Raw genomic sequence first — 229951 nt, forward strand, 5'->3', positions numbered from 1 at the left:
GTAGCTCTTTCTGCCTACAACACGTTTTGCATACTGAACCGGAATTCTGCGTTCCGCCTCGTTCATTAGAACAACCGCGCCAATTGCCAAAACAGCAATAACAACAATTGCAATGATGGTTGCAGCCGACTGAATGGTAACACCACCGGACTGTTCAACCATGGCTTTCATGGACTGAATCATCTGCGGGCCTCTGGACACGATACCGATTACAATCAGTAAGGAAATACCGTTGCCCACACCCTTTTCTGTAATTTCTTCACCCAGCCACATCAAAAATGCCGTGCCGGCTGTGAATGTGAACGTTACAACAAAGTAAGCAAACACACCGCTGTCGCCTGTCATTGCTGACCTGAGGCTGAAGAACAGGCCTGTTGCCTGGATGAACGCCAGAATAACCGTTACATATCTTGTATAAGAAGCAATTTTTTTTCTTCCTTCTTCTCCCTCTTTGGCAAGCTTCTCCAAAGCGGGGATTGCAACTGTTAAAAGCTGCAGGATAATTGATGCGTTAATGTAGGGCGTAATGCTCATTGCAAAAATGGAAGCACGCTCTAACGCGCCGCCTGAGAAGTTGTTAATGAGACCCTGAATGCCCTGGTCGAAGCCGCCCATAAGCTGCTTAATCATTTCGGCGTCAATGCCCGGAACGGGGATAAACGAACCAAGTCTGAAAATAACCAGCATCAGGATGGTGTAAAGCATTTTTTTGCGTAGATCCGGAATTTTCCATGCGTTTCGCAAGGTTTGAAGCATTCTCAGATCACCTCCGCCTTACCGCCTGCCGCGGCTATTTTTCCTTCTGCCGATTTGGTAAACCGGGCAGCTTTCACGTTTAAATTTTTCGCTGTCAGCTCGCCGCGTCCCATAACAACGATTCCATCGTTTAACTTTTTAATGATGCCGGCTTCTTTCAGGCTCTCTGCGGTTACAGTTGCGCCGCTTTCTAAGCCGTTTAAGTCGCTGACATTAATTTCCGTATATTGTTTCGCAAAGATGTTGGTAAAGCCTTTTTTCGGAAGACGTCTGTAAAGTGGCATCTGTCCGCCTTCAAAACCGGGCCTTACACCGCCGCCAGAACGGGCGTTCTGACCCTTGTGACCTTTGCCTGATGTTTTGCCGTTACCCGATCCGTGTCCGCGGCCAACTCTGAAAGCCTTGCGCTTAGACCCTTCTTTCGGGGATAATTCGTTCAAATTCATCTTGTGGCACCTCCTTCGGATTAAAGTTCTTCTACCTTTACCATATAGTCAACCTTATTGATCATTCCTAAGATTGTCGGGTTCGCTTCGTGAATTTTTTCATCACGAATCTTTTTAAGGCCAAGTGCCTTAACTGTTGCTATGTGGTCTTTTTTTCTGCCAATCGTACTTTTCATTAAAGTAACCTTTAGCTTAGCCATGGCGTTTGCCTCCTCAATTTAAGATTTCTTCAACGCTCTTGCCGCGCAGTCTGGCAACGTTTTCTGCACTCTTTAAAGATGCCAGGCCCTGAAGTGTTGCCTTCACAACGTTTCTGGGATTGTTGGAGCGTAAAGATTTTGTTCTGATATCTGCGATACCGGCAAGCTCAAGCACTGCTCTCGCTGCGCCGCCGGCAATAACGCCCGTACCTTTTCCAGCAGGCTTTAACAATACTCTGCCTGCGCCGAATTCGCCGGTTATTTCGTGAGGAATTGTTGTTCCAACCATGTTTACTTTAATCAGGTTTTTCTTCGCATCTTCAATTCCCTTGCGGATTGCGTCCGGAATTTCAGAAGATTTTCCTGTGCCGCAGCCAACATATCCGTTTTCATCGCCAACAACAACCAGCGCGCTGAAACGGAAGGTTCTGCCGCCCTTCACAACCTTTGCAACACGGTTTAAGTTTACAACTCTTTCTTTTAAATCTAATGTGCTTGCGTCAATCAGTTGAGCCAAAACGATTTCCTCCTTCTCTTAGAATTTAAGACCGGCTTCTCTTGCGCCTTCTGCAAGCTCTAATACACGGCCGTGGTAAATATATCCGCCTCTGTCAAATACAACAGAGTCAATTCCTTTTTCAATTGCTTTTTTCGCAATTAATTCTCCGACTTTTCTAGCTGCATCTTTGTTGCCGCTGTAGGTGGCCTTTAAATCGCCCTCTAAGCTCGATGCTGCGGCCAACGTTACGCCTTTATCGTCGTCAATAATCTGGGCATAGATGTTCTTAAGACTTCTGTAAACGCAGAGCCTCGGACGGCTGGCCGTTCCGGAAACTGTTTTTCTGACTCTTTTATGTCTTCTCAGTCTTGAAACATTACTTGACTGCTTTTTAATCAATTTCGTTCACTCCTTTATTGAATGCCATTAAAATTATGGATTTTGCCATAACTTCTAACATTTGAATCAGACGATGCAGCCGATTATTTCTTGCTGCCCGTCTTACCTTCCTTACGTCTGATGTGCTCTGTGGCATATTTAATACCCTTGCCCTTATACGGCTCGGGGGGCCTTTTCTCACGAACCTTTGCCGCAAACTGGCCAACCACCTGGTTGTCGATGCCCTTAATAACAATTTCGTTTGCCGAGGGCACTTCAATGGTAACGCCGTCAACGGGTTCCATTTCCACCAAATGGGAATACCCTAAGTTCATCACGAGCTTTTTGCCCTGCAACTGCGCCCTGTAACCAACGCCGTTCACTTCCAGTTTCTTTTCAAAACCGTCTGTTACGCCAACAACCATGTTGTTTAAAAGCGTTCTGGTCAGGCCGTGAAGCGCCTTGTGCATTTTTATTTCAGAAGGGCGGGAAACGGTTACTTCGCTGCCCTCAGTTTTAATAATCATGTCAGGATGTAATTCCTTTGTCAGCGTGCCTTTCGGACCCTTAACGGTAACCACGTTGCCGTCTGCAACCGTAACGGTTACGCCTGCGGGAACCGCGATAGGCATTCTTCCTATTCTGGACACTTACTTGCACCTCCTTAATTTATCTTGCTTACCAAACAAACGCCATAACTTCTCCGCCGACATTTTCTTTCCGTGCCTTTTTATCAGTCATAATGCCTTTGGATGTTGAAACGATTGCAATACCTAAGCCGCGGAGCACTTTTGGAAGCTCCTCTTTATTCTTGTATATTCTGAGTCCGGGTGTTGAAACTCTCTTAAGGCCGGAAATTGCCTTTTCTTTTCCGTTGTATTTAAGAGCGATTCGGATAATATTCTGTTTTCCGTCCTCTATGATTTGATAGTTCTTAATATATCCTTCCTCCAGCAGAATTTCGGCAATTGCCTTCTTCACGTTGGACGCAGGAACATCTACACAAATATGCTTCGCAGAATTCGCGTTTCTGATTCTCGTCAGCATATCCGCAATAGGATCGGTTGTATGCATCTTTATACCTCCTTCCGAATTGTAAAAATCTTACCAGCTCGCCTTTTTCACGCCGGGAATCTGTCCCTTATAAGCCAGTTCCCTGAAGCAGATACGGCAGATGCCGTATTTTCTGAGGTACGCGTGAGGACGACCGCAGATTTTGCATCTGTTATACTGTCTTGAGCTGAACTTAGGCGTTTTGCGCTGTTTATTTACCATCGCTTTCTTAGCCATTTAATTTCCTCCTCTACCCGAATTACTTCGTGGCAAACGGCGCGCCCATAAGTGAAAGAAGTGTTCTTGCTTCTTCATCTGTGTGAGCCGTTGTTACCATGATTATATCCATACCTCTGATTTTGTCAATCTTGTCGTAGTCAATTTCGGGGAAAATCAACTGTTCCTTAACGCCTACGCAATAGTTGCCGCGGCCGTCAAAGGAGTTGGGGTTGATTCCGCGGAAGTCTCTTACGCGCGGAAGCGCAACATTGAAGAATCTGTCCAAAAATTCATACATCTTCTTGCCGCGAAGGGTTACCTTGCAGCCGATTGACATGCCTTCCCTGACTTTAAAGGAAGCCACAGATTTTCTTGCCTTTGTAATAATAGGCTTCTGGCCGGTAATCTGGGCCAGGTCGCTGACTGCGCCGTCTAACGCCTTTGCGTTGTCTTTCGCTTCGCCGCAGCCGATGTTTATAACAATTTTTTCAAGCTTCGGAATCTGCATTACGCTTTTATAGGAATACTTTTCCATCAAAGCCGGCGCAACTTCCTTGCTGTATTTTTCCTGCAATCTTGCCATCTGCTTTCTTTACCTCCTTTTGCAAAATTAGTCGTTAAAGGTCTCTCCGCACTTTTTGCAGTAACGAACCGAGCTTCCGTCCTCTAACACCTTGCGGGCAGCTCTTGTTGCTTTTTTGCACTTTGAGCAAACCACCATCACGTTCGACGCGTCAATTGCAAGCTCCTGCTTTACAATACCGCCAACCTGACCCTGTGCTTTGGGCTTTACGTGCTTTGTTGCAACTGCAACCCCTTCAACAATGGTTTTGCCTTTCTTCGGCAGAACCTCAATTACTTTACCTTTTTTCCCTTTATCTTTTCCGGAAATGACAACTACCTCGTCGCCGGATTTAATATTCATTTTTGCCATTTTTCGGCTCCTCCTTCATTTAACTCGTTGAAAATTTAGAGTACCTCAGGCGCTAAAGAGAGAATTTTCATATATTCTTTTTCCCTCAGCTCTCTTGCAACAGGGCCGAATATACGCGTCCCTCTCGGGTTCTTGTCGTCTCTGATGATAACGGCCGCATTTTCGTCAAACTTGATGTATGTCCCGTCATTACGCCTTACGCCGGAAACTGACCTTACGATGACTGCCTTAACGACATCACCTTTTTTAACCACTCCCCCGGGCGTTGACTTTTTAACAGAAGCAACAACCACATCGCCGATTGCCGCGTATCTTCTTTTAGAACCGCCCAATACTCTGATACACATCAGTTCTTTTGCTCCGGTGTTATCCGCAACCTTCAAAAGCGTCTGCTGTTGAATCATATTGGTTACCTCCGTTTCTTAAATATCAATTATTGTGCTTTTTCCAAAATGCTAACCAGTCTCCATCTTTTGTCTTTCGAGATTGGCCTTGTTTCCATAACCAACACCTTGTCGCCGATTCCGCAGGAATTGTTTTCGTCGTGGGCTTTCAGCTTATAGGTTCTCTTTATGATTTTGCCGTAAAGAGGGTGTTTAACATTATATTCAATTGCAACGACGATGGTTTTGTCCATTTTGTCGCTGACAACCTTTCCGATTCTCTGTTTTCTGAAATTTCTCGTTTCTGCCATGATCTCACTCCTTTCAAAGCTTTAATTTACTCTGCAAGCTTCCTCTCTGCCATAACTGTTTTAATCTTGGCAATGGTCTTTTTAACCTCGTGGATTCTCATTGGGTTATCCAGCTGATTTGTAGCATTCTGAAATCTTAAGTTAAAGAGTTCTTTCTTAAGGTCAGCGAGAGTAGTTTCAAGTTCTGTTCCGCTCAATTCGCGAATTTCGTTTACCTTCATCAAATTAACCCTCCATTTCTTCAGCTTCGCGGGCTACAAACTTACATTTAATAGGAAGTTTGTGCATAGCAAGACGAAGTGCCTCTCTTGCAATATCCTCCGTAACGCCGTCAATCTCAAAGAGAATTCTGCCGGGTTTTACAACAGCCACCCAATATTCCGGTGAACCTTTACCGCTACCCATACGGGTTTCAGCCGGTTTCTCGGTTACGGGCTTGTCGGGGAATATTTTAATCCAAACCTGGCCGCCTCTTTTGATGTAACGCGTCATTGCAATACGGGCAGCCTCAATCTGGTTGCTGGTAATCCAGGAAGACTCTAAAGCCTGCAGGCCGTAGCTTCCGTAGGTAACCTTGTTACCGCGTGTGGCAACGCCCTTCATTCTGCCGCGCATTACTCTTCTGTATTTTACTCTTTTCGGTAATAACATGACTTATTTACCTCCCTTATTCTTTTTGCTCTCGGGAAGGATTTCTCCTTTATAAATCCAGACTTTTACACCGATTTTACCATAGGTTGTGTTTGCTTCTGCAAAGCCGTAATCAATGTCGGCTCTTAAAGTCTGCAGCGGAATTGTGCCCTCGTGATAGTGCTCAGACCGCGCAATTTCTGCGCCGCCCAAACGGCCGGAGCAAGTTGTTTTAATACCCTTTGCACCCAGCTTCATAGCTCTGCCCATGGTGGATTTCATTGCTTTTCTGAAAGAAATCCTGCGCTCAAGCTGACCTGCAATGTTTTCTGCAACCAGCTGTGCATTCATGTCGGGCTGTTTTACTTCTTCAATGTTTAATGCAACACTTTTGCCCGTCATGGTCTCCAATTCTTTTTTAACCTTCTCGATTTCGCTGCCGCCTTTACCGATGATAATACCGGGCTTTGCAGCAAAGATGTTGATTTTAATTCTCTTTGCCGTACGTTCAATTTCAATTTTTGCAACGCCTGCGGCATACAGTTTTGCTTTTAAGAATTTTCTTAATTTATAGTCTTCAACCAGGTAATCGCCGAAATCACGGTCGTTTGCAAACCATTTCGAATCCCAGTCTTTAATGATACCAACTCTTAAACCGTGTGGATGTACTTTCTGTCCCAAACTGAATCTACCTCCTTCTTAAAAATTATTCCTGACCAAGCTCTTTTAACACGATGGTAATGTGGCTTGTTCTTTTTCTAATTCTGAACGCTCTGCCCTGTGCCCTGGGGCGGACTCTTTTCAGGGTCGGTCCCTGGTTTGCATAAACTTCTGCAACATAGAGGTTGTTTTTGTCCATGTTGTGGTTGTTTTCAGCGTTCGCTGCGGCCGAGTTCAGCAGTTTAATCAGCAGTTCGCTGGCTGCCTTCGGCGTATTTTTCAAAATGCCCATTGCTTCGCCCACGGGCTTATTCCGAATCATATCGATTACGATTTTAACTTTTCTGGATGAAATCCGAGCGTAACTAAGTTTTGCTCTCGCTTCCACTAGTGACTCCTCCTCTCTTAAAAGGAAATATTATTTGCCGCTTGTTTTATTTCCGGCATGACCTTTAAATGTTCTTGTCGGTGCAAATTCACCAAGCTTGTGACCAACCATATCTTCCGATATAAACACCGGCACGTGTTTTCTGCCGTCGTGTACTGCGATGGTATGTCCTACCATTTCAGGGAAAATGGTTGAGCTTCTCGACCATGTCTTTAAAACTCTTTTTTCGTTGGCTTCGTTCATCTTAATAATTCTTGCCAAAAGTTTTTCCTGCACGAAAGGTCCTTTTTTAATCGATCTACCCATCTTAATCCTCCTTCGCCGAAGATTTCCCGGGGGACTTGCCCCGGGACTTTTCCGTTCCAAACATTATTTATCGTTTCTTCTCTTTACAATGAACTTGTCATTTAAGTTCTTTTTCTTTCTGGTCTTCAGGCCCAAAGCCGGTTTACCCCAGGGGGTAACAGGTCCCGGACGTCCAACAGGGGACTTACCTTCACCACCGCCGTGGGGATGGTCGCAGGGGTTCATTACGGAACCTCTCACCGTCGGTCTCCAGCCCATGTGGCGTTTTCTGCCGGCCTTACCAATGGAAACGTTCTCGTGGTCTAAGTTGCCGACCTGGCCGATGGTTGCCATGCAGTTCATTGCAATCAGGCGAACTTCGCCGGAGGGAAGCCGAACCTGTGAATATTTATCTTCTTTTGCCATGAGCTGTGCGCTTGCGCCTGCTGTGCGGACAAGCTGACCGCCCTTGCCGGGACGCAGCTCAATGTTGTGAATCAGCGTACCAACGGGAATGTTTGCAATGTGCATTGCATTGCCCGGCTTAATGTCTGCGCCTTCAGGGTTGGTAACAATTTTTGTTCCGTCTGTTACGCCTAAGGGTGCTAAGATGTATCTTCTTTCGCCGTCTTCATACTCTACCAATGCAATATTGGCAGACCTATTAGGATCATATTCAACACCAATTACGGTAGCTGTTCCAATTTTGTTTCTTTTAAAATCAATTACTCTGTATTTTCTTCTGTTGCCGCCGCCTCTGTGACGAACGGTAATTCTGCCATAGCTGTTCCTGCCGCCGGTCTTGTTCATGGGCTCAAGCAGAGAGCGTTCCGGTTCTGTCTTTGTAATTTCATCAAAGGTGGAAACCGTCATGAATCTTCTTGCCGGAGACGTAGGATTATATTTTTTTATCGGCATCTACGTTCACTCCTTAATACAAATAGTTAATTAAACCATGCTCTCAAAGAATTCAATGGTTTTGCTGTCCTCGGTGAGCTTTACGACAGCCTTTTTATAGGCAGCGCGTCTGCCTTCATTTCTGCCCATTCTCTTCATTTTGCCGTCCATGTTAATGGTGGTAACCTTTGAAACCTTCACGTCGAAAATTTCTTCAACAGCCTTTTTAATTTCAATTTTGTTGGCGTCGGTTGCCACTTTGAACGTATATTTCTTGTCTGCCAGCATATCCATGCTGTTTTCTGTAATGACGGGCTTTAAAATAATATCGTAAGAGCTTTTCATTACGCATACACCTCCCCTAATTTGTCGGCGGCGTCTTTTGCTAAAATAACTTTTTTATACTTTAACACTTCATACACGTTGAGCATTCCAACGTAAGACACGCAGACTCCGGGAATGTTCTTAGCCGAAAGATAAACCTTTTCGTCTTTGTCGGCAAGAACAATCAATGTTTTTTCAGAAACCTCCAGGTTTTTGAGCATATTTACGATTGCTTTTGTTTTAATTTCCTCAACCGCAATGCTGTCTAAAAGGAGCATTTCATTGTCCGCAAGCTTTGCAGAAAGCGCGCTGCGCATTGCAAGCTGCTTAATCTTTTTGTTCACGCTTGTTCTGTAGCTTCTCGGCTTCGGCGCAAAAACCACGCCGCCGCCTGTCCACTGCGGGCTTCTGATAGAACCTTGCCTTGCACGGCCTGTTCCCTTTTGGCGCCACGGCTTAATGCCGCCGCCGCGAACTTCCGCACGGGTTAAAGCGCTCTGTGTGCCCTGCCTCTGATTGCCGAGGTAGCTGACTACTACTGTATGCATAGCCGTTTTATTCGGTTCAATTCCGAACACCGCGTCGTTTAAAGCGCAGTTTCCGACTTCTTTACCTTCCATATTAAATAATTTCGCGTTAGGCATTTCACTTCCTCCTTTCGTATCCGTTCTTGTTATGCCTTAACAGAATCTTTGATGATAACCATGCCGCCTTTGGGGCCTGGGATTGCGCCTTTGATTGCTAAAACGTTCTTCTCTGCGTCAACCAAAACGACTTCAAGATTCTGAATTGTTACTTTTTCAACGCCCAGGTGACCGGCAAGCTTTTTGCCTTTCATAACACGGGACGGTGTAGAACATGCGCCCAGCGAGCCCGGGCCTCTGTGGTAACCGGAACCGTGGGTCATGGGACCTCTGTGCGCGCCCCAGCGTTTAATCGGGCCGGCATAACCTTTACCCTTTGTGATGCCGGTTACGTCAACCGCATCACCGGCAGCGAATACGTCCGCCTTAATTTCATCGCCGACATTCATTTCGGAGGAATTGTCGAGTTTGAGCTCGCGGAGATATTTCATATATCCCGTTCCTGCCTTTTTAAAATGTCCCTGCATTGCTTTCGGCGTATGCTTTTCTTTCTTTTCGCCGAAACCAACCTGAACAGCCTCATAACCGTCGCTGTCCACTGTTTTTTTCTGGATTACCCTGCACGGGCCTGCTTCAACAACGGTAACGGGAATTAAAACGCCGTTTTCGCCGAAAAGCTGCGTCATGCCGAGCTTTTTGCCTAAAATCGCTTTCTTCATAAAAGCACCTCCAATTTTTGGTTATTGGTTCGTCCAATTGCCAGACGAACATGACCCGCCGCGTCGCTGAAAAGAATGCGGCAGTGCCTTTTTTCAAGCCGCTTTGCAGCTTGCCCAAGCGTAAATTTGCGAAACGCTTAGTTCTTTATCTCAATGTCAACACCTGCGGGCAGCTCAATTCTCATAAGAGCGTCAACCGTTTTCGGTGTAGGCAGCAAGATTTCAATTAACCGTTTGTGAGTTCTCATCTCAAACTGTTCTCTCGAGTCCTTATACTTGTGAACAGCACGGAGAATGGTTACGATTTCCTTCTTTGTGGGAAGGGGAATCGGGCCTGATACCTTTGCTCCGTTTCTTCTTGCTGTTTCCACAATTTTTTCTGCGGACTGGTCTAACAACACGTGGTCGTAAGATTTGAGTCTGATTCTCATTTTCTGGCTTGCCTGTGCCATTTGTGTTTCCTCCTTAAATCAAATTTTTGTCTGTGATGGAACGACGTTTTCTAAGACACCGAGCCGGGCGTTTAGCGCCTGCTCATAAATAATGCCGAAAACCAAATCGGTCTCCGGGTCTTAAAAATGCTCAATCTGCACAAACGGACACACGCTCAGGGCACAACTACCCTTAAGCGCCTCTTTTGTAATAAGTAAGCCGTTTTGCGTATGACTGTCGCCCGGTTTCATGAATCGGACATTCTCCATGGAAAAACCCGCTTATTTGTGCGCGGCAACCTCCCACTTCCTCGTATGCCATGTCACAGCCCTTATATTATACTATAATTCTTAGCATTATTGCAAGTTTTTTCTCGGAAAACCGAAAAAAATATATACCAAAATTTTTCATGTATTACGCCAGTATATTTGTGCATATTTTACCACTGCCGCAGGCGCCTGAAAAAACGCCCGCGGCTCCAGGTCAGTTTAGAATGTTGAAATACTTTAAAAGGCAAATGCAGTCTTTAAATGCCTGCTGGTAGAGAAACGCTCCCTCTCGCTCCAAGCGTAAACTGAATATTTCTACCCGTTTCATAATAAACGAGTAGTCCTCCTCGTCAAATTTCTTTTCAAGCTCGCGTTGCGCTTGTTCACATTGCAGCTCTAACTTAGTACAAGTTTCTGTTTGTTGAAACGCGCGCAGCGCGCTTTCCATAATATACACCATCTGTTCCGCCGACTCGCCCGTATCCATCATTATAACACCTCCTTTCTATACTTTTGCTCACTTTCAATACACTACTATAGCACCCAATTAAAAAAAATGTTTACGGTACACCCTAACAGGCGTAAAAAAATTTGAAACTCACCTTCTCCTATGATATAATAGTATTATTACATAAAAAAGGAAATCAAAATGAAACAATTCACCATAACAAAAAACGACGCAGGCCAACGGCTGGACAAATATTTAATTAAAACCTTAAAAACCATGCCCAAAAGCCTGGTGTATAAATCCCTGCGGAAAAAGAAAGTGAAAATTAACGGCAAACGTATTACCGACGGCGGGCTTATGCTGTATGAGGGCGACGTTTTGGAGGCCTACATAAACGACGAGTTTTTTGAGCTGAAAGACAGCGAAAACGAATTTCTGCTCCTCACCTCCGCCTCCTTAGACATTGTGTATGAGGACGAAAACATTCTTTTGGCAAACAAACCCCAGGGCTTAAGCGTTCACTCTGACGAAACCGGCTCGCCGGACACGCTGATTAACCGCATTCAAAAATATTTGTACGACAAGGGCGAATATGACCCAGGGCAAGACCGCACCTTTGCCCCTGCCCTGGCCCACCGCATTGACCGCAACACACAGGGGCTTGTTTTAGCGGCAAAAAACGCCGAGGCCCTGCGGGTGCTGTGCGAAAAAATAAAACAAAAGGAAATTAAAAAATATTACCTTTGCATTGTCTGCGGCCATCTTCCTGAACCAAGCGCAACCTTAAGGGCTTATCACAGGAAAGACGAAACCACAAAACAGGCCAAAATATTTGACCGCCCCGCTCCCGGCGCAAAAGAGATTATCACAAAATATAAAGTGGTAAAACGTTTCAAAAACCACGACCTGGCGGAGGTGCTGCTTGTCACAGGCCGCACCCACCAAATCCGCGCTCACATGGCCCATATCGGTCATCCCCTTTTCGGTGACGGCAAATATGGCCGGCCGGACAAAACCCTTTCACAAACCCGCCAGGCGCTCATTGCATATAAAATTCGGTTTGATTTTCAAACCGACGCAGGCGTTCTTTCCTATTTAAAAGGAATGGAGCTGAAAGTGAAAAACCCCGTGCTTTGTGAAGCTGACATAGAAAACCAACTGTAGGAGGATTTAAAATGGAAAAAAGAACATTTCAAAACTTAGACGTGGAAAGCTCGTTGTTGGGCTTTGGCTGCATGCGCTTTCCCTTAGACAAAAACGGCAAAATCGACGAGCCCCTGGCAGAACAAATGATGGATGACGCCATGGCCGCAGGCGTTACATACTACGACACGGCGGTGCCCTATCACGAGGGCAGCAGCGAACCGTTTGTAGGCCGCGTTTTAGAAAAATATCCCAGGGAGTCTTACCTTTTGGCAACCAAGCTTCCCTGCTGGGACGTAAACGACAAATCCGACGTGCGCAGGCTGTTCGACATGCAGATGAAAAAACTGAACAAAGACTATTTCGACTTTTACCTGCTCCACGCTCTGGATTTGGGCCGTTTCCGCAAAATGCGGGACTTAGGCGTAATTGAAGAATGTGAAAAGCTGAAAGCCGAGGGAAAAATCCGCTTTTTGGGCTTTTCGTTTCATGATAATTACGAAGCTTTTGAAGAAATGATTACTTACAAAAAGTGGGATTTCTGCCAGCTGCAAATTAACTATATGGACCAAAACGACCAGGCGGGCTTAAAGGGATTGAGACTTGCAGAAAGCTTAGGAATTCCGGTTATCGTAATGGAACCGGTAAAAGGCGGTCAGCTTGCCGTACTTCCCGATGATGTAAAAGCTCCCTTTGAAAAAATAGACAGCTCGAAAACCCCTTCATCCTGGGCGCTTCGCTGGGTTGCCTCACAGCCCAACGTGAAAGTAATTTTAAGCGGCATGTCTACTCCTGCACAGGTGTCAGACAATTTAAACACCTTCACCAATTTTAAGCCCCTCACACAAGAGGAGTTTGCGGCGGTGGACGAGGTAATGCACAACTTAAAAGCCCGGGTGAAAAACGGCTGCACCGCGTGCCGCTACTGCATGCCCTGCCCCGCCGGGGTGGACATTCCCGGAAACTTTGCCCATTGGAACGGCTACGGCATGTATGAAAATCGGGATACCGCCCTCCGCGGCTGGAAAAACAATATGCCAGAGGAAAAACAGGCCAAAAACTGCATTGGCTGCGGCAAGTGCGAAACCGTCTGTCCCCAGCAGCTGCACATCCGTGAAGACTTAAAACAGGTGCAGGCTACGTTTGACGGGCTGTTAAAGGAGTAAGCAATGAAACACATAAAAAAAATTGCAAGTTTTGAGGCCGACCACAGGTTTATCACCCCGGGAATTTATGTTTCCCGCACCGACGGTGACATCACCACCTACGACCTGCGCACCAGAAAGCCCAACTGCGGCGACTATATGGACAACCGCACAATGCATTCAGTTGAACATCTGTTTGCCACCTATGTGCGGAACTCAGAAATTGCCGAAAACGTGGTCTATTTTGGCCCCATGGGCTGTCAAACTGGGTTTTATCTGCTGGTGAGAAACGCAGACAACGAAACGGTGCGCTGGGTGGTTTTGGAAACGCTGAAAAAAATTGCGTCCCACACAGGTGAAATGTTTGGAAACAGCGAAATTGAGTGCGGAAACTTTCGCAATCTAAGCGTGGAAGATGCACAGCGCGAATGTGCGCGCTTTTTAGAAGATTTAAAAAACGACCGGAATAATTTTGAATATCCAAAGGGGGACCAAAAATGATTGGCATTATCGGAGCAATGGGCGTTGAAATCCAGTCGCTTGTGCAAATGCTGGAAAACCGCGAAACCGTTACCTTGAGCGGAATTGAATATGCAAAAGGCACCATTCACAACAGAGAAGTTGTTCTGGCTGTGTGCGGCATCGGCAAGGTGTTTGCCGCCGTGTGCGCCCAAACCATGATTTTAAAATTTGCCCCCGACGTGATTATTAACACCGGCGTGGCCGGCACGCTCACCGAAAGCCTCACCATCGGCGACATTGCAGTTTCGGAAAACGTGGCCCAGCACGACATGGACACCACCGCCCTGGGCGACCCTGCCGGGTTCCTCTCCGGCATTAACATCATTAAAATCCCGGCGGACGGGAAAACCCGCCAACTGTTGGTGGATTGCATCAAACAGCTGGGCGTAAATTACCGCACAGGAACAATTTGCTCCGGCGACCAGTTTTTAGCCTCCCAAGAAGTGAAGGACAGAATTGTTAAAAACTTTGGCGCCATTGCCGGCGAAATGGAGGGCGGTGCCATTGGGCAGGTTTGCTTTATTAACAACGTTAAGTTCTGTGTTTTGCGGGCCATTTCCGACCGGGCAGACGGTTCCGGCGCAGAAAACTATTTTGAATTTTTAGAACAGGCCGCCCAAACCGCGGTGAACGTGATTGACAGATTTATAAAAATGAGCGGGGAATAAATCCCCGCTCATTTTCTGTTTCCGCGCGCTCTGCAAAAACGGCTCTTGCATATGCCCCTTTTGCATTTCTTTGTTATTTAAATTGAGAGAAGCCGCTGGCCAATCCGGTGCAGAAAGCCCATAAATTCTGCCGCGGCGGTGGCGGGAACGTGTCCGTAAACCAGCTCGAAGCTGAAAACCTCCGGCAGTCCGCCAAGCTTTAATGCGTTCACGCAAGATACCCAGTCGATTTTTCCATGTTTCCACGTCAAATACGCTGAAATAAAAAACGGTATTCACCCCTATTGTTCGGGGGATTTTTTGTTTGTAGTCTCGAAATTGGAATAGTTACTAGGTTTGAAAACATAGTCATTTTACTCAGTCATTTTTGCGGTTGTTCGCTTTTTTGTTCGCTTTGATTATTACAAAAAGTTTGTTCGCTTTTCCAGTCTGATTTTACTCAGTTGTACTCAATTATACTCAATTTACGCAGTTCATAGTCATTTGCATTCGCCTACACTTAATTTACCGTGATTTATCCTTTAAGCCAAACCGTCATGTTATTTTAGTACGATCTGGCTAGCTCTGGCAGCAAAGGACATTCCCGTTAATATAGTCCATATCCGCGGAGTATTAGTTTTATAGACGGTTCCGCAAAAGTATAGCAGGCGCCGCCACACAGTTGATAGAGGATACCTCATAAAAGAGGTATCCGTCTTTGCCCTTAAATGCGGAAGATGTGCCATTTCGTGGGGTTTTTCTGGCTCCACTTTACTCCGTTCTACGCATCAGCCTAGTCAGCCTTTTTTCCCTTAGACGGGCAGACATATACGAAGATTATTACTGCATTTTGATACAGATTTACTGAACGAACTAAATTAAGCATAGATATTGCAAAAACCGGAGTTTTCTTCAGAAGCTTCGGTTTTTTATATTACATTTATGTTTTTTAACACTAACATTGTTTTGAATTTTCGGACTTAATGTGATATAATAGGTCTTGGCAACTTACCGATAAAATGTAAGCGAGGTCAGAACTATGAATGTAAGCTATAAAAAGTTATGGAAGCTTCTTATTGATCGAGATTTAAAAAAGAAGGATCTTGAGCAAATGGCAAATGTGAGCCACTATACAATAAACAAACTTACACATGGAGATAATGTAACAACGGATGTTCTTGGACGAATATGCAAAGCTCTTGACGTCGTCATGGATGATATTATGGAATTTATTGATGAATAGGCGTGATAGTTTCAATGGATTAATTATGATATTCTTACAACTGAAGAGAACTCAATATCTATTCCCATACTCACATTCGTTTGGGAATTAAACAATTAATATATCCTCAAGTATAGGAGTTGAAGATATGGCATACCAAAGTGAAGCAGCTCTGGAACAACAGTTTATAGAGCAATTAAACAAACAAGGATACAGCACCGTTTCCATACCGGACTACGATGCCTTGGTGGCGAACTTCAAAGTTCAATTTGAAGCCTTTAATGCCGCAAAACTTGATACGCCTCTGACCGGTAAAGAGTGGGAGCGCATCTTTAACCTCATGCTCGGAAAATCTATTTTCCAGAGTGCAAAAATTCTGCGTGATAAGTTCGTATTGGAACGAGAAGACGGAACTAAGGTGTACCTTTCCTTCTTTGACAACGATCACACCAAGAATATTTTTCAAGTCACCAACCAAACAACCGTTGTGGGCAAATATGTGAATCGTTATGATGTTACCATCCTCGTGAATGGTCTTCCACTGATTCAGGTGGAACTGAAACGTCGAGGCATTGACATCCGTGAAGCGGTCAATCAGGTAATGCGTTATAAAAAACATTCTTATAATGGACTGTACCACTTCATCCAGTTGTTCGTGGTTTCCAATGGTGTTGACACCAAATACTTTGCAAACTCCGACAGAGACTTGCTCTATAGCCTCGCATTCTTTTGGACAGATTTCAATAATGTACGCATCACGAATTTGAAGGAGTTTTCTATATCCTTCCTGGCTCGTGATCATATCATTAAAATGCTGACCCGTTATACCATTTTGAACGATACAGACAAATTGCTGATGGTTATGCGTCCTTACCAAGTATATGCGGTGGAGGCACTTGTCCGTCAGGCAACTCTCACCAACCGAAATGCGTATGTGTGGCATACAACCGGTGCTGGCAAGACGTTGACGTCCTTTAAAACAGCACAGATTTTGGCAGCCAACCCTAACATCAAAAAAGTTATTTTCCTTGTTGACCGTAAGGATTTGGATTCTCAAACCACAGAAGAATTCAACAAATTTGAAATCGGCTCTGTTGACGCAACCGATCGCACTAATGTCCTCGTTAAGCAAATGCAGGATAAGAATCGTCAGCTTATCGTTACAACGATGCAGAAGATGGCGAATGCAGTCAAGCGTCCTCAATACGCCAAAATCATGAGTGCGTATAAGGATGAGAAAGTGGTATTTATTATTGACGAATGTCACCGCAGTCAGTTTGGTGATATGCACAAGGATATTGTTCGCCACTTCCAAAAAGCTCAGTTCTTTGGATTTACCGGCACACCTCGCTTTGAGGTCAATGGCAAGACGGAGGGCAAGATTACTCAAACTACTGAGATGCTTTTCGGAGAGTGCGTACATAATTATCTGATCAAGGATGCTATCTTCGATAACAATGTCCTCGGTTTTCATGTTGAGTATATCAAGACGATGGAGGGTGATTTTGATTGGGATGATCCCACTATGACAGAGGCCATAGATGTAGGTGAACTTTACCTTTCAGAAGAAAGAATGTCCTTAATTGCAAACCATATTGTTCAGAATCATAAAGCTAAGACACGAAACGGACAGTACACCGCAATTTTTGCCGTTTCCTCCATCGCGGCACTGGTGAAGTATTACGGCATTTTCAAGAAGATCAAGCATGATTTGAATATCACCGGTATTTTCTCTTACGGACAGAATGAAGATGCTGAAGGCAAAGATGAACATAGCCGCGATGCACTGGAACGTATCATCGCCGATTATAACAAAACCTACAGCACCAATTTCTCCACGGAAACATTCTCGGCATACCATAAGGATATTTCTGATCGTGTTAAGGGTAAGAAAACCAAGTCGTTGGATATTTTACTTGTTGTAAATATGTTCCTTACAGGCTTTGACAGCAAGCAGCTTTCTGTCCTTTATGTAGATAAGGACTTAAAATACCACGATCTGCTGCAAGCCTACTCTCGTACTAACCGTGTTGAGAAAGAAACTAAACCATTCGGTATTATCATCTGTTACCGCAACCTCAAGAAGCGTACTGATGATGCACTGACACTTTTCTCCAAAAGCCACGATACTTCCGGTATTGTCGTTCCCGGTTATCAGTTCTTCGTGGAAAAGTTCAATGAAATGGTAATGAAGCTGAAGGAAATCGCTTTGTTCCCGGAATCCGTTGACACCATGCAGAGCGAAGACGATCAAAAACTGTTCGTCATTACTTTCCGCGAATTGACAAAATACCTGCAGTCGTTACAGACATTTATCGAGTTTAGCTTTGACCAGGATGCTCTCATTATGTCCGAACAGGAATACCAGGACTATAAGAGTAAATACCTTATGCTTTATACACGACAGAAAACAGACCGTGAGGTTGCGTCTGTTCTGAATGATGTCGACTTCTGCATTGAGCTGATGGAAAGCGACCGAATCAATGTTGCTTATATTATGAATCTGATTCGTAATATTCATTTTGATGACGAGAAGCAAAAGAACTACGACATCAAACACATTAAAGAGGAGTTGGGCAGAACGGACAACCCTCAGTTGCTGCGTAAGGTTGAAATTCTCCAGGCCTTCCTGGATAGGGTCGTTGTCGGTCTTGAAAGTGCCGATGAAATCGATGCCGCATATAACGACTTTGAAAACGAAGCAAAACGAGAAGAAATCGTGGCCTTCGCCGCAACGGAGGATATCGACACCGCCATGCTTACGGAATTTATCTCTGAATATGAGTTTTCCGGCACGATGGATGCCGGTAACATCAGAGACCGGATCAATAAGCCTATGCCGCTGATGAAGAAGCGGTCACTGGTAAACCGCATCGTTGATTTCATTAGACAGCACACTGAAAAATATCAATAAGGAGAAAAATAATGGATAATTCAATTCAGGCTCATCAAAAAGAACTTTGTAACAAGCTGTGGGCAATGGCAAATGCCCTTAGAGGTAATATGGAGGCTTACGAGTTCAAGAACTATATCTTGGGCATGATTTTCTATTACTACCTTTCTGACAGAACCGAGAAATATATGGCTAATCTTCTAAAAGATGACGATATCGGTTATGAAGAGGCCTGGGCAGACGAGGAATACAGATCCGCTGTTATTGAGGAAGCACTCCGCGACCTTGGCTACATCATTGAGCCCCAGTTCCTGTTCCGCAAGATGGTGAAGATGGTTGAAAACCGTTCCTTCGACATTGAGTTTTTGCAGAAGGCTATCAACGCTTTAATGGAATCCACTATTGGAAACGATTCTCAGGATGATTTCGATGGTCTGTTTTCCGATATGCAGCTTGATTCCACAAAGTTAGGTCATACCGTTAAGGACAGAAGTACTGTTATGGCAAAAATCATTGCATCTTTGGATGAAATCAACTTCAGCGTTGAGGACACTAAAATTGATGTTTTGGGTAACGCATACGAATATCTTATTGGTCAGTTTGCCGCCACCGCCGGCAAAAAAGCCGGTGAGTTTTATACACCTTCCGGTCCCGCTGAATTGCTTTGCCGTCTGGCTTGCCTTGGTCTGACCGATGTTAAAGACGCTGCCGATCCAACCTGCGGTTCCGGCTCTCTGCTGCTCCGTCTGAAAAACTATGCAAATGTTCGTAACTACTACGGACAGGAATTGACCTCTACCACCTATAACCTCGCTCGAATGAACATGATCCTGCGCGGTATCCCGTATCGTAATTTCAATATTTACAATGGAGACACGCTTGAGCATGACTATTTTGGGGACATGAAATTTCGTGTTCAGGTCGCAAATCCTCCTTACTCTGCAAAGTGGTCTGCCGATATGCGCTTCATGGAGGATGAGCGCTTCAACGAATACGGCAAACTTGCTCCTAAGAGTAAAGCTGATTTTGCTTTCGTTCAGCACATGGTTCACCATATGGACGAAGATGGCCGCGCCGTTGTGCTTCTACCTCATGGTGTGCTCTTCCGTGGTGCAGCCGAAGAGGTTATCCGTAAATACCTCATTCAGAAGCTGAACGTTCTGGATGCTGTTATCGGTCTGCCTGCCAACCTTTTCTTTGGCACCGGCATCCCGGTATGTGTTCTTGTTCTCAAAAGAGAGCGTAACGGCAATTCTGATAATATTCTCTTCATCGATGCATCTAACGACTATGAAGCGGGCAAAAACCAGAATATTCTCCGTGAATGTAATATTGATAAAATCGTAGAGACCTACGAACACCGTGTTGATGTGGACAAGTATGCTCATGTCGCTACCATGCAGGAGATTGAAGAAAACGGCTTCAATCTCAACATTCCTCGCTATGTGGATACTTTCGAGCCGGAAGAAGAGATTGATCTGAATGCTGTTGCCGCTGAGATCCGCAAGCTGCAAGCAGAGATCAAGGGTATTGACGCTGAACTAAAACCTTTCTTTGATGAGCTGGGACTTGATTTCCCATTCGACGTGGAGGGCAAATAATATGACAAATGTATCCTCAAGTAATGGTCTCGAAAAGCATCCGAAACTTCGGTTTCCGGGCTTTGATGAGCCGTGGAAGGAAAAAACACTATCACATTATCTTGTTGAGAACACAGATCGCAATAAAAAACTGATATTCGGAAAAGAGGATGTTCTTTCGGTTTCCGGTGAATATGGTATTGTAAATCAAATAGCCTTTCAAGGACGCTCATTCGCCGGCGAGAGTGTTGCTGATTACCATGTAGTTGAAACAGGTGATATTGTATATACAAAGAGTCCTCTAAAAGCAAATCCTTACGGAATTATCAAAGCAAATAAAGGTGTTCCGGGCATAGTGTCTACCCTTTATGCTGTATATCATCCCTCAACCACTGTCATACCAAAGTTTGTTGACCTTTATTTTTCAAATGATTTTAGGCTAAACAAATTCCTCAAGCCGCTGGTCAATATTGGAGCAAAGCATGATATGAAGGTAAATAACACTTTTGTGCTGACAGGTTCAGTGATTTTTCCTTCTATTAATGAGCAACAAAGACTTGTAGATTTTCTTACCATGCTGGACAATCGAATTGATGCTCAGAGGAAAATTGTCGATAGTCTCAAGAAGTATAAAAGGGGTGTCGTTCGTTCGCTTTTAACACCAGAGCATTGTAAGCTAAGCGGAGTTCAATGGAGGCATGATACCATCGGAAATCTTGGTTCTTTTATCAAGGGTGCGCCATTGTCCAAAGCCGATATATCTGAAACAGGAACTCCGTTTATTCTGTACGGAGAATTATATACAACCTACCATGAGGCAATTACAACCGTTGTCAGAAAAACGGAGGCAGAAGTCGATCAAGTATATCAGAGCATGGTGGGAGATGTGCTTATACCTACTTCCGGGGAAACACCGGAAGAAATCTCCACGGCTTCGTGTGTTATGCTGCCGGGGGTTATCCTTGCTGGTGATCTAAACATTTTCCGAAGCACTAAAATTGATGGAAGGATAATGAGCTATATTCTTAACCACATTGTAAACGGGAGCATTGCCCGTGTTGCTCAGGGGAAGTCTGTTGTTCATGTTCAGGCAGGCGAAATCGCTAAGATTGAAATATCCTATCCAGATCCAGCAACTCAAAACCGCATAATTAAGGTACTTGAGGTAATAAGCAACCGTGTGGAGGCGTGTGAGAAAGAATTGGATAATCTAAATAAACTGCGCAACTCGTTGTTGCAGCAGCTCTTCATATAAAAAGCTGCTGCAACAAGGCTTCCTTTACTTTTAAGAGCAGACTTAAAGTATCGTCTGATGCGCATATCCTTTTGTCTACTGCTTCCATAACTGCGATTATTTTATCTTGGACAGGAATACAAGGTATATCGAAAGACTCCTTTTCTATGTTTACCCATTCAGCTCTGGGCATTTTTGTGCCGGAGCTTATATTTGCAACTCTCAGAAAATGCTCTGTCTGAATGAGATAATAGAGGTATTTCGGAAGCACATACTTTGAAGGGACAAATGCCCATATCTCTGATGAGCAAACCATATCCTGCTCCGCAAACGCAAACTTCCTCAGGTAAGGGCGCAGTTTGCCAAAGAGGACATCTCCGGTCTTTGCTACTGTTTTAATGCTGATCTGAGTCGTAGATGACACACTACCGAGTAATCTGCCTGTTCCTTGCTCAATGTGCTCCAGCTCAATACAAGGATATTCTACCCTACTGCCAGGACTGTACTTTTCTTTTCTTCGCTGAGCAATCTCAGAAAAAAGATAGGTTGTTGAGTCTGCATCGTCTGAAATAGACATTTCTTCAAAAGTAAAGGAAAGAAGTCCCCTTTTATACTTCTTGAGACTATCGACAAGCTGCGCTTGTTTTGCTATCCGTTTTTGGAGAGTACCGAGCATATCAGCAATCCGTTCTTGCTCAGAGAGAGACGGAATACAAACTTTAATAGTTTCAATCTGAGGGTATTTCAAGTTCCATGTATCAGAAGTCATGCCTTGTGAGTTCTTCCTAAACTCATTGATTAAGTTTGGGCTTTTGAACAGAGCTGCAAAATAGCCGTTACTGATTGGAAATTTGGGCTTGAGAACTGTATATGCAGGACTTACTATTCCATCACAAGGTGATATGCCGTTTGCTCCTTGCCACATTCTCATGGAGTTGTAGACCATATCACCCGTCAGGACAATCTTATAGTTGCTCTTGTCTTCGCTTGAGTTGTCTTTGCCTTCGATCTCCGAACGAGGCATGACACCACCATTCATAGTGACAGAAAGTAATTCCATATCAGATGCTCCGCGCTGACTTCTTTCTGCATAAATGTCACCTATACGACATTGTTTGTATGGCTCATCAAAGCCCGGAAACCGAAGTTTCGGATGCTTTTCGAGACCATTACTTGAGGATAATAACGCCTTGATTAGCCCTTCATCGGATAATGTTCGTGGAGGTGATTAAAATGACTAATAACACACAATTCAAGACGCTGTTGAACACTTGGTTAAATCAAAAGAAACCAATGATCACACCGTCAACCCACGCCAGCTTTACGCTGATTGCCGAAAATCATTTAATTCCATACTTTGGCAAGCGTAAAATCGGCAGCATTACCGAAGCGGACATTCAGAGTTACATATCGTATCTCTACAATTCCGGTAGGTTGGACAATTCTGGAGGACTGACAGTAAAAACAATCCGCGATGTTATCCTTGTTCTCAGATTGACAATGGAGTACGCTTACAAAGAGCGCGTCATTCCACTGCTGAATTGGGATCTCATCGAATACCCGAAAGAGTTGGGTATCAAAAAGGTGTTTTCACTCTCAAAGAATCAGGAGCAAGCGCTTATTCAGTGCATCTACATGGACTTAAACAGGAAGACTGCTGGCATCCTCATTGCACTTTTTACCGGTGTGCGCATCGGTGAGCTTTGCGGGTTGCAGATGAGGGACATCTCTCTGACGGATAAAACTATTAGTATCAACAAGACTGTCCAGCGCATCTACGACAAAAAGAAGGGCGTATCTTATCTTCATATAGGATCGCCCAAAACAAAAACATCAGCACGAATAATACCCGTACCCTCGTTACTGATGAATATCATCAAGAAGTTTTACACGGATAACCCAAATCATTACTTCTTGACCGGCAAAACTAAACCAACCGAACCTCGTACCTACAGACAGTTTTTCGCACGCTTTCTTAAACGCAATGGACTGGAAAAGGTGAAGTTCCATGAAATCCGACATACGTTCGCTGTTAGAGCAATTGAAATCCCGGAGTTTGACATCAAATCGTTGTCAGAAATTTTAGGCCATAAGAATGTTTCGTTCACACTGAACGTATATGGGAGTGCCAATCTTCAGCAGAAAGTCAAATGCATGAACTTGCTAAATGTCCTGTTGTAAGGGGACGAATGCATCAAATTCGTAATCAGAGAGCTTAAGTTTTCTCCTTAAACTGTGGACGAGTACTGGTGACTCGCCCACAGTTTAATCAGCAACATTAAATTTGAGAATCAATGATATTAAAGATAAGCCAAAGATGGTATCTAAATATTCATAAAAATAAGCAGTGAAAAAGTGAACAGACGAACAAAGCACCGAACAAGCGAACATAAAAGTGAACAAGAAAAGAATTTAGTAAAATAACTGGGTGTTTTTGCTACTGCTTAAACCGAGTAAAATACGGATTAGAGATAGCTTAGATGACGTCGAAACACAAGATAAGGCACCAGGTGTAAATCGGCATTCAAATAGTTGTCGTGCACATGGGTACAGCGGATTTTATTCCCCATTTTTTCAATGGCTTCGCTTTGTTTCTCTTGGTAAGACACTGCTCCGTGGCCGAAATCCCAGCAACAGCAAACGGCGTCGCAGTGAAATTTTTCAATCAGCGCATTTAAATCCTCTGTTTTTGAGCAGTTTCTGGGAACGTCCATATCTTCAAACACATTTTCAAAGGCAATGCCAACGCCGTATTTTTCCGCCCGTTCCACCACAGGCGCAAAATATTCATAGTTAAACCGCAGCGCAGCTTCCGGCGAATAAACAAGGCGATCAAAGTCAAATTCATCGCCATGCACAACCAAATAGCTTGCGCTTAGCTCAATTGCGGCGCTGAGGCTTTCATCTACCAGTTTTTTATGGTTTTCCGCGCTGCCATATTGGTGATATCGGTTAAAGGGTGCGTGGCACTGATAAACAGACAGGCCGTTTCGTTCAAAACAGCTTTGTGTCTGCTCTAAATCTCCCCGCCAGTTTTGGGTTACGTCGGGCGTGTAGTCTAAAAGATGAAAGCCTGCTTCTTTCACCGTTTTTACAGCCTGGGATATTCCAATGTCCTTTGATAAATATTCTAAATTAAAACATAGTTCCATGTGCCCCACTCCTTTTCAAAAGTTTTTCTTAATTGTATTACAGCGGGGTGTAAATTGCAACACAAATTTCGTAGAAATTTTTATTTACAAAACCAATTTTTTTTGATATACTGACCCCAAAAGGGAGGGAGAGAAGAAATTGAACAAAATTTTAGTGGTAGGCTCTGTTAACATTGATTTGGTGATAAAAACGGAACGAATTCCAAGCCTGGGCGAAACCGTGTCGGGCAGCGGGTTTTCCACCATCTGCGGCGGCAAGGGTGCAAACCAGGCGGTTGCCATTGCCAAAAGCGGCGGCGACGTTACCATGCTGGCCTGCGTGGGGGATGATGTTTACGGCAAAATGGCAATTTCTAACTTAAACCAGGCCGGCGTGTGTCCGGCTGTGAAGGTGTGCGATAACGCCCCCACCGGCGTGGCGGTAATAACGGTTTGCGGCGGTGACAACCACATTATTTTAGACGCCGGGGCCAACGGTTTGGTCACAATAGAAATGATTGCGGCAAACGAGGCACTGTTTCAAGCGGCAGACATTGTGGTGCTTCAGCTGGAAATTCCCATGGAAGCTGTGGAAACGGCGGCGCGCCTGGCAAAAAAGCACGGATGCACGGTGGTTTTAAACCCTGCGCCGTTTCAGCCCTTGTCCCGTGCGCTTATTCTAAATGTGGACCTTTTTGTCCCCAACGAATTTGAAGCGTCACAGGTGGTTGGGTTCGAAATCAGCGGAAAAGAGCAGGTGAAAAAAGCAATTTGCGCACTGGAGGAAATGGGCATAAAACAGCCCGTTATTACCCTGGGGGCCCAGGGCTCTGCGTTTCGGTATGGCGGCGAGGTTGTTTTTCAGCCGGCATTTCGCGTAACTGCGGTAGACACCACCGCCGCAGGCGACACATTTATCGGCGGGATTTGTGCTTGTCTTTGCCGCGGATTAACCTTAAAAGAAAGCGTTCGCTATGCGTCCGCTGCATCGGCCATCGCGGTGAGCAGGTTTGGCGCAAGTGTGTCTGTTCCTAGTAAAGAGGAGGTTTTGACATTTCTTTCATTACCAAATTGTGAATAATTTAACAATTTTTATAAAAAGGGTTGAAATTGTAAAAGATGAATGATATAATATGTTTGAAATCGTTAAAAAAATAACAATTAAACATATTTTATTATTAAAGGAGGCCATCATTATGGCAAGATTTACGTTACCAAGAGACCTGTTTTATGGAAAGGGTTCGCTTTCCGAACTCAAAAACCTTGTTGGAAAGAAAGCCATTGTTGTAACCGGCGGCGGTTCCATGCGCCGCAGCGGCTTTCTGCAAAAAACCGAGGACTATTTAAAGGAAGCGGGCATGGAGGTTACCCTATTTGAAGGCGTTGAGCCGGATCCGTCTGTTGAAACGGTTATGAAGGGCGCGAAAGCGATGATGGATTTTGAGCCGGATTGGATTGTATCCATCGGCGGCGGCTCCCCCATTGACGCGGCAAAGGCAATGTGGGCGTTTTATGAATATCCCGACACCACGTTTGAAGCGCTGTGCACACCGTTTAACTTCCCGAAACTGCGCACAAAGGCAAAATTCTGCGCAATTCCTTCAACCTCCGGCACGGCAACCGAGGTTACGGCGTTCTCTGTTATCACAGACTATGCAAAGGGCATTAAATATCCCCTGGCAGATTTTGAAATTACCCCCGACGTTGCAATTGTAGATCCCGATTTGGTTGAAACTCTGCCGCCGAAACAGGTGGCATATACGGGAATGGACGCGCTGACACACGCCATTGAAGCGTTTGTTTCTACGCTGAACTCCCCCTTCACCGACCCGCTGGCTATAAAAGCCATTGAAATGGTGTTCGACTATCTGCCGGAATCCTACCGCGGCGACATGCACGCAAGGGAACAAATGCACTATGCGCAGTGTTTGGCAGGCCAGGCATTTTCAAACGCGCTTTTGGGCATTGTTCATTCCATGGCCCACAAGACAGGCGCGGCGTTCTCAACCGGCCACATTCCCCACGGGTGCGCAAACGCTATGTATCTGCCCTATGTTATCAAGTATAACGCAAAAGACTCTGTTGCAAGCAGCCGCTATGCGGAAATTGCAAAACGGGTTGGCCTTTCCGGTCTTTCTGAAAAATCGTTAATTAACGCGCTGATCGAAAAGATTGAATGCTTTAACGCACAGCTTGGAATACCGAAAACCATGAAGGATTTCGGTGTGGAAGAGGCCGAATTTAAAGCTAAACTGAAAGACATTGCGGCTAACGCTGTGGGCGATGCCTGCACAGGTTCGAACCCAAGGCAAATTACGCCGGAGCAGATGGAACAGTTATTTACCTGCATTTATTACGGCACAGAAGTTGATTTTTAATTCCTGCAAAAAAAATTAAACGGAACGCAGTTTGCGTTCCGTTTTCTTTTATTTGTTTAGCTTTCGATATTCTGTGGGCGTTATGTTTTCTAAAAGCTTAAACAGCTTTGTAAAATAGCTCTGGTCGCAAAATCCGCTTTGCTCTGCAATGTCCCCTAAGGAAAATTCTGTTTCAAGCAGCAGTTTTTTTGCTTTGGAAAGCCGCAGCTCCTGACGATAACGATAAACCGAGGTGCCTGTTTTCTCCTTAAACAGGTGGCACAAATAAAACTTGGAGGCTGATAGGCGTTCCGCCATATCGTCCAGCGTAAAATCCTGCGTCAGGTTTTCACTGATATAGTCCATCATTCTGCCAAACACCGCTCCAGCGCCATCGCTTACCGTTTTGTTCGCCGAAAGAATGGAAACTACCCTTTCAACCAACGCAAGGCTTGCACCACTCACTAAAAGCTCTGAAATGGCACCGTCTAAGGCGCGGCGGTCAATTTGGTGCATTTGGCTGCACGAAACGCCAAAGCGACTAAATATTTTCTCTAATGCGTCCTGTGGTTCGGCAGTGTTTACAAGCAGTTTTATATATTCCTCGTCGGAATACAGCGCAAGCTCGCCATAAGGGTTTTTGTCCTCCCCGCGATATTCTCCCAGTCTGCTTACGGTGCTTCGTTTTATATTTTCCCCGCGCCCGGCCTTAATGTCGTCTTCTGTGAATTTGCACAGCAAAATTTCCCGTGCGTCCTTTAACGCTTCGGCCATGGACTTTTTAAAACAGCCCCGCTCCCGGTCGTAGATAACATAAATGTTTCCGTCGCCGTCCTCCGTTACGTCGGGATATGACACATCGTTCCGCCCATCAAGCAGCAGGCTCCATTTCCACGTTGCTCCGTCGTCGTCTGAAATAAGCGCGGTTAAATTGTTCCTGCCGGTAAAATTCACATGGTTTATGAGCAGAACGCTGCCCGACCGCAGTCTTCTGATATGAAACCGTGAGCAGGGCCCGCCCAACTTGCTGTCGAAAGCCGTGGTCCAGGTTTTCCCACGGTCATAAGACACACTTTCCCCAATGCCGTAGGTGGTGCGGACATACATGTGAACCGTGCCGTCCTGCTTTTCCAGCAGCATGTGCTCGTCAAAGCTGCGGGAAGGGACAATGGCGCCGCCAATGCGAGAAATGGTTTTGCCCCGGTCTGCCGATTTTAATACCGCAGAACCGCCAACAGTGCTTTCGCCGAACACATCTTGCTGGCCGGGGAAGCCGTAGAGTCTCCCATCCCAAAAGGCACTGGGGAAAAGCCACTCGCCGGAAGTGAGCACAATGGGCTTGTTTAACATCACCTCGCCGCTGAGACAAAACTCGTCTGACCAAACTAAGGGTTCTGCGTCCGGATTGTCACAAATCACGGCTTTCACACATCTTGCGGGGTGCTCCGCCCAAATAAACCACAGCCTGCCGTTTGGGTCTATCCACAAACAGGGGTCGTAACACCGGCCATGTTCGCCGATATACGCCACGGCCACAGGGTCGGCCCACGTTTTGCCGTCATCTGTGCTCACCAAAAGCGCGCAGTAGTTTCCCACGGTTTCTTTGGTGTTACCGGAATAAAGTGCGGCAAACAGCTTTCCTCCCCTTGTTTTTTCAATTGCCGGAATACCCTGCCAAAGCCGGGTTTCGGGCGCAAACTTTTTTAACTGTTCATTCTTTGTTATCAGCATAACAATCACCTCGTGATAACCATATCACAAATGACGCATAACGGGTTATAACCCGATTGCGAATTATTTCTGCTTGTGAAAAATATAAATCCAGCTTTCAAAATCTTTGCTGTGGCGAAAGGCAAGCCCCACATCTTCCAGCACCGCGCCGGAAAACACCTCACCCGTTTCCTCGCAGGCGTATTCGCTTGCCCGGTCTAACCCGCTCATTTTCACAAAGTGGGGCGCGCCGTTTATTTTTCCCAGCGTGCAGCAATGGAACAGCACTGCCGTGTTTTTATCCTCTGACAAAAACTCCACAGAGGAACAGTCGGTTTCAAAGGGAGAATCTAAACGATACATGTCGCCAAAGTGCACAACAGACTCAATTTTTTTTGAGAGTGCGATCTGCTCTTTCATTTCGGCAATGGTTTCATCCGTTGCTTTGGACAAATCAAACTCATAGCCAAACTGCCCTGTCATAGCCACGTGTCCCCGGGTTTTCATGGGCACAAAACGGTGCAGGCTGTGGTGGGGATAGGCCGAAACATGGGCACCCTGCATAATGGCAGGCATCACCAGGCTTGTTCCATACTGAATTTTTAAACGCGCAATGGCGTCGGAGTTGTCGCTGGTCCAATACTGGTCGAAATAATACATCTGTCCCGGATCAAACCGTCCGCCGCCGCTGGCGCACCCCTCAAACAGCACGTTGGGAAACGCGGTGGTAATGGTTTCTAAAATCTCATAAAGCCCTAAAATATACCGGTGCGCCACCTCGCTTTGCCGCTCGGGCGGAAGCGTGGCCGAGCCGATGTCGGTAAAGTTACGGTTATAGTCCCATTTGATGTAGGAGATGGGGTTATTTTTCAAAATATCCGTTAAAAATCCAATAATAAAGTCCCGCACGTCCTGCCGCGTCAGGTCTAAAATCAATTGCTGCCGGCCCAAATTCCGTTCCCGGCCTTCAGCATGAATGCACCAGTCGGGGTGCATTTCATAAAGCTTGCTTTTGGGCGAAATCATCTCCGGTTCGAACCAGAGACCGAACTTCAGCCCCAGCCCCTCAATTTTTTCTGCCAAACCGCCAATGCCGTTTGGCAGCTTTTCTTGGTTGGGGAACCAGTCCCCCAGCGAGGTAGTGTCGTCGTTGCGGTTGCCGAACCAGCCGTCGTCCAACACCATCAATTCCACGCCGGCCTCTTTGGCTTTTTGCGCAATGGCAATAATTTTGTCCTCGTTAAACTGAAACGTTGTGGCCTCCCAGTTGTTTGCCAAAACAGGGCGGTTTTTGTCCCGGAACTTGCCTCGGACAAGCCTGGTGCGGTAGAGCCGGTGATAAGTGCGTGACATGCCGCCAAACCCTTTGCCGGAATAAACCATAACGGCCTCCGGCGCGGTAAAGGTTTCGCCGGGATTTAAGCGCCAGTTAAAGTCGAAGGGATTCATGCCGATAAACGCACGGGAGATATGAAACTCATTTACCTCTGTTCCGGCAACAAAGTTTCCGCTGTAAACCAGGCTGAAGCCGTAAACCTCGCCTGAATTTTCGCGGGCGCCTTTTTCCGCCAGCGCCAGAAACGGGCTGTGCATATGGCCCGACGAACCGCGCTTGCTGTCCACCGACTGGATGCCGAAGGCAAGCGGCCGGCGGGTAATGTTGCACTCGTCTGTCCATGTTCCGCCCAGAGTAATCAGGTCGAAATCAGCGCCTAAAAAGTCCACGCTGGCGCTCATAACAGAGGTGATGTCCACAGTCTGTTCGCCGTTGTTTTCCACGCGCACACTGCGGCAGATAGCGTCTGTTTCCTCATAGGCTGTGTAGCTTAAAATAATGTTTAACCCGGTAAGCTCGTCCGTCAGGGTTAATTCTAATGTCTGGGCCTCTGCGTCGCTTTCCGTGTAGGTAGACGGCAGGCCGCACAGCCGGGGCTTTCCGTCCATAATTTTGTGGCCGGCATACACGGCGTTTGTAATTCTTGAACCATTTTCATACCGCGCTGAAAACGCCGGGGTTTTCAGGTCGGTATTCCCGTAAAAGGGATACTCCTGCGGCACAAGCTCCAGCCGAAAATCGTCTTCTTTTCCAATAAATTCCGGACTTTTGGCGTAAACCGAAGGCCTGCCCCCCAGTTTGTTTAAAAAGACGGCAAGACCCTGAGTGTTTTCCAACCGCTTGCCGTAGTAGAGGTGAACGGGATATTTCCCATGGGCAATGCAAAATATGTAAGACGAATGTTTTGTTTTTAAGTGGAACAGTTTTTCTGTTTCATTCCATAAAATCGGCAAAGGACTCCCTCCAAACTGAAAAATAATTGAGTGAAAAATTATTATAACACAGGGGGTATTCTAAGTCAAGAAACCGGCAAAAATTTATAAAACCCATTGCATGTTGGAATTTTTTGTTATATAATAGATTTCATAATAATGATAAGAGGAAGGGATTATATGCAGTTTCAGAAACTGTCCGATTTATTAGATTCATTTTTAGAAATTGGAATTCCGGGCGTGGACTGTGTCGTTTATCAAGACCACGAGGAAGTGTTCCGCCACCGGGCAGGATATTCCGATTTGGAACAGAAACTTCCCATCACGGGAAAGGAAACCTATTTTTTGTTTTCCTGCTCAAAGGTGGTTACCTGCGCCGCGGCGCTCACGCTTTTAGAGCGCGGCAAGTTTTTGCTGACAGACCCGCTTGCGGCCTATATTCCGGAATTTTCTGAAATGGTTTTAACCAATGGGGAAAAAGCGAAAACCGAAATTAAAATCCGCGATCTGTTCACCATGTCGGCAGGCTTTACCTATGACATTGCTTCTCCCTCCATTACCCAGGTCATCCGTGAAAAAGATGGCCGCGCAACAACCCTCGACGTTGTCCGCGCCATTGCAAAGGAACCACTGTCCTTCGAGCCGGGCACCCACTGGCAATACAGCCTATGCCACGACGTGCTGGCAGGTCTGGTGGAGGTGGTTTCCGGCAAACGGTTCGGTGAGTATGTAACAGAAACTATTTTTGAACCCCTGGGGATGACGAAAACGTCGTTTGGCGTTTCCGATAAAAATAAGGAGCAGTTAGCGCCCCTCTATCGGTTTAACGACGAAACCAACCGGCCGGAGCTGCAAAAAAGAGACTGCAGCTATATTTTAACGCCGGAATATGAAAGCGGCGGCGCAGGAATGGTTTCCTGCACGGATGATTATATTTTATTTGCCGACGCATTGGCAAACGGCGGCGTTGGCAAAAACGGCAGCAGAATTTTGTCGCCGGCCACGGTTGATTTAATGCGGACGAACTGCTTAGAGGGCGCCGCTTTAACAGATTTAAACTGGATTCAGCACACAGGCTACGGTTATGGTCTAGGCGTGCGCACCATGATCGACCGGGCAAAGGGCGGCGCAATTGGCCCCGTTGGAGAATTTGGCTGGGGAGGCGCGGCAGGGTCTTATGTTTTAATTGACCCAAACAGCCGCACAGCGCTGTTTTATTGCCAGCACATGCTGAACAACAAAGAGCCTTACACCCACCCAAGACTTCGGAACGTATTGTATGCATGTGTGGATTAGCAAAATATATGAAACAACAATTTATGTAATTTGCTTTTTTTGCGCTTAATATGGAAAAATGACATATTTTATGCTATAATATTTTTAAACTTCCGGAGGTTACAAATTAAATGACATTTACCTTTAAACACACAAAATTTGCCTGCTACTGCGGCTATATCGTCAGTGCGGTTATCAATAACTTTACGCCCCTTTTGTTTATCATTTTCCAAACCGATTTTGGCATAACAATGGGACAGCTCAGCTTTTTAATTACCTTAAATTTCGGCGTACAGATGACGGTGGACTTTTTAGGCGCTCATTTTGCAGACAAAATCGGATACAAAATTTCTGTGGTGGCGGCAAACGTTTTCGCTGCCGGCGGGCTGATTTTAATGGGTACGCTTCCCTTCTTAATGAACCCGTTTGCCGGGCTGGTAATTGCAGTCGTGACCTATGCCGTGGGCAGCGGCCTGTTAGAGGTGTTGGTAAGCCCCATTGTAGAGGCGCTTCCCACAGACGGGAAAGCCGCGTCCATGAGCTTATTGCACTCGTTCTACTGCTGGGGACACGTGGCGGTGGTGCTGCTCACCACGCTTTACTTCAGCATTTTCGGCACAAAAAACTGGACTGTTATATGCGTTATTTGGGCTATTCTACCCATTTTCACCGCCCTGCTTTACTCCCAGGTGCCGATTAACTCATTTACCAATGAAGAAAACAAAATCCCCATCCGAAAGCTGTTTGGAATGAAAATCTTTTGGTTGTTTTTAATTTTAATGCTGTGCTCCGGCGCGGCAGAACAGGGAATGGCGCAATGGGCGTCGCTGTTTGCAGAGTCTGCCCTGGGTGTGTCGAAAACCGTAGGCGATTTGTTCGGGCCGTGTATGTTTGCAATCACAATGGGAATTTCCAGGGTTGTTTACGGAAAAGCGGCGGCAAAGTTAAACCTTGCAAATTACATTTTAACCTGTGCCGGGCTGTGCATTGCGAGCTACCTGTTGGTTTCCCTCTCGCCAAACAGCGTTCTGTCGCTGATTGGGTGCGCGCTCTGCGGCTTTTCCGTGGGCGTAATGTGGCCGGGAGTTTTGTCCTTAGCGGCCGGGCGGTGCCCTCAGGGAGGCACGGCGCTGTTTGCGCTTTTGGCCCTTGCAGGCGACGTTGGCTGCTTTACAGGCCCCAACACAGCGGCGGCAATTTCTGAAAAATTTACCATTGGGGGTTCTGCTTTAAAAGCCGGCCTTTTGGGCTGTGTAATTTTCCCTGTGGCTATGATTTTGTGCACCTTACTGTTAAAAGTAATGAAAGACAGGAAAGAAAAAAACCATGAATAAATTTTTTTCTCACCTAAAAACTATTTTAAAGCACCGCCACACGGTAATTGTCCATTGCTATAAAGCTGGAATCCTTTGGCGGGGGCTTCTGCACGATTTGTCCAAGTTTTCGTGGACGGAATTTTCGGCAGGGGTAAAATACTATCAAGGCACCCGCAGCCCAAACGAAGGCGAGCGGGAGCAAAAGGGCTATTCTGCCGCCTGGATGCACCACAAGGGCAGAAACCGCCACCACTTTGAATATTGGACGGACTACAACCCCGAAACCAAAAAGGTTGGACCTGTGAAAATGCCCGTTGTGTTTGTAAAAGAGATGTTCTGCGACCGGGTGGCGGCAAGCAAGGTGTATCAGGGCAAAAATTATCAGAACGCACAGCCCTTAGAATATTTTCAGCGGGGAAAGGCAAGAAGGGCCATTCATCCCGAAACATCAGACCTTTTGGAAAGCTGGCTGGTTATGCTCAAAGACCAGGGAGAAGAAAAAACATTTGCTTATATTAAGAAAATAAAAAAAGGCATTGAACGGTGATATGCTGAAAAGGCTGAAACAAATAGAGGTACCAAAACGATGGAATTAAAACAAAATTATTACGGCAGCTTGTGCACCGAAATGTATGAAATTTTACATAAAAAGGCGCCACAGGACGAACTGGAATTTTATCTGTCCTATGCAAAACAAGGAGAAAAAATTTTAGAACCTTTGTGCGGAAGCGGACGTTTTCTTATCCCCTTTATGGAAAGGGGCCTTCATATCAGCGGAATAGATTTGTCGGGTGAAATGCTGGAAAAACTAAAACAAAAGGCTTCAGATGCACAAGTTATTCAGGCAGATATTACAGACTATGCCTGCGAGGAAAAATTTCATTATATTTTTATTTCCTCCGGCTCAGTTTCATTGTTCACAGACATAGGCTTGTGTAAAACTATTTTAAACAAATTGAAAAAATTGCTGTTGCCTGGGGGTAAATTGGTTTTTGCAGTTGATACAGTTGCCGATCGGTGTCCAGATGACAGCGAATACAATGTATCAGTTTCTGTAAAGACCAAAGAGGGATTTGATTTAATCTTAAAAAATAAAAATTATTATGACGAAAAAAGTCAAACACAGTTTTCCCCAAGCATCTATGAACTATATAATGGAACAGAACTGTTACAAAGTGAGCCTATGGATTTTCAAACACATCTTTATCAGTTCGGAGAAATGGAACAATATTTGATGGAAATCGGATTTACAACAATTAAAACGTATTCCTCTTTTTCCAAAGACATTGCCATTGACGATAACTGTGAAATGTTTTTATTTGAATGCAGCTATTAAAAAAATTTTAATTTATAAAAGGGTTTCAGATTCAATCCCGTCTATAAAACCAATAAAATACAGAATGAAAGGAAGACAAAAATGAAAAATTTAAAAATCTCAGTATTCACACGAACAGCGCTTTTAACAGCAGTGATTTTCGTCCTGTCCTTTACGCCCATTGGATATTTAAAGGTGGGGCCCTTTGATATTACGTTTCTAACCATTCCGGTTATCATCGGCGCCATTACAACCGGGCCTTCAGTGGGTGCGTTTTTAGGCGCAATATTCGGTCTTACCAGTTTTATGCAGGCGGTTGGCGGTGCAAGCCCGTTAGGAAGCGTGTTATTTTCCATTAACCCGTTCTTCTCTGCCATTTTGTGCTTTATTCCCAGAATTTTAATGGGCTGGCTCTGCGGCCTGTTATACCGGGGCTTAAACCGCAAAGGAAATGACAGCGTAGTTTCCGTGTGCATTGCCAGCATTTCCGGCGCGCTGATGAATACGCTGTTTTTCATGTCTGCGTTTATGCTATTCTTTGGAAACACAGAATATGTTTTGAACATGCGCGGCGGCGTAAACGTGTTTGCCTTTTTAACCGCCATGGTGGGCGTGAACGGCGTGGTGGAAGCAGTTTCCTGCGCGGTAATTGGCACGGCAATCAGCAAACCGCTGTTGAAAGTCCTGAAAAAAGGAAATGAAGCATGAAAGAAATCAGCATCTTAGAAATTGAAAATATAAAGATTGGAAACGCCGAAAATCAGGAGGCAAAAACGGGTGTAACCGCCATTCTCTGTGAAACCTGCGCCCCCTGCGGGGTGGATATTCGCGGAGGCGGCCCTGCCTCCAGGGAAACACCTCTTCTGTCGCCCTTAGCGGCGTCAACCGGCGTGCACGCAGTTTTGCTGTGCGGCGGCAGCGCCTTTGGGCTTGATGCGGCAGGCGGCGCAATGCGCTATTTAGAAGAAAAAGACATTGGGTTTGACACAGGAATTACAAAGGTGCCGCTGGTTTGCGCTTCTTCCATTTTTGATTTGGGTCTGGGCGATAAAAACGTGCGGCCCGATTTCAACATGGGCTATCAGGCTTGCGTAAATGCAGAAGCGGGAAACTATCAAAACGGCAGCTTCGGCGCCGGCTGCGGCGCAACAGTTGGAAAGTTTTTGGGCCCGGAATTTGCCTTAAAATCGGGCATTGGCTCTTTTGCCGTTCAGCTTGGCACACTGAAGGTGGGGGCAATTGTTTGCGTAAATGCCTTAGGCGATATTTATCAGGGCGGCAAAATTGTTGCCGGACTGCTGTCTGAGGACAAAAAGGGATTTCGCAGCACCTGTGACGAAATGCTGAAATCTATCCAACGGGTAGATAACCCCTTTGTGGGAAACACCACCATTGGTGTGGTTGTTACCAACGGAAAATTCTCAAAATCTGAAATGAACAAAATTGCGCAGATGGCTCACAACGGCCTGGTACGGTGCATTTCTCCCGTTAACACCTCGGCGGACGGGGACAGCATTTATGCCATGTCGGTCGGAGATGTGAATGCAGACGTGAATGTAACAGGCACCATTGCGGCGGAGGTTGTGGAACAAGCAATTATAAACGCGGTAATGAGCGCAGCCCCCGGCAGCGGACTGCCCTGTGCAAAAGATATTTGTGCATAAAGCAAAAACCCCTTTCCGGCAAAGCTTTGCCGGAAAGGGGTTTTTTAAAGAGGGTATTTTATGGTAATATAGGGGTATATCGTGGGATTAATTAGTCCTCAATGGTGATTTCAAACGCCACTGTTTGAGGGGGAATGCTTCTTGTCATCACAGGGCTGTGTTTTGCAGAGATCTTCATGCCGACTTCTAAATCGTCCAGCTTATAAATTCTCTTGTCGTTGCCTTTTTTAATAACGGTTTCGTCTGTTACGATTAAGGCCACGCCCATGTCGTCTTCATCTTCTTTGATAACAACTTTGCCGTCTTCTGTAATTTCAATGATTTTGCCTTCTGCCTCAATGGCTTCAAGCTCGTCTCCTTCTTCAACGTCTGCATCAGCCTTGATGTTGATTGTGAATGCAGCCGTCTGGGGGGGAATGCTCATGGTCATTGCCTCTGAGTGGGTTCCGGAAATTTCCATACCGACTTTTAAGTCTTCTAATTTATAAACTCTTTTGTCGTTGCCCTTTGTAATCACGGTGTCGTCTGAAACAACCAGACGCATTGCATCTTCGTCTTCAAACGCTTTGCCAATGGTTACAAGGTTTTCGCTGATTTCTGTAATTTCGCCGTCAAACGTAAACTCTTCTTTCTGTTCGTCTTCCGGTTCCATTTCCTGGTTTTCAATCATAATTTTCACTGCTGTGGTTTGAGGGGGCAGACTTGCGGTCATAGCCGGGCTATATTCAATGCCCAAAACCATTTCAGCCTTAATGTCCTCTGCTTTTGCTTCTTTGCCGCCGGCAGTGATTACGGTGCCTTCACCAATGTGAACCACAACGGTTCCCAGATAGCCATCCTCAACAACCAGCGAGCCGCCCTCAGTAACTTCGGTTACGGTTACAATGCTGGGGTTTACGATTTTATAGGTGCCATCTTCGTTTTCCTCATAATATCCGCCGATGATTTCGTCAACAAAGCTCAGCGGAACAAAGGTTGAATCGCCAACCAGAGTGGGTGCTGCGCCCAGAGGCTGGGGAGCACGGCGGGAGAATGCATATTCGTCTTTGTCGATGGACATTGTTATGTACTGTGCGCCCTTCAACACGTCGATGGATCTGCTTTCGCCCTTCCAGGTTACGGTATATCCTAAGCCTTCCGCCACACTACGCAGCGGAATCATTTTAACGCCGTTTACTTCTTTTACCGATACAGAGGGAAGTGTTGCACCATTCATTACGCTCGGCGCATCCTCCGCTTCACCGTCAGCCGACAATGTCATAATCGGATTGGTGGGATCAATCACCTTATCCGGGTCATATTCCGCATAAGCCATGCTGCCGGAAAGTACGCAAATCACTGCGGCGATTGCCAATATTCTTTTTTTGTTGTTCATAATCGTTCCTCCTTGTTTTTGGACTTTTATGTATATTTATATTTGTCCGTTTTAAGCTGCTTTTTTCAGCTTCTACTTACTTAGACATTTTCTTAACAAAAAAGTTCCCTAAAATTGAAATATTTTTTAAAAAAAGCCTGATTTGCGCAAATTAAGGGAAATTTAATAAATTTTATTCTATGTATTGACTTTATTTTGCGGCTGTGATAAGATACCATTGAATTTTAAAAGGAAGGCGGCGGAAAAAATGAAAATTGGAATATGTGCGGGGGCAAAACAAATTGCTCAGCTTAAAAAAGGCATGGCAGACTATGCAGAGCTAAACCTCTCCCAGGTGTATGAAATGACGAACGGCGAAATAAAAGAAACTGCAAATGTGCTGGCGGCCTGCGGCGTTCCCGCCGAGGCGGCAAACTGCTTCTTTTCTGCGGAGGTAAAGCTGTGCGGCCGGTTGTTTGACAAAAACCGGGTTCGTGAATATTGTAAAAAGGCGCTTTATAACGGTGCGCAGCTTGGAATTCACACCTGTGTGCTGGGCAGCGGAAAGTCAAGATGCATTGACGAAGGGGAACAAAAAGAAGACTGCATAAAACAGCTTGAGGAAGCAATCTGCATTGCCGGCGACGCGGCGAACGAATTTGGAACAACCATTGTGTTAGAGCCGCTGAACAAAAAAGAAACCAATGTATTAAACACCGTTGCAGAAGGGGCGGCGCTGTGCAGAAAGCTACACCACCCCAACGTAATGCTGCTGGCGGATATCTACCACGTAGCGCTGGAAAACGAGTCCTTAGACGAAATTTCTAAAAATGGGGACATTTTAAGGCACGTTCACATTGCGCGGCCTGAAGGCAGGCTGTATCCTATGGAACACGACGGGTTTGACTACCCCACGGTGAAAAATGCCCTTGACAAAGCGAGCTACGATCTGCGCATCAGCATTGAGGGGGCAAGCCCCGGCGACTTTGTAAAGAGCGCGGAAGAAAGCCTGCAATTTTTAAAATCTGTTTTCTGTTAGTTTCAAACGGCCGCCATAACTTTAAAGCGGCCGTTTTTTTGCCGCATATTTTTTTCGGAAAGATATTGACTTTTTGTTGAAACTATGTTAAAATAATTTCTGTTGTCAAATAAGAAATAAATATGCGGATATGGCGGAATTGGCAGACGCGCAGGCTTCAGGTGCCTGTGATAGCAATATCGTGCAGGTTCAAGTCCTGTTATCCGCACCACCATCTGTACAGTACATGAAGTGCTGTACTTTTTCTTTTCCCTAAATATAGCAGACCGGCTTATGATAGATAAGACGTAACGGCTCCCTTCCCTTATTGCAGAAACGAAAAGAGGAATAAAAATGACAGAGTTAACGGTATTAAAAAAACTTCCCTTCTGGGAACAGCTCTCAAAGGACGAAAAAGAACTTGTACAAGCATCTTCATCGGTGCGGCATTACTCAAAAAATCAAATCATTCATAACTGCGAAACAGATTGTCTTGGCTTAACAATGGTATTAAGCGGCGAACTGCGCACCTGTATCCTTTCTGAAGAAGGTCGGGAAATTACGCTGTACCGGCTTCAACAAGAAGAACTCTGCGTACTGACAGCCTCTTGCGCAGTCAATCAAATTACATTTGATACGCAGATGTCAGCATCAAAAGATTGCGATTTGCTGGTAATCAATACCGCAGCGTTCGAAAGGCTTACAAGGCAGAATATTTATGTACGTTGTTTTATGTATGAATTGCTTACGGAACGTTTTTCCTCTGTAATGTGGACAATGCAAATGATTTTATTCAAAGGCTATGACCGCAGACTGGCGTCTTTTTTACTAGATGAATATAAACGCACCGGTCTGCGGAACATAAAAATGACTCATGAACAGATTGCGCTGCATACCAATTCGGCACGCGAGGTAGTAGCAAGAATGCTTAAGCGATTTGCATCTGATGGATTGGTTGCGTATAAGCGGGGTTGCATTACGCTAAAAGATATTGATGCACTTCGCCAATTGAATTAAATGGCAGGTTACACGGAATTAAAAAGTTTCGTGTAATTTTTTTGTCAAAATGAGACTTAGTCACTTTTCCATCTAGACTTTAATGATATAATAAAATAAAATTTATTATAAATCTAAAAATTAAAGGAGGATAAGAAATGAGCCTATTTCATTTATCGAAACCCATGAATATGAATGACGGCGTAAAAAAAATGAAAAATACGCTGGGCGCTGTTCTATTAGACGTACGCACACCAGAAGAATATAAACAGGTTCATATTCCAGGCAGTATGAACATTCCATTGAATCAGTTAGAAACGGTAAATCAAAAAATAACAGACAAAAACACTCCGATTTTTGTTCATTGTCTGAGCGGAGGAAGAAGCGCGCAGGCACAGCGCGGTTTAAAGCATCTTGGATATACCAACGTTACCAATATCGGCGGTATCTATCAATATAACGGGGAAACTGAGAAAGGAGAATAAAAATGAAAGTAGTGATTGTCGGCGGTGTTGCAGGCGGCGCATCTGCTGCTGCAAGAATTCGTCGTCTTGACGAAAATGCACAAATCATTGTTTTTGAACGAACAGGCTATATTTCCTATGCCAACTGCGGTCTGCCCTATTATGTCGGCGGTGTAATAACGGACGAAAATCAGCTTACCTTGCAGACTCCCGGCAGCTTTTGGGACAGATTCCGGGTGGATATGCGGGTTCGCCATGAGGTTACTGCAATCGATACGGAAAAGAAAATTGTTACCGTTTGTGGATTGGACACAGGAAAAACCTATGAAGAAAGCTATGATAAGCTGATTCTTTCTCCCGGGGCAAAGCCCACGCAGCCGAATATGCCGGGAATTGACAGCGACAAAATTTTCACGCTTCGCACGGTGGAGGATACGCTGAAAGTTCACAAATTTATCAGTGCAGAAAAACCAAAAACAGCAACGGTGATCGGCGGCGGGTTTATCGGCATTGAAATGGCAGAAAATCTTGCAGAATTAGGGTTAAAAGTATCCTTGATTGAATATGCCGACCATTTGTTGGCGCCGTTGGATTTTGACATGGCGTGTGCAGTTCATGCGCAAATGGAAAGCCACGGAATTCGTCTGATGCTGAATACTGCTGTAACAGGATTTGAAACAAAGGAGAATACTACAGTAACCAAAACAGCCGGCGGCTGTGAGATTGCATCAGATATTGTGTTGCTTAGCATAGGCGTAACACCCGATACAGCACTTGCCAAAGAAGCAGGCTTAGAGCTTGGGCTGAAAGGCAGTATTCTCGTAAACGACAAAATGGAAACCTCTGCACAGGACGTTTACGCAGTGGGCGACGCAGTTGAAATAAGGCATTTTGTAACGGGTAAGAAAGCCTTAATCTCACTTGCCGGCCCTGCCAACAAGCAAGGGCGCATCGCGGCAGATAACATCTGCGGCGGAAACAGTGTTTACCGGGGTTCGCAGGGATCATCGGTGATTAAGGTGTTTGACATGACCGCGGCCTCCACAGGAATTAACGAAGCGGCGGCAAAAGCGGCGGAGATTGATTACGAACGCGTCGTATTATCTCCGGCTTCTCATGCAGGCTACTATCCGGGCGGCAAGGTAATGACCATGAAAGTTCTTTATGAAAAGAAAACCTTAAAGCTTTTGGGTGCGCAGATTGTGGGCTTCGACGGCGTAGACAAGCGGATTGACGTGCTGGCAACAGCGATCCGCGCCGGAATGAAAGCGACAGCCCTTGCAGACCTAGACCTTGCCTATGCGCCTCCCTATTCCTCAGCAAAGGATCCTGTGAATATGGCAGGATTTATGATTGAAAATATTGTTACTGAGAAGGTAAAACAGTTTCATCACGACGAGGTGGACGCGCTTCCCCGTGACGGCAGCGTAACGCTGCTTGACAGCAGAACGCCTATGGAATATGCAGGCGGTCACGCAGACGGGTTTATGAATATTCCGGTGGATGATCTGCGGGAACGGCTGAGTGAAATTCCGAAAAATAAACCAGTTTATGTGATGTGTCAAAGCGGTCTGCGCAGTTACCTTGCCTGCCGGATACTCTCGCAAAATGGTTACAACTGCTATAACTTTTCGGGAGGCTATCGCTTCTATAATTTGGTAAAGCAAGGCAAAAAACAATCGGAATCCACATACCCTTGCGGTATGAATCAATAGAAAAAATGAATGCCGTCTTGATTTTTTCAAGACGGCATTTAAATATTGGATATACTCTAAATGTCCTTTTCACCGTTCCAGCAATCCATATTTCACCTTAATCCGGTCTAGCTTCTCAATCATTGCGCCGGAGATAAAATAGAGAAAAAACACGGTAGCGAACGCATGAATTAAGTCAAACGGAATTCCCATCAGATAGGCTGTCATAAACGCTGCGGCATTGGGTTTTGCCTGCCACATGAACACAGACGCTGTGTTCATAATGCCGCCGTAGAGGAAAAATGTCGTAAGTCCTCCGAAAATGCACAGCGCGCTTTTCGTCTTCCGCAAAAGCCCTTTGCGGAATAGCACACCCGCAAAAAATCCGATGATGCCAAAGGAAAACATCTGCCACGGTGTCAGTGGGCTTTGTCCAAAGAAAAAATTCGAAACAAAGCCGGTAACTGCGCCCACTAAAAAGCCTGTTTCTCCGCCGAAGCACACTCCGGCGATTATCACCACCGCTACCACCGGCTTAAACTGCGGAAGCATGAAAAATGCCGCACGTCCTGCAACCGCAAGCGCACACAGCACGCTGACAATCACCAGTTCACGGGCCTGAGGTTTTCTGCCCTCAAAAACCATGCCAAACGGCAAAAATGTTTCTAATATAATCATAAGGCTGATAAAGTAATATTTCCGGTCAGCCAGATAAAAACAGCCGATAAAAATAGTCAGCGGAACGGCAAGCAAAACCATTGCAAGCGCCGCCCATGTACGTTTGGATAAATTTCGCTTTTCGCTTTGCGGCTGAACTGACCGGTCGGCCGCCGCCAGCTCTTGTCCGGGAAAAAATGCCGAAAGAGCAAGCCCCGCTTCCAGCACAAGGGCAAACTGCACCAGATATTGCCGCCAGTCTGCAAACTTTTCGTGAAACAACAGCGCCGTTATGACAAACAACCCAATCATTCCACCGCCCAGCGCCGTTCGCTTCGGCGTTGGCTTTTTTGTTTCTTTCGTTTTTTCTTTTAAGCCCCGATTGTTCTGCACTGTGTAGCCGCTTTCGTGCTTTTGTTTTTTCTGCTCCAGCACTCTGCCGCCCAATGCGAGAATCATGTCCTCAGCCAGCACCGCGTCCGGCATGGTGGTACGGGCCATCCGGTTTGCCGCCGTGGTGTAAAAGCTTTTGCCTCCGAAAAACCTGCGGGGCGTATCGCAGCTGGTAATGCCGCCGTCAAAAAACATGGCGCAGCGGTCGGCATATTTGGCGCAAAATTCAATGTCGTGCGACACCAGCACAATGGTAGTGCCGGCAGCTTGCAAATTCTTTAATATTCCCGCAAGCTTTTCTTTAAAATGCCCATCCAGCCCCTTGGTCGGCTCGTCCAAAAGTAAAATGCGCGGACGCAGAAGCAACACCTTTGCCAGCGCTGCTCTTTGCTGTTCCCCGCCGGATAGATCGTATGGGTGCATGGTTAAAAGCGGCTCCAATTCACACAGCCGCACGGCCTGTGCAATGCGTTCTTCCTTTTCTGCGGCGGTCATCTTTTTGCCTTTTAGCATCTCCTGCAAGTCCAGTGCCACCGTCTTTTTTACAAATAACGCCTGTGGGCTTTGCGGCAATACGCCCAAAAGCCCTCCGAATTTTTCCGCGTCGCTGATGCTTGAAAGCTTCCGTCCGTCCAATTTCACTTCACCGCGGCAGGGGTTTAAAATGCCGCTGATGATGGAAAGCGTCGTGGTTTTCCCGGTTCCGTTGCCGCCTACGATTGCAAAAAACTCGCCCTCGTAAATATCCGCAGAAAGCCCTTTCACCACATCCGGTGCATCCTTTTCATATCGAAACCACACTTCATGCAATTCGATTATCGGCTTGGTGTAGGAAAAAGCCGGGTCCTTCGGAATTGCAGACAGGTCCGGCTCCTTTTCCGCCGCAATGGTTTCCAGCCACTTGCGGCCCTCCCGAACGGTAACCGGGCAGTCATAAGCATTATCCACCCCTGCATAGACGCGCATGGGTGTCGGCAAAGCGACAAACAGCTCATGGTTCATCTGCTTCAGCTTTGCCCCCACCCCGCCCGGCGTACTGTCGGCAATCATTCTGCCCTCTTCTAAGACAATCACACGGTCAGACATGGGAAAAACGTCTTCCAGCCGATGCTCCGTCAGAATGACGGTTGTGCCTAATTCCCGGTTGATTTTATGCACGGTTTCCAAAAAATCCGCAGCGGCAATGGGGTCAAGCTGGCTGGTCGGTTCGTCTAAAATCAAAACCGACGGCTGCATCACCATAATGGACGCTAAATTTAAAAGCTGCTTTTGTCCGCCGGATAATTCCGTTACCTTTTTGTGAAACCACGTTTGAATACCGAAAAAAGATGCCATTTCCGAAACCCTTGTGCGGATTTCCGGCGTTTTGAGCCCCATACTTTCTAATCCGAACGCCAGCTCGTGCCACACCTTGTCCGTCACAATCTGATTATCCGGGCTTTGCATAACAAAACCGATTTTTTCGCTCTGTGTGCCGTCGTTCAATTCGTCAAGGGGCGTTCCCTCAAACAAAATCTGTCCGCTTTTTGTCCCATGCGGGGCAAGCACCGGCTTGAGCTGCCGTAAAAGTGTGGTTTTGCCGCAGCCGGATTTTCCGCACAGCGTTATAAATTCGCCCTTTTGAATGGTCAGGCAAAGGTCGGAAAGCGCGGGCTTCGATTGATTTGGATAGGTAAATGTAACATGATTTATTTGAAAGCTTTCCATTTTCTGTCCTCCCAAAGCTCTATCGCCACCGGCGTGATGCAAAGAATGAAATATGCTGCAAACACGCTGATGGAATATGGCGTTACAGCCGTTCCTTTCATGGACGGAAAGTAGCGGTAATACAGCCCGCCGCAAAATGCGCCGATTACCGTATAAAGTCCGGCGGTGCAGATGGCAAGCATGGCCTTAGCATCGCGCGAATCGAAGGTAAAGATGGAAAACGCCGTTCGTCCGGGCCTTCCGTAGCCGCGGCTTTTCATGCTGTCTGCCGTTTCAATTGCGTTTTCCAGCGTCCATGTTACCATTATGGACAAAATTGTCAACCCATTTTTTGCACGCTGAAAAACAGTTCCGTTTGACACATCCCGTCCAACGCACCGCTGCGCATTGGACACCACCTGAATCTGCGCCTTGAATTTCGGCACAAACCGCAGCGCCATAGACAAAATCAGCGACAATGACGGAATGATGCGCCCGAACAGATAAATAAACTTATCGCTGGTCATAATTACATTGTAGCAGGAAAACCAGCTGATAACGCTTACCAGCATGGCTGCCGCCGCCAATCCATACATGACAGATTCCAGTGTTAAGGGATTTCCGCTGGGCAGATATGCTAAAATCGTCACGCCTTCGTGATTAAACGCAGGATTCATCAGTGCAGAAACAAGCAGCGTGGGCACCAGAAAGAACAAATTGAATTTTAATGCCTTTGTTCCATTCAGTATCACGGAATAAAAAAAACTGCACAAAAGAGAAATCAGCAGACATGCGGGGTGCCGCAAAAACATTGCGCACACCAGCACCAGCGTAAAATATGTAAAATTCACAATTGGGTGATAGCCCATAAAAGCATGCTTCATTGTTTAATCTCCTGCCGAGGCGTAATATCCGCCTACATCCACGCCTAAATCACAGGTATATACCCATTCCACGTTATCTCCGGGCTGCAGCGCATAGCGGGAACAGCCATAATTGGGGAACCAGCCGTTGACCTGATACATCCAGCCCGACAGTTCTCCGCAGTCAAGCTCATACAGGTTGTGAATTCCCTCTATGTATGCGCTGTTGTAAATTGGAGCATTGACAAACTCCAAATGAATTTTATTTTTTTTCATCTCGCGCACCAGCAAATTAAATACGCTTTCTCCCTCGTAAAAGGTGACCTCCGTAGGCGGAAGAATTACACCGTCTTCAGGAACGAGCTCCGTCTTTTCCGGGTCGAGCCACGCCATATTTTTCAAGATGGAATCGCAGCGCACGGAAATCGTACAGGTATGGGCGGTATCGGTAATCACCGCATCTTGCGGCTCCAGCGGCGCAGGCCTGCCCTCCGGCACGGGTTCTGTGCGATATTGGTCTTTCCCGGTTGCGTCGTTAATGTCCATTCCCTGCAGCTTTGCATATTGCTTGCTACCCGCCTCATTTGCCGGCGGGTTTTCTCCGGCGATTTTCTCTGCTAAATCAATTTTTTCCTCTGCTGTTAAGGGCTTATTCGCCTTGCCGCCCGGCTTGTTTTCCACAGTTGCGGGTTCGTTTGACTTTTTCGCCTCCGGCGCAGCGGAAGAAGCTTCTGCCGGCGCTTCCGACGGAAGCGATGTTTGCTCTGGCTCCGGCGGAATTTCTGTTTCCTGCGGCGGAACAGAGGGAGATGTAACAACGGGTTCGCTTTGCGGATTCCAGCCCCGAAGCCCCGGGGCGTTGCCGCCCCACCAGAACACAAACGCCAAAACCGCCAAAACTGCCGCGCCGAGGATTATTTTGTTCCTGTATTTTCTCATGCCGCTCCACCTCTACAATTGGTTTGCTGCTCCTAACATCTGATAGAGCATCTGCGCGATTTCACAGCGCTTAATTTCCTGCTTTGGCAAAATTTCAATTTCTTCCTCAGATAAAATTTGTTCGCGCAGGCAAAATGCCAATGCGCTTCTTGCCCAATCGCTGGCCGTCACATAATCGGTAAAACCGGCTAAAACGTCTCTTACTGCGGCTGTTTCAAGTTCCGTGTTCATACCGCACAGCTTTGCTGCCCGGGCAGTCATCACAGCTGCTTCTTCACGGGTGATGGTGCCGTTGGGGTTAAATTCCGTTTCGGAAATTCCGTTGATAATTCCATAGCTGCATGCCGTATTTACAAACGGAAAGAACCAGTCCGTTTTTGTTGCATCTTCGAATTTTGCTTCCTCTTTCATGGGAAGCCCTAACGCTTTTACCACAATTGCCGCATACTCCGCCCGCGTCATGGTTGCATCCGGATCAAAGGCATCTGCGCTTTTGCCGTTAATAATTTCCCGGGCCGCTAAGGCTTCAATGGCCAGCTGATTGCTGTGGCCTGCAATATCTGCAAAGGTGACGCCGGGTTTTGTAAGCGGTTTCACCGACACATCTGCGTGTTTGCCGGGCAGACCAGCCGCGTTATCCGTTTCCCCGTCTTCGGCAGAAACGGGCGAATCGCTCATACGGTACAAACTGCTTTTGCCCTCCAATGCACGCTGGGCGGCAACCATGGCGTAAAATCCCTGTTCGGTTGACATTTGGCTGTTGCCGCTGTCGTTTGATGTATGCTGAAAACTGCCGTCACTGTTTCGGAATGATAAAACAGCATCTAACAGAGTGTTTCCGTTTTTCACAAATCTTGCATCATCTGCAGAAATACCGAGTTCACACAAAGCCGTTAGCATCTGTACGCTGCTTTCTAAATTTTCTGCACCGCCATGGGAATAACCGCCGTTTTCGTTCTGCATGGCAGACATGCAGGCGAGCGCTTCTTCGGTTGCCTTTTTAACCTCCGGCCTGTCCTGATACTTCGCTAAGGCTTGCAGCGCCATTCCGGTGATGTCCGGGTCGGAAACACTATTTCCGCTTTCTTCCGCCGCCGTACCGCCGAACAGCGACCATCCGCCGTCAGGGAGCTGACATTCTAAAATGCGGTTTAGATACAGTTCACGTGTTGCCTGTGTTTTCGCATCGGAATTCTGCGGCATTTCATAGCCGCCGCTGTCTAAAGCAATCAGCGCCCAGACAGGGCCGTTCAGCCCCTGCCAGATGGTATTGTCGTAATCCCCTATTGCTGTAAGCAGGTTATACCCAGCCACATCCGCCGGATTTTTGCCGATGGCAGTTAATGCAACAATCACTCTGGAATATTCAGTATATTTTTTATCGTGCAGCTTGCCGCCGCAATTCTTTACATACGCTTCCACATTGCTGTAATAGTTCTGATAATAGCTGTCCGGCACATCGTATCCGCTTCGGGCCAGCCCGATTACCGCCCATTCACCGCCAATTGCGCCAATCTGGGGATTTTGCACGGTTTCATACAGATAGCTTGCCGTTTCAGCAATTGCTTCATCTAACTTCGGATTGCTTGACGCAAACACGTTCATACAGCTGCTCAGTATGATGATTGCTGTTAGAAGAATGGTGATTTTATTTTTCATTCTGATTTTCAATTTCAATACCTCCGTTTTTCTGCGCTTCTGCAGCCGTTGTAGCAATGGATTATTTGTTCATATCAACCAGCAAAACGCCAAGCATTTTTGCCGCCTGTGCACGGGTTGCAAACAAGAGAGGTGCAAACGTGTTGTCGCCCATGCCGGAGATAATGCCCGCCTGCTGCATGGTGCTGACCGCGTTCTTTGCATATTCCGCAATCTCGTTTTCGTCCGCAAAGCGTTCCGCTTCGTTCTCCGCCGCAAACGTGTATGCTTTATACGCCGCATAACGCTCAATCATAACCGCCATGTCCTGACGGGTAATGTTGGCATCCGGTGCAAATTCGGTTTCGCTTACGCCTTTAACAACGCCCGCTGTTACTGCCCATGTGACATTTGCCGCATACCATGCGTCATTTGCAACATCGATAAAGAAACTGTCTGCCGCTGGAAGATCATCGCCGCTCATGCGGGAAAGGATTGCCGCAAATTCCGCACGGGTGATATTGTCCTCCGGCGCAAACTCTGTTTCGCTTTTACCGTTTATCAGTTTCTTGTCAGCCAGGTCTTTGATGTAGGCAGCCGCCCAGTGACTTTCCGGTACATCACGGAATGTCTGATCTGTCTTGTCCGGTTCCTCCGGCGAAACAACATTGGTTCCGTTGCCTCTGTGCCCCGAGCCGCTGCCGGAACCGCCGCCGGAGCCACCGCCTGTGCCTTCTTCTTCGTCGGGATCCCACTCTTCATAGTCTTTTTCTTTGGTGTAGTCGTCGGTATAGAACCACTCAATCTGATCACTTTCAGACAAGACCCTTGTGGCATAGCCTTCGTTGGCAATCTTGCCGTTGTGTCTATACATCCAGCCGGATTTTGGCCCGTTGTCAAATTCACCAAGCCCGTCTATTTCCGAAATATAAATACCATCGGAAATGTAATCAAGCCCCGCATTGTTCAGCATCATTTCCGTAATATATTTCACTGTGGAACCTGCGGGTATGTTTACCGACTGGGATTTGATCCATACCGGGTCTGTGTGTTTTCCTGTATTGGAACCGGTTTCTTTATCATAGTGAAGCTTGTCTCCTGTAAGAGAGAATTTTACGTCAATCGTATCTTGTTCCGAAGACGAGCCGCTGCCCGCTCTGTTTACTGTGACGGAATAACTTTTTGTTTCGCTTTGATCCGCAGACGTAACCGTAAGGATAAAATGATTTTCCCCTACGCTTACAGCAATGGCAGGGCTTGATGTTTTGTTTTGAAGCGCAATATCTTCTATGTTTTCACCGGTTAAAACGGCAGTCGCCTGCTGATAATTCATTTCAGGGGCAAATCGGATCGATTTTACCAAATTTGAAACGGAAAATGCAAGCTTTCCGTTTTCGTCGGGAGTTTTTACATCATCGCCCGGAGTCAGCGTCAGCGATTTTAAGTCAGCATTGCTCTCACCGGCTTTCACATTGGTGAGGTTCAAAAGATAAATTGCCGGTTCTTTCTTTTCCTCCTGAACAATAATTCTCAGTTTTTCCACGGCAGTAAACGCTTTTGTGCTTGCTCCCGAGCCGACTCTTTGGTTAGAAACATAGATGTTCGCTTCCGCATTTGTCGCTGTGGGGGTAACGGTAAGGGAATTGGCGCCCTCCGCGTCCACTTCATATGTAAATGTTCCATCTTCCAGCGCAACGGATTTCCCATTGATGCTTAAAGCGGCAAGCCCCGCTGTTTTTCCAACAGCTTCTTCCGCAGGTGCAGCGCGAAGCACCTGCAAAATTTCCGGCGATTTTTCACCGGTGGCACCGCCGTCGTATAACCAGGGGTTATATATCTTAATATAAGAAATACTGTCTAACTTTACAGGATTTCCCTCGCCGTCTACTGCCCAATCCAAATCAAAACCGTCGCCGTTATACACAGCATAGTGGTTTTCGATATATGGATTTGCCGCCGTGTTGCCTTTTGGGTTGGCGGCAGGGCTGTTTGAATCATCGCCGGCCGCATGATTGTCTGCGTAGCCAAATGCCGGATATACCGCGCCCGCAGTTTTCGTGCCGGTAAAGGAAACGCTTTTGTCTGTATAGGTATCATTTTTACCAATGCCGTTTTGGAACGATTGATATACGGCGGGATTTGGATAATATGGCTGCGTGTGATGGTCGTTTGTCAAAATGGTGCCTGAGCCGCCTTGATTGTCGGTCCACGGCACATGAACCGCACCTGCAAAGGAAGGATCCGGGTTGGTGTAGGTCACGGTTAAATTATGAACGGTATTCGCGTCATAATATTCGCTGCCTGCCAGCTCATACCAATGTTCCCCGTCCTGAGATACCATAACTGCCGCCGGTTCGCTTGCAGACTGGGAGCTGGTACCGTCTGCGTTTGTAAACGCATTTCCCTCTACAATAAAATCAATGCCGTACGGATTCATCGGGTTGTTTTCAATCGGTGTATCATACCGGTACACAATGTTGCCGCCGAAAGCGCCCAGGGTAACCGCCTGTTTTCCCGCCAAAGTGGCGTTCGGATTTGCATAGATAGGCTGGTTTACAAACTGGCCGGGCGCCGGAAGATATGACGCTACACTGCTGGGAGAGTCAGCAGGCATGCGGGACATGTTAATAATATATACCTGTCCTTCCTTCACCCCGTCTACCGTGCGGTAGAGCCACACATAAAGCATTGCTGTGTCCATATCTTTTACCGGCACATTGATGAATTCTCCCGCTTTGCCGGTGTAGGACTGATCTTTTAATGCAATGCGGATGTCAACTTCCTCGTCCTGCGCTACATTCGTGTCAAATTTCAACCGCAGGGTATCAGAATCGTTGCTGAATCTTCCGTTACCGGTGCGATTGGAACCGTTTTCTCCAAATTCTGTGTTTAAAGCGCCGTTTTCTATTTCAACGGCCGTTATATCAAGCTGGCTTTTTCTGTAAACAGTAAGGGTATATTCGGTAACAACATCGTTTTCATCGGTTATTTGAATGGGGATTTTATTTTCACCCACATTCAGCGCAATTTCGGAGGAGGCTTTTCCGCTTGCCACCGTTTCATTTCCTACTAAAATCGTACAATTTGCCGCAGTTGGTTTCACTGTAATCTGGTCGCGCCAGTAATTAACCGTATAGGTGCCCAGCACAAGCGATCCGTTCACGAATACCGGCGTTAGCTCCTCTTCCAACGGCATTTCGCCATCCTTGCCGGCCCAGTTATCTTTCTTTCCGCCTGTTGTGGAGGAAGGCGTAATTGCAAACGCCGTCATAGGTCCGCTGGCGGCCGATTTATTTACATGAATGGTATATGTGCGCGTCTTCTCCTGCTGTGTGCTGCTTTCAGGCGCAGTTACCGTTATCACAATGGCAGAACTCGTATCTGCTTCGTCCGGCAGATAGCAAAGGGTTGTGATTGCCTTTCCGCTTGTTGTCAGCGTGCCGCTGTTTGCATCGGCCAGACTTTTGTAATAGGATGTAATTTTAATGTCTGCGCCTTCCGCGGCCGCTTCGCCTGCAAATTTGAGCGTTCTTATTCCCTTAACATCCAAATGATATTCGTATGTATCCGGGTCAAAAACAAGGCCTGTAACAAAATCTGACGAACCTTCTGACGGAGCAGTGACCGATAACGATTTCAGTTTGGTATCATCTTCGGAGGAGATGGGCAAATCAACCACCGTTGGCTCAAGTCCGCCGTCCGTTACACTGATTGTTCCTGTTTTTGTAATATATCCCTCTTTAGATACTGTATATGTAAATTTTTGTGCACTGCCTGTCGCGCTTGTGTGCAGCATACAGGTATATCGGTCATAGCCCTCCGGCGCGCCGTCCGTTTTTACAATATATTTATCCTCTACTGCAGCATTGCCATAGTAGCTGTCAGTGAGCGAAAGCGAAGCGCCTTCGGTAATGTGAAAGGGAACTGTTACTGCTTCAAACGCCGGAATCGTAATTCTATGCGTAATGCTTGTGCGCACTGCAGTATCTGCTTTTGAAGCAACGGTTGCCGTTAAATCGAAAACAGCATCCTCTTCACCCACATTCGGACGTGTAACCGTTGTAGCCCTTGTTCTTTCATTGATTGTGAATGCGTCACTTTTTCCGCTTACGTTTTCGGCTGTCCATTTTATATCGACCGCCGTCGTATTGTAAAGGCCGCATGCGTTCGGCAGCGCCGTGCTCGAACCAGATTTCTCTCCCAACGCCGAAACCACCGAATTGGCAGAGGCGTTTGAACCAATAATCCGATGAAACGGCAGCTGGCCTGCAACATAGTTAACCAGCTCCTCCGGAGTTCTTTGCAGTGACTGAACGCTTACACAAAGCTTTGAAATTTCTTCAGAGGATGTCGAACCGACTGTAAACGTCACCTTGTCCAGACGGTTCATATTTTTATTTGCATTGTTTGTAAAGTAATCCTGTGTTATTTCACCGTTGATGTCCATGCCGTCATAGGACAGGCTTTTTAAAGCTCCGGTGCTCCAGTCGCTATAATTGGTTGTATAGATGTACGGCGTAAAGTCGATTGTTACATCTCGTCCCGTTTCGTAAAGTGCCCAAGCCTTTAAATAAGACAGAACATTGGTATATGTTGTCCCGTTATATTCAAGAGGAAAAATCAGAGGGGTTTTGGTAAGGTTGGCATACTCCGATTTTGAAAACTCTTCATAAATGGAATTTACCGCATCTTCGTCACTCATCTGCGGAGCGTCGCCTGCAACCGTTACAACGCAGACGGGTGCAATAATCGGGCAGTCTGCAATAAGCTGGTTGCTTCTGAGCGTATGGTAGCTTTCTTGGTTTTCTTTCCACTCCATGAAGTCCACATACAGAACCTCATCCGCCGGATATGGGCCGTCGCCATAATCCGCTTCTGTATATGCCATCTGTGTCTCGTATGTACTGAAGTCCATCACACCATATACAGGATTATCCTGCGTGGACATATTCATTAAATTATAATCGGTGACCACATCTTCTGCAAAGCCTTCGGCAGAAACAGTATAGGTTCCGGCTTCTTCAAAGGACAAGGTCACGTTTCCGTTGCTGTCAGTCGTTTTGCCCTCAATTGCAGAAAAAGTGCCGTTTTCCCATATGCCGATAGAAATGTTTTCAAGCGCAGTGTCCGCTTTATCCGCGTCTGTCCACGCCATACCGAGATGTCCTTTTAAAATAAGGGAAAATTCCTCGTTGGCAGTTACCGTTTTTTCTGTTGCATCAAAGAAGGAATACCAGTCCGAATAATACACATTATCCTTGTTTATGGACGCAACAAGCCGGTCTCCGTTTGCTACGGTATCGACACTTACACCTGTGGCCAAACCCTGATTGTTTACAAAAAACAAAGTGTTTGCGGATTCAATTCCCCACAACTTCCCTACATATCCGCCGGGTGCAGAATAGCCGTCAGCGGAATGATATGTTTCATGCCCAGCTACAAGCGCTTCTTCATAGCTAAGCTTTCCGTCTCCGTTTCTATCGGTAACGGTAACCTCTCTGTTTGCCATTGCCTTGCCGTCGTTATCCGCTGCAAGTAAGCCCTGATTGCTTACGGTTAGATACACCGTTGCCTCCGCGGCAGATGCTGAAACAGCAAATGCCGTTGCGGGAAACATACCTGTCAGCATGGAAAGCGTTAGCAATAAAGCAAGCAGTCCATGTATTTTTCTTTTCATGATTTCTTCCTCCTTAGAATGAATAGAATAAAAAAACTGTGATACCAAATGAAATCCATCTGGTATCACAGCTGTTTTTCTGTGATTTCGTACTTTTTTGCGCACGCAAAAAAAGCTATCGTACCTATGCCCTATTCGGCAAACACGGTTCGACATCAATGCAGGTCTTCTGACTCATGCTTTATAGAGCAATCGCTCTGCGTTTTATGCTTTGCCTTCCCAGTTTCCCAGTGACCGGTTTTCACCGTTAAGCATAAAACATTCGGCATTTACAGCAGCAGTACTGTTCAGGGTTCTAACCTGATTCCCTTTTCACCGCATAAAGCTGCACGCAATATGCGACACATCATACGAATATTGAATTGTCAATTTATTATTTTACTCCATAAATTTCATCTTGTCAATACAATACAAGTTTTTTCATAAAAAGAAAATATTATAAAAAATACATAAAGCGTTGCAATTTGGCGAACAGGAGTGCTATAATGAGTTTAATACACAAAGGGGGGACGCTCTATGCAAAAGATATTCATGAAATATTTTTTGGTGATTATGGTTGTTACAGTTGGCATTACGCTGGCGGGCAATTTTTTTATTCAAAAGCAGTTCGCCCAAAAAAAAGCGGAGCAAAAAGCCGCAGATTATGTGACGCAGATTGTAGACAGGCTAACCGCCAACGACAAAGTAATAGGCAATTTGGTAAACAGCCTGAATGAAAATTATATTGCCAGGGCCAGGGCGCTGGGAGAAATTATTGCCCAGAACCCAAAGATTTTAGATAGCTTCGACGAGCTGAACCGGCTGACCGATGTTTTGCAAGTGGACGAAATTCATGTGATTGACAAAAACAGAATTTTAAGATGGGGAACGGTTCCGGAGTATCATGGCATGGACTTTGATTCCACAGACCAGACGCGGCCCTTTTTAGACGGTATAACAGACAAAACCTTTGCGCTGGCCCAGGAACCCCGCCCAAACGGATATGAGGGGAAGCTGTTTCAATATATCGGCGTGGCCCGGCAGGACGAGCCGGGTGTTGTTCAGGTGGGTGTACGGCCCCAGGTGCTAGACGAGGCACTGAAAAATAACCAGATAAATGTGGTAATTGACAATTTTAATGTTCCCGACGGAACCAACGTTACGGTGTTCGACCCATCAGCTCAAACGGTTGTGGGAGATACGAACAGCCGCCTGATTGGAAAAACCTTTTCCGACTTAGGAGTGAAAGACGCCGCCTTGCAAACCGCGCAGGACGCACAGGACGGGAAACAAGACCCGAATGGAGTATGGCTTTCCCGCAGCGGAGAACGGGTTTTCGCCGTGTATGCCCCAGTGCGCAACTATTTGGCAGAGGTAAGCTTTTCCCGGGCGAGCCTGATGAACGAACGGAAAAACCAGAGCATTGCGGCAGCGGTTAGCAGCGTGCTGCTGGGGTTCATTATCATTCTTTCAATTTATGTGCTGTTAAAGCGAAAAATTATTCACGACATAGACATTGTAAACGCAGGGCTAAGCGCCATTTCCGACGGAAACCTGGACGTGGCGGTAAAAGTGAATTCCACGCCGGAGTTTGTCGCCCTTGCCGGGGGCATTCACAAAATGGCTGCGGCAATTAAAATGCAGATGGGCGAGATTGTGGAACAGTCGGAGCAGCTGAAAAATCAGGCCCGCACTTTAAAAGAAAACAATTTGAGCATTATGTCCAGCATGAACTATGCAAGGAAAATTCAAAACACACTGCTCCCGCCGCGTCAGGCATTTGACGCTGTTTTTCAGGACTGCGGCATTTTCTGGAAACCCCGGGACTTGGTGGGCGGCGATATTTACTGGCTGAAACAGTTTGAAACCGGCGCGGTGCTTTGCCTGTGCGACTGCACGGGCCACGGAACGCCCGGCGCGCTGCTGTCCATGATTGTGGTGACGGCGCTGGACGCTTTGGTAACCGAGCAAAACTGCGGCGACACGGCCCAGGTGTTATATGCTCTCGACCGGCGGCTTGCCGGCAGCTTAAACGCTGGGAAAAACATCGGTGCCGGCGACATTCGCGACGGCGCAGATATTGCGGTTTTCTTTATTGGAAATGATGGAAATATCCGCCTGTCGTCTGCACGGATCCACGTGTTTGTGTGCCGCGGGGAAGATGTTAAAACGATTAAGGGACAGCGAATTACCATAGGCGATGGAAGCATTTCCGGCGCAGAGCAAATTGAAACCATCATTATTGAGGCCGGAAACGGCTGCGAGTGTTTTGCAGCAACGGACGGGCTGTTTGAGCAGGTGGGGGGAGAGAAAAAACTTCCCTTTGGATATTCCAAATTCCGCGAGACGGTGAAAAAAAATTATGGTGCACCTTGCCAAAATACGGTGGACAGCGTGTGGGCAGCGCTTGAGCGCTATATGGGCGGCGAAACCCAGCGGGACGACATCACGCTGATTGGCTTTAAACTTTAAAGTGTATTTAACCGTACGAACGGAGCGGGAGAAATAAATTGACCTTTTTAAGCTTTAGGGAGGATCGCTTTTATGATTGATAACCTGTATGACTGTTACAAAATGGTGCAGGAAAACCACATCTGTTTCATTTATAACGGCCCCATCTGGGCCGACGGCGTTGAGGGCATTGGCCAGACGCTGAGAAAGCGCCTGGAGTTCGAAGAGCTGCCGGTGGTTACTGCTCATTCTGTCTTCTCCATCTTTGTGGAGCAGATGTTTAACATTCTTTACTACGCTGCAGACAAAGAACTTTTGCTTGATGAAGCCACGGGGAAACAATTTCAGGTTGCTTCCGGCGTGTTTATGCTGGGAATTCGGGACAAGCAGTATTACATACAATGCAGTAATAAAATAAAAAACAGCCAGGTTGAAGCAATGAAGAAAAGAATTGATTATTTAAACACCCTGGACAAACAGGAACTGCGCAAAATCTACCGGGAAAAGATACGCGCTGAAAACGACGACCCGGACAGCCAGGGGGCCGGCATTGGGCTGATTGAAATTGCCCGCAGAGCCAGCTCAAAAATTGAGTATCGTTTTACGCCTTTAGATAGCGGCGATACGTTCTTTACATTGTTTGTGACGGTTGACTAAATAAGGAGGATGGATGAATGTATCGGTTAGAATTGGAGAAAACCGGCTCAACGCCGTATATTTTAATTGACGAGGAAAAGGGATATATGCATTTTCAGGGAGAATGCTTTCACGAAAATGTGACGGAGTTTTTTCAGGATATCACCGGGTGGCTGAAATCATTTTTGGAAAGCGATTTTGAACAATTTGTGTTCGACTGTGAGCTAAAATATTTTAACAGCTCCACTGCAAAACTGCTTTTAAACATGTTTTTAATGATGGAAAACGCCGCGAAAAACGGAAAAAACGTAACGGTGAACTGGATTGCGGCGGCGGACAGCGAAATTAACATAGAGTGCGGCGAAGATTTTGCCGCCGAGGTAAGAGAGCTAAACTTTCACATTGTGCTGCACGATTAGGAGGAGATTATCATGGCAGACTGGAACGCAGATCAATATTTAAAATTCCGCGCCCAAAGAACACAGCCGGCGGTTGATTTGGCCGAAAAAATTGGGCTTGCAAATCCTGAAACCATTTTAGACATTGGTTGCGGGCCGGGCAACAGCACGGCTGTTTTGCGCAAAAAATATCCCAATGCCAAAATTCTTGGGATTGATGTTTCGGAGAATATGATTGAAACCGCAAAAAAAACATATCCCGACATAGAGTTTTTACTTTTAGACGCGGGAAAGGATTTAGATAAACTTAACAGAACGTTCGACGCGGCGTTTTCCAACGCCTGTATTCAATGGATTCCCAACCACCGCGCTCTGATCCCCAGTATGCTGTCTGTTTTAAATGTGGGCGGCGTGCTGGCCGTTCAAATGCCCATGAACTATGACGAACCCATTCACCAGATCATCGGCAGGCTGGCCGCAAGTGACCGGTGGCGGGAAAAGCTGGGCACACCGCGGGTGTTTCACAATCTGCCCCAGGGGGAATATTTCGATTTGCTGGCAGAACATGCAAGCGATTTTACCATGTGGCAAACGACCTATTTCCACCGCATGGCCTCGCATGATGCCATTATGGAATGGTATTCAGGCACAGGCCTGCGTCCATATCTAAACGCGCTGGCCGACGAAGCTGACCGCGCGCGCTTTTACAAAGAAGTGTTTGATGAGGTAAAACAAGCCTATCCGATGCAGGAAAACGGTGAAATTATTTTCCGGTTTCCGCGGCTGTTTTTCACGGCTGTTAAATAAGGAGGAAGCGGTTTCGCTTCCTCCTTATTATTTTGCGTTTGCTTTCACATATTTTACAGGTACATCCATACGTTGTGCGGTTTCCTCTACGGTCATGCCGCTGTTTAAAAACCGTTTGCACACAAGCTTCATGTTTTCGCCTACTTCAATAATATGCCCGTCCGGGTCGTAAAACCGCACCACCCGCTGTCCCCACCGGTGCTCGAACACGGGATGCACATAGGTGATGGAGCCTAATGCTTCCAGCTTTTTTATAAATCCGTCAAAATCGTCTTCTTCAAAGCAGATTTCCGTGTCGTTACCACAAAACCGAATTTCATCTTGGCCCTTCTGCAAAAATTCCGACCAGGTTTCTATGGTCTGCAGTGCCACCCCGCCTGTTAAGGTCACGTTGGCGCCGAAATCTAAAATTATCTTTAAACCAAGCACCTCTTTATAAAATTGTTTCGAAACCTCTAAATCTTTTACCGCTAAAAGCGGACACTGATATTTCATTTAAAATTTCCTCCTTTTTCTTTTGTGCCCATCAGAGGCAGACGCAAAACCTCACTGGACAAAATGGAAATGGCCTGTCCCGTCCATATGGTATAAAATTTCCGTTTCCAGTTTTTGTTCATTTGCTTCTCCTAAATCAGTTCTAAAAATTTTTTAAAGGCTGTGGGCAGTGCAATTTCGTTTAAAAGCTGGTCTTGCGTTACCCAGATAAGGGAGTTTACATTGTTTTTTACCCTAAAGCAGTAGCACGTCATGTCCCATTCAATGTGGGTAAAAATGTGCTTGCGCTTTGCAGACTGCAAAATATTCGCCGGAGCAAATCCCTCCTCTTCCAGCATTGACGCGGCCTGATTCACAGTCAGTGCGCCCAAAACGTTGGGCAATTCCCACATGCCGGCCAAAAGCCCTTGCTCCGGCCGTTTGTTTAACGCAATTTTTCCGCCGCATTTCAGCAAGAACACCGTGCGTTTTTCCTTTTTTCGTGCGGCTTTTGCCGGACGGACAGGAAGCGCAAGCTGGGTGCCGTTTGCATGTGCCCTGCAAAAGCCGTTTGCCGGGCACACAGAGCAGTTTGGCGCGCCGTTGGGGATACATACCGTTGCGCCAAGCTCCATGAGGCTTTGCGTAAAATCGCCGCAGCGGCCCTTAGGATAGCAGGCCGCCAGCGCGCGGGAAATTTCCTTTTTCACGGCGGGCTGGTGAATGGGGGCAAACAGCTCGGTGATCCGCGTAACTACCCGCAGCACATTGCCGTCCACCGCGGGGGTGGGAAGATTAAAGCAGATTGACGCCACCGCTCCGGCGGTATAGTCCCCCACGCCCGGCAGGGACAAAATGTCTTCATACGTTTGCGGAAACACGCCGCCGAACTTTTCCACAATGGTAATTGCGGCCTTTTTTAAGTTTTTTGCCCGGGTATAATAGCCCAGCCCCTCCCACAGCTTAAAAAGCTGATCGTCCGGCGCGGCAGCCAAAGCGGATATGGTGGGCAGGTCATTTAAAAACCTTGTGTAATATTGTTTTACGGCCTCAACCCGCGTTTGCTGAAGCATAATTTCTGAAAGCCACACGCGGTAGGGGTCGGTCGTTTCCCGCCAGGGCAGGGGCCGGGCATTTTTTTCATACCAGGCCAGCAGTGCTTCCGGCAGGCGGGCAATTTGTTTTTTTATTGTTTCTTCCATTTGGATCTCCTATTGTTATACACCTTAATACGTAACTTTTGTTTTGCAAAAGTTTTTATTGAAATCTTATTATAAAAACCCAATTTTATTGTACAATAAAATATGGTAGTTGTCAAACTTTTGCTTGATTTCCCATAAAACCTGTAGTATAATAGGAATTAAGAAACTACGGAAAAGGAGAGATAAATTTATGCTGGTTTCGACGAAAGGGCGCTATGCGCTGCGGGTAATGATTGATTTGGCGGAAAACAGCACAGGCGGGTTTATTCCGCTGAAAGACATTGCAGGCAGACAGGATATTTCGGAAAAATATTTAGAAAACATTATTTCCATGCTGACCAAGGCGGGGATGCTGGAAGGGCTTCGCGGCAAAGGCGGCGGCTATAAGCTGACTCAGACGCCGGAGCATTACACCGTGGGCAGCATTTTAAAAGTAACTGAGGGATCGTTAGCGCCGGTGAGCTGTTTGGCGGAGGACTCGAACAGCTGCAAAAACGCATCGGACTGCAAAACCCTGCCCATGTGGAAGCGTCTGGACAAAATGATTGACGATTTTTTTGAGGGAATTACCTTAGCCGATATTGCCTTTCCTAACCACGGTGGCGGCGACTATGTGATTTAAAAAAATTTATATTTTCCTATTGACAAGATAGGAAATTCGTGTTATAATCACTATAAACCTATAGGAAAGGTGGGATTTGTGTGACACTTCTTTTTGAAGCACTGCTCCGCATGAATTTCCGTTTCGGTCGAATGTGTGTTGTGAGGAATGCAAAACAACATTTATAATTTGAAAGGAACGGTTAATATGACAGAGAAAAAACAATATAAATTTGAAACCATTCAGGTGCACGCAGGCCAGGAGGAACCCGACAGCGCAACGGGCGCAAGGGCTGTGCCCATTTATGCCACCACGTCGTATGTTTTTGAAAACAGCGCCCAGGCGGCGGGGCGGTTTGCCCTTTCAGAGGGCGGGAACATTTATACCAGGCTTATGAATCCCACCACAGACGTGTTTGAAAAGCGCATTGCGGCCTTAGAGGGCGGTGCAGCGGCCTTGGCCACAGCTTCTGGCAGCGCTGCAATTGCCTATGCAGTGCAGAACATTGCGGCATGCGGCGACCACATTGTGTCGTCGAAATCGGTTTACGGCGGTACATATAATCTGTTTGCCAACACACTGCCGGAGTTTGGCATTACCACCACCTTTGTGGACGGCAGCAAACCGGAAAATTTTGAAAAGGCCATTCAAAAAAATACAAAAGCGGTTTATTTAGAGTCACTTGGAAACCCCAATTCGGATATAATAGATTTAGAGGCCGTAGCAAGCCTCGCCCACCGAAACGGAATTCCTGTGATTGTTGACAACACTTTTGCAACGCCTTTCCTGTTCCGTCCGATTGAGCACGGGGCGGACGTAGTCGTGCACAGCGCCACAAAATTTATCGGCGGGCACGGCAGCGTGATGGGCGGCGCCATTATAGACGGCGGCACATTTTGCTGGGACAACGGCAAATTTCCCGGTCTTTCCCGGCCCAACCCGTCGTATCACGGTATTGTTTACACTGAGGCCTGCGGAAATTTGGCATATATTATGAAAATCCGCACAACCTTAATGAGAGACACCGGGGCGTGCATCTCACCTTTTCATTCCTTTGCGCTTTTGCAAGGGCTTGAAACGCTCTCCCTGCGGGTGGAGCGTCACGTGGAAAACGCGCTTAAGGTAGTTCAATTTCTGAAAAAGCACCCCAAGGTGAAACGGGTGCACCACCCTTCCCTTTCCGCCGGGCGCGAAAAGGAGCTTTATAACCGGTATTATCCAAATGGCGGCGGCTCCATTTTCACCTTCGAGCTTGACGGAAGCGAAGAGCAGGCGAAAAAGTTTACGGAGAGCTTAACGCTTTTTTCGCTGCTGGCCAATGTGGCAGACGTGAAATCGCTGGTGATTCACCCGGCATCTACCACCCACTCCCAGCTCTCGGAAGAGGAGCTGCTGGCAGCGGGCATCACACCGCAGACCGTGCGGCTTTCTATTGGAACAGAACATATTGACGATTTAATTGACGACTTAAAGCAAGGATTTGATAAAATTTAGATTGAAGGAGCGTTATTTATGGCAAGAATTTTTCATTCGGCAGATGAACTTATCGGCAGAACGCCGCTTTTAGAGCTTTCCCACATTGAACAGGAACACCGCCTATCGGCGCGGATTCTGGCAAAGCTGGAATATTTTAATCCGGCCGGCTCGGTGAAAGACCGGGTGGCCATGGCCATGCTGGACGACGCGGAAAAGAAAGGTCTAATTGACGCGGGCACAGTAATCATTGAGCCCACCAGCGGCAACACAGGCATTGGCCTTGCATCGGTTGCGGCGGCAAGAGGCTATAAAATTATTATTGTTATGCCGGAAACCATGTCGGTTGAGCGCCGCCAGCTCATGAAGGCCTTTGGCGCAGAGCTTGTGCTTACTGACGGGGCAAAGGGCATGAACGGTGCAATTGAAAAGGCAAATCAGCTCATGAGCCAGTTTCCCAACAGCTTTATCCCCAGTCAGTTTACCAACCCGGCCAACCCGGAAATTCACCGCCTTACAACAGGGCCGGAAATTTGGGAGGACACCGACGGTAAGGTAGATATTTTTGTGGCCGGCGTAGGTACAGGCGGCACCATTACCGGCGTGGGCGAGTTTTTAAAGTCGAAAAATCCTGCCATCTCCATTGTGGCAGTGGAACCGGCGGCTTCCGCCGTGCTCTCCGGCGGTGCGGCCGGGCCCCACAAAATTCAGGGTATTGGCGCGGGGTTTGTGCCTAAGGTGCTGAACACCGAAATTTATGATGAAATTATTCAGGTGGAAAACAGTGCAGCCTTTGCGGCGGGAAAATCCGTCGGCAGAAAAGAGGGCATTTTGGTAGGCATTTCCTCTGGTGCAGCGGTGTTTGCTGCGGTGGAGCTTGCAAAACGGCCGGAAAACGCAGGGAAAACCATTGTTACCCTGCTGCCCGACACCGGCGACCGGTATTTGTCAACCCCCATGTTCGACTAACGAAGCAAAGCGCGGCCAAAAGGCCGCGCTTTATTTTTGTATTCACCTTACAGTTTTGAAAACGTTTTAATCGCATTTTTTACGTCTTCCCGCATGGCCTTTTCGGCGCAGACGGCAATATCGTGGAAAAAGGTTTTGTCCGGTAAGTTCTGAACAGCCGTTCCGCCGGCTTTTGCCATGTAGGTATAATAGTTAATTTTTCTCACGCCGCGCTCAATTACCTTTAAATAGTCCTCGCGGCTCACACCGGAGCCGCCGTGCATTACAATGGGCACATCAATCAGCTCGTGAATTTTTTCCAGCCTTTCAAAATCCAGCTTTGGCGTTTCCAGATAGATGCCGTGGGCCGTGCCAAAGGCGCAGGCCAGCGCATCGACTCCAGTTTTTTCAACAAATGTTTTGGCGGTTTGCGGATCTGTGTAAATGCTCTCTCCGCCGCCTTCTCCCGCTTCCCTTGCGCCCATGCTTCCAATTTCTGCCTCTACCGAAGCGCCGTAGCGGCCGGCCATTTTCACCGCAATGGCGGTGTTGGCAAGGTTTTGCTCCAGGGTTAGCTCTGAACCGTCATACATCACCGAGGAAAAGCCCAGTTCAAGGGCGCGGTTTAAATAGCCCAGGTCGGTTCCGTGGTCTAAATGTACGCACACAGGAACCGAGGCCCTGTCCGCCATGAACACCATAAGCGGCGCCATGTCAAACAGCTTGCACAGTCCCATCTCCTCGTGCACCTGGGCGTGCATAATGATGACGGGCTTGTTAAGCTCCTCCGCTCCCTTTATAATGGCAAACAGGCTTTCTAAATTCGGTGTGTTAAAAGCGCCGACAGCAATTTGCTCCGCCTCCGCGGTTTTTAAAATATCTGACAATGATACAATCATGTTTCTTGTCCCCTTTCGTTTAAGTTCTTGATGGAAGAATATAGTTTGCGGTATGTTTCAAACTGTTTTAAATACTGTGCGTGGTTTTCCGCGTTGGGATAAAAAGTTTTGCGTTTTACAGGCGCCATGCCGCCGGAAAACAGCCCCAGCGTTTTTCCGGCAAGATAGGCCGTTCCCGCCGCGCCGATTTCTTCGCCTTGCAGCGCTGTTACGGGAAGTCCCAGAATATCCGCCTTAATTTGCAGCCAAACGTCGGACCGCGCGCCCCCGCCTGTTGCAACCAGCTCTTTTGGCGCAATGGCAAACCGTTTCAGGGTTTCTAAATTCAGCAGAATTTCAAAAGCTGTTCCCTCCATCAGTGCCTTGTAAAAATCAAACTTTGTATGCTCAAAGGTCAGGCCGATTACCGCCGCCTTTGCGTTAATGTCCATATACGGCGTGGCCGCCCCTGCAAAGTGGGGCAAAATCAGCAACCCCGACGGGCCGGCCGGCACCTGTTTGTCCATTTCGTCATAGGGCATTTGAGAAAAATTGTCCCGGAACCACTTTAAGGTGGCGCCCCCGGCGTAGGACAGTGCATAGCAGGCAAACTTGCCGTTTATGTGGGGCGCGGCGGCATAGCCCAGCTGATACAATTCATAGTTTTTCGGAACGGCGTCCATCACCACAGGCACACATTCCACCGTGCCTGTGCCGTCCATTGCCGCCTCCTCTTCAAACACCGCCGCGCCTGTCATGGCGGCAATCTGGTCGTGGCAGCCGGTTACAATGCAAAGTCTTTTTGAAAGCCCAAGCTCTTCTGCCAGCTCCGCCTGAACAGTTCCGGCAGCCGTTCCTGAGGGGACGGGGGTAGACAAAAGCCGCCCGTCAACGCCTGCGCAGTTTAAAATATCTTTGTCCCAGCATTTTTTCTCTATGTCAAAGCAAAGGGTGCGCGACGCCAGGGAGTAGTCAATCTGCGCAATTCCGCAAAGTTTGTAAACCACAAAATCCTGCATTAGCAAAATCCGTTTCACCCTACAAAACTCCTGGGGCAAGTTTTGCTTAATCCACATAATTTTTGGCAGCGAATACATCTGGTGGGGGTTTGTGCCCGTCCGATAGGCCATGCTTTCCGCGCCCAGCCGTTCCGTAAGAAATGCGCACTCCGCCTCGCCCCTGGGGTCGGTGTATAGCATCGACGGTCCAACGGGCCTGTCGTTTTCGTCCAGCATGACAAAGGTCTCTCCAAAGCTGGTAACGGCAATAGCCCCTATCTCTTCACAGGCTGTTTCTTTCAGCACGGTTTTTACCGCCTCCCACACGGCTTCAGCATCAATTTCGTGCAGGCCGTTCCTCCTGTTTACGTCATATTCCCGATAGGCCGACTGCACGGCTATGCCGGTTTCGTCAAACAAAACCACCTTACAGCCGCTTGTTCCAATGTCTAATCCGCCAATTCGCATATTTCCGCCTCCTGACCCTAAAATTTATTTCTGTTTCATTGTTTCCAATATGCAATACTATTGATTTTATCAAAGAATGTGATATAATAATAGGTAATTTCATTCGAAAAATTGTAAATTTGTACATGGCGGGACGGCTTATGAGCTTAAAAATTGATACGCAAAACTTAAAAGATGTTTTGGTTCTGTTCCATACGCTGACAGGAATTCGGCTTGTGATTTATGACGACGAATTTCAAAAAATTATGGCCTATCCGGAGGAAAAGTGCGCTTTTTGCCGTCAAATGCGGCAAACGCCGGAGTTGAGCGAAAAATGTCTTGAAAGCGACAAGGCCGCCTTTGTCCGCTGCAAGGCGGAAAAGGACATTGTATTTTACAACTGCCACGCAGGTTTGGTGGAGTGTGTGGCTCCTATAAAAAACAGCCGCCGGATTATTGGATATGTCATGTTCGGGCAGATTACGGATATGAAAGACAAGGGAAAACTGAAAGATTCTGTGGGCGTGCTTTTAAACAAGTATGGACTTTTGTGCGACATCAGCAATATTAAATATAAAAGCAAACGGCAGATTTTGGCGGCGTCAAAGCTTTTGGAAATCTGCACAAATTATATTTTAATGAAAGACATTGTAGAGTCGGACGACAGCCTGATTGTAAAAAAGGTGAAAGAATATATTGATGTGCATTTGTCGGAACAGATTGAAATTTTGGACTTGTGCAAATGCACGGGCATCAGCCGGACAAAATTGTATGACACATTTTCTAAAAGCTGCGGTTTTGGCATTGCCTCTTACATCAAAGAGGTTCGGCTTCAAAAAGCCCGCGGACTTTTAAAGGAAACCGAGCTTTCGGTTGCGGAGGTTTCCGCCTGCGTGGGGTTCGACGACTATAACTATTTCAGCCGGGTGTTTAAAAGTAAGTTTGGCATTTCCCCCAGGAACTACCGCAAATAGAACATTTAAATTTTGCTTGACATTTGGGGGCTGAATATGCTATAATTTTTATTAGTGTGCGGATGTGGCGGAATTGGCAGACGCGCTAGACTTAGGATCTAGTGGTACTCCCGTGCAGGTTCAAGTCCTGTCATCCGCACCACATTAAGACGTCGTCTATGGATATCGCATAGCGGCGCAAAGTTATGAGACACCCCCGTGAATAACGGGGGTGTCCCGCTTTTTATGCTCATTTCAAGGTATTTTTATTTCTAATCACTATGTCCAGAGGCACCAATTTTGATGGCGAGATATTTTTACCCTTTTTGCAAGAGGAACACTTTGCACCAGTTTTGACACAGATAATTCCTATGCACCACTTTTTTCAGAACTGACACGGATAATTTTTTGTGACAGAAAAGCGCCGCAGGTTGCCCTGCGGCGTTGGTCGTAATGTGCTAGTCCAATGACTGGACGAACTCTTAGAGGGTGATCTTTACTATCTCACCACTCGTTAAGGTGAAGATGAGATGATTGCCTTTATAAACCCTGACGGATTGAACAAGCTCATTCCATCGCTCATCGGTGTATATAGGGGTCAAATCACCGCAGCTTTGCAGCATCTTTTCAAATGCGGCTTTTATTTCGGTTTCTCGGAGCCTCGGAGAGTCGCATATCTCATTGCCGTCATACTTGTGGTTGCAGTACCAAACGTTGTAGCGTTCGCCTGTACTGCGCAGACGCCAGACCTTGTGGCCATAGAACCCGCCGCAATCCCCACAGATGATTTTACCGGCAAACGGGTGATTGGTGCGCACTTTAGCCCGGCGCTTTGAGTATTCCGCCAACAGCTCCTGAACCTTATCGAAAACTTCAGGCTCTATGATTGCATCATGAGAATTTTGCACCAAATACTGTGCCACTTCGCCGTCATTCTTGCGAACCTCCTTGGTGAGATAGTCTACCGTATAGGTCTTTTGGAGCAAAGCATCACCCTTGTATTTTTCGTTGCTGAGGATACTTCGGACGGTGCTGACACTCCATTTGGCCTTGCCTGCTGGCGTTGGGATGTCCATCTCTGTAAGGAATGAGGCAATCTCGTTGATGGCCTTTCCAGATAGGAAAAGGTCATATATCTTCCGAATGATAATAGCCTCTTCCTCAACAATCTCGGGTCTGCCGTCCGCTCCCTTGCGATAGCCGAGGAAATGGGAATATGCCATAGTAACCTTGCCGTCCCGCATACTTTTCTGCTTTCCCCAACGGACGTTTTCACTGATGGAGCGGCTTTCCTCTTGTGCCAGCGAGCTCATGATGGTGAGCATCACCTCGCATTTGGGGTCGAAGGTATGTAGGTTTTCTTTTTCAAAGATCACCTCCACACCGGCGGCCTTGAGCTCGCGAACCGTCTGGAGCGTATCCACGGTGTTTCTGGCAAAACGGGAAATGGATTTGGTGAGAATAAGGTCAATCTCACCGTTCAGGGCTTTCTGAATCATCAGATTAAAGCCATCCCGCTTCTTCGTGTTAGTGCCAGTGATGCCCTCATCTGCGAATACGGATACAAACTCCCAGTTAGGGTTGCTCTGAATGTAGCGGGTATAGAAGTCCACTTGGGCCTCATAGCTGGACTGCTGCTCGTCCTGCTCCGTAGAGACACGAGCATAGGCAGCAACGCGCAGCTTATCCGGCACAGTAGTGCTTTCCGCAGCTACTTTTTGCGAAATTGGTTCAATAATCGTAACTTTGCGTTCTGTGCTCATTTTTCCTCCTTTTGGTGTCTGGCTAAAGCTCGCTGACGAGCCACCTCCCGCATTTCCGGTGTCCAGCCCTCACTACGAGAGCGGTGCTGCCATTCTACCTCTACCTCCGTACCATCCCGCAGGATGTAACGAAGATGATTGTGAGCGGGGACGATGATTTTCTCTATTCGCTCCTGTAGAATCTCCCGGTTTAATTCATCTGTGGTCAGTACCTCCTTCGTTTTAGCAATCAGAATTTCCTCCAAAATACTCTGCGCTGGGCAGATATCTTTCCCGAGAGTATAATAGCTTGGACACACCCAAATAACTCTATCATACTTTTTGACATTCGAATGGCGATACCTATAATAACGTCCGCAATTCCCACACTGTAGCAGACCGCAAAACAAATGGATTTGGTCATTTTGCTTTGAATGGTTGTATTTCGCGGCCCTTTGCGCCATTTCTTCTTGAACTTTGTCAAAGGTTTCTTGATCTATTATAGCTTCGTGGCTGTGCTCTACATAATATTTACGCCGCTCGCCACGATTCTTCCGATAGGTTCTGTCTCTGAAATCTTCGCGGTAAGTTTTCTGGAGAATCATATTTCCAGTGTACTTTTCGTTTGTGAGAATGCCATGGATTGAAGAATGTCCCCATTTGTTGCCGTTGGCAGGAGTTACTCCTTGGTGGATTAATTTCTTTACGATACGGTATATCCCCATACCAGAAAGGTAATCCGAGAAAATCTGCCGGACAATTTCAGCTTCCTCCGGCACAACGACCAACCGGCAATCTTCCAGCCTGTAGCCGAGCATTTTACCAACCCACGGCTCGCCGTTTTCAAACCGCTTGACGATTCTCCAACGCTGGTTTTCGCTGGCAGAGCGTGCTTCTTCCTCGGCGTACATGGCGAGGAGCGTAACCAGTAGCTCACCGTCTGGACTAATGGAGTGCATATCCTCTTTCTCAAAATAGGTGTCCACACCCAGCCGTTTCAGCTCGCGAATCGTCTCCAGCAGGATCACCGTATTCCGGGCGAACCGGGTCACGGATTTGGTGACCACAAGGTCGATCTTTCCGTCCCGGCAGTCCTGTAGCATACGCTGAAACTCTGGGCGGTTGATGGTCGTCCCAGAAATCCCGTTGTCCGAGTAAATTCCAACAAGCTGCCAGTCCGGATGGGCGGCGACATACTGTTCATAGCATTCCGTCTGTGCCTCTAGTGAATGAAACGCGGCGTCTTTATCGGACGAAACACGAGCGTAGGCCGCGACGCGGGTAATTTTCTGTTCCTTTGGTTTCGCTGGTAATTCTGTTATCTTCATGGATTTTTACCTCCTAACACCATTCATCACTCTCTTCGCGAGAACAGTCAAGACTATTTCTGGATGATTTTTCGGTTATTACGCCGCCACTCCGTCCGGCAGGATTCACAGCAGAAAACAGCATCGCTCCGCATATCTACTGGCAGCGGTTTCCGGCAGTTTTTACACAAAACCGCCGTTGTCTTCTCCCATTTGGTCTTGCGCGAACCGGATGCCCTAAAGCCCTTTCGGCGGCAGATAGATTTCACTGTGTTCGGGGAAAGTGTCAGTTCCCGCCCAATAAAGCTGTACGGATAATTCCGCTCTCTGAGGGCGGCGATCTGTTCTAATTGTCTTGCTGTCATAAATCAAACCTCCTTTTTAGAAATCCCCAGCCCATAACAGGCTGGGGATGATAAGGTACGCCCACTCAAATTTTGCGGATATGGTCTTCGCCATAGGCGATGCCGAGGCCGGAACCGCAGTCCCAGCGAACGAACACCGTACCGATGTCATCCACAAACGAGACTGTCCCCCGGTCTCCGGGTTTCAGCTTGGCATAGGGATCGCTCATCGAGATGAGTTCTACCCGTGTGCCTTTGGGATACGTCATCCGCAGACGTTCCACCGTTTCTCTGCTTGGAAAACCATTCATTCAAAGCCCTCCTCTGTGACGGGTATTTCCACAATGGGAAACACATCGTAGTTGCAGTTTTCGCCAAAGGCAGCGAGAATTTCTGCCTGCTTGGAAGGCGTCAGGTCATCCCAATAGATCGGGATGGTCTTGGGCACTGATTTTCCCTCTGCAAGACTCACCTTTCGTCACCCCTTTCCGGCGCACCGTTTTTCCACGCGCTGTTGCCGGAGAGGTTCATCAGAAGAATCTTCCGGGTCTGCTTGTACTTCGGACCTTTCAGCCCAAGCTGTACGAGAAACAGCCGCATGGCGAACTTGTCGTTGGTGCCAGTGTAGGGCCTCGCGGTGATCCGGTGCCGCTCCCGCGCCATCTTGCCGAGGGCGCAGATAAAGCGGCTGTAAGCCTCCGCTTCGCTGTCCAGGCCGTGCAGATGAAACCACGGAAAGCAGAGCTTGTCCTCTTCTATCTCGAAGGAGATATGCTCGTTTTGGAATGCCCTGCGGAACAACGGCGCTTTGCCGCCGATGATCTCCCGCAGCCGATCCAGCGCCTCCGGCGTAAACAGATTACACGGCAGAAAAACGGAAAATGCGTCCCCCTCAACGGATTCCGGGGTAAAGCCCTCTTCCTTAAGTTTTGCGATGATTTGGTCGATCATCTCCTGTGTAGCCGAAGCTGGACAGGTGATTGCACCGTTTTTATCCACGGTGTAGTTACCGACCTTGTAGGCGAAGCTGGGCGCTCCGGCATAGACCGGCTCCCAGAGTGTAATCGTTCCAAGGGCCTGTGCCAGCCGTTTGCGCTCACTGCCGGTGACATTGTAGTAAATGGTCACAATGATCACCTCAACTTTCTTCGCCGGTAAAGATGAAGTGGACATACTCCCGGCGGTGGTCTTCAATAAAACACACCAGCTCGTAGTAGCCCTCGCGGTTGGCGATGACCTGTACCATGTGGGCATCCAACATATTGGTTTCGCCGCTGTCGCGGATGGCCATGATCTGTTCACGGATGGTTTCCGTCATAATGCGTTCCTCCTTTTTAGTCGCATCAGCGTAGCGTTTCAGAATGGCGGGGTCAAAACCGGCGTCCAGATAGCCCTCCAGAATGGTGGCATAGTACCCCTTGCTGGGGGACGAGAGGGGATGACCGTCGTTCATGATGTAGACCATCGCCTGGACAGTTTCGCCGTCCAGTTCCACAGGGATCGTTTCCTTGCGGTAGAAGCTGGGCGCGCCCTCGTAGGTGTCCAGCGCCTGTTCGTCCCGAGGCATAATGCGCCAGATCAGAACGGGAACGCTGTCGTTCTCACTGTGCTCAATGGTGGCAACGCCATTGCCCTTCCCCCGGAAGGTCATCTTCCAGCCCTCCAAGCTGGCTGTGCCAACCACCTTTGCCGTAGGGCAGCGATGGCGCATCTGCTCCAGATTCAAGTTGGAGCCATAGGCGATATAAAGTTTTCCATTTTCCTTCGTCATGCTAAAAACCTCCTCTTTTTGGATACTCATGGATGATCTTGCCGAACAGGGCGTATTGGATAATGGCATCCGATGCTTCGTAATCGATATCGCGGATGTCAATTTGGCCCCGTTCATTGCGATCTACATTCCCACCGGCAATCAGATATTGACGGAAACCGTTCAGCAGTTTCTGCAATGTCAACTCATGAACTGTGTTGGCGTTGTCCCGCAGAAGCAACGTCCCGTTCCGAGAAAGCTGTTCGCTGACCAGCTTGCCTGGGTACTGTCCCTGTGCTGTCGCCTCTTTGCACCAGCGGAGGATACCGCCGCAGAGCGCCTTGCTCATGATTTCGTCGATGTCCTCCCCGGATAGGGAGACAGGCAGTTCCACCGTGATCTCATGCCACACCGGTTGGTAATATACATATTCCAGATCGGCGTAAGCGCTGTCAGCGGGCAGGAGCAGGGAGAGCCTCAGCAGTAGATGCTTCAGCCTGCGCTTCCATTTTCTAAGCCTCATCGGGGCACCTCCTTCTGCTTCTGCAGTTCTCCTTGGAGCCGTAACGCCAGGCGGCGTTGCCGTCCAGGTGTTCATATAGGTGCTGGCGGCAGCTTTTGAACTCGTCGCCGGAGAGACCGATACGGACGAGATACACCCGCATGGCGAACTTCTCGTTCTCGGACTGTACCTTTCGGTAGCTGGCATACTTTTGTGTCAGCGCCTGATGATTCATTGCCAGAGCGAACACGATGTAGGCCCGCACCTTTCCGGCGTGGAGTGTGCTGTTGAAGCCTCGCAGTTCCACCGTGCGGTTGCCGTGGAAGAAGCTGTGCAGATTGAGAAAGTGGTAGCGGCTGTCGTGGTAATGCGTATCGCGGATTCCGCGATACTGGCTATACCAGACCTGCTCGATGGCCTCGAAGGTTTTGGGCTTGACCTCGTTCAACTTCTGCACCATATAGGCGTCCATCTTTTTGCAGTAACGCATCCGCTCCGCAGGAATCTGGAGAGCTTTGTAGAACAGGTCGTTGCGGGAAGCAACGAGGTTCACAAAGTTCCACAGGCTCCGGGGCGTATGGCTGCCGCCGTCCAGATGGACGTGGATGCCGCAGGAGTCGTTGGCAAAGCCTCCGGCCTTTTTGAGACGGCGGACAAGCCCTTGGAGTGCAGCGATGTCCTCACGGTAGGTAAGGACGGGGCTGACCAGCTCCACGCTGTAGCTGCCTCCGGCATTGACGATCCGGCTGCCCTGTTTCTTCTGGCAGTTGATGCTGCCATCGGACATGAACTTCCAGACACGCTGGTCCGGCGCGGTCACGGTATAAGTGCCGTAATAACCGCCAGCCCTGCACGGGGAACCGCCTAAGAACTCTGCGGCGACCTTGGCCGCCTGTTCCCGGGTGATGCCGGTGAACTCGATCTCGATCCCGAACTTGTTGCTGAACATTTTACATACTCGCCTCCTTCTGTTGGTGGGGTGGCGCGTATGCACGCTGGCTCTGCGATGCACGCAGAGATTTTGCGTACGTCGCGGCCACGCTGTTGTGGTTTTCCTTGCTTGTTAAGGTGCTGCCGGGAACCTCCCGGCGAGAGTGCGGCGGATGCCGCTGATTGATTTTCCTCCTTCCTGTCGTTAGTGTTGATATCGTGGCACCCCATACGGGGCAGATTGGTTTGTTTTTCATTTTTCGCCGCATCCGGCGTGCGGGGGCTTGACACAGCCCGGCAGGATAACTGCCAGACGATGCCTGCGCAGTAACAGAACCCTCTGCTGTGCTTATTTTTTGTTTTTGATGATGTTTGTTTTTATGAATGGCGGCACAAGTCCTATCAGAGTGTCAACCGAGTTGCTCAGATATGGCAGTCCACGATGACCATGTACCAGTTGTTTTCAAGCGCCGGCTTCAGAAACCGTTCGTGATATTTCTGATCCCAGGAGCGTTTTACCTCTGCTGTTTCCGAGGATAGCCCAAACCAGCAAACTTTACCGGGCGCATACCATTTTCCATCCGGAGTAATCACTGCATACGCCAAGCCCTCGACCCATTAGCAGAGTTCCTTGGCGTCAATAAACTGGCGGAGCATTTTCTCCAGCTCGTCCGGGGTGATCACGAGGAACATTTTGGGATGCCCCTGCAGGTTCTCCCGGATACAGGCCTTTAAGTTTTCCTTGCGCTGGCTGTCCTTCACGATCCACACTACCAACGGGAACATCTCGGTGGCCTTCTGCTCCAAACCGGTGTAGTAATAGCGGAGATACCCATTGCATTTTTCCGACACCTGCGTCATAGACTCGCTGCCCAAATCCATCTCAATGAACCACCGATCCTCGTAGCCGTCATAACTCGTGACCGCAAAGAGGTCCGGCTTCAAGTAACAGGTGCGGTTGTCATCACGGTATTTGCGCCAGCAGGAGGGCTCCGTATCTACCAGCTCCAGCGAGAGGTCTTCGCTGTCCCGGCAGAGGCAGATCAGCTGAACCGCGCACTCGGCAATGGCGAGGGTATGGTGCAGGAACAGCGCGGACGGCTCGGAGAACCGCTTGCGGGGCTGTGCGCCGGGGTCGTGCAGGACGAGCAGCCGCTGTCCCGCCTCGGTGAGATGCCAGACCTGCACCGTGGAGCCACCGCCGTACCCTCCTACCCGGCGCTCCAGCGGACGGATCAGGCCGTGGCCGCCGAGCCGCTGAAGCAGAAGATTCTGTTGCCGGGTCTGCGAGGTTTTGGTGCTGCAATTCGTAATATACAGCCGCCCGATTTGGGTGGAGGTGAGGAAGCGATATTTGCGGATGGCCTGCAAAACGGCATGGTCACGGGCGGACAGCCGCGCCTCGATTCCCTCCAGTTGCTGGCGGGTCAGCTTGGTGTTCTTGGACTTGACGGGGCGGGCCGCCGCCGGGTGGGATGCTATCCCCTGTAAGGGGATAGAGCCGCCTCCTTTTGCCTCAGAAATCTCCGATGTTCCCGCCACTTTCTCGCCGCCGAACTCCGGGCGGAGGGATGGGCGATTGGATGGGCTGGAAACAGGGGTAGATAGTTGATTTTTGCTTGTTTTATGGTCTTCGTTCATGGTGTTCTCCATAGGTTAAGGTTTCTTCCTGCGCCCGATAGGGGCGTCTGTTACCGCCGGGTCCGGTTCCGGCTCGGGGCGGGTCATCAGGCGGATAAGGGCCGCCTCGGTCTCCTCGGCGGGAACACCGTAGCGCCTCATGCTCTCCGCTTTGATCTCCGCCGCCATCCGGATGGGCGGGGCGGGCGGCATGGTCTGCCCGCTGATCCAGCCGGTGTTTCTGCCGCCGGATTGGAAGCTGGTGTAGATTTGGTAGCGGGGTAAGGTCATAAAGTCCAGCGGGAGCAGCTCCGGGGCCTGTGCCGCCATATCCTTGGCGTCATCGCTGTTCAAACCGAAGATGATCTTGTTCCGGCAGTTGGCGTCGATCCCGGCCTTGATATCCGGCGGGAGTTGACCCCGGTACTGGTGCGCCACGGTGTAGGCTACGCCCAGCCCTCTGGCCTGTGCCAGCGCGTCTGAGAAAGAGGTAGGCAGAGACAGGTAGTCCTGCAGCTCGTCCACATAGACCGAGACCATATGCCGCTTCTCCGGCGCGACGTTGGCCCGTGAGAGCGCGAGCGTCCAGGTCAGGCCCACGATAAGGCTGCCGAGCAGTCGCGCCGACTCCGCCCCGATCAAGCCCCGGTTCAGGGGGACTAAAACGATCCGCCGCTTCAGAAACAAATCCGCCAGAGAAAACTTTGGTTCAGACTGGCCGAGGACGTTGCGGAGGCCCGGCCGGTAGGTGATCTGCCGCAGCTTGTTCAATACCGGCGCGATCTCCGTGCGGCGCTCGGTGTCCTTCATCGCGTCGTAGTGCCGCCAAAACGGCTCGAGAGCGATGGGGTCTTTTACATGGCTGACAATGTTTCGCCGGAAGCTCTCATCGGTGAGCAGTTGGGGCAGCCACAAGAGATTGGAGCCTTTGATGCGCGCCAGCGTCAGCAGCGCGCCGCCCAGCACATCGGCGGAGCGGATTCCCCAATTCTGGGCGAACAACTCCTGGAACACCGCGAGGATGGCGTCCGCCGTGAGGGATGGGTCTTTGTTGTACATCAGGGGGTTGAAGCCTACCGGGGCAGGATCGGAGGGGTCGATAACAACCACATCGTCTTTCCGCTCCTCCGGGATGCGCTCCAGCAGGTCTGTCACGAGGTCGGCCTTGGGGTCAAGGACGAGGACGCTGCGTCCGGCGCGGATGTCCGATAAAATCAAATGCTGCATGGCGGTGCTTTTGCCGCTGCCGGTAGGGCCGAGCAAGACGGTGTGCTCCAGGGCGTCTTTAGGGGCGATACTGAGCGGTCTCGGTTCGGTGTCCAGCGAAGTGGCAAAACACCGATTTTCTGACGCATACCTCGGCTCCCTGTACCACTTGGGCGGCAGGAGCAGCTTGGGGTGCAGCCCCGGCGTTCCCGGCAGCTCTTCTTCCCCAGCGGGGAGCAGCAGGAAACAGGCCAGTTCTTTTACGGACAATCTCAGCGGCATCCGCCACGGCAGAGAAGCGGTATCCAGATGCTCCGGTTGTTCCTTGTCCGTGTGGATATGTACCCCGGCGGACTCCAATGTGCGGAGTGCGGAGATAATGTTGTGCAGCCGGGTGCTGGCGTGGTCGCCGGAGATGCCGGTGCGGATAACAGCGTCATAGGTGTATTGCTCTGCCTTCTCGCGGATAGCCTTCCTCTGCTCCGGCGAGGCGTTGTGGACGCTGCCGAGCATCGCCTGGAGCCAGGTGGCGTTGGGGTCTGGCAGATTTTTAGGGGTGGTGCTGGGAGCAAAAGCTGCCCCCAGCACGATTTGGACTACACATTCCGCACCGGATTTCGCGCCCGTCATGGCGGCGAGGGCGGCTCGGATCATAGCGGCGGACACCTCGGTATTGAGGGAGAGCACCGGCTTGGAGATTTTCACCCTCCGCGCCTCCGTGACTGGCTCCCGCCGGACGCCCTCAGTGAACTGGACGTTGGCATGGGCCTTGAACACCTCTTGCACCCGGCCTACAGACCACTTGGGTGTCCCGACAAGATACCGCATCCGGCCAGCCTTGCACCGGGCCTCCCACACCACCGGCCCACGGGAAGTGAGCGCGGCGATGTGGGTGAGGATATCCCACAGCGTCTCCATCTCATAGGGACGCTGGAGGGAGACCTCCCGCCAGACGAACTCCTTAGTAGTCATCTCTGTCCCTCCGCCACTTCCAATTGCGATAGATAATGACGATGATGACGGCGGTTACTCCGATAACAATCAAGGGGACGCGGATGCAGATCAGGGTCTCGATGGCGACTTTGATGGCGAAGACGCAGATACAGAACACGATAACCCCGTCCACGAGTTTTCCGAACAGGCTGCGATCCGTGTCGCTCTTGTCCTTTTCGCCGCTGGATTTTTTGGACATACATCACACCTCCTCCTTGCGCTCATCTGGTTTGCCGACAGGCTGATCTGCGGCTTTATCGCTATGTTCAAACGAGTATTTGGGAACAGGGTAGCCGGGAATGAAAATGTCCGCGCCGCCCTCAGTCTCGTTACCCCAGCAGTACCACTTTCCACTACTGGCGGGGCGTTTGCGACAGAATACCTCAAGGTACGGTCCAGGCGAAGTGCGCTCTACGACACTGGTAAATTCTCTCGGTTTCTCAGAATGGGCCGTTGGATAGCCGATGAGCCAGTTGATCTGCGTCCGGCACTTTGGCGGCAATTTGCCCCGAACGGCGAACAGACATGTCTCGCTGGCGTTTCTCAGGTAGTTCCCAACGCCCAGCTTGGGCTTGATCCAGTGAAACATGGTGATATAGCGGAACCCCCAAGCTTTGATGACCTCCAGACCTTCATCAATATTGGAGTTGGTCACCCACAGGTAGAGGTGGGCGTTCTCATCCGCGAGGTCTGCCACCGGCATATTTTTGATACGATTCAGGGGCATCAGATCGTAATGGCCAAGTGCGCCGCCGTAACCGCCTGCCGAGCTTTGGTTCTTACACCACGGCGGATCGGCAACGATGCACCGGAACTTCGGAATCTCCGGGATATTTTCCGGCACCCGGCAAACCGCCGGGGCCGTTTTCTCAATCTTGTGTTTCTCCATATATTTGAAATCCTTTCAAAAACATTTTTTAATTGAGCGTTTCCACAGTTATACCATGAGGTTCAAAAATCCGAGCCGATGGAATTAAAAAGAATTGGACACTTTGTCCACTTCTTTTTGATTCAATATCGGAAATAGCCTGAAAACGATTAAAACCGGCCTTGACGCCAATCGTCACCGTTCTGCGTCCACTCCGCCCGCCGGTAGCAGGGGTCGCTTTGCGGGTTGCGCCGAGTGGTGGTGTCCGTGCGGTGGAGGCGGGCAATCTCGGCCATGCTCCGCTGTGCCTCCAGCGCCAGGAGATTGATCTGGAGGCTCTGCCGGGCGGCGCTCCGCAGAGCGGCCACCTTCGGGCTCTCTGGCTGCTGCACAATCTCGACAGGCTCTTTGACCGGCTCCGGCTTGACTTCGACAGCTTGTTCCTTCTTCTTGCGCATTTTCTCCTTCTCCTGATGTTTCTCAAAGGCAACGCCTATGAGGGCGAGGATAATTGCGATGGTAAAAAAGAGAATCACACGTCCGTCGCCCATTACTGCTCACCTCCCGTCCAGACGGCCTTCATCGCCAGACGCGAGTATGCCTGAACGATAAACCTGTAGTCCTCACGCCCGCTGGGAGCGATCTGGCTGAAGTACTCCTCGCTGGCCGCAAGGGCGGCGGTGTTGCTCATCACCTGCTGGGTGAGGGCGGTGTACAACTGATTCTGGAGAGCTGTGTGCTCCGCCAGTGCCAAGCTGCTCTCGGCCAGCCGGGAAACCTGTTGGTTCAGCGCCTCATCCTGATACACGGGGGCGGCATACGGGGTCGCATACGGGATGGTCTGCATTTGATAGTTGCTCATGATAAAAATCCTTTCTCCGTTTTAGCGGTGTAAAATGTGTTTTGAGGGACAAAAAAGACGGCAGGCGATATCCAAATCTATATGATCTGAATATCTGCACTGCCGTCTAGCGGTCTCGCAGGAGGTATTAACTACTAATAGTGCTGTTGCTTACGATCATTCCTCCATCCACGAAGAACTGAATGAGGGTGAGACATCCATGATGCTTAATGTATACACACCATACCTCATCATCTTCGTCGTAGATGGTCTCGCAGATGAGCTTGCCATCAAGGTTGCGAATTTGCTTTCTGTTTTCACTTTCCATCTCCATTGGTAAGTCCTTTCTGCCTCGCGAGGACTTGTGCTTTTTGAGCTCGCCTAGAGGGTAACACGAAAAAATCAGCCGGTCAATGGGGGTGAAAAAAGAAGAATGTTCCGGAAAGGAAAAGAACACCCCGGAAAGCATCTGAAATCCGAAAGCTGTTGAAAAAGAGGCAAAATCGCAGTATAATCTAGGGTAACAGGGGGTGAGAATATGCCGCTTTCAGTAGATCAAATAGCAGCGAAAGCAAACGATATAGCGACGTCAACACTTGTGCCGATGCGGCAGCAAAAGAATTATGCGGTTGCTCTCTTAGAACTTGTCAATAGAAGGATTTCTCCTGATGATGCAGCGGCTGTTTTTATCCATCTTACAATATCTGCTTTGGGACGCAAAGACAAATCGGATATTGTTCTCGCCTCCTGGGGACTAATCCGCGGATACGAGTCAAAGGATTTGATTGTAAAAGAGCGGAGACTAAAATATATAGAAGATTCGGGGTATAAAAGCTCAACCGATAATCTTGCAAAAGAAGAAATAAAATATTATAGGACAGTAGCACAATTTGCAATCAGATTAGCAGAAAACGAAAAAGATTGGCAGGCATTTGTGAAGGAGGCCGTGGACAAGTATTCTGGTGACAACCTTCCTGTGTTACATTTTTTAGAAGTGGAGTCAGATAGGGCTGCAAATATCACCAAGCGACCTGAGAATATTGAGGCAGAAAAATCTGCACAGAAAGCTGAATATACAAAAGGCCAGAATCAGAATATGCAAGAAGATGAATCGCCTCAAGAACCAGAGGGCCTATCACTCCTTAACGCTGACTCAGCTACTCCTGTTCCTAAACTTAAGCCTAAAAAACGCAAAAAAGAGAGCAAATTAGAAAGGGTTCAGAGACGGTGCGCAAAGAGCAAGCTGCGTGGGCCCTATACAAAAGGTGAAAAAATAGGTATTGCCTTGGGATTAATAGTTGTGCTCGTTTTTCTGATTATTTTTTCTATAGAAAGCCAAAAAACGATTGATTCAATTACGGCTGGATTTTTAAGTCAAAACGACGCTGTCCTTGATGTCGAAGATGATTTGTTGGTGCAATTTAGGCACGACATTATTTCGCAAGTACGAGAGGATACAGATATGACCAAGTTGGAGGAACAGGCAAATGCTGGAGATTTAGAAGCACGATACCTGTTGGGGTGTGCTTACTCCTCAAAATACCGTGACGATGAGGCCGAAAAGCAATTTCTTCTTGCTGCCGAAGGTGGATACGCTCCAGCGCAGGCTGCGTTGAGCTATCTGTACATATGTGGATATGTCGTCCCGAAGGATAAAACAGATGGATATGATTATGCAACAAAAGCTGCGGAACAAGGAAATGATACGGGACAGTATCTTTTGGGCCACTGTTATCAACATGGAATAGGAACAAATATTGATTATAAAGCTGCTGCCCAGTGGTATCAATTGGCAGCAGAACAGGATAACGTCCTGGGTAAAAGAGGTCTTGGCACCCTATATCTTGCTGGTGAAGGTGTCCCGCAAGATTACAAGGTGGCGGCTCTACTATTTGAGTCGGCATATACGGATGGTGACATTTTTTCGGCATATCTTATTGGACGTATGTATGAAAAAGGGATGTGGTTCGACAAAAATATAAAAACTGCACTTGAGTGGTATTTAAGAGCTGCCGAAGGTGGAGTTGCACATGCGTGGACTGTTCGAGGCTATTATTTCCATACGGGAGAGGGCGTTGATCAGGACTATGATGAAGCCTTCCGTTGCTATACAAATGCAGCTAAACAGGGGGATTCTGACGGGCAGGCTTTTTTAGGACTAATGTACCTAAATGGAACAGGGGTTGAGCAGAATTCCGAAGTTGGCCTTGATTGGATGTCAAAAAGCGCAGAGCAAGGCAATAAGGAGGCAATTCAATTTCTTGAAGAAATGCTGCAAAAATTGCCTATCGAATAAAAATCGCCTATATTATGAAAAAGGCCGCGATCACTCGCGACCTTTTTTGTCAGTCATACCGAAAACTTTTAAGATAGGTCTCCCCATCGTGCTTGCGGGTGAGCACCTCGTAGGCATATTCCTTGCCGTAGCGGGACTCGCGGATGGTGGCGATCCATTGCCCCTCCTCGGTGGCACCGTCTGACTCATCGTGCATCTCGATGTTATAGTGGTCAAGGACGCTAGTCCCCTGACGCCGAGCCTCGACGGTTAAGGCACCGACGAAGCTTTTGAGGTAAACTGACTGCCCCGAGTAGCGGAACATCGACGTACCTTTGAGCATTTCCGTCCCTTTAGTAGACATGAACCCGAGTTCCAGTTCTTTCTCGCAGATATCGACGCGGACGAGCTTCCAGTCCGAAGATTCTCCACGGCAGGCGGCCTCAAACGGCTGGGGCAGAACTCCGACAGGGTTATCTATCGTCTTCCCGTCCAGATGCTGATAGAGGATGCCGAATCTGAGCGGAGCGTGATTCATGTCCTCTTCGAAATAGACGTCCGTGTCATCGGAGGCATTCTGGAATCCGATGATCTGATATGTCTCGCATTTCGTTTCGGTAATAGTGTATTTCATATTTTATCCCCCTAAAATTAAGATTATTACGGTATCGCACGTCCTGACGAGCAGAACAGGCGAATTCCGCAATAATCTGGGGGGTAAAGATATCAAGGTGCTAATCGTTAGACTATATCTACCATTATAGCATATTTGTTAAAAAATGTCAATAACGCTATGCTTTTCTTGGGAATTACGACTATATTGACCTGCTCCGCGCTAAATCTTCGGTAGTGCGGAGCAGGCTGTCAACGCATCGGCCTCCCCGCCTAACATCGCAGTGCGTATCCTCGCCCCACCTGCGGATAATCCCGACACATTTATGGATATACGCCTCGACCCGCTCACTGCCCGCCTCCGGCGCTGGCAGACCAACAGGCAGCCATGTGATTTCCAGCCTTGGATACGCGACCTCCATAATTTTGTAGAGCAACTCCTGGTTGTTGCGGTCTGCACAGATTGGGCAGAAGATTTCCTTATGCCGGGTCATAAAGATGAGAATCGCATAAAAAATACGGCCATTGGGACTGGCCGTGGTGCGGGAGAGGAGCCGGAGCTGGTCATCCAGCCCGGATGAAAACTCCTCTACCAGCGCCTCCTCACTGTTGATGATTGCCTGGTTGATGTTGGAATGGTGGTTATAGATTGTTTGTCGGGACAGCCCCGCCGCTTTCGCCACCTGCCGCGCCGTGATCCGCCCGCGATGCCGTTTCAGCAGCTTCAGAATTGCGCTTTGCATCGCACGTTCGCTGTGTTCATACCGGCGGTTGTGCGGATTTTTGCGACTATGTTTTTCGATGCCCATCATATTTATAATAACACGGTGGGCGAAAAAAACATAAAAAGTCCGGAAAAATCCTTGCAAAATGCTTTTGTGTGGTATAATTAAAGTGCAATAATTAAATATTTACAAGTCAAGATATAACCGTTTTTTAGCGGATCGAACAATATGGAAATGGCACTATGAGGCGTCAAATACGTATTGTTCGGTTATATATCGACGTAAATATTTGATTATTGCACCCTCGTGGTGCCATTTTTGTTATGGTACCTCGGGCTAATAATAAGAGAGGTAATAAAGCAGAGGTAAAAATGAAGGCCATACAAACAGCAAATAATGGGGGAAATTCAAGGTTCAGCTTGAAGAATAATCATTATATTAAGCTACTAAGTAATATTAACAGAACGGGGTTATTCTCCGCATTTACATTTCTTTTGCTCGCTCTTACATGCCTTTTTCCAATAAGTAAGGGCGAGCAGAGCACAGAAGCCGTCACCGGCCACGCTCAAAGTTCATCTCTCACTTTGAGCGTGGCCGGTGACACCGCTTCTGTGGAACTAGACATGAATTCAACGGAGGGAACTTTTGCTTCCTCTTCGGCGGCTAACTCTGCTTCCTTCTCTGTCGTGACGAATAACTTCTCGGGTTACACGCTTTCTATCTCCGGTAGTGATAATGACGGAAAACTTTACGATACAACAAAACAATATTTCCTCGAGCCTTTAACTTCCGCAGTTTCCGAAGCAGATTTCTCTTCAACTTCGAGCCTAAATGGTAAATGGGGCTACAAACCAAGTAAGTTCAATTCTGCTGTAAATAGTAATTATCTCCCAGCCCCAACCACTACGGCCTCAACCTTAGATAAGACTAGCGTAGCAAATGCTACAGCAAACGACTACACTATCTCTCTCGGTCTTCGTGCAGATTATGGCACTGCAGCAAACACCTACACTAACGCCTTCGTGATCACTGCCGTCCCGAACCCAATCGCCTATGTTATCACCTATAATGCAAACACAACGGATACGGTTTCTAATATGCCTGCCGCACAAAATAGCACCACTTCGGCCACTTCTATCACGCTCTCCGACAAAACCCCGGCAAGAGAAGGTTATGATTTCAAAGGCTGGTGTACCGTTGCCCCGACAGAAGCAGCCCCGGATACTTGCACTGGTCTCACTTTCCAACCCGGAGCTGTCTACGGTATAGACCAGACCGTAGAGAATATTACTACGCTTTATGCGATGTGGGACATCTTGGTCTCTGGCTACATCCAAGATTATACCTACAGTCAATGCTCTACAGATGCGGTAAACCGCCCAGTACGACTTCTGGATAAACGAGACAACAAAACTTATACTGTCCGTTATATTAATGGCCTCTGTACCATGACCCAGAATCTCGCGGTAGATAAAGGGCAAGCGATGACCCCGGAAGACACCAATATTAATTCCAACTATACGATGACCTCAGCTGATTTAGAGGCTGGCGATAATTCCTATACCGTAGCAGAAATCCACGAAGGCGACGCTACCAATGGTAATTGGTATAACTATTGTGCTGCTACGGCTGGTGAAATTTGCCAAGATTCAACTACAATCGAAGCTACTCAGGATATTTGTCCTAAAGGTTGGCGTCTCCCAACTGGGCAGAACGGTGGGGAACAAACCCTCTTAACAAACGGTAAATGGCAGACCTACGACACGACTTACCAAGCACTCTTTAACCCTGTTGCCTCTGGTTTCTACAACAATGGTGCCCTCGGCACTTCCGGCTCTGAAGGGCGTTGGTGGTTGTCCACTGCACTTAGCAGTACTGATCGCTATGTTCTCGATTATACTGCTGGATGGGGTCTATACTCGGGCGATGGTTTTAGACGTAGTTTTGGTCTCTCAATACGTTGTGTGAAAGCGAAGCCGGGAGTAACGATTAGCTTCAACACTAATGGCGGCACTGGAACTATGGATATGCAAAAAATTGATGCGGGACAAAGTGCAAACCTTACGGCCAACACCTTCACTCGAACTGATTATATCTTTACTGGTTGGAACACTGAACCAGACGGCTCTGGCACTTCCTATGCCGACCAAGCCAGCTACTCCGCAGCATCCGAAGATAATAAAATCGTTGTCCTCTACGCCCAATGGAGAGATCCTAATCTACTAGATAATGAAACTAACATGCAAGATTTAACTACAGAGCACTGCACCGGAAGCGATAATGGATCAACGGCAATAGTAACGGACTCTCGTGATAGCAAAACTTACAAAATCGCTAAGATTAACGGCGTTTGCACGATGGTGGATAACCTAGATTTCCAAATCTCAACTGGTATGACTTTAAGCCCAGACACGACAAATGTTACGGCGAGTAGAACTCTAGGCACGGTAGGCTCACTTACTTCTGGCAACTCATATGATGAGATGCGAACTGCAAGAAACTCTAGCGTGACTGGCGCAGGCTTGCACTATAACTACGCTGCAGCAACCGCAGGCACTATTACTGGTTCTTCTAACTCCACGGAAGCTACCCAAGGCATTTGTCCTAAAGGATGGCGATTGCCAACCAATTCGGAACAATCAAAAATGACAAGTTACCAAACAGAGTTTGATCCTGTTGCGGCTGGCCTCTATAGCGGTGGCTCCCTCAGCAGTTCTAGCTCTTACGGTCTCTGGTGGTCTTCTACCGCAGGCAATGCCACCACCCGTTACATCCTTAGCTACAATACCAACAATGGTCTACGCTCAGGTAGCTACGGCACTCGCAACTACGGACGCTCAGTACGTTGTGTGCTTAAGTAGCCATCGCTACTTTACAGTAATTCCACCCCTAGATATGCTCGATCCAGATCATCCTGCGCCACACCGAGATACCGCTTTGTCACCGCGTAATTGCTATGATTATAGATATCCATAATCACCACTGGTGAGACCTTGCCGCTGTTCCAAGCGTGGTAGCCCCAAGTCTTTCTGAGGCTGTGGCAGGAGATGTGACCGGTTGCACCTACGGTGGTGGCGGCATCACGGATGATCCGCCAAGCCTGGGTGCGGGTGATCGGGTGGTCTGTATTGTTGCGGCTGGCGAAAATGTAGCTGCCCTTCCGGTGCGGGAGATATATGCGGAGAGCCTCTATCGCCTGTTCGTTTAAGGCAATTTCCTTGTGCTTGCCGGTTTTCTGCTCGGTGAGCGAGATATGGGTGCGGAACTGCTGTCGCTCTTCGCTATACACATCCTCCCAGCGGAGCTCCAGAAGATCACCGATGCGGAGTGCGGTATAGACGCCAAGAACAATAAGCGCATAGTTACGAAACTCTCCACGGCTGCGGAAATACTCCGCTAAGGCGCGGAGTTCTTGTTTGTTACGGATAGGTTCGGTTGTTGCCATAATATTTTAGGCTCCTTTCTCTATGATACCTCTATTATGAGGGCGATCATATAGAAGGAGCCTACGCAATTTTTTGAGGATATTGTTACTTATTATAGCATAGAGCCCCGGCTTTTTCAACCCGCTTGCCCCTATTTTTGCAGTGCTTTACAGCAAATTTCACAACCGCCGCCACCCATCCCGCGAGCGCCCCCAACAAATTGTTGCGGCGAATGTAACATAATCCTCAAAGTGTTACATTGGGGCAAAATACTTCTTTGTTGAGGGGGATTCGGCATGAAAAAGTTGGTTTCCATTTTACTTTCTGCGTGTCTATGCGTGACGGCTCTGACAGGGTGCGGAGCATCGGATAGATCTGCTGGGCCAGCGCCAGCAGAAGCTGTTTCCACTGAAACAGCGAGTAATAAAACTCCTACTGATGGTCACGAAAAAATACTTGGCATTGTCGCTGATGCAGTCCTGCCTTCAACGCAGGAAGAAGAGCGGGCGTTATGCGAATCCTGCGGCTTGAATTTTGAGGACTATACTACTTGGGTATGGGCGGAGTCTGATAAAGAATCGGCTGCTGGGGATGCAATAGGCTTAATTCTGGATCAAGATTGTACAACCGTCATTTTTGCGGTAAAGGGCTCGGAGCAGATTGCTGACCAGTTTTCGCTTGAACATCCCGATATCCAGGTTGTTATTGCGGACATGACGGAGTTTACAGATATATCGGAGGAGCCGAAAAAGCGGATATCGACTGGACGGAGGTTTCTTACACCAAAACCGACTCCGATGGCTATACATACGAAATCACCTTCAAACTCAGCCCGTGGATTTTGCTGTCCGACACTGATATTGTAACCTCTGCATGGGCGGAAGTCGGGGGAAATAACACAATCCCAGGTTTCAATGATTGGGGGCTCAGGCCGGAAAGCTCGGGGAATCAGTTTAGACAGGGAATTTCTGAAGGGGGTACCACCAATTATTTTGCTCACCATATGACTGATATGTACTATTGTGTCGGTACGGTGCGGATTACAAATATAACGGAGGGCTGGAGTATCAGTGCCAGCAGTCCGCGTTCCCTTCATTTCAGTCTGAGATGGGTAAGCGGTTTCGATAAAATGGATTATGCTGGTGTGTACTCCATAGGTAGAGTGTTTTATAGCAACGACACCGAGGATGAAAGTGATGGGCTTGGGCATAGTGCTAAAATGACAAGCGACCAATGGGGGCCAACTTCATTTATAATCATGGCGCCCGAAAACTTTACTCCTAACTCTCCAAACGGAGAGCATGCAGACGATATGCTCAACGGATATTTCCATTACTTTGCAAATGGGGAGATGTCTGAAGAGATTCATCTCGGAATGTTCGGCAAAGACGGAGCATACACCCCGCCGATTAGCGTGGAATAAAAAAGAGGAGGTTCAGCATGAAAAAGCGAATTATTTCTGTGTTGTTAGCATTATGCCTATGCGCTGCGTTGCTGCCGACTACGGCGCTGGCCACGGACTATGCAATCTACAGTAAAGAGCCTGTGGTTTTTCAAGTGAGCGGCGACGTTCTGGGGGCCTTGAAAAGTGACAGCTCCCTTTGGACATGGGGCAGAAATTCCAACGGAGCCGTAGGCAACGGGAAAGGGTTTGAGAATTATTACGATTTTCAACATACAAAGTGGATCGAAGCCTTTGTAGACACTCCGTATAAGGTGCTGGACAATGTAAAGACCTACGAGGGCGGTACATGGGCCATCAAAACGGACAATTCGCTCTGGGTCTGGGGGGAAACGGCGTTCCTTCTGGGGCTGAGCGATGACGCGCTTACCGCCGTGCCCCAAAAGTACATGGACAACATTCGCTCCTTCAACTATGGAATGTCGCTTGAAGCGTCTGATCAGCCCTATGCGGAGGAAACTCTGGCGGAGTACAATATGTATCTGGTAAAAACGGATGGAAGCCTTTGGACTTGGAGCAGAAACGGCTACAGCGAGACAGGGGACGGTACGACCCAGGAGCGGACAACACCGGTTAAAATTATGGACGGCGTGCGCTCTGTGAGATATGTGTAAGGGCGCGGGCCGGGGACTGCTCCCTATCCGGGGTATGGGCACGTTTTTGTTCTCAAAGAGGATGACAGCCTCTGGGGTTGGGGAGCGGATGCCGCCCGTATGTGTGATGCGAGAAATGGCATTTCTACGATAACGCCCGAAAAACACTTGGACAATGTAAAATGTATATGTGGCAACAAATACTCCGTGGCTGTCATTACGAAAGACGGAACTCTTTATATCTGGAACGAAGTCCCCACTGCAGTGGAAGGTTCAAATCACTATACCATAGGTATGAGCTCCAATCAGGGTTCCAGTGGGGCCGACCACTACTATGTCGATAACTTTTATCCTGTGGCGGAGAATGTCCGGGAAGTCCATATTCCCAGAGATCGGAAAATCGTCTATGTAACCAACTCCAATGAGGTTTATAACTGGGGCTTTAACCATGACGGATATCACGAAACGCCCACCAAACTCATGGATGGAGTGTCCACTGTGACAAGCAGTAGTGACATACTGTACTTGTGCAAGACCAACGGCGACCTGCTGCGGTATGACGGTCAAGTCTACGACCGGGACACGGGAACCATGAACGATTCTGCTCCGCGAAAGGTATTGGACGGTGTGGCCGGAGTTTATTACCACGCCAGTAATAGTTCCGTTGTTTTTGCGATAAAAACAGATGGAAGTCTTTGGGGATGTGAAGTTGAATCTAAAGATATTAGTCACGCGTTGATGGGGAAAGCGGGCAGCGGGTGGCCGCCCAGCGAAACCTTTGTTCACTTGATGGACGGCGTTAAATTGCCCTATACTGACCAGCCTGTCCAGCCGCCTGTTCCAACTGAGGCAACCGTTGAGCCGTTCACTGATGTGAAGGTCAGCGCTTACTATGCCGAACCCGTAAAGTGGGCGGTGGATCGCGGCGTGACCGTAGGCACGTCCGCCACCACGTTCTCACCGGACGCTACCTGTACCAACGCACAAATTCTGACCTTTATCTGGCGGGCTGCCGGATCTCCCACCCCCAGCCTTGCTAACCCATTTACAAATCTGTCTGGCAGCGAGTATTACGCCAAAGCCGCTGTGTGGGCATATTCCATGGGTATGGTTTCCAGTAACGCTTTTGATGCCAGCAAAGCCTGTACCCGTGCCATGACGATGGAATACCTGTGGAAACAGGCAGGAAGCCCCGCCGTGGCTGCCAGCGGGAAATTTACCGATGTACCCTCCAGCGCGGCCTATGTCACGGCGGTAGCTTGGGCTGTAGACAACGGCATCACTGTGGGAACCTCCAGCACGACTTTCTCCCCAGACAGCATTTGCACCCGTGGGCAGATTATGACGTTCCTATACCGGGCAGAGAATTAATCATGAAGATAAAGTGGAACCGCGCAGGCTGGAAAGCCTTGCGGATCAACAAAAAGTGGAAAGCGAGTGGTAAGAGTGATATGAAAAGATAGACCAGGTATTCCTCAAGGGAGTGTAGGAATACTGCAAATTGTGAAAAAATGACCGCAGGTCGAATGCATAGTGCATCGGCTTGCGGTCATTTTTGTCTTTGGTCTGAGCTGTGGTATAATTAAGAGTGTCAAAGGTAAAATCCGAGCAGTAAGCTAAATAATAAGTTTTCGGAACTTTATTGTGCAATACTGCTCTAAAAATAAGGATCACTATGGAAGAAGTTTATAATTATCTTAAAGCCCTAGATGTCAACTTTCTTGCCACTAGAAATGGCGATGGTGTTAGTTGCCGTCCGTTCGGCGACCCAGTCAAGTTTGACGGCAAGATTTATATGCTGACCCATGCCGAGAAAGATGTTGCGAAGCAACTCGCCGAGAATAATCAAATTTGTATCGTAGCTCATAATTCCGAGAAAGACGACTGGCTACGAGTTTTTTGTGAGGCAGTTGACGATAGCAATAATACTGCTGCCAAGCAGGCAATTATTGACGAGTTCGACTGGGCGGAGGAGGCAGGCTATCGTCTAGATAACCCGAGCTTTAAGTGCTACTATCTTGCGAATGCCAAAGCTGAAGTCCGCGATAGCGAAGGAGAGGTGCTAGCGAGTTATGAGTTCTAATCCGAATTACTTCCTAATTCACGGCAGTTTCGGTTCGCCTTTTGTGAACTGGCTACCGTGGCTCCGCAAACAACTCCGTAACCAAAGTAAAGAAGTTTATACGCCAGATTTCCCGACAGGTGTTGGTTTCCAAAATTACGAGAACTGGGCGAAACTTCTCAAAGTCTATCTTGACGCCGGTTTAATTACAGAAGACACTACAATCATTGCCCACTCCATCGCCCCGGTTTTCATTTGTAAGTTTTTAATTGAGAATAAAGTTAAGGTTAAGAAACTAGTCTTTGTTTGTGGTTTTAATAATTATCTTGGTATTGATGACGATTACGATAATGTTAATCGTGGCATGTATTTAGAAAACCTTTCCGAAGTGAAAAAATACTGCGACGAAATCATTTGCTTCTATACCAAAAACGATCCGTATGTAAGCTACGAAGCCGAGAAAAGGTTTGCCGATACTATTGCCGCCAAACAAATAATCATCGATGATGGTGGGCATCTCAATTCCGAAAGCGGTTATCGCGAGTTCTCGGCATTATTGGAGGTTATATGAAAATTTACATTGCCCGCCACGGCCTAACCGACTGGAACAAAGAAATGCGGGCGCAGGGTCGCAAAGATTTGCCACTTAATGCGGAGGGGCGTGCCCAAGCTGAAGAACTGCGTAATACAATTAAAGACATTGAATTTACCGCCGTCTATGCCTCACCTCTGAAGCGTGCCGCTGAAACCGCCCAAATCGCTGTTGGTGACCGTTACGATATTATTTATGACGACAGACTCTTGGAACGCTCGTTTGGCGATTTCGAGGGCAAGGTTGTAAAGTCATGGTCGGAACTAGTTGATGGTGTCAATATCGACGATATTGCACTGGAAGAAATACCGGGTGGAGTGGAGCCGGTGTGCAGTATGCTTGCGCGCGTAAATAGCTTTCTGGACTATCTTAAGGAAAATTATGACGATAATGCCACAATTCTCGTAGTTGGACACGGTGCGATGTCTAAGGCTTTTGACTGGGCGCTAACCGAACATAGCGCCGACGATGTCTTTGGAAAAACCCATCTTGGTAATGCAGAAGCTAAAAAATATGAGGCAAAGGGAAGGTTTAGCACAATAAGGAAATGAAGAAGAACTGTATCAAGGCTGAGATTATTATTCCGGCAGGAAGGCAAATCTGGTCACACGAAATCCGTGTAGCGCAAATCTTAGCAATGGCTGGGCATAGGGTGGAGTTTTTGGTTGAAACCAACAGTCTGCCAACGGCAGACATAAAATTGGACGGGGTGGAGTATGAGATAAAATCGCCTGAGAAGATGAATGCTAATTCATTAGAGCATCTACTAAAGAATGCCTTGCGCCAATCGCCAAATATTATAATAGATGCCTCAAGGATGCAAAGAGTGCGAGACGATAGCCTTTGTAAGTTTCTTGTGCGTCAGGCTAATAGCCGAAAACAAATTAAAAGCTTACTCTTGATTACGAAACAGGGCAGAATTATTGACATTTGTGCATTGACGTAATATAATAAGATTATCGAAGTTCCTACAGGGCGCCGAAGGTGCTGAGCGTGGGAGCTTCTTTTTTATTGCTTGCTGCGAGATGTTTTTGTCTTAATCGTCTTGTTTAAAATTAAGTGACTAGATTTAGATCTATAGTGTGTGTCGCCTTAAATCAATCTATCTTGATCATGAAAGTGTATATGCAAATGCACAATTATATGGTATAATATAATGGATTAGACATGTTGCGTGAAGGTATATCTACTTTAAAGGGTGGTGCTGAATATGGCAATAAGTAAAATTAAGATACAAAATTTCAAAAGCTTCAAGGATTTGTTCTCCCTTTCACTCAAAAAGGGACTCAATATCATTGTTGGAGATAATGAGTCTGGTAAATCAACGATCTTAGAAGCCATACATATTGCACTTACCGGACTTTATTGTGGGCGCAACATAAGGAATGAGTTGTCGCAATATCTGTTCAATAATGAAGTGGTAAGGGAGTACATTAAATCTGTCCAGGACGGTGCTGCCATTGCGCCACCTATGATTTTAATTGAGATATTCTTTGATGAGCCAATCAACGCAGAACTATTTGAAGGTAACGAAAATACGGAGAAAGCAACCAAGGTAGAAGGACTACAGTTTAAAATTGCTTATAACGAAAAATACAATGACGAATATCAAAAAATTATAGATGCTAAGAAACTCACCAGTCTACCGATTGAGTATTATGAGGCTTCTTGGACTACATTTGCAAGACACATAATTACGACAAAGAGTATACCTCTTAAATCTGCCATGATTGACTCCTCAAGCTATCGATATCAGAACGGATCGGATATGTATATCTCTCGTATTGTGAAGGATTTGCTATCTCCAGAAGAGGTAACTACTGTCGCCCAAGCTCATAGAAATATGGTCGAGGCCTTTGCCGCTGATCAATCCATTAAGGATATCAATGAAAGAATTACCTCCGAATCGTCTATTGTCAACGGGGAAGTTTCTTTGTCCGTTGACTTTGGAACGAAAAACGCTTGGGAAAGCAGCCTAATTACACAGATAGATAATGTGCCGTTTGGCTTTATTGGAAAAGGTGCTCAATGCGTTGTAAAGACGGAGTTAGCATTAAGCCACAGACGCGCACAGAATGCAGGCATTATTTTAATAGAAGAACCAGAAAGTCATCTCTCTTTCTCCAATCTAAATCAGCTTATTAGTTCAATATCACAAAAATGCAGTGATAGGCAGATTTTGATGTCTACACATAGTAGTTATGTGGCCAATAAATTAGGGCTGAATAATCTTATTTTGCTAAATGAGCATAGAGTGATCCGTTTATCCGATTTAACGTCTGCAGATTTCTTTAAGAAGATGGCTGGCTATGATACTCTGCGTCTCATCTTGTGTAAAAGGGCCATTTTAGTTGAGGGTGACTCAGATGAATTAGTTGTTCAGAAAGCCTACATGAACACACATGATGGTCGATTACCAATTCAAGATGGCGTCGACATAATTTCCGTAGGTACCTCTTTCCTTCGGTTCTTAGAGATTGCTGACAGCCTCCAAAAGACTACTGCGGTTGTAACCGATAATGATGGCGACATTTCGGCACTTGAAGAAAAGTACGCTGGCTACATAGGTGAAAATCAGAAGGATTATATTAAGATTTTTTATGATAGTGTTGTAGATACTGGAGACTTAATGATTGGTGCAAGTAAATACAACTACAATACTTTGGAACCCAAAATGCTCAAAGTTAATAATCGTCAATTATTTAATGAGATATTCGGAACGGAATATACAAGTGATGACGATTTAAGGAAGTATATGAAGTATCATAAAACCGAATGTGCTTTAGCAATTTTTGATACAGATAAGCAAATTGGTTTCCCTGATTATATTTCTGAGGCAATTGCTTATGGCGAATAAATTGGTAATTGCAGCCGCTGGCTCCGGAAAAACTACCTATTTGGTTGAAGAGGCATTGAAGATTACAGATGATAAAGTGTTAATTACGACATTTACGGAATCAAATGAGCAAGAGATCCGAAAAAAATTTCTTGAGATAAGAGGATATATTCCCTCCAATGTAGTAATACAGACATGGTTTTCTTTCCTCATTCAACAGGGAGTTAAACCATATCAGAGCTTTTTATATGAGGACAAGGTGGCTGGACTATTACTTGTAAATCAAAAGTCCGGTCTTGTTCGTTATTATAAGGGACGACCTATATATTTCAAGGAAGAAGATGTGGTACACCATTATTTCACTGCAGATGGTCGTATTTATTCCGATAAGCTTTCTAAGTTCGTATATAAGCTTAATGCGATAAACAGTGGCCTTACTATTGATAGGATTGCTCGAATATATAAGCACATTTTCATAGATGAAGTACAAGATCTTGCTGGTTATGATTTGGAAATCATTGACCTATTGTCGCAAACAGCAAGTAATCTATTATTGGTCGGTGACCCTAGACAAATAACTTATCATACGCACGAAGAAGCTAAAAACAGCAAATACAGCGAAGGAAAAATCGAGTTGTTTATTCAGGAGCGATGCCACAATATCCAAATTGATAAGACGACACTAAATGTCACGCATAGAAATGAACAAAATATATGTTCCTTCGCAAACTCTATATATCCAGATTTTGAACCCTGTACAGCTGACGCAAAAGAACCTACAGGACATGATGGAGTGTTTTTTGTCCGAAAGAAAGATGTTGGAGCATATTTAAAGAAATATCAACCAATGCAGCTACGAGATTCTCGGTCAACTTCCGTCGACGAAACTTATCCCGCTATGAATTTTGGATACTCCAAAGGTCTAACTTTTAATCGGACTATTATTTACCCTACAGCCCCCATGAAAGAATGGATATTCGATCACAGCAGTGACCTCAAAGCCGAAAGCAGAGCAAGATTATATGTGGCCGTAACAAGAGCACAATATAGTGTGGCAATAATAATTGATAAACTAAAAAGTGATGTTGCAGGAGTAGTTGTATGGGAACCCATATAGTAAATCTTAAATTTGCTCAGATCTAATATTCTCTTGTAACCTCCGAACTCATATTAAAAATTGGTGCAGTTTCAATTATCCGTGTCACCTATCACGAAAATTGGTGCAAACGTGTCAAAGTATGATATAATGAAAAAGTAGGGGCGACGATATCCATTGTCGACGTCCCAACACACGTTACGGCGAGCCATAAGGCTCGCCGTATTTTTATAAAAATTAAGGTTTCACTTTTCTTACCATTTCTTATCTTGTATATCACCAGACAGCTGTCAGCCAGTAAACAGTATGGCATAACTGTTTTTCGCAGGCTGAGTTTTAAAATTAAACTTGAACCCAATCATAAAATATAGTATAATTAAGAAAAAAAGCAGTTCTGACAGGATGGGTGATTAGCCGTGGAAAATATTTTTTTTGTGCTTACGGTGTTAGAGATGCTCTGCGTAAATATGCACATGTTTCATAAATGCTCTAAAAAAAGGGTTTCTACTTTTGTGATTATACTTGTAATCAGTATTTTTACAGCGCTGCTCTTGGTAATATTTCATGTGTTCTTAAACGACACGAATATTTTTGGCGGCGGAAGCGGCTTCGTCTACCTTTTGCCGCTGATGTTTTTGTACCGTCAGCCTGTCAGTTACAGCGTTTCTATTATGTGCTCCTGCTGGATTTATACTATGCTGATTTATGTTTTGTCCACCCAAGTTTCAAGCCTTTTCCCCCAATGGAATTATGAAATTTCTTTACTGGCGGTACAGACAGGGCTGTACGTGCTTACAATACGGCCGTTTTTTAAGTTCGTCACCCAAAAATTTTTGTATATTTTAAAAAACGCAGACCAAAAGACGAAAAAGCTTTTACTCTGGCTTGGAATATCCTGGTGTTTATTTGCCTTCCTGCTAAATTATACGATGATTTTCGATATGCCTTCTTTCGGCGCAAAAATTACAAAAATACTATCACTGTGTGCATCCGCCGCAAATGCGCTTATGACGTATCAGATTTTTTATTCCTTTCGCCGCGAGAACCAAAATGCTTTGGAATTTGGGATTGCGCTCAGGCTTGATGCTCTAACCGGTTTGAAAAATCGGACGGCTTTTTTTGAAGAAGCCCAGGCTTTGATTGACAGCCACATTCCATTTACGCTCTTTTTTATAGATTTAGATAATTTTAAATCTATAAATGACGACTATGGCCATGTTAAGGGCGATCTGTATTTAAAGCAATTTTCTGACAGCTTCTCCGCCGGTTTTTCATCTTCCGGAACTGTTTACAGAATTTCAGGAGACGAATTTGTTTTCCTTCATATCAACGGGAAGCATGACCACTTAATTTGTCAAAAAGTAGGGCAGTTTAATATGCGCGACTGCGATGGAATTCCCTTTAAGGGCTTTAGCGTAGGCAGCGCGTCCTATCCGGAGGATGCACAAACTTTGAATCTGCTGGTTGCAGCTGCCGACAAACAGATGTACGAGGGAAAGAAGGCACAGGATTAGAAGAGAACCAGATTCTTTCGCTTGTCTATGACGAAACGGATAATAAGGTGCCGGGGTTTGCGCAAGTTCTGAACGGCACTGGTTTTTTTGTTGCATTCTGTAAATTACGCGCATAACTCCTGGTTTTTAGAGTACAATAAAATGCACCTTCAAAACTGTCTTACTTTTGGAGGTGCATTTTATAACGGTGGTTTTCTTTTTATTTATTTTAAATCGTCATCGTTTATGGGATCGCCGCATTCAGGACAGAACTTCGGCGGATTACTTGGATTTTCCGGTTTCCAGCCACATTTATCACATTGATAAAACGGACGCTTAGCGCCGCACTCCATACAGAATTTTCCGCTGTTGGAAGTTCCGCATTTGCATACCCATGTGCTGGTGCTGGAGGCGGCAGAAGCAGGCGCTGCGGGCTGGCCCTGTGCAGGCGTTCCCGTCTGACCGTTTGCCATGTTTTGCATCATGTTCATTCCCATCATTCCAACCATGGCATTCATCATACTGCCGCTGTCGGCTCCGCCGGGCTGTTTGCCCATATTTTCAAACATGGCCGCCTGTGCTGCAGTCATACGGCCCTGCATGGCGCTCTGGTTGGCGCCCAGCATTACAGCGTTATCGAAATCTTCAATTCTGGAACGCGACTTATCGTCGGGCGTAATTTTTTCTATGCTGACCGCCGTTACTTCCAGACCGCGCAGCTGTTTCCAGGTTTTGTCCAAAACATTGTTCATGATATCAGCCAGTTCCATTTGATGCGAAGGAATTTCGCTGAATTTAATACCCTTGCCGGAAAGCTGGTTTATTGAGGTATCCAGCGCGGTTAAAAATTCGCTTCGGCATTGCTCTAAAAGCTGGTCGCTGTTAAAGGAATCGCTGACGTTTCCGGCGATGCTGTGATAAAATACAAGCGGGTCGGTAATTTGAAACGTAAACATGCCAAAATAGCGGATATACAAAACGGTTTTATAGTAAGGGTCGTTATAGGGCATAGGCTGTGCGGAACCATATTTGTTGCCCAGAATTTCTTTTGTGTTGATATAATATACGCGCTGGTCGTTTCCGGTATCACCGCCGAAGGTGAAGCGTTTGCCCAAATTGCGGAAGGACTCTTTTAAACCTTCGGAGAACTTTCCGGTTAGCATGGAAGGTTCGGTGCTGCTGTCAAAAGTATAGGCTCCCGGTTCACAGGTAAAGTCGATGATTTTTCCCTGTTCTGTAACAATCATAGCCTGACCTTCGTTAACAACCAGCAAGCTGCCTTTGGTAATGATGTGTTCGCTGCCTTTGGTATTGCTGGATTGATAATTGGTAGTATTTATGCGTTTCTTTCCGAGCTGCATCAATGTGCTGCCGGTCATGCTTTCACAGATAAAGTATTCTTTCCACTGGTCTGCCAGTTCTGAACGAAATGCGCCGGTAAAGGCTTTTATCAGTCCCATAATCATTCTTCCTTTCTTAATTAAAGATTTTCTCCGATGAATTTGCAAAGTACCCAGTTAAATGTTCCGGACGTAATAACCGATTTACAATAGGGGCATTCTCCGGCCGAGGTAATTTCTGTAGGAGCGCCGCAGTTGGGGCAATTGGTAACATGAAGTGTTTCGGGATGTTCTACGGTTTGTACGCCGGCTGTGCGCATAAATGTAAGCGTATGAACCATTTCCCACAGCTGCGTTGTGCTGCCGGCTAAAATGCGGCCTGTTTCGGTTTCTTTTACATAATCAATCATATTTGTACGCATTTTAACCACAATATATTCTTTGTTTTGGTCAACATAATAGCGATCAATAAAGCTGTCTTTCACAGCAACGCGTTCCAGATAATTTACCGTGCCGTTGCGGATATATTCGTCCAATTGCATAGAATGTTCCCGGAAAAGCTCTTCCGATTCAAAGGGGCGAATCATTTTCCAGTCTTGTTTCGTCCAGGCGACGTTTAGCGTAATAAACACCTCGTTTGCCCAGGCCAGAAACGCTTCTTCTGAAAAATTGGGGTCTGTGCGCCGAATTTCTGCTTCCGGGCTGACAGCGGGCTTTATAAACGGATTTGGTTTCGGCTGCGGCGGGACATATGTTGTTTGTCTCGTTTGCGCCTGGCCTTTTTTCACGCCGCTGTAAATTGAGACAATCACGATTATAATAAAGACGATTATGATGACGCCGCTGCCAAGACCAAAGGAGCTGCTTCCGCTGTATGTATGGCCGTATCCGGTGTAAGAACTGTTGTATCTGCCTGAAGAACTTCCATAATCTGATGAACTGCCGTAGCCTGATGAGCTGCTGTAATCTGATGAACCGCTGGAATAACTGTTTTGATTTCCAACTCCGGTTGGAACAATTTGATAACCATAGCCCAAAATCTGCTCCTCAGTCATGGCAAAAGCAGAATAAACCGCCAAACAGGAGTATGTTAACACGATGAGTATTACAAAAAAGGAACAAACTTTTAACATTTTACGTGTATGTTTTTTCATGTTTCTTCTCCTTTACCACACAAGTTATTGTTTTAATTTAATCTTAACATGATTTTGATAATGTGTCAATTGTTGATCTTTGTAAAAAATTCTAATATGCAATTTTTTGTTTGATAATAAACGATAATTCACAATATCACTTGAAAACGGGGCATTTGGCAAATATGAAACTTGAATTTACTATTGATTTACTACTTGAACTTGGGGAAAAGGCATATGAGATAGGTGTTACCATTAGAGAAAAGTCAGCAGTCTTTTTTATTTAAATATTGTGTTGGCGTCATACCAACAACCTTTTTGAACACAGATGAAAAATACAAAGCATCATTATATCCCGACAGAGCTGCTACATTTTTTATGCTATCAAGACCGCTGTCAAAGAGAGAAATCGCAAATTTAATACGCATATTCCGAAGATACTCATTATAGCCCATTCCAACTTTATTTTTAAATAAATGTGACAGATATTTTGAATTATATGATAATTTTTTAGAAATATATTCTATGGAAAGTTTGGAGTCGGTAAAGGATTTATCGGTCAGCTCAAATATCTGCTCTAATATACAGTTGTTTTTATCAGGTTTGCTTATAATTTTTGAAAGAGCATATAGAAGCATGCTTTCACTAACCAGGTCGATTGTTTCTTTTTTCGCTCTGGCAAGACTCTCGAACCAAAGGGGGACAACACTTTCAAAATTTTGAAAACATCTTGAATAATGATTGATATTTAAACGATGAAAAAGCTCTTCACAACGCAAACCGTCAAAATCTAAATACATATATTCGGAATCCGCTTGTGACACACATTTCATCGTTTCACCCTTAAAGCCGAATATAAGATTTCCTGATGTATACGGACAGACTTTTCCTGAAAAGTAAATTTCTCCTCGTCCGGTTGAAATCAGAATTGCCCTGTTCTGAGCAAGTACAGACTCCTTTGAATAAACGTTTTTATTTGTTTCATGTACAAAATTGGAAACAGTTAGCCTATTAAGAGAAATAAATTCCGAAAATTTGCATATGTTCTTGCTCATATATATCACCCTCCCTGACACATATTAACACATAAAAAAGCATTTTTCAATACATTATCAAACTATTTTATATGTAAATATAGAAAATTTCTATTTATTGCAGTGTTTTTTTATGATATAATCATTTCACGTTTCGCAGGAAGGGGGTGAGAGTATGTATTATGGACTTATAATGCTCTCGACATTGATTTTTTCAGGGTGCTTTTGGTTTAAGGATATATACAGGGAACAAAAAGGCAGTTCATTTAAGGCGAGCTTCGAATTTTCTTTTTACAGCGGAATAGCCGGATTTCTTGCACTTTTAATTATAAACAAATTTTCTTTTGAATTTTCGCCCTTTACATTTATAATAGCAATGATAGCAGCAGTAAATGGACTGTTATTTACAATATGTTCTTTTAAAGCGTTGGATAAAATAAATCTTTCGGTATATTCTGTGTTTTCAATGCTTGGCGGTATGGCACTTCCGTTTGCTATTGGTATAATATTCTATAATGAGGCTATGACATTATCAAAGGGATTATGCTTTGTCTGCATTTTAATAGCTATTTTGTTTACATTACAAAAGGGTGAGAGCAAAAAAGGAACAAAATACTATTTGGGAGTTTTTGTTTTAAATGGTATGTCAGGCGTTCTAACAAAGATTTTCACCGCGGCGGATTATACCAAGACAAGCCCAGCAGGATATTCAATTCTTACATCTGTTTGCTCAATTGCACTTTCTGCTATTATGCTCTTTATTATTTCGAGGAAGGAAAAACTTCCAAAAACTAATTCGAAGGTGGTTTTTGCATGCTTGGGAAGCGGAATTGCAAACAGATTAGCAAACTATATTTTAGTTGCAGCTCTTCTTTTTGTGGATGCTTCGGTTCAATATCCTATGGTAACAGGCGGTGTTATGATTATTTCAACGCTGATTTGTTTATTTACTGGCAAGAAGGTATCTAAATGTGAAATGTTATCGGTATTGATTTCATTTATAGGTTTAATGTGTTTATTTTTAATTAAGTAACAGGAGGTTTAATTATGAGAAAAATTAAAATAGGAGTATTTGGAACAAATATACGCGGAGTAGGCCTTGTCAAGTCTTTTATGTTGTTAAATTGTGAAATTGTTGCTGCCTGTGAAAAAAACAGCGACAGAATTAAATACGGAAAGGATAGCTTGGGAGATATTCCGTTTTATTCCGATTTTGATGAATTTTTAAATTCGGGTATAGATGCAGTTATCTTGGCAAACTATTTCCATGAGCATGCATCTTATGCTATAAAGTGTTTTGAAAAAGGAATTCATGTGTTCTCTGAATGTATCAGCAATGGTACAATGGCGGAAGGTGTACAGCTTGCCCAGGCATTTAAAAATACAAATTCAATATATTTTCTTGCCGAAAATTATCCACAGATGATTTTCAATCGCGAGATGCAAAAGGTATGTAAAAGCGGAACTCTCGGCAAAATATTATATGCCGAGGGAGAATATAATCATCCGGGAAATCCTCAGGATACTAAATTCAAAAAAGATTATAATTACTTTGAAAAGCATTGGCGAAATTTCTTGCCGAGAACATATTATATAACGCATTCATTAGGTCCCATTATGTGTGCAACGGGAGCAACCCCTCAGGTTGTAACCGCATTTGCGGCATATGCTCCAACCGAGGGGGATGTAGCTACTGCTTCTTACGGTGGTGACAAAGCAGCAATTATTACTACACAAAATGATGATGGCTCAATCTTCAGAATTACAGGATGTGCGGCATTTGGCGGTCATCATAATGCATATCGTATTTGCGGAACTGAGGGACAGGTGGAAAATCTGCGAGGTATGGATAACAAAATAATGCTTCGATATAATGATTGGACAAAACCTGAAGGCAAAGATGAAATCAATCTTTATGACGCACAATGGAATGATAAGGACGAGGATTTGATAAAAAAAACCGGCCATGGCGGAGCTGATTTCATTACAGCGAGAATGTTTATTGAATGTATAAACGAAAATCGCCAGCCGGAGCATCCTTTTAACCTAAAATCTGCTATTGCAATGTCGTCTGTTGCAATTTTAGCAAATCGTTCTATGCTTGAAGGCGGTAAGCCGTATCAAATTCCTGATTTTGATAATCCTGAAGATGTAAAATTATATGAAAATGATACATTATCACCATTTTATTCAAGCGATGGAAGAGAACCATCCATTCCTTGTTGTTCGCATCCCGACTTCAAGCCTACTGAGGAACAAGTTGAGCTTTTTAAAAAGTTGGTTGTTGAGATAGATGAATAATCTTATGTTTTTTGTTATAGAATGATGACAGGAAGCACAAATAAAAAGTAAGGAGTTAATTGTCCGTCTTAAAATTTTACTTTAATAGACATTTTTTTATAGATATTAACAATTTGACAGAGCAAAGCACAAAAAAGCCCGGCACTTATGTAAAAGTGCCGGGCTTGCATCAGTGTTTGGCTATCCCTTACCGTTTAAGCGATTCGCCGTTTGTTTCAATTACATTTTTATACCAATAAAACGACTTCTTTTTATACCGCTCCAGGTTTCCTTTTCCGTCGTTGTCCCGGTCGACATAAATATAGCCATACCGCTTTTTCATTTCTGCCGTGGAGGCGCTGACAATGTCGATGCATCCCCAGGAGGTATATCCCATTACGGGAATTCCGTCGTCAATAGCCTTTTCCACCTCAACAAGATGGTCGTTTAAATATGCAATCCGGTAGTCGTCGTTTACGGTTTTCTCCCCATTTTCCCCGGTTGTTAAAACATCCTCTGCCCCCAGGCCGTTTTCCACAATAAACAACGGCAAAGAATACAGGTCGTAAAGCTTTGTCAGCGTATACCGCAGGCCCTTAGGGTCAATTTGCCAGCCCCAGTCCGTGGACTTTAAATAGGGATTAATAAATCCCTTGCTTAAATTTCCTCCGGTCATTTTTGCAGATTCATTTGCGCTTTCGCAAATGCTGGAATAGTAGCTGAAGGAAATAAAATCAACGGTGTTTTTCAAAATTTCTTTGTCTTCGTCGGTGATGTCCACCCCAATATTATTTTTCTCAAAATACCGCAGCAGATAACTGGGATATTCCCCCCGGGCGTGAATGTGGGCAAACTGATAGGTTTCCCGGTCACGGAGCATGGTTTTGATTACATCGTCCGGCGACGGCGTAAGCGGATACACCGTAACGCCCAAAATCATGCAGCCAACCATGGCGTCTGGAATGATTTCGTGGCACAGCTTCGTCACCGACGCGCTGGCCACCAGCTGGTGATGCATGGCGGTGTAAAGCTGCGACTCTGTCAGCTCCTCTTTGTCAGTTAAAATTGCGCCGCACATAAAAGGCGCTTTTAAAATGGCGTTAATTTCGTTAAACGTAAGCCAATATTTTACCTTGTTTTGATACCGCTCGAACACCGTTTTGGCAAACCGCTCAAAAAACGAAATGGTGCGCCGGTCCATCCAGCCGTTATATTTTTTCCCCAGCGCCAGCGGCATTTCATAGTGAGAGAGCGTAACCAGCGGCTGAATTCCATGCTTTAAACACTCGTCAAACAAATCGTCATAAAATGCAAGCCCTTTTTCGTTGGGCTCCTCGTCGTCGCCGTTGGGAAAAATTCTGCTCCAGGCAATCGACGTTCGAAACACCTTAAACCCCATTTCGGCAAACAGCGCAATGTCTTCTTTATAACGGTGGTAAAAATCAATTGCTTTTAGCTTCAAGTTGTCTTCCGTTGGCACGTCTGTCCGCTGTCCCCGGATTCCCCGGGGCAAAACGTCCTGAACGGAAAGGCCTTTTCCGTCCTCGTTATAGGCCCCTTCGCACTGGTTTGCGGCAACTGCCCCGCCCCACAAAAAATCCTTTGGGAATTTGCTTTTCATAAACTATTCGTTCCCTCCCGTCAGCGTTAAAAACGGCTTTTTCTCCACAGCTTCGCCGCTTTCTTTGTCAATTGCGGCATAATCGCCGGAGTTGGTTACCACCACCGACGTGGTAACATCGTAGCCCTCTTCTTTAATTTTGTCAAGGTCAAACTCAATTAAGGGCTGACCCAGTTTTACCTTTTCGCCGTCTTTTACCATGGGTTTAAAGTGCCGTCCTTTCAGCTTCACGGTGTCAATTCCAATGTGAATTAAAAGCTCCGCTCCGCCGTCGGTTACCAGATTCACCGCGTGGTTCGTTCCGAACACTGTTTCCACCGTTGCGTCGGCCGGTGAAACCACCAGCCCTGTGTCAGGCAGCACCGCCGCGCCGTCGCCCAGCACCTTTTCGGCAAAGGTTTCGTCTTTCACCTCTTCAATAGGTATGATTTTACCCTTCACCGGAGCGCAGAGGATTTCGGTTCCGGCGCTTTTTTCTTCGCCGCCTGCGGCCTGCATATCGCCAAATTGTTGTTTCCCGCCGTCTGCGGTTGCCAGTTCACCGTCTTTTACGTCGTCAAAGCCCAAAATCAACGCCGCAACAAAGGACACCACCAAGGCAATTGCACTTCCGATTACGGCGTTTGTAATGTTTGTGAAGCCTTCTGTTCCAATATAGCCCGGCAGTGCCAATAGACCAGGAGAACCGGAGGTGTAGCGCCCAACGCCTGTAATTCCAAGATAAAGACCGGAAGCCGCACCGCCGATAATTGCCGCTATCAGCGGTTTTTTCAGTTTTAAATTCACACCGTAAAGGGCAGGCTCTGTAATTCCGCAAACCGCCGTAATGCCGGAGGAGTATGCCTCCTGCCGCATGATTTTGCTTTTTGTTCTCAGCGCCACGGCAAAGGCCGCGCCGCCCTGGGCAATGTTCGAACCCAGCATACCCGGGCCTACAATGGTGTCGAATCCGGCTGTGGCAATGTTGTTAATACCGATGGGAATGAGTCCGTAATGCGTGCCTGTCATAACCAAAAGCGGTGAAACCGCGCCGATAATCAGCGGAACAAGCCAGCTTGCATAGTTGTTTAAGAACGAAATTCCCGCGGCAATTCCGTTACCAATTATCGTTCCCAGAGGCCCTAAAACCGTGATGGAAATTGCCCCTGTTACCACCAGGGTAATCAGTGGTTTTGTAAAAAACTTCACCGGTTTGGGCGAAATTTTGTCCGCAATGGGCTCAATGTATGACATGAGCCAAATCGCCAAAATAATGGGTATGACCGACGACGAATAGGTGGCCGGCGTTACAGGTATTCCAATAAACTTTAATGCGTCCCCCGTTTCTTTTACCTTATTTAACATAGTTACAAAATTCGGATGGAGCAAAATTCCTGCAATAGACATTGCCATAACGGCGTTGCAATTAAACTTGCGCGCCGCAGAATATGCAATTAAAAACGGCAGAAAATAAAACGCCGCGTCGGAAAACACGGCTAAAATGCTGTAGGTCTGAGAGGTGTTGTCAATCCACCCAAAGGCCACCAGCAGCGCCATAAACGCCTTTAAAATACCCGCGCCGGTAATGGCGGGGATAATGGGCGTAAAAATGCCCGCAATGGTGTCTAAAATTCGGACAAAAACGTTCCTGTCGTCCGTTTCGTTTTTTTCTCCCTCTGTGCCGCCAAAGCTGCCCATCATGTTCAGCTCGCGGTAAACGTTGGGCACGTCGCTGCCAATGACCACCTGAAACTGGCCGCCCTTGTTCACAACGCCCATAACGCCTTTTGTGGCGTCTAAGTGCTTTTTGTCCACCTTGTTGTCGTCTTTTAAGTTAAACCTTAGGCGCGTAGCGCAGTGTGTAAAAGATACAACGTTTTCCTCACCGCCGATGTCATGTAAAATTGATTTTGCCAATGCTTTATAATCCATAAATTTCAACTCCTCATAAAACGCATTTCATGCATTTTCTTTTAGTATTTGCCCGCGCATAAATTTTATTCGGCACAGTGCGCGTTCTTTTTGCGCTGTTGACTTTTTTGAATTTTTGTTATATTCTTAATTTTTAAGGAGGAGTCAGCCATGCTCGTAAACATCAGCCAATCACACCCAATTTTTCTCGATTGCAGATATTTGCAGGATATTGTTCCGTTTCAATTGATGGAATGCATCAAACAAAACCCATTGCTTTTGGTAAGCGACGAAACGGATTTTATCCTTGGTATGGCGTCGCCGGAGGCGCCTGTTTGGATTTGGACGGCGGCGGACTTAAGCGCAGAATCGGCGGCGCTGCTCACAGATTATTTTTATGAAACGTTTCAAAACAGCACTTCGTTCCGGTTTGTCGCCCGGCCGGAAATTGCGGATATGCTTGTGCAGCCCTTACGCAAACACAAAACGTTTTGTGAAACGCGCATTCACATGGAAAGTTATGAAAATAAACATCCTATTTTTCCAAAAAATGTTTCTTTTTCCATTGAAACAGCTTCATCCGGCGACGTAAACCAAATTGCAGAATGTATGGCAGCATTCGAATTTGCCTGCCATGGCAAAGCTGTTTTGCCCGCCGACTGTCTGGAAAACGCAAAAAAATTTGTGCAAAATTCATGTGTTTTCATCATCAAAGACGGTGAAACGGTGGCGGCAATGGCGCGAACCACCAGAGAAACCGAAACCCATGTTTCCATCAGCGGCGTTTACACCAGGCCGAACTATCGCGGGAGTGGCCTTGCCACAGCTCTGGCCGCACAGCTAAGCCGCGATATTATAAGCAGAAAAAAAGCACCCATTCTGTATGCCGACTTGTCCAATCCCTGTTCAAACCGCGCCTATTTAAAAGCCGGTTTTACGCCGCGGGGCAAAGTAGACGAGGTAACGCTTTTCCAAAACAAATAAACGCCCGAAAGGGCGTTTATTTGTGTCTGGCAACTATTTCCTTTTTGTTTTACCTTTCTTTTATGTATCAATTGTGGTATAATATACGCAGGAATCTTGCTTTGTAAGCTTTATGATATAATGACTTAAAACAGTTTCGAAATTGCCAGCATAATTAAAATGGCGCCGCTGACCCAGGACAGGTTAAAGGGTATTTTCTGGGCCGCTTTGTTTCCAAAAAACCAGCCAAGCATAACTGCCAGCGCGTTGGTAACCAGCGAGCAGGCAACCACCGCCCAGGGGCTTATGCTGCCTAAGGCCGCGCCAAAGCCCACCGCCGCCCCGTCTAATGACAGCGCCGCGGCCAGCGAGGCCGCTTCTCCCGGCGAAATGGTTTTCGACCTGTCGCTGTCTGCCTTGTCTGGATCGGCATAAATGCTTAAAACGCACCGGAACTGAAACATGTTAAAATGAATTTGCTTTTTTATGGAATTGTGCTTTCGTATCATAGCTTTTGTAACACTGTCAAAAAGCGTGGCAAGCCCCAAAAGAAATAAAATGGTGAAGGAAATGGCAATTTCCAGCCACTGCGGAATGAGCTGTTTAAAAAATTCCCCCGCCAGCATGGATACGCCCAAAATAAAGCTGCATAGAACATTAATAATCAACACGGACACCGCGGGAATTTTAATTTTGTCCGCACCATATGCAAAGCTGACAACAAACGCATCTAACGACAGAACCAAAGCCAAAACAACCGCTTCAAAACCTGAAAAAAATATATGCACTGCGCTCCCCCTCTTTTCAATCGCTAATAGTATCCTATGAAACGGAAAACGGTTGCGTTACAAACCCAGTGTAAAATATGCCGTTTTGATGCTTAAATGATGTAATGTAATAAAAAAGGGAGTGACAGTCTTGATTAAAATTCTGGTCGTCGAAGACGAACAGCCAATTTCCAATTTAATTAAGCTCAGCTTGAAAAAGGCGGGATATTTCTGCGACTGTGTGTTCGACGGGGAGGCTGCCGCCGATAAAATTGACGAAACCGCCTATGACCTTGTTTTGTTAGACGTTATGCTGCCCAAAGCAGACGGCTTTGAGCTATTAGAATATATCCGCCCCTTAGGAATTCCGGTAATATTCATCACCGCAAAAAGCGCGGTGGAAGACCGGGTGAAGGGCCTGCGCATGGGCGCGGAGGACTACATTGTAAAACCCTTTGAGGTGTTAGAGCTTTTAGCCCGGATTGATGTTGTGCTCCGCCGTTACCAAAAAACCGACGACACCATATCTATTTTAGGTCTCACCGTAGATATGCGCTCCATGAGCGTTCGCCGGGGGAACACCGAAATTCCGCTGACCAGAAAAGAATATGACCTTTTGCTGCTGTTCATCCGCAACCCAAACACAGCCCTTTACCGGGAAACCATTTATGAGCGGGTGTGGGGCGGCGAGTTTGAATTTGGCAGCAAAACCGTTGACCTGCATGTGCAGCGGCTGCGAAAAAAGGCCAGTCTGCAAAAGGAACTGAAGGCCGTGAACAAAGTGGGCTACAGACTTGAGGTACCAAAATGAAATTCCGATTCAAAATAACTCTTTGCATGATTTGCCTTTTGTCGTTTCTCATTGGCATTGGCGGCGGCGCGCTGATTAACGTGTCGTTTCAAACCTCCTTAAATCAGGAGAAGGAAACTGCCTTAAAGTCCTACCAGCTTATGCTGGGGGCACTGCAAATTGTAAACGGCACCAACACCCAGGCAGACAGTGTAACCATTCCGAAAACGCTCAAGCAAATGACCTCTCAGGGGTTATTTTCCTGGGCGGGGCTTAACTTGTCGTCTGAAACGGAAACCCTCTACGAGCAGGGCAGCGTCACCACATATTTTTCCGACGTTTCTGAGCGGCTCACCGGTGATCACTGTCTGGTAACAAATTTTAAAGACGCGCAGAATAAGCGATATCTGCAGCTTTCGGGACAGACTTCGGCCGGTGCGGACAAGCTTTATTTAACCGTGGCCTACGACATCTCCTCCATTTACATCACACGGGCGCGGAACTTGGCAACCTATTACCGCATCTTTTTCGTTATGATTTTGCTGTGCGCAGTTTTAGCCTACAGTATGTCGTATATGCTCACCCGCCCCCTTTCCGTGTTGTCCAAAGCGTCGAAGGAAATTGCGTCGGGAAACCTGTCTTTCCGGTCTGAAATCTTCACAAACGACGAGGTTGGCTCTCTCTCCTCAGACTTTGACGCAATGGCTGAGCAGGTGGAACAAAGCGTGCACGATTTAAAAGACGCAATGGAACGGCAGGACAGGTTTATCGGCAGCTTTGCCCACGAAATGAAAACGCCCATGACGTCTATTATTGGCTACGCCGACCTGCTGCGGGGACAAACCCTGTCGGCAGAGGAGCAGGCAGAGGCCGCAAACTATATATTTTCTGAAGGGAAACGGTTAGAAAGCCTTTCGTTTAAACTGCTGGACCTGTTTGTAACAGGCAAGAAAAACCTTGTGAAAGCTTCCCTTTCGCCGGCAAAAATTGTGCGGGAAACCGTTGCCTCTTTAAAACCGATTTATCAAAAAGAAGGCGTTGCCTTAAATTGCAGCTGCCAGGAGGGCACGTGCCTTTTAGAGCCGGACTTGTTTTCCTCGCTTTTGTTAAATCTTTTGGATAACGCAAAAAAAGCCATGGAGGGCGAAGGCAGCATCCGCATTGAGGTTACTATGCTCTCCAACGGCTGCCGCATTGCGGTGGCAGACAACGGCAAAGGAATTCCGCCGGAAGCTCTGGCCCACATCACGGAAGCGTTTTACCGCGTTGACAAGTCCCGTTCCAGAAAGCAGGGAGGCGTTGGTTTAGGTCTTGCTTTATGTGCCAAAATTGCCGAGCTTCACGGCGGCACAATTCGGTTTGCCAGCAAGCCTGGCGAGGGAACCACGGTAACGGTGGAGCTGAAAGGAGGCCGCAGTTCATGAAACACAAAAACTGGCTGTTCGGCTTGGTGTCTGTTTTGGCCGTTGTTTTTGGTCTGTCCTTTCCCGGCATTACCGCCACGGTGGAAGACCAAAACGCCGGCGATTTGGCTGACTTTTATAAAATTACAAATCCGCAGCTGGCGCCGCCCGTTCTGCTGCCAGACGTTATCCGCCTCATTTCGGGCAAATATACCCGGGTGGATTTAGAATCCGGCAAGGTGCTGACCGAAGATGACGTTTACCGTGCAGCGACAGACGCAGCAGAGTTTTTGGCTTCCGGCGGCGCAGTTTCCTTACCGGAAAACGGCTATGACAGCTTTCAAACCATTCCGTTTCTGGCCGTTGCTTCCGACGGTTCGGCAACGGCGGTGCTGTGGCAGTGCGTGCTTTACAGCGAGGAGGATCCCAGCATCGGCCTGAGCTTTATCATGGATGATAACAGCGGGAAAATGGTTTCTTTTACCGGCTATGTTGCGCAGCGCACGGCAGTGGATTCGGCTGAATCGGTAACTCCGGCAAACGGACAAATTGAAACCGTTTCAGAGCTGTTTGCCAAATATCTTGGCTTAAAACTCACAGGCATCAGCACAAAAACGGCGGATAACAAAAATGGACTTTTGACTGTTACCGTAAACTACGAAGATGAAGACGGCGCTGTGGTGTCCGTCCCTATTATTGCGCTGGGTGATTACATGATGTTTAACAGTTCCTTCAATGTAAAAGAAAGTATGCTGTTTTGATGCCATTTGATTGCCATTTTTAAGAAACGGCCTGTTATGATGGAAGCACCAAAGAAAACAGGAGGATAAAACCATGACAAATACGAAAGAAACACAGCAAAAACATAATACAGGACAAGCAGGCGGACATCCGTTTCGTGCACTTTTGGCCGTTTTGGTGCTGCTGGCGCTGTTTTTTGGCGCAGCATCCCATTTCTGGGGCGAGAAAATGGGCTCTATCGGTGCCACGGTGAACACCTTTTTAAACACCAACACCACCACTGTGTCTGCAGAAGACGACTGGAATTTAATTTTGGTAAATCCCTGGAACAAGGTGCCGAACGGCTATGATGTGACGTTGAAACAGCTTCCCAACGGACTTTCCATTGACGAGCGCTGCTATTCCGATTTGCTTAAAATGATGCAGGACTGCGAAAAGGCAGGCCTGTCCCCTAAAATTTGTTCTGCATACCGCACCCAGGAAAAACAGACACAGCTTTTTGAGGACAAGGTAAGACGGCTGAAAAAACAGGGCTATGCCGAAGATGCGGCAAGAAAAGAAGCAGCAAAATCGGTTGCCGTTCCCGGCACCAGCGAGCACCAGTTAGGCCTTGCGGTGGACGTTACCGACGCTCACAACCAAAATTTAGACAGTTCCCAGGAAAAAACAAAGGTGCAAAAGTGGCTGATGAAAAATTCCTGGAAATATGGGTTTATCCTACGCTATCCCAACGGGAAAAGCGACATCACCGGCATTATATACGAGCCCTGGCATTACCGTTATGTGGGAAAAAAAGCGGCCAAGGAGATTACCAATCAGGGCATAACGCTGGAAGAATATTTAAACAAAACGAGATGATGAAACAGCCGGGTGATTGCACTCGGCTGTTTTTATTGTGCTTTCTTTTTGCCCAGCGCTTTACAAAACTGAAGCAAATTTTCTTTAAACCGAATACAGATAATTCCAACAGCAGCGGTTACGAGAAACATAACGGCAGACTGGGCAAAATTTCCATTCTGCACATTCGCTCCAACAAAGGTGGACGTAACAATGGAAGGAATCCGCGCAATGGTGGAAATGAGCAAAAATCGCGAAAGCTTTATAGGACTGACGCCGGCAAGGTATGTCAGCGGGTCTTTTGGTGTTCCGGGAATGAAAAATAAAAAGAACGTTACGCTTTCAATCTGATTGCTGTCGTTTAAAAAACGGAACCGTTTCATCTTTTCGCCAAACAGCTTATTGAAAAGAGGCATTCCCAGCTTTCTGGAAATGCAAAACACAAATGCGGAGGCAATTACACTCCCCAGCAAGCACACAAACAGCCCGCCCCACGTGCCAAACAGGGCGCCGCACAAAATTTCAATGGGCTCTCCCGGGAGAAACGCAATGACAATTTGAAGAATCTGAAGCCCCAGCACCGCAAAAAAAGCCGCCGGGCCAAAAGCGCTTGCCCAGTTTTGAAAATCCCTTCGTGACGCGGGGTCACATAATTTTTGCATATATGGAAAAATAAATATCGTAACTGCAGTTATAACGGCTGCAATGACAAAAACTGCAGCTGTAAGCCATATCCTGTTTTTGCCTCTGTTCTTGTTCATAAAATCAATCACACTCCACTTTTACTATTCCCCTGCAGAACGCTTGGCATACGCAGAACGAAGTGTTTCAAAATGTGAACTTTTTTCTTGCTTTTTTCCTTGAAATTCCGCGAAAAAGCTGGTATAATAATTTTTGTTGCAGAAATTTATTGTTTTCTTTAGGCGCACAATCCAATGCAGGCGGCGATTTTGGCTATGCTTCGCCCTCAGCGCAAGGGTTAAAGCATGTCCTTACACACAACACACACATCACACACCACACAAACGAACACACGCACCTTAAAAGGGGAAAGGGAATTATAGACGTAACGCAAACTTGACAATGCTGTCTTTTTTATATGCGTTGCCGCACCCCGGGGCACGGGAAAAGCCTCCTGCTTGCATGCGGCCACATATACACCGCTGTCTGTGTTCGGAAATTGGATTATGTGCCTAATGGGGATTAAAGGGACACACACAACTTTGTTTGCAGAAACCATACTGCAAACCGCTTTTTATTCAGGTGCGCGATTGCGCACCTGGGTAGAAAGTGTTCTTTCGTGCGTCTAAAGAAAACAATAATAAAAAACCAGACATTTAGCCGGGGCTTCGTAAAACAGTTATTTTGAAAAATGCTTGAAAACGACTGTTTTCAAGGGGCGGCGTGACGAAAGTCACGCCGTTTCCTTTTTCGCAAGTTCTTCCAAAGGGATCAAGCCGATGCCGTCATATTCGATGTGGATGTTCTGTCTGCGTTTGCCGCTGGACTTGTCGGGTGCTTCCACATAGATTGCCTTTATCAGCTCTCGCAGCATACATGGGTCGATTTCCTCGATGTCCACATATTTATCTGCCGTTCGGATGAACCTTTCAATATTTTCGTTCTGTCTTTCCTGTACTTCAATTTCCTGTCGCAGAGCGATAACCTCTGCTTCAAGCTGTTTCTGTTCCGCTTCGTAGTTCTGACTCATCATCTCGTAGCGTTCATCACGCAGATTGCCTTTGGCATTGTCCTCGTAAATCTGAATAAATAGCCTTTTCAACTCTGAGATTCGGCGTTCGTTGCGTTCAAGCTGCTTGCGGCTCGTCTGCAATTTTTCTGCCGACTCCAAGTCTGTCACGACTCTCCTTGACCTCTATACCACGGCGGAGAAGCTTCTCAGCGAAGTCCTCAAAGCTGACGGCATCAGAAAGAGCCATACGGATTTCCTCACGGAGCTTATCCTTGTCCGTTTCAAACTTTGTCTGCTTGATGGATTCACCCTTTTCTGTGAGGTCGGCATTTTCTTCATCCAAGGCAAGCTGCCCTTTTTTCTTCGCCCAATACTCACGCTCGGTCACTCTTACCTTGCTGCCGTTGTGTCCGTCCGGGTGGGTACAGACGATTGCTTGATGACCGGGGAAATGATTTTTGCAAAAGTCCTCGCCAAGCTGTTGTGCCATATCCACGGTCAAACCGTGGTCGAGTACATCCTTAGGGTCAAAGCTGATGATGTAGTGATAGCCTTTGACATCCTCTCGTTTTTGGTTTTTGCCGCATCGGAGATTGGCTCGGAGACAGGCAATCGCAAAATCTTCACCCCCGCAGTTGAGGGTGGTAATACGATAATCCTCTCTTTGGATAAGCCTGCCATTTTCATCCAGGGTGGCTTTCATGGTAAACTCATCATGCTCAAAAGCGAGATAAAGCTCGGCTGCGGAGTAGTCCGCATTTTTAGAGCTTATATGCTTGAATGTCGCCAACAGCATCACCTACCTTTTTTTCATAACTTCAAATTTCAGCGTAGCAAGGTCAGCGGCGGCATCCCGCAATTCATTAGCCATATCTGGATAGGGGGAAGGCCATTCATTGAGGTGTCGGGCAATCTGATTGAGATTATTTCCGACTCTTCCATATTCAGCGGTCAGCTTGCCGATGGCAGACAGCAGCTCGTCATTGATGACGGATGCCACAATGACCGGACGGATGGTTGCACCGGAAATGGCTTCACGAATAAACTCTGATTGGTTCATATCGTAAATTTTTAGTTGCCGCATAAACTCGGCGTGTTCTTCATCGTCCAAACGAGTCTTGACGATGTTGTTGCGTTTTGGCGTGTTGTTGGTTTTGGTCATTCGGTTCCTCCTTTGATTTTTGAAAATTCAAAATCGGCGGCAGCCGTAACGCTTCCGATTTGCTTTTGGGGTCCCCGCACAAGCCCAACGAAGTGGGTTGTGTGGGGAAAGGACGAGCGACGGAATGTACGAGCTTTCGCTCCCAAGCGGAAGCGAGGGATATGAAGTTCGTGAGGACGTGAGCAGGGTTTGGGGAAGGCACTCCCCAACAAGATTCCAAGAGGGCAAAATAAGCAGTAGGCGAAATTTGGACCCTTGGTAGAATCTTGCTCTACGCTACCCAGCTATATCGTTTTTGTCCTTTCTTCAAAGTCTCATTTTGATACTTTGACGCATCCTGCATATTTTTGAAAATGGGCAAAACAAAGAGCCGATTACACGGAACATCAAAATCGGCGGGAGCATAGCTCTCGCTTCAAACGATGTTCTATGTAATCGGCTCTGAAAAATCAAAGTCGGGTTCTGTGTTCGTACTGCTCTTGCCAACAGAACCTATGGCGTGGTGGAGCAGCTCGGCACTTCAGGTGTACCGATACCGTGTCGGGCAATCCCGACGTATTCAATAAATGAACATTTCGCTATTCAGTTGTGTGTGAATAAACTTTGCACGACATCATTATACAGAAAACAACCATTGCTGTCAAGATTTACATATAAAATTATTGCCATCGTAATTGTATCTTTTCTATGAATAGGAGCGGCAGCACTTTTTGCCGTCGCCCCTTAATTGCCCATCAGCGGAGTCGGGCACACTTGTCAACGGCGGGCAAAGCCCGTTCATCTTGACCGTTGACACGGGTGGTCGGCTCTGCTATTTCCCAAATTCGTGTCAGCGTGGCACAGATTTTCAAAATCGAACTTCTGACCAACTTGGACAGAAGTGGAAAATCCAACTTGTACACAGCCTGTGTCGAAGTTAAGAATTACTTCTATGCAATCTGCGTAGAAGTGATTTTCGCTACAAACCAAAAAGCAAGGCACAAACTTTTTTACGATTTGTGCCTTTTGGCTTGGTCATTTATTGAATTTGATTAGGATTTATTATTTTGTTACTTATAATCCGTTGTCTTATTTGCGACAACTAAGTAAAATTTTAATATATAATGTTTAATCATGGAGGTGGACTTCATTTGAATATTCAAAAAGAGTTTGGTCTGAGGATACAACAATTACGAAAAGCAACCGGAAAGAGTCAAGAAAAATTTGCTCTGTCTATTGATATGGACAGAACCTATCTTGCTTCGATTGAGGCAGGTAAAAGAAATCCTGCACTCCAGAACATCAAGAAGATTGCTGATGGATTGGAAATATCTTTGAGTGACTTGTTTCGAGATTTATAACATTTGGGGAGGTTATTAGTAAATGACTCGTAATGAACAATTAGCATCTGTTGAGGTTGAACGAAAGCACCTCGAAGAAAAGCTTAATCAACTAATTAAACACATCGGCAACATTCCAATTGCTAATACCGATATTATGCCATATGGTTGGCGCAAAGCAGCAAAAGGGCGTACCGTGTGGCGAATTGTCGAAGAAGTAATTAGCCAAGGTCTTGAAAGTCGTGTTAAACAACTGGGCTTTGATAGCGTACACACCGCAGACTCTGAAGTTGGTGTCTTTGACTTTAGATTTTGTTACGATGGCAACAAGGAATCATATGTTAATATCAAGTCTGCTGTATTAGGTGGTAGAACCAATAAGGACGATATATCAAAAGCGGTAGGGTTAATTGATTTTTATAAAGAAAATCCTTCAGCCAATTTGTATGTAGCGACGTTTGTGATAAGTTTCAACGATGACATGACAATAGGCTTGAACAAATGCATTGTATTCCCGACAGCATGGATACCGGATGTTTATGTGAATCCAAGCAATAACGGAAATCTTCAATCTTCTATGTACAAAAATCTGAGTACTGCTGTCAAACGTACACCGCAAGAGTTCCTTTTGGTGTTGGAGGAAGCAAACCAAGTAGCACTTGAAAAAAAAGAAAAGAAAAAGCGGGAGGTGATTTTGTGACAATTACATTTCAGCAACTGATTGACTCCTTCCTTTCTGGAGAGACAGAGGGAGTATCGGGCTCACAATCTAATCCCGGCACTTTGAAAATTTCTGGAAATTAACTTGTTCATTATAGCACACCCATTGCTGAACGCTATAATGACAAAATCATTTTCAATGTTTCCAGATATTCTCTCCAGACTGGACAACTGCAAAAGGAATTAAAAGCTTCAATTCCAAAGAACATCCGCATTGATGTAAAAAGAGTTCCTTCAGATGTGGCAGTATCCTTGTCTAACTATATTGAGGAATAACGAAAGAGCGAAGGTTTTGCCTTCGCTCTTTCTATTAGCAATCACTTAAATATTTTAGAAATATACCGTTTAACATATCAAGTTCCGCATCTGTTATTGTTGTTGTCAGCGAATGATAAATGTCCATTATTCGTTCACAATCCTCAGGCGTAATCAATGTTACATCCAGCATCAACGCAGAATTCAAATCGTTTGGCTGAAACTTTTCCAATCCATTTCCCAATTTCTTTCTATTTTCCCTCAGTATCGTTTGGGCAATTGGTGTAAGAAAATAACAAAAAATCAAATCTGTATATTTTTCGTATTCCTCTCTTACATAAATAGAGTGAAATGTAGTTAGTGCCTTGATTCCCATAATATTCCTTACAAACTTAATTTTATCTCTACATGCAGAACTTACCCATATAGGAGCTGGCTTTTTTTGCTCCATAGAATACCAAGGAGTTCGACCAGCCGGTAAATATTTTTTATTAACGCCTTCCTCTTCGCCATGTTTAATATATTTTTTTATGCTTTCCGTCAATTCCCCTTGGACATCCAACAAGTAGACAGTTTTGTCTTGTTCTGCCAAGGAGCTGAAATCTTTTTCCGTGAAGATAATCGATTTGACATCTGCTGATCTACAAATACACTTTGAGAAATAACTGTCCTCAATATCATTTTCTCGCATCTTACTTTTGTTAAAACAGTAAAAATCATTTGCTCCTGTCGCTATTCCTCTTGAAACTCCACAGAAGTTAGATAGATTCAAAAGATTGCTATAGGATACTGTTTCTTCGCGATAAAGGTAACTTCTCCATTTTTCATTAGGGTTAATCTCTCCATACTTAACGCTAAGATGCTCTTGGTTTTCCAATAGTATAGCTGTTGATTTTTCCAGTTGACTAACCGAGTCAAGATTATAGAATAGAACCTCATCTTTCTCTTCCTTGTCAAGTAGCAGAATACAACAAGTGGTGGTTGCATTGAAGAACAAGTCTTTATCGTTACTAAAATTGATGATTGCTTTTAGCAATCTTTTTTCAATCATGAGTTTCTTTATTGCAACACCATATTTAGAATTAAGGAATTCGCTCGGAATAATATATGCCAAGCGACCATTGTTAGACATTTGAAAGATACTCTTAATAAGAAATAATACATATAAATTTGTATAACTACTGTATTCAATTCCAGTATGGGAACATATATTTTCGAGTATTTCCGTTCTGTTTGAGACGGCTTGAAATCTATTATATGGAGGATTGCATACAATAGCATCAAATTGTAAATCCCAGCCATTTAATAAATAATCAGAGTTATATATGTTGGCAGATGTTGGATTTCCAAAGAAGTCCAAGATTTTCTTGTCGATTTCATAACCAGTTAATTCACAATTAGGGCTAATATCAGCTGCATATTGCAAAAAAATACTATTGCCCACCGCAGGGTCAAGAACAGTCTTAGCATTTCTGCATGCCCAATCGCACATAAAATGAGCAATTGCAGGGTTAGTGAAGTACTGTCCTAATGACTTAATGTGTTGTTGTGTTACTGATTTTGTATAATCAACTTCTTTACGCATTACGGTTTTATTCATTATCGTTATCATCCTTTATTAACACAATATGATTTTCGGATTGGTCATAATAAATCTTAAATTGTGTCACCCCTTTTTCTGCATTAAGGTTTGCTATTATGCTTTTGGGCAACCTAATTCGCATATCTTTTTGCAAAATATAAGTGTCTAAGTATATAAGTTCTTTCGACATTCCAATCCCTCCAGACTAATTTTAGTCTAATTATAGCACAAAACCAGTCCAGAATCAATATCCTGTGATAATATAGCCTTATAGCTTCCTCAGCCTGTGCAACACAAGAATTCATCTGGCGTACCCATTCAAGCTGATTACTCGCTTTCAGTTTCTCCACCACGCCGTAGTGCTTCATGAGCTGTGGCACGATAATCTCCATACGGCTCTCGGCTGTTGATTCGATTTTGGCACAATGCTCGTAGAGCTTTTCGGACAGTACCAGTTCGGAGAATAGGACAGGGTGTGCCAGTCGCAGATACTCTCTACGCATCCGTCCCCACTTGCCGAGACGGATATTCGGCTTTTCCAATCGGATGTCCGGAATGTAGTAATCACCACAACGAAGATAGTTCAGTTCTTGCATAATAAATACCTCCATAAAATTAAAAGAAAATGTGTTGAGATAAAAAATGAGTGATGCCAGGTCGAAAGACCGAGCATCACTCATTTTTCGTTGTTGTTTACCAACCCCGTCTGACAGATGCCGTAAATAGTTAAATTTGTCATTTAACTGTTTTACGGACACCCACCATATTGTCTGGTTTTTTCATTTTATGCCCTTTCTTGAAAAAGCATGCCAATTGTGGTATAATAGAGGTGTTTCATTACAGCAAGTAATTTGAAAGGGCGTGAATGTTCATGGCGTCGTTTACGAAAAAGGCAATTATCGCCTCGTTTTTAAAGTTTTTAAATGAAAAGCCCCTGTCTAAAATCACCGTGAAGGATATTGTGGAGGACTGCGGAATAAACCGCAATTCGTTTTACTACCATTTTGAAGACCTCCCCAGCCTGGCGGAGGCCGTTTTGATGGAAGACGCGGCAAAAATCGTTGAACAGGCCAAAGACCTGACCTCGTTTGAAGACTGCCTGACCATTGCCCTGGATATGGCGCTGAAAAACAAAAGGGCCGTAATGCACCTTTACCAGTCTCAAAGCCGGGAATCCTTTGAGCGGTATTTAAACAAAATTGCGGAATTTACAGCAAAAGAATATATTCACAAAATTGCCCGGGGATATGACGTTTCCTCCGCTGACAAAGAGATTATCATTCATTACTACAAGTGCCAGTTAATCGGCTTTGTGTTAGACTGGCTGAACTCCGGCATGAATTATGACATTCAGCAGAACATAAAGCGCCTTTGTGAGCTGTTTAGCGGCGCAACCCAAACCGCGTTTCTGCGCAGTGCGGAAAACGAATAAACGAAACGGCCGGCAAAATGCCGGCCGTTTTTAATGTCCGCAAATGTTCGACTCGCCCAACTTTTTTGACAGCGGCGCCATTTTCCTTGCAAGGAACGATTTTAAGAAAAATCCAATCAGGAAAAACGTAATGCCGTAAACCGTAAGTACACAAATGTCTTTCAGCAAATTTGCCGCCACAATGCCGCCTACGCACTCCCGCATGCCCATAATGCCATAGGTAAAGGGCATGATTTTATAAATCATTTGGAAAAATGCCGGTGTAACCTCAATGGGGAACGTGCCGCCGGTGCCGCCAATCTGGAACACCAAAAATACCACGGCCAGCGCCTTGCCCACATTGTCAAACAGCGAAACCAACGTATAAACAATGGTAGTGAACACCAGGCTGTAAAACATGGACAGCAGAACGAACAGGGCCGGGTGCTCCATCCGCACGTTTAACAGCACCACATCTCCCAGTCCTGCAATCATGCCTTGCAGGACGCCGAAAAATGCAAAGAACATCAGCTTTCCCACATATTCCTGTCTGGGAGTCACCGGGAACGGAACATTGTGCGCTTTGGTTGAAAACAGCGCGCACATTAACACCGCGCCCACCCACAGGCACAGGGTGGTATAAAACGGCGTCAGCCCCGCGCCGTAGTTTTCCATGGGGAACAGCTTGGTAGAATCCACCTTCACCGGGGCGGAAATAAAATCACTCTCGCCGCTGCCGTCCATGTTCAAGAGCTTTGAAACGTCCGACATGCTCACCGCGTTCATCACATTTTTCAGCTTTTCGGCGGCGTCGTAAAACGGTGAAAGCCGCTCCTCTACCTTGTCTTTAAAGCTTTGCACATCATCTAATGCAATGGTGCTTTTGTCCTTCAGCTTGTCAACAAAGCTCTTTAATTCCCCAATGTCCACACTCTTTTCCAACAGAACAGATGCAATGTCCGACGCTGCAGTTTTGGTATTGTTCAGCATTTCATAAATTTTGGGCATCATTTCCGAATTGTCAATTTGACCGGTTAAGTCGTTTGCCAGGTCTGCGCCCTTGCGGGCGGTTTTCGCCGCGTCGTTTAACAGCTTTTCAACCGTGTCGCTGTCTGAAACCTTGTTCGAAACGTTAGCCAGCCCGTTTGAAACCTCTTTTAAATTGCCGATAAACCGGTTTAAATCCTTTTGAAAATTGCTGATGTCCGCATCGCCGGCGTCTTCTATAATGGCGCTGGTGTCGTTTAAGGTGCTGATCATTCCGTCAAGCGACGACTGCAGCGAGGAGATTGTGTTCCCAGGCGCGGCTCTTAAATTTTTCAACGTTTTATAAAGGGCCTTGCTGGCCCTTGCACCGGCCCTGGCGGCGGTCTGCGCCGCACTGATGGAGGAAACCGTGCTGTTTCGGCTTGCGTCCATGCGGGTTTCCAGCCTGGTGAGCTGTGCGCTTAGTTTCAGCGAGTCAAGGGTCAGGTCTGCGTCGCTGTCAATGTGTTTTAAAATGGTTTCGCAAACGGTTTTCAGCGACGCATAAATGGGATTGTCGGAGAGCAGCGCATCAAGCTCCCGCACTTTTGCGGCAATTGCCTGCACGGGTTCTTTATTTTCAATGGCCGCAGACAGCTCATACCCCTTTTTTACCACGGCTCCGGCGTTTTGATAGGCCTTGTTTATCACACTTTCCACTTTGTCCAGCCCGTCGCTCAAGCCGTTAAACGCAGCCGACAAGTTATCAAATGCCGTCATGCCGTAAGACATTGCGCCGGACAGGGAATTTAATTCTGAAAGCGTGTCTTTCAGCCCTTCGGCGGTTTCAATGAGACCTTTGTTCATTGAAATAACCTGGTCTCTCGTCTCCTGCGACAAAATGTCGTTATTTATGGTGTCTGCCGCGTCGCCAAAGGTTTTGTTCACCGACTCTAAAGTGGAAATAAAGTCGTCTAAATGGTTCTCCGCCTTTAAAATGCCGGCCGCCGCATCTGTCTTAGTGGCGGCAGCGTCGCTGCCTGCGTCGGCCGCCGCTGTTTGAATGTCTGTAAGAATGTCCCGGGCAGAAACCAAATCGTCCCGCACATTCACCGAAACGTTTTGAAGCCGGTCAGAAAGCGCCATGGCGTTGTCCCCTACGGTTTCGGAATAATAGACACATTTGTCTAAAATTTCCGCCAGCCTGTCGGCGTCTTCCTTACAGTCATCTAGGTAGATTACGCCGTCTTTCGCGTTGGAAATCATGTTATCTAAACGGCCGCTCACACTTTTTAAGTCGCCCTCGGCAAAGCTGACAAAACCCTTTAACATTGCGATTTTGTCGTAGTGGCTGTCAAAATCCACGCCGAGGCTGTTGAGCACCTCAAAAACCTTGTCTACAATGGTTTTTGCAAAAGACGAGGTAATTTGATTTTGAAGTGTATTCATGCCACTGTCGGTCATTTTTGGCGCAATGGCATTGATTTTTTCATTTACATAATACCGCATAGTGGGCTTTTCCATGTCCTCGGTGAGAAAGCTGACCATTTTTTCCGAAAAATCGGAGGGAACAACCACCGCGGCATATACCTTACCGGTTCTGCAAAGCTCCACTGCCTCGTCCTCCGTGTCGCAGAACACCCAGCCCAGCTTGTTATTTTCGTGAAGGTTCGACTCCACCTCCGCGCCAATGTCAATATTCATGTTTTCAATGGCCGTTCCTGCATCGTCGTTCACCACTGCCACCTTCACGCCGCCTGTGTTTCCGTAGGGGTCCCACGAAACCAAGATGTTCACCCATCCGTATAAAGACGGCAAAATTGCAATGCCCGCCGCAATTACCATTGCCACCCAGTTGCGCGCCAGCTTTTTTAGGTCTGACGTAAATATTTTGCCGCACACCGTCATAAACTTCATTGTTTCAGCCCTTTCCATTCTTATTTCATCAAAACCTCGCCGGTTCCCGCTAATTCGCCCAGCGTATATTGAAACGTAAGGCCGTGCTCCGCCGGCTCCTTGCTGCCCGCAATTGCAAACGTGTTGCCCCCGGACACGGTTTTGCTCTCGCCTGCAATTTGAAACCGGCCGCCGCTGTCTTTAAAATGAACCGAAGCAGAAAGAATGTTCAGCTGGTCGTAAACCAAATTCAGCCCGGCCTCTGCTGTTTGCTTCTTTAAGCCGACATTTCCCTTTAAAATAATTTTTCTGTCCGCCAGGGTACTGGTATAATAGACTTTTGCGTCGTTTAGCACCTGTTTTCCGCTGCCGTTTCCAAAGGTCACGCTCATGTTCACGTCGCTTAACGCAATGCTGCGGAAAGCCGCTTTCAAGTCAATTCGGCGGATAATATTTTTATTGATATAAATAAAAATCTCCACGTTGTCCTTTAAATGTTTCGTAATGTCCTCCGGGTCAATCAGCATCTTGTCTAACACAAAATTGACGGTGTCGTAATCCAGCTTGAGGCCAAGCTCCTGTTCTAAGCGTTTCGCCGTTTCAAGCACCTCGTCTTTCGTAAATTCGTAGGTAGAAGACAGATGAAACTCGTCGAAAAACTCGGAAAGCAGCTTGTGTGAAAGCGTGGTGTGGTAAACCGTGCACCGCACGCTTTCGCTGCCTAAGACAATCGTTTTTGAGTCCTGCTTTCTCACTGTAAGCTTATCGTAAAACCTGCGGACGGCTTCGGCGTTTTTGAGTTGCTCCTGAATGGCGTCGTTTACCTTTGCGTCTGTTTGAATGTGCACTTTATCGAAATCGGTGTTGAGGTTAAAGTCCACGCCCTCTTGCTCCATGTGAAAGGAACGGAACTTTCCCTTTAGCCCAACGCTGTGCAAAAGGAAGTCTACATCGCTCTGCATTTGATCATACGTGTTGGCAAAGCACGAAACCGTATAGACCTTGGGGGACAGCGCGGGAAATAATATTTGGGAGCAAACATGACACAACAAAAACATCAGCGCTGCGGCCGCAGCGCCTCCTGCAATAAACTTTGTTTTTTTCCCCACAGTGTTTTTAAGCCCCCTTGTTGTTTTTTCATTCTTTATTTTATCAGACCGGCCCTTTTGGCACAACAGACAAATTTATGTCCCGTGTCTGTTTTTTGGTCATTTCATGCCGATTGCCCAAATTTAAGACACATTCCTTTGTATGACTATTTTCTTTTACCATTTTATGCGGTACAATAGGGATAAAGTAAAAAAAGGAGTGAATTTTTATGCGTTCTCTTTGGCCTGTGAAACTCGCAAAATCCGGTTATATTCTCTTGTCCCTGCTGTTATGCGTGCTCGGCGTGGTGTTAATTGCCTGTCCGCTGTTTTCGGCAAAGCTGCTCTGTTACATTTTGGGCGGATTGCTCATGGTTTATGGGGCAATTAAAATTGTGGGCTATTTTTCTAAGGATTTATATCGTTTGGCGTTTCAGTTCGATTTTGCCTTCGGCATGCTTTTGTGCCTGGTTGGACTTTTAATGATTTTGTTCCCCGAGGGGGCCTTAACCGTTATCTACACGGTAATTGGCATTATTGTTCTGGCTGACGGGCTTTTTAAAATTCAAACGGCATTTGAAGCGAAAAAATTCGGCATCAATAAGTGGTGGGCCATTTTGCTGTTTGCGGTGGCTTCCGCCCTGCTGGGACTTGTGTTGGTATTAAATCCGGTGAAAACGGCAGGATTTATCATGGTTTTGCTGGGTGTTTCCCTTATTTTAGAGGGCATTTTAAACTTTCTTGTGGCGCTTCTCACGGTGCGAATTATGAAAAACCAGCTTCCCGACGGGTTCGATTTTGAAGATGAGCAATAAACAGCACGCGGACGAATTTACAATTTTTTGTACACATAACTCTTTTCCTGTCAGCGGTTTTCCGCTATAATGGTGGTAAAAAGGAACGACAGGAGGAATTCCATGGCAGAGCAAATTAAACCGGGCTTTTTTAGTAAATCTGTGGCTGCGGACGACAACCGGATTTTGTTTGACATTCAAAACGAACAGCTTCTTTGCAAACAGAAAAAAATTGATTTTTTGTTTATCGGCGACTCCATTACCTGGATGTGGGACTTAAATTTGTATTTTGGTCCAGGCGCCTTTTTCGTAAACCGCGGGATTGGGGGCGACGTTTCGGCTATAGCCCTGAAACGGTTCCGGGCGGACTGTTTGCAGTTAAATCCCGGCGCCATTGTCTACATGATTGGCACCAACGACATTTTAACCACCGCACCGGACCTTTGGTGGCGCAAACCGGGGGCAGACAAAAACCGCGTTTTAGAGCAGCTCCTGGCAAACATTGAAGAAGCAATGCGCCTTTGCGCCGGCAAAAGGCTTTACCAGTGCTCCATTTTGCCAACGGACATCTGCCCGCCTTTTGACAAAGCTGGCATAAATCAAATGGTGCAAGAGGCGAACGACGGCATAAAAGTCCTTTGCAGTAAGCACGGCGTGCCTTATGTGGATTATCACAGCGCTCTCTGCCGGGAAGACAAAAAAACTATGAAAGACGGGCTCACCCACGACGGCATTCACCCCAACGGAGCCTGCTATGAAATTATGGCAAATGTGTTAAAACAGGAAATTGATTTTCAGAAGGAGATGGAAAAATGAAACGGTCTGAACTAAACGCCATTATGCGGGACGCGGTGGCCTTTATTGACGAAATGAACTTTAAGCTACCCCCCTTTGCCTTTTGGACGCCGGAGGACTGGAAGGACAAGGGCAAAGAATATGACGAAATCCGGGACAATATGCTGGGCTGGGACATTACCGATTTTGGATATGGAGATTATAAAAAAATCGGCCTTTTAATGTTTACCCTGCGGAACGGAAACTTCAGCGACAAAAAATATGTAAAACCCTATGCGGAAAAGCTTTTAATTGTGGAGGAGGAACAAATTACCCCATTCCATTTTCACTGGAGCAAAATGGAAGACATTATAAACCGCGGCGGGGGCAACCTGATTGTGCAGGTGTATAACTCCACAGAAGACGAGCAGTTTGCCGACACCCCCGTGGAAATTATGGTGGACGGGCGTCATTTTCAAATTGAAGCAGGCGGCACCGTGCGCATAACGCCGGGAGAAAGCATCACCCTCCCCAGCGGACAGTATCACAAGTTTTGGGGCGAAAAGGGCACGGGAAAAATCCTGCTGGGCGAGGTGTCTAAGGTGAACGACGACCGGGTGGACAACCGCTTTTTTGAAAAGACGGGCCGTTTTCCCGAAATTGAGGAAGACGTTTTGCCCCTCTACCTTTTAAGCAACGAATATCCGGCGAAATAAAAAAACCGGGAGCGGTTTCGCTCCCGTTTTTTTATTCTTTCATATACGGCAAATCCATATAATCAAAATTTGAAATATATAGCTTGGGCGCGTCAAAGCAAAAGTCGTTGCACGCCATGTGCTTAATTCCCTCGCTGGCAGGGGAATATTCACAGCTCAGCTTCATGTTTTCCGATTCATACGTTACCGCTCTGATATAGGTTTGCCTCTGATGCATGCTGGTTTCCAGCCTGTCCGTAATTTTGGTTTTTTTAACGCCATCTACAAACGCGTCAAACGAGGGGCACTCCTCATTGGTTTTCACGGAGAACACAAACCCGTTTCGAATGTGCAGAAAATCCCGCTTTTTAAAGTCTTTCACTTCGCCCTCATAGTTATAGAACGAAATTATAATGTAGTGCTCTTCCTTTGTCACCGTAACCGCCGCTTTGCGGCCCTTGTCTGTTACGAAAAGTGGCTGGAACGAAAGATAAACCCCGCCGTCTTTCACAAACACCGGCGCCAAATCGACAGACGCGCCCACGTTTCCGCTTAAAACCTTATCGCCAATGCGGATTTCGTCCGGCTCGTTTCCCTCCCGCAGGGGAAAGAAAATGGAGAGCTTTAACGAGGAAACGTCAACATTTCCTGGAATTTCCTGCTTTTTGTAGTGCTCTGTTTCCGCTTTGGAAAGCCCTAAATAGGTCGGCGGATTTCCCTTTATTTTCGGCTTATACAGCACCATTGCGGTGCCGTCCTTTTGAAAGGCTGTATTTCTGCCCTGCTCCACAAAGGGCTTCGGCTTATCGGCAGGTGCGTCGTTAATCAGATACCGGCAGAATACGTTCCGCACGTCTTTTGCGCTTTCCGCTGTTTCTGTCCGTTTGTAAATTAAGGTAAAGCTATTGGTTTGCACGCCGTTGTGAAAGTCCTTCGTGGCGGTGCCCACCGCGTAATCCCGCGTCATATAAGTTTCAACGTCTGTCACGCCGGCGGGATATTCATAAAAATCGTCCTCTTTGGTGTAGTCGCGGAAAGCCTCCTCCGGCGTGGAATCGGTAGAAGCGGAAAACTCCGACTTTGCCAAAAAGCGCATGGGAAACTCTTTTTTGTGCACAAAGTCGAACAGCTCTTTTGTCAGCGTAAATTCCTCTAAATTATAGTAGCCATAGCTGACAATAGACTCCATATCCTTCAGCTCGTCGGGAAAGAACTGTTTCTCTGTGTTCAGCAGGTTGGTAAACCATTTTGTTTCAAAAATTGTCGCGCCGTTGGTGTCGCCGATATAGGCCCGGGAATTGGGGCCTGCAAACCTGCCAATGAATGGGTGGTAGTGGCTGATTAAGTCTGCCCACACGCGGATTTGCGCATTTTGGGCAATGGTTTTAAACGCCTCACAGGTGGCATATTCCGTCAGCCTTGCCAGCACGTTAATCTGCAATGCGGAATAGACAACGCTGGTATATTCGCTTAAAACGCCCCGACGCTTTAAAAGGCATTCCAGCTGCTTTAGCCGCCTTTCTGCCTCTTTCTGCATCACGTCATCGTCAAACATTGCCGCCATATTCATGGCCGTCAGCGTGCTCATCATGGGAAAATTGTCGTTCACGCCGATAAAATCCAAATCGTGGCCCATAAATTCGTCCCGCACAGACAGCAAATAGTCTTTTATTTTTTCTTTTGCCTGCTGAGACATCACGGTTTCGTACTTGCGGTAAAGCAGCGACACAATGGCCGGCGTAAAGTGGCACATGCGCGGATTATAATTTGCAATAATCGTTTCAGCCACCTGAAAATTTTCTGCAATGCCCGTTGCATATAAAATGTCGCACAGCCGGTACCAAATCCGGCTTCCCAGCTCTTCACCGTTAAATTTCAGCCCGCCTTCTGTGGTAATTTTACCCTTTTGCACAATTGCGGTAATTTCTTGAAAAACTTTCTCCCTGTCTGCGTGAAGCTTCATCAGTTCCATTTTCCGTTCTCCTTTATTTTGCAAGCTCAAATATGTCTACAATTTCTTTCGTGTTCAAGGGCAGCCAGCCGGGCAGCGTGCGCCCGCCGCTTTCGGTGCACTTCTCCGCCATTTCGTAAAACGCTTCGTCTCCCACGTTCAACTGAGAAAGCCGCACCGGCATGCCAATTTCAGCAAAATAGCGTTCCGTTGCCAAAATGCCTGCCAGGGCCGTTTCCTCCGGATTTTCCTGACTTACGGGGATGTCCCACACCTTGTTTGCAAACTGCACAAAGCGCGGCACGTTGTGTTTGTAAACATATTTTGCCCAGGCGGGAAAAATCACAGAAAGGCCTGCGCCGTGGGCCACAAAATCATATTTCCCGCTGAGCTCGTGCTCTATCTGATGGCAGGCCATAAACGTTTCCCTGCCGCAGCCTGTTAAATCGTTGTGGGAAAGGCTTGAAGCCCACATCAAATCTGCCCGGGCGTCATAGTCCTCGGGGTTTTTAATGGCCCGCCGGCCGGCCGCAATGGTTTGCCTTACCACCGATTCTGCAATTGCATCGGTTAGGGGTGTATCCGGCGATTTTGAAAAATAGCGTTCCAGGGTGTGCATTGAAATGTCCACAATGCCGCAGCCCGTTTGGAACTTATTCACGGTGAAAGTAAGCTCCGGGTTGCAAATGGAAAACAGCGGCCTGTGAAACTCTGAATTATATCCGCGCTTTAGCCCCAGCTTTTCGTTGGTAATTACCGCAGACGCGCTCATTTCGCTGCCCGATGCGGAAAGGGTTAAAATTACGCCCACAGGCAGCGCTGCCCGCGGCGTTTTTGCCTTTGTAGAAAAATCCCACGTGCTGCCGTCATAGCATGCGCCCACGGCAATTTCCTTTGCCGAGTCAATTGCGCTTCCGCCGCCCACAGCCAAAACCAGTTCAACGCCGTGATCTTTGCAAAGCTGTGCGCCCTTTTCCACCAATTCCAGCTTGGGGTTCGGTTCTGCGCCGCCAAAGTCTAAATAGTCTATGCCCGCGTCCTTTAAAGATGCGGTAACCTGCTCATAAACGCCGTTTTTCTGAATGCTGCCGCCGCCGTAATGGAGCATAATTTTGTGAAACCCATAGCTTTTTATCACTTCTCCCACTCGCTTGTGGGTATCTTTTCCGAAAATCATTTTTGTTGGGGTGAAAAACTCAAAATTTAGCATGTCGCTTTGCTCCTTTCGGTATGTTTGTTTCGTTTAATGTCCAGCATGTAGTAGTCCACCGAGTCTACCAGCGCGCGCCAGCTGGCCTCTAAAATATCCTCTGAAACGCCCACGGTGCTCCAGTTTGTCCTGCCGTCGGTCGATTCCATTAACACCCGCGTTAAAGCCGCCGTGCCGGTTTTGCTGCCATCTAACACGCGGACCTTAAAGTCAATCAGACGCGTGTTTTTCAGTTCGGGATAAAACCGGTAAAGCGCCTTTCTAAGTGCTTTATCCAGCGCGTTCACCGGGCCTTCGCCCTCCGCCGCCGTAATTTCTGCGGTGTCTCCCACACAGATTTTAATCATGGCAGTGGCGGTATATTGAGACTTTGCCGGCGCCGCGGCAATCACCTGAAACTGCTCCAATTGAAACTGGGGCTTGTAAAAACCCAGCTTTTTTAAAACCATCAGCTCAAAAGAGCTTTCCGCTCCCTCAAACTGATACCCCTCATTTTCCAGCCGCTTTATCTCGTCTAAAATTTCCGAAATTACCGGCGCGTCTTTTTTTGTGTCCGGCTCAAACTTTCTGATAATGTCATACACCAGCGCCCTGCCGGACATTTCAGACATTAACAGCTTGCGCTCGTTCCCCACGTTCTCCGGCGAGATGTGCTCAAACGTAACGGGATTTTTCAAAACCGCGTCGATGTGCATGCCGCCCTTGTGGGCAAAGGCCATGCCGCCTACATAGGGCTTGCGTTCGTCAGGGACAATGTTTGCCAGCTCATAAATGTGGCGGGAAATGCTCTTCAGCTTTTTCAGCGACTCTTTCGGCACCAGGTCATATCCGCGCTTTAGCTGCAAATTGGGAATGATGGTGCAGAGGTTTGCGTTGCCGCACCGTTCGCCGAATCCGTTCATGGTGCCCTGCACCTGCTCTGCCCCGGCAAACACGCCCAAAAGGGTGTTTGAAACCGCCACGCCAACATCGTTGTGGCAGTGAATTGCAAGCTTTGTTCCGCCCAAATACGCTTTCACCTCTGCCACAATGGAAGAAATTTCGTCAGGAAACGCGGCGCCGTTGGTGTCACACAGGCAGATGATGTCCGCCCCGGCGCTTTTTGCCGCATTCAAACTTGACAGCGCATATTCCCGGTTTTGTTTATATCCGTCAAAAAAATGCTCCGCGTCGAAAATTACTTCTTTGCCGAAGGACTTTACATAGCAAACCGTTTCGCGGATAATGTCTAAATTCTCAGACAGGCGGGCATGGAACACCTCTTTCACATGCAAGTCCCACGCTTTGCCAAAAATGGTCACCACAGGAGCGCCTGCGTCGATTAACGCCTTCACCGCGCTGTCTTGTTCTACGGGCACGCCAATCCGGTGGGTGCTGCCAAAAGCCGCGATTTTTGCGTGCTTCAGTTTTATTTCCGCAAGGCAGGCAAACAGCTCTGCGTCTTTGGGATTTGAAGCCGGAATGCCGGCTTCAATATAAGACACGCCCAGCTCATCTAAAAGTTTCACAATTTTTATTTTGTCGGCCAGGGAAAACGAAATCCCCTCGCCCTGGGTGCCGTCCCGCAGGGTGGTATCATATACGTCGATTTTAGCCATGATAAAAACTCCGTTTCTTTCAGGAATTTAAAAGCGAATAAAAATGGGTTTTCTGTTTTTATAGTAGTAATATCCCGTAAACCCGCACTGCCGCAGCATTTCCGCCGCATCAAACAGCAGACGGGCGGCATTTTCCGGAGCGTGGGCGTCAGAACCAATGGTAACAAATTTGCCGCCCTTTTCTTTATAAAGGGAAAGAATGTCATAGCTCGGCAAACACTCCTGGGTGCAATTGGCGTAAGCCGTGTTCACCTCTAAGGCAATTCCCCGTTCAATGATTTGTTTCAGCACGGTTTCAACCTTATCCCGGTAGGGGGTTAAAAAATCAATGTCCCGGCCATATTTCCGGTTTACATAACGCAGCGGGCAGGTGATGTGCGGCAAAACGTCAAAGTCCAGCTTTTCTGTCATTTCAATCATATCGGTGTAATATTGGTCTATATATTGCTCCAGCGTCTCCCTCGGCAGTTTGCCAAAATCAATTGTGGAAAAGGGTGCTGTCAGCCCCGGATACCGCACCGCGTGAACAGAAGAAAGAACCACATCATAGTCGAATGCGCGGCACATCTTTGCAGCGCGGGCTTCGTCCCAAATGCCCTCTCCAATTTCAATCCCTGTTAAAACTTCAACCTGGCCGGAAAAACGTTTTTGGGCGGCGAGGGCGTCTTCTACAGAATTTTGAATTCTTTCAAACACATGGTCACGCTCATAAAACTGCACGTCGCAGTGGTCGGTAACGGCAAACCCCGCCGCGCCCGCCGCAATTTGTGCCTTTGTCTGCGTGATGATATCTGCTTTCGAGTCGTGTGAATTGTTTGTGTGCGTATGCATGTCGTAAAGTTTCAAACGAATACCGCTTCCTTTCCATAAAAATAGGCCTGCCGGTAATACCGGCAGGCCGCATAATGCGTTACTGAAGAACCATGAGCGACGATACCTCATAAACGCCCAGCTTCTCTGTGCCGGCGGCCGTAATCACGTTGCCGACATTTAAATTTTTAATGGTTAAAAGTTTTCCGGACTTGGTATCTAAAATCTTTGTGCTGTCTTTCAAGAACAGCTGTTTTTCAAGCTCCTGGCCGTTTAATCCCTCATAGGTAATCACAACCAAGCCATAAGAGGTGTTAATGGTTTTAATGGTTCCCGTCACTGTCAGCGCTTCAGAGGCCGCCTCAGAAGCAATTTCCGTTACGGTTTCGCTGGAAACTTCAAGCTTAACATAGGAACCCAGCTTTAAGTCGTAAATGGTGGCTTCCTTGCCCTCAATTGTAATGGTGCAGTCCCGTGCCATGGGATATTTCGATTTGTTTCCGCCTGAGGAAATGGTGATATACGAGGTGGAGCTGGAAACGGTAATTTCATCAATGGTGCCTTCAATGCTCTTTGCCTTGCCGGTTGCCATAATGTCGGAAATTTCACCGTAATCCAATGTGAGCTCGGCGTTGTCGCCAATAGCAAGCTCAGAAAAGTCTGCCTTTTTGCCGTTGCGCGTTATGGTCGCATTGTCTGCCAGCGTATATTCCACAGATTCTTCGTCGCTTGTCAGCACGGTAATCACAACACCGTTTGAGGAGGTGTCGATATTTTCAATCTTCACGCTGGAGATTTTTCTTGTTTTTGGCTCTGCGCTTAACGACACGCCCAAGCCGCCGGACATTTTAATGGTAACATAGTCGCCGTTTTTAATGTCTGTAATGGCGCCGGAACCTCCGTTAATTTTAATTACCACATTTGACGCCAGCTTATAGCTTGTAACCGTTTCTTCCTCTTTCGTAATGTCCGCCAGCTTCACAGTGGTTCCAGCGTTCGTGGTCTGCTTGCCGCGGAACGCGCCGGAAACGGTTTCTTCGCCCTCATATGTAATTGCATCAATCTGATAAAGGCTTTCTTTCGAGAATGTGAACACACATTCCATGCCCACTTCCAGGTCGGTCAGCGTAACCTTTTCGCCGTCTAAGAAAATCGCGCTGGAGTTACCCACGCCAAATTTCACGGTTTCGCCTTCCTCAGTTTTAATGCTCAAATTGTTCATTAAAGTATCTACGCTTGAAATCATGCCGCGGATATATTCAAAATCCATAGTGTCTAAAATTCTGCGAATCATAACGGCAATCTGTGCCCGGGTAACGGTTTCGTTCGGGCCGAACTTGTTGTCTCCCATGCCGTTCATAATGCCCAGCTCTGTGGCATAGAACACATAGCCCAAAGCCATTGCGGGAATATCGTCTTTATCGGCAAAGGTCACATCAATCTCGGGGTTTGTTTTCATCCATGCGTCTGCGCCCAGAGCTTTAGCAATTAAGGTTGCCGCCTCATAGCGCTTCAGCTCAACGTCACGCTTTTCTTTTGACAAATATTCTTTCACTTCATCGATGGTCAAAACTTTTCTGTAAACCATGTAAGCGCCCTGCTTCACAGCATAGGAGTCTTCACAGCCCGCAAGATCTGCTTCATAAATGCCATAGGCCAAATTCACAATGGGCTCGTTCATCTTTTCGCTGGCGCCCAGGGCTTTTGAAAACAAGGTAATGGCCTCCTGCCGGGTAATGCTTTTACCAGGTTGAAACGTCCCGTCGTCATAGCCGGTGATAACACCGCTTTCTGACAGGGAATTTATTGCTTCCTGTGCCCAGGAATAATTGCTGTTTACGTCAGGAAATCCAGCCGCGAACGCGACAACCGCGGTTGACAATACCAGTACCAGTGACAAGACCAATGAAAGTACTTTTTTCATATTTTTATCCTCCTGTATCGTTTTTTCATACAAATATAAATACACGATATTATTATACAACATTCAGAGAAAAAAAGCAATAGATGATTTTCATGTCACAAAAAAATAATATAAAAAAACGGGATAGCGGTAACACGCTTTCCCGTTTAAAATTCAATTCCCTCCCGGGGCGCTGTGCCTGTATCAAAAGGATGTTTCACCGCCCGGATTTCAGACACATAGTCTGCCGCCGAACGCATTTCCTGCGAAAAATCCCGCCCGGTTAAAACAATTTCCAGCGTCTTTCCATAATTTTTTAAAAGCGCCAGCACGTCGTTTTCTGAAAGAATTCCATTTGCAATGCAGCCGGCAATTTCGTCTAACACCAGCATGTCGCACAGCCGGTTTGCCGCGCAGTTTGCAGCAAACGCAAAGCCCGCCTGGGTTTCGGCCTTCAGCACCTCCCGCTCCGGTTCCGTCATGTTCCAAAAAAAGCCGTTTACCGTGGTTTGAAAACACCGAATGTTCATATTGGGCACAGATTTTGCCAGCAAAACTTCACCGCTGTTTCCGTCCTTTAAAAATTCCAAAAACGCCACCCTAAGTCCCCGGCCGGCGGCCCGGAACGAAAGCCCCAAAGCGGCGGTGGTTTTTCCTTTTCCGTCCCCTGTGTAAATGTGAACCATGTTCAGTCCCTTCTCCTTGAAATGAGCACCAGCCGCAAAAGCTGTGCGGCAGAGGTCAGCGCCGCAGCAACATAGGTCATGGCGGCGGCTCCCAACACCTTTTTGGCTCCTGTAAGCTCTTCAGACGACAATATGCCGCCCTCATCCAGCGTTTTTATAGCGCGCCTGCTTGCGTCAAACTCCACAGGGAGCGTTACAAGCTGAAACAAAAGCACGCAGGAAAACAGCAAAATTCCAAAGGTTACCAGCGGCTGCATGGAAAACAAAAAGCCAATGAATATCAGCGGGACAGACAGCGTAGACCCAATGTTTGCCACAGGCAGCACCGCATTTCTCAATTTAATGGGGAAATAACCGGTGGCATATTGCACGGCGTGGCCCGCTTCGTGAGCCGCAACGCCGATGGACGCAACCGACACGTCGCCCCGGACAGAATCGGACAGGCGGATTACATTGGTCCGCGGGTCATAGTGGTCGGTCAGGCTTCCGCGAACGCCCTCCACCGCAACATTTAAAAGCCCGTTGCGGTCTAAAATCTGCCGGGTGATTTCCGCCGCCGTACGGTTTCTGGAAGACATCACCTGAGCATATTTCCGATAGGTGCTTTGCACCTTAAACTGCGCAAAAAGCGAAATTAAAATTGCAGGCACAACCAGCACGATATAATAATAGTCATAAAACCAAAACATAGCATTGCTCCTTCTACATCGGCAAAAACAGCCGCACAATTTGAAAATAGATAATCAGCGACAGCGCGTCTACAATGGTTGTGATAAACGGGCTTGCCATCACCGCCGGGTCGAACCCCACCCGCTTTGCCAAAAGCGGCATCACACAGCCCACCAATTTTGCAATTACAATGGTTAAAAATATGGTAATGCTTACAATCAGCGCCGTTACAAAGTTTACGCCGTCGGTAAACCGCGCGTCAATCACCATTGCCTTCAAAAAGCACACAACTGCCATAATCAGGCCGCACAAAAGCGCTACGCGAAGCTCTTTCCAAACAATTTTAAAAATATCTTTAAATTCCACTTCGTTCAGCGCAAGGCTTCTGATAACCGCAACAGACGCCTGGCCGCCGGCGTTGCCGCCTGTGTCCATAAACATGGGAATAAACGCCACCAGAGCCGGATAAATCGCCAGCGAAGTTTCATAAGACGAGAGGATTCCCCCCGTAAAAGTTGCAGAAATCATTAACAGCAGCAGCCAGGGGATTCGCTTTTGGAACGTTCCCAGCGCACCTGTTTCGGTATAGGGTTTGTCGGTAGGCGTGATGGCCGCCATGATTTCAATGTCCTCCGTTGCCTCCTGCTCAATAACGTCTACAATGTCGTCTATGGTGATAATTCCAACAAGCCTGTTCTCACCGTCCACCACCGGCATGGACAAAAGGTCATACTTTTTAAACCGGAAAGCGCTGGTTTCCTGGTCGTCATATGTGTATAAATATTTCACTTCAGTGGTCATCATATCAGAAACCAGGGTTTCCGGCGCGCTTAAAATAATTTTGCGGATGGAGATTGCACCCTCCAGCTTCCGCTCTTTGTCAATTACATAGCAGGTGTTAATGGTTTCGCTGTCTACCCCGGTTATGCGGATATGACGCAGCGCCTCCCGGGCGGTCATTTCTTTCTTTAAATCCACATACTCTGTGGTCATAATAGAGCCGGCGCTGCCGTCAGGATATCGAAGAAGCTGGTTAATGGTGTGCCTCGTTTTTGCGTCGGTGGTTTTTAGCACCCGTTTCACCACATTGGCCGGCATTTCCTCCAAAAAGTCCACGGTGTCGTCCATGAACATTTCGTCCATAATATTGTTAATTTCGTTGTCGGTGATGGATTCAATGATATACTGCTGCTGGTCGCTTTTCATGTAGGCAAACGTGTCTGCCGCCAGCGTTTTGGGCAGCATGCGGAACACCCGAAGCATTTTTTCACGGGGTATTTCGTCCAGCAAAAGCTCAATGTCCACAGCGTCCATGGTAATAATTTTTTCACGGGCCTTAATTAATTTCCCGTCCTCGATTAAATCGATGATAGTTTCCATATCATCTTTTAAAGTTTCCTTGAAGTCCATAGTTCACTTCCCCCTTTCTAATTTTTGCGTAAAATGGGCGTGGGAAAGAAACAGGGAAGTTTCATAAACATAAGACTATTGATAAAAATGAAGCACACAATACAACTTAAGCTTATGAAAAATTCCTGTTTCGTTACTTCGGGGTTTTGGTTTGTTATCCATAAGCTCATCTCCTTTTTTTGTATTTTGTGCATTTAATTGAAATTAAACCGCGTTTCGCGGCAAGCAAAAAATTCCTGCCTTTTTATTTTACTACAAATTCCCAAAAAATGCAACCGCTAACCATGTGAAATCTGCATAAAATTTTTTATTCCTTTTGTCCGAGAGGCAAAACATAAATAAGAACCGTCTTGAATAAGCTTTAAGCGGAGGTGTTTTGCCATTGATGAACTACATCTGGGTTTTTCTGATTCTTTTTTCTTACATATATTCCTTTTTTGCCGGCACCACTGAAGCAGTAACGGCCAGCGTATTTTCCGGCGCTGACAAAGCCACCCAAATGGTGATATCTCTCATGGGCATGATGTGTCTGTGGACGGGACTGTTGGAGGTAGCCGAGCACGCGGGGATTACCAAAAAAATTGAGCGTTTGCTTTCGCCCATAACCAGAATTCTGTTTCCCTCCCTGCCCGACGGTTCCGAGGCAAAAAGCGCCATTGTTATGAGTATGACGGCAAACCTTTTGGGCCTTTCAAACGCGGCAACGCCCTTAGGCCTTGCCGCCATGAACAAGCTGGAGGCCCGCAGCCTGACCCCCGGCGTTGCCACCGACGACATGTGCATGTTTGTGGTCATTAACACCGCGTCGATTACGCTGATTCCCACAACCCTGCTCACCCTGCGCACGGCTGCCGGCTCTGCCGCCCCCTTTGAAATTATGGTGCCGGTTTGGATTTGTTCCATTTTGTCCGTTGCAAGCGGAATTATTGCCGCAAAATTACTTGCCCGGAGGTGCCCATAAATGCTAGCCCAAAAGATTTCTATTCTTATTATGCCGTTCATTTTCATTTCTATTTTGGGCTATGCCCTTTTTAAAAAGGTGCGTGTTTTCGACGTGTTTTTAAACGGTGCTTCAAACGGTCTGCGCTCGGCGGTAAGCATTTTGCCGGCGCTGGTTGGCCTGATTTGCGCCATTTCCATGCTCCGGGCCTCCGGTGCGCTGGACTTTTTGGAAACCCTTTTGTCGCCCCTGCTTTCAAAAATCGGCATGCCGCCGGACGTTCTTCCCTTGGCGCTTCTAAAGCCCGTGTCCGGGAGCGGTGCACTGGCCATGGTGAAGGACATTTTCGACGCAAACGGGCCGGACTCTTTTGCCGGAAAAGTTGCTTCTGTTATGCTGGGCTCCTCGGAAACCACGTTCTACACCTTAGCTGTGTACTACGGCGCGGTGAAAATTAAAGACTCCCGCTACACCGTGAGCGCCGCCGTCATTGCAGATTTGGTGGGCGTGTTCGCCGCGGTCTTCCTCTGCGGCATGATATACAGCCATTAAAAAAACCTCCGTTTCGGAGGTTTTATTTTTGTGTTTGTTTCTTTCGATAAAACAGCCTGTGCACCGCAAGGGCAATGAAAAACGCTAATACCACCGCCGCTAAAACGTCGCTGGGATAGTGCACATAGAGGTAAAGCCTTGAAAACGCCATGAGCGCAGCGAAAGGAATGGCTGCGTAACCAAATTTGTGATTGTCCATTGAAATCAGAAACGCCGCCACAAAGGAAGACAGCGTGTGCCCCGACGGAAACGAAAAGTCTAACGGATTATCAATTAAAAGCTCCACTCCCAGGTTCACCCAGTTGGGGCGCGGGCGGGCAATTAGGGGCTTTAGCAAGAGGTTTCCCAAAACAAACCCTGCCGCAAGGCCAACCAACAGCACAACCCCCTGCTTGCGGTATTTTTCCCTAAGCAGCATTACCGCCGCAAAGAAAAGCCAAATCAGTCCGCCGTTTCCCAGGCTTGAAACAAGGGGCATAAAAAAGTCTAAAAATGCGCACCGAACGTGCGACTGAATAAAATCAAGCACGCAAAAATCGATATTCGTGATTTGCTCAACCATCAATAAAAAATCCTTCCAATCAGGCCATAACCGTAACGCCGTAGGTTAAAAACGCAATAATTGCCCCTGCCGCTGTAACACCCAAAAAAATTGCCGGCAGCGCGCTTTTCAGGCGCATATCCATCATTGCCGCAACCAAGGCCCCGGTCCACGCGCCGGTACCAGGCAGCGGAATGGCCACCAAAATAAAAAGGCCCCAAAATTCATACTTTAAAACGGTTTTCTTATGTTTTTCCGCCTTTTGTTCGAACCGCGTCACCAATCTGTTTAACCCGTCGCTTTTTTTGCGCATCCATTCAAAAATTTTGCGGATGAAAATGATAATAAACGGAACGGGAATCATGTTTCCAATAATAGAGATGCCGATTGCCACCCACAAATTCAGCCCGTTGGCTGTGGCAATTGGAATTGCGCCGCGCAGCTCTAAAACCGGCGTCATCGCAACAATCATCGTCATTAAAATTTTACCGGGTAAGCTATTCCATAAAAAAGACAAAGTCATTCTCCTTACTTTTATATATTCTCTATTCATATATTTTACCATAAAAATTTTTCCAGTACAACCAATAAAGTGTTAATTCTGTGTAAATATATCATTTTATACCCCCCTCATTGACTTTTTCCCCATTTTATTATAAAATAATCTTAAATATAACGAAAGTAGGTGCTGTTATGAAAGTTGTGAGTGTGTCGCAGATGCGCGGCCTGGAGCAGGCCGCAATAGAGGACTGCGGCGTTCCCTCCCTGCTGTTAATGGAAAATGCCGCGGCAGGATTTTTAATGGCTCTTGAGCGTGAAACAGGGCCGGTTGCTGGCAAAAAAATTCACGTTTTTTGCGGCAGGGGCAACAACGGCGGCGACGGGTTCGCCATTGCGCGCATGGCCCACAACTTGCATGCAGACGTTACCATAACCCTGCTGTTTGACGAGGCCTCGGCGGAAGGTGATGCGAAGACCAATTTAGAAATCGTAAAAAAAATGGGAATTCCCTTTTCCGCTGCCGGCGGCGGTATTTCCTGCGACATTATTGTGGACGCCATTTTCGGAACCGGCTTTCACGGTGAAATTGAGGGAAACGCGAAATCGTGTATTGATGCAATAAACAACAGCGGCGCGTTCATCGCCTCTGTGGACATTCCCAGCGGTGTTTCGGCGGATACCGGACACGCATCGGCCTCTTCTGTTTTTGCAGACCTTTGCGTGACCTTTGCAGCTTTAAAGCCCGGGCATCTGTTATTTCCCGGCCGCGGTCACTTTCAGAAACTGATAAAAGGAAACATTTCTGTGCCAAGAGAAGTCATAAACGAACTGCGAAGCGGATATGATGTAATAGATAACTCCAAAAGAGAGCTAATTCCAAAGCGGGAAACCAATTCCCACAAGGGGAGTTTTGGCAAGGCCTTGGCGTTTGTGGGATCGGCAGGAATGAGCGGCGCGGCGGTTTTGTCATCCTCCGCTATTTTGAAAAGCGGCGCGGGCATGGCCACCGCCGCCGTGCCGGAAACGGTTTTGGGCGCGGTTTGCGCTCATCTCACCTCGGTGATGACCGTTCCGCTTCCCTGTGAAAACGGAAGTTTAGCCGAACCTGCCGCCGATTTGCTTTTGGAAAAGCTGAAGCATCAAGACGTTTTGCTGGCCGGCTGCGGCATTGGCACGTCTGATGCTGCGAAAAAAACCATTTGCCGTTTGGTAACAGAAAACGAAAAGCCAATGGTGTTAGACGCAGACGGGTTAAACGCCGTGTCTGGCTGTACTGAATTACTGCTTGAGAAAAAATGTGAGCTGATTCTAACGCCGCATATTGTGGAATTTTCCAGGCTCACAGGTCTTACAGTTTTAAAAATTAAAGAAAATCCCATTTTAGCCGCCCGCGAATTTGCGCAGAAATTTCAGGTAACGCTGGTTTTAAAGGATGCGGTCACGGTGGTTGCCGCAAAGGATGGAACGGTATTCATTAGCCCCAGCTCTAACTCGGGGCTGGCCACGGCGGGCAGCGGCGACGTTTTGGCGGGAATTATCACAGGGCTTCTGTCCCAGGGGGCAAGGCCTGAGCACGCGGCAGTCGGCGGCGTTTATCTTCACCTGGCCGCGGGAAATATCGCAAGAAAAGCAAAAGGCGAATATGGCATGACGTCGGAGGATTTGCTATCTTCCGTGCCAGCCGCCTTTATGGAGGAAATTGACATAGCACCTGACATAAAGGAGTGGTAACAAAAAAGATGTGTAAGAAACTGATTTCCGTTTTTCTTACACTAATGATAAGCGTTTTCGCGTTATCCGCCTGCGGCGGCAACCGTTTAAGCGACAGCGATATGGACATTTATGAAAAAATCCACACGTATTACAGCAAGATGGAAAGCTACAGCGCAAACGTCACGTTTTCCTGTTTTTCAAACAAAACGGAAAACAAATATACGGCAGAGCAAAAGGCCATGGGTAACGACAAGTTTTTTATTAAAGTGTCAAATCCCGACAGCACCCTGTCTGTTACCACCATTGCCAACGGCGCAAAAACAAAAACGCTTACCGACGGAACGGACTATTCTGTCACCGTTCCCACGGCAGACACAACAAACCTGCTGTTTGTAAACAACTTTTTTAAGACCTACTATTCCTCAGAAGAAACCTATCTTGCAGTAAACGGGGCAGGCAAAGGAAACGTAACCGTTCTGGAAACGGATATTTCGCCTAAGAGCGCAAACAGCGCAAAGGTTTCGCTTTCTGTCAGCAACAAAACCCTGGCGCCGGTAAACCTCACGGTTTACGACATGGGCGGAAAAGTTGTTCTGTCTGCTGAATTTTCGAATTTTCAATATAACGACAAATCGGTTACCGATTCAGATTTTACAACAGATTAACGAAAGGAACGACCACAAGTTGAACAACCTATATACAACCAGAACATGGGCCGAGATTGACTTAGACGCCATTGCGTTTAATATGAAAAATATTCGCAGCATCACCAGCCCCGCGGCAAAAATTATGTGTGTGGTGAAAGCAGACGCCTATGGCCACGGATTTTTTGAAGCGGCAAAAACAATGCACGAAAACGGTGCCGACGCCTTTGCCGTTGCCACCTTTGAAGAGGCAAAGCTATTGCGCGACAAAGGGTTTGACGAAGTGATTTTAATTTTGGGCCGTGTGGATGAAATTTTTGCAAAAGACATGATAAATTTAGGAATCAGCGCCACGGTTTGTGACGAAGAATTTGCAAAAGCTTTGTCTGACGCTGCAGTTTCCATGAATAAAAAGGCCCGTATTCACATAAAATTGGATACTGGGATGTCGAGAATCGGGTTCGACTGCGAAGCGGACGACGTGGAAAAAATTACGAAAATCTGCTCCATGCCGAACATGATTGCCGAAGGAATTTTTTCGCATTTTGCATGTGCGGACGAACCGGACAGTAAAATGTCTGAAAAACAGTTTTCAGCGTTTCAGTCTATGATTCACGCATTAAACGTGCGAGGAATTCATTTTGAATATGCCCATATCTGCAACAGCGCAGGGATTATGGAATTTCCCGCATATCACCTTACCATGGTGCGGCCGGGCATTATTTTATACGGCTGCTACCCGTCTGAGGCGGTTCACAAGGAGCGGCTTTCCTTAAGGCCTGCCATGACAGTGAAAGCAAGAATTACAAGAATCGACACAAAGCCCGCCGGAACCAAGGTGAGTTACGGCGCAACCTATACAACAAAGCAAGAAGAAAAAATTGCAACGGTGTCCATCGGATATGCCGACGGATACTTCCGCAGTCTTTCAGATAACGCATATATGAGCGTTTCAGGGGTAAAAGTTCCTGTTGTGGGAAGAATTTGTATGGATCAATGTATGATAGACGTTTCCTCTGTCAATAATATTACTGTCGGCGACGAAGTAACCGTATTTGGAAACGGAGGAGATAACAGTGAAACAGCAACATCCTTAGCTGCACGTGCTGGGACAATTAACTACGAAATCCTGTGCGCAGTCGGGAACAGAACCCCCAGAATTTATGTCAGGAACGGCGAAATTATTGACGTACTTACCTATTTGTAATAGAATTGCTAATATTTGTGTATTGACTTAGCTTGACCTTTCATTATATAATATTAGTGTGGCGTAAACGCTAAAAATCACTCTTAATTTACTTTCGCGTTCTGACGTTTATGTTTTCAAAACACACGCTATTTACCAGCGTAATAACAAACGAATGGGGGCTTGACTATTTTGTCGCAACTCAAGAAGGTTCTGATAACCGTTCCCGACGCGTTGCTTGCGCAAGTTGATTCTGTTGCCAGCAGTGAAAATATCAACAGAAGTGAATTTGTCCGCGAAGCTATGAAAATGTACCTTCGTGAAAAGAAAAAGCAGTCGGTAGCAGAACAAATGAAAAAGGGTTATCAGGAAATGGCAGATATTAATTTAAATATCGCCATGATGTGTTTTGACGCGGATGAGCAGGAGCTTGCCGCGTATGAGGAAAAACTGGCGGAGTGTGAATAGTGTGGTTGTAAAACGAGGAGATATTTTTTACGCTGATTTAAGCCCTGTGGTCGGTTCGGAACAAGGCGGGATAAGGCCTGTTTTAGTCGTGCAGAACGACATTGGAAACAAGTTTTCCCCAACCATTATTATTGCGGCTATTACGTCGCAGATTAATAAAGCCAAGCTTCCCACTCACATTGAAATAAGTGCAAATGATTTTGGCCTTGCCAAGGATTCCGTGATTTTATTAGAGCAGGTACGCACCATTGATAAAAAGCGCCTGCGTGAGAAAATTGGGAAATTAGATGATGAGCTTATGGACAGTGTGAACGAGGCATTGGTGATCAGTTTCGGAATAGCAGAGCTATAAATTTGATATTTGGTCGGTAATCCGCACCATAAGCGGAAAAATGGGCTAAAACTGTGTTTTTGTCCAAAACGAAACTGCCTTACAGTAGTCTGTAAGGCAGTTTTTATGTAATTTTTTTTAAAATGTCTGCAAGAGGCGCGCCGCCTCTCTTCTGCTTTTCAAAATGATGATGTTTTTATTTTTTTCTGTTTCCAGCAGGTGATACGTTTTTTGTCTGTTGTTTTTGTTAAAATTCCAAACGTATTTTAAAAACTCCCAGTCGAACCGTTCCGGGCATCCCTCGCCCATGTCAGGCCGGGTTTTGCCATATCCCGTAAGGATTCTTTTCAGCACTCCCATCAAACAGACGAAACGAGAATAGTCCAGAAAGATTACAGTGTCGCAGTAAGAAAGCCTTGTTTTCAGTGTTCTGCTATATTCGCCGTCAATAATCCATGCTGGCTGCATCAGTTCCTTTAAAAGCCGGTTGTCAAATTCTTCTCGTGACACATGCTGCCAGCCGGCGCGCCAGAAAAGCCTATCCAAATGCACCAGCGGAAGATTTAATTTTTTAGCCAGTTCCACGGAAAGCGTTGATTTTCCCGCTCCGCTTCCGCCGATTACCAAAATCCGCTGCATTGACATGGGGTCTTACCTCCTGCTTCCCGCTTTGTCGCGGTACATCGCCGCGTCTGCATTATGAAACACCTGCTCCGGCTGGATTGTATCCCCCGGATTTTTACACGCCACACCGCAGGCAACTTTCAGCGGAACCCGGTGCTCCTCACCGTTATATGCCTCCGCCTGGCTGCGGAAAACTGACAGCGCGGCGTCAATGATGTTTTTCGTTTTCCCTGCTGCAACCACAGCAAATTCGTCTCCGCCAATGCGGAAACATAAGCCAATGTTTACAAACGCCTCCTGAATGCATTTTGCACCGTTAATAATTAAAAGATCGCCCTCGCTGTGGCCGAAATGGTCGTTGGCTTCTTTCAGCCCGTTAATGTCGAACATCAAGATAGTAAACGACTCTTCAGCAGCTTCTTGCAGACGCTTTAGCTCCTCCTCAAAGGAACGCCGGTTAAAAAGGCCCGTAAGCGCGTCGAGATAAGCATATTGCCGATACCGTTCCGCCTTTTCATTTTCCCGCAAAATATATGCCATTTGCTGAAACGTTTCCGCGCTGAACAGCAGAACAAACAGGAACAGTCCAAACCGGAAAATGGCAGAATTGCTGCCGTTGCCCTCCGACAGGTAATACTGAATTACCGATATAACCACAGACAGCCCCAAAATGCCCATTCCAGCAAGGCTCACCATTGACTCTCTGCTTCGATACAGCCAACGCTCCCGCGCCAGCGTGACTGTCATTACAACAATAGAAACAAGCATCAGCGCATGAATTTCCACAATCATATGGGTCAGCGGAACAACCTTGCATAAGTGCAGAAGCAAGCAGATTAAAAGATTTACCAAGTGAATCCAGCAAAGGATATGCAATACCTTTGTGCAGTGAAGCTTCATTTCGCCCAAAAACAAAAATATCATCGGCGGCAGCAGCATAAAGGACAAATAAGACGCAAAAAATATGGCCGTTGTCCTTCCCGTTATCCATTGCAAAATATCGGTGTCCGTTTCCATCCAAATGCCCGACAGCAGCACAAACAGGCTAAAATAAAGAAAGCTGCGGTAACCTCTGTTTCCCGTTCTGGCCAACAGAGCACAGGAGAACGCAACAAACAAAACGCATAAAATCACACAGGATATACTGTAAAGCGAAACGGACAGGTTTTCTCGAAGCAGCAATGCCGACACACTAGCCTTTGGCCCTATGTACATATCAAAAAACAGCTGTGTTTCGTTAATTGGCTCTCTCGCAGCAAAGGTGATTTCAAGTTCACTGCCCACGTCCTCCGGTGCCAGCGGCGCAAACAGAAGAACGTTCCCAAAGGGAAGTTCAAAGCCGGTTTTGTTTATATCACCATGCTCTTTTATCACACGGCCGCCCACACGCACCTGCACCGCCATGCTATTGGCCTTTAAACTGAACACATCGCTCTCCTGCAAGGTCTGCGGCAACACGCGCCGGACGGTAATTTTGTTTGTTTGCCGCTCCGTCACCTGCCATCCCTCGCTGAAGTCTGCAGTGACGTCCTCCACAAGTCCGGTTTTGTTCTGGTCTGCATTGTAGAAAAAATAAAACACTGTGACGGTGGAAATTAGCAGGGAAAATATTAAAAACACATTGATTCTCTTTAAGGACTTCTTCATATTCATTCACCATCGATCCCTTTTATTATATTTATTATAACAAAAGGAAGCTCCCTTTGCAATCCATAACAAGAAAGTCCGGCAAATTGCCGGACTTTCTTGTTATGGATTGCAGTTGCCGCAGGGCGTAAATCCCGCTTCAACCGCTTCACTGCGGGAGTAGAACATCACCCTGTTCTCCTCCTTGGGAAGCGACTGGCAGGAGGGCAGATGAAACCTTTTAGAATTTGTGTTGCCGATATAGACGCCCGTCAAGTTTTTTATATTTTGGCCCGAACCGTCAATTTCTGTTGAATTTGTCACCGCATCTGTGTTTTTCGCCGTTGTAAATGCAACGTCTTGCCCGTCGCTCTTGCAAATGATATCTCCCTGAACGTCTGTTCTGAATACCTTTGCACCTACGTCCCTGAGCCTGCTCAGCGCCGCCTTACCCGGGTGCCCGTAAGCGTTGTTTTTCCCAACGGAAATCACGGCATACTGGGGCTGAACCTCCCTTAAAAACACATAGGAAGAGGACGTATCGCTGCCATGGTGCCCCACTTTTAGAACGGTGGATTTTAAGTCAAATTGTTTTGCAATGATATCGTGCTCCTCGTCAAATTCTGCATCCCCCGCAAACAAAAAGGAGGTTTGCCCATAGGTAATTTTCAGCACGATGGAGGTATTGTTCAGGTCTTTATCATTGTCCTGAACAGGGCCAAAAATTTCAACGGTGCTGCCGCCGAGCTGAAACTGGTCCCCAGCCGCTGGATGCTCTACCGATAACCCCTGGCCGCTCACCTTTTTTAAAAAGGACTGATATGCTTTCGTATCCGCCACCGCAGCCGGTGCCAGCACCTTGCCTGCTGCTGCCACAGACAATGCACCGGAAAGGCCGCCGACATGGTCTTCGTGTGGGTGGGTGCAAATTACATAATCAATGTTTTTCACAGCAAGCTTGCTTAAATATGCGGCAACCAGCCTGCTGTCTGCAACGTTTCCGCCGTCTATCAGCATAGATTTTTCTCCGCAGAGCACCAATGCGGAATCCGCCTGCCCCACGTCAAGAAAATGCACCTCTAAGTCTTGAGTATGCAGGGATTCCCCGGTATTATGCTCTGCCCCATTGGAAGTCTTAGATGTCTGTGTCTGAATTTCCTGTATGCCAGTCACAGTTGGTTCGGCTTGCCCTGTCAGTCCATCCTCCGGCCCGTTGCAGCCGAGCAGCAGACATGCCGCTGCAAATATTATAAAAAAATACAGTATTCTTTTCCCCATAATAATTCCCCCAAAATGATTACAATGCGTATTTTTAATTATAATGCAATGCTTTGGGTAAAACCACTACAGTTCACAGTTCGTGACCTGTCTGTATAGAAAAGTGACAAAACAAAAAGACCCGCGCTTAAGCGCGGGTCTTTTATTGGAAAATTCTTTATTTTGTTACCTCAATTACATCTGCGTAAGACACCATATCCGTGTCGAATATGCCGGTACCGCCCCAAACAAAAGCTTTTGCCTTTACGATTGGTTTCAGCTCCGGATCGTCTGCCGTTGTAACAGACAATGTGATTGTATCGCTGTTTCCTTTTGTAACGGAAATCGGTTTTGAATCGAAGCGTACAACGCCATTATCTTCATCATATAAAATGATGGCCAGGAACATATTCATGTTGGAGTCGTCTGCCTTGTTGTTTTCAACAAAAAGCGAACCTGTGATAGAGCCGCTTGCCGCATCAAACTCGCCCAGTGTCGGCGTAATGGTAAACGCTGTTTTTATCATATCGTCTGCGCTGATTTTATATACTGCGCCTGCAACGCCGCCATCTGTGAACGGCATAATTTCAAACCGTAACGTGCCACCGATTGCCGTTTCGGGAATGAGATACTCATAAACATTTGTTGCAGCAGAAAGCTGTGCTAAAGTTACGCTTGTTCCGTCAGCCAATTCCTTCATAACGCGAACAACAGAGTTCCCTTCAAACACATTTTCTAATTCTGTCTGGAATTCATACCGGAATGTGGCTGTTCCGCCCACAACATTTGTTGACTCGAGGGACAGGTCTGTTGCATAAGGAAGCGTATAACCTGTTGGCTCAGGATCGGGCTCAGGTTCTGCTGCAGCTTTTTTATTAATAGCAACATCGTCTAAATAATAGGTTAAACCGGAAGCACCTCCGTCAACTACAAAGGACATAAACGGCTGTCTTGGACCTAAGGTCGAATCTGTGCCGGTAGTGGTGAACTTCGGGCTGTAAGGAATGGTATATTTCGTCCACGTATCTGTCAGCTTCAGGTCTGTGCCCAAAAGCTCTGTATCAGGAACGTCATACAAGTCTGTTGTATCTTTTGTTTCAACCGCACGGTCGAGCTTCACCTGAATATTTTTGCCAACAGATGCGCCTTCACCTTTTGCCCAGAACGAAATTTCATTTTCTGTGTTGTTTGCAATGTACACACCCTGGTTTACGCCGCCATTTGCTTCATTTACTGTAATTTTTGCGCTTCTTGTTCCGACAGATTCTGCCGGAACGTCAGAAGAGGCTTCTACTGCAGCACCACTCTGGAACCAGCTGTAAAACGTGCCATATTTTTTGCTGTCATTATTCGAATCACGATCTTCATCTGTTGTAGGAATATCTCCCTTCAACCATTCAAAATCACCGTTTGCCGGTGCGTCAAAGCTTTCAATTCTGATGTTGTCAATGGAAAAGCTTGCAGCCTGTCTGCCATTATCCGTAGCACCAAGGTCTTTAAATGCGTCATTGCAGCAACGGAAGATAAAGGCAGTATCCTTTTCTACAAACGCTTTTACCTGACGGGTCATATAAACCTCATGATGCTGCCAGTCTTTTGTCAGTTTAACAGGTGTTTTAATAAACTGGTATTTGTAATACGGATCGTAGGGATCTATGGTTGAAGCCCTGTCTGCAACGGCTTTCATATAGCTGCCAACGGTTGCATCATCATCCGCTTTTGCATCAAACGAAATTTTATACAGTTTGTTATACCGAATAGGCAAACTGCCGGTTTGTATTTGTACATAGCTATTACCCTCAGAGTTCGGCTTTTTGATGCTTGCGTAGCCAGGCTTACCATCGCTGCCTGCACCCTCGTTCCACGTGCCAAATCCGGCAGGAACTGAGACAGCACCACCATAGTCACTTAATTGCTTAGAAAAGTCCACATCAACTAAAACATTGGGGTCTTTTTCCTCCGGTTCTTCCGGAACTTCAGGTTCTTCCGGCTCTGAACCTGCTTCGTAGGGGTCTAAAACCGGTTCAATAATAAAGTCATCCAGATACCAGGAAAGTTCCTGCGTGGGAGTATCCTTCGCCACAGCGTTTCCGAAAACATTGGCGCCTACGTCTCCCAAACGGGGGCTGAACTTAAACTCCCCCTGCGCATCAAGATCCAAAGTCCAACCGCTGTTCATTGCGCCGTCCCAGTCAATAATTTTTTCCACATAAACCCATTCGCCGTTGTTAAACTTTTCATTGTCAACCGTCCAGCCGGTCATCCAGCGAGTAGGATTTTTCTGACCACTTTTGTCGTATGCCGGTCCCCAGAAAGCAAATCCAAAATTTGTTTTTGCCAGCTTTGTTTTTGCTGTATCCAGCTTTACCCATGCAGACATTTTAAACTTGCCGTTTACCATAAAATGTGCGTCAGGAACGAAAAAATAATGGTCCGACATAGCACCTTTGCCATCCGTGCCTGCTGCCTTCTGGGTAATATGCAACGCCCCTGCTGAACCGCCGGCGCCGCCTTCAACCCACTCCATATCATTTTGAGTCGATTTCAGATCACTCAAAGATGAAGGGTCTTCAAAATCCGAGTAGATATAGGGATAAGCCTCATATGCTTTGGCCTCAGCCGGAATGATGCCCACAACTGTGAGCAACATTCCGAGGACCAACGCGAGTGATATATACTTTTTCATATCTTATGCATCCTCCTGTTCTTTACAAAATTAATTTGTTTTACCGCTGTAAGGCGAGAATGTGAAGTCACCCGGGTTGTAAATGCCGAAGTAACCGCTTGCAGGAAGCGCATTTTCGTCCGTATCGAGGAAGTCGAACATATTTTCACCATTAATTGTAAGAACAACTCTGGTTCCTTCTTCGGTATCGAGCGCGCCGACAATAACGCTGCAGGTTTTGCCGTATTCATATACCGGATCATCTTCCGGGTTCGGAATACCGGGGCCGCCCACCGGGGTAAATGCCGGGTCGTTGCCGAATATCATGGTACGTTCGCCCTTATTAAACCGCTGAAGCTCAATATGATCCTTTTTAAAGCCAATCATATAGGTTGAATCTGTCTTATAGCTTCCCATGGAATCCTGCGCACAGAACGTTATGGAAGGCCACGAGTTCGGATTGTTGATTTGCATGTCGAATGCAATCAGCTTATTATCAATTTTGCTTCCGGTATAGAATGACGGACTGCCCGAAATCTTAATACTGCCGCCCGAAACAGTGCCAGTGCCTCTCCACCCTGCGGTGGTAAAGAAGTTTGACGGAGCTTTTTCATAGGGAAGTTCTAAAGAATCTTCCTGCGTATAGGTAATTACCTTTACAGGAATATCCTTTTCCAACGTTTTTTCGCCATAAGTAACCTTAATGTGAACTGTGGTTTCACCTGTGCCGACAGCGGTTACTTTGCCTCCCGCAGCAACGGTTGCAACCGATTCGTCCGCCGAGGTCATTGTAATGCTTTCGCTCGGTATGGTAACGTCTTTACCGAAAGTGGTTTTACCTGTTACCGATACGGTAGTTGTATAGTCCTTAATCATGTTCAGCGCATTGACATTTATGCCGATGGAATCAAAGTCATCGCCTGCAAATACCTGGAACTGTTTGGTCTGGAGTCTGCCGTCTACCTCTGCTACACCCATAACCCAAACAACGCCCGAACCAACAACTTTCATGTTGCCTTCATCGTCCACTGTAAGAACAGACGGGTCGCTGGAATAGAATTTTGTGTAGAAATCAGAAAGCGGATATTCTTTCTGATGACGGCCGGTAACCTTCACGTCGAGTTTGGCAGTTTCACCCTTGCCCAGCGTATATGCCCTTTTCTTTGCAACAAACGACTGCGGACCGTCGGGGAAGTTATCTGCATATTCCGGCTCAATTCCGGCGTTATTGATGATTTCCTGTGCTTCTTCCGGCCATTCGGCATCCGGAACGGTGATGTTGTCTCTTACAATATTATCTGTTCCGTTTTCTCTGTACTTGTCGGTTGTTGCATAGTTGTTTTCAACCGTGTTGTGCTGAATGCTGCCTGTGTGAATGTGCAGCCAGGTATACTGGTCTTTGCCCCAGGGGGATTCAACAAAGTTAAACTCCCATTGATCGATGTCGCTCATGTCGGTTACGTTGTCGTAAAGGTGCCAATAGGTGGAACCTTCATCCGGATACAACGCGCCATATGGGTTTCTGGGATTCTCAATGTAGTTGCCCACCATGCGGTTGTTTAAGTTCTTCGATTCTAAAGACGAAGCGCCAAGGGTATAAATTGGTGCGCCGTCATAAACTCTGTCGTTGTTAACCTCGTGAATATAGTTGTAGCCAACCTCTAAATCATACATTGCTGTGCCGGTGTCGGCATAAGATGCCCAACCGTAACCAATGTGATAGCCGGAGTAAGGAACGCTTACGATTTCGTTGTGGTTCAGCTCCGTATATCTCGGCCAAGCCGCGGAAATTGCCGCAGCAGACATATATTCCGTTGCCACATTATGAACATAGTTGCTGTTCACCTTGTTGTATTCATTGAATTCTTCCGGCGTTGCGGGATTTGCACCGTCTTGAATACCGCCTAAGGAAACTGCTGTTCCGGCAATATCGAAGAATTCGTTGCCAATTACGTTACAATGCTTGATGGATTTTAACAGCTGCAGGCCGGTAATACCCATTCTGGTAAACTTATTGTTTGTAAAGTCAATATACTGGCCGTTTTCAACCAACATTGCCGTTCCGGGCATTTTGTCGCCGTTCTCACGAATGTGGTTGTTCTGCGCGTCTGCGTGACCGCCCACTTGTGTCGGGCGGAGCCAGGTTGTGTCTGCAAACTCAATGTTGTTGAATTTAATGTTGTGAACAGGCTCTTTTGCAGATTTCCCTGTTGCTTTCAGCAGAACTTCGCCCTGGGGAACGGTCAGTTCTACATTTTTAATGTCTTCGTTTGCTTTGGGGATATAGTACATGTAACCATCGTGGCTGTTCATGTACCACTCGCCCTCCTGGTCTAAGAGCTCGTATGCGTTTTCAACATAAGACGGGAACTGCTGATCCTGGCCAAGTTTTGTGTTAACCCTGACCTGAACATATTTCCACTCGTCCTGAACCGGTGTAAATTTCACTTTTCCGTTGCCCATGTCGGTGATGCTTTCCATAATTGCGCGGGGATTACACCAGCTTACATGGAACACAAATTCCAGCTCATCCGGATATGCAAAGTCTAAAAACTCTGTATCTTCCGAGGTATAATATGTTTTGTCAATGTATTCCGGATTGGTAAGGCCGGCAACGCTTCTGGCGCGAATGCCCTTAACGTTGTTAAAGTATGCCTGTCTTGTTACCGTTCCTTTTCCTACATATACTTTATAAATATTTTTGCTTGCATCGTGAAGTTCAAAGCCTTTATATTTCTGCCCCATAGACAGAACCGGCTTTTCGTCACCCCAAGAGGTGTAAATAATGCTGTAACCGTTGTTACCGGAATCTTCTGCCGTCAGTTCAAAGGTTCTATCCAAATAATGTTCACCGCGGATTAAAACCTTAATGTCATTTGACATGGTATCGGTAATTTTACGAATCATGTCGCGGGCGGCATATATCGTCTTTAACGGTGCTTCTGCCGTTCCGTCGTTATTGTCGTTGCCGTTGTCTGCGTCAACATATACATTAAATTTGGTAGAAAATTCTGCAACTCTCATTAAAATCTGTGCTGCTTCTGCTCTTGTAATGTGGTTTTTCGGCTTATAGGAACCATCGTCATAGCCTTTAATGAGGCCATATTCCGCCGCATCTTTTACTGCCGTTTTCGCCCAAACAGTAATGTCTGCATCGTCTGTGAAGCCCGAAACCTCTGCTGTTTTCTCCGCTTCTTTTGAAACTGCGGCCTTTGCGGCAATAGACGCCGCTTCTTCCCTGGTGATTGCCTGGTCGGGCTTAAAGGTGCCGCCAACGGTCAGTGCCGTATCCAAAAGGCCGAGCTTGTTAGCAATGGTCACACTGGATGCAAACCACTCATCCCCCTTAACGTCGGAGAACGCGCCGTCATATTTCGGGGCGGTAAGATGATATGTGTCTGTAATCATTTTTACAAACTGCGCTCTTGTCAGGTCGGAATTCGGCGCATACTGGTTGTTGCCGATTCCTTCAATATAACCATAGGTTGCCAATGTGTTTACCGTGTCTTTTGCCCAGTGGTTCTGCATGTCTTCAAAGTTCACTTGTGTCACAGAAACCGGCTCCTGCACAACTGGCTTGCTGGGCTGTGTGGGTTTGTTTGAACTGCCGCCCATTACGCTGCTGTAGTCCGCCGGAACATCGCCGTGGGGCACACAGGTAAAGTTGTCAATATAATAGGTTTCCAGCTGTGTGCCGTCGCCGTAACGGATTTCAAACTGTCCCGCCCCCGACGTCTGTACATTTTGTGTGTTGATACCTGCGTTGGTCCATGTAATTTTAAATTTGCTCCAACTTGTATTAAACTGTCCGCTGCGGGTGATGTAATACCAGCCGCCATCGCTGAACTGAAAAATCAGGTTCATTGCAGCTGCCTTGTCTGCCTTTAAATCGAACGAAATATCATAGGTTTCGCCCACAACAAAGGGAGCAGGGATTCTAATACCGCCGTAGGTTCCCTTAACTTCAACCTTTGTGCAGCCCTTGCTGCCCCCGGCGCCTCCATCTTGAAAAGAAATTGTGGCGTTTCCGGTTTTTGTTGTTTTTGCAACTTCTTCTGCGGAATCAAATGTACCCCAGGGGTATATGTTGACCTGTTCGCCGCCGGATGCTGTTGGGTCTTTTTTTGCAGCCATTGCCGACGGAATTGCCGTCACCACCATAGCCGCCGCTAAAAGTGCGCTCAGTAACTTCTTTTTCATTAATTTCCACCTCCGATTAACATGAGGAGTTCATAAACGACCTTTGAGGCCTGCGCACGTGTAACAGCGTTCTTAGGCGCAAAGGTGCCGTCTCCCATACCATTGATGATCTGTGCGCCTGTTAAAACGCCCACTGCTTCTTTGGCATAGCCAGAGATGCTGTCTGCATCTGAAAAGTCAAGCGCTTGAGCCTGGCTGTTTAAGCCGGATAAGCTATATACGCGGTGCATGATAACCGCCATATCCTCTCTGGTAATGCTGCCGGAAGGATTGAATTCATTATTTTCATTGCCCGTGACAAGGCCAAGTCTTGCTGCAGAAGCAATGTAGCGGTAACTCCAGCCGTCTGCGCTCACATCTGTAAATTCGCATTCTGCGCCGGCATCATAAACATCGAATGCTAAAACAATCAGTTTTACAAATTCTTCTCTTGTCATAACATCGTTGGGATAGAACTTGCCGTCTCCCCTGCCGGATACCACACCTTTCCCAGCCAGGTACTTCACGCTGGATTCTGCCCACTGAGCAGAGTCTAAATCAGAGAAGTTTGTGTTATAAGACGGTTTGTCGTTCGTATTGGTGTTGTTCGCATCTCCATCAACAACAACGCCGGAACCGGGATTGTTGTTCTTAGAACCCGAACCGGAGGGACGGGAACCGCTGCTACCGCCACCGCTGCCTCCGCCGCCGGTATTGCCGTCATCTTCTTCATACCCGTCAAGCAAATCTTTCATAATGTCGTCAGCATCCTTTTCCAATGCGCTGATTGATTTGCTTTCTTTGTTTTTAAGACTTTTAAACAGGTCGTTTTCTAATTTTTTATCAAAAATTTCTTTGTAATTGGACTCATTGATGCTGATAATGTCTTTTTCCAGGTAATAGTCAAATGCATCCTTAAGTGAAATGTAGTCGAGCTCCTCTTCTACAGCAAGCATACAAGCCTTATCAAAGGCAAGAGAAAGTTCCTCCTGCTCCAAGGTTGGTTTGCCTTCACTCTTAAAATAGTTCATTACAACAGCAGAAGTTAATTTATCATAATATGTTCCGTCTAATAACTTCTTTTCAATGGCTGTTTTCACCGTTGCATCCCAATTAACCGCGTTTGCATCAGCAATTTTGGCAAGCAGCATTTCTGCGTCCATTTCTTGTGTAAAACGGGTTTCTATTTCTTCAATATTTGCTTCTGTGGCCGCAAGGTCAATCGCCTCAATTTTTTCATCCACTAAGAGGCGAACTTCTTGAGATAGTGCCTTATACTCGGTAAGGTCATATGTAAGTTTGCTGTCCTCGCCCGTAATGAGATTATAAATCCCGTCGTTTTCCTTTACTGCCTGATCAAGCTTGTTATAAAAATCAATTTTGTCGAAAACGTTAATGAACAGAAACTCTTTAACGATAGTTTCAACACCACCGCCTACATGAACCCAATAAGTACCCGTTTCATGAGTAGGCTGCATTTTAAAATGGAACTGATATTGATATTTCCCATCGTCTGTGAGGGTATATTCATGGGTCTGGTCCATACCTCCCAGCACCTTAGCGCCGGTGCTTTCCTTTGTATCTGTTATTTGTGCCGTGACCTCGCCGGTTGCAGCAGCATCTGCCGTAACCGTTACATCAACCTTGAACAGGTCCAGGCTGATGCCAATTTCCGCCGTTGCTTGTGCGGCTGAAACAGAGAGCATGGAAACAAACATGAAAAGCGCAGATAAAATAACCGATAGAAACTTTTTCATTGTCATGTTTTCCTCCTTCCGCAGCTTTAAGCCTACTGTTTAAATACAATAATTTCTGCTGCATTTACATATTTTTGAAGACGTACCACAATGGTGTCACCGACAGTAATAGAATTAATGTCGCCTGTTGTTGCTTTTTCTGTTTTAGGTCTGTAGATTACAACACTGGGTGAGTCGGTGTAGACCATATTCTCCGTACCGCTTCCGTCAATAAATGTTATCAGGTTTTTATCCGTTGCGTTATTAGAAACCACACCCATAACTTTATTGTAACCATCTGTTCCGTCACCAATGGGGCTGCTGCTAAATAACGGCGTGATCGCTCCCGTTTCGGCGTTATACTCTGTCATAATGTCAATGGCGTCAATATAACCGTTTTCATCTGTACCATACTGGATAACATAACCAGGTTTAATGATACCTGAAATTTCATCGGGTTTGATTTCTGTGTACTTTGCATCATTGCCTTTTCTGTATTCAACCTTATCAGATACAATCACTGATTCCGATTCATTCATGTAAATTTTCTTGGTTGCGTTACCTTCGGCATCAACTGCATTTGTAATCTTTGTTACCACATTAAATTTAGACGTGTTACTGCTAATGCCTTCTGAAACGCTGCATCCGCGAAGCAGGACAACATCGGCCACATTGATATCACTTGAATTCAAATCATACACAACATAATCTTCAATAACCTGCGTATAATTGCCGCTCTGTCTGTAATAATAATTCGCTTTTAAATTTCTTTGAACCTTATAGTTCTCCGTTTCGTCCAGTTTTCCTTCACCAGGCGTTAAGAAGATATATGCTTCGTTCGGAACATATCTTGCATATTTTGTTCCGGCATCATTTGTTGTAAGTCTCATGATACCATTGTCTCTTAACAAAAAGCTGGTTCCGGCTGCAAACTCACGGAGTTTTCCTTCTTCACCTGTCTTGCCGGTATCCAGATAGCTGATTTTTCCGTCTGAAATGGTGTATCTCACCACATAAGCGGAATGAATATAATAATTTCCCTCGCTGTTCTTCGAGCCGTTTGAAAGCACTTTCAATATGTTTTCAAACCCGCTTCCAGATGTTGTGTATCTGTTGCCGTCAATATTCACGGTGCTCTTCAGCGGTGCTGTAATAAAGGTACCATCCTGTGTGAACAGTTTTAATTGAATCTCTGAAACGACAGATTGTTCGTTATAATCCAAGCCGGCAACAACTGCATAGTTTTGTGTTCCTGTAACGCCGCCGCGGTCTGAAGCAACAATCTTGCCGTTGATGTTTAAATAGAACACCGCACTCATTCCGGCTTTGATTTCGCCGCCCTGGTAGTCGTTTGATGTTTTATAATATTCGCCGCCGATTAAATAACCCAAATCGGTGGATACCTCGTCAACCATTCCGGTTACGGTCTGCCTGGAAACATAAACCGTAATCAATTTCGGAGAACCTTTGCTTTCCATAATGGTTGCAACGTCCCACTGTTTCAAGCTGGAAAGGCCAATTCTCTTGTTTTCCGGCATCAGATAGAACTGTACCTTATCCTCCTGGAAGTCATATGCAAACTTTTCGTTTGTATACATTGCCGTAAAGGTTTCATCATAGGTGTCAATCGAATTTACCACAATGTCTTTGTAAGCGTAAACAAAAAGGATTTCGGCCGTATTGTCGCCGGTGTTGTCCAGCGCTTCAATGTAACCTTCTTCAGGAAGCACGTTTTCAATTTTTCCGTATCCGCTGTAACATTTGCCGTTATAAATTACGTCTATGTTGTTCGCAAGACTGATATGGCGTTCTCTGTCATTTTCATCTGTGTAATAGATGCGGTTCGACGTTGTTTTGTCCGGAACCAGATCTTTGCTGTCAACTTTAGTGAGGTTATTTACTTTTGTGTTTTCTTCCACAAAAGCAATTTCAAAGTCACTGTCAGCCGTCTTCCTTAAATAATATGTAACGGAACGGCCTAAGGATGTGGCATATACATATCCTGGTGTGTCGTAAACCACGTTATCGATTTCAATCTGCTCGTCCGTTAAGTTGGAAAGCGTAGACGTAAGACGTGTGTTTTCATTCCCCGTTACGATACCTTTATATTCGGTGATGTCGTAAGTGTCGCTTAAAAATGTCTCTGTTTCAGACACCCTGTAGTCAACGGAGCCATCTGTAAAGTTCATTGGTATTACAGCGCCGGCCTCCATTGCGGATTCAAGCAGCTTATACACATCGCAAAGGGGAATTTGTTCTCTGCCCGACTGGAACTTGAGGTTTGAGAGCATGCCCAGTTTAATTGCGATTCTGTGATACCCCGTGGGGAATCCGCCCTCTCTGGCCGCAAACAGCTTGTGGCCTACGGCATTTACAACGAAAACAATCGCTTCGTCGTATGTAAGATTGTCGTCCGGGTGAAATTTCAACGCTTCATCACCGGTTATGATTCCCGCATTGTAAAGTGCGGTAATTTTATCGATAGATGCGTCTTTCACTGACACGTCTATGAAAGGTGACTGCGTTGGATTTGTGCCGGAAACCTGAAGGCGCAAATATTTGGTGATAATATCCACCATCTGCCTTCTGGTCACATACATTCCAATGTCATCATACTCGTTGGTAATTGCTCCGAAAGCTTCTAACTTTTCAACAATCACTCTGTCTGCATCTGTCAGTTCTACAACAGGAAGTTCTTCCTGTGCGTCTTCCGCATATACAGAAGATGAAAACGCCGCGCTAGCTGCTAACGTTGCCAAAACAACAAGTAATGACACAAAACGTTTCATTTCCTTCATTTTTGTTCCTCCATCCATTTTACAATATAATATGCTAACTATATTTTATACTAATTTCCCCGTTTTTGCAACACATATCTTGCTGTTATATCCTATATTTTTTGATAAATATTGCACAAAAGACAACTCCCCGCCGAGATATACTTGTATAAATACAATAATTATTGTTATTTGTCATTGTCATAAATTAGATGACTAAACAAATATTGTAAAAAAAGCGTACCGTGGCAAATTTGTCACGATACGCTTGCTCTGCGGACACTTAAGACTGCGCTGTACAGCGGCCTGTCGTCTCCTTTGTAAAAATTTCCGGAAAGCGGCGTGGTGCAGACGCCGCCATTCCAGCAGTGCCGGATTTTCCCGTCCCCGATATACAGCCCCACATGGTTCGGCGCGCCGTCGGGCTCATAGTCAAAAAAAATTAAGTCTCCAGGCTTAAGGCCTGCGACATCGTTGTGGTCTTTCAGCGCCTCAAAATCAACCGGCTCGCCCCACGATAGCTGCGTTTGTGTGTTACCCTGGGGCACGTCCGCCCCGAAATGGTTCATTACATAATACACAAATCCGGAACAGTCAAACGATTTCGGGCCGGTTCTGTCCTCGGTGGAGTAACCGCCCGATATGGAAACGGCAAACGCCGCGATTTCCTCTCCCTTTGTTTTTTTTAGCCCCTGCGGCTCTGCGTCCGCGCCAGAGGGCTCCGCCGAACAAAAAAAGAGGACGGCTGCAGACAAAATCACAAAAATTGGTAAAAAAAAGCTTTTATATGTTCTGATATTCATAAGCGCCCCCGAATCGGCTGCACAAAATTTATATCATTATAATAGAAAAGCTTTTCATTTATTCCTTTTTTATGTATTTTTCATAATTACGCTTTCAATAATATCCGCCACGTCTTCACAGGCGTCGAGACATTCCTCTAAATGCTCATATATATCTGTCCATATATAAAATTCCCGGTCGGGAACCGCGGACGCAGACAGCATTCGGATATTCTCCACCAAAAGAGCGTCGCCGTCGCTTTCATAATGATTCACAGCAACAATGCCGTCGCGGATTGTAGCGGAGTTTTTAAAATTTTTAAATTCCGCCATAACTTTGTCTAATTCCCCGGAGCACTTAACAATAACGCCTGAAAAAGCAACAGCTTCCTCTCGAATGGCTTTCACGCCGAACATGTAAATGCGCAGCAAAACGTCCTCCAGCTTATCCACCACGTTGTCCAGCTCCTGGGCTAGGGCCACAATGTCTTCCCGCTCAATGGGCGTTATAAATTCGTGAGCAAGAAGCTGTGTCATCTCATGCTTTGCGCAGTCGGCCCTGTGCTCTATTTCGTGCATGTAGTCAATGCTCTTCTGCAAGGCATTGCTGTCAAAATCCCGCAGAACGCGATGTAAAAATTCCGCCGCCTCGCAAATAATTTCAGAAATCTGTTTAAAATAATGAAAATAGTCAAACTTTTTTTTGGCCATAATTTTGCTCTCCTCTGCAAATCAAATCTGTATTAAAAAATTCGTATAAATAATTTCACCATGAAAAACGCCAGAATTCCGCACCCCGGAAACGTCAAAACCCATGTGAGCACCATTTCCTTTACGATTTTCCAATTCACTGCAGATGCGCGCTTTGAGAAGCCCACGCCCATAATGGAAGAAGTTTTCGTGTGGGTCGTGCTGACTGGAATTCCTGTTAAAGACGCAGTGAGCAAACACAGGGCTGCACCGGTGTCTGCCGCAAAGCCCTGATAGGTCTGCAGCTTCACCATGTCCATTCCCACGGATTTAATAATTCGGTATCCGCCCATGGAGGTTCCCAGCGCCATAATGAGCGAGCACATTACCATGAGCCAGATGGGAATTTCGAACTCGTTTACGCCACCCTGCCCTGCGCTTAACGCAGAGCCCAGCAAAAACACGCCCATGAACTTCTGCCCGTCCTGGGCGCCGTGCATAAATGCCATAAACGCGCCGCCGCAATTCTGGGCTGCCCGAAAAGCCCTGTTGGTTTTTACCCGGTCGCAGCCGGCGCACAGCTTTTCAACAATCCGAACCGTGACAAACCCAAACACAAACCCCAGCCCGGTGGATAGCACCAGCCCGTAAATTACCTTAATCCACTCGTGCCCGTTAATGCCGGAAAAGTTGCCGTGAATTGCAATTGCCGCCCCAGAAAGTCCGGCAATCAGCGCATGGCTTTCGCTGGTGGGAATGCCAAACACCCAAGCTGCCGTTGCCCAAACCACAATTGCAAACAGCGCGGCGCAAAGGGCCGTTGCCGCGTCAATGGTATTTGTTCCGAAATCTACCATATTATAAATGGTAGAGGCGACCTTTGCGTTAATCACCGTCATTACGAGCACGCCCAGAAAATTAAACACCGCCGCCATGACAATGGCTGCCCTGGGCTTAATGGAGCGTGTGGAAACGCAGGTTGCAATGGCGTTGGGCGCGTCTGTCCAGCCGTTGACCAAAATCACGCCCAGGGTTAAAACCGCCGTTACCGCGGCAAGCGGGTTGCCCGCAAGATAGTCAAAATAATGAAAGATATCCGTTGTCATTTCGTTCTCCTAACTTTTTTGTTTTAAAAAGTCACAAGCAAATTGTATCACACTCTGTGTGTTTTGGCAAATCATTTGGCCGCTAAATTTTCAAAAAAAATGTAAAGAAACTGTTAATTGTTCTGTTTATTTTTTCTTTTGTTGCAAGTTATTGTTAATACTGCGTTAAAAATCGAATCTGCATATTGCAAGGCGCTTTCAGGGGTGCTAAAATAAGTTCATTCGCCAATTGGAGGTTTAACTATGTTTCAAGTGCTTAAAAATCAATCCCCTGCACGTATTTTTTCATTGGGGTTTGCACTCATTATCCTGCTGGGCTCTGCTTTGCTCATGCTGCCCATCAGCGTGAACGAGGGGGTTGATTTAAACTATATGGACGCGCTTTATACGTCAACCAGCGCGGTTTGCGTAACCGGACTCATTGCGGTAGACACCGCCGACACCTTCACCGTGTTTGGCCGGACTGTTGTGGCGCTTTTAATTCAGATAGGCGGTTTGGGCGTCACGGTCGTTGGCGCCGGCATTATTCTGGCCATCGGCAAAAAAATAAACCTAAAAGGCCGCCGCCTGATTAAGGAGGCCATGAATTTAGATTCCGGGAAAGGCATGATTCGGTTTATAAAGGGCGTTTTGCTCACTACCTTTGTGTTCGAGCTTTTGGGAGCAGTGCTCAGTTTTGTTGTATTCGTTCAGGATTATCCGGCATGGCAAGCGCTGGGCATCAGCGTGTTTCACGCCGTGGCGGCGTTTAACAACTCCGGCTTCGACATTTTAGGCGGTCTTCAAAATCTCATTCCTTATCAGGACAACATTTTGTTAAACCTTGTAACCTGCGGACTGATTATATTTGGCGGCATTGGCTTTTTGGTCATCAAAGACATTTGGGACTGCAAATTTCGTTTTAAAAAGCTGCATATGCACGCGAAAGTCGTTATTACCGTCAGTCTGTTTTTAATCGCTGCCGGCACAATTTTAATAAAGCTCACCGAAAACATTACCTGGCTCGGCGCTTTTTTTAACAGTGTTTCCGCAAGAACGGCCGGGTTCTCCACATTTCCGCTGGGCAAGTTTTCCAACGCGGGGCTGATTGTGCTGACGGTTTTAATGTTTATCGGCGCTTCCCCCGGTTCCACCGGCGGCGGCATAAAAACCAGCACGCTATTTGTTCTGATGCAGGGAGTAAAGTCTGCTGCCACCAACAAAAGCAGCGCGGCTTTTCACTACAGCGTTCCGGCAGACAGCTTGAAAAAGGCCACAGTCATTACCATTTTGGCCGCAGGAACTGTTTGTCTTGGTACATATTTAATGTCGGTGTTTGAGCCGCAGCTCAATTTGATGGACATTTTGTTTGAAGTCACCAGCGCCTTTGGCACGGTGGGGCTTTCCACAGGAATTACGCCGGGTCTTTCGGTTCCCAGCAAACTGCTTTCTGTGTTGATTATGTTCATCGGGCGCTTAGGGCCGCTGACAATTGCTTCTGTGTGGTATTTTGCTGATGAACAGCAGGTGCGTTATCCGGAAGGCAACATTGCAATTGGTTAATATTGAATTTTATTGGAGGAAAACCATGAATTTTATGAGAAAAGCAGAACAAAGCCACTCCTATGGCGTTATTGGGCTGGGACGGTTTGGAAAAGCCCTGTCCCTTGCGCTGGCAGCCAGCGGACACGAACTTTTGGTAATTGACGCAGACGAAGATAAAATCCGTCAGCTCAGAGAATATACGGAAAATGCCTTTGTAGTTAAGACGCTGGACAAAGAATCCCTTTCCGACACCGGCATTCAAAACTGCGACACGGTGGTGGTGTGTATTGGAGAAAAAATGGACGTTTGCATTTTAACTGTGCTCTATTTAAACGCCCTGGGAATTCAACGCGTAATCGCAAAAGCCAACAGCGAAGAACACGGCGAAATTTTAAAAAAGCTGGGCGCCGAGGTGGTTTTCCCCGAGCACGATATGGCTGTGCGTCTTGCAAGGCGGCTTGAAACCTCTAAAATGATTAATTATATCGAGCTGAGCGAGAAAGTCGACATCTCTACCCTCCGTATTCCAGAGGCATTTATCGGCGAAACAATCGGTTCTGTTGATGTGAGAAAAAGGTTTGGCTTAAACATCATTGCGGTGGAGAATCCTGCCGGAGTAATGACGGAGCTGACTTCAGACTACCGCTTTACTGAGGAGGACTCCATTGTCGTTATTGGCGACAGGGAGAAAATTAATGCATTGGAAGCGAAATGTTATTGATAGAAAAAAGACCGGTATCGGTCTTTTTTTATGTCTAATTTCGGACAAAAAAATCGGAACAAGCAAAGCTTGTTCCGAAATGGAGCGGAAGACGAGATTCGAACTCGCGACGTTCACCTTGGCAAGGTGACGCTCTACCACTGAGCCACTCCCGCATCATATATAAAACTTTGGTGGTGCCTCCGGGCGGAATCGAACCACCGACACAGGGATTTTCAGTCCCTTGCTCTACCGACTGAGCTACAGAGGCATGGGTTGGCGACTCGGATGGGGTTCGAACCCACGACCTCCAGCGTGACAGGCTGGCATTCTAACCAACTGAACTACCGAGCCATAAAGACAAATTGGTGGGCGCTACAGGGCTCGAACCTGTGACCCTCTGCTTGTAAGGCAGATGCTCTCCCAGCTGAGCTAAGCGCCCAATTTTGTCCGTCGTCTCAGCGACAAAAATATTATACTATAAAATAATCGGTTTGTCAAGTAAAATTTTTTTATTTTTACTTTTTATAAAAATACAAGCAATAACGCAACTTTTTTGTTCTATTCCTTGACTTTTTTTCAAAACCGGGGTATAATATGAGAGTAATTCTCAAATTCAGGAGGATACAATGAACGACAGAAACAGCTATAACACGAAACAAAAACAATTGATTTATGACTTTTTTGCGGCAAATCCAGACCGGCAGTTTTCCGCCAAGGAAGTTTCAAACAGCGTGAAGCAGCAGGCAAAAATTGGGGAAAGCACCGTTTACCGCTTGATAAAAAAGCTGACGGAGGACGGTGAAATCCGCCGATTCAGCGGAAAAGACGTGAAAGCGGTGGTTTATCAGTTTGCCAACCAAAGCGAGCACTGCCATGAGCATTTTCACTTAAAATGTACCGGCTGCGGGGAGCTGATTCATTTAGACTGCGGACTGGTGAAGGAGTTTGAGGCGCACATGACCAGCCACCACGGCTTTTCCATTGACCATTTAAAGACCATTATATATGGCACCTGCGCCAACTGCGCAAACAAAAAGGAGATAAAACATGAAACAACCATATAAAAAATTAATGGCCCTGGCGCTGATATTTTCTGCGGTTCTCTCCCTGTTTGGGTGCGGTCCGGCGGAAACCCTTTCCGGCGTCGGGGATAAAAAACTAAAAATTGTCGCCACAAACTTTCCGCCCTTTGACTTTGCGCGGCAGCTTGCCGGCGAATTGGCAGACGTTACCATGCTGCTCTCTCCCGGCCAAGAGAGCCACACCTTTGAACCAACGCCCCAAGATATTATTAAAATTCAGCAGGCAGACATTTTTATCATGGGCGGCGGCGAATCTGACCAATGGGCAAAAAAACTGATTTCCTCCTCCCAGCTTGACGAGGGGAAAACACTTTTCATGATGGACTGCGTGGAAACCGTTCCCGAAGAACTTACCGAGGGAATGAACCACAATCACGAAGAACACGCAGACGAAGACCACAGCGGATTTTATGAATATGATGAGCATGTGTGGACGTCGCCTGTAAACGCCATGGAAATTTGCAGTAAACTGACAGAAAAGCTGATTGCCGCGGACAAAGCCCACGAACAGGCTTACACAGAGAATTTAAACCGCTATCTTGCCCAGCTTGAAGAGCTTGACGAAAGTTTCGCCGCGGCGGTGGAACGCGGCGTACGGAAAACGCTGGTTTTCGGCGACCGGTTCCCCTTTCGCTATTTTGCGGACCGCTATGGCCTGACGTACTTTGCGGCGTTTCCGGGCTGCTCCGGCGAAACCGAGCCTGATGCCGCCACCATGAAATTTTTGATTGATAAAGTAAGCGAAGAAAACATTCCTGTTGTGCTGCATGTTGAGCTTTCCAACCAGAAAATTGCAGACGCCATTTGTGAGGCAACAGGAGCGAAAAAAGCACTGCTTCACTCCTGTCACGGCGTGACAAAAGACGAGTTCGACCGGGGAGAAACCTATGTGTCCCTGATGAAAAACAACGTAGATGTGTTGAAGGAGGCGCTTTCGTAATGCGCATTTTAACCTGCGACAATTTAAGCGTGTCTTACGGCGCGAATCAGGTGTTGTCCGACCTGTCCTTTTTTGCGGAGAGCGGCGCGTGTTTAAGCATTTTGGGCGAAAACGGCGCCGGCAAGTCCACCCTTTTAAAATGTCTGCTGGGGCTTAAAAAGCCCGACGCAGGGGTGATTAAAACCGAAGGGTTTCCCCTTTCTCAGGTGGGGTATTTGCCCCAGCAGGCGGAGGTTAAGCGGGACTTTCCCGCTTCTGTGTTTGAGGTGGTGCTGTCGGGCTGTTTGAACATGCGCGGCGCAAAACCCTTTTATTCCCGCCGGGAAAAAGATGTTGCAATTCGGAACCTGAATAAAATGGAAGCGGCAGACTTAAAAAAAAGGAGTTTTTCAGAGCTTTCCGGCGGACAGCAGCAGCGCGTGCTTTTGGCCCGTGCTCTGTGCTGCGCGCAAAGGCTTTTAATTTTGGACGAGCCCGCATCTGGTCTTGATCCCGCCGCGGCCCGGGAGATGTATGCTCTGATAACGAAGCTGAAATCAGAAGACGGCATGGGAATTATCATGGTTTCTCACGACACGGCGGGGGCGCTGTCCGTCAGTGAGCGGGTACTGCACATTACCCGCGGGAACAGCCACTGTTTTTTCGGCACAAAACAGGATTATGTAAACAGCGGCTATGCAAATATATATTCGGAGGCAAGATAGCAATGCTTGAACAACTGATGGAACTGTTTCAATATCCGTTTATTACCCGCGCTCTGATTGTGGGCACACTGGTTTCCCTCTGCGCGGCGCTGCTTGGCGTGAGCCTGGTTTTAAAGCGCTATTCCATGATTGGCGACGGACTCTCCCATGTGGGGTTTGGCGCTTTGGCCTGCGCGCAGGTGGCCGGGGTTGCGCCGCTTACGCTTGCCATTCCCATTGTGGTGGCCGCGGCAATTTTATTGCTGCGCTTAAGCGAATCCGGCAAAATAAAAGGAGATGCCGCAATCGCGTTCATCTCCACCGGTGCACTGGCCGCCGGCGTGCTGATTATTTCACTTAGCCGCGGCGCCAATACCGATTTATTAAATTATATGTTCGGAAGCATTTTAGCCATGAGCACCGGCGACGTGGTGCTGAGCATTTGTTTAAGCCTTGCCGTGCTGGCGCTTTACTTATTTTTCTACAACAAAATTTTTGCCGTTACCTTTGATGAAACCTTTGCAAAGGCAACGGGCAAAAAAACGTCCCTCTATAACACGGTGATTGCCGCCCTAACCGCGGTGACCATTGTGCTGGGTATGCGCATGATGGGCGCTTTGCTCATTTCCGCTTTGGTGATTTTCCCCGCCCTTTCCGCCATGCGGGTGTTCAAGTCCTTTGCAGGGGTTACGGTGTGCTCTGTCATTCTCTCCGTCATATGCTTTTTTATCGGAATTTTGGCGTCTTACTTTTACGCGGCGCCAACAGGCGCCAGCGTGGTTATGGTGCACATGGCCGCCTTTTTGCTGTTTTCTGTTGCCGGAGCCGTGTTAAACCGCTTCAGCCCACGCTGACAGCATAGGCCGTCATGGCTGCGACGCCGGTTTTTAAACAATCTTCGTCAATATCAAAGTTTGAGCTGTGAAGAGGCATTGTAATGCCTCTTTTTTTGTTTCCCGAGCCCAGGTAAAAATAAACCGAGGGCACAGCTTGTGCAAAATAAGAAAAGTCGTCCCCCGCCATGGAGGGCTCGCTGCCATGCACCACACTATCTTTTCCAAGAACACCGGTGACGGCCTGCTCGAATCGGTCTGCTGCCGCATCATTGTTGATTAAAGGCGGGTAACGGAAGTTATATTGAAAATCATAGCTTGCCCCGGCAATATTGCAAATTCCGTCCACAGCTTTTTCCATCAGCTCCGGTATCTTTTTGCGGACAGTCTCCTCATACGACCGTACCGTGCCCCGCATGTGCACCGTGTCGGGAATGATATTGTAAAAGGTGCCGCCGTTGATTGCACAGACGGAAATCACCTTTTGTGCAAAGGGCGAAATAAAACGCGCGCCAATCATGTCGAACGCTGCAATGATCCGCGCCGACAGCGCAATGGGGTCAATGCACTCATGGGGATATGCCCCGTGGCCGCCCCGGCCGTGGATATATAAATCAAAATCGTCCGGCGAGGCCATTAACGCCCCCTTTTTCAGCAAAATTTTTCCGGTCTCCACGTCGTTCATCACATGAAGCCCCACCGCGTTTGTTACGTGGTATTCTTCTAAAATTCCCGTCTTTATCATGGGTTCTGCGCCGCCCTCGGTTTCCTCCCCGGGCTGGAACACAAACAAAACGTTAACAGAAAGCTCCTCTTTCAGCTGCGCTAAAAGTTTTGCACTGCACAGCGCCACCGCCATATGTGCATCGTGCCCGCAGGCGTGCATAACGCCGGGGGTTGCCGACTTATAGTCAAAATCATGGGGTTCGTCAAGGGGAAGCGCGTCCATGTCTGCCCGAATCAGCAGCGTGTTTTTCTTGCCCGCGTTTAAAAAGCCGGTAACGCCCGTTCCCGCTATGCCGGATTTTACCGATAGCCCTAAGTTCTCCAAATATTTTTTTATAAACGCCGCGGTTTTTTCTTCGCAAAACGAAAGCTCCGCCATTTGGTGCAGCCTGCGGCGAAGCATAATCGCCTCGGCGCTGATTTCCTCTGACAGTTGTTTGATTGAAAGTTCCATTTTAAAACGCCCCCTTAATATTTTCTAAAAACACCGGAAACAACGCCCAAAATGACAGCGTCGTTTGTAATGATGGGTGACAGCGCGTCGTTCTCCGGCTGGAGGCGGATATGCCCGTTTTCCCGGTAAAAGGTTTTCACCGTGGCGCTGTCGGCAAGCAGCGCCACCACCATCTGCCCGTTTTCGGCGGTTGCCTGCCGTTTTACAATGACAAAATCGCCGTCTAAAATTCCGGCGTTTATCATGCTGTCTCCTTTCACCTTTAGCATAAACAGCTCGCCGCCGCTAAATAACGCTTCCGGCACGGGGAGCACATCCGTTATGTTCTGGGTGGCCAAAATAGGCGTGCCCGCCGCTACCGTGCCCACAACGGGCACAGACAACACTCCGCCTGTTTCCTTGCGTTCCGGCAGGCTGATGGCGCGCTTTTTAGAGCCGTTTTGCAAAATCAGGCCCTTGTCCGCCAGCCGTTTGATATATCCGTGCACCGTAGACGGCGAAGACAGCCCCACCGCGGCACAAATTTCCCGAATGGAGGGCGGATAGCCCATCTGCTCAATTTGGGTGCGGATGTATTCATAAACAAGCTGTTCTTTGTTCTCTTTTGGCATGGCAATCACCTCTTTTTTTCAGTATAGCACATTTCTTCCAAAAAATCAAACATTTGTTCTCATTGACTTTTCTACACAAATTATGGTAGAATATTCTCCATCAGGGAGGGGAAAATATGGCAAAATGGATTTGGCTCAATCAACAGGATTACCCGGAAATTCAAACGACTTTCTGCACACAATTTTGTGATAAAGACGGCTATTCATACGCAGTGGCGGATTTTTTCCGCACATATACCTTTCAAAAGCGCGTGATAAAAGCCAATATTACGGTAAGCGGGGACACAAAATTCCGTTTGTGGGTAAACGGCGATTTCGCCGTAACCGGGCCGGTGTGCCCCGGCGGGGACTATGGCTATGAAAAGCCTATGGCAAACTACTATGCAAATGTTTTGTGTTTCTATCCTGAAAGCAACACGCTGGACTTTTTTGCCCAGGTGCAGCTTTCCCCCGTTGTGCAGACAGACGTGTCCGCCGGCCGCGGCGGTTTTTACTTAGAGTGTATTGTTACGTTTTCAGACGGCTCGAAAACCGTTATTGGAACAGATAAAAGCTGGCTCTGCACGAAAAATACAGCATACCTTTCACCGAATAAGCTGAATTTTACCCTGCCGTCGGACAAAAAAAGCAATGCAGAAGAAATTGAATCTGTATGGAATTTAAAAAAATCGGAAATACCAAATTTACAGGAAGAAAAAGTTCTGCCCAAAAACCACCGCGCACTGGTTACTGCACCGCACACGTCGCAAACCTTTTATCTTGATTTCGACCGCATATATTCCGGCTACGCCGCATTTACTGTAACAGCGGAGGGCGATTGCCGGATTTCTATAAAAACCTTTGAGGCGCCGGAGAAGGTGCTTTGGGAAGAGGAGCTTCATATAAACGGCAGCATGCCGTATCGCTCGTTCCGCTTAAACTCCATTGGCGGCATGGAACTTACCGTGGAGAACAACAGCGAAACAAACGTTTCTATTTCTGACGCAGGGCTTATTTTCACCTGCTACCCCGTTGATACCGAGGGTACCTTTTCGTGTTCCGACGAATTGCTCAACAAAATTTATGATGTGGGCAAATGGACAACGAAAATCTGCCGTCAGACCATTCATTTAGACAGTCCCAAGCATCAGGAAAACTTAGGCTGCACGGGGGACTATTATGTGGAAAGCTTAATTTCATATTATTGCTTCGGCGACCCGCGCCTTACGCGGTTTGATATTCTGCGGACAGCGGATTTGCTGAAACAGCGGGGTGGGTTTATGTTTCACACCTCTTACAGCCTGATTTGGGTGCAGATGTTATATGACTATTATCTGTTTTCCGGCGACAGCGCCGTTTTCGGCCAAACGAAAGACGCGCTCCACCTGCTGATGGACCGGTTTTTCGGATATGAAGAGAAAGACACGGGTCTGATTGATACTCCGCCCAGCTTTATGTTTATCGACTGGATTCCGGTTGACGCGTATAATCTGCACCATCCGCCGAAAGCGCTGGGGCAAACGGCCCTTTGTGCCTTTTACTACCGCGCCTTATGTTTGGCGGCAAAAATTTCGGACAGTTTACTCGACTCGGAGCACGCCCGAATGTACAGTGACCGGGCAAAGCGGTTAAAAGCGTCTTTCCACAAGGCGTTTTTTGTGCCGGAAAAGGGGCTTTACAAAAGCGGGCTGAACACCCCCACGCCGGAGGCGCTGGTGAACCAGTTCATGCCGCAGAATACGGATAAGGTTTATTTTGGAAAGCATGAAAATTCCCTTGCGGTTTTATATGGCCTGTGTCCGGAAAACCTTTCCGCTCCCATTATGGAAACGGTGGTCAACAGCTCTTCTCTTACAGACGTTCAGCCCTATTTTATGCATTTTGTGTTAGATGCGGTGTATAAAGCGGGACTGTTCGCAAACTATGGCCTTTCGCTGATTCGGCAATGGAAAAAACAGGTTGACGAATGCAGCAAGGGCATGAAAGAGATGTGGGGCGACTTTCCCGGATATGGCTACGACTACAGCCACGCCTGGGGCGCAACGCCCTCATACCAGCTTCCCGCAAAGCTTTCGGGGCTGACGATTTTAGAACCGGGGTTTAAAAAAATTACCCTTGCGCCCAACCTGTTTGAGCTTAATTGGGCTGAGATTGACATTCCTACGCCCTTTGGCAGCATTCATATGAAGCTAAAGAAAAATGAAACGCCCGTCATTTCTGTGCCGGACGAAATTGAATATCAAGTGATTTAGAAAGGCATTGTGTTTATGAACAATTCTGACAGCCAATATAAGCAAATGATTGAAACGCCCATACCGAAGCTTGTGGGAAGCCTGGCGGTTCCAACGGTTATCAGCATGCTTGTCACCAATATTTATAACATGGCCGACACCTTTTTTGTGAGCCGGTTAGGCACCAGCGCCAGCGGCGCCATTGGCATTACCGCCACGCTGACGTTAATGCTGCAGGCTATTGGCCTCATGTTCGGCCACGGCTCGGGCAGCATAATCAGCCGGGCGTTGGGCAGCCGGGACGAAAACCGGGCCGACAGGCTTGCCTCCACGGCGTTTTTCGCGTCTGTCATTGCCGGGGGCGTAATCGGTTTGGGGGGACTGCTTTTTTTAAGCCCGCTTTTGCGGCTTTTGGGCAGCACGGAAACAGTTCTTCCCTATGCCCGCGCCTATGGGTTTTACATTTTAATGGCCGCGCCGTTTATGGTTTCGAGCTTTGTTTTAAACAACATTATGCGCTACGAGGGCAAGGCGCACCTTGCCATGGTGGGGCTGACCACCGGCGCGGTGTTAAACATGGTGTTAGATCCCATTTTTATTTTTGGCCTTAAAATGGGCGTTTATGGCGCCGGCTTAAGCACAGCGCTCAGCCAGGTCATCAGTTTTGCCATTTTGCTCTACATGTATCTCTCCGGCAAAACCCGGTGCCGCATTGCCTGGCGCATGACGGCTGTTTATGAAATCCCGCTGATTTTGAAAAACGGTCTTCCCACTCTGGCGCGGCAGGGCATGAACTGCATCTCCTCCATGCTCTTAAACCAGGCCGCCGCGGTGTATGGCGACACTGCCCTTTCTGCTATCAGCATTGTGAACCAGATTTGTAATTTCATTGCCTCGATTATGATTGGAATCGGCCAGGGATTTCAGCCTGTGGCAGGCTATAACTTTGGGGCGGGGCGCACCGACCGTTTGCGCCGCGGTTTTTATTTCACGTTTCTTTTGGGGGAATGTGTGCTCACGGCGCTTTCCATTCTCTTTTTCTTTGCCGCAAGAAACATTGTTGCAGCGTTCCGCGACGACCCTGAGGTTGTGCGCATTGGCATTTCCATGCTGCGCCTGCAGTGTATTTCCCTCATTGCACAGCCCTATGCCACCTGCGCCAACATGATGTTTCAGAGCATTGGCGAAACCGGCCGGGCAACGCTTTTGGCCACCACGAGAAACGGACTTTACATGATTCCCGCGCTGTTAATTCTGCCCCGGCTGCTGGGCCTTTTCGGAATTCAGATTGCCCAGCCTGCGGCGGACGTTGCGTCTTTGCTTACCGCCGTTCCCCTTGTCACCGGATTTTTCATTCGGTGCAAACGGTCAGAAACAGCAGAACCGTGAAGGTTCTGACGAACCGGTTAAGTTTGCAACGCTGTCGCGGACAATCAACCGGCTTTTTAACGTGATATCCTGCCGGGCAAAATAAAACTGGTTGTCCATTTTTTTAAAGATTAAATCCACCGCTGTTTCACACAGTTCTTCGGGGTGCGAAACAATGGTGGTGAGCGGAACATCTAAATAGGCCGCGGCGGAAACGTTGTTCATGCCGATAACGGACACGTCCTTTGGAATGCTTAGCCCCGCCTCTTGGGTGTAACGGAGCGCGCCCATTGCCATATAGTCATACGCCGCGATCACCGCGGTGGGGCGGTCTTTTTGTTCCATCAACTGTTTCATGGCGTCAAATCCTGCCATCTGAAACCGCATTTTGCTGTTCACCATATATGCCTCCTCCAGCCGCAGTGCATTCTTTCGCATTGCTTCACAAAACAGGCGGTGTTTCGACGCGGTGAGCGTTTCTCCGATGTATCCGATTTTTCTGTGGCCGTTTGCTTTCAAATATTCCACAGCCTGGTCAATGCCTGAGGCAATGTCGATATCAATATAATCTGCCTTTTCTGTTTTATATTTGCCTCCGATTTGCACAACCGGTATGTTCGGTTCCGTTTTCAGGCGCAGCGAGCCTGATACGAAAATGATGCCGTCGGCGTGTCCGAAAGAGCCGTAATAACGAATTAGGTCTTCTTCCCGTTCGGCGGAAAATCCGCTGACTGACAGCATCATCATGCCGCCTCTTTCTTCAATTTTGTCATTTAGGTCCGCGGCAAAGTCCGCGTAAAATTCCCCCCGAATTTCAGGACAAATTACCGCCACCAGTTGTTTTCCGAACTTCCCTTTATAATATTTTTCAAAGCATCCATGCCTTTTTGCAAGCGACAGGATTTGCTCTTTCGTTTCAACGCTGATTTCCCTGCTGTCTGAAAATGCTTTTGAAACGGTGGAAACCGAAACCCCTGCCAGCTTCGCCAGCTTTTGCAGTGTCATTTTTTCGCCCCTTCGCATTTTTGTTTGTTTCATTGTAGCACAAAGTGCTTTTTTCTGCAATGGGTTACGAAAATTTTTCGTCTTTAAATTCATTGACAGTATGATAATTTATGCTAAAATAGCATTAGTGATTTTAAAAACTACGAAAAATTTCGTTTTTATTCAGGAGGATTCAAAAAAAGTGGCAAGCCTTTATATCGGAATTATTTTACTCACACGTGTTGCACAGCAGATATGCAGTAAATACAAAAGCATGTTGTTTCCAAAATCAATATACGGCGTGGCAAAGCTTATGGCGTTTACCAATTTACTTTCGGCAATTCCCGCGGTCATTCTCATGCTGCTGGGCGGAAGCATGGCTATAAATCTGAATACCGTAATCACTTCGGCACTTTCCGGAATCAGCATTGTGGTAAGTTCCATCTGCGGGCTGGTATCTATGAAAAGCGGTACCATGGTGTTAAGCTCTATGTTCGGCGCCGCCGGGCTGATTGTGCCGTGCATTGCAGGAGTTTTCCTTTTTGCAGAGCCGATGTCGCGGCTTCAGTGGCTTGGAATTGTGGTGCTCATTGCTTCGTCCCTGCTTTTAATTTCGTCTGCTAAACAAATCAATCCCCAATTTTCATTCAAAACCGTTTTTTGTTTACTCGGCTCGTTTTTGGCCAACGGTCTCACCATGCTAATGCAAATGATTTTTTCCCGCAGTTCGGAAGGCGGCAACGTGTCAATGTTTTCGTTTTTTACATTTGCCATTCCCTGTCTGGCCATGGTTTTGCTTTCCGTGGTTTTGCACCGGCAGCCCCCGGCAGATAATGAAAAGCTGCCGAAAAAGCTGCTTCTCTTTGCGGCAGGGGCAGGAGTTGCGGTGTTCATTGTGAACCAGCTTGCAACGCTGGCCTCGGGTTTTGTGCCCCCCGCCATTCTGTTTGCCTTTATCAATGGGGGAAACACCTTCATTGCCGCTTTGGTCGCGGCCATTTTGTTCGGCGAAAAGCTAACGGTGAAAAGCGTTACCGGGCTTTTGCTGGGCGCTGCGTCGCTGATTATTATTAAAGCGTTTTAAAGAAATGGCCCCTCCCATTAAATCGGGAGAGGCTTAGTTTTTACTGAACATATTTCCTTGTTATTGGGTTCAGCCGCTTTCCAATTACTGCGGCAACAAGACACGAGATAACATCGCCGGGGATTGTTGCCAAAAAGCAATATAAAAACAAATTCCGAATGGTGATGTTTGTGCCAAGATACAGATGGCTGATTAGAAAATAATAAACCATGCCAAACAGATAGATAATCGCAAGGCCGGCCAAGTTTGCGCCTACCAGCCGCCGAAACGTGGGCGCCGCTGTTTTGTTTGCAATGGCGCCTGTAACATAAGTGCCCACTGCAAAGCCAATTAAGTAGCCAAAGGTGGGTTTTAGCACATACGTTATGCCGCCGCCCTGGGTGAACACCGGCAATCCTGCAAGTCCAATGGCAACATATACGCATACGCTTATCGCGCCGAGCCTGCCGCCCAGCATAAGCCCTGCCAGCATGGTAAACAGCGTTTGCAGAGTCAGCGGAATGTATGGAATTGGAATTTTAATAAACGCCCCAACTGCAATCAGCGCCGCAAACAGCGCACATAAAACCAGTCGCACGGTTTTCTTAGAATTATTTTTTTCCATTTTTACCCCTCCTTTTATTTGACAATATTTTATCAAATATCGCCCACATTGTCAACCTAATTTAATCAAAAAGTTTACAATATTGTGATTATTAACAAAATTACTTCATTAAAATCAGTAAATCGTAACAAATTCAATTATTTCAAAACGCTTGTATCGAATCATATTTTATGATAAAATAAGTTTATCCTAAAGTAAAGGAGAGGAAGAATATGATGAAATTTAAATTGTCCGCGGTTTTTCTTGCGGTAATCATGGCCTTATCCTTGTGTGGCTCTGTTATGGTCTTTGCCGAAGATGGCTGCGTTCAGAAAAAAATTGACAACACTGCCATTCGTTTGGAGATGACGGGGGCCGCTTATACGGATTTTGAGGCAGGCGAAACAAAGACCTTCACCTTCACCGTTCCCACCACCGGAACCTATGGCATGTGGTTTGACAATGCAAACTATACAGCGTCAAAACTGACTGCGGTAGTTCAAAACGGCGATGAAACTGTTTTTAACCAGTCGTACACCTCTGAAACAAAAGAACCGGTATATTCCACCCGTGGTCATGAACGGTTCGGTGATGAAAACAACTTAAATATGAAGCTCACCGCAGGCGTTAGCTATACCCTGTCCCTAACTTCGGAATCGGCATTTTCCGGCATGAATTATATTGATTTCAGGTGTTTAGAGCTTCCGGTACTGTCAGACCTTGGCGCGAAAACTGCCATTCACCCGGCTGATTTTTATACCGGCAGCACACTTTTAAATGTTCACAACCACCAGCAGTATCAAACAGGCTCAGGCTTTGTCAGCGGCACATCGCTTGTCGGAGATTATACCAAAGCGGAAGACGCTTTAAGAACACCCCTGTTTACGGAAAATTCCCTGGCTTCAAAATATTTTGGAATTGTTTTAAACGGGGGACGCACAGCTGTATATCATTTAGTGGCGCCGCAGGCGGGCTGGTATAGCCTCTCTTTTAAGGCAAATGCATATCCCAGCGGAAGGCCCATAGATATCCGCCTTTATGTTGGCGGTGCACGGGCTGCCCTACTCCACTATTCGGGAAACGGCGATGCCGACGTTCAATCTCCTGCGTTTTGGCTGGATGCGGGCGAAAACGAAATTAAACTGCATGCAATTACCAGCGATTTATATGTAAAAAATCTGATTATCACAAGCCTTGGCTCTGTGTATTCCGACACTTCCACAGCCATTGCTCCGGTGGGCGAAACCAATGTAGAGTTAATCAATGCGCACAGTGTCTCCGCCGTTTCTAATTTTGCAGGCGGCTTTAAAGCACAGGCCGGGCACTACAGCGAGCAAGATATTACAATTGCTGAAACAGGCTATTATAATATTTACACTTACATGAAAGCGCACCAAGCGTCGTTTAATGTTTTGATAGGCGAGGTTGGACAAGACGGAGCCGTTGCAGACTATGAAAATGTTACCAGCAGCTTCTATACTGACCGGTCGTCTGCAAACTTAAACTCTACCGGCCGCGGCTGGAGCAGCGACGGTTTTCTGCGGCTTTTAATGTATAACGCCCATCTTTTTGAAGCTGGAAAAACCTATCGAATCCGCATTGAGTTTATCGACGTTGACCCCAGCAAATATACAATTGATTTGGATAAATATCCCGGATATGAAGTTACCACCGATTATGAGGCTTTTGTCAGCGCGCCACTGACTGTGAAGCGTACAGACGGCGTTCTGTCAGACACGGAAACCACCTATTTAAGCGGCTGGGACATCATTCCGGAAAGTAACTGGGGCTATGTTACCTGGTCTCCCGCAGAGCAGGCATATCAGGGCTACAATTCCACCACGCAGCCGGTTTATGACAGTGTGCTTTTTGCGGGCGAAACAGGCAGACTCCGCAATGTATTGTTTAATAAAGGCGGCAATAATACATATAAATTCCGCCTTTTGGCTAAAACCGCCGGCCGTTACAACATCAATGCATTTGTTAATTCCGGAACGACAAACTCCGCAATTTACACCTATCAGATCGACGGAGAGGCCGCCCAGGAAAAAAGCATCACCGACGACGGCAATGTAATGAACAATCCATTTTATGTTGATTCTGTTTATCTGACAGAAGGCGAGCACACCATAACAGTTACACCTGTTTCCAACACCGGCGGCAAATGGAGATTTTACGGTTTTGGTGTTGACTATGTAAACGAAACTTTCGTGGCGCTGAACGAAGCAAACAGCCAGTGCACCTACAACGCGGCGCTTTCAGAAACCGACGGCACCGTGATTGTTGCGCTCTATTCCGGCAGCGAGCTTGTGGGAATTGACACGCAGACTGTTACATCTGCGCAAAACAAGGTGAGCGGCACTGTTGCCTATTCCGGCGAAAAACCTGAATATGCAAAAATATTTGTGTGGTCTGATTTGAAAAACGTGACGCCTCTGTTAAAACCTGTTACAATTGACAGCGGTAGCTGGCACTAAAAATTTAAACAATAAAGCGGCACAGCAAATTTGCTGTGCCGCTTTTATTTTACTTGTTCAGGTTCATTTTTCGCCTGATATAATCTTCAATGATATCTGCTGTTGCAATTAGCCCTAAACGGCTGCTGTTAATGGAAAGCTCGTAGTTTCTTGAGTCGCCCCATTGTTTCGTGCAGTAATAATTGTGGTAATTTTTTCTCTTTTTGTTTGTAGAAACCACAATGTTTTCCGCCTTTTGTTCCGAAACCTGATAAAGTTCCATAATGCGGGCGACTTTTGCTTCCATGTCTCCCAGAACAAAAATGGTGGTTAGGGCCGGGTTTCCCTTTAACACTTCCTCTGCACAACGGCCGACAATGATAAACGACGCGCCGCTGTCTGCCTTTTGGCGCAGATAGTCGAACTGCAGATTGGCAATTGCCTCCTCCGGCGAGTTGGAATAACCCATTACGTTTCTTGAAAACAAGCGGTTTTTGGGAATTTCGTCATACTTTTCCAAATGCTTTACATTTAAGCTTTTGCGCTCTGCGATTTCCTCCAGCAGATTACTGTCGTAAAGCGGAAGGTCAAAACGCTTTGCCAGCAGTTCCGCTATGGCGTGTCCGCCGCTGCCAAACTCACGGCCGACAGAAATGATCAACTGTTTTTCCATAAAAATACCTCCCCGTTAAATTTAAATATGAATCAGCCAAATTGCTCCCATTGAAATTGTCAGCACAATCAGCGTGGCTGGCACCATTGCTTTGCAGTATCTGCCCCAGCCAACGGGATATCCTTCCTTTGCGGCAACCGAAGTTCCCACAACGTTGGCCGACGCACCGATCGGTGTGGCACTGCCGCCGATATCCGTTCCCATAGACAGCGACCAGGCCAGAACAGAAAGATCTGCGCCCTGCGTTGCCGCCAGCGATTTGATAATCGGAATCATGGTAGCGGCAAAGGGGATGTTGTCCACAAATGCGCTGGCAATGCCGGACACCCAAACGATAATTGCCACCATTAGATAAAGGTTGCCGCCGCACGCCCTGCCGATAAGGCCTGCCATAAGCTCTAAAACTCCGGTCTGCTCCAGTCCGCCGACAACAACAAACAGGCCGATGAAGAACAGCAATGTTTTATAGTCCAGTTTTTTCAGCAGCGCAAGGGCCGATCTGCCCGCAGTAATCAGTGTTAACAGTGCGATAAACAAACCGATAAACGCCACCGTAAGCCCCGTGGACCCGTGGGTGATTAACAGCACCACCGCAATGGCAAAAATGATGCAGGACATAACGAAGCTTTTCTTATCCGCAATCATTTCCTTTGGATCCGGATAAGCGTTTTGCTGCGCCTGGGCGGAACGGGGAAAGGATTTGCGGAAAATAAGAAAAAAGTAAAGAACAACCACAATTAGCGAAATTCCCGCAATTACGCCTGTGTTGGTCAGAAAATCGCCGAATGTGTACCCCAAAGACGTTCCGATGATAATGTTCGGAGGGTCTCCGCACATGGTGGCGGAGCCGCCTAAATTCGCACAAAACACCTCAGACAATATCATTGGAATCGGGTCAAACTTTAACAGCTGCGCAAGCTCCACCGTAACCGCCGCCAAAAACAAAATGACGGTAATAGAGTCGATAAACATGGACAAAACCGCAGACATCACCATAAACGTAATGAAAATGGCCGTGGTTTTATAGCGCACCAATTTTGCAATGGCAATGCACAGCCAGCGGAAAAAGCCCGCTTTTGCCATGCCCTCTACCATAACCATCATACCCGCAATAAAAATTATGGTAGCCCAGTTAATTCCGCTGGAGCTTTCCTCGGCCTGTCCTGCCGTGTGCCAGAACGATGACGTAAAAATGCTTTTTAAATTTAATGTTTGTGTAATGGCCGAAAAGCTATGCATGCACACTCCAAAAACAATGACAAGCGTAGCCAGGGCGCAAAGCAGCGTTACAACATGGCGCTCCAGTTTTTCTGAGATAATCAGGCCAAACATGAGCACAAATATTGTTACTGCTAAAATTTGAGACAGCAATGTTGTTTCCCCCTATGGATTTTATTTTAGCTCCATTATTCTATCACAAATCGTGACAAAAATCATGTTCAAAAGTAACTAAAAATTATGTCAAATCCAGGAAATTTTTAGGGGCTTTTTATACACTGTGTCACTTTAAGACAAGCGTGCATATAATGGTATATATCCTATTAGATGCAAGGTGATTCATATGGAAGCTATGAATGATAAAAACAATCCATTCAATCAGAAATGTCAAAGGTGCTGTTGCTGCTGTTGCTGTCCGCACCCTTATCCGCCGCCTCCCCCGCCTTCGGGTCTGGGTTCGTTTACGGCTGTAAAGCGTGACGGCGACACCAACCTGCCGCTTGCAGGCGCGGTATATTCTCTCTACCGCCTAAACAATGCAGAGCCGGCTGCCACAGCTGCCTCTGACATAACCGGCGCACTGCGCTTTACCGATTTAGAGCCGGGGGAATATATCCTTTCTGAAACCACCGCGCCGGAAGGGTATCAGTCGAACCCGGAAACGTTTATGGTCGTTGTTGATGAACAGGGAAATGTTACCATAAACGGTGAAATTGCCGAAGGGTTTTCTATTTACGACACCCTTGCGCCGCAGCCGGCCCGGTTTTTGTTTTTAAAAACTGACGGCCAAACCGGGCAGCCCCTTTCCGGTGCGGTTTTCAGGCTGTTAAGCGGCGAAACTGCCGCATCAGACGACGACGGGGTTGTAGATTTCGGATTTCTTTTGCCGGGAACGTATACTATGACGGAGGTTTCGCCCCCGGATGGGTATGACCCAAACACGGAAGAATATGCCGTAACGGTGAACCCGGACGGAAGCATTTATGTAAACGGCGTGCCTCTTGCTGACTTCACCGTTGCCAACACACCATCTCTGCCTTTAAGCCCCACACCGGTTATATATTCTATTACCGAGGGGGATATGTTCATTCTTGGCGAGGGCGTGCCCGGCGCAGAGCTTGTCGTTTTATTGCCCGACGGCACAAAAGTTACTACCACAGTAAACGAAAACGGCATTTGGCTTGTTCCCATTCCTTCCGGCATTGTGCTTTTTGCCGGCCAAACAGTTTATGCCTATCAAACTGTGCCCGGCTATGCCCCCAGTGAAAATGCTTCTTTCGTTGTTCAGCCAAGAAACTAAAAAATGAAAAACAAAAAGCTCCTGTGTCATTCAGGAGCTTTTTTTGTTTATTGCTCGGGCAAACGCGCCAAAAGCGCAGCCATTTCTCCCCGCGTCAGCGCTCTTTCCGGCCGGAAGGTGTCGTCTTCATATCCGTTTAAAATTCCCGCCTGGGCCAAAGCGGTGATTTCCTGATAAGACCAGCGTTCTTCTAACACGTCGGAAAAGACCGGCCCGGCGCCCTGCACGTCGGTTTGAATCATGCGAAACAGCAGGCTTGCCATCTCCTCCCGGGACATCACCCGCTCCGGCTGGAACGAGCCGTCGGGATAGCCCATGAAAAATCCCGCCTCGGCCGCCGCCGCAATTTCCCTTTCCGCCCAATGGCCCTTTGTGTCTGAAAAGGCCATGTTGGAAGAGGGCGAAAGCTTTAAAACACGAGAGGCAATTGTCGCCGCCTGTGCCCGCGTTAGGCTGTCATCCGGCGAAAAATGTGTGTTGGAGGTTCCAATCATGTGCCCTTCTTTCACCGCCTGGATAATATCGTCCTTGGCAAAATGATGAAAAATGTCTTCAAAATATTTGCTGTTCAGCCACAAATCATAATAGTCCCACACGTCCCGGGTTTCCTGCCCGCTGCTCCAGTTACCTGCGCCTTTTAAGTCATATTTGTCCACCAGCGCCAGCTTTTCTTTGATGGAATTGCTGTTTTCATACCAAATTTCATAGTCACCCGGGCCCAGCTTCGTGCCGGTAACGGTTAAACTGTCTGAAGTTGTCAGCGTAAATTCTGCTTTGGGGCTTCTCGCCGTTTCGCTGTATGTTACCTCCCCGCCATATTTGGCAATGATGTCCTCCACTCTGTTAATGGAAACACCAAGCCCTTTTACGCTGCCGTCGGCGGCCCACAGCCTTCCGAAAAACGGAATTCCCAAAACGATTTTTGACGCGGGAACCTGATTGTTCAGAGCATACTGCACAGACCGTTCCACAAAATTTAAGGAGGCAACCGGCCCGGCGGTTCCGCCCTGGTAATGTTCGTCGTAAGACATTATAAACAAATGGTCGGCATATTCCGCCAGGCGGCGGTAGTCGTAGGAGCCGTGCCACCCGGTGTTCCACCCGTTGGGGTTAGCCGCAACGGCCACAGAAACTTCTTTTCCGTTCGGAATTTTTTCGCGCAGCAGCCGCACCAGCTCCGTATATTTATCGCGCTCTGTGTGGGTAACATTTTCAATGTCTACATTTACGCCGTCTAATTGATAGCGTTCAACAGCCAAAGCGATTTCGTCTGTGAGCTGGTCTAACCGGTTTAATGCATTTACGCCGGAAGCGCGGTCCCAATGGTTAGACAGAAACGGAACAACGCGAATTCCCTTGTCGTGAACGGCGTTTACGAAGCTTTCTGAAATATAATTTTGCTTCAAGCTTCCGTCTGCATTTAAGTCGAAGTAGCTGGGGGAGATTACCGCCAGGGTATCCTGTGCCAATGAAATGTATTCCAGCTGCGAGGCGTTTGAGCCAAAGTAGATATATGACATGGCATAACGGGGACCCTTTGCCGCGATTTGGGAAAATGGGATGCTGAAAATCAGCGTGCCGGCTAACACTATTTTAATAAACCGCAGTTTTTTATTGTTTAGCCAGCCTTTCTTAAAAACAGAAAGCTCTTTTGCAAATTCAAGCTTAAAATCTTCTGCTTGGTCGATGTATATGACAAGGTCAAACGAACCATCGCTGTTTTGCTGCATAAGGGTTCCATAACGAAGCATTTTGAATCCACCCTTTCTTAAATTTGGCTTCATAGCAATAGCATACCCAAAATTATGCAGTCAATACCGGCTGCCGCAGTTGTATTTACGGGGTATTTTTGATATAATGAAGTTGTAAAAATAAAAAATATGGAGAGAACCATGCAAAATAGATTAACAACAGGAAAAATTGGGCGTTCGCTGATTTCGTTCAGCCTCCCCATGATTTTTGGAAACCTGCTCCAGCAGTTATACAACGTGGCAGACACCTTAATTGTCGGCAAGACCATCGGCCCTGCCGCGCTGTCTGCTGTTGGTTCTTCTTATGCGCTGATGGTTTTGCTGACCTCCATTGTGTTAGGCCTGTGCATGGGAAGCAGCGTTGTGTTTTCACACCTTTTTGGCGCGGACAAAATCGACGAAATGAAAATCAGCATTTTTAATTCCGGGATTTTTATTTTCATTTTGTCAGCCGCAATTAACATTGGGGCTTTTTTGTGTTTGGATAACATCATTCTTTGGCTGAACATTCCCAAAGAGGCCGTAACGCTCACCCGGGAATATTTAAAAATTATTTTTTCCGGCATGATTTTTGTGACTGTTTATAACTTTTTTGCCTCTGTTTTAAGAAGTGTGGGAAACACAGTTATTCCTCTAATTTTTCTTGCGGCGGCGGCAATTACAAATATTGTATTAGACCTTCTTTTCATTTTAGTTTTCCATATGGGTGTTGCCGGGGCGGCTTATGCCACAGTAACTGCACAGGCGCTGTCTGCCATATGCATTACGGTTTACTTTTTTGTAAAAGAAAAACAGCTCTGTCCTGCAAAACAGCATATCTGCTTTGACAAGGGACTGCTGAAACGAATTGTTGGCAATTCCGTTTTAACCTCTGTGCAGCAGTCAATTATGAATTTTGGAATTTTAATGGTCCAGGGCCTGGTAAACAGTTTTGGATTTGCCGTTAGCGCCGCGTTTGCCGCTGTGGTAAAAATTGATGCGTTTGCCTACATGCCCGCGCAGGACTTTGGCAACGCATTTGCAACGTTTATTGCCCAAAATCACGGAGCCGGGCAAAAAGAACGAATTCACAAAGGCATTTTAACAGCACTGAAACTCTCCTGTGTGTTTTGCCTTTTTGCCTCGGCCTGCGTTTATGTTTTTGCAAAACCTCTCATGCTTCTGTTTGTCAATTCGGGCGAAACACAAATTATCAACATTGGCATTGAATATCTGCACATTGAGGGCGCTTTTTATGTGGGAATTGGGATTTTGTTCCTGCTGTATGGTTTGTTTCGCGGTCTTGGCAAGTCGTCCATTTCCATTTTTCTGACCGTTGTTTCCCTGGGCAGCCGTGTTGCGCTGGCATATGCTCTGTCGTCGCTTCCATCAGTGGGCGTAGCGGGAATTTGGTGGTCTGTTCCCATTGGGTGGGCGCTGGCCGACGCAGCGGGTTGTATGATTTATCTGTTCCGCCATCGATCTCATTTCATTCAAAAAAAGTAGTTGCATTTCTATCCTCGAACTGTGTCGAAATATTGTTTTGACAAATGAATATCCATTCGCTATAATGATTGGTAAATAGACAATATATGAATTGGAGGGGATTCCATTGCAGTAAAAATTTAATTTCTACAAGCGATAAATAAAACACAACAATTAAGGGGGATAATTGAATGAAAAAATTAAATGCAATCATATCTGTACTAATATCCAGCATCTTGTTCCTTTTCAGCACAAGTGTTTTTGCAGAAACAGCAACGACAACGCCTGAAGCAGCAGTCATAAATGGCATAGATGTGCTTGCCGCCGAAGACATTGATTTTACAAATGCATATCCATATGTTCTATATCAAAATGAGTACGGAAACTTAGAAACAATTTATGATGATCCCATTGTTGTTAGCTGGACGTCACCTGAATTGGGAAGTTACGTGATTGAAACGCTGGGCGAAGTTTCAACTACCATCAGCGTTTATAGCGTTAATGAACAAGGGGAAGTCACAGGTTCTCCTTCTGTGGCCCGTGCTGACAGCAATCTTCATGCACAATATAACACCACCTGTTTGGGAGGCTTGAACAAATATATTGTAATTAAGAAGAATTCAGATCATCCAAGTCCCGGAACCGATTTTCTATTCCGCATCGTTAGAACCGACCAATCAGATGATGCGACCAATTACCTGGATGAAGCGAGGCAAGACGCCGCGAATAATAACTTTTCTAATTTAAAAAACAGCGCTTGCCTTGATTACAGCGGCGATGTGGACATTTTCACCTACAATGTAACATCCGGAGGAACAGTAGGTTTTAAGTTCAAAAACGTCGATGCAGATTTAACTGTGACCGTCCGTCAGGAAGCTCCCAATTCATTTATGGGCACATTTAATTACGGAAGCTTTCAGATACCGAGCAATGTAGAAAAGACCCATACAATGCGATTAAGCACCGGTAAGTATTATATTCAAATAAATGAAACCGCTCCTGACGCAATAAACAAAAACTATTTATATAGTTATGACTTTGAATTCATTCCGCCCGGTTCTACAAGTAAATCTACTGTCAGCGGAACAGTTTCTACTCCTGCAGCAACCGCAAATATTGACAGCCTCTTTAACGATTTGCATAGCATGACTGTTTATGCGAAAACTTCTGTACTTGGAGATGTTGTTACATCCACAGTGGTTGATTCTGCCGGAAACTATCAGCTTGACCTTGCACCCGGCAGTTATGTTTTGGAGTTTGAACGCGCCGGATATTTAACACGCTATACACAGGTCACTGTTGGGAGCTCGGATGTAACGGTTCCGGATAAAACCCTGCTGAAGGGGGATGTAAACGGTGACGGTGTTGTGAATCAAACGGATTCGGAATTAGTCATAGCAGCATTTGCAACATCATACCCCAATTCAGGGTATGACCCGGCCTGTGATATTGACGGTAATGCTGTAATCAATACCGATGATGTTACTGTGGTTCTTGGCAATTATGGTAAAACCATTGAAAGCTATGGGGAAAATGTCGTCATACCGGGGGTATCTGGAAAAATTACACCTGTTGTAAGTACGGATGACGACGATTTTGATGATCTGCATAAGATTACTGTGACAATGAAGAGAGCGTCGGATGGTGCGGTGGTTGCAGCCACTGAAGCAGACAAAGCAACAGGGGCCTATTCTTTTATTGCCCGGGAAAGCGGCAATTTCATTCTTGAATTTAGGCGGGCCGGCTACCTTACCCGCCAAACTGCGGTTACGTTCAGTGACAGCAAAATTGTATTGCCCGACAAAGCTTTGCTTGCCGGCGATGTAAACGGCGATGGCGTTGTGAATCAAACGGATTCGGAATTAGTTATAGCTGCATATGGAATAGGATACCAAGATGCAGGATATGACCCAGCTTGTGATTTTGATGGTGATTCTAATATCACTGTTTCTGATGTAGGTATGGTTGTGAGCAATAATGGCAAAACTACAAATGATTATATAGATTAGAGGATACAAACAAAAAAATCCAGGAACAAAATGTTCCTGGATTTTTTTGTTTGTATTTTTTTTACTGAAAACGTTCACTGTGCCAATCTTAATGCCGTTTATGCTCTTTTTCCGACCTCTTTTAAAATGTCTGCTGCCGGGGCGGGGAGGCGGCCAAGCCCGTCCGGCCCGACGTTTAACAAATAGTTAATGCCCCGGGAATTTAAGTGGTTTTTCAGCCTTAACACCTCGTCTGCGCTTTTCCAGTTATCGTCAAAATATTTAAAGCCCCACGTATCGTTCAGCGTGGTTGGGGCCTCTGCCAAAATGCCGCTCATGTCTTCGTCTGGAATTTCGTTGTCACCCATGGACCGATAGTCCCCCAGGCCGTTTCCGATGCGCGTGTTGATTAAGCAGTTTGGCTGGAGGGATTTCACCAGGTCGTAAAGCTCCTGGCTTTGCGCAGGGGTGATGACGTGGGGCGTGTCGAACCAGATGAGGCACAAATCGCCGTAATTGGTTAAAAGTTCTTTCACCTGGGGCAAAGTTTTTGCCCGAAAGCACTGTTCAAAATTTTTGTGTTCGTTGTCGGGAAAATCCCAGCAGTTTGTCCAGGACATTTCGCCGCAGTTGGTTTTGCCCGACTTGTAGCCTCCGCCGTTTGGCTCGTGCCAGTCTAACTCCTGGGAATAATAAAGTCCGAACTTTAATCCGTGCTTTCGGCAGGCTTGGGACAATTCCCCAATAACGTCCCGGCCGAAGGGCGTGCCGTCTACCACGTTAAACGTGTCGTATGCAGAATGAAACAGGCAAAACCCCTCGTGGTGCTTGCTGGTTACCACCATATAGTTCATGCCCGCCGCCTTTGCGGCCAGCACCCACTCCTCCGGGTCGAAATAAATGGGGTTGAACGCCTCTGCCAGCTTTTCATATTCCGCGTTTGGAATTTCAAAATAAGACTGGGCCCACTCGCCGATATGGGGAATTCGTTTTCCCCGGTATTCCCCTGCAAGCAGGGTGTAAAGCCCCCAATGTATCATCATGCCGAATTTGGCCTCTTCTTGAAACCACTGTTTGTTGTTCATTTGAAAGCGTCCTCTCTTTTAAATGTTTTGTTTATTTTATCACAGGAAAATAACAGCGTCAAGTGCCGGGATTTCGGTTCCTTTCATATAATAAAAAGAAAGGAGGCGTGCAATTTGACTTATCAACGCGCAAAAGCCGCGGCTTATGCCCACAAGTGGGCGTTTTTGCGCAATCCGGCCTATTATAATTTTGACGATTTGGGCGGGGACTGCACAAACTTTATTTCCCAATGCCTTTTTGCCGGGGCGGGCGTGATGAACTACACCCGCGAAACCGGGTGGTATTACAGCTCTGCAAGCAACAGGGCCGCCGCCTGGACGGGGGTGGAATTTTTATTCCGCTTTTTGACAAACAACCGGGGGCCAGGCCCCTTCGCCGAGGAGCTTCCCCTTTCGCATGCCGCGGCAGGGGACGTAATTCAGCTCAGCTTCGACGGCGCGGTGTTTTCGCACTCGCTTTTGATTGTGGAAGAAAGCGGCCTGCTGGTTGCCACCCACACCCAAGATGCCGACTACCGGCCTTTGAACACATATTCCTTTGTCCGCAGCCGTCTGTTACATATTGAGGGGGTTCGGAGGTAAACAGAAAAAGACGCACAAAACATGTGCGTCTTTTTTATTTTTTGGCGTTTGCAATGTCTTTCGCTATGAATTGCAGATGCGTGATTTCCTCGTCGGTTAGGTTTGTGATTTCAATGAATTTTCGTGTGTCCAGGCCCAGCAGGCAGTCTGTGCTGACGGAAAACACAGATGATAGTTTCATCAGCATTTCAATGGAGGGTTGAATGTAGTTGTTTTCCCAATTGGAAATGCTTTGTTTGGTAACGCCCAGCTTCCTTCCCAGCTCCACCTGGCTTAATCCCCGTTGGCACCTCAGTTTTTTTATGTTTTCATTCAACATGGCGGTACCTCCCTATGCAAAATATTACTATACTATTATATAATTTTGATTGACTTTTAAAAAATACTATGGTATATTATTAATTGACTTTTAACGAAACGGAGGGGCTGGTTTTGCGGGAAAATTTTTCAGTTTCAGTTTTATTTGCGGCACTCTCCGGGCTTTTCTGCATTGCCGCCGCCCTCCTTGTAACAGTATTATATGAAAAACACGGCAGTTTCATTATGCTTCTTTTGGCATCTGGGCTGACAATGGTGTTTTTTGCGTTTTCTACTGTGCTTGCCAATCGGGCCGCCCGAATTGCAGCCCGCAGGAAAGAGCAGCAAAACAAGGAAAAAGAAAACAGAAAAAAGAGGCTGATGGAAGCCTTTCAAAAATTTAGTTAAAAAAAGCGCCGGCAGCAATATGAATTCCGCCGGCGCTTTTTATTGTTGTTTTACGGTCTGTGTGGTATAATATCTTTATAAGAAAAACCGGGAGGGAGTCAGGATGCACGAAAAACAGGTGAAAGGAATTTTGTCCGCCAAAAACGGCATGAATTTATACCGCGGCTGCTCCCACGGGTGCATTTACTGCGACTCGAGAAGCGCGTGCTATCAGTTTGACCACGCGTTTGAAGATATTGAGGTAAAATCCAATGCGCTGGAGCTTTTGGAACTGGCGCTTCGTAAAAAGCGAAAAAAGTGCATGATCGGCACGGGCTCCATGTCGGATCCTTATATTCCCTTAGAAATGGAGCTGGGCCACACCCGCCGGGCATTAGAGCTGATTTTAAGCTATGGCTTCGGCGTTACGCTGATTACCAAGTCTGACCGGGTGCTGCGGGATTTGGATTTGCTCAAAAAAATAAACGAAACAACAAAGTGCGTTGTGCAGATGACGCTGACCACCTATGACGACGGGCTGTGCAAAATTTTAGAGCCCAACGTGTGTGTCACCAGCCGCCGGGCTGAGGTTTTAAACATTTTGCGGGACAACGGAATCCCCACCGTGGTGTGGCTTTCGCCAGTGCTGCCCTTTATGAACGACACAGAAGAAAACCTTTTGGGGATTTTAAACCTGTGCAGGCAGGCAAAGGTGTTTGGCATTTTGTGCTTCGGCATGGGTGTAACTCTGCGGGAGGGAAACAGGGAATATTTTTATCAAAAGCTGGACGAACACTTTCCGGGCATGAAGCAGCAGTATTCCGCCGCCTTTGGAAGCCGCTATGAGGCCGCCAGCCCCAACAACCGCGCGCTTATGCCGGTGTTTTACCGGTTTTGCCGCCGGCACGGCATTGTTTCGGACAGTTCGAAAATTTTTGAATTTTTGAGAACGTTTGAAGAAAAAGAAACTGCACGGCAGCTGAATTTATTTGAATCATTTGGAGGAAAAGCATGAACATTCGCACAGCATTGAAACGTGACTATGAAACCATTTATGAATTAGTAAAAACCGCCTTTGAAACAGCCCAGGTGTCAGACGGCACCGAGCAGGATTTTGTTTTAAGGCTTCGTGACAGCTCTGCCTTTTTGCCAGAGCTGGAGTTTGTGGCAGAGGAAAACGGTTTGCTGATTGGGCATATTCTGCTGACCAGGCAGCCGGTTTTGCTCAGCGCGGGCACACTTTCGGCGGTTTTGGTGGCGCCGCTTTGTGTGGCGCTTCCCTACCGAAATCAAAACGTTGGGGGCAGGCTTCTGGGCTATGCAGGCGAGCAGGCAGTTAAACTGGGTTTTACCGCGTCGTTTCTGGTGGGAAACCCAGACTATTACGGCCGGTTTGGTTACCGCAGGGTGGGCGATTTTGGCATTCAAAATCAATCGGGTATTCCAGACCAGTTTGTGTTGGGCTGCGAGCTTGTGCCCGGCGCATTTCGGGGTGTTTCGGGAACGCTTTCTGAATTTGCACAGTAACCACGAAAGGAAGTTCTTCCCATGAAGATAGACCGTTTGATTGGAATTTTATCCATCCTGCTCCAGCAGGAGAAAGTGACCGCTCCTTATCTGGCCGAAAAGTTTGAGGTAACGCGCAGAACCATCAGCCGCGACATTGAAAACCTGTGCAAGGCCGGAATTCCCATCGTTACCGCCCAGGGAAAGAACGGCGGCATTTCCATTATGGACGGCTACCGGTTCGACCGGACGCTACTCACCTCCTCGGACATGCAGGCGATTTTGGCGGGGCTTAGAAGTCTGGACAGCGTCAGCGGCACCAGCCGCTATCAGCTTTTGATGGACAAGCTTTCGGTGGGAAACAGCGAAGTGCTCGCCTCCAACAGCCACATTTTAATTGACCTTTCCTCCTGGTATAAATCTTCCCTGGCGCCGAAAATTGAGCTGATTCAGTCGGCCATTGACGCAGGCAAAATGATTTCGTTTACCTATTATGCCCCCGGCGGAAAAAGTCTTCGCACCATTGAGCCCTACTGTTTAGTTTTCCAGTGGGCTTCTTGGTGTGTGTGGGGCTATTGCACGGCGCGGACGGATTTCCGCATGTTCAAGCTGAACCGCATGGTGGAGTTAACCTGTCTGAATCAGCGGTTTTCCCCCAGAACGCTGCCGCCTTTTCAGGCGGACGCAGAAACCATATGGCCCCGCAGCATTCAGGCGGAAGTGGAGTTTGCGCCGTCTATGAAATGGCGGCTTGTGGAGGAATATGGCCCGGAGAGCTTTTCTGTTTTGCCCGGAGGGAAGCTTTTGTTTCAGGCCGGATTTTCAGACAAAGAAAACCTGTTTTCCTGGCTGTTAAGCTTTGGAGACTGCGCGGAACTGACTGCTCCCGCCGGCCTTCGGGCAGAATTTTTTGCCCTGCTTCAAAAAATGATGAAATTTTATGATAAAACATGACACATACCTGTCTGGTTTTCTGTGATATGATTTGTCTATCTTAAAAAGAAAGAGGTAAGGCAAATGGATTATGAATTGGTAACATTAAACGAAAAAACGGTTGTGGGTTTGTGTGCAAGAACGTCGAACCGGTCGCCAAACATGGGGGCCGTTATCGGCGGGCTGTGGCAAACCTATTATCAGGGCGGGATTTATCCGCAGATTTCCGGCAAGAAAAACGGAAAGGCCCTCGGAATTTATTCCGATTACACCGGCCCGGACAAAAGCGAATATAAAGTGACTGTGGGCTGCGAGGCAGACGGTTCCCCTCTCCCCCAGGGAACGGAACGCATGGCGATTCCCGCAGGAAGGTATGCCAAATTTGTGGTGCGCGGCCATGTGCAAAAGGCCGTGGGGGAATTTTGGGAGCGTCTTTGGACAATGGATTTGCCCCGGTCGTTTGTCTGCGATTTTGAAGAATATCAGGACGGGAACTTTGAAAACGCCGAAATTCATATTTACATCAGCCTGACAGAGTGAGGCGTGAACGTTTATGGCCTCGTCGGAAGAATTTGTTCAATTTGCCTGTGAACAGGCAAGCGGCGCGGGAGAAATCACATACCGCAAGATGTTTGGGGAATATGGCGTTTACTGCGACGGCAAGCTGTTTGCCCTCATCTGCGGCGACCAGTTTTTTCTAAAAATTACTGATGCGGGCCGTGCCCTGTGTCCCAATTTGAAGGAGGCCCCGCCCTACGACGGCGCGAAGCCTTATTTTTTCATTGAGGACTTAGACGACCGGGAAAGCTTAACAAAGCTTGTTTCTGTAACCTGCGCAGCGCTTCCTCCGCCCAGGCCCAAAAAGGTACGGGCAGGGCGGCAAAAAAAAGCATAAAAAAAACGGTATGGCAAACTGCCATACCGTTTTTAACGCCGCTTAATCCGGTTAAAAGTGCTGTAGACATCTGTGTTAACCCCTAAGCTGCTCTAAATATTTTGTAAAGTTTTTGCACACCGGCACGTTCATTCTGCCTGCGTTCTCCAAAACGGAAATCCCCTCGTTGGCAATGTAAAAGCCAACGACCAGGTCCCGCACTTCTTCTATTCCGGCGGCTGTGCCAATCATTTGCGCCAAAATTACAATCAGCAAAATCATAACCTTTTTTAAAATGCCGCGAAACCCAATTTCGCTGTTTAACCGCTTTTCATAAAGCGCAGCCAGCACCCCTGTGACGTAGTCAATTAAAATGCAAACCAACAGGACTGAAAACAGCATGTCCAGCCCCCCAAACGCAAAGGAGAGAATACCCGCCAGCGCGCCGCAGGCAAGTTTCATCCATGTAATAAAATTGTCCATTTTGCCTTCCCTCACTTTCCCGTAATATACCGCACAACGTTCCGTGCAATGATAGCCGCTTGTGCTCTTGTCACTGGTTCATTCGGGTTAAAATGGGTTTCGTCCACCCCGTTCATAATCCCCATTTCAAACACTTCCCGAATCTGCTTTTCTCCGTAGTGCCCGCTGATGTCTGTAAATTTACATTCTGCCATTTTTATTTCCTCCTTAATCAACTGTTTAAACTTTTCCCACAGCGCCCAGTTATTTGCGCTCATTGAGGCCGGACAGTTCTTCCTGCTTGCATCATAGTGACGCACAACATGGGACGCGTCAATCCCTAGCTGCTTCATCAAATATTTTGTCAGCTCCGCAGCTTTCAGGTACGCCGCGTCGTAGTTTCCGTCAGCGTTTACACAAATTTCAATGCCGACGGAATTTTGGTTTGTAATGCCGTATTTGCCCTTGCCGTCCCCCACGTGCCAGGTGTAACATTTTGTGTAATCATTTACCTGCAAAACGGTTTTGTCGTCCACAAAAAAGTCCGCCGAGCTGTTTCGGTTCCCGCCGTTAAAATAACGGAAATGAGAGTCCGCATCTGCGCCCTTTGATTTGTTCCCCGTGTCATGGATAACGATATAACGTATCGCACTATTTCGTGTGACGCGGTTATATGCGATCTGCTTTTTTTCAATGTTCATTTTTTGCTCACTCCAATCCTGAAACCGTGGGAATCCGCACCCACTTTGTGCCGACCCAAATTAAAATATCCCCAGCATGATATATTGTTTCTATTGCCGAAGGTAAGCCCGTCCCGTCGTAAATACCCAAATAAAATGTCACGGTGTCGTCAGCAGACGTTACGCCAAGCTCAGAAAGGCTGAAAAACGGCGGCGCCGAACCGGGTTGAGGATTAATTGACAAATAACCGACGTTAGCCCCGGCCTCATCGTAAATATTAACAATCGTGTCATAATAAGGGGAGTCCATTAATGGCGGCAAACAATATTCAGGCGGGGTAAAATTAAGCGTATCCGACTGAAGCATTTCATTATCATAGATACGAAACAAATCCGAGACTTTTCCGGTATATTTTACACCGTTTGCAATATCCGCCGATACATAACAGTATGTTCCCGCTTGCGGCGATTTTGGAAGCTCTTCATAACTTGAAATGCTCCCGCCCCAGCGAGAAGATGCGCTTATTTTCTCGTTTACCTGCGTTTTGGTGTAATAGTTCTCCCTTGCCTTAGGCCCGGCAATGCAGATCCACTGGTTGTTTTTCATAAACACAAAATCGCCGGCCTGGAACGATTTCAGTGTTTCCGGGCGCGTATTATTTTTATATATGCCCAGATAAAATATCACGGTATCGGATGGGCTGGATATTCCAAAAATAGACAGCGGATAACCAACGTCTGATTCCGGCACAGTATTTAAAATCAACTCCTGAAGATAGTTTCCCGAAGCGTCATATAAAGCTACGATGTTGTAGGTATGGAGATAATCGCCATAATTTAAGTAGCTTTTTCTAATGCAGGATTCAGGCGGGGTAAATTTCAATCCGTGGAACCCGTCCTCTTCAATGTTTAAAAGGTCCGATGCTTTGCCGGAATATTTCACCCAATTGGCCGAGCTTTTCTGAAGCTGGTAGAGGCTGCCGTCAATTGCATCGGGCAGGTCTTCATATTGATTCACGCTGCCTTTCGGTGTCATTTTAGCGCAATGAAAGCTTCGAACATCTTCCCAGCCGGTTCCGTTCCAAACCATGATATGCTCATATTCTGTGTTTTGAAACGTAAGTTTGCTCTTTTTCTGTTTACAGATGTAAAACGATATGATGTCCGTGTCGTTTCCGTTATAACCGATTGAATAGGCGTCGAATGCAGCAAGGGCCGATGGGTTGCCGGCATTCACTTTCACTTCTGCCAGAAATGTGCCGGACGCAGTGTATAAATACGTGGCAGTTTGGTTGTCCGTGCCGGTAAACGTGTAGTTTTTTATGTTCGCAATAATTGAATCACGCAAATTGCACAAAGCGGGCGCAAGGCCGGTTCCTGCCGTTTCGCCTGCACTTGTAAAATAATCGGAGAACATGCCTTTTGCAAACAGGGCGTCCTCCTGCGGTTTTGAAACGGTTTCCATTACGCCGTAAATGTCTCCCGTTTCGGCATATCCCGGCAGGTCGTCTGCACTTGACACACAGCCGCAGTAGCCGGGCAGCCTGGCGGCCGTAATGCTTCCGTCCTGGTCCATAATTCGATAGTCATACACCTGCAATGTGCCCGGCGCTTCGTTTGTGCCGGCTCCAAGCTGAATTGCGTCGATATATTTTCCGTTGCTGCCCAAAGCGACGGCAGCCTGATTGCCTCCCGAAAAGCCTGCCCCGGCCTTTGCCTTGTTCCCAACGGCTCCGCCATAGCCGGTAACAGTCGTTGCACTTCCCACGGCGCCGCCGGCGTTTGCATTTGCATTGCTTCCAATTGCTCCGCCGCCGTTTGTGGAGCTGGCCCCCAAGCCTACCGAACCGCCGCCGCCTGTCGCCGCAGCTCCGCTTCCAATCGCTGCTCCGTTTGTTGTGGAGGCGCCTTGTCCTCCCGCGAACCCGCCGTCTTCCGTCTGCTTGTCGGCTTTTAATTCCAGCTTGCCGTCTATTAAGCTTTTTGCATCTTCCGTCAGTTTGTTCGCGGCTATAATCTGCTCCTGAACGCGGTTCAAAAGCGTAACATAAACAGATGCGCTTGTCTGCGCCACATTGTCTGCGTCGCCCAGCCCTTCCACAACCGTGGCCAGCAGAACTTTGGCTGTAATGTAGTTTTTCGCGGCATCTGCCAGGGCCACCTCTAAACGAAGCTCTCCTGCTACGGCATAGATGTCGTTTTTTGGAACGAACACGCCCAGGTTGTCTTGCACTTCACCTGCGTCTGCAAGAACCGTTCCGTCAGACCGCTTCGCCTTAACCGTGAGAACGCAATCTGTTAAGTCCACCCGCGCACCGTTGTCATAAAACTCAAACTCTAACCGGTATGCGCCTACGTCCCCCGTGACGAACTCCATATCTGAGGTCATTACCCGGGGGTCTTGATAATTGATTTTTAGTTTATATGTAATCATGTTTTAAGCCTCCTAAAATAATAAGAATGAAAAGCTGATGTCCCCTTGCTCGGTGGAAGTCATTTGAATGGTGAGCAGACCATTTTCGTTGTGCATCTCACAAAACACAAAGCTATCGGCTGCTTCGCCAACCTTTATACACATCCTGTCGTAAAGCCATTTATTTTCATTGTCGTGTCCACTGGAATCTTTGAAAGAATAGTTACTAGCATAAGCAGTATTTTTTCCCATGTCACAAAAGGAATATGCAGAATACTCTCGATTTAAATGATCCTTGCCGGAACATTCGGCAAAGGCGAACCGGTGCTGCCCCTGGTCGTTTAAATTGATGGTGGTTTGTCCAAAATATTCGTTGGGATATATTCTTTCCTCGCATCTTGCATGGACGGTTACGTTCATGATATATCCGGCATTGCTGGCATAGCCGTTATTTTTACATTTTGCAAAGGGCCTTCGGTCTGTAAATTCACCGGATTCTGAAATCTCGGCCAGCGGAATGCAGCTTCCGTCTGTGGCGGGCGCTGTCTGTCCGCAAACAGGAAAACATTCCCCCGACTGCTGCTTTAAATAAACATAGTTTTTTACATTTTGCAAATAGGCGAGCTCATGGCCACCGGGCTCCACATCCATCACCGTGCCGTCTTCAAAGACCGCCGTGCCGGGATTGATTCGCAGCTTGTTTTCTTGCGGAAGTTTCACTGCCTTTAGCGTGTAGTTCGAGTCGCTGATTACGCCCGGGCTGCACAGCGTTTGCGTCAGGGCGTTTAAGTGCGAGGCTTCATATGCGGCCGTTTGACCTTCCGCCCCGGTTTCAGAAAAAACCTGCCCGGCAGAAGGGTTATACATAAGCCTTCTGTAAATGTTGTTTAAATCGGCCGCCTGATAGCTGCCGTTGTCAATAAAACTGTTTTTTATTGGCATGAAAATTTCTCCTTTCTTATATTAGGATAAAGGAAAAGCTGTATGGAAAGCTTTCGGCTGAGGAAAATTCATTTTTAGGATCATACATTATATCAAACGAAAGTTGATTATCACTGGTATTTACACTGATGGTTGTAGATATATAATCAGAGTCTGTCCTATAATAAAGATACAGCTTTTCAGCAGAATAAGTTTTAGGAACACCTTTGTAATCTAAAACGCTGCATTTATGAGTTTGTTTAACAAGGTCATAAACTCCGGCTGTCCGGTAGAAGCTGTCATCATAAATATAGACAAACCGCCGGTCTTTTAAGTCTTCATCGTCCCCAAACGTTACAGTTGCCTGGCCTTTGGCGCTGAAGTAACGGTAATATTCACCGTTTGCCGACGGTGTGGACTGCGGCTTGCACATCACCGTAACCTCATATTGCTTCGGCGCATAGCCGCTGTCTTTCGACGGCAGTTTTCCAACGGCATATTCCCGCCTGTCGGTAATGGCTCCGTCTGTTTCAATTTCTGCCAGCGGCACAAAGTCGCCGGTGGGCGCGTCGGTTGTGCAGACGGGGTAATAGGAGTTGGAAAAGATGTAATCGTTTTTTAAATATACGTAGTGCTTCACTCCCGGCACGTAAGAAAGCACCACGTCGGATTCGGCCGAATCTTCCGGCAGCGTCACCTCAAACAGGGTGCCGTCGTGAAAGAATGCCTTGCCGGGGCAAATGGAAACAGCGCCGTCCTGCCCCTGTGTTTTTACAACCTGCAGAGAGGCGTCGCCGCTTTTTACGCCGGACTGAAAAATAAGCGCGCCGGTTTCGTGAAACGAGCTTAAATTATAAGGCGCTTGACTGTTTTCGGTAAAGGTTTGCGCAATTCCAGCTGTGACGAACCGGCTGGTTATTTTGTTAACGTCTTTGACGCCATAGGTGGCGCCGCTGTCAAAAGTATAATGATATGACATTTATTCATTCCTCCTTAAAAATCAGCTTTTCACCAACATTTCCGTTTTCCCACCAGATTTCCGCGCCGGTTATGCGCTTGGAAACGGTTTCGGCAAAACCGCCCTTCTCTACCTGAACGCGAACGGTGTCTCCCAAACCGTAGTCCGTGCCCAATTTTAGGCGGGAGCTTTCGCCGGAAATTTCATGCCGCCAAATTTTGTTTGTTAAATCGGTCTTTGCCTCCGACTCTGTGGCAGAGGAAAGCACGGCGTCCCATTTGCAAATGCCCTCAGCATCGCCGGGCAGATATTCCCACAGCTCCGGCATGTCATTGCACACCTTCCACGTTCCGGTTTCTTTGTCGGCACACACCAGATAAGAACCGGCTGGATATGACTTTTTGGGAGACTGCTCATCCTCATAAGTAATCGTGTAATACCAGCCGTAAGACGACGGACGGCTTGCCGGCACGCTGTTATCATAAGGGTTCCAGTCCCCTTTATCCACAAGCTCCTTTTTATACCAGCCTGCGGTATAAAAATTCTGGCAGTCGTCTGTTATGGTTACGTTTTTTAAATTGCGGTTGGCCTCTGAAACGATTTCAACCCTGTTTTCCCCCTGATATATTTCAAAATTCCATTTGTTTTCCGTTACGTCCAGCATGACCCGGTGCCCCAGCAAATCGTTTTCCAAACGGTCCCGAATCACGTCGCTCACCGGGTTTCTGGTGTTTCTCCAAAACGCCTCGCCCTCAAGCTCCAGCGCAGGTAAATCGTGAAACGTAAAGTCGCTTTCATAAATATCTGAAAACCCGGTTTGCAAAACATACTGCACCACCGACGGATAGTCCGTAAACTTTAATTCCGAGGTTTTAAAAGGCCCAATGGTTCTGCGGGACAAAATCCAGTTGGGCGTTTTGCCGTAAATTTTCACGGCGCTGTCCACGGTTTTTCCCGTAATAATGGCCTGAAGCATTTTTCCCTGGGTCAGGAACAAATATTGATGATTCATCAGGATGTTCACCAGCCCGTTTGAGAGGGGAAACGTGCCCTCAAAGGTTCCGATTTCGTTGAAATAGAGCGTCCAGTAGCACGATTTTATGTTGTGCTCAATGTGAAGCAGTTCAAAATTGCCGGTGTCGAACCGGTAAAACCGAATATCTTCCATTAATACATCGCCTCCAGATAGTTGTTTTGAAACAGGATATAGGCGTTAATGCGCACATTTGTTCTGCACTCAATTTCGTTTGCACCGCTTAAGAGAACAAAACTGCTGAAAAAGCTGTCGTCTGAAAGATACTGAAACATTCTTTCCCGCAGGTTGGATGTAATTTCCCGGTTTGGAATGTCAATTTTAATTTGCTCCCCGTAGGAAATTTTGTAATTGAGTTTTAAAAACGCATTGGCCGTTTTGTTCACTATGGTGATGGAGTTGTCGTCGTAGTCCGTATTCTCCGGGTCGTCGCCGAAAATATAAATCACAGGCTCCGACGCCTCTTCTCCGGAAACCACAAGGTCTGTGCTGTTTACGCGTTCAGAAAACGTCACCGGAAGATGGAACGGAAACGTCAGCTTGTCGTTCTTTCGGGATATTACCACCCGCTTCTCTTCACAGTCGTGAAAATAGGGGTTGTCGGCCACAAACTGAAGCGTTGCCTCAAAAAAGGCGGCCTTTTTTTCGGTTTTGGTGAAAGACGTGCATCTGCAGGAAATCGCCCTGTGTTTCGTGCCGTGATGAATGGTCAGCACGCCGTCTGCGTTTAAAATGCAGGCGGCGCGGGACATGGAAATCTGCGGGAAGCGGCAGTCGATATCCACGTTCATGGTAATGGTTCGCGCCAAAACCGAAACGGAAGACAATTCCTGCCCCGCCACACCGGCAAAGGTGTTATAGGCAAAGCTTTTTTCGGGAATGCCCAGCCCCGTAATCTCCTTAATTTTCCAGGCGGGGCCTTTGCCGCCGCCCGTCATCAGAATTTTCCCAAAATCGTTTTGAAATGTAATGTTCATCAATGTCAATACCCTCCTGCCATTCGGTGTTGCTCAGAAATTGCCTTTGCCGACTGAATTCTTTGAACGTCTGTTTCGCCGCTGCCATATAAGTGATAGGTCGGCGAAAAAACACGGCTTTCGCCGTTAGCCGAAGCCCCCACAACCTGGGGAACCAGCGTAAACGACCAGCCGGTAATCTGCGTTTTTATGTCTTCCATTTGGGTTTGGAGTTCCTCTAAAAAGCTGCGGCTGAACTCCATGGCGGAGTCTTCGCCAATATCCGAAAACGCCTCCGGCACCTCAAAGCCCGCTTCCTTCAGTTCTGAAACAATTTTCTCCGTTGCCTCCTTCCACTCCTCGCGGAAGGGATTTTTCGAAACCTCGTCTAGCAAATCCATGTTTTCTTTATAGTCGGCGAGATATTTTTCAAATTCCTCATCGGTGGCCTTTGTTAAAAGCGCCGCGAAATCAGAAGCCTCCTCCGGCGACATTCCCAAAAGCTCGTCATAAAGCTTTGCAGCCGCGGCTTCGTCTAAGCCCGAGGCCTTCAGCCGCTGGGCCGCCGCAGTGATATTCTCGTTATATTGTCTTAAAAAGTCGTTGTCTTTTGATATATCGTTTAACTCATTGAACTGCAGGTCGCTGCCGTCTTCATAATAGTTTTTCACGGTTACGGTTTTCATCAGGCTGCCATAGCCGTCAAGCTTACCGTAAAGGGCCTCCTGCTTGGAAAGAAGATCGGAAAGCTTCTTGCCGGCATATTCCGCAATTTCGTCATAGGCCTTCTGAATCTGGCTTTTGTTGTAACTGCAAATTTTCTTGGTATATTCCATCCACTCAGCAGAGCCTACGGCAAAGTGCTTGTCGCGGTATTCTAAAAGCTTTTGATAATAATCCTGCTCGGTTAACAGCCCCATGTCATAGTGAAAATCCAGCATATCCAGCTCGTTTTCCCGTGAGAGCTTGGCAATGTCCTCTGTCATTTCGGCATATTCTTCTGTGCCCTCGGCATAATAACGGTCGCGAAAAGCCGTCAGCTCCGCAATATACTGCGCTTCCGACATAAGTCCCTTGTCGTGTTGCTTGTCCAGCTCGTCTAACGCTTTGTCCCGGGCTTCCTCCGCCATTTCTTTTTGGTGGTCATAAATTTTTTCCGTAGCGTCAAACCACTCTTTGGTATAGGCAGTTAAATACTGGTCCCGCAATCGCTCCATTTCAGCATAATAATCTTCGGTAGAAAGGCCCCCGAAAGCCTGCTTATAATCTAAAATTTCCAGCTTATCCTGATATTTTTCCGTGTTCCCCTTGTCGTTTTCCTTAAGGCCATTAATAAAGCTGTCGCTAAGCTTTGCTAAAACGTCGGCGGCAGAAATAGAGGACGCGGCCGAAATGGCAGCATTTGCTACGCCTTCAGCCGCAGAGACAACCTCGTCTTTTCCGTCGGTAATGCCCATTGCAAGACCCTTTGAAAACATAAGTCCCACTTCGTCACGCATAACGTGTGAAGGGGATTCAATAACGCCTTCGTCTTTCGCGGCAGTGATTGCATCCCTTACAATTTTTCTCATAGCCGCGTTTAAAATTCCGGACTCACTCTGCGCTCCGGCCGTGATTCCCTGCACCATGGGAACGCCCACTTCGCTGGACATAACAGAGGAGGGGGACTGTATTCCTAAAGATTGCTTCAACGTGTCTACAGAAACCCCGGCAATGGCGGCAAGCCCCGTCAGCAATTGATCATCGCCGGTCTGGAGTCCTGCAAGAATTTGAGACAGCATGGTTCCGCCTACATCTACATAAGAATCTGCTGCAGTTAAAAGTTCCTGTTTTACACCATCAAGTTCTTCTTTACTAATAATTCCTTTTGTAAAATCATCCTGCGCCTTCTGGTATTTCTCTTTACAGATCTCAAGAGTATTTCCTGTTAGTTCTATAGCTTTGGCAGAATCTATCATCACAGGATTTCCAGTCTTAATCGTATTCTGAAACTCGGCAACAGCATTGTTGACATCTTCTGCGGAACCGGTTGCAATTGCGTTGGTGATCGCATCTATTTTGGTCATCACATCCCTATAACCATCTGCCTGTTTTTCCGTTTCCTCATATACCTGCTGCTGGTCTTTATAACCTTGTGCCAGTTCTCTCTGCTCACCTTTAAGCCTTGTAATATTTGCAACGTCTTTCTCCTGATAAGCTTTTCTAAGTTCAGCAGAAATCCTTGCCGACTCATCCAGCGTCTTATTCATTGCGACTTCCTGTTCGGCAAGTTCTGTTCTTTTCTGACTATATGCGATTTCTGCCTGCTGATATATCTGCTGTGCACCTTCAACTGTTGCCCTGGCTCTGCTGGCATCGGTAACGTTGTCAATGGTCTGCTTTAATGTGTCATAATTGTCAATCATGTTCCCAGTCATGGTAAACTGGGTACCAAAGGCTTGATTTAATTGTCCTAAAATAGTTTGTGCATGGCCGACCTCTGTTTCAGAAACATGCCCTGTTGCGTCCGCAAGCCCTAAAAGTTCATCTTTCAGTTTAATCGCCTGATCAATTTTTGTCTGTTCTATGCCAATGCTTGCTTGAGCTGATGTTTGAACATCATTCCATGCTGTTTTCTCATCATTAAGCTGCTGTATTGTTGTATCATTTTTTTCATGTAAAGCATCATAAACCGTCATATTATCGTTTAATTGGACACCTAACTCTGTAACGCCAACGCCGAGGGCCGAAACAGACCCCAATAAAATTCCAAGCTGCGGTCCACCCATGCTGGTACCTTTTACAAATCCAGTAATACCAGCAGTTCCGGCATCAAACGCAATTGATAAAAGATCTACCCCCTCCCCCGTCTTTGCAAGACCAGAATCCAATTTTCCGTCAAGAATATCTGCCACTTTCAATCCTACCGTTGCAAGACCAGAAACTTCTTTTACAACTTTCGGTCCAAGTGCAGACGAAATTTCCAACATACTTTTTGTAACAGAACCTGCTGTTTTGTTAAAAGGTTTTTCAATGTTATTCTCCGCCGCGGTTTTAATTGCTCCTGTCCCTTGTAAAGACGAAGTTTGAAGTTTGTTTATTCCTGCCTCAAACTCACTCGTGTCCAGCTTTGTGTTAAATCTTATGCTGCCATCATATTCTGCCAATTCAATCACCCCTTATATTTTAAAAAGCACAGAGCAAAAATCGCTCTGTGCTTTTTTATTCTCGTAAAACAAAACCGCCCGCAAAAACGGACGGTTTAAACACATCATTTTATTGTTTTTTCCAATATCGTTTTATACTCTGTTATTCTCTTTTCTGGCAAATCCTCAGAAAAATCAATATGTACATTTTTAATCTGAACGGATCGACCTATTCCGGCAGATGAATCATTTGCTTCTTTCACTTCATCCCCTACATCAATCGTTACAATTACCGTTTTATCTTTTTCACTCATATCAAAAAAAGAAGCAGTTTCTGAATCATTTAACTTCATAAAACTGAAAAACTCAATGTTTTTTACTTTCTTCTTCAGAGCATCATAAATCTCACGGGCACCAACGCCGTTTGGTGAAATGAACGACCGATTAATGGAATTTTTTTCAATGGGTAATTCTTCACTATTTTGGTAGACAGCTTCCTCTCCAGTTGCTTTCTTAAGCGCTTCCGTATATTTTGACGCCTCATCTTTTGGAACGGTTCCGTCAATCCGAAGAAGCAAATTACCGGAAGAATATAAACCATATGTTTTTTCACCGCTGGACTTCATGCTTTCGTTTAAAACGCTGACTGCTTTTCCCAAGTCATCTGCCGAGGAATAAACCTCAATGTAACACGCACGCTCTTTTTCAATCTCCCTGTTTTGATTGGGCATACGAAAGACAATTTTTTCTGAAATGGGAATTTTTCCGCCAAAATCAGAAACAACATCTTTATACTCCGCTTCATACGAAAGACCCCCAACCTTTTCCAGCTCGTTGTAAACACTTTTCGCACTTCCGGCCTTTTCACCGCACCCAACAAACCCCAGGCACATGACAGCCGCCAACAAAAACGCAATTCCCTTTTTCATAAATAATTCCTCCTAAAAAATTATGATAAAAATATTTTACCATAATTATCCTGAAAAAGCAAGGAAAATTTGTCTTCCAATTTAACAAAACTGCCCGCTCTCCGCCGCATTCTTCACAGTGCCAAAGCCTTTCAGCGACTCTCCCGTGAGTTCTGAAATTCCCACTTCAAATTCGTTGGTATCCAGTTTCGTGCTAAATTTAATACTGCCGTCAAATTCTGCCAATTCAATCACCCCTCATTTATTTAAAAAAGCACAAGGCAGTAAACTTGCCTTGTGCTTTTTTATACTCTGTTTTTATGTAAAACAAAACCGAATCTTACGATTCGGTTCGTTTTGAATATTCCATATTAATAGGCTTGCCCGTTACTCTTTCAAGCGCGTTGCTATATTTAAAAAACAACTCTTCCGAGCTTCTGTCAAGTTCAATAATGATATTGCCTGACACAAGAATGGAACGCTCAAATTTTGACCCTTGATATCCATCAAAACTAACTCTAGCAAGAGATAAGGCATCTTCGTCAGATTCTGCAATGCTGATAGTTCCGCAAACAAGTTTGCTATCTGTCCTGTCCCAAAAAATAATAAATTCTAACTCATGCAGATAGCTATAAATTGCAAATTCCAAACCGCCCAATTCTTCTTTCAGCCTTTCAAATGCTTCGTTTGCGCCAAAACCGTTCGGCGGCTGAAACGTTTTCTTACGGTTAGACTTTTCCACCTCGGGATTTCTGTCGTTCCACTTTTGCACATTATCTTTCGTCAACTCTTTTAATGCACTGGTATATTTTCGTGTATCACCTTTGGGAACATTTCCATCAATCCGAAGAAGTACATTTCCCGAAGAGTACAGCCAGTTATATTTACTATCCGTCTGCACATATTGTTCGCAAGATCGCTCTAAATCCTCTTGCGACGGATATACTTCAATATAGCACGCTTTTTCCCGATAAGTAGGCCGTTCTTCCTTTGGCATGCGAAAAACAATCATTTCCACATTCGGCACTTTGGCAGAATTGAAAGATTCCGTGCTGTCATACTTAGTGTCTAAAATCAATTCTCCTTCTTTCTCCAGCTCTTTAAACACCATCTCTGCATTTACGCCAACCGTCTTCCCAACAATTTTCCGCGCAAGTCCCATACCCGGAAGCTCGCACCCAACAAACCCCAGGCACATGACAGCCGCCAACAAAAACGCAATCCCCTTTTTCATAAAAATCCTCCTTAATTACGATAAAAATATTTTACCATAATTATCCTGAAAAAGCAAGGAAAAATTGTCTGCCAATTTAACAAAACCGCCCGCAAAAACGGACGGTTTTAAAATAAATCTGATTATTCCGACCGTTTTGAAAATTCCATGTCAATCGGCTTGCCAGTTATTTTTTTAAGCGCGTTGCTGTATTGAACGAACAGAGCTTCCGAGCTTCTGTCAATCTCTATCACAACATTGTCCGAAACAAAAATTGAACACGCAATGCCAGCCCACGGATTGGGGGAATATCCAATTTCTGCAAAAGAAACCGCTTCTTTATAAGATTCAAAAACGAGAACAGAGCCACAGAAAATATTGCCGGATTCTCTGAGCCAAAACGACACAATTTCTGCGTTAGCCGTATAGACATAGGATGCAAATTCCAAACCGCCTATTTCCTGTTTCAAAATTTCAAACGCTTCGTTAGCGCCAAAGTTCCCCGGCAGCTGAAAGGTTTTTTCACGGTTTGAGCTTCTTATAATGGGTTCGGCTCTGTGCCGCGCCTGCACTTCTTCATTTGTTAATTTCTTTAACGCGTCAGTGTAGGGCTGCACAATGTCGAACGGCACATTGCCGTCTATTCTGAGAAGCACATTTTTTGAAGCATATAGCCAGTCAATCTTTTTTATCTGCTTATACTGCTCCGCAGACCGCTCTAACGCCTCCCTTGACGGATATACTTCAATGTAACACGCATCTTCTCCGGGAGTCGGCCGCTGCTCCTTTGGCAGACGGAATACTATCATTTCCACATTGGGTTCTTGGGCGGAGTTGTCAGATACCATGCTGTCATACTTGATTTCAAAAACCAATTTGCCTTTTTTCGACAGCGCATCAAACACCGTTTCAGCAGTAATTTCTTTTCCGCACCCAACAAACCCCAAACACATCACCGCAGCCAATACAAACGCAATTCCTTTTTTCACAACAACCCCTCCCTTGAAATCTTATACTACCACTTTACCATATTAAAAAAAAGAAATCAAGAAAAAGCGAAACATTTGTCACACCAATTAAATAATCTTTGCCAGACTCTCAATGGTATCCTGTTCAATCTGTTCCGGCGTACGCAGATCCGGCAGCTTGTAAAGGCGTTTCATTTCCCGGTAAAAGGCGCGCTGCTTCGGGTCCTTCACGTCCGAAAGGCGCATGGCCCGATACCCCATAATTTCGCTGATTTTATGCTCTTTCGTTAGCCCCTCAAACATGGCGCGGAATAAAAACCAGTGAGGGTTTTGCGCGGTTAAATCCACGCCATACTGGGCCAGCACGGCCGCGTAAATATAGGGCGCATCTTGGGTAAAGCTGAGCACCCGCTGGGCGGGGGCGTCTTTTTTTCCGTTGCCTGATTTTTGGGCTGAAGAAAAACACGAATAAAAATCAAACAACGCAGAAAGTGTCTTTTCCAAATCCGGCGGAAGCTGTTTTTCGGTGAAACAAAGTGTAAACACCGAAACAATTTTCTGAGGCAAGGGCAAATCGCTTTCCGTCATCAAATGATCAAAGGCAATCCATGTTTTAAAGTCCGTGCGAACGGGGAACTCCGCGCCGTCCACCGTAACGCACGAAGGCAGCGGATCTGTAAACAAGCTTCTCATTTCTTCCCTTTTTTGCCGGTTTTCTGTGCAACGCCTTCATATTCCGCAAGCTTCTTCATAGTAAAATCATTCACCTGACTCTGCACAAAAAAGTAAAGGTCCATGCAGTCGAAAAAGTTCACCTCGCGGCCGGCAAAAACCGCTGCGCTGGCGCCCTTTCCCAGCATGTCGTCAATCGCGCCGCAAACCGTCTTGCAGGAAGTTTCAATAATATTGCCGTCTAACGTTTCAGCCCCGGCGTTTTTCACAATCTCATTCATCTTTTCCCGGATGGCCGGCGCCTTTGCCTGAACCTCCATAGCGTCAATTTTAAATGGATGGTTCTCAATGTCCAGTTCAATCAAGTTGCTGTTAAATGTAAATTTTGCCATTTTCATTTGCTCCTTTTTTGTTTTTATTTTACACAAAGGAGGGCAAAACTGCCCTCCCCTGATGTAAAAAAATGTTATGCGCTTGCGCTGTCTTCTGTAAATGTGCAGGTTTCCCAGTCGTCTTCTGTTGCAGCTGTGCCAACCACCGTGTCGCCGGCTGTTTTCAGCGTGCCGGAATAGGTATAGGCGTCCATAGAGTCGCCCTCGCCGTCAGGAATCACCGCAAAATCGCGTTTTCTCGCAACAAATGTCTTGTCAGTGGAACCCTTCTTTGTGAAATCCACAATGATAATGGAACGAACTGCATCTGTGCCCAAAAGCTCGCTGTCGTGAACGGCGGCAATGTCTTCGTGCACCGCGTCGCCAATGTGCTGGTCAAAGCCATAAGACATGGAGGTCGCATACCCCACAACATCAGTGCGCTCAAACTCCTCGTCCACATACTGCCTGGAATACTCCTTCGGGTTTCTGCTGATGGAAATATCCGTAAACCCTTTCATTCTGTGATACACAACGGTTTCACCGTTTGTCACGCCGTAAAAGGCCACCTTGTCACTTCTTTTCACTACTTCGCTCATCTTAAAAACACTCCTTCTTTTTCATATAATAATTTACATTGAATTTGATACCGCGCGTCGCCAGACTCCGCCTTGAACAAATACCCGCCGGATACCACCTCAAACCGCAGAGCGCTGAGATGCTCCCCCAAATCCGGAAGCGTCCCCGTGCGGTTCACTTCGTCAATCCAGTCGGAAAAAGCCTCATAAAAGGCCATCACGTCTAAATTGCTCCACACCTGTGCGTCGTAAAACTCCCGGGAGGCAAACACGAAAAGATATTGCCGAAGACTTCCCCCGTCGGGATATTTGCGCACAACAGGATTTGCCGGCACGGTGTCCACCGTGTACGACTGGGGCTTTTCGCCCAGATAATTCACCTTAATTTTTTTCCCCGAAACCAGCGGGCATTCTTCTTCAATAAACTGTTTTAACACATCTAAAATCATGTTTTCGTCACCTCGCCTCCGCAGGCAGCGGCAGTTATGGAGAGCAAATCCCCCAGCCTGTCCGCCTTCATGCGTTCAAACCACATTCTGCCGCGAATACCGCTGTCTTTTCCTTCATAATACTGTTTTCTCGCATAGGGCACGCCATAGCAAACCTCGCCGCTGCCAATCACAGAAGACGCCGCGCTTTGCATCAGCGCCCCGGTTTTAAACGGCACATAGGGCATGCAAAAGTCAACCGCCGCGCGGTCTAACGCCTGCTGGGCGCGGCCGCCGTCGCTTAATCCCCGCTCCGCCAGCAGTGCGGAAGCATCTTTAAAACCAGAATTCATGTCAAGCACAATGGAAAAGGCCATCTCACTTCGCCTCGATTCTAACATGGGGGTTTGCCCCCCGCAAATTGTGGGAAAAGCCCAAAACTTTGTGGCAGCAGGCCCTGTCCGGCTTGCTGAATTCCGATTTCCCAATAAACACGTAGTCGCCCACGTCCACCTCCACCGAATCAGCGCCATCGTTGTAAAATATATCCGTAGCGCTATCCGAAGCTGCCGTGCCGCTGTTCAAACCGGCCGTGCTGCTATTCAAACCGGCTTTGCCGGCGATGGGAATTCTAATTTTCACCAAAGAATCCATCACCAGGCCGCCCTCGCTTACCGCGGCCAAAACCGCCTTGTGCACAGAGGCACGCGGAAAATACACGCGGGAAAAACGCTCGCTTTCCCCGTCATAGTGGTAAAGCGTAATGCTCTTGTTTGTACGCATAAAAAACTCCTTTCCGCCAATAGCTCAGCGGGAACCATCTATGTCAAATCCCCCTGTATAAAAGCCCGGTCTGCTCTAAAAATCCTGCGGCAACGGCGGCGGCAGCTTTTTCCACAGCCGTATTGCTGTAAGAAACGCTGTAGCCGTCGTTGTTCTCCGAGGCAATGCCAAACCGCGCGCTTTTTAAATAGAACAGCTCCGCAATTTCACAGGCGCACCGTGCAAGATTTTCCGTGTCCTTCGCCTCGCCCAGCCGTCCCATGGTCAGGGCGGACAAAAACGCCTCGGCTTTACTGAGACAGGCCGCAAACTTCCCTTCGGGAATCAGGGCCTCCGTGGAAACGTTGTAAAGCTGTTCATAATCGCTGTACGATATGGAAATCATAACGCCCCGCCCCCTTAGGTAGTGGACTTATGAACATAAACGCCGGCTTTTTTGTTGTCGTAAACAAAGCTGTCGTGGTAGAGCCTGAACTGGAACTTCCACATGTCCATTGCCTGGTTCTCGTCAGGAGAGAAAATTTTCGGCATACAGAACTTTTTCGCCTGCAAAACAGCGGAGGGCTGCACAATCATAAAGTTAATGCTCTTCGCACTTGTCGCCTTATCATAACCCCAGTCGGTTGTGCCGTCGTTTAAGGTAACCGCGGTGTAAAACCTGGATTTCGGAACATACACAATGGGCATGTTGTTATAGTTGAACAGCAGGGAATTAATCGCCGCGTCGCTGCCCCAGGTGCGGGAAAACGCCTCGTTAATTTTGGGCTTTAATTCCGAATTAATGAACAAAATTCTGCCGTCCTCCGGCACTTCATTTTCGTCCATTGCACGAACCGCCTCGTCTAACGCCGCCACAATGGTATCTTTGGTAAGCACCGCCGCGTCGGTTGTCAAAACGTCTTCGGTAGACGCATATTTCGCAAACCGATAGGCGTCTAATTCCGGGCACACCCAGTCGCGCATAAACTGTCCTGTCACAGCGCCAAAGGCAAGCCCTAAGGTCTCCTCGTCGTCCATGCGGTCAATGGAAAACTCCTTGCCGCGTTCCTCCGTAAGCTTTAACGTCTCCCAAACGGCAGTCACATCGCCTTTCGGATATCCTGTTGTTCTGGAGTAATCCCCCAGCCCCGTTGTTGAAACCTTCAGCACCTTCACTTCGTTGGCCCCTGTAAAATCGGCCTGAGAAGCGGTGTCCATCAACGCTGTTGCCGACGCCGCCTTATAGGTTTCGTCAATAACAGGCAGAAATTTTTGTGCCAGTGTAATTGAATTTGCCATAATACATCATCATCCTTTCTAACTGTAATGTTACTTTTTCGTCAGCCCGGCCGCCTCCCGGGCGGAGGCAACAAAGCCGTCCGTCACGGGAAACGCCGCGCCCTGGGCAAGGGCGGTAGAAGCGGCCCCCCTGCCAAACAAAAAACCATTGTCTGCACGAAGGGACTCCAGCTGCTGGGAAAGTCCCGAAAGCCCGCCGTTTTCATCCAGCTCTAAGCTGTCTAAATCCAGCAGCGCACGAACTGCCTTTGTGTTTTTCGCGCCGCTTCTTTCCAGGGCCAAATCCAGCGCGCCGTTAAACTTTGCCTGCTTAACCTCTGTTTTCAGCGCCTCCGTGTCCTTGTCATACTTTTGTTTCAGCTCTGCCAGCTTTTGCTCCGGCCCGTCCGGGTCGTCCTCAGAATGTTGTGAAGACAGCAGCTCCTTAAGCCGCTTTGCCTCGGCTTCCAAATCGCAAAACTTTGCCTTGCTGACATACTTTCCCTCCGAAAGGTCGGCCAGCTTCACTTGGTTTTCCGGGTGCTCCCGGTTATACCTGCCAATCCTCTCAGAAACGTCGGCGAACGAATCGCCCAACACATTTTTTAAAAACTCCATATGTCCTCCATGCCGCTGTTTTTAAACGTGGTGCCCCCACAGACAGCAAAAGTTTATATCCCATTTTGCAAGGGAAAACTAAATAAAATCTAAAAATTTTTGTAACAAAAATTTTTTTAACGGTTGGTTTTGTTTTTTCCGCCAGTCTTCAAGCCGGCTTTTCCGGTTTTTAACTCGCCTTTGTCTGCATGCAGCCCGGCTGTGCCGGAACTCAAACCGGCCGTGCCGGAACCCAAACTGGCCGCGCTGCTGTCGGCAGACTGTTTTGGCGGCTGCGCCTCACAAAGCGGCCTTGCCGCCCGCTCCCTTGCCTGCTCTTCCGACTCGTTAAACCACCACATGCGAAATTCAAAGGGCTGCATCAGCCCGGCGGAAACCAGCTTTAAGTTCTGTTCAAACTCGGTGGACGTGTCGTGAATAATGCTGTCGTCAAAATCCACCTTCACTGCAAGACCGCGCGTATCCTTGCCGTCTAAAAACAGCACCGCCCGCACAAGATCGCAAATAGCGCGGTTTAAAATAATTTCATGCTTTTTCAGGTTCTGATAAAGGGCGCTCTCCTCAGAAATCACCTCGGTGGCGGTTTTCACACCGCCCCGGTCGTAGGTGTAGCGCTCCGACCCCAAACCGCACAAATCCGACAAAAGATTTAAATTCTGCTTCAGCCCCTCGGTGTGCTCCGCGGCCCGAATTTCCATGTTAATCTCTTTTAAATCGGTAATATTCTTATCTGTAAAGGCATAAAACTCGGTGTCGTTGTCGTCAAACACCGGGGCAAAACCAGTATCGCTGCTGTTTAACTGGGCCATGCCCACCGGCACCACAATCCGCTTTTTGCCCAAACGAAACTCGTTCTGATAGCTGTCATAAACCAAATCCACGCCCTTTAACACGTCAACGGCGTTGGCAAACACCGAAATTCCCATGGGATTGTCCAAATTCACGCTGTTCACAATGTTTGGCGTCACAATCTGAAACAACGGTGCCTCCGAGCCGGTGTAAAAATCTGCCTCCACCTGTTCCGGAAGCGGCAGGGGCTGATGGTTTTTCGCGTCAAACAACCGGTTGTGAATCACATAAGCGCCGTCCTCCAGCACATGAATCTGCAAATATAAACTTGTCTTTCCGTCAATCACCTTTAAGCTGCCGAAAGCGCACTCGTTAATCTCACCGTTGTCCCAGGACAAAGGATAAATCATATCGGCCCGAATATAGTCAATGCCAATCGTTCCGTTGTCAATAAACTCCACAAACGCGCCGGTGCCCAAAGCAAAGGAAAGCTCTAAAAGCTGGTTGCCGCACACCCTGAAATTGTTTTCCTCCAAAATCTCTTTTGCCCGAAGGGTCAGCGCCTCGTTTTCTGTGGAAAACTCCACCTTTTCATTTAAAAGCAAATTGGCCCAGTCCTCACAAACCTTTTTGGCCATTCCCAGGGTAGCGCGCTCCCGGCGCACCTTTTTCTTGCCGTTATACTGGCTGTAGCTGTGAAATTTCGCCACCTTCCCCTTATACCACTGAAGCCATTCCGAAATCTGCTCTCCAAAGCCCAAATCAACGGTTTCAAATCCTAATTTTCTTAAACATTCCCGCATTTCTTCACCCCATGTCAATTAAATCGTTCCTATAGTTTTCTGTTGCATACTCCAAAGCGTCCAAGCTGTCCACATTGAAAGACCCGTCGTCCAAACGCCTGTCCTCCAGGCTGTTGTCGTCCCACACGGCGGAGCACAGCGCGTCTGTCACATGCACGCAGTGCTCCAGCACGAAAAACCGCCCGTAAGACATCAAACTGTTAAAAAGCCGAATCCGGTCAACAATCGGCCCTTTGATGGCGTTGCGCACGTTTAAGGCCAACCTCTCTTTCGCCGCGGCGTTTTCCAGCCCGCGAATCAACGTGGTTTCGGCGTTGTCGCACCAGGCGTCGTAAAGCCGGTAGCTCTCCTTGCTTTTCCGAATAAAGTTAACAAAATGCTCCTCTAATTCCGCGGGGCTGATTTTGTCCTTCAAATAAAACTCGTCCAGCACCACAACCTCTTTTAAACCCTTTGTAAACCCGGTTAAAACAAAGGCCGTGGCCGACTTGTTTCCGCCAAAATCCACCCCAACCGAGGCGAAGGCAATTTCCGGCGGCTCGGCGAGCAAAAACCGATTGGTGCTATCGGCAAACAGCTTATATATCGCACCTTCCGCAGCCACCCAGCGGCCCAAAATGAACCGCTCATAAAACACGCCGGTAAATTCCTTTTTCAGCCCCGCCACATACGCAGGCGGCAAAAAGCTGTTGTCGTCAATCAAAAACTCCTCTAAAAACAAATCCAGCTCCCCGGCCCGGTCCAAATACTTCTTCTTAATATAATGCCGGGGGTTGTCCGGATTGGTGGTGGCAAACAGCTTTGCCCCCGGTTCAGACAACCGGGAAAGCAGCATGGTAAAAAAATCCTCCGCAATCAGCGTCAGCTCGTCCACATAGGCGCCGCCCAGCGTCAAACCGCGGATTTTGCCCTCAGCGCGGGAGTCGCTGGCGCCTTCAAGCACAATCTTCCTGCCAAACAGCCTCCCCTGCTTCAGTGAAAGACTATACGTAAAATTTGCCTCCCCCACCAGCGAAACCAGCAAATCCAAACAGTTCCGCTTCAGCGATGTCAGCGTCTTGGCCGCCATCAAATAAACCCGGTCTTTCGGGCTTACCAAAACCCAAAAGGCCCATAAAACAAGACTGATCCAGGTCTTCCCCGACCGCACCGAGCCGCTTAAAATGTTCAAACGCTTCAGTTTTCCGCTTTTAAAAATTTTGAGCAGCTCCTGCTGTTTTTTCGTAAACGTCAAAGCTCACACAACCCCTTCACAAGCGTTTCCAGGCGGCCTGTGTCGCAAGACGTGCCGTCAGTCTTTACCAGCTCTTTTAAATCCTTCACCGACTGCACAAGCTGCCTCAGCCGCTGTGTGTCAATTTCCCCATCCTTTAAATTGTCAATGGCAAGATTGGTTTTTTCACACAGCTTGTCCGCCAGCAGCCGAATTTCAACCGTCCGGCCGTCCTCCTGAACCTGCTGATGCGCGGCCTGCCTGCAATCGTTTAAAAGGGACTGCTGCTTTAACGCAAACCAGCCCTCCCGCTTCGAGCGGTAGGCGACCTGCCTGGGCGAAACCCCGTTTTTCCTTGCAAGCTCCCGCTGGCCGATGTTGGTAGTAACATATTCATTTTTAATTTTCACCCAGTCAATGGCCAAACAATTCCGCCCCCTTTTTTTCATATGCCCGCCAACCCATCCGACAGCAATTCCCAACTGCCACACTATCTTTTATTACAGTTTAAAGCATATCACAGGCCCGGCATGACAAACAATGACAGCGTCGGAACACGGCTTATTTGCTCGTCTGTGCGGGTTCCCGCACAGAGCTTCGCCTTGCGCCTGTTCCTCCTCTCTTTCCCACAACGCTTTTTCCCCTTCGGGAGCGTTGCGGGAACCCTGTTTTTCGCAAGCTCCAATAAGCTCCATTCCGCTGTTCGCGGAATATCCGCCCGTTTCGCTGCCGCTCCTCTTCCCAGCAAAGCCTGTTTCCCTCCGGGGGCTTTGCAGGGGCCCCATCCTTTCCGGGCGGAACACCGCAGTTTCGCCGGTTCCTCCTCTTTCCCACAACGCTTTTTCCCCTTAAAAAATCAGCAGCTCCGCCTCCAGCAGCGCGGCCTTATGCAGCCGATAAACATGCCGCACGTCCACCTCCATCTCTTCGGCAATCTGCTCCCACGTAAGATAGCTTAAATACCGCAAAGACAAAAGCGTCCGCAGCTCCCGGCTGTCCACCTGCAAAATCATCTCATATGCTTCAATTTTCACTGCAAACAGCTCCTCTGTCCGCCGTGCAATCCGGTCTGAATAATCCAAATAGCGCACCATAGCATTTTCCGCATAATTTTCTTTCGACGTCTGCACCTTTTCCCCGTCGAGCCGCGCCGTAATGCTCAGCGCCAAATCCTTTGCCGCCAGCGCTTCTCGTTTTAATGCACGAATTTCTTTGTCAATCTCCCAGGCGCGGCCAAGCCACTCCTTTGCTGTCATATTCCCCGTCCCCCTCTGTCAATTTGCCTGTCTTCCGCTGCCCTTGCCAATCTCCCCCGAATCCCCCCGGGAGCGGCCGCCGTTTTGCTGTTCCGTCTGCCTGCGAAACCTGGCCGTCCGCTTTGCATATTCTGCTGCCGTTTCATAAAAGCTGCACGGGCCGTTTTTGCAAACCGGCTCCACCAGCGCCTTACATTCCGTTCCAAAAGGCGCGCACCAATAACAATCCCTATTCATCCGTTTCAAGTTCCATTTCTCCTTCCCGAAGCCGTTTTGTCACACTTAAAAACGTCTTCCGTTCAATGTCGTCATAGTCATACCGGCTGCGAAAAACAGCTTTGTTTCCTTTTGTGCCTTCATTATATTTTGTTATCTTTCTATCTTTATAGGTACGCCCCCAGGCGCACCCGCCGTTTGCCCGCGGGCCAACACCCTGTGGGCCAAGAGGCTCACCCTGGGTATTCCAATGAACAGGCCCCGCGCCGCTTTTCCAACTGTCATAGTTTTTGTTAAAGCGGTAGCGTTTCGGAGCCCGCCCGCCGCCGTCCGGCCCGGGCAAAACCGCCGAAACAAGCCCCAGCTCCTCCAGCCTTCGCATCTGGCGGGAAATGGTAGACTTATTCCCCCGAAGCATTTTTGCAAGATAGGAAAGCGGCAGCGCACACTCTTTGCTGTGATATCCATAACTGTTCCGCCACAAAAGAAGCAAAATCCGAAGCTGGGTGCCGTTTAAAGAAGCTCCCGCCACAGCCTCTAAAATCTCGTTTGAAATGGGTGTAAACCCGTTTTCTTTCTGAGGACTGGCCATAAAAACTCACTCCTTCACCTTCAGGCTCCCGCCAATCCGTTCTAAAAACTCCCTGGTTCCCATGTTCATGTAACACTCGTCGCACAAGGCAATGCACCCCACACAAACATAGGTTTCCAACCTTACAATCCTCCGTTTGCACTTGTCACAAAAAATTGGTCTCAAAACCCCCTCACACCCTTTCTTTCCGGCGCCATTTGCGGCAAACGCCGCTTCAAACTGCCGTTTGTTTCATTTTTGGGACTACATCTCTAAAAAAATAACCCCGTTTCATTTTTGGGACAAGTCAATCATAGCACAATAATATTACATTGTCAACCCATTTTTGAAACTTTTTCCTCCAAAACGAAAAAAGTTGTTGCATTTTTGGGATGAATAAGTTATACTGAACATAAAAGGCGGTGAAACCATGTCAGACATCAGCAAAAAATTATATGAGGTCAGAACTGAAAAAGACGTGAGCCTGTCCAAGCTTTCCAACATGACGGGCATTGCAAAATCCACGCTGCAGCGGTATGAAACAGGCGCCACAAAAAAAATACCCCTAGACGCAATCTACCTAATCGAAAAGGCCCTGAACCTGGCGGCGGGCTGCCTTTTGGGGCTGCTGCCAAACCCCCGGCCGAAAAAGGAGACGTTTGCCAGCCCAAGCATCACACCGGAGGTAACCCAGTTCCCCGTTCTCGGCGACATCGGCGCCGGTTACGACCGGCTTGCCATGGAGGACTGGACCGGCGAAACCGTGGAAATTCCCAACACCTACCTCTGCGGCCGGAAAAAGGAGGACTTCATTGTTCTCCGGGTAAAAGGCGACAGCATGTATCCCCTCTACCACGAGGGCGACAAGGTGCTCATTTTAAAACAAAGCACCCTAAACCACTCCGGCGACATCGGCGCCATTGTGTATAACGACGAGCTTGTCACCATAAAAAAGGTGGAATATGCCCCCGGCGAGAACTGGATGCGGCTGATTCCGATTAATCCGGAATACAAACCCCAGCAAATTGAGGGAGAAGACCTGGCCCACTGCGCTGTCATCGGCATTCCAAAACTGTTAATCCGGGAATTTTAGGCGCAGTTTCACAAAAAAATATACAAAATATGACAATGTTCTACTTGATTTTTATAAAAATTTGTGATACAGTATATAAAAATAACAAAAAAATATTAGGGGGATTTTAAAATGATTGATTTCAAAAACGCAAGCTATGCAAAACTGAAGCCTGTTCCGGCAGGAAACTGGGAACCGGCAGTTTCACCAATGTTTGTGAACGGCGAACAGATTATTGAGGCGTTTCAGGGCATTCGAGACGGAGTTATTTTTACCAACAAACGCATTATATCGGTGAACGTTCAGGGCGTTACCGGAAAGAAAAAGGATTTTACATCGCTTCCGTACAGTAAAATTCAGGCCTTTTCTGTTGAAACAGCCGGTGTTTTCGATTTAGACAGCGAGCTCGAGCTGTGGTTCAGCGGGCTGGGCAGCGTAAAGTTTGAATTTGTCAGCAACGCCAATGTGTCGGCCATCTGCCAGACAATCGGCTCATTTGTCCTTTAAAAAAGAAATTCTCCTGCACGCTTTACGGTGCAGGAGGATTTTTTATTGCAAAAAGTCAGAGCAGCCAAAGCCTATTATCGGCCCGCCGCGGAAACAACAGAAACTAACGTCACAGTAACAGGATGAGAGCAAATCGTTTGTAAAGCCGAAACAGTCGGTGTAGTACACTCCGACCCCAATTGTTATCACAAACCTAAACAGCCGTTACGATGCAGCTCGAGCTATCCATCGCAGCCGGTTGCCGTAAGCTTAAGGTCTGTAAGCAATAAAAGGGCATCGCCCTAAAAATAAAGAAAGAGGGATTCATATGAAAAAATTTATCGGTGGATTTTTGGCAGGCGCCATTCTGTTCGGCACGGCCGGGGCATTGGCGGCAACCTATGTGGCAACCCCCGCAGGTTTTCCTGTGCTGGTGAACGGATCAGAATTTACCTCCGACCCTCCGGCCATGGTCATTAACGACCGCACCTATCTCCCCCTCCGCGCCATGGGTGACGCATTGGGCGTGCCGGTGACGTGGAACGCAGAGCTAAACCGGGCAGAAGTAGGCACATCTTCCCTGCCCCAGGAAAAAACAACCTTTTCAGTTGGCGAAACCTGGACGGTAGACGGCCAGTGGTCTCTCACCATTGATTCCGTCACCGCCACGGAATACCGAAACCAGTTTTCCGACAAAAACCCGGCAGCCGTATATTTCATCAGCTACACCTACAAAAATTTAGGCTATGAAGACCAATTTGGCATTTTAGACGGATTGTTTCTGACCATAGACGACACCGTTGTGGACAGCGCAGGCGTCATGGGATATTCCTATCCTGCGTTGGTTACCAATCAGCCTAAGGAAACACCCGTAGGCGCAACCTGCAAGGCGGAAACCTGCATCGGCGTAGACAACGCCGGAAACTTTATGTTAATGGTTTCTAAATACGACGGAACCGGCACCAAACAGTCTGCCGCCTTCTCTTTGGAAGTACAGTAAAAAAACGAAACCGCCGCGAAAAGCGGCGGTTTTTTTATCGTTTTACAATTTCATAGGCATTTACAAGGGCATAAGCCGCAAAAAGCGCAGCCAATGGCCGCTTTCAGTTCAAAGCACTTATCATCGTTTTCTCTGATACAAAATTCATTGATAGGCTAAGTATCAAAACGCTTCATCTCTGTCAGCGTTTTATTGCGGTAAACGATATCCGTTCTTTTCGAAAAGCCTTGTTTTTCCCAAAATAAGTTTCCTGGTGCATTTCGTTCAAAAACGACCAAAGCAACCTTTGTAATACCAATCTGTTTGAATTCCTCTATAACCGCATGAACCAGTGCTGTACCGATTCCCTGTTTTTGAAAATCCGGCAAAACAGCAGTATGATAGATATACCCTCTTCTTCCATCGTTTCCAGCCATGATTGCACCAACGAGGCGCCCATCTTTTTCTGCAATAAAACACGTATGGGGATTGCGCGCCAGAAAACGGCCAATCCCCTCCTTTGAATCATCTATATCATTCAGCCCCATACCCGTGCAGGACGTCCAAAGCGCATATAAACAAGCATAATCTTCTTCCAACATTGTTCTAATGTTCACTTCATACCTCACCAGCCTTTTTTACATCTTTTGAAAAAGGAACATACGCTGCGCCGCATTCACCAAGTTGTTCCCCTTCCCCATATTTGCCATGAAAATCTGAACCTCCCGTAAGAAAGAGTCCATATTTTTTTGCCAATTCCAAGCACTTCTCGGTGTCTTGTACATCATTTTTGGGGTGAAACGCTTCAATACCACCGAGGCCCGCATCCACAAGCCGCGGCAAGGCGCTGAAATTATCATACTGCCCCGGATGTGCCAAAACTGCTTTCCCGCCGGCTGAAACAATACATTCCACCGCATCTTCAGGGCTTGCCGCTAAAAAAGAAAGCGCCGCAATGCCCGGCGTGCCATCCGCCTGTTTTTTAAAGAGGGTTTTGTACAGCGTGCCGTAGAGCTCCGTGCACAGCTCCGCATCAATCAAAACCTGCATAATATATTGCTTGCATAAATCCCCATTTGGGCCCGCCATTGTCTGAACGCGTTCTTCAGATACCGGATATCCGGCGCGCTGCAAGGCTCTGGTGCTTTCCAGAACCGCCTGGTTTCGCGCCAAACGAATTGGACGGCAAAACAGTTCCACTTTTTGCCGTCCATCTGCCGGTATTTCATAGCCAAGCAAATGCAGCGGACGGCCATCCTGCTGAATACAGCTAATCTCAATTCCGCTATAAACGGGAAAATCAAGTTTTTTCCCGGCGCGCTCCAGTTCCTCTATTCCGGATAACGTATCATGATCCGTCAGTGCAATTCCTGATAATCCCTTTTGTATAGCGCTCTGTACCAATTCAAATGGAGAAAGTTCACCGTCTGACCAATGAGAATGCGTATGCAAATCCCACATATTCCGCACCTCCTCTTTTCACAGGAGTTCTGCTAACGCTTCTGAAGCATACTCCATTTTATAATCTTTTGGCACCATTTTTCTCTCCCGCATCTCATACCGCCAGTCAGCCAGCGTCTGTATTGCAATTTCGTCGTGGAAAACACCCACCATGGCCGTTCCTTCCGCTTTCAAATCGAGAATCATGTTCATAACCCATTCTTTGCTATGGGCATCCAATGATGCAGTCGGCTCATCCAGCAGAAGCAGACGTGGTTTTGTAATCAAAGCATTTGCAATATTAAGCCGCTGCTTTTCTCCGCCGCTGAAAGTAGCGGGATACATATCCCAGAGCTTAGGCGATATGCCCACTTTTTCTAAATACTCGGCAGCCCGTTCCCGTGCAGTTTTCACATCCACTCCGCGCCCGGTTTGCGTATTTGTTAAAATATCCAGTGCTGAAACCCGAGGAATCACACTGAAAAACTGCGATACATAGCCCAGTTCTGTTTCCCGCAGGTGAATCATTTCCCACGGTTCGGCCGTTGCCAAATCTATCACGCTGCCGTCCTTACACGTATAATGAACATGACCGCCAGTGGGCATATAGGTTCGGTAAATACATTTGAGCAAGGAAGATTTTCCGCAGCCGCTCGGCCCGGTAATTGCCACCAGTTCTCCCGGTTTAGCAGAAAAATCCACCGCATCAAATCCATAGATTTCCGCTTCCGAGCGGATATGCATGATAAAATTTTTAGATAACTCACATATTTGTAACATGAAATACATTTCCTCCGTTCTCATTGAGTTTTCTGCGTATCTCCTCCGGAAAAAAAGGAAGACACTGGTTATAAAGGGCTTCTGTACGATACGCACAGACAAAATAGCTCTTGTCCGGAAGTGCGGCGGCCGCAATGCGGCACCCTCTGCCAAGAAGTATTGCCTGCGCCGCTGCGAAGTCCCACAATTTCAAATGGGAATTAACATACAAGCCGGATTGTTCCTCCGCAATGCCGCACAGCTCCAGCGAAGCGCAGCCCAAATAACGCACGCCGCGAAACTGTTCCGCCAGCGCAAAAGGGTCAGAACCCTGACGGGCAAAATCCCGCATGGTTTTAAATCCAATATGTAAAATCCCTTCCTTCGCTGTTTCCTCATCATCCGGCGCATGGTTCTGCGGCGAATCGCCGCTTTCGTAAAGCCGCCCGTTTTCTACATCTAAAATATAGCCATACATTGGATTCCCGTTGTGTAAAAGTGCAACCGATATGGCATAATCTCTGCCAAATTGACAATAATTCGTGGTTCCGTCAATGGGATCAATCACCCATTTCCAGCAAGATGTCCCTTCCCTGCACATATTTTCTTCTCCAACAATGCTGTGTTCGGGATACTGTTTCGAAATCTGCTCGCACAGATAACGCTGCGCCCAGATGTCATGGTCGGTCACAATATCGCTGTGCCCTGTCTTTTCCTGTATCGAGAAATTATGCTGACGCCGTTTCTCCCTCAATTGTTCACCGCAGCAAAGAACCAATTTCTTTGCAAAGCTATACAAATCAGTCATCGTGAACACCATCTTCTCCGACAAAATTGTTGCGGTAATGGATTTTGGTTACCTCCTCGCCGTTGATAAAGACTGACAATATAACCGGAACGGCTCCTTTCTTGCTGACCAAAAGCAAATCTGCATAGTTGCCCGGTTCTATAGAGCCGAAACGGTCGTCCATTTTAACCGCTTTGGCCGGATTATAGGTCGCCATGTTTACTGCTTCGGGAAGGCTGCATATTCCCTGTTCATACAATTGAAATACAGCATGTAAAATCGCTGCCGGAAAATAATCGGATACCAAAATATTGGCGCAGCCATTTTTGATCGCTTCCAGCGCAGATAAGTTATTGGAATGTGAGCGGCCCATCAAAATATTGGTAGCCCCTACCACCACCTGCATACCTCTGCTATGTGCATCCTTTGCAACTGCAAGCTCAACCGGAAATTCACATATTTGCGCATGCAGGCTATTGGTGACATAGTCCAGTTTTTCCGAGCTGTCATCATCATGGGAAGCAATGGGAATGCCGGCCTCTTCTGCCATATCAGCCGCCTGTGCAAGCTGCTCTGCCGTTAGTTTGGTCTGGTTCATTCTCTCTTGAATCAGCCGTGCTTTTTCCTGATCGCTGTGTTCCGGGCTCATAACCTGATTTTTGAAAAACTCTAAATCACGGTACTGTCCCTGTCCGGGCGTATGGTCCATAAAGGACAGCAGCTGCATATCCCTGTTTCGGATAAAGTCAAGCAGCATTGCATAGCCAACTGTATTGGTAATTTCATATCGGCAGTGAAACCGGTGCCGAATGAGATGGTCTCCCTCATGAAACGTGCGAATCAGCCCAACCAGCCGTTTCAAATTTTCCGGAGAACGCATTTGTGCCTTTTTCGCCGTTTTTTGCTCATCCAAAGCCTCCACATCCATGATTGTCAGGGAATGATACATCGTTGTAATTCCCTGATTGACAAGCTGTTTTTCCTGCTCGCGCATAGCGAGCTCAAAATCAATCATACTTTGCGGCCTGGGCTGTATCACCGTCTCAATGTTGTCAGAATGTATATCAATAAAGCCGGGCATCAGATAGGCGCCTTCCGCGTCTATTTGTTTTGCCAGCGGCGCTTGCTGTGCAAAATCCGGTTTTTCAGAAATTTCCTGAATCCGGTTTCCGTGTATCCAAACGGAACCGGAGTTCAGCACGCGGTCTTTTAAAACCACAGTTGCGTTTCGAATCATTATATCCTGCATATAAAATTCCTCCTGTTAAAGCAGCGAGCTCACAAGTGTCTGGGTATATTCGTGAAGGGGATCCTCCAAAATCTGATCCGTCAGCCCTTCTTCTACTACCCGTCCGCCCAGCATTACCATTGTCCGGTCGGACATCATGCGTATCACCGCCAAATCATGGCTGACTACCATCATGGCAATTCCAAGTTCCTTTTGAATAGAACGGATTAAATCAAGCACCTTGGCCTGTACGCTCAGGTCAAGTCCGGTCGTCACCTCATCCAGCAGCAAAATGGGCGGATTATTGGCGATTGCTTTGGAAATCTGAACGCGCTGCTGCATTCCGCCCGAAAATACCAGCGGCTGGTCTCTCAGCCGCTCTGTCGGTATCTCAACGTGCTGCAAAAGCTCCTCGCTCCGTGCAATCATGCTGTCTGCCTTTCGATTTCCGGCTGCAATCAGTTTTTCCGCTACGTTTGCGCCGGAAGAAAGCTTCATACGCAGCCCCAACATAGGATTCTGATATACCATACCCATCAGATGATTGCGCAGATAGCGCTTTTGCTGGCTGCTAACCTCTAAAAAGTTGGTTTTGCCGTCCTGATACAGGGAAAGAAGCGCTTCGCCGGAGGTTGCAGGCTGGTCGAAATAAAGGGTTTTCAGCAGCGTACTTTTCCCGGAGCCGGACTCTCCTACAATTCCTAAAATCTCTCCCGGATAAAGTTGAAAGTTCACATCGCGGACTGCCCATATGGTATGGCAAACCGGACATCTTCCCTTTTCCAGCTCTATATGTTCTCTGCAATATTCACATCCCTCTCCGAAACGGACAGTGATATGTTTTCCTTCCATGACAGGTGTTTTTTTATTCATATACGGTCCTCCCTCTCCATTTGCTCCTGTGCGTTGCGCCGTTTTAAGCAATATCCGGTATCCGAACACTGATAAAAGCGTTCCCCGGTTTTCGCATCGAATATTTCATCAAAATATACGTTTTCTGCGCCGCACAGCCGGCACTTTCGCCCGGACATATCCTCCTGCCGGAAAGGATGATCCTCAAATGCAAGGGATTCTACCTTGGTATGCGGCGGTACAGCATAAATTTTCTTTTCCCGCCCGGCGCCAAACAGATATAGGCACTCCGCCTGATTCAGCTTTGGGTTATCGTAACGGGGAATCGGGCTTGGATTCATCACATAGCGGCTGTCTGCCATAACCGGATGATCCGCCCCGCGAAAAGCGGAACCGCGCATGAGAAGCTGTTCAAATAAATTGACCCAGATACCCGTATATTCCGCATCTGCATGAAGCTGCCTTGTCACCGCTTCGTGTGCGTCTACGCTTCGCAGCGGTTCCGGTGTGGGAACCTGCAGCACCAACACCTGATCCTCCCGAAGCGGTTCCTCCGGAATACGGTGGCGCGACTGAATAATATTTGCCTCTGCCGAGTCCGTAGTGGTTTTCACGCCGGTGGTGGCGCCAATCAGCCGTTTGATGCTGACCGCATTGACACTGTCATCATTGCCCTGGTCAATCACCTTCAGCGTATCATTGGGGCCAATCAAAGACATCGTAAGCTGAATTCCGCCAGTTCCCCAGCCCCTCCCAATGGGAAGCTCACGCGAACCAAAGGGCACCTGATAGCCGGGAATTGCAATCGCATGCAAAATGGAACGTCTAATCTCTCTTTTTGAGCCTTCATCCAAAAAGGCAAAATTGTAATCGTTTTTATCAGTCATTTTTTCCATCTTCAAGGCTCCTTTTCCGATTTCTTAACCCATCCAGTTTGGACTGGAACGTAACATAATGCGGTAATTTCAAATGAGAGATAAAACCGTTCATTTCGAGGCAATCTCCATGCAGCAGCACAAATTCCATATCGCTCGTCGGGCTGTCCAGATCTAATGTCAGCGCACGGTCCAATACAGACATTGCAATCGCCTTGGTATCATTGCGGCCAATAACGCAGCCATATCCCACACCAATGCCCTCTTTTCCCGGGCGGGTACCCATCAGGCCCTCTACCTCAGTGATAAAAATGTCTCCGACATACCACCCTTCGCCTTCCTCCAGAGGATAATCAACGATAATCTCCAGACTGCCGTAGCGCAGTTCGCCAATCGTTGGATGCGACATTCCAAATCCACGGATATCGCTATATGCCAATCCTGAAACAAAGCCCGTATCTGCGCGCGTCAGCGTTTGCAAAATCGCGCTGCGCGGCGCAGGCAGAGGAAGGTTTTCCATTGTAACGTCGCAGGGTTCTGTGTGGTCCTCCTCAACTTCTTCCAGCAGGCCCTCCTCACGCAAAAGATCCAGTACGCGCGGCGCTTGGTCTGAAAGCTCAGCCGGTTCAGCCTTTTGTGTTTTTTCTTCAAATTCTTTACACCATGCTTTTAGCTCCGCTTCCGCTTCATCCGCCAAATTGAAATTCAAAAGCCTATGTACATAATCGTAGGTAGGACCGAGTATTTGTCCGCCGGGAATATCTTTAAAAGCAGAACTGATGCGACGGCGTATATGCATCTCTTCGCCGCGCACCGTCCGGGACGTATAGTTTCTCGAAAGTGTGCTTCGGTATGCACGCAATAAAAATACGGCTTCCTCCGGACTGCCCTCACACTGCTTGAGCGCCAGCGCAGCGTAATCCGGTGCATAAAAACCTGCTTCCGACATAATTCGGTCAATTAAAAGCCCCATGCGGTCCCGTATTACACCGATTTCGACCGGCATATCTCCAACAGAACGATATTCTTTCAGCAGCTCAATAGAAGCGTCAATTGCCTCCTGACCGCCGGTAACCGCTACATATCCCATTTGCTAACCCCTCCTATTCTTGTTTTTCTGGGCACACCCATCAAATCTCCCTGTGGGGTGACAAAATAAAGTTCTAAGCCGCACGGAAACTCAAACTCCATTTTCTGACGTTCCTCAATCCACATCCGTCCTTCATCCGGCAGGGTAATTCGAATCGTTCCATCTATGCCTGGGCCGCTCAGTTCCCTCTCTTCTCCGCCTTCCAAACTATCTGTCATAACAAAAACGGCCGCGCTTTTATGGGGTTCTGCCAGCGTTCCAATCTTGGCCTGAGACAAGATCTGACGGCAAACAGACAGGCTTGTACTTTCTTTCGGCATAAAGATATAGTCCGCTTCTGCCACTGTCCCAGGTTGCCCATAGCTCATTTCATGCAGTTTCTCCTGCAGCTGCGGCGCATCACACACAAAGAATTTCTTCCAGTTATCCAACAGGGTAAGACCAGCCGCTATTAAAGGAGCATTTTTTTCTCCTATCTTTTCTGCATTTTCTGAAATAGAAAAAATTTTTCCTGGCCGGGCCAGCGCATTCATTAACGCTTTAAAAACCTGCTGGCAGTCAAACACCATGTCAAATTGGTTTTCTGTTATCATATTAGGTTTCCTCCCATGTTTTTCAGTTAATAATCCACGTCAAGCGTGTTAAATTGAACCTTGGAAGCGGCATGTTTTTGAATCTCCCGTACCTGCTTTTCAGCAATCACCTGTTCCTCGGCCTTGAGTGCTTCCAGTACTTTTGCTCTCTCAGGCAGGTCCGTTTTACATACTGCATCCAATACGGCAGCGCAAAGGACTTTTTGCGTATCATCACCCGCCATAAGCGCAAATCCTTTTTTCCCTTCCAGCTCAACCAATGCTTCACAGGCCAGCATCTCACCCAGATAAAATTCCGCTTTTGCCACGGTTTCCTGCATACGAACCATTACCAAAGTCTTGGAAGGCTTCCGGATTACGGTAACAGGATACCGCTGCATAATCGGCTCCGCCAAAGACGCAATGGTTTCCTTGGAACATTTTCCTAAAATTTTTGACAGTCTTATCGTTTCCATGAAAAATTTGATCCTCCTATTTAATTTTTCCATTTCTCTCCTTTACAGCAGTAAAGGCCAACTCCATGATGTACGTAAATGCCAGCACTATGACAATTGCAACAACCGCCTGTCCATACGCATATCGCGTCATGCAGTTGGAAATAACATAACCAATTCCGCCTGCGCCTACCGTACCCAGCACGGCAGAAGCGCCAAAGTTATTTTCAAAGCTGATTGACGTCCATGCCAGTATGCTGGTAAATGCCGACGGAAGCACCGCGCTGAAGAAAACCTTAATTCGTCCTGCACCCATTGCGTGCAATGCCTCCAAGGTTTCTTCCGGTACTTCCTCAAAACATTGCGCAAACGAACGCGCAAAAAATGATGTGCTGAAAATGCAGATGCCGATAATACCGGCCGAAGGACCAAATCCCACGCAGATCAGCACCAGCAAAACCCAGATAATAGAAGGAATGGCTCTTAGAAAAGTTAAAACAGCAGAAAGAATTACAGACAGCCACCGAAATGGAGCAAGATTTTTTGCCAAAAATACAGCCAGAAACATCCCGCCAACCATGCTATACACCGTAGCTAAAATCGTAACGCCAATCGATTCCAGTAAAGATGTCAGCGTGATTTGCAGCGCGCTAAAATCAATTTTTGCAAGTTTGCCTACCGCTTCCGGAATGTGCATTACGCCGTCCCACAACTGTGCCCAGTCAAGATTCATAATAAACAGCGATGCAACACCCAATATTGCGAAAATAATTAAAAAATATTTTAAAGTCCTGTCGCGCATTGGGTCTTTGGTGCGAATATGGCCTTTTTTATCCCGAAGCAGCCCGTCTTCCTCGCGGCAGGCCGCCGAAGATGGCGGTGCCACCCCTCGTTGTTTTAGAACTCCAGTCATCTCCGTCATGCAAGTACCTTCTTTCTCAAATAGTTCGTCAGCATATCAACTAAAATAACAACTGCTGCAATCAGCAAGATTACGCCCATTGCAGAGTGATATCGAAACTGTTTGATATACCCCATCATAATCAGTCCAATTCCGCCGCCGCCAACCGCGCCGACCAGCGTGGAAGAACGGATATTTACTTCAAGGGAATAGAGCAGCCACGATATAAATCCCGGCAAAGAACCTGGAATAATCACCTGTGTGATAACAGAAAGCCGGCATGCCCCCACAGACTGCAACGCCTCCAGGCTCTCGTTCCCAACTTCGTCAATCGTTTCGATAAAAGACCGAATCAGAAAACCGCAGGTTGTAATAAAAAGCGCAAGCACACCGACTACATTTCCGATTCCAAATGCCATGATCAAAATAAAGGTCCAGATCATGCTGGGGATATTCCGCTGTATGGATGCCAAAAAACGGATTATTTTTTTCATGCCTTTCCATGGCGCGGTCGTATTGGAACCTAAAAAAGCAAGTATCAAAGATATAATTGCCGAAAATAAGCTTGCTGCGATTGCCATACAAATGGTTTGCAGCAGCCCCTGTGCGATTGTGCTGAAATCGCTGATTTTCGGCGGAAGCAAATCTTTAAAAATAAACAGCCAAAAATTTTCCATTTTGATTAAAAATTCAAAAGGCTGATACTGTGTCTGTATTGTGGCGGCCAAAAACAGAATTGTAACCGCCAAAAAGGCAGCCAGCGTTGCCCGCTTCTCTTTTTTAGGAACGAGGGCAATCTTTTCCTGCTTCTTATGCATGCAAGGCCACCCCTTCCTCCAGTCCAATGGTAAGCTTATCAATTGGCGCATCATAAATGGTTTCAATCATGGAGGCTGTCAATTTATCGGGGACATCATCGAATACAATGCGTCCCTGATGAATCCCTATAATTCGGTCGGCATATGCCATTGCAACATCCACTTGATGCAGATTGACAATGCATGCAATGTTTCTTGTTTTCGCCATTTCTTGAATTTGGTTCATAATGACGCGGGAAGAACTGGGGTCTAACGACGCAATTGGTTCATCGCAGAGAAGAAGCGTCGGGTCCTGCATCAGGGCGCGTGCAATGCCCACTCTTTGCTTCTGTCCGCCGGAAAGCTCCCCGGCTTTTTTATAAATCATATCTTTTAAACCAATCATATTTAAAAGCTGTACGGCTTTGTGCTTGTCTTCCTCCGAATAACGTCCCATCACCGCATTCGGCGCAGACATATATCCCAGGCGGCCGTGCAGAACATTTTGAAATACAGATAAACGGTATACCAAATTAAATGATTGAAAAATCATTCCAATTTTCCGCCGTGCCGTCTTTAGCTCCTTTTCCTTTTGGAGCTTGGCCATATCCTGTCCGTCAAAAAGAATGCTGCCGCCGGTCGGTTCAATCATGCGGTTGATACAACGCAAAACCGTGGATTTTCCCGCGCCTGACGGTCCGATAATTGCAACTACCTCACCGGCATCTACATGAAAGCTCACATCTTCAACCGCTTTTGTCTGCCCATAATATTTTTTTAAATGCACAAGTTCCAGTATATGTTCCATTCTTTGCAATCCTTTCCTTTTGGTGCTTAATCGTTGAGTTTGTATTTCTCTTTCAGGCTTTGCAGGTAATCGTAATCACTGTCTTTTATTTCGATGAAGCGTTCCGGCTCTTTCCCTGCTTCGTCATTGAAAAACTCTGCGTCATCATAACTGAACAAAAATGCTTTTACCTTATCCTTAAATTCCTGTGGTAAATCCTTTTTAATCGCAATCGGATCACTGGGAATCACAGGGGATTCATAAATAATTTTCAAATCTTCAGCTTTGATGTTTCCAGCCGCAATCTGATTTTCCAGGGTAGTGGAAGCAACGGCCGCAGCGTCTACATTTCCTTGGGCAACCGCCTGCATCGCGCCGGGATGGGTGCCTGCATACATCGCAGACTTAAAGAATTTTCCATCTGTGTGCAGGTCATCAAACGTCAGGTTAAGTTCCGGCATAGCAGTTAATATCTCATCCGTTGGAATGATATTGCCCGAGGTGGATTCCGGATCTACAAACGCAAAGGTCTTTCCCTGTAAATCCTTCAGCGTTTCAATATCGCTGTCTGCCCTTACCACAATTTGAGAAGTGTACCCGCTTACCCCATCTTTCGTACCGCGTACTGCTATTGCTTCCGCACCGGCTCTTTCCCTTGCTGTTACATAGGAAAACGGACCGTATTCTGCCATCTGCGCATTTCCTGTGCGCATCGCTTCTACCGCTGCGCTGTAATCTGTCGCACGGTAGACCGTGCAGGGAATCCCAAGCGCCGCAGTCATATCTGCTGCCAAATTGTCTTCAAGTTTAACGCTCTTTTCTGAATCTTCACCCGGTATCATTACCATTACAAACTTGTCCAGGCCATAGTTATTCTCGCCGGAAGGATTCACGTTAGCCGTCTTTTGAGAAGTGCAGCCCGCCGTCATCATCACGGCCAGTATAAACACCAGTCCTGCCGCCATCATTTTTCTTGCTCTCATACTTAATTTTCCTCGCTTTCTCATAATGTTCCAATTTTACTTTTTATAAGATTCTGCTTTTTCATTATATAGCACCTGCAATTTATTCGAAACCATGGCCGGGTAAAACCTTCGTAAAACTTATGTTACAAAGCGGCCACTTTTGTAAAATTTATTCAAACAAAGCCTCAAACAATTACGGAGAAAAAGCCGTATTACCGCAATAAAAAAAAACACGTCTATGGCAATAAAACCTCAGACGTGCTTTTCATTCTATTTTGCTATTCTTCATGCTACGCTTTTCTTTCTGCTGCTTTGCAAGCCCGATTGTCTCCACAAAGCAATTAAGGGTCTGCTCTTTCGTAAGTACACCCGCCTGATAAAGCGTAAAAATCGTATATACATCATCATTTGCAACCAGGCCGTAAATTATGTCGTACTCCTTTTCTGTCACTCTCACGCTTCGTTATTGGCAAACGAGGGAATTAACATTCCGGAAACTGCCCGCCGTCTGGGACATTCAAACATTGAAATCATATGGAACACATATTCCCATCTGTATCCCCGCGAAGAAGCACGAGCGGCTGCTGTTTTAAACAAAATCATGTAAAAAACGTGTATAAATAAAAACAAACCGCTTCATAAAGCGGTTTGTCAATATTATGGGAAGAGTGAACAATTTAGATATATTTTGCGCCGCAGACGCACTCGCAAAAAGGTGGCAGCGACCGCGAGCCGTCGCGAGGGCGTTTACAACCGAGCAGGCGAGCCGAGCGTGCCTTTTTGCGAAAGAGGAGACGCAGCAGAATGAGCGCACGGTGACTTTTGTAAAAAAGTCGCCGCAAGCGATATGACACTTGCGGCGACGTGGTGGAAGAGGATGGATTCGAACCATCGAAGCTGAAAGCAACAGATTTACAGTCTGCCCCCTTTGGCCACTCGGGAACTCTTCCATATAGAATTGTCATAAAAAGCAGTGAAATCGTGGAGCTGGCGATGGGACTCGAACCCGCGACCTGCTGATTACAAATCAGCTGCTCTACCAACTGAGCTACGCCAGCGCATAATGGTCGGGGTTGAGGGATTTGAACCCCCGGCCCCATGGTCCCAAACCATGTGCGCTACCAAACTGCGCTAAACCCCGTCCTATTGACGGCACTTGTTCAGTATAACACTTTTTTAAATCCAGTGCAAACCGAAAAACAGGGTATTTTTCACTATTTTGTCAAATTAAATTTTGTTTTCTTTAAATTTCTCGCTGTAAATGCTAAAATCTATTGTTTTCTCAAAATTGATTTTACAATTCCCAAAATTAAAACCAAACCGCAAACCCCAAAAGCGGAATACATGGTCTTCACCAAAACGTCAAAGGGCACAAACGAGGCGGCAAAAGCTGCGGCACAGAGAACAGCTGCATATTTTCCGGTGAATTTCGGTTTCACCCGCGCCAGCACCGAAACACCGGAAGAAGCGGCGGTGGTGAGCATGGCACAGTAAAGCAAGCCGGCGCAGGCCAGCTTCAGTTTTGGATGCATAGCGCAAATCAGCGCAAAAAAGGGGAGCTGTTCGGTGTGAAACGCAGGAAACAGTGTTAAAACCAAAGACAGCAGCACAAGGGGCACAGCCACCAAAATGCCGCCCAAAGCGCCGCCCAGCCCCGCCTGGCGCTTCGACTTTGCAATGGCCGCGCTGGGCGCCAAAACCGCCGCGGCAGACACCAAGTTATAGCTTAAATAAAGCGCGCCGGAAAAAGCGGCCTTATGCGGCCTTCCCTGCTCCAAAAGGGAAAAATCCACGTCTGTGCGGGTCAGCACCACACAGCACAGCGCCACCACGCCCAAAAACATAAACGGCGTAATCACCGCGTTAAACCGCGCCAGGCCGCCCACTCTGTTTTTAATAATTTTATAGCAAATTACCAGAGAAAACAAAGAGCCAATCATGGGCCGAAGCGAGAACTGTTCTTTAAATAGTGTTCCGCAGCCGGCAATCATTATGCAGAAAGATACTACCAAAAACGCCATGCAAATGAAATGCAAAAGGCCGGACACCGCTTTTGGAAACAGAAAACCGAAATATTCTTTTGCGCTGTTTAACCCAAATTCTTTGGCTTTGGAACAAACCGCATATCCGAAAAAAGAAAACAGAAAACCGACAAAAACCGACAGAACCACGCCCCACAAAAAATGGGACGAAAAGAAGCTTACAATCTCCTGTCCGGAGGCAAAACCCGCGCCGAAAACCGTGCCGCAATAAATTAGTGCAATGGATAAAATATGTATCATACTTTTTATCAAGTTATCATCAACTCCCCTGTAATATAATTATGTAAACCAAATGTTTTAACTGTGTTAACGCACCTTTACAGGCACATTACACAGCCCTTCAACAAAGGCAAAAACCTGTTGATAACCTGTTGATAGTGTGCATAACCTTGCCAAAAAAGCTTAATTTCACTATTTTGCTTGTTCATAACCCTGTTGGCAATGTTAATAACTAATGTTAACTAATCGTGCATTGTTTACATAATATTTTTAAAAATCTTGTAATAATGCCGGTTTCGTTCATAAAAAATTTCCTTCCGGCATCTTGAAATTCAATGGCAGCTATAGTATAATATTAAGTGAGATTGCAAAATATGATGGAGGTTGCCGTGAATATTCATCTGCCATTTACAAAGGATGTCATTAAAACCCTGAAAGCCGGGGATAATATCTCAGTGAGCGGCGTAATGTTCACCGCCCGGGACGCGGCACACAAGCGCATGGCAGAGGCGCTGGCTGCGGGCAAACCCCTTCCGTTCGATTTGACCGGCCAAACCATTTATTACGCCGGCCCGTGCCCGGCAAAGCCCGGCAGGGTGATCGGCTCCTGCGGACCCACCACCAGCTGCCGCATGGACCAGTTTGCCCCCGCCCTGCTTGATTTGGGGCTGCTTGCCATGGTCGGCAAGGGCGACAGAAGCGACGCGGTGGCCGACGCAATCAAACGAAACGGCGCGGTTTACCTGGCGGCAATCGGCGGCGCAGGCGCTTTATATGCCAACGCCATCAAACAGGCGGACGTAATCGCATATGAGGACTTGGGCCCCGAATCCGTGAAACGGCTGGTGGTTGAGAACATGCCGCTGACCGTGGTGATCGACTGTTTCGGCAACAACCTTTATCGCAGAGCCTCATAAAACGCATATCCAAACCCACTGCGCCCCGCTGGCCTGGGCGGCCGGCGCAAGTTAAAATAACTATGAAACAGGCGGAAAGGCAGGAAAAAATAATGGCAAAACAAGTAACGAAAGACACAATCATTGTTGATGTGTTAAAATTAAATCCAGACACAGCGCAGTTCTTCTTTGAAATTGGAATGCACTGCCTGGGCTGCCCGTCGGCAAGCGGCGAATCAATCGCCCAGGCCTGCGCGGTTCACGGTGAGGACGCAGACGCGCTGGTTGAGCGCATTAACGCGTTTTTGGCAGATAACGAATAAGAAAAAAACACAAAAAGCAGCCGTTTTTCTAAACGGCTGCTCTTTTCTTTCCCTTTTTTTCAATCAGCAGGCCCGGGGAATTAAAATCTTC

231 protein-coding genes, 9 tRNA genes, 3 pseudogenes and 1 riboswitch (2 of these 244 only partly in view) are annotated in these 229951 nt (G+C 47.0%); of the genes and pseudogenes, 89 read left to right on the top strand and 154 right to left on the bottom strand.

The window, feature by feature from the left end:
• From secY to H8698_RS03365, 23 genes are all read right to left on the bottom strand, one after another.
• Positions 1-756 carry the 5' portion of a preprotein translocase subunit SecY gene (gene secY / locus H8698_RS03255; protein WP_249311148.1) on the bottom strand. It extends 540 nt beyond the left edge of the window, so the window shows 756 of its 1296 coding nt (coding positions 1-756); its start codon is at positions 754-756; its stop codon lies off the left edge, out of view.
• Between the two features lie 2 nt (positions 757-758).
• On the bottom strand, positions 759-1202 hold the full coding sequence (rplO, locus tag H8698_RS03260; protein ID WP_249311149.1) for a 50S ribosomal protein L15: 444 nt from the start codon (positions 1200-1202) through the stop codon (positions 759-761).
• Between the two features lie 20 nt (positions 1203-1222).
• On the bottom strand, positions 1223-1402 hold the full coding sequence (rpmD, locus tag H8698_RS03265) for a 50S ribosomal protein L30 (protein ID WP_249311150.1): 180 nt from the start codon (positions 1400-1402) through the stop codon (positions 1223-1225).
• A gap of 13 nt (positions 1403-1415) precedes the next feature.
• Positions 1416-1910 carry a 30S ribosomal protein S5 gene (gene rpsE, locus H8698_RS03270; RefSeq protein WP_488153822.1) on the bottom strand — a complete coding sequence of 165 codons (495 nt, stop codon included), beginning with the start codon at positions 1908-1910 and terminating at the stop codon, positions 1416-1418.
• A 27-nt stretch (positions 1911-1937) separates the two neighbouring features.
• Complete coding sequence (rplR, locus tag H8698_RS03275) at positions 1938-2300, bottom strand: 50S ribosomal protein L18 (RefSeq protein ID WP_249311151.1); 363 nt, start codon at positions 2298-2300, stop codon at positions 1938-1940.
• A gap of 83 nt (positions 2301-2383) precedes the next feature.
• Positions 2384-2929 (bottom strand): 50S ribosomal protein L6, encoded by a 546-nt coding sequence (gene rplF, locus H8698_RS03280; protein WP_177679824.1) that lies wholly within the window; start codon positions 2927-2929, stop codon positions 2384-2386.
• A 28-nt stretch (positions 2930-2957) separates the two neighbouring features.
• Positions 2958-3353: a 30S ribosomal protein S8 gene (rpsH, locus tag H8698_RS03285; RefSeq protein WP_177679823.1), complete on the bottom strand. Its 396-nt coding sequence runs from the start codon at positions 3351-3353 to the stop codon at positions 2958-2960.
• A gap of 30 nt (positions 3354-3383) precedes the next feature.
• Positions 3384-3569, bottom strand: coding sequence for a type Z 30S ribosomal protein S14 (locus tag H8698_RS03290; RefSeq protein ID WP_177679822.1), 186 nt, complete (start codon positions 3567-3569; stop codon positions 3384-3386).
• Between the two features lie 22 nt (positions 3570-3591).
• Positions 3592-4134, bottom strand: a complete 543-nt coding sequence (rplE, locus tag H8698_RS03295) for a 50S ribosomal protein L5 (RefSeq protein ID WP_249311152.1) — start codon at positions 4132-4134, stop codon at positions 3592-3594.
• 27 nt (positions 4135-4161) lie between these two features.
• Positions 4162-4485, bottom strand: a complete 324-nt coding sequence (rplX, locus tag H8698_RS03300; RefSeq protein WP_249311153.1) for a 50S ribosomal protein L24 — start codon at positions 4483-4485, stop codon at positions 4162-4164.
• Between the two features lie 35 nt (positions 4486-4520).
• On the bottom strand, positions 4521-4889 hold the full coding sequence (gene rplN / locus H8698_RS03305; protein WP_177679819.1) for a 50S ribosomal protein L14: 369 nt from the start codon (positions 4887-4889) through the stop codon (positions 4521-4523).
• 29 nt (positions 4890-4918) lie between these two features.
• A complete protein-coding gene (gene rpsQ / locus H8698_RS03310) occupies positions 4919-5179 on the bottom strand; it encodes a 30S ribosomal protein S17 (protein ID WP_177679818.1) in 261 nt (86 codons plus the stop codon).
• Positions 5180-5205: 26 nt separating this feature from the next.
• Positions 5206-5400: a 50S ribosomal protein L29 gene (rpmC, locus tag H8698_RS03315; protein WP_177679817.1), complete on the bottom strand. Its 195-nt coding sequence runs from the start codon at positions 5398-5400 to the stop codon at positions 5206-5208.
• 4 nt (positions 5401-5404) lie between these two features.
• On the bottom strand, positions 5405-5830 hold the full coding sequence (gene rplP, locus H8698_RS03320) for a 50S ribosomal protein L16 (protein WP_177679816.1): 426 nt from the start codon (positions 5828-5830) through the stop codon (positions 5405-5407).
• 3 nt (positions 5831-5833) lie between these two features.
• On the bottom strand, positions 5834-6490 hold the full coding sequence (gene rpsC / locus H8698_RS03325) for a 30S ribosomal protein S3 (RefSeq protein ID WP_177679815.1): 657 nt from the start codon (positions 6488-6490) through the stop codon (positions 5834-5836).
• A 25-nt stretch (positions 6491-6515) separates the two neighbouring features.
• Positions 6516-6857, bottom strand: coding sequence for a 50S ribosomal protein L22 (gene rplV / locus H8698_RS03330; RefSeq protein ID WP_177679814.1), 342 nt, complete (start codon positions 6855-6857; stop codon positions 6516-6518).
• A gap of 30 nt (positions 6858-6887) precedes the next feature.
• The gene (gene rpsS / locus H8698_RS03335; RefSeq protein WP_177679813.1) at positions 6888-7163 is read right to left on the bottom strand and encodes a 30S ribosomal protein S19; all 276 of its coding nucleotides are present in this window, start codon (positions 7161-7163) and stop codon (positions 6888-6890) included.
• 63 nt (positions 7164-7226) lie between these two features.
• Positions 7227-8060, bottom strand: coding sequence for a 50S ribosomal protein L2 (rplB, locus tag H8698_RS03340; protein ID WP_177679812.1), 834 nt, complete (start codon positions 8058-8060; stop codon positions 7227-7229).
• Between the two features lie 30 nt (positions 8061-8090).
• The gene (gene rplW / locus H8698_RS03345; protein ID WP_249311154.1) at positions 8091-8384 is read right to left on the bottom strand and encodes a 50S ribosomal protein L23; all 294 of its coding nucleotides are present in this window, start codon (positions 8382-8384) and stop codon (positions 8091-8093) included.
• Positions 8384-9007: a 50S ribosomal protein L4 gene (gene rplD, locus H8698_RS03350; protein ID WP_177679177.1), complete on the bottom strand. Its 624-nt coding sequence runs from the start codon at positions 9005-9007 to the stop codon at positions 8384-8386. Before rplD ends, rplW begins: the two co-directional genes overlap by 1 nt.
• 29 nt (positions 9008-9036) lie before the next feature.
• A complete protein-coding gene (gene rplC, locus H8698_RS03355) occupies positions 9037-9666 on the bottom strand; it encodes a 50S ribosomal protein L3 (RefSeq protein ID WP_177679178.1) in 630 nt (209 codons plus the stop codon).
• Between the two features lie 137 nt (positions 9667-9803).
• Complete coding sequence (gene rpsJ, locus H8698_RS03360) at positions 9804-10118, bottom strand: 30S ribosomal protein S10 (RefSeq protein ID WP_177679181.1); 315 nt, start codon at positions 10116-10118, stop codon at positions 9804-9806.
• Positions 10119-10581: 463 nt separating this feature from the next.
• Positions 10582-10857, bottom strand: coding sequence for a hypothetical protein (locus H8698_RS03365; protein WP_177679183.1), 276 nt, complete (start codon positions 10855-10857; stop codon positions 10582-10584).
• Between the two features lie 159 nt (positions 10858-11016).
• On the opposite strand from H8698_RS03365, the gene H8698_RS03370 reads away from it, so the two are divergent.
• The 4 genes from H8698_RS03370 to H8698_RS03385 are packed head-to-tail and all read left to right on the top strand — an operon-like array spanning position 11017 to position 14293.
• Positions 11017-11979, top strand: a complete 963-nt coding sequence (locus tag H8698_RS03370) for an RluA family pseudouridine synthase (protein ID WP_249311155.1) — start codon at positions 11017-11019, stop codon at positions 11977-11979.
• 11 nt (positions 11980-11990) lie between these two features.
• A complete protein-coding gene (locus tag H8698_RS03375) occupies positions 11991-13124 on the top strand; it encodes an aldo/keto reductase (RefSeq protein ID WP_249311156.1) in 1134 nt (377 codons plus the stop codon).
• Positions 13125-13127: 3 nt separating this feature from the next.
• The gene (locus H8698_RS03380; RefSeq protein ID WP_249311157.1) at positions 13128-13604 is read left to right on the top strand and encodes an S-ribosylhomocysteine lyase; all 477 of its coding nucleotides are present in this window, start codon (positions 13128-13130) and stop codon (positions 13602-13604) included.
• Positions 13601-14293, top strand: coding sequence for a 5'-methylthioadenosine/adenosylhomocysteine nucleosidase (locus H8698_RS03385; protein WP_249311158.1), 693 nt, complete (start codon positions 13601-13603; stop codon positions 14291-14293). The genes H8698_RS03380 and H8698_RS03385 overlap by 4 nt, the downstream gene beginning before the upstream one ends.
• Before the next feature lie 77 nt (positions 14294-14370).
• On the opposite strand, the gene H8698_RS13255 is transcribed toward H8698_RS03385, so the two are convergent.
• Complete coding sequence (locus H8698_RS13255) at positions 14371-14505, bottom strand: hypothetical protein (RefSeq protein ID WP_283245362.1); 135 nt, start codon at positions 14503-14505, stop codon at positions 14371-14373.
• A gap of 806 nt (positions 14506-15311) precedes the next feature.
• Here H8698_RS13255 and H8698_RS03390 point away from each other — a divergent pair.
• From H8698_RS03390 to H8698_RS03405, 4 genes are all read left to right on the top strand, one after another.
• The gene (locus H8698_RS03390) at positions 15312-15515 is read left to right on the top strand and encodes a helix-turn-helix domain-containing protein (RefSeq protein ID WP_249311159.1); all 204 of its coding nucleotides are present in this window, start codon (positions 15312-15314) and stop codon (positions 15513-15515) included.
• A 127-nt stretch (positions 15516-15642) separates the two neighbouring features.
• Positions 15643-18408 carry a type I restriction endonuclease subunit R gene (locus H8698_RS03395; RefSeq protein ID WP_249311160.1) on the top strand — a complete coding sequence of 922 codons (2766 nt, stop codon included), beginning with the start codon at positions 15643-15645 and terminating at the stop codon, positions 18406-18408.
• Between the two features lie 11 nt (positions 18409-18419).
• Entirely contained in the window at positions 18420-19988 is a 1569-nt protein-coding gene (locus H8698_RS03400; RefSeq protein ID WP_249311161.1) for a type I restriction-modification system subunit M, read from the top strand.
• Between the two features lies 1 nt (position 19989).
• Complete coding sequence (locus H8698_RS03405; RefSeq protein WP_249311162.1) at positions 19990-21222, top strand: restriction endonuclease subunit S; 1233 nt, start codon at positions 19990-19992, stop codon at positions 21220-21222.
• Here the strand turns inward: H8698_RS03405 and H8698_RS03410 are convergent.
• Positions 21215-22261 (bottom strand): restriction endonuclease subunit S, encoded by a 1047-nt coding sequence (locus tag H8698_RS03410; RefSeq protein WP_249311163.1) that lies wholly within the window; start codon positions 22259-22261, stop codon positions 21215-21217. The two genes, H8698_RS03405 and H8698_RS03410, sit on opposite strands and share 8 nt — an antisense overlap.
• Before the next feature lie 173 nt (positions 22262-22434).
• On the opposite strand from H8698_RS03410, the gene H8698_RS03415 reads away from it, so the two are divergent.
• Positions 22435-23382: a site-specific integrase gene (locus tag H8698_RS03415; protein WP_249311164.1), complete on the top strand. Its 948-nt coding sequence runs from the start codon at positions 22435-22437 to the stop codon at positions 23380-23382.
• Between the two features lie 284 nt (positions 23383-23666).
• Here H8698_RS03415 and H8698_RS03420 read toward each other — a convergent pair whose 3' ends face one another.
• Positions 23667-24353: a sugar phosphate isomerase/epimerase family protein gene (locus H8698_RS03420; protein WP_249311165.1), complete on the bottom strand. Its 687-nt coding sequence runs from the start codon at positions 24351-24353 to the stop codon at positions 23667-23669.
• A gap of 139 nt (positions 24354-24492) precedes the next feature.
• On the opposite strand from H8698_RS03420, the gene rbsK reads away from it, so the two are divergent.
• Together rbsK and H8698_RS03430 are read left to right on the top strand one after the other, a co-directional pair.
• The gene (gene rbsK / locus H8698_RS03425) at positions 24493-25413 is read left to right on the top strand and encodes a ribokinase (RefSeq protein WP_249311166.1); all 921 of its coding nucleotides are present in this window, start codon (positions 24493-24495) and stop codon (positions 25411-25413) included.
• A 115-nt stretch (positions 25414-25528) separates the two neighbouring features.
• The gene (locus H8698_RS03430) at positions 25529-26710 is read left to right on the top strand and encodes an iron-containing alcohol dehydrogenase (RefSeq protein WP_249311167.1); all 1182 of its coding nucleotides are present in this window, start codon (positions 25529-25531) and stop codon (positions 26708-26710) included.
• Between the two features lie 48 nt (positions 26711-26758).
• Here the strand turns inward: H8698_RS03430 and H8698_RS03435 are convergent, their stop codons facing one another.
• Both H8698_RS03435 and H8698_RS03440 read right to left on the bottom strand, forming a co-directional pair.
• Positions 26759-28420, bottom strand: coding sequence for a helix-turn-helix domain-containing protein (locus H8698_RS03435; RefSeq protein ID WP_249311168.1), 1662 nt, complete (start codon positions 28418-28420; stop codon positions 26759-26761).
• Positions 28421-28483: 63 nt separating this feature from the next.
• The gene (locus tag H8698_RS03440; protein WP_249311169.1) at positions 28484-30688 is read right to left on the bottom strand and encodes an alpha-galactosidase; all 2205 of its coding nucleotides are present in this window, start codon (positions 30686-30688) and stop codon (positions 28484-28486) included.
• Between the two features lie 159 nt (positions 30689-30847).
• On the opposite strand from H8698_RS03440, the gene H8698_RS03445 reads away from it, so the two are divergent.
• The 6 genes from H8698_RS03445 (at position 30848) to H8698_RS03470 (ending at position 36237) form a co-directional block, all read left to right on the top strand.
• Positions 30848-31963: a serine hydrolase domain-containing protein gene (locus H8698_RS03445; protein WP_249311170.1), complete on the top strand. Its 1116-nt coding sequence runs from the start codon at positions 30848-30850 to the stop codon at positions 31961-31963.
• Positions 31964-32073: 110 nt separating this feature from the next.
• Positions 32074-33276: an MFS transporter gene (locus tag H8698_RS03450; protein ID WP_249311171.1), complete on the top strand. Its 1203-nt coding sequence runs from the start codon at positions 32074-32076 to the stop codon at positions 33274-33276.
• Positions 33269-33805 (top strand): DUF5662 family protein, encoded by a 537-nt coding sequence (locus H8698_RS03455; protein WP_249311172.1) that lies wholly within the window; start codon positions 33269-33271, stop codon positions 33803-33805. Before H8698_RS03450 ends, H8698_RS03455 begins: the two co-directional genes overlap by 8 nt.
• 39 nt (positions 33806-33844) lie before the next feature.
• Complete coding sequence (locus H8698_RS03460) at positions 33845-34594, top strand: class I SAM-dependent methyltransferase (protein WP_249311173.1); 750 nt, start codon at positions 33845-33847, stop codon at positions 34592-34594.
• Positions 34595-34675: 81 nt separating this feature from the next.
• Entirely contained in the window at positions 34676-35281 is a 606-nt protein-coding gene (locus H8698_RS03465) for an ECF transporter S component (protein ID WP_177678179.1), read from the top strand.
• Positions 35278-36237, top strand: a complete 960-nt coding sequence (locus H8698_RS03470) for a P1 family peptidase (RefSeq protein WP_249311174.1) — start codon at positions 35278-35280, stop codon at positions 36235-36237. The genes H8698_RS03465 and H8698_RS03470 overlap by 4 nt, the downstream gene beginning before the upstream one ends.
• A gap of 91 nt (positions 36238-36328) precedes the next feature.
• Here the strand turns inward: H8698_RS03470 and H8698_RS03475 are convergent, their stop codons facing one another.
• A complete protein-coding gene (locus H8698_RS03475; protein ID WP_249311175.1) occupies positions 36329-37612 on the bottom strand; it encodes a copper amine oxidase N-terminal domain-containing protein in 1284 nt (427 codons plus the stop codon).
• 247 nt (positions 37613-37859) lie between these two features.
• On the opposite strand from H8698_RS03475, the gene H8698_RS03480 reads away from it, so the two are divergent.
• From H8698_RS03480 to H8698_RS03500, 5 genes are all read left to right on the top strand, one after another.
• On the top strand, positions 37860-38630 hold the full coding sequence (locus H8698_RS03480) for a sugar phosphate isomerase/epimerase family protein (RefSeq protein ID WP_249311176.1): 771 nt from the start codon (positions 37860-37862) through the stop codon (positions 38628-38630).
• Between the two features lie 124 nt (positions 38631-38754).
• Positions 38755-38841: transfer RNA gene (locus tag H8698_RS03485), tRNA-Leu, on the top strand.
• A gap of 122 nt (positions 38842-38963) precedes the next feature.
• The gene (locus tag H8698_RS03490; protein WP_249311177.1) at positions 38964-39626 is read left to right on the top strand and encodes a Crp/Fnr family transcriptional regulator; all 663 of its coding nucleotides are present in this window, start codon (positions 38964-38966) and stop codon (positions 39624-39626) included.
• Between the two features lie 137 nt (positions 39627-39763).
• Positions 39764-40090, top strand: coding sequence for a rhodanese-like domain-containing protein (locus H8698_RS03495; RefSeq protein ID WP_249311178.1), 327 nt, complete (start codon positions 39764-39766; stop codon positions 40088-40090).
• 2 nt (positions 40091-40092) lie between these two features.
• Positions 40093-41784 (top strand): FAD-dependent oxidoreductase, encoded by a 1692-nt coding sequence (locus H8698_RS03500; protein ID WP_249311179.1) that lies wholly within the window; start codon positions 40093-40095, stop codon positions 41782-41784.
• A gap of 69 nt (positions 41785-41853) precedes the next feature.
• Here H8698_RS03500 and H8698_RS03505 read toward each other — a convergent pair whose 3' ends face one another.
• The 5 genes from H8698_RS03505 to H8698_RS03525 are packed head-to-tail and all read right to left on the bottom strand — an operon-like array spanning position 41854 to position 53616.
• Positions 41854-44520 (bottom strand): ATP-binding cassette domain-containing protein, encoded by a 2667-nt coding sequence (locus H8698_RS03505; RefSeq protein WP_249311180.1) that lies wholly within the window; start codon positions 44518-44520, stop codon positions 41854-41856.
• Positions 44502-45383 (bottom strand): energy-coupling factor transporter transmembrane component T, encoded by an 882-nt coding sequence (locus H8698_RS03510; protein ID WP_249311181.1) that lies wholly within the window; start codon positions 45381-45383, stop codon positions 44502-44504. The genes H8698_RS03505 and H8698_RS03510 overlap by 19 nt, the downstream gene beginning before the upstream one ends.
• A gap of 3 nt (positions 45384-45386) precedes the next feature.
• Complete coding sequence (locus tag H8698_RS03515; RefSeq protein ID WP_249311182.1) at positions 45387-46301, bottom strand: DUF4430 domain-containing protein; 915 nt, start codon at positions 46299-46301, stop codon at positions 45387-45389.
• A gap of 12 nt (positions 46302-46313) precedes the next feature.
• On the bottom strand, positions 46314-47972 hold the full coding sequence (locus tag H8698_RS03520; protein WP_249311183.1) for an S-layer homology domain-containing protein: 1659 nt from the start codon (positions 47970-47972) through the stop codon (positions 46314-46316).
• Positions 47973-48021: 49 nt separating this feature from the next.
• Entirely contained in the window at positions 48022-53616 is a 5595-nt protein-coding gene (locus H8698_RS03525; protein ID WP_249311184.1) for an S-layer homology domain-containing protein, read from the bottom strand.
• Between the two features lie 142 nt (positions 53617-53758).
• A riboswitch (cobalamin riboswitch) is annotated at positions 53759-53978 on the bottom strand.
• Between the two features lie 154 nt (positions 53979-54132).
• Here H8698_RS03525 and H8698_RS03530 point away from each other — a divergent pair.
• The 4 genes from H8698_RS03530 to H8698_RS03545 all read left to right on the top strand — a co-directional run bounded on the left by H8698_RS03530 (position 54133) and on the right by H8698_RS03545 (position 57887).
• Positions 54133-56067 carry a SpoIIE family protein phosphatase gene (locus H8698_RS03530; protein WP_249311185.1) on the top strand — a complete coding sequence of 645 codons (1935 nt, stop codon included), beginning with the start codon at positions 54133-54135 and terminating at the stop codon, positions 56065-56067.
• Positions 56068-56139: 72 nt separating this feature from the next.
• Entirely contained in the window at positions 56140-56703 is a 564-nt protein-coding gene (locus H8698_RS03535) for a SiaB family protein kinase (RefSeq protein WP_249311186.1), read from the top strand.
• Positions 56704-56720: 17 nt separating this feature from the next.
• Positions 56721-57101, top strand: coding sequence for a DUF1987 domain-containing protein (locus H8698_RS03540; RefSeq protein ID WP_249311187.1), 381 nt, complete (start codon positions 56721-56723; stop codon positions 57099-57101).
• A 12-nt stretch (positions 57102-57113) separates the two neighbouring features.
• The gene (locus H8698_RS03545; protein ID WP_249311188.1) at positions 57114-57887 is read left to right on the top strand and encodes a methyltransferase domain-containing protein; all 774 of its coding nucleotides are present in this window, start codon (positions 57114-57116) and stop codon (positions 57885-57887) included.
• Between the two features lie 27 nt (positions 57888-57914).
• Here the strand turns inward: H8698_RS03545 and H8698_RS03550 are convergent, their stop codons facing one another.
• From H8698_RS03550 to mutY, 3 genes are read right to left on the bottom strand one after another with little or no spacing between them, the layout of a single operon-like run.
• Entirely contained in the window at positions 57915-58382 is a 468-nt protein-coding gene (locus H8698_RS03550; RefSeq protein ID WP_249311189.1) for a VOC family protein, read from the bottom strand.
• The gene (locus H8698_RS13260; protein ID WP_283245363.1) at positions 58379-58504 is read right to left on the bottom strand and encodes a hypothetical protein; all 126 of its coding nucleotides are present in this window, start codon (positions 58502-58504) and stop codon (positions 58379-58381) included. Before H8698_RS13260 ends, H8698_RS03550 begins: the two co-directional genes overlap by 4 nt.
• Positions 58505-58513: 9 nt before the next feature.
• On the bottom strand, positions 58514-59563 hold the full coding sequence (gene mutY, locus H8698_RS03555; RefSeq protein WP_249311190.1) for an A/G-specific adenine glycosylase: 1050 nt from the start codon (positions 59561-59563) through the stop codon (positions 58514-58516).
• A gap of 190 nt (positions 59564-59753) precedes the next feature.
• Between mutY and H8698_RS03560 the strand changes: the two genes are divergently transcribed.
• The 3 genes from H8698_RS03560 (at position 59754) to cysK (ending at position 62606) form a co-directional block, all read left to right on the top strand.
• On the top strand, positions 59754-60185 hold the full coding sequence (locus H8698_RS03560) for an RrF2 family transcriptional regulator (protein ID WP_249311191.1): 432 nt from the start codon (positions 59754-59756) through the stop codon (positions 60183-60185).
• 186 nt (positions 60186-60371) lie between these two features.
• The gene (locus tag H8698_RS03565; protein WP_249311192.1) at positions 60372-61658 is read left to right on the top strand and encodes an O-acetylhomoserine aminocarboxypropyltransferase/cysteine synthase family protein; all 1287 of its coding nucleotides are present in this window, start codon (positions 60372-60374) and stop codon (positions 61656-61658) included.
• A gap of 18 nt (positions 61659-61676) precedes the next feature.
• Positions 61677-62606, top strand: coding sequence for a cysteine synthase A (gene cysK, locus H8698_RS03570; RefSeq protein ID WP_177679372.1), 930 nt, complete (start codon positions 61677-61679; stop codon positions 62604-62606).
• A gap of 47 nt (positions 62607-62653) precedes the next feature.
• On the opposite strand, the gene H8698_RS03575 is transcribed toward cysK, so the two are convergent.
• Together H8698_RS03575 and H8698_RS03580 are read right to left on the bottom strand one after the other, a co-directional pair.
• On the bottom strand, positions 62654-63484 hold the full coding sequence (locus H8698_RS03575; RefSeq protein WP_249311193.1) for a class II fructose-bisphosphate aldolase: 831 nt from the start codon (positions 63482-63484) through the stop codon (positions 62654-62656).
• Entirely contained in the window at positions 63481-64929 is a 1449-nt protein-coding gene (locus H8698_RS03580) for an FGGY-family carbohydrate kinase (protein ID WP_249311194.1), read from the bottom strand. Before H8698_RS03580 ends, H8698_RS03575 begins: the two co-directional genes overlap by 4 nt.
• Positions 64930-65069: 140 nt before the next feature.
• On the opposite strand from H8698_RS03580, the gene H8698_RS03585 reads away from it, so the two are divergent.
• Both H8698_RS03585 and H8698_RS03590 read left to right on the top strand, forming a co-directional pair.
• On the top strand, positions 65070-65882 hold the full coding sequence (locus H8698_RS03585) for a PocR ligand-binding domain-containing protein (RefSeq protein ID WP_249311195.1): 813 nt from the start codon (positions 65070-65072) through the stop codon (positions 65880-65882).
• Between the two features lie 58 nt (positions 65883-65940).
• A tRNA-Leu gene (locus H8698_RS03590) sits at positions 65941-66024 on the top strand.
• Between the two features lie 319 nt (positions 66025-66343).
• On the opposite strand, the gene H8698_RS03595 is transcribed toward H8698_RS03590, so the two are convergent.
• The 17 genes and pseudogenes from H8698_RS03595 to H8698_RS03675 form a co-directional block, all read right to left on the bottom strand.
• The gene (locus H8698_RS03595; RefSeq protein ID WP_346726819.1) at positions 66344-67624 is read right to left on the bottom strand and encodes a recombinase family protein; all 1281 of its coding nucleotides are present in this window, start codon (positions 67622-67624) and stop codon (positions 66344-66346) included.
• Complete coding sequence (locus tag H8698_RS03600; RefSeq protein WP_249311196.1) at positions 67621-68931, bottom strand: recombinase family protein; 1311 nt, start codon at positions 68929-68931, stop codon at positions 67621-67623. Before H8698_RS03600 ends, H8698_RS03595 begins: the two co-directional genes overlap by 4 nt.
• 53 nt (positions 68932-68984) lie before the next feature.
• Positions 68985-69275 carry a hypothetical protein gene (locus tag H8698_RS03605; RefSeq protein WP_249311197.1) on the bottom strand — a complete coding sequence of 97 codons (291 nt, stop codon included), beginning with the start codon at positions 69273-69275 and terminating at the stop codon, positions 68985-68987.
• A 65-nt stretch (positions 69276-69340) separates the two neighbouring features.
• Entirely contained in the window at positions 69341-69565 is a 225-nt protein-coding gene (locus H8698_RS03610; protein WP_249311198.1) for a DUF4314 domain-containing protein, read from the bottom strand.
• Entirely contained in the window at positions 69562-69702 is a 141-nt protein-coding gene (locus H8698_RS03615) for a hypothetical protein (protein ID WP_249311199.1), read from the bottom strand. Before H8698_RS03615 ends, H8698_RS03610 begins: the two co-directional genes overlap by 4 nt.
• A gap of 20 nt (positions 69703-69722) precedes the next feature.
• Positions 69723-70448, bottom strand: a complete 726-nt coding sequence (locus H8698_RS03620; RefSeq protein WP_249311200.1) for a virulence protein — start codon at positions 70446-70448, stop codon at positions 69723-69725.
• Positions 70393-70572: a DUF5049 domain-containing protein gene (locus tag H8698_RS03625; RefSeq protein WP_346726825.1), complete on the bottom strand. Its 180-nt coding sequence runs from the start codon at positions 70570-70572 to the stop codon at positions 70393-70395. The genes H8698_RS03620 and H8698_RS03625 overlap by 56 nt, the downstream gene beginning before the upstream one ends.
• A gap of 27 nt (positions 70573-70599) precedes the next feature.
• Positions 70600-71025 (bottom strand): annotated as a pseudogene (locus H8698_RS03630) (gamma-glutamylcyclotransferase family protein); the annotation flags it as partial.
• Between the two features lies 1 nt (position 71026).
• Positions 71027-71527 (bottom strand): hypothetical protein, encoded by a 501-nt coding sequence (locus tag H8698_RS03635; protein WP_249311201.1) that lies wholly within the window; start codon positions 71525-71527, stop codon positions 71027-71029.
• Complete coding sequence (locus tag H8698_RS03640) at positions 71517-72455, bottom strand: amidoligase family protein (RefSeq protein WP_249311202.1); 939 nt, start codon at positions 72453-72455, stop codon at positions 71517-71519. Before H8698_RS03640 ends, H8698_RS03635 begins: the two co-directional genes overlap by 11 nt.
• Positions 72456-72859: 404 nt before the next feature.
• Positions 72860-73030 (bottom strand): hypothetical protein, encoded by a 171-nt coding sequence (locus tag H8698_RS03645; RefSeq protein WP_249311203.1) that lies wholly within the window; start codon positions 73028-73030, stop codon positions 72860-72862.
• A 24-nt stretch (positions 73031-73054) separates the two neighbouring features.
• Entirely contained in the window at positions 73055-74077 is a 1023-nt protein-coding gene (locus H8698_RS03650; protein ID WP_249311204.1) for a replication-relaxation family protein, read from the bottom strand.
• Positions 74078-74092: 15 nt separating this feature from the next.
• Positions 74093-76234: a type IV secretory system conjugative DNA transfer family protein gene (locus tag H8698_RS03655; RefSeq protein WP_249311205.1), complete on the bottom strand. Its 2142-nt coding sequence runs from the start codon at positions 76232-76234 to the stop codon at positions 74093-74095.
• Entirely contained in the window at positions 76224-76454 is a 231-nt protein-coding gene (locus tag H8698_RS03660; RefSeq protein WP_249311206.1) for a hypothetical protein, read from the bottom strand. Before H8698_RS03660 ends, H8698_RS03655 begins: the two co-directional genes overlap by 11 nt.
• A 3-nt stretch (positions 76455-76457) precedes the next feature.
• Positions 76458-77144: an MT-A70 family methyltransferase gene (locus H8698_RS03665; protein WP_249311207.1), complete on the bottom strand. Its 687-nt coding sequence runs from the start codon at positions 77142-77144 to the stop codon at positions 76458-76460.
• A gap of 149 nt (positions 77145-77293) precedes the next feature.
• On the bottom strand, positions 77294-77674 hold the full coding sequence (locus tag H8698_RS03670; protein WP_249311208.1) for a hypothetical protein: 381 nt from the start codon (positions 77672-77674) through the stop codon (positions 77294-77296).
• A complete protein-coding gene (locus H8698_RS03675) occupies positions 77674-77985 on the bottom strand; it encodes a hypothetical protein (RefSeq protein WP_249311209.1) in 312 nt (103 codons plus the stop codon). The genes H8698_RS03670 and H8698_RS03675 overlap by 1 nt, the downstream gene beginning before the upstream one ends.
• 517 nt (positions 77986-78502) lie before the next feature.
• Between H8698_RS03675 and H8698_RS03680 the strand changes: the two genes are divergently transcribed.
• A complete protein-coding gene (locus H8698_RS03680) occupies positions 78503-80260 on the top strand; it encodes a tetratricopeptide repeat protein (protein WP_249311210.1) in 1758 nt (585 codons plus the stop codon).
• 49 nt (positions 80261-80309) lie between these two features.
• Here the strand turns inward: H8698_RS03680 and H8698_RS03685 are convergent, their stop codons facing one another.
• Both H8698_RS03685 and H8698_RS03690 read right to left on the bottom strand, forming a co-directional pair.
• Positions 80310-80873, bottom strand: a complete 564-nt coding sequence (locus tag H8698_RS03685; protein WP_249311211.1) for a hypothetical protein — start codon at positions 80871-80873, stop codon at positions 80310-80312.
• A gap of 181 nt (positions 80874-81054) precedes the next feature.
• Positions 81055-81663: an HTH domain-containing protein gene (locus H8698_RS03690; RefSeq protein WP_249311212.1), complete on the bottom strand. Its 609-nt coding sequence runs from the start codon at positions 81661-81663 to the stop codon at positions 81055-81057.
• A 284-nt stretch (positions 81664-81947) separates the two neighbouring features.
• Between H8698_RS03690 and H8698_RS03695 the strand changes: the two genes are divergently transcribed.
• Positions 81948-84437, top strand: a complete 2490-nt coding sequence (locus H8698_RS03695; RefSeq protein ID WP_249311213.1) for an InlB B-repeat-containing protein — start codon at positions 81948-81950, stop codon at positions 84435-84437.
• An 11-nt stretch (positions 84438-84448) separates the two neighbouring features.
• On the opposite strand, the gene H8698_RS03700 is transcribed toward H8698_RS03695, so the two are convergent.
• A complete protein-coding gene (locus H8698_RS03700) occupies positions 84449-85021 on the bottom strand; it encodes a tyrosine-type recombinase/integrase (RefSeq protein ID WP_249311214.1) in 573 nt (190 codons plus the stop codon).
• Positions 85022-85297: 276 nt separating this feature from the next.
• Between H8698_RS03700 and H8698_RS03705 the strand changes: the two genes are divergently transcribed.
• From H8698_RS03705 to H8698_RS13360, 11 genes are all read left to right on the top strand, one after another.
• Positions 85298-85867, top strand: coding sequence for a hypothetical protein (locus tag H8698_RS03705; protein WP_249311215.1), 570 nt, complete (start codon positions 85298-85300; stop codon positions 85865-85867).
• A 263-nt stretch (positions 85868-86130) separates the two neighbouring features.
• Positions 86131-86424, top strand: coding sequence for a hypothetical protein (locus H8698_RS03710; protein WP_249311216.1), 294 nt, complete (start codon positions 86131-86133; stop codon positions 86422-86424).
• Between the two features lie 17 nt (positions 86425-86441).
• Complete coding sequence (locus tag H8698_RS03715; RefSeq protein ID WP_249311217.1) at positions 86442-87077, top strand: RCC1 domain-containing protein; 636 nt, start codon at positions 86442-86444, stop codon at positions 87075-87077.
• Between the two features lie 99 nt (positions 87078-87176).
• On the top strand, positions 87177-88427 hold the full coding sequence (locus H8698_RS03720; protein WP_249311218.1) for an S-layer homology domain-containing protein: 1251 nt from the start codon (positions 87177-87179) through the stop codon (positions 88425-88427).
• 304 nt (positions 88428-88731) lie between these two features.
• Positions 88732-89139, top strand: coding sequence for a pyridoxamine 5'-phosphate oxidase family protein (locus H8698_RS03725; protein ID WP_249311219.1), 408 nt, complete (start codon positions 88732-88734; stop codon positions 89137-89139).
• Positions 89129-89689 carry an alpha/beta hydrolase gene (locus H8698_RS03730; protein ID WP_249311220.1) on the top strand — a complete coding sequence of 187 codons (561 nt, stop codon included), beginning with the start codon at positions 89129-89131 and terminating at the stop codon, positions 89687-89689. The genes H8698_RS03725 and H8698_RS03730 overlap by 11 nt, the downstream gene beginning before the upstream one ends.
• Positions 89686-90261 (top strand): histidine phosphatase family protein, encoded by a 576-nt coding sequence (locus H8698_RS03735; protein ID WP_249311221.1) that lies wholly within the window; start codon positions 89686-89688, stop codon positions 90259-90261. The genes H8698_RS03730 and H8698_RS03735 overlap by 4 nt, the downstream gene beginning before the upstream one ends.
• Positions 90258-90656 (top strand): CdiA C-terminal domain-containing protein, encoded by a 399-nt coding sequence (locus tag H8698_RS03740; RefSeq protein WP_249311222.1) that lies wholly within the window; start codon positions 90258-90260, stop codon positions 90654-90656. The genes H8698_RS03735 and H8698_RS03740 overlap by 4 nt, the downstream gene beginning before the upstream one ends.
• Positions 90657-90920: 264 nt before the next feature.
• Positions 90921-92567: an ATP-dependent nuclease gene (locus H8698_RS03745; protein WP_249311223.1), complete on the top strand. Its 1647-nt coding sequence runs from the start codon at positions 90921-90923 to the stop codon at positions 92565-92567.
• Positions 92557-93663: a UvrD-helicase domain-containing protein gene (locus H8698_RS03750; RefSeq protein WP_249311224.1), complete on the top strand. Its 1107-nt coding sequence runs from the start codon at positions 92557-92559 to the stop codon at positions 93661-93663. The genes H8698_RS03745 and H8698_RS03750 overlap by 11 nt, the downstream gene beginning before the upstream one ends.
• Before the next feature lie 395 nt (positions 93664-94058).
• Positions 94059-95156, top strand: coding sequence for a diguanylate cyclase domain-containing protein (locus H8698_RS13360; RefSeq protein WP_249311225.1), 1098 nt, complete (start codon positions 94059-94061; stop codon positions 95154-95156).
• A gap of 203 nt (positions 95157-95359) precedes the next feature.
• Here H8698_RS13360 and H8698_RS03760 read toward each other — a convergent pair whose 3' ends face one another.
• The 3 genes from H8698_RS03760 to H8698_RS03770 all read right to left on the bottom strand — a co-directional run bounded on the left by H8698_RS03760 (position 95360) and on the right by H8698_RS03770 (position 98663).
• Positions 95360-96595, bottom strand: a complete 1236-nt coding sequence (locus H8698_RS03760) for an SPFH domain-containing protein (RefSeq protein ID WP_249311226.1) — start codon at positions 96593-96595, stop codon at positions 95360-95362.
• Positions 96596-96615: 20 nt separating this feature from the next.
• Complete coding sequence (locus H8698_RS03765; protein ID WP_249311227.1) at positions 96616-97629, bottom strand: Tim44 domain-containing protein; 1014 nt, start codon at positions 97627-97629, stop codon at positions 96616-96618.
• Between the two features lie 245 nt (positions 97630-97874).
• A complete protein-coding gene (locus tag H8698_RS03770) occupies positions 97875-98663 on the bottom strand; it encodes a helix-turn-helix domain-containing protein (protein ID WP_249311228.1) in 789 nt (262 codons plus the stop codon).
• A gap of 154 nt (positions 98664-98817) precedes the next feature.
• Here H8698_RS03770 and H8698_RS03775 point away from each other — a divergent pair, with 154 nt between their 5' ends.
• A complete protein-coding gene (locus H8698_RS03775) occupies positions 98818-99675 on the top strand; it encodes a hypothetical protein (RefSeq protein ID WP_249311229.1) in 858 nt (285 codons plus the stop codon).
• Between the two features lie 14 nt (positions 99676-99689).
• Positions 99690-100943, top strand: coding sequence for a Gfo/Idh/MocA family protein (locus tag H8698_RS03780; protein WP_249311230.1), 1254 nt, complete (start codon positions 99690-99692; stop codon positions 100941-100943).
• A gap of 187 nt (positions 100944-101130) precedes the next feature.
• On the opposite strand, the gene H8698_RS03785 is transcribed toward H8698_RS03780, so the two are convergent.
• Both H8698_RS03785 and H8698_RS03790 read right to left on the bottom strand, forming a co-directional pair.
• A complete protein-coding gene (locus tag H8698_RS03785) occupies positions 101131-102543 on the bottom strand; it encodes a glycoside hydrolase family 1 protein (protein ID WP_249311231.1) in 1413 nt (470 codons plus the stop codon).
• Positions 102544-102546: 3 nt separating this feature from the next.
• The gene (locus H8698_RS03790; protein WP_249311232.1) at positions 102547-104454 is read right to left on the bottom strand and encodes a beta-glucoside-specific PTS transporter subunit IIABC; all 1908 of its coding nucleotides are present in this window, start codon (positions 104452-104454) and stop codon (positions 102547-102549) included.
• 150 nt (positions 104455-104604) lie between these two features.
• Between H8698_RS03790 and H8698_RS03795 the strand changes: the two genes are divergently transcribed.
• Positions 104605-105417 (top strand): GNAT family N-acetyltransferase, encoded by an 813-nt coding sequence (locus tag H8698_RS03795; RefSeq protein WP_249311233.1) that lies wholly within the window; start codon positions 104605-104607, stop codon positions 105415-105417.
• Between the two features lie 125 nt (positions 105418-105542).
• Here the strand turns inward: H8698_RS03795 and ytaF are convergent, their stop codons facing one another.
• The gene (ytaF, locus tag H8698_RS03800; RefSeq protein ID WP_177679700.1) at positions 105543-106184 is read right to left on the bottom strand and encodes a sporulation membrane protein YtaF; all 642 of its coding nucleotides are present in this window, start codon (positions 106182-106184) and stop codon (positions 105543-105545) included.
• 130 nt (positions 106185-106314) lie between these two features.
• Between ytaF and H8698_RS03805 the strand changes: the two genes are divergently transcribed.
• From H8698_RS03805 to H8698_RS03820, 4 genes are all read left to right on the top strand, one after another.
• Entirely contained in the window at positions 106315-106974 is a 660-nt protein-coding gene (locus H8698_RS03805; protein WP_177679702.1) for a response regulator transcription factor, read from the top strand.
• Positions 106971-108377, top strand: a complete 1407-nt coding sequence (locus tag H8698_RS03810; protein WP_249311234.1) for a HAMP domain-containing sensor histidine kinase — start codon at positions 106971-106973, stop codon at positions 108375-108377. The genes H8698_RS03805 and H8698_RS03810 overlap by 4 nt, the downstream gene beginning before the upstream one ends.
• Positions 108374-109117, top strand: a complete 744-nt coding sequence (locus H8698_RS03815; RefSeq protein ID WP_249311235.1) for a hypothetical protein — start codon at positions 108374-108376, stop codon at positions 109115-109117. Before H8698_RS03810 ends, H8698_RS03815 begins: the two co-directional genes overlap by 4 nt.
• A gap of 73 nt (positions 109118-109190) precedes the next feature.
• Positions 109191-109955: a M15 family metallopeptidase gene (locus tag H8698_RS03820; RefSeq protein ID WP_249311236.1), complete on the top strand. Its 765-nt coding sequence runs from the start codon at positions 109191-109193 to the stop codon at positions 109953-109955.
• A gap of 32 nt (positions 109956-109987) precedes the next feature.
• Here H8698_RS03820 and H8698_RS03825 read toward each other — a convergent pair whose 3' ends face one another.
• The 4 genes and pseudogenes from H8698_RS03825 to H8698_RS03840 form a co-directional block, all read right to left on the bottom strand.
• On the bottom strand, positions 109988-110695 hold the full coding sequence (locus tag H8698_RS03825; protein WP_249311237.1) for a TVP38/TMEM64 family protein: 708 nt from the start codon (positions 110693-110695) through the stop codon (positions 109988-109990).
• 653 nt (positions 110696-111348) lie between these two features.
• Entirely contained in the window at positions 111349-111717 is a 369-nt protein-coding gene (locus H8698_RS03830) for a DUF4368 domain-containing protein (RefSeq protein WP_249311238.1), read from the bottom strand.
• A gap of 67 nt (positions 111718-111784) precedes the next feature.
• Positions 111785-112417, bottom strand: a pseudogene (locus tag H8698_RS03835) (relaxase/mobilization nuclease domain-containing protein); the annotation flags it as partial.
• Positions 112389-112789 (bottom strand): annotated as a pseudogene (locus tag H8698_RS03840) (plasmid mobilization protein). The pseudogenes H8698_RS03840 and H8698_RS03835, both read right to left, overlap by 29 nt.
• A gap of 1130 nt (positions 112790-113919) precedes the next feature.
• Between H8698_RS03840 and H8698_RS03845 the strand changes: the two are divergent.
• On the top strand, positions 113920-114129 hold the full coding sequence (locus H8698_RS03845; protein ID WP_249311240.1) for a helix-turn-helix domain-containing protein: 210 nt from the start codon (positions 113920-113922) through the stop codon (positions 114127-114129).
• A gap of 22 nt (positions 114130-114151) precedes the next feature.
• On the top strand, positions 114152-114808 hold the full coding sequence (locus H8698_RS03850) for a hypothetical protein (protein ID WP_249311241.1): 657 nt from the start codon (positions 114152-114154) through the stop codon (positions 114806-114808).
• Between the two features lie 330 nt (positions 114809-115138).
• Here H8698_RS03850 and H8698_RS03855 read toward each other — a convergent pair whose 3' ends face one another.
• A complete protein-coding gene (locus tag H8698_RS03855) occupies positions 115139-116683 on the bottom strand; it encodes an HsdM family class I SAM-dependent methyltransferase (protein WP_249311242.1) in 1545 nt (514 codons plus the stop codon).
• A gap of 113 nt (positions 116684-116796) precedes the next feature.
• Positions 116797-117261, bottom strand: a complete 465-nt coding sequence (locus H8698_RS03860) for a TnpV protein (protein WP_430393558.1) — start codon at positions 117259-117261, stop codon at positions 116797-116799.
• A 275-nt stretch (positions 117262-117536) separates the two neighbouring features.
• On the opposite strand from H8698_RS03860, the gene H8698_RS03865 reads away from it, so the two are divergent.
• The gene (locus tag H8698_RS03865; protein WP_177679727.1) at positions 117537-118097 is read left to right on the top strand and encodes a TetR/AcrR family transcriptional regulator; all 561 of its coding nucleotides are present in this window, start codon (positions 117537-117539) and stop codon (positions 118095-118097) included.
• A 30-nt stretch (positions 118098-118127) separates the two neighbouring features.
• Here the strand turns inward: H8698_RS03865 and H8698_RS03870 are convergent, their stop codons facing one another.
• Positions 118128-120977 (bottom strand): YhgE/Pip domain-containing protein, encoded by a 2850-nt coding sequence (locus H8698_RS03870; RefSeq protein WP_249311243.1) that lies wholly within the window; start codon positions 120975-120977, stop codon positions 118128-118130.
• 2 nt (positions 120978-120979) lie between these two features.
• Positions 120980-122047, bottom strand: coding sequence for a hypothetical protein (locus H8698_RS03875; RefSeq protein ID WP_249311244.1), 1068 nt, complete (start codon positions 122045-122047; stop codon positions 120980-120982).
• 209 nt (positions 122048-122256) lie between these two features.
• Between H8698_RS03875 and H8698_RS03880 the strand changes: the two genes are divergently transcribed.
• The 3 genes from H8698_RS03880 (at position 122257) to H8698_RS03890 (ending at position 124310) form a co-directional block, all read left to right on the top strand.
• The gene (locus H8698_RS03880; RefSeq protein ID WP_249311245.1) at positions 122257-122841 is read left to right on the top strand and encodes an HdeD family acid-resistance protein; all 585 of its coding nucleotides are present in this window, start codon (positions 122257-122259) and stop codon (positions 122839-122841) included.
• Positions 122842-122943: 102 nt separating this feature from the next.
• Positions 122944-123636 carry an SGNH/GDSL hydrolase family protein gene (locus H8698_RS03885; protein ID WP_249311246.1) on the top strand — a complete coding sequence of 231 codons (693 nt, stop codon included), beginning with the start codon at positions 122944-122946 and terminating at the stop codon, positions 123634-123636.
• Positions 123633-124310 (top strand): D-lyxose/D-mannose family sugar isomerase, encoded by a 678-nt coding sequence (locus H8698_RS03890; protein WP_249311247.1) that lies wholly within the window; start codon positions 123633-123635, stop codon positions 124308-124310. Before H8698_RS03885 ends, H8698_RS03890 begins: the two co-directional genes overlap by 4 nt.
• Positions 124311-124341: 31 nt before the next feature.
• Here the strand turns inward: H8698_RS03890 and H8698_RS03895 are convergent, their stop codons facing one another.
• The 8 genes from H8698_RS03895 to mgtE form a co-directional block, all read right to left on the bottom strand.
• A complete protein-coding gene (locus H8698_RS03895) occupies positions 124342-126261 on the bottom strand; it encodes a hypothetical protein (RefSeq protein ID WP_249311248.1) in 1920 nt (639 codons plus the stop codon).
• A gap of 13 nt (positions 126262-126274) precedes the next feature.
• Positions 126275-127450, bottom strand: coding sequence for an iron-containing alcohol dehydrogenase (locus H8698_RS03900; RefSeq protein WP_249311249.1), 1176 nt, complete (start codon positions 127448-127450; stop codon positions 126275-126277).
• The gene (cimA, locus tag H8698_RS03905) at positions 127444-129048 is read right to left on the bottom strand and encodes a citramalate synthase (RefSeq protein WP_249311250.1); all 1605 of its coding nucleotides are present in this window, start codon (positions 129046-129048) and stop codon (positions 127444-127446) included. The genes H8698_RS03900 and cimA overlap by 7 nt, the downstream gene beginning before the upstream one ends.
• 27 nt (positions 129049-129075) lie before the next feature.
• Positions 129076-129894, bottom strand: a complete 819-nt coding sequence (locus H8698_RS03910) for a histidinol-phosphatase HisJ family protein (protein WP_249311251.1) — start codon at positions 129892-129894, stop codon at positions 129076-129078.
• Positions 129895-129958: 64 nt separating this feature from the next.
• Positions 129959-131782, bottom strand: coding sequence for an S-layer homology domain-containing protein (locus H8698_RS03915; RefSeq protein WP_249311252.1), 1824 nt, complete (start codon positions 131780-131782; stop codon positions 129959-129961).
• A gap of 146 nt (positions 131783-131928) precedes the next feature.
• On the bottom strand, positions 131929-132447 hold the full coding sequence (locus tag H8698_RS03920) for a cob(I)yrinic acid a,c-diamide adenosyltransferase (RefSeq protein ID WP_249311253.1): 519 nt from the start codon (positions 132445-132447) through the stop codon (positions 131929-131931).
• Between the two features lie 2 nt (positions 132448-132449).
• Positions 132450-133136 (bottom strand): zinc metallopeptidase, encoded by a 687-nt coding sequence (locus H8698_RS03925; RefSeq protein WP_249311254.1) that lies wholly within the window; start codon positions 133134-133136, stop codon positions 132450-132452.
• Positions 133137-133149: 13 nt separating this feature from the next.
• Complete coding sequence (gene mgtE / locus H8698_RS03930) at positions 133150-134496, bottom strand: magnesium transporter (RefSeq protein WP_177678241.1); 1347 nt, start codon at positions 134494-134496, stop codon at positions 133150-133152.
• A 415-nt stretch (positions 134497-134911) separates the two neighbouring features.
• Between mgtE and H8698_RS03935 the strand changes: the two genes are divergently transcribed.
• Positions 134912-135487 carry a nucleoside recognition domain-containing protein gene (locus H8698_RS03935; RefSeq protein ID WP_249311256.1) on the top strand — a complete coding sequence of 192 codons (576 nt, stop codon included), beginning with the start codon at positions 134912-134914 and terminating at the stop codon, positions 135485-135487.
• Positions 135488-136018, top strand: a complete 531-nt coding sequence (locus H8698_RS03940; protein WP_177678224.1) for a spore maturation protein — start codon at positions 135488-135490, stop codon at positions 136016-136018.
• 22 nt (positions 136019-136040) lie between these two features.
• Here H8698_RS03940 and H8698_RS03945 read toward each other — a convergent pair whose 3' ends face one another.
• On the bottom strand, positions 136041-136580 hold the full coding sequence (locus tag H8698_RS03945; RefSeq protein WP_249311257.1) for a phosphatase PAP2 family protein: 540 nt from the start codon (positions 136578-136580) through the stop codon (positions 136041-136043).
• Between the two features lie 19 nt (positions 136581-136599).
• Entirely contained in the window at positions 136600-137037 is a 438-nt protein-coding gene (locus tag H8698_RS03950; protein ID WP_249311258.1) for a COG2426 family protein, read from the bottom strand.
• Between the two features lie 215 nt (positions 137038-137252).
• On the opposite strand from H8698_RS03950, the gene H8698_RS03955 reads away from it, so the two are divergent.
• The 5 genes from H8698_RS03955 (at position 137253) to H8698_RS03975 (ending at position 141423) form a co-directional block, all read left to right on the top strand.
• Positions 137253-138791: an NAD(P)H-hydrate dehydratase gene (locus H8698_RS03955; protein ID WP_249311259.1), complete on the top strand. Its 1539-nt coding sequence runs from the start codon at positions 137253-137255 to the stop codon at positions 138789-138791.
• Between the two features lie 8 nt (positions 138792-138799).
• Positions 138800-139438: a LolA family protein gene (locus H8698_RS03960; protein WP_249311260.1), complete on the top strand. Its 639-nt coding sequence runs from the start codon at positions 138800-138802 to the stop codon at positions 139436-139438.
• A 19-nt stretch (positions 139439-139457) separates the two neighbouring features.
• The gene (alr, locus tag H8698_RS03965; RefSeq protein WP_249311261.1) at positions 139458-140624 is read left to right on the top strand and encodes an alanine racemase; all 1167 of its coding nucleotides are present in this window, start codon (positions 139458-139460) and stop codon (positions 140622-140624) included.
• A gap of 171 nt (positions 140625-140795) precedes the next feature.
• Positions 140796-141071 (top strand): CopG family ribbon-helix-helix protein, encoded by a 276-nt coding sequence (locus tag H8698_RS03970; protein ID WP_249311262.1) that lies wholly within the window; start codon positions 140796-140798, stop codon positions 141069-141071.
• Positions 141043-141423 (top strand): type II toxin-antitoxin system PemK/MazF family toxin, encoded by a 381-nt coding sequence (locus H8698_RS03975; RefSeq protein WP_283245364.1) that lies wholly within the window; start codon positions 141043-141045, stop codon positions 141421-141423. Before H8698_RS03970 ends, H8698_RS03975 begins: the two co-directional genes overlap by 29 nt.
• Positions 141424-141540: 117 nt before the next feature.
• On the opposite strand, the gene H8698_RS03980 is transcribed toward H8698_RS03975, so the two are convergent.
• From H8698_RS03980 to H8698_RS04025, 10 genes are all read right to left on the bottom strand, one after another.
• Entirely contained in the window at positions 141541-142047 is a 507-nt protein-coding gene (locus tag H8698_RS03980; RefSeq protein ID WP_249311263.1) for a P-loop NTPase family protein, read from the bottom strand.
• A 6-nt stretch (positions 142048-142053) separates the two neighbouring features.
• Positions 142054-143679: a GGDEF domain-containing protein gene (locus H8698_RS03985; RefSeq protein WP_249311264.1), complete on the bottom strand. Its 1626-nt coding sequence runs from the start codon at positions 143677-143679 to the stop codon at positions 142054-142056.
• A gap of 96 nt (positions 143680-143775) precedes the next feature.
• The gene (locus tag H8698_RS03990) at positions 143776-144930 is read right to left on the bottom strand and encodes a ComEC/Rec2 family competence protein (RefSeq protein WP_249311265.1); all 1155 of its coding nucleotides are present in this window, start codon (positions 144928-144930) and stop codon (positions 143776-143778) included.
• Positions 144931-145087: 157 nt separating this feature from the next.
• The gene (locus H8698_RS03995) at positions 145088-147595 is read right to left on the bottom strand and encodes a carbohydrate binding domain-containing protein (protein ID WP_249311266.1); all 2508 of its coding nucleotides are present in this window, start codon (positions 147593-147595) and stop codon (positions 145088-145090) included.
• A gap of 30 nt (positions 147596-147625) precedes the next feature.
• Positions 147626-151774: an S-layer homology domain-containing protein gene (locus tag H8698_RS04000; RefSeq protein WP_249311267.1), complete on the bottom strand. Its 4149-nt coding sequence runs from the start codon at positions 151772-151774 to the stop codon at positions 147626-147628.
• On the bottom strand, positions 151774-153510 hold the full coding sequence (locus H8698_RS04005) for an S-layer homology domain-containing protein (RefSeq protein ID WP_249311268.1): 1737 nt from the start codon (positions 153508-153510) through the stop codon (positions 151774-151776). The genes H8698_RS04000 and H8698_RS04005 overlap by 1 nt, the downstream gene beginning before the upstream one ends.
• Positions 153511-153542: 32 nt before the next feature.
• Positions 153543-156287, bottom strand: a complete 2745-nt coding sequence (locus H8698_RS04010; protein ID WP_249311269.1) for an S-layer homology domain-containing protein — start codon at positions 156285-156287, stop codon at positions 153543-153545.
• 236 nt (positions 156288-156523) lie between these two features.
• Positions 156524-157069: a C40 family peptidase gene (locus tag H8698_RS04015; RefSeq protein WP_283245365.1), complete on the bottom strand. Its 546-nt coding sequence runs from the start codon at positions 157067-157069 to the stop codon at positions 156524-156526.
• A 69-nt stretch (positions 157070-157138) separates the two neighbouring features.
• On the bottom strand, positions 157139-157759 hold the full coding sequence (locus tag H8698_RS04020; protein WP_177678200.1) for a DUF47 domain-containing protein: 621 nt from the start codon (positions 157757-157759) through the stop codon (positions 157139-157141).
• A 32-nt stretch (positions 157760-157791) separates the two neighbouring features.
• Positions 157792-158844: an inorganic phosphate transporter gene (locus H8698_RS04025; RefSeq protein ID WP_177678198.1), complete on the bottom strand. Its 1053-nt coding sequence runs from the start codon at positions 158842-158844 to the stop codon at positions 157792-157794.
• 243 nt (positions 158845-159087) lie between these two features.
• On the opposite strand from H8698_RS04025, the gene H8698_RS04030 reads away from it, so the two are divergent.
• Together H8698_RS04030 and H8698_RS04035 are read left to right on the top strand one after the other, a co-directional pair.
• Complete coding sequence (locus H8698_RS04030; RefSeq protein WP_249311270.1) at positions 159088-160386, top strand: TrkH family potassium uptake protein; 1299 nt, start codon at positions 159088-159090, stop codon at positions 160384-160386.
• Positions 160387-160411: 25 nt separating this feature from the next.
• Positions 160412-161089 (top strand): potassium channel family protein, encoded by a 678-nt coding sequence (locus H8698_RS04035; RefSeq protein ID WP_249311271.1) that lies wholly within the window; start codon positions 160412-160414, stop codon positions 161087-161089.
• A gap of 80 nt (positions 161090-161169) precedes the next feature.
• Here the strand turns inward: H8698_RS04035 and H8698_RS04040 are convergent.
• The 4 genes from H8698_RS04040 to H8698_RS04055 form a co-directional block, all read right to left on the bottom strand.
• Positions 161170-161244: transfer RNA gene (locus H8698_RS04040), tRNA-Gly, on the bottom strand.
• A gap of 19 nt (positions 161245-161263) precedes the next feature.
• Positions 161264-161339 (bottom strand) — tRNA-Phe (locus tag H8698_RS04045).
• Between the two features lie 6 nt (positions 161340-161345).
• Positions 161346-161422: transfer RNA gene (locus H8698_RS04050), tRNA-Asp, on the bottom strand.
• 12 nt (positions 161423-161434) lie between these two features.
• Positions 161435-161510 (bottom strand) — tRNA-Val (locus H8698_RS04055).
• A gap of 187 nt (positions 161511-161697) precedes the next feature.
• Between H8698_RS04055 and H8698_RS04060 the strand changes: the two genes are divergently transcribed.
• Genes H8698_RS04060 through H8698_RS04075 form a run of 4 tightly spaced genes read left to right on the top strand, consistent with a single transcriptional unit; the run spans position 161698 to position 164630 of the window.
• Complete coding sequence (locus tag H8698_RS04060; RefSeq protein WP_249311272.1) at positions 161698-162135, top strand: Fur family transcriptional regulator; 438 nt, start codon at positions 161698-161700, stop codon at positions 162133-162135.
• A complete protein-coding gene (locus tag H8698_RS04065; protein ID WP_249311273.1) occupies positions 162119-163093 on the top strand; it encodes a metal ABC transporter substrate-binding protein in 975 nt (324 codons plus the stop codon). Before H8698_RS04060 ends, H8698_RS04065 begins: the two co-directional genes overlap by 17 nt.
• Positions 163093-163797 (top strand): metal ABC transporter ATP-binding protein, encoded by a 705-nt coding sequence (locus tag H8698_RS04070; protein ID WP_177678316.1) that lies wholly within the window; start codon positions 163093-163095, stop codon positions 163795-163797. The genes H8698_RS04065 and H8698_RS04070 overlap by 1 nt, the downstream gene beginning before the upstream one ends.
• 2 nt (positions 163798-163799) lie before the next feature.
• On the top strand, positions 163800-164630 hold the full coding sequence (locus tag H8698_RS04075; RefSeq protein WP_249311274.1) for a metal ABC transporter permease: 831 nt from the start codon (positions 163800-163802) through the stop codon (positions 164628-164630).
• Here H8698_RS04075 and H8698_RS04080 read toward each other — a convergent pair.
• Both H8698_RS04080 and lexA read right to left on the bottom strand, forming a co-directional pair.
• On the bottom strand, positions 164617-165789 hold the full coding sequence (locus tag H8698_RS04080) for a M20 metallopeptidase family protein (protein ID WP_249311275.1): 1173 nt from the start codon (positions 165787-165789) through the stop codon (positions 164617-164619). The two genes, H8698_RS04075 and H8698_RS04080, sit on opposite strands and share 14 nt — an antisense overlap.
• 14 nt (positions 165790-165803) lie before the next feature.
• The gene (gene lexA, locus H8698_RS04085; RefSeq protein WP_249311276.1) at positions 165804-166400 is read right to left on the bottom strand and encodes a transcriptional repressor LexA; all 597 of its coding nucleotides are present in this window, start codon (positions 166398-166400) and stop codon (positions 165804-165806) included.
• Between the two features lie 116 nt (positions 166401-166516).
• On the opposite strand from lexA, the gene H8698_RS04090 reads away from it, so the two are divergent.
• Together H8698_RS04090 and H8698_RS04095 are read left to right on the top strand one after the other, a co-directional pair.
• The gene (locus H8698_RS04090) at positions 166517-168631 is read left to right on the top strand and encodes an alpha-L-rhamnosidase-related protein (RefSeq protein ID WP_249311277.1); all 2115 of its coding nucleotides are present in this window, start codon (positions 166517-166519) and stop codon (positions 168629-168631) included.
• Positions 168632-168646: 15 nt separating this feature from the next.
• Positions 168647-169999, top strand: a complete 1353-nt coding sequence (locus H8698_RS04095) for an MATE family efflux transporter (protein ID WP_249311278.1) — start codon at positions 168647-168649, stop codon at positions 169997-169999.
• On the opposite strand, the gene H8698_RS04100 is transcribed toward H8698_RS04095, so the two are convergent.
• On the bottom strand, positions 169979-171076 hold the full coding sequence (locus tag H8698_RS04100; protein WP_346726820.1) for a LacI family DNA-binding transcriptional regulator: 1098 nt from the start codon (positions 171074-171076) through the stop codon (positions 169979-169981). The genes H8698_RS04095 and H8698_RS04100 overlap by 21 nt on opposite strands.
• 88 nt (positions 171077-171164) lie before the next feature.
• Between H8698_RS04100 and H8698_RS04105 the strand changes: the two genes are divergently transcribed.
• Positions 171165-172046, top strand: a complete 882-nt coding sequence (locus tag H8698_RS04105; RefSeq protein ID WP_249311280.1) for a hypothetical protein — start codon at positions 171165-171167, stop codon at positions 172044-172046.
• A gap of 40 nt (positions 172047-172086) precedes the next feature.
• Here the strand turns inward: H8698_RS04105 and H8698_RS04110 are convergent, their stop codons facing one another.
• A complete protein-coding gene (locus tag H8698_RS04110; protein ID WP_249311281.1) occupies positions 172087-172650 on the bottom strand; it encodes a biotin transporter BioY in 564 nt (187 codons plus the stop codon).
• A gap of 212 nt (positions 172651-172862) precedes the next feature.
• On the opposite strand from H8698_RS04110, the gene H8698_RS04115 reads away from it, so the two are divergent.
• Positions 172863-175106 carry a hypothetical protein gene (locus tag H8698_RS04115; RefSeq protein WP_249311282.1) on the top strand — a complete coding sequence of 748 codons (2244 nt, stop codon included), beginning with the start codon at positions 172863-172865 and terminating at the stop codon, positions 175104-175106.
• A gap of 49 nt (positions 175107-175155) precedes the next feature.
• Here the strand turns inward: H8698_RS04115 and H8698_RS04120 are convergent, their stop codons facing one another.
• Complete coding sequence (locus tag H8698_RS04120) at positions 175156-175758, bottom strand: cytidylate kinase-like family protein (protein WP_177680499.1); 603 nt, start codon at positions 175756-175758, stop codon at positions 175156-175158.
• A gap of 21 nt (positions 175759-175779) precedes the next feature.
• Positions 175780-177129, bottom strand: coding sequence for an ArsB/NhaD family transporter (locus H8698_RS04125; RefSeq protein ID WP_346726821.1), 1350 nt, complete (start codon positions 177127-177129; stop codon positions 175780-175782).
• 190 nt (positions 177130-177319) lie between these two features.
• Here H8698_RS04125 and H8698_RS04130 point away from each other — a divergent pair, with 190 nt between their 5' ends.
• Positions 177320-178276 (top strand): MSCRAMM family protein, encoded by a 957-nt coding sequence (locus H8698_RS04130; RefSeq protein ID WP_249311283.1) that lies wholly within the window; start codon positions 177320-177322, stop codon positions 178274-178276.
• 47 nt (positions 178277-178323) lie between these two features.
• Here H8698_RS04130 and H8698_RS04135 read toward each other — a convergent pair whose 3' ends face one another.
• Positions 178324-180027 (bottom strand): S-layer homology domain-containing protein, encoded by a 1704-nt coding sequence (locus tag H8698_RS04135; protein WP_249311284.1) that lies wholly within the window; start codon positions 180025-180027, stop codon positions 178324-178326.
• A 141-nt stretch (positions 180028-180168) separates the two neighbouring features.
• Between H8698_RS04135 and H8698_RS04140 the strand changes: the two genes are divergently transcribed.
• Together H8698_RS04140 and H8698_RS04145 are read left to right on the top strand one after the other, a co-directional pair.
• The gene (locus H8698_RS04140) at positions 180169-181512 is read left to right on the top strand and encodes an MATE family efflux transporter (RefSeq protein ID WP_249311285.1); all 1344 of its coding nucleotides are present in this window, start codon (positions 180169-180171) and stop codon (positions 181510-181512) included.
• A gap of 170 nt (positions 181513-181682) precedes the next feature.
• Positions 181683-183500, top strand: coding sequence for a dockerin type I domain-containing protein (locus H8698_RS04145; RefSeq protein WP_249311286.1), 1818 nt, complete (start codon positions 181683-181685; stop codon positions 183498-183500).
• A 98-nt stretch (positions 183501-183598) separates the two neighbouring features.
• Here H8698_RS04145 and H8698_RS04150 read toward each other — a convergent pair whose 3' ends face one another.
• Positions 183599-184564, bottom strand: a complete 966-nt coding sequence (locus tag H8698_RS04150; RefSeq protein WP_249311287.1) for an alpha-L-fucosidase — start codon at positions 184562-184564, stop codon at positions 183599-183601.
• Positions 184565-184678: 114 nt separating this feature from the next.
• Between H8698_RS04150 and H8698_RS04155 the strand changes: the two genes are divergently transcribed.
• Complete coding sequence (locus H8698_RS04155; RefSeq protein ID WP_249311288.1) at positions 184679-185146, top strand: amidase domain-containing protein; 468 nt, start codon at positions 184679-184681, stop codon at positions 185144-185146.
• A 34-nt stretch (positions 185147-185180) separates the two neighbouring features.
• Here H8698_RS04155 and H8698_RS04160 read toward each other — a convergent pair whose 3' ends face one another.
• A complete protein-coding gene (locus H8698_RS04160; protein WP_177680009.1) occupies positions 185181-185465 on the bottom strand; it encodes a helix-turn-helix domain-containing protein in 285 nt (94 codons plus the stop codon).
• 113 nt (positions 185466-185578) lie between these two features.
• Between H8698_RS04160 and H8698_RS04165 the strand changes: the two genes are divergently transcribed.
• The 6 genes from H8698_RS04165 (at position 185579) to H8698_RS04190 (ending at position 189164) form a co-directional block, all read left to right on the top strand.
• Positions 185579-185851, top strand: a complete 273-nt coding sequence (locus tag H8698_RS04165; RefSeq protein ID WP_249311289.1) for a hypothetical protein — start codon at positions 185579-185581, stop codon at positions 185849-185851.
• Positions 185852-185954: 103 nt separating this feature from the next.
• Positions 185955-186845: an SPL family radical SAM protein gene (locus tag H8698_RS04170; protein ID WP_249311290.1), complete on the top strand. Its 891-nt coding sequence runs from the start codon at positions 185955-185957 to the stop codon at positions 186843-186845.
• Entirely contained in the window at positions 186842-187357 is a 516-nt protein-coding gene (locus H8698_RS04175) for a GNAT family N-acetyltransferase (protein WP_249311291.1), read from the top strand. The genes H8698_RS04170 and H8698_RS04175 overlap by 4 nt, the downstream gene beginning before the upstream one ends.
• A gap of 21 nt (positions 187358-187378) precedes the next feature.
• The gene (locus tag H8698_RS04180) at positions 187379-188290 is read left to right on the top strand and encodes a helix-turn-helix transcriptional regulator (protein WP_249311292.1); all 912 of its coding nucleotides are present in this window, start codon (positions 187379-187381) and stop codon (positions 188288-188290) included.
• 63 nt (positions 188291-188353) lie between these two features.
• Complete coding sequence (locus H8698_RS04185) at positions 188354-188809, top strand: GyrI-like domain-containing protein (RefSeq protein ID WP_249311293.1); 456 nt, start codon at positions 188354-188356, stop codon at positions 188807-188809.
• Positions 188810-188822: 13 nt separating this feature from the next.
• A complete protein-coding gene (locus H8698_RS04190; RefSeq protein ID WP_249311294.1) occupies positions 188823-189164 on the top strand; it encodes a TfoX/Sxy family protein in 342 nt (113 codons plus the stop codon).
• 75 nt (positions 189165-189239) lie between these two features.
• On the opposite strand, the gene H8698_RS04195 is transcribed toward H8698_RS04190, so the two are convergent.
• From H8698_RS04195 to H8698_RS04330, 28 genes are all read right to left on the bottom strand, one after another.
• Positions 189240-189626 (bottom strand): phage holin family protein, encoded by a 387-nt coding sequence (locus H8698_RS04195; RefSeq protein WP_177679154.1) that lies wholly within the window; start codon positions 189624-189626, stop codon positions 189240-189242.
• 11 nt (positions 189627-189637) lie between these two features.
• The gene (locus H8698_RS04200) at positions 189638-190306 is read right to left on the bottom strand and encodes an N-acetylmuramoyl-L-alanine amidase (RefSeq protein WP_249311295.1); all 669 of its coding nucleotides are present in this window, start codon (positions 190304-190306) and stop codon (positions 189638-189640) included.
• A 7-nt stretch (positions 190307-190313) separates the two neighbouring features.
• The gene (locus H8698_RS04205) at positions 190314-192719 is read right to left on the bottom strand and encodes a phage baseplate upper protein (RefSeq protein WP_249311296.1); all 2406 of its coding nucleotides are present in this window, start codon (positions 192717-192719) and stop codon (positions 190314-190316) included.
• Positions 192720-192731: 12 nt separating this feature from the next.
• Positions 192732-193640: a hypothetical protein gene (locus H8698_RS04210; RefSeq protein WP_249311297.1), complete on the bottom strand. Its 909-nt coding sequence runs from the start codon at positions 193638-193640 to the stop codon at positions 192732-192734.
• Between the two features lie 16 nt (positions 193641-193656).
• Positions 193657-194598, bottom strand: coding sequence for a hypothetical protein (locus tag H8698_RS04215; RefSeq protein ID WP_249311298.1), 942 nt, complete (start codon positions 194596-194598; stop codon positions 193657-193659).
• Between the two features lie 4 nt (positions 194599-194602).
• Positions 194603-195745, bottom strand: a complete 1143-nt coding sequence (locus H8698_RS04220; protein ID WP_249311299.1) for a siphovirus ReqiPepy6 Gp37-like family protein — start codon at positions 195743-195745, stop codon at positions 194603-194605.
• Positions 195745-196587 (bottom strand): phage distal tail protein, encoded by an 843-nt coding sequence (locus H8698_RS04225; protein ID WP_249311514.1) that lies wholly within the window; start codon positions 196585-196587, stop codon positions 195745-195747. The genes H8698_RS04220 and H8698_RS04225 overlap by 1 nt, the downstream gene beginning before the upstream one ends.
• A 5-nt stretch (positions 196588-196592) precedes the next feature.
• Positions 196593-199712 carry a hypothetical protein gene (locus H8698_RS04230; RefSeq protein ID WP_249311300.1) on the bottom strand — a complete coding sequence of 1040 codons (3120 nt, stop codon included), beginning with the start codon at positions 199710-199712 and terminating at the stop codon, positions 196593-196595.
• A gap of 104 nt (positions 199713-199816) precedes the next feature.
• Positions 199817-200620, bottom strand: a complete 804-nt coding sequence (locus H8698_RS04235) for a hypothetical protein (RefSeq protein WP_249311301.1) — start codon at positions 200618-200620, stop codon at positions 199817-199819.
• 81 nt (positions 200621-200701) lie between these two features.
• Complete coding sequence (locus tag H8698_RS04240; RefSeq protein ID WP_249311302.1) at positions 200702-200845, bottom strand: hypothetical protein; 144 nt, start codon at positions 200843-200845, stop codon at positions 200702-200704.
• A 94-nt stretch (positions 200846-200939) separates the two neighbouring features.
• Positions 200940-201833 carry a hypothetical protein gene (locus H8698_RS04245; RefSeq protein WP_249311303.1) on the bottom strand — a complete coding sequence of 298 codons (894 nt, stop codon included), beginning with the start codon at positions 201831-201833 and terminating at the stop codon, positions 200940-200942.
• 122 nt (positions 201834-201955) lie between these two features.
• Complete coding sequence (locus H8698_RS04250) at positions 201956-202801, bottom strand: hypothetical protein (RefSeq protein WP_249311304.1); 846 nt, start codon at positions 202799-202801, stop codon at positions 201956-201958.
• Positions 202802-202888: 87 nt separating this feature from the next.
• On the bottom strand, positions 202889-203464 hold the full coding sequence (locus H8698_RS04255; RefSeq protein WP_249311305.1) for a bacteriophage Gp15 family protein: 576 nt from the start codon (positions 203462-203464) through the stop codon (positions 202889-202891).
• Between the two features lie 5 nt (positions 203465-203469).
• Positions 203470-203844, bottom strand: coding sequence for a DUF6673 family protein (locus H8698_RS04260; RefSeq protein WP_249311306.1), 375 nt, complete (start codon positions 203842-203844; stop codon positions 203470-203472).
• A 74-nt stretch (positions 203845-203918) separates the two neighbouring features.
• A complete protein-coding gene (locus tag H8698_RS04265) occupies positions 203919-204422 on the bottom strand; it encodes a hypothetical protein (RefSeq protein ID WP_177677637.1) in 504 nt (167 codons plus the stop codon).
• Entirely contained in the window at positions 204419-204850 is a 432-nt protein-coding gene (locus H8698_RS04270) for a hypothetical protein (RefSeq protein ID WP_177677639.1), read from the bottom strand. Before H8698_RS04270 ends, H8698_RS04265 begins: the two co-directional genes overlap by 4 nt.
• Positions 204847-205230 (bottom strand): minor capsid protein, encoded by a 384-nt coding sequence (locus H8698_RS04275; protein WP_249311307.1) that lies wholly within the window; start codon positions 205228-205230, stop codon positions 204847-204849. The genes H8698_RS04270 and H8698_RS04275 overlap by 4 nt, the downstream gene beginning before the upstream one ends.
• Positions 205208-205612: a DUF6751 family protein gene (locus H8698_RS04280; RefSeq protein WP_249311308.1), complete on the bottom strand. Its 405-nt coding sequence runs from the start codon at positions 205610-205612 to the stop codon at positions 205208-205210. The genes H8698_RS04275 and H8698_RS04280 overlap by 23 nt, the downstream gene beginning before the upstream one ends.
• Before the next feature lie 43 nt (positions 205613-205655).
• Positions 205656-205997, bottom strand: a complete 342-nt coding sequence (locus tag H8698_RS04285; protein WP_249311309.1) for a head-tail connector protein — start codon at positions 205995-205997, stop codon at positions 205656-205658.
• 14 nt (positions 205998-206011) lie between these two features.
• Entirely contained in the window at positions 206012-206890 is an 879-nt protein-coding gene (locus H8698_RS04290; RefSeq protein WP_177677645.1) for a hypothetical protein, read from the bottom strand.
• 30 nt (positions 206891-206920) lie between these two features.
• Positions 206921-207487, bottom strand: coding sequence for a phage scaffolding protein (locus H8698_RS04295; RefSeq protein WP_249311310.1), 567 nt, complete (start codon positions 207485-207487; stop codon positions 206921-206923).
• Positions 207488-207603: 116 nt separating this feature from the next.
• Positions 207604-209079 carry a phage portal protein gene (locus H8698_RS04300; RefSeq protein ID WP_249311311.1) on the bottom strand — a complete coding sequence of 492 codons (1476 nt, stop codon included), beginning with the start codon at positions 209077-209079 and terminating at the stop codon, positions 207604-207606.
• 4 nt (positions 209080-209083) lie between these two features.
• Positions 209084-210313, bottom strand: a complete 1230-nt coding sequence (locus H8698_RS04305; protein ID WP_249311312.1) for a PBSX family phage terminase large subunit — start codon at positions 210311-210313, stop codon at positions 209084-209086.
• Positions 210310-210717, bottom strand: a complete 408-nt coding sequence (locus H8698_RS04310) for a hypothetical protein (protein ID WP_249311313.1) — start codon at positions 210715-210717, stop codon at positions 210310-210312. The genes H8698_RS04305 and H8698_RS04310 overlap by 4 nt, the downstream gene beginning before the upstream one ends.
• A gap of 75 nt (positions 210718-210792) precedes the next feature.
• Positions 210793-211128, bottom strand: a complete 336-nt coding sequence (locus H8698_RS04315) for a hypothetical protein (protein ID WP_249311314.1) — start codon at positions 211126-211128, stop codon at positions 210793-210795.
• Between the two features lie 12 nt (positions 211129-211140).
• Positions 211141-211548, bottom strand: coding sequence for a DUF1492 domain-containing protein (locus tag H8698_RS04320; RefSeq protein WP_177677655.1), 408 nt, complete (start codon positions 211546-211548; stop codon positions 211141-211143).
• An 18-nt stretch (positions 211549-211566) separates the two neighbouring features.
• A complete protein-coding gene (locus tag H8698_RS04325) occupies positions 211567-211794 on the bottom strand; it encodes a hypothetical protein (RefSeq protein ID WP_249311315.1) in 228 nt (75 codons plus the stop codon).
• Positions 211778-212356 carry a replication protein gene (locus H8698_RS04330; RefSeq protein WP_249311316.1) on the bottom strand — a complete coding sequence of 193 codons (579 nt, stop codon included), beginning with the start codon at positions 212354-212356 and terminating at the stop codon, positions 211778-211780. The genes H8698_RS04325 and H8698_RS04330 overlap by 17 nt, the downstream gene beginning before the upstream one ends.
• 409 nt (positions 212357-212765) lie before the next feature.
• On the opposite strand from H8698_RS04330, the gene H8698_RS04335 reads away from it, so the two are divergent.
• The 3 genes from H8698_RS04335 to H8698_RS04345 all read left to right on the top strand — a co-directional run bounded on the left by H8698_RS04335 (position 212766) and on the right by H8698_RS04345 (position 214893).
• Entirely contained in the window at positions 212766-213428 is a 663-nt protein-coding gene (locus H8698_RS04335; RefSeq protein WP_249311317.1) for an XRE family transcriptional regulator, read from the top strand.
• 111 nt (positions 213429-213539) lie between these two features.
• Entirely contained in the window at positions 213540-213914 is a 375-nt protein-coding gene (locus H8698_RS04340; protein ID WP_249311318.1) for a PH domain-containing protein, read from the top strand.
• 307 nt (positions 213915-214221) lie between these two features.
• Positions 214222-214893 (top strand): stalk domain-containing protein, encoded by a 672-nt coding sequence (locus H8698_RS04345; RefSeq protein WP_249311319.1) that lies wholly within the window; start codon positions 214222-214224, stop codon positions 214891-214893.
• Between the two features lie 155 nt (positions 214894-215048).
• Here H8698_RS04345 and H8698_RS04350 read toward each other — a convergent pair whose 3' ends face one another.
• From H8698_RS04350 to H8698_RS04440, 19 genes are all read right to left on the bottom strand, one after another.
• A complete protein-coding gene (locus H8698_RS04350; protein WP_249311320.1) occupies positions 215049-215489 on the bottom strand; it encodes a GNAT family N-acetyltransferase in 441 nt (146 codons plus the stop codon).
• Between the two features lies 1 nt (position 215490).
• Positions 215491-216333, bottom strand: a complete 843-nt coding sequence (locus H8698_RS04355) for a PHP domain-containing protein (RefSeq protein WP_177462347.1) — start codon at positions 216331-216333, stop codon at positions 215491-215493.
• An 18-nt stretch (positions 216334-216351) separates the two neighbouring features.
• Positions 216352-217092: a phosphonate C-P lyase system protein PhnL gene (locus H8698_RS04360; protein ID WP_177462348.1), complete on the bottom strand. Its 741-nt coding sequence runs from the start codon at positions 217090-217092 to the stop codon at positions 216352-216354.
• A complete protein-coding gene (locus tag H8698_RS04365) occupies positions 217076-217879 on the bottom strand; it encodes an inositol monophosphatase family protein (RefSeq protein ID WP_249311321.1) in 804 nt (267 codons plus the stop codon). Before H8698_RS04365 ends, H8698_RS04360 begins: the two co-directional genes overlap by 17 nt.
• A complete protein-coding gene (locus tag H8698_RS04370; RefSeq protein WP_177462350.1) occupies positions 217872-219107 on the bottom strand; it encodes an alpha-D-ribose 1-methylphosphonate 5-triphosphate diphosphatase in 1236 nt (411 codons plus the stop codon). Before H8698_RS04370 ends, H8698_RS04365 begins: the two co-directional genes overlap by 8 nt.
• Before the next feature lie 15 nt (positions 219108-219122).
• Positions 219123-219959 (bottom strand): ATP-binding cassette domain-containing protein, encoded by an 837-nt coding sequence (locus H8698_RS04375; protein ID WP_177462351.1) that lies wholly within the window; start codon positions 219957-219959, stop codon positions 219123-219125.
• Positions 219956-220834: an alpha-D-ribose 1-methylphosphonate 5-phosphate C-P-lyase PhnJ gene (locus H8698_RS04380; protein WP_283245366.1), complete on the bottom strand. Its 879-nt coding sequence runs from the start codon at positions 220832-220834 to the stop codon at positions 219956-219958. Before H8698_RS04380 ends, H8698_RS04375 begins: the two co-directional genes overlap by 4 nt.
• Positions 220818-221903, bottom strand: a complete 1086-nt coding sequence (locus tag H8698_RS04385) for a carbon-phosphorus lyase complex subunit PhnI (protein ID WP_177462352.1) — start codon at positions 221901-221903, stop codon at positions 220818-220820. Before H8698_RS04385 ends, H8698_RS04380 begins: the two co-directional genes overlap by 17 nt.
• A complete protein-coding gene (gene phnH / locus H8698_RS04390) occupies positions 221891-222496 on the bottom strand; it encodes a phosphonate C-P lyase system protein PhnH (protein WP_177462353.1) in 606 nt (201 codons plus the stop codon). The genes H8698_RS04385 and phnH overlap by 13 nt, the downstream gene beginning before the upstream one ends.
• Positions 222497-222522: 26 nt before the next feature.
• Positions 222523-222951 (bottom strand): phosphonate C-P lyase system protein PhnG, encoded by a 429-nt coding sequence (gene phnG / locus H8698_RS04395; RefSeq protein WP_177462354.1) that lies wholly within the window; start codon positions 222949-222951, stop codon positions 222523-222525.
• A 16-nt stretch (positions 222952-222967) separates the two neighbouring features.
• Entirely contained in the window at positions 222968-223852 is an 885-nt protein-coding gene (locus H8698_RS04400; RefSeq protein WP_177462355.1) for a PhnE/PtxC family ABC transporter permease, read from the bottom strand.
• On the bottom strand, positions 223849-224649 hold the full coding sequence (gene phnE, locus H8698_RS04405; protein WP_249311322.1) for a phosphonate ABC transporter, permease protein PhnE: 801 nt from the start codon (positions 224647-224649) through the stop codon (positions 223849-223851). Before phnE ends, H8698_RS04400 begins: the two co-directional genes overlap by 4 nt.
• Positions 224642-225436 carry a phosphonate ABC transporter ATP-binding protein gene (gene phnC, locus H8698_RS04410; RefSeq protein WP_249311323.1) on the bottom strand — a complete coding sequence of 265 codons (795 nt, stop codon included), beginning with the start codon at positions 225434-225436 and terminating at the stop codon, positions 224642-224644. Before phnC ends, phnE begins: the two co-directional genes overlap by 8 nt.
• A gap of 26 nt (positions 225437-225462) precedes the next feature.
• The gene (locus H8698_RS04415; protein WP_430393559.1) at positions 225463-226422 is read right to left on the bottom strand and encodes a phosphate/phosphite/phosphonate ABC transporter substrate-binding protein; all 960 of its coding nucleotides are present in this window, start codon (positions 226420-226422) and stop codon (positions 225463-225465) included.
• A gap of 223 nt (positions 226423-226645) precedes the next feature.
• Positions 226646-226831, bottom strand: coding sequence for a DUF3990 domain-containing protein (locus H8698_RS04420; protein ID WP_249311325.1), 186 nt, complete (start codon positions 226829-226831; stop codon positions 226646-226648).
• 414 nt (positions 226832-227245) lie between these two features.
• A tRNA-Tyr gene (locus H8698_RS04425) sits at positions 227246-227330 on the bottom strand.
• Between the two features lie 32 nt (positions 227331-227362).
• Positions 227363-227438: transfer RNA gene (locus tag H8698_RS04430), tRNA-Thr, on the bottom strand.
• Positions 227439-227444: 6 nt separating this feature from the next.
• Positions 227445-227521, bottom strand: a tRNA-Pro gene (locus tag H8698_RS04435).
• 130 nt (positions 227522-227651) lie between these two features.
• Positions 227652-228674 carry a YkvI family membrane protein gene (locus H8698_RS04440; RefSeq protein WP_249311326.1) on the bottom strand — a complete coding sequence of 341 codons (1023 nt, stop codon included), beginning with the start codon at positions 228672-228674 and terminating at the stop codon, positions 227652-227654.
• Between the two features lie 356 nt (positions 228675-229030).
• Here H8698_RS04440 and H8698_RS04445 point away from each other — a divergent pair, with 356 nt between their 5' ends.
• Both H8698_RS04445 and H8698_RS04450 read left to right on the top strand, forming a co-directional pair.
• Positions 229031-229558: a Fe-S-containing hydro-lyase gene (locus H8698_RS04445; protein WP_430393560.1), complete on the top strand. Its 528-nt coding sequence runs from the start codon at positions 229031-229033 to the stop codon at positions 229556-229558.
• A 92-nt stretch (positions 229559-229650) separates the two neighbouring features.
• Positions 229651-229860, top strand: coding sequence for a DUF1858 domain-containing protein (locus tag H8698_RS04450; protein ID WP_177677671.1), 210 nt, complete (start codon positions 229651-229653; stop codon positions 229858-229860).
• A gap of 63 nt (positions 229861-229923) precedes the next feature.
• On the opposite strand, the gene H8698_RS04455 is transcribed toward H8698_RS04450, so the two are convergent.
• Positions 229924-229951, bottom strand: the 3' end of a protein-coding gene (locus tag H8698_RS04455) for a DUF3794 and LysM peptidoglycan-binding domain-containing protein (RefSeq protein ID WP_249311328.1). Its footprint extends 1517 nt past the window's final position; 28 of the gene's 1545 nt are visible here — the last part of the coding sequence; the start codon falls outside the window, past its right edge; the stop codon is at positions 229924-229926.

This window comes from Congzhengia minquanensis, assembly GCF_014384785.1.
Lineage (GTDB): Bacteria > Bacillota > Clostridia > UBA1381 > UBA9506 > Congzhengia > Congzhengia minquanensis.

Excerpts from the sequence above, each read along its gene's own strand:
- rplO (WP_249311149.1), bottom strand. The coding sequence starts at position 1,202 with ATGAATTTGAACGAATTATCCCCGAAAGAAGGGTCTAAGCGCAAGGCT.
- rpmD (WP_249311150.1), bottom strand. The coding sequence starts at position 1,402 with ATGGCTAAGCTAAAGGTTACTTTAATGAAAAGTACGATTGGCAGAAAA.
- rpsH (WP_177679823.1), bottom strand. The coding sequence starts at position 3,353 with ATGCATACAACCGATCCTATTGCGGATATGCTGACGAGAATCAGAAAC.
- H8698_RS03290 (WP_177679822.1), bottom strand. The coding sequence starts at position 3,569 with ATGGCTAAGAAAGCGATGGTAAATAAACAGCGCAAAACGCCTAAGTTC.
- rplE (WP_249311152.1), bottom strand. The coding sequence starts at position 4,134 with ATGGCAAGATTGCAGGAAAAATACAGCAAGGAAGTTGCGCCGGCTTTG.
- rplX (WP_249311153.1), bottom strand. The coding sequence starts at position 4,485 with ATGGCAAAAATGAATATTAAATCCGGCGACGAGGTAGTTGTCATTTCC.
- rplN (WP_177679819.1), bottom strand. The coding sequence starts at position 4,889 with ATGATTCAACAGCAGACGCTTTTGAAGGTTGCGGATAACACCGGAGCA.
- rpsQ (WP_177679818.1), bottom strand. The coding sequence starts at position 5,179 with ATGGCAGAAACGAGAAATTTCAGAAAACAGAGAATCGGAAAGGTTGTC.
- rpmC (WP_177679817.1), bottom strand. The coding sequence starts at position 5,400 with ATGAAGGTAAACGAAATTCGCGAATTGAGCGGAACAGAACTTGAAACT.
- rplP (WP_177679816.1), bottom strand. The coding sequence starts at position 5,830 with ATGTTATTACCGAAAAGAGTAAAATACAGAAGAGTAATGCGCGGCAGA.
- rpsS (WP_177679813.1), bottom strand. The coding sequence starts at position 7,163 with ATGGGTAGATCGATTAAAAAAGGACCTTTCGTGCAGGAAAAACTTTTG.
- rplB (WP_177679812.1), bottom strand. The coding sequence starts at position 8,060 with ATGCCGATAAAAAAATATAATCCTACGTCTCCGGCAAGAAGATTCATG.
- rplW (WP_249311154.1), bottom strand. The coding sequence starts at position 8,384 with ATGAAAAGCTCTTACGATATTATTTTAAAGCCCGTCATTACAGAAAAC.
- rplD (WP_177679177.1), bottom strand. The coding sequence starts at position 9,007 with ATGCCTAACGCGAAATTATTTAATATGGAAGGTAAAGAAGTCGGAAAC.
- rplC (WP_177679178.1), bottom strand. The coding sequence starts at position 9,666 with ATGAAGAAAGCGATTTTAGGCAAAAAGCTCGGCATGACGCAGCTTTTC.
- rpsJ (WP_177679181.1), bottom strand. The coding sequence starts at position 10,118 with ATGGCACAGGCAAGCCAGAAAATGAGAATCAGACTCAAATCTTACGAC.
- H8698_RS03365 (WP_177679183.1), bottom strand. The coding sequence starts at position 10,857 with ATGATGGATACGGGCGAGTCGGCGGAACAGATGGTGTATATTATGGAA.
- H8698_RS03370 (WP_249311155.1), top strand. The coding sequence starts at position 11,017 with ATGAAACAATTCACCATAACAAAAAACGACGCAGGCCAACGGCTGGAC.
- H8698_RS03375 (WP_249311156.1), top strand. The coding sequence starts at position 11,991 with ATGGAAAAAAGAACATTTCAAAACTTAGACGTGGAAAGCTCGTTGTTG.
- H8698_RS03380 (WP_249311157.1), top strand. The coding sequence starts at position 13,128 with ATGAAACACATAAAAAAAATTGCAAGTTTTGAGGCCGACCACAGGTTT.
- H8698_RS03385 (WP_249311158.1), top strand. The coding sequence starts at position 13,601 with ATGATTGGCATTATCGGAGCAATGGGCGTTGAAATCCAGTCGCTTGTG.
- H8698_RS03390 (WP_249311159.1), top strand. The coding sequence starts at position 15,312 with ATGAATGTAAGCTATAAAAAGTTATGGAAGCTTCTTATTGATCGAGAT.
- H8698_RS03395 (WP_249311160.1), top strand. The coding sequence starts at position 15,643 with ATGGCATACCAAAGTGAAGCAGCTCTGGAACAACAGTTTATAGAGCAA.
- H8698_RS03400 (WP_249311161.1), top strand. The coding sequence starts at position 18,420 with ATGGATAATTCAATTCAGGCTCATCAAAAAGAACTTTGTAACAAGCTG.
- H8698_RS03405 (WP_249311162.1), top strand. The coding sequence starts at position 19,990 with ATGACAAATGTATCCTCAAGTAATGGTCTCGAAAAGCATCCGAAACTT.
- H8698_RS03410 (WP_249311163.1), bottom strand. The coding sequence starts at position 22,261 with ATGGAATTACTTTCTGTCACTATGAATGGTGGTGTCATGCCTCGTTCG.
- H8698_RS03415 (WP_249311164.1), top strand. The coding sequence starts at position 22,435 with ATGACTAATAACACACAATTCAAGACGCTGTTGAACACTTGGTTAAAT.
- H8698_RS03420 (WP_249311165.1), bottom strand. The coding sequence starts at position 24,353 with ATGGAACTATGTTTTAATTTAGAATATTTATCAAAGGACATTGGAATA.
- H8698_RS03430 (WP_249311167.1), top strand. The coding sequence starts at position 25,529 with ATGGCAAGATTTACGTTACCAAGAGACCTGTTTTATGGAAAGGGTTCG.
- H8698_RS03435 (WP_249311168.1), bottom strand. The coding sequence starts at position 28,420 with ATGCTGATAACAAAGAATGAACAGTTAAAAAAGTTTGCGCCCGAAACC.
- H8698_RS03445 (WP_249311170.1), top strand. The coding sequence starts at position 30,848 with ATGCAGTTTCAGAAACTGTCCGATTTATTAGATTCATTTTTAGAAATT.
- H8698_RS03450 (WP_249311171.1), top strand. The coding sequence starts at position 32,074 with ATGACATTTACCTTTAAACACACAAAATTTGCCTGCTACTGCGGCTAT.
- H8698_RS03455 (WP_249311172.1), top strand. The coding sequence starts at position 33,269 with ATGAATAAATTTTTTTCTCACCTAAAAACTATTTTAAAGCACCGCCAC.
- H8698_RS03460 (WP_249311173.1), top strand. The coding sequence starts at position 33,845 with ATGGAATTAAAACAAAATTATTACGGCAGCTTGTGCACCGAAATGTAT.
- H8698_RS03465 (WP_177678179.1), top strand. The coding sequence starts at position 34,676 with ATGAAAAATTTAAAAATCTCAGTATTCACACGAACAGCGCTTTTAACA.
- H8698_RS03470 (WP_249311174.1), top strand. The coding sequence starts at position 35,278 with ATGAAAGAAATCAGCATCTTAGAAATTGAAAATATAAAGATTGGAAAC.
- H8698_RS03475 (WP_249311175.1), bottom strand. The coding sequence starts at position 37,612 with ATGAACAACAAAAAAAGAATATTGGCAATCGCCGCAGTGATTTGCGTA.
- H8698_RS03480 (WP_249311176.1), top strand. The coding sequence starts at position 37,860 with ATGAAAATTGGAATATGTGCGGGGGCAAAACAAATTGCTCAGCTTAAA.
- H8698_RS03490 (WP_249311177.1), top strand. The coding sequence starts at position 38,964 with ATGACAGAGTTAACGGTATTAAAAAAACTTCCCTTCTGGGAACAGCTC.
- H8698_RS03495 (WP_249311178.1), top strand. The coding sequence starts at position 39,764 with ATGAGCCTATTTCATTTATCGAAACCCATGAATATGAATGACGGCGTA.
- H8698_RS03500 (WP_249311179.1), top strand. The coding sequence starts at position 40,093 with ATGAAAGTAGTGATTGTCGGCGGTGTTGCAGGCGGCGCATCTGCTGCT.
- H8698_RS03505 (WP_249311180.1), bottom strand. The coding sequence starts at position 44,520 with ATGGAAAGCTTTCAAATAAATCATGTTACATTTACCTATCCAAATCAA.
- H8698_RS03510 (WP_249311181.1), bottom strand. The coding sequence starts at position 45,383 with ATGAAGCATGCTTTTATGGGCTATCACCCAATTGTGAATTTTACATAT.
- H8698_RS03515 (WP_249311182.1), bottom strand. The coding sequence starts at position 46,301 with ATGAGAAAATACAGGAACAAAATAATCCTCGGCGCGGCAGTTTTGGCG.
- H8698_RS03525 (WP_249311184.1), bottom strand. The coding sequence starts at position 53,616 with ATGAAAAGAAAAATACATGGACTGCTTGCTTTATTGCTAACGCTTTCC.
- H8698_RS03530 (WP_249311185.1), top strand. The coding sequence starts at position 54,133 with ATGCAAAAGATATTCATGAAATATTTTTTGGTGATTATGGTTGTTACA.
- H8698_RS03535 (WP_249311186.1), top strand. The coding sequence starts at position 56,140 with ATGATTGATAACCTGTATGACTGTTACAAAATGGTGCAGGAAAACCAC.
- H8698_RS03540 (WP_249311187.1), top strand. The coding sequence starts at position 56,721 with ATGTATCGGTTAGAATTGGAGAAAACCGGCTCAACGCCGTATATTTTA.
- H8698_RS03545 (WP_249311188.1), top strand. The coding sequence starts at position 57,114 with ATGGCAGACTGGAACGCAGATCAATATTTAAAATTCCGCGCCCAAAGA.
- H8698_RS03550 (WP_249311189.1), bottom strand. The coding sequence starts at position 58,382 with ATGAAATATCAGTGTCCGCTTTTAGCGGTAAAAGATTTAGAGGTTTCG.
- H8698_RS13260 (WP_283245363.1), bottom strand. The coding sequence starts at position 58,504 with ATGAACAAAAACTGGAAACGGAAATTTTATACCATATGGACGGGACAG.
- mutY (WP_249311190.1), bottom strand. The coding sequence starts at position 59,563 with ATGGAAGAAACAATAAAAAAACAAATTGCCCGCCTGCCGGAAGCACTG.
- H8698_RS03560 (WP_249311191.1), top strand. The coding sequence starts at position 59,754 with ATGCTGGTTTCGACGAAAGGGCGCTATGCGCTGCGGGTAATGATTGAT.
- H8698_RS03565 (WP_249311192.1), top strand. The coding sequence starts at position 60,372 with ATGACAGAGAAAAAACAATATAAATTTGAAACCATTCAGGTGCACGCA.
- cysK (WP_177679372.1), top strand. The coding sequence starts at position 61,677 with ATGGCAAGAATTTTTCATTCGGCAGATGAACTTATCGGCAGAACGCCG.
- H8698_RS03575 (WP_249311193.1), bottom strand. The coding sequence starts at position 63,484 with ATGATTGTATCATTGTCAGATATTTTAAAAACCGCGGAGGCGGAGCAA.
- H8698_RS03580 (WP_249311194.1), bottom strand. The coding sequence starts at position 64,929 with ATGCGAATTGGCGGATTAGACATTGGAACAAGCGGCTGTAAGGTGGTT.
- H8698_RS03585 (WP_249311195.1), top strand. The coding sequence starts at position 65,070 with ATGAGCTTAAAAATTGATACGCAAAACTTAAAAGATGTTTTGGTTCTG.
- H8698_RS03595 (WP_346726819.1), bottom strand. The coding sequence starts at position 67,624 with ATGAGCACAGAACGCAAAGTTACGATTATTGAACCAATTTCGCAAAAA.
- H8698_RS03600 (WP_249311196.1), bottom strand. The coding sequence starts at position 68,931 with ATGAAGATAACAGAATTACCAGCGAAACCAAAGGAACAGAAAATTACC.
- H8698_RS03605 (WP_249311197.1), bottom strand. The coding sequence starts at position 69,275 with ATGACAGCAAGACAATTAGAACAGATCGCCGCCCTCAGAGAGCGGAAT.
- H8698_RS03610 (WP_249311198.1), bottom strand. The coding sequence starts at position 69,565 with ATGAATGGTTTTCCAAGCAGAGAAACGGTGGAACGTCTGCGGATGACG.
- H8698_RS03625 (WP_346726825.1), bottom strand. The coding sequence starts at position 70,572 with ATGACGGAAACCATCCGTGAACAGATCATGGCCATCCGCGACAGCGGC.
- H8698_RS03635 (WP_249311201.1), bottom strand. The coding sequence starts at position 71,527 with ATGAGGCTTAGAAAATGGAAGCGCAGGCTGAAGCATCTACTGCTGAGG.
- H8698_RS03640 (WP_249311202.1), bottom strand. The coding sequence starts at position 72,455 with ATGTTCAGCAACAAGTTCGGGATCGAGATCGAGTTCACCGGCATCACC.
- H8698_RS03650 (WP_249311204.1), bottom strand. The coding sequence starts at position 74,077 with ATGAACGAAGACCATAAAACAAGCAAAAATCAACTATCTACCCCTGTT.
- H8698_RS03655 (WP_249311205.1), bottom strand. The coding sequence starts at position 76,234 with ATGACTACTAAGGAGTTCGTCTGGCGGGAGGTCTCCCTCCAGCGTCCC.
- H8698_RS03660 (WP_249311206.1), bottom strand. The coding sequence starts at position 76,454 with ATGTCCAAAAAATCCAGCGGCGAAAAGGACAAGAGCGACACGGATCGC.
- H8698_RS03665 (WP_249311207.1), bottom strand. The coding sequence starts at position 77,144 with ATGGAGAAACACAAGATTGAGAAAACGGCCCCGGCGGTTTGCCGGGTG.
- H8698_RS03670 (WP_249311208.1), bottom strand. The coding sequence starts at position 77,674 with ATGGGCGACGGACGTGTGATTCTCTTTTTTACCATCGCAATTATCCTC.
- H8698_RS03675 (WP_249311209.1), bottom strand. The coding sequence starts at position 77,985 with ATGAGCAACTATCAAATGCAGACCATCCCGTATGCGACCCCGTATGCC.
- H8698_RS03680 (WP_249311210.1), top strand. The coding sequence starts at position 78,503 with ATGCCGCTTTCAGTAGATCAAATAGCAGCGAAAGCAAACGATATAGCG.
- H8698_RS03685 (WP_249311211.1), bottom strand. The coding sequence starts at position 80,873 with ATGAAATACACTATTACCGAAACGAAATGCGAGACATATCAGATCATC.
- H8698_RS03690 (WP_249311212.1), bottom strand. The coding sequence starts at position 81,663 with ATGATGGGCATCGAAAAACATAGTCGCAAAAATCCGCACAACCGCCGG.
- H8698_RS03695 (WP_249311213.1), top strand. The coding sequence starts at position 81,948 with ATGAAGGCCATACAAACAGCAAATAATGGGGGAAATTCAAGGTTCAGC.
- H8698_RS03700 (WP_249311214.1), bottom strand. The coding sequence starts at position 85,021 with ATGGCAACAACCGAACCTATCCGTAACAAACAAGAACTCCGCGCCTTA.
- H8698_RS03705 (WP_249311215.1), top strand. The coding sequence starts at position 85,298 with ATGAAAAAGTTGGTTTCCATTTTACTTTCTGCGTGTCTATGCGTGACG.
- H8698_RS03710 (WP_249311216.1), top strand. The coding sequence starts at position 86,131 with ATGGATTATGCTGGTGTGTACTCCATAGGTAGAGTGTTTTATAGCAAC.
- H8698_RS03715 (WP_249311217.1), top strand. The coding sequence starts at position 86,442 with ATGAAAAAGCGAATTATTTCTGTGTTGTTAGCATTATGCCTATGCGCT.
- H8698_RS03720 (WP_249311218.1), top strand. The coding sequence starts at position 87,177 with ATGTGTGATGCGAGAAATGGCATTTCTACGATAACGCCCGAAAAACAC.
- H8698_RS03725 (WP_249311219.1), top strand. The coding sequence starts at position 88,732 with ATGGAAGAAGTTTATAATTATCTTAAAGCCCTAGATGTCAACTTTCTT.
- H8698_RS03730 (WP_249311220.1), top strand. The coding sequence starts at position 89,129 with ATGAGTTCTAATCCGAATTACTTCCTAATTCACGGCAGTTTCGGTTCG.
- H8698_RS03735 (WP_249311221.1), top strand. The coding sequence starts at position 89,686 with ATGAAAATTTACATTGCCCGCCACGGCCTAACCGACTGGAACAAAGAA.
- H8698_RS03740 (WP_249311222.1), top strand. The coding sequence starts at position 90,258 with ATGAAGAAGAACTGTATCAAGGCTGAGATTATTATTCCGGCAGGAAGG.
- H8698_RS03745 (WP_249311223.1), top strand. The coding sequence starts at position 90,921 with ATGGCAATAAGTAAAATTAAGATACAAAATTTCAAAAGCTTCAAGGAT.
- H8698_RS03750 (WP_249311224.1), top strand. The coding sequence starts at position 92,557 with ATGGCGAATAAATTGGTAATTGCAGCCGCTGGCTCCGGAAAAACTACC.
- H8698_RS03760 (WP_249311226.1), bottom strand. The coding sequence starts at position 96,595 with ATGGGACTGATAAAAGCCTTTACCGGCGCATTTCGTTCAGAACTGGCA.
- H8698_RS03765 (WP_249311227.1), bottom strand. The coding sequence starts at position 97,629 with ATGAAAAAACATACACGTAAAATGTTAAAAGTTTGTTCCTTTTTTGTA.
- H8698_RS03770 (WP_249311228.1), bottom strand. The coding sequence starts at position 98,663 with ATGAGCAAGAACATATGCAAATTTTCGGAATTTATTTCTCTTAATAGG.
- H8698_RS03775 (WP_249311229.1), top strand. The coding sequence starts at position 98,818 with ATGTATTATGGACTTATAATGCTCTCGACATTGATTTTTTCAGGGTGC.
- H8698_RS03780 (WP_249311230.1), top strand. The coding sequence starts at position 99,690 with ATGAGAAAAATTAAAATAGGAGTATTTGGAACAAATATACGCGGAGTA.
- H8698_RS03785 (WP_249311231.1), bottom strand. The coding sequence starts at position 102,543 with ATGAAAAGCAAATTCCCAAAGGATTTTTTGTGGGGCGGGGCAGTTGCC.
- H8698_RS03790 (WP_249311232.1), bottom strand. The coding sequence starts at position 104,454 with ATGGATTATAAAGCATTGGCAAAATCAATTTTACATGACATCGGCGGT.
- H8698_RS03795 (WP_249311233.1), top strand. The coding sequence starts at position 104,605 with ATGCTCGTAAACATCAGCCAATCACACCCAATTTTTCTCGATTGCAGA.
- H8698_RS03810 (WP_249311234.1), top strand. The coding sequence starts at position 106,971 with ATGAAATTCCGATTCAAAATAACTCTTTGCATGATTTGCCTTTTGTCG.
- H8698_RS03815 (WP_249311235.1), top strand. The coding sequence starts at position 108,374 with ATGAAACACAAAAACTGGCTGTTCGGCTTGGTGTCTGTTTTGGCCGTT.
- H8698_RS03820 (WP_249311236.1), top strand. The coding sequence starts at position 109,191 with ATGACAAATACGAAAGAAACACAGCAAAAACATAATACAGGACAAGCA.
- H8698_RS03825 (WP_249311237.1), bottom strand. The coding sequence starts at position 110,695 with ATGAACAAGAACAGAGGCAAAAACAGGATATGGCTTACAGCTGCAGTT.
- H8698_RS03850 (WP_249311241.1), top strand. The coding sequence starts at position 114,152 with ATGACTCGTAATGAACAATTAGCATCTGTTGAGGTTGAACGAAAGCAC.
- H8698_RS03855 (WP_249311242.1), bottom strand. The coding sequence starts at position 116,683 with ATGAATAAAACCGTAATGCGTAAAGAAGTTGATTATACAAAATCAGTA.
- H8698_RS03860 (WP_430393558.1), bottom strand. The coding sequence starts at position 117,261 with ATGCAAGAACTGAACTATCTTCGTTGTGGTGATTACTACATTCCGGAC.
- H8698_RS03865 (WP_177679727.1), top strand. The coding sequence starts at position 117,537 with ATGGCGTCGTTTACGAAAAAGGCAATTATCGCCTCGTTTTTAAAGTTT.
- H8698_RS03870 (WP_249311243.1), bottom strand. The coding sequence starts at position 120,977 with ATGGAAAGGGCTGAAACAATGAAGTTTATGACGGTGTGCGGCAAAATA.
- H8698_RS03880 (WP_249311245.1), top strand. The coding sequence starts at position 122,257 with ATGCGTTCTCTTTGGCCTGTGAAACTCGCAAAATCCGGTTATATTCTC.
- H8698_RS03885 (WP_249311246.1), top strand. The coding sequence starts at position 122,944 with ATGGCAGAGCAAATTAAACCGGGCTTTTTTAGTAAATCTGTGGCTGCG.
- H8698_RS03890 (WP_249311247.1), top strand. The coding sequence starts at position 123,633 with ATGAAACGGTCTGAACTAAACGCCATTATGCGGGACGCGGTGGCCTTT.
- H8698_RS03895 (WP_249311248.1), bottom strand. The coding sequence starts at position 126,261 with ATGGAACTGATGAAGCTTCACGCAGACAGGGAGAAAGTTTTTCAAGAA.
- H8698_RS03900 (WP_249311249.1), bottom strand. The coding sequence starts at position 127,450 with ATGCTAAATTTTGAGTTTTTCACCCCAACAAAAATGATTTTCGGAAAA.
- cimA (WP_249311250.1), bottom strand. The coding sequence starts at position 129,048 with ATGGCTAAAATCGACGTATATGATACCACCCTGCGGGACGGCACCCAG.
- H8698_RS03915 (WP_249311252.1), bottom strand. The coding sequence starts at position 131,782 with ATGAAAAAAGTACTTTCATTGGTCTTGTCACTGGTACTGGTATTGTCA.
- H8698_RS03920 (WP_249311253.1), bottom strand. The coding sequence starts at position 132,447 with ATGGTTCACATTTACACAGGGGACGGAAAAGGAAAAACCACCGCCGCT.
- H8698_RS03925 (WP_249311254.1), bottom strand. The coding sequence starts at position 133,136 with ATGTTTTGGTTTTATGACTATTATTATATCGTGCTGGTTGTGCCTGCA.
- mgtE (WP_177678241.1), bottom strand. The coding sequence starts at position 134,496 with ATGGAAACTATCATCGATTTAATCGAGGACGGGAAATTAATTAAGGCC.
- H8698_RS03935 (WP_249311256.1), top strand. The coding sequence starts at position 134,912 with ATGAACTACATCTGGGTTTTTCTGATTCTTTTTTCTTACATATATTCC.
- H8698_RS03940 (WP_177678224.1), top strand. The coding sequence starts at position 135,488 with ATGCTAGCCCAAAAGATTTCTATTCTTATTATGCCGTTCATTTTCATT.
- H8698_RS03945 (WP_249311257.1), bottom strand. The coding sequence starts at position 136,580 with ATGGTTGAGCAAATCACGAATATCGATTTTTGCGTGCTTGATTTTATT.
- H8698_RS03950 (WP_249311258.1), bottom strand. The coding sequence starts at position 137,037 with ATGACGATGATTGTTGCGATGACGCCGGTTTTAGAGCTGCGCGGCGCA.
- H8698_RS03955 (WP_249311259.1), top strand. The coding sequence starts at position 137,253 with ATGAAAGTTGTGAGTGTGTCGCAGATGCGCGGCCTGGAGCAGGCCGCA.
- H8698_RS03960 (WP_249311260.1), top strand. The coding sequence starts at position 138,800 with ATGTGTAAGAAACTGATTTCCGTTTTTCTTACACTAATGATAAGCGTT.
- H8698_RS03975 (WP_283245364.1), top strand. The coding sequence starts at position 141,043 with ATGAGGAAAAACTGGCGGAGTGTGAATAGTGTGGTTGTAAAACGAGGA.
- H8698_RS03980 (WP_249311263.1), bottom strand. The coding sequence starts at position 142,047 with ATGTCAATGCAGCGGATTTTGGTAATCGGCGGAAGCGGAGCGGGAAAA.
- H8698_RS03985 (WP_249311264.1), bottom strand. The coding sequence starts at position 143,679 with ATGAATATGAAGAAGTCCTTAAAGAGAATCAATGTGTTTTTAATATTT.
- H8698_RS03990 (WP_249311265.1), bottom strand. The coding sequence starts at position 144,930 with ATGGGGAAAAGAATACTGTATTTTTTTATAATATTTGCAGCGGCATGT.
- H8698_RS03995 (WP_249311266.1), bottom strand. The coding sequence starts at position 147,595 with ATGAAAAAGTATATATCACTCGCGTTGGTCCTCGGAATGTTGCTCACA.
- H8698_RS04000 (WP_249311267.1), bottom strand. The coding sequence starts at position 151,774 with ATGAAAAAGAAGTTACTGAGCGCACTTTTAGCGGCGGCTATGGTGGTG.
- H8698_RS04005 (WP_249311268.1), bottom strand. The coding sequence starts at position 153,510 with ATGAAAAAGTTTCTATCGGTTATTTTATCTGCGCTTTTCATGTTTGTT.
- H8698_RS04010 (WP_249311269.1), bottom strand. The coding sequence starts at position 156,287 with ATGAAGGAAATGAAACGTTTTGTGTCATTACTTGTTGTTTTGGCAACG.
- H8698_RS04015 (WP_283245365.1), bottom strand. The coding sequence starts at position 157,069 with ATGAATATCAGAACATATAAAAGCTTTTTTTTACCAATTTTTGTGATT.
- H8698_RS04020 (WP_177678200.1), bottom strand. The coding sequence starts at position 157,759 with ATGGCCAAAAAAAAGTTTGACTATTTTCATTATTTTAAACAGATTTCT.
- H8698_RS04025 (WP_177678198.1), bottom strand. The coding sequence starts at position 158,844 with ATGACAACGGATATCTTTCATTATTTTGACTATCTTGCGGGCAACCCG.
- H8698_RS04030 (WP_249311270.1), top strand. The coding sequence starts at position 159,088 with ATGTTTCAAGTGCTTAAAAATCAATCCCCTGCACGTATTTTTTCATTG.
- H8698_RS04035 (WP_249311271.1), top strand. The coding sequence starts at position 160,412 with ATGAATTTTATGAGAAAAGCAGAACAAAGCCACTCCTATGGCGTTATT.
- H8698_RS04060 (WP_249311272.1), top strand. The coding sequence starts at position 161,698 with ATGAACGACAGAAACAGCTATAACACGAAACAAAAACAATTGATTTAT.
- H8698_RS04065 (WP_249311273.1), top strand. The coding sequence starts at position 162,119 with ATGAAACAACCATATAAAAAATTAATGGCCCTGGCGCTGATATTTTCT.
- H8698_RS04070 (WP_177678316.1), top strand. The coding sequence starts at position 163,093 with ATGCGCATTTTAACCTGCGACAATTTAAGCGTGTCTTACGGCGCGAAT.
- H8698_RS04075 (WP_249311274.1), top strand. The coding sequence starts at position 163,800 with ATGCTTGAACAACTGATGGAACTGTTTCAATATCCGTTTATTACCCGC.
- H8698_RS04080 (WP_249311275.1), bottom strand. The coding sequence starts at position 165,789 with ATGGAACTTTCAATCAAACAACTGTCAGAGGAAATCAGCGCCGAGGCG.
- lexA (WP_249311276.1), bottom strand. The coding sequence starts at position 166,400 with ATGCCAAAAGAGAACAAAGAACAGCTTGTTTATGAATACATCCGCACC.
- H8698_RS04090 (WP_249311277.1), top strand. The coding sequence starts at position 166,517 with ATGGCAAAATGGATTTGGCTCAATCAACAGGATTACCCGGAAATTCAA.
- H8698_RS04095 (WP_249311278.1), top strand. The coding sequence starts at position 168,647 with ATGAACAATTCTGACAGCCAATATAAGCAAATGATTGAAACGCCCATA.
- H8698_RS04100 (WP_346726820.1), bottom strand. The coding sequence starts at position 171,076 with ATGAATTTAAAGACGAAAAATTTTCGTAACCCATTGCAGAAAAAAGCA.
- H8698_RS04110 (WP_249311281.1), bottom strand. The coding sequence starts at position 172,650 with ATGGAAAAAAATAATTCTAAGAAAACCGTGCGACTGGTTTTATGTGCG.
- H8698_RS04115 (WP_249311282.1), top strand. The coding sequence starts at position 172,863 with ATGATGAAATTTAAATTGTCCGCGGTTTTTCTTGCGGTAATCATGGCC.
- H8698_RS04120 (WP_177680499.1), bottom strand. The coding sequence starts at position 175,758 with ATGGAAAAACAGTTGATCATTTCTGTCGGCCGTGAGTTTGGCAGCGGC.
- H8698_RS04130 (WP_249311283.1), top strand. The coding sequence starts at position 177,320 with ATGGAAGCTATGAATGATAAAAACAATCCATTCAATCAGAAATGTCAA.
- H8698_RS04135 (WP_249311284.1), bottom strand. The coding sequence starts at position 180,027 with ATGCTTCGTTATGGAACCCTTATGCAGCAAAACAGCGATGGTTCGTTT.
- H8698_RS04140 (WP_249311285.1), top strand. The coding sequence starts at position 180,169 with ATGCAAAATAGATTAACAACAGGAAAAATTGGGCGTTCGCTGATTTCG.
- H8698_RS04145 (WP_249311286.1), top strand. The coding sequence starts at position 181,683 with ATGAAAAAATTAAATGCAATCATATCTGTACTAATATCCAGCATCTTG.
- H8698_RS04150 (WP_249311287.1), bottom strand. The coding sequence starts at position 184,564 with ATGAACAACAAACAGTGGTTTCAAGAAGAGGCCAAATTCGGCATGATG.
- H8698_RS04160 (WP_177680009.1), bottom strand. The coding sequence starts at position 185,465 with ATGTTGAATGAAAACATAAAAAAACTGAGGTGCCAACGGGGATTAAGC.
- H8698_RS04170 (WP_249311290.1), top strand. The coding sequence starts at position 185,955 with ATGCACGAAAAACAGGTGAAAGGAATTTTGTCCGCCAAAAACGGCATG.
- H8698_RS04175 (WP_249311291.1), top strand. The coding sequence starts at position 186,842 with ATGAACATTCGCACAGCATTGAAACGTGACTATGAAACCATTTATGAA.
- H8698_RS04180 (WP_249311292.1), top strand. The coding sequence starts at position 187,379 with ATGAAGATAGACCGTTTGATTGGAATTTTATCCATCCTGCTCCAGCAG.
- H8698_RS04185 (WP_249311293.1), top strand. The coding sequence starts at position 188,354 with ATGGATTATGAATTGGTAACATTAAACGAAAAAACGGTTGTGGGTTTG.
- H8698_RS04190 (WP_249311294.1), top strand. The coding sequence starts at position 188,823 with ATGGCCTCGTCGGAAGAATTTGTTCAATTTGCCTGTGAACAGGCAAGC.
- H8698_RS04195 (WP_177679154.1), bottom strand. The coding sequence starts at position 189,626 with ATGGACAATTTTATTACATGGATGAAACTTGCCTGCGGCGCGCTGGCG.
- H8698_RS04200 (WP_249311295.1), bottom strand. The coding sequence starts at position 190,306 with ATGAACATTGAAAAAAAGCAGATCGCATATAACCGCGTCACACGAAAT.
- H8698_RS04205 (WP_249311296.1), bottom strand. The coding sequence starts at position 192,719 with ATGATTACATATAAACTAAAAATCAATTATCAAGACCCCCGGGTAATG.
- H8698_RS04210 (WP_249311297.1), bottom strand. The coding sequence starts at position 193,640 with ATGCCAATAAAAAACAGTTTTATTGACAACGGCAGCTATCAGGCGGCC.
- H8698_RS04215 (WP_249311298.1), bottom strand. The coding sequence starts at position 194,598 with ATGTCATATCATTATACTTTTGACAGCGGCGCCACCTATGGCGTCAAA.
- H8698_RS04220 (WP_249311299.1), bottom strand. The coding sequence starts at position 195,745 with ATGGAAGATATTCGGTTTTACCGGTTCGACACCGGCAATTTTGAACTG.
- H8698_RS04225 (WP_249311514.1), bottom strand. The coding sequence starts at position 196,587 with ATGAACATTACATTTCAAAACGATTTTGGGAAAATTCTGATGACGGGC.
- H8698_RS04235 (WP_249311301.1), bottom strand. The coding sequence starts at position 200,620 with ATGAAAAAGGGAATTGCGTTTTTGTTGGCGGCTGTCATGTGCCTGGGG.
- H8698_RS04245 (WP_249311303.1), bottom strand. The coding sequence starts at position 201,833 with ATGAAAAAGGGGATTGCGTTTTTGTTGGCGGCTGTCATGTGCCTGGGG.
- H8698_RS04260 (WP_249311306.1), bottom strand. The coding sequence starts at position 203,844 with ATGGCAAAATTTACATTTAACAGCAACTTGATTGAACTGGACATTGAG.
- H8698_RS04265 (WP_177677637.1), bottom strand. The coding sequence starts at position 204,422 with ATGAGCGAAGTAGTGAAAAGAAGTGACAAGGTGGCCTTTTACGGCGTG.
- H8698_RS04270 (WP_177677639.1), bottom strand. The coding sequence starts at position 204,850 with ATGATTTTAGATGTGTTAAAACAGTTTATTGAAGAAGAATGCCCGCTG.
- H8698_RS04275 (WP_249311307.1), bottom strand. The coding sequence starts at position 205,230 with ATGTTAGAATCGAGGCGAAGTGAGATGGCCTTTTCCATTGTGCTTGAC.
- H8698_RS04280 (WP_249311308.1), bottom strand. The coding sequence starts at position 205,612 with ATGCGTACAAACAAGAGCATTACGCTTTACCACTATGACGGGGAAAGC.
- H8698_RS04285 (WP_249311309.1), bottom strand. The coding sequence starts at position 205,997 with ATGATTTCCATATCGTACAGCGATTATGAACAGCTTTACAACGTTTCC.
- H8698_RS04290 (WP_177677645.1), bottom strand. The coding sequence starts at position 206,890 with ATGGCAAATTCAATTACACTGGCACAAAAATTTCTGCCTGTTATTGAC.
- H8698_RS04295 (WP_249311310.1), bottom strand. The coding sequence starts at position 207,487 with ATGGAGTTTTTAAAAAATGTGTTGGGCGATTCGTTCGCCGACGTTTCT.
- H8698_RS04300 (WP_249311311.1), bottom strand. The coding sequence starts at position 209,079 with ATGCGGGAATGTTTAAGAAAATTAGGATTTGAAACCGTTGATTTGGGC.
- H8698_RS04320 (WP_177677655.1), bottom strand. The coding sequence starts at position 211,548 with ATGACAGCAAAGGAGTGGCTTGGCCGCGCCTGGGAGATTGACAAAGAA.
- H8698_RS04330 (WP_249311316.1), bottom strand. The coding sequence starts at position 212,356 with ATGGCCAGTCCTCAGAAAGAAAACGGGTTTACACCCATTTCAAACGAG.
- H8698_RS04335 (WP_249311317.1), top strand. The coding sequence starts at position 212,766 with ATGTCAGACATCAGCAAAAAATTATATGAGGTCAGAACTGAAAAAGAC.
- H8698_RS04340 (WP_249311318.1), top strand. The coding sequence starts at position 213,540 with ATGATTGATTTCAAAAACGCAAGCTATGCAAAACTGAAGCCTGTTCCG.
- H8698_RS04345 (WP_249311319.1), top strand. The coding sequence starts at position 214,222 with ATGAAAAAATTTATCGGTGGATTTTTGGCAGGCGCCATTCTGTTCGGC.
- H8698_RS04355 (WP_177462347.1), bottom strand. The coding sequence starts at position 216,333 with ATGTGGGATTTGCATACGCATTCTCATTGGTCAGACGGTGAACTTTCT.
- H8698_RS04360 (WP_177462348.1), bottom strand. The coding sequence starts at position 217,092 with ATGTTACAAATATGTGAGTTATCTAAAAATTTTATCATGCATATCCGC.
- H8698_RS04365 (WP_249311321.1), bottom strand. The coding sequence starts at position 217,879 with ATGACTGATTTGTATAGCTTTGCAAAGAAATTGGTTCTTTGCTGCGGT.
- H8698_RS04370 (WP_177462350.1), bottom strand. The coding sequence starts at position 219,107 with ATGCAGGATATAATGATTCGAAACGCAACTGTGGTTTTAAAAGACCGC.
- H8698_RS04375 (WP_177462351.1), bottom strand. The coding sequence starts at position 219,959 with ATGAATAAAAAAACACCTGTCATGGAAGGAAAACATATCACTGTCCGT.
- H8698_RS04380 (WP_283245366.1), bottom strand. The coding sequence starts at position 220,834 with ATGGAAAAAATGACTGATAAAAACGATTACAATTTTGCCTTTTTGGAT.
- H8698_RS04385 (WP_177462352.1), bottom strand. The coding sequence starts at position 221,903 with ATGGGATATGTAGCGGTTACCGGCGGTCAGGAGGCAATTGACGCTTCT.
- phnH (WP_177462353.1), bottom strand. The coding sequence starts at position 222,496 with ATGATAACAGAAAACCAATTTGACATGGTGTTTGACTGCCAGCAGGTT.
- phnG (WP_177462354.1), bottom strand. The coding sequence starts at position 222,951 with ATGGAAACGATAAGACTGTCAAAAATTTTAGGAAAATGTTCCAAGGAA.
- H8698_RS04400 (WP_177462355.1), bottom strand. The coding sequence starts at position 223,852 with ATGACGGAGATGACTGGAGTTCTAAAACAACGAGGGGTGGCACCGCCA.
- phnE (WP_249311322.1), bottom strand. The coding sequence starts at position 224,649 with ATGCATAAGAAGCAGGAAAAGATTGCCCTCGTTCCTAAAAAAGAGAAG.
- phnC (WP_249311323.1), bottom strand. The coding sequence starts at position 225,436 with ATGGAACATATACTGGAACTTGTGCATTTAAAAAAATATTATGGGCAG.
- H8698_RS04415 (WP_430393559.1), bottom strand. The coding sequence starts at position 226,422 with ATGAGAAAGCGAGGAAAATTAAGTATGAGAGCAAGAAAAATGATGGCG.
- H8698_RS04450 (WP_177677671.1), top strand. The coding sequence starts at position 229,651 with ATGGCAAAACAAGTAACGAAAGACACAATCATTGTTGATGTGTTAAAA.